The sequence below is a fragment of the Nitrospirillum viridazoti CBAmc genome (assembly GCF_000730165.1).
Classification (GTDB): domain Bacteria; phylum Pseudomonadota; class Alphaproteobacteria; order Azospirillales; family Azospirillaceae; genus Nitrospirillum; species Nitrospirillum viridazoti.
This window is the reverse complement of sequence record NZ_CP022111.1, coordinates 459,492-690,177: the sequence shown is the minus strand read 5'-3', so window position 1 is coordinate 690,177 and position 230,686 is coordinate 459,492. Positions and strand designations below refer to the sequence as shown.

At 68.1% G+C, this 230,686-nt stretch carries 192 protein-coding genes (2 of these 192 only partly in view); 104 read left to right on the top strand and 88 right to left on the bottom strand.

What is annotated here, in order from left to right; genetic code table 11:
• The 4 genes in view from Y958_RS16430 to Y958_RS16415 are tightly spaced (at most 47 nt apart) and all read right to left on the bottom strand, a layout consistent with a single transcriptional unit that may run on beyond the window.
• Positions 1-328, bottom strand: partial view of a 3-hydroxyacyl-CoA dehydrogenase NAD-binding domain-containing protein gene (locus Y958_RS16430; RefSeq protein ID WP_088873097.1) — the start only. 1,769 nt of this gene lie to the left of the window's left edge; 328 of the gene's 2,097 nt are visible here — the first part of the coding sequence; it begins with the start codon at positions 326-328; the stop codon falls past the left edge of the window.
• Positions 329-375: 47 nt separating this feature from the next.
• Positions 376-1,569, bottom strand: a complete 1,194-nt coding sequence (gene bktB, locus Y958_RS16425; RefSeq protein WP_088873096.1) for a beta-ketothiolase BktB — start codon at positions 1,567-1,569, stop codon at positions 376-378.
• Positions 1,570-1,596: 27 nt separating this feature from the next.
• A complete protein-coding gene (locus tag Y958_RS16420) occupies positions 1,597-3,429 on the bottom strand; it encodes an acyl-CoA dehydrogenase (protein WP_088873095.1) in 1,833 nt (610 codons plus the stop codon).
• A 22-nt stretch (positions 3,430-3,451) separates the two neighbouring features.
• Positions 3,452-4,255, bottom strand: a complete 804-nt coding sequence (locus Y958_RS16415; RefSeq protein ID WP_040849430.1) for an SDR family oxidoreductase — start codon at positions 4,253-4,255, stop codon at positions 3,452-3,454.
• Positions 4,256-4,551: 296 nt separating this feature from the next.
• On the opposite strand from Y958_RS16415, the gene Y958_RS16410 reads away from it, so the two are divergent.
• The 8 genes from Y958_RS16410 (at position 4,552) to Y958_RS16375 (ending at position 12,770) form a co-directional block, all read left to right on the top strand.
• Entirely contained in the window at positions 4,552-5,319 is a 768-nt protein-coding gene (locus Y958_RS16410; RefSeq protein WP_088873094.1) for a FadR/GntR family transcriptional regulator, read from the top strand.
• 652 nt (positions 5,320-5,971) lie between these two features.
• On the top strand, positions 5,972-6,868 hold the full coding sequence (gene cyoA, locus Y958_RS16405) for a ubiquinol oxidase subunit II (RefSeq protein ID WP_088873093.1): 897 nt from the start codon (positions 5,972-5,974) through the stop codon (positions 6,866-6,868).
• Between the two features lie 3 nt (positions 6,869-6,871).
• Entirely contained in the window at positions 6,872-8,851 is a 1,980-nt protein-coding gene (cyoB, locus tag Y958_RS16400; protein ID WP_088873092.1) for a cytochrome o ubiquinol oxidase subunit I, read from the top strand.
• Between the two features lie 4 nt (positions 8,852-8,855).
• Positions 8,856-9,494, top strand: a complete 639-nt coding sequence (gene cyoC / locus Y958_RS16395; protein WP_088873091.1) for a cytochrome o ubiquinol oxidase subunit III — start codon at positions 8,856-8,858, stop codon at positions 9,492-9,494.
• A complete protein-coding gene (cyoD, locus tag Y958_RS16390; RefSeq protein WP_040849428.1) occupies positions 9,494-9,865 on the top strand; it encodes a cytochrome o ubiquinol oxidase subunit IV in 372 nt (123 codons plus the stop codon). The genes cyoC and cyoD overlap by 1 nt, the downstream gene beginning before the upstream one ends.
• Positions 9,866-10,084: 219 nt before the next feature.
• Positions 10,085-11,398, top strand: a complete 1,314-nt coding sequence (locus Y958_RS16385) for an ATP-binding protein (RefSeq protein ID WP_088873090.1) — start codon at positions 10,085-10,087, stop codon at positions 11,396-11,398.
• Positions 11,385-11,942, top strand: a complete 558-nt coding sequence (locus Y958_RS16380) for a response regulator transcription factor (protein ID WP_088873089.1) — start codon at positions 11,385-11,387, stop codon at positions 11,940-11,942. Before Y958_RS16385 ends, Y958_RS16380 begins: the two co-directional genes overlap by 14 nt.
• Positions 11,943-12,005: 63 nt before the next feature.
• The gene (locus Y958_RS16375) at positions 12,006-12,770 is read left to right on the top strand and encodes an SDR family NAD(P)-dependent oxidoreductase (protein ID WP_088873088.1); all 765 of its coding nucleotides are present in this window, start codon (positions 12,006-12,008) and stop codon (positions 12,768-12,770) included.
• 18 nt (positions 12,771-12,788) lie between these two features.
• Here the strand turns inward: Y958_RS16375 and Y958_RS16370 are convergent, their stop codons facing one another.
• Both Y958_RS16370 and Y958_RS16365 read right to left on the bottom strand, forming a co-directional pair.
• Positions 12,789-15,725, bottom strand: coding sequence for an ATP-binding protein (locus tag Y958_RS16370; protein WP_088873087.1), 2,937 nt, complete (start codon positions 15,723-15,725; stop codon positions 12,789-12,791).
• Between the two features lie 88 nt (positions 15,726-15,813).
• Entirely contained in the window at positions 15,814-16,752 is a 939-nt protein-coding gene (locus tag Y958_RS16365; protein WP_088874038.1) for a LysR family transcriptional regulator, read from the bottom strand.
• A gap of 145 nt (positions 16,753-16,897) precedes the next feature.
• Here Y958_RS16365 and Y958_RS16360 point away from each other — a divergent pair, with 145 nt between their 5' ends.
• The 3 genes from Y958_RS16360 to Y958_RS16350 all read left to right on the top strand — a co-directional run bounded on the left by Y958_RS16360 (position 16,898) and on the right by Y958_RS16350 (position 19,510).
• Positions 16,898-17,596, top strand: a complete 699-nt coding sequence (locus Y958_RS16360) for a pirin family protein (RefSeq protein WP_088873086.1) — start codon at positions 16,898-16,900, stop codon at positions 17,594-17,596.
• A 238-nt stretch (positions 17,597-17,834) separates the two neighbouring features.
• Positions 17,835-18,296, top strand: a complete 462-nt coding sequence (locus Y958_RS16355) for a Dps family protein (protein ID WP_088873085.1) — start codon at positions 17,835-17,837, stop codon at positions 18,294-18,296.
• A 164-nt stretch (positions 18,297-18,460) separates the two neighbouring features.
• A complete protein-coding gene (locus Y958_RS16350) occupies positions 18,461-19,510 on the top strand; it encodes an alpha/beta fold hydrolase (protein WP_425600684.1) in 1,050 nt (349 codons plus the stop codon).
• On the opposite strand, the gene Y958_RS16345 is transcribed toward Y958_RS16350, so the two are convergent.
• Complete coding sequence (locus Y958_RS16345; RefSeq protein WP_088873084.1) at positions 19,500-20,396, bottom strand: helix-turn-helix transcriptional regulator; 897 nt, start codon at positions 20,394-20,396, stop codon at positions 19,500-19,502. The two genes, Y958_RS16350 and Y958_RS16345, sit on opposite strands and share 11 nt — an antisense overlap.
• A 123-nt stretch (positions 20,397-20,519) precedes the next feature.
• On the opposite strand from Y958_RS16345, the gene Y958_RS16340 reads away from it, so the two are divergent.
• A complete protein-coding gene (locus tag Y958_RS16340) occupies positions 20,520-21,278 on the top strand; it encodes an SDR family oxidoreductase (RefSeq protein ID WP_040846272.1) in 759 nt (252 codons plus the stop codon).
• Positions 21,279-21,365: 87 nt separating this feature from the next.
• Here the strand turns inward: Y958_RS16340 and Y958_RS16335 are convergent, their stop codons facing one another.
• A complete protein-coding gene (locus Y958_RS16335) occupies positions 21,366-22,592 on the bottom strand; it encodes a glycosyl hydrolase family 28-related protein (RefSeq protein WP_088873083.1) in 1,227 nt (408 codons plus the stop codon).
• A 785-nt stretch (positions 22,593-23,377) separates the two neighbouring features.
• Between Y958_RS16335 and Y958_RS16330 the strand changes: the two genes are divergently transcribed.
• The 15 genes from Y958_RS16330 to Y958_RS16260 all read left to right on the top strand — a co-directional run bounded on the left by Y958_RS16330 (position 23,378) and on the right by Y958_RS16260 (position 43,594).
• Positions 23,378-23,878: a hypothetical protein gene (locus Y958_RS16330; protein WP_088873082.1), complete on the top strand. Its 501-nt coding sequence runs from the start codon at positions 23,378-23,380 to the stop codon at positions 23,876-23,878.
• Complete coding sequence (locus tag Y958_RS16325) at positions 23,814-24,698, top strand: response regulator transcription factor (RefSeq protein WP_088873081.1); 885 nt, start codon at positions 23,814-23,816, stop codon at positions 24,696-24,698. Before Y958_RS16330 ends, Y958_RS16325 begins: the two co-directional genes overlap by 65 nt.
• Positions 24,643-26,169 carry a sensor histidine kinase gene (locus tag Y958_RS16320; protein ID WP_040850118.1) on the top strand — a complete coding sequence of 509 codons (1,527 nt, stop codon included), beginning with the start codon at positions 24,643-24,645 and terminating at the stop codon, positions 26,167-26,169. The genes Y958_RS16325 and Y958_RS16320 overlap by 56 nt, the downstream gene beginning before the upstream one ends.
• Positions 26,170-26,317: 148 nt before the next feature.
• Positions 26,318-28,318, top strand: a complete 2,001-nt coding sequence (locus tag Y958_RS16315) for a sulfatase-like hydrolase/transferase (protein WP_088873080.1) — start codon at positions 26,318-26,320, stop codon at positions 28,316-28,318.
• Positions 28,319-28,582: 264 nt separating this feature from the next.
• On the top strand, positions 28,583-30,046 hold the full coding sequence (locus Y958_RS16310) for a mannose-1-phosphate guanylyltransferase/mannose-6-phosphate isomerase (RefSeq protein WP_145727573.1): 1,464 nt from the start codon (positions 28,583-28,585) through the stop codon (positions 30,044-30,046).
• Between the two features lie 187 nt (positions 30,047-30,233).
• Positions 30,234-31,550, top strand: coding sequence for an outer membrane beta-barrel protein (locus Y958_RS16305; protein WP_186291439.1), 1,317 nt, complete (start codon positions 30,234-30,236; stop codon positions 31,548-31,550).
• A gap of 195 nt (positions 31,551-31,745) precedes the next feature.
• Complete coding sequence (locus Y958_RS16300) at positions 31,746-32,423, top strand: polysaccharide biosynthesis/export family protein (protein ID WP_088873078.1); 678 nt, start codon at positions 31,746-31,748, stop codon at positions 32,421-32,423.
• Positions 32,423-34,714: a GumC family protein gene (locus tag Y958_RS16295; protein ID WP_088873077.1), complete on the top strand. Its 2,292-nt coding sequence runs from the start codon at positions 32,423-32,425 to the stop codon at positions 34,712-34,714. Before Y958_RS16300 ends, Y958_RS16295 begins: the two co-directional genes overlap by 1 nt.
• Positions 34,715-34,817: 103 nt before the next feature.
• A complete protein-coding gene (locus tag Y958_RS16290; protein WP_186291438.1) occupies positions 34,818-36,089 on the top strand; it encodes a glycosyltransferase family 4 protein in 1,272 nt (423 codons plus the stop codon).
• Positions 36,079-37,341 (top strand): glycosyltransferase, encoded by a 1,263-nt coding sequence (locus Y958_RS16285; protein WP_186291437.1) that lies wholly within the window; start codon positions 36,079-36,081, stop codon positions 37,339-37,341. Before Y958_RS16290 ends, Y958_RS16285 begins: the two co-directional genes overlap by 11 nt.
• A 183-nt stretch (positions 37,342-37,524) precedes the next feature.
• Positions 37,525-39,036 carry an undecaprenyl-phosphate glucose phosphotransferase gene (locus Y958_RS16280; protein WP_088873074.1) on the top strand — a complete coding sequence of 504 codons (1,512 nt, stop codon included), beginning with the start codon at positions 37,525-37,527 and terminating at the stop codon, positions 39,034-39,036.
• 171 nt (positions 39,037-39,207) lie between these two features.
• Positions 39,208-40,407 (top strand): glycosyltransferase, encoded by a 1,200-nt coding sequence (locus Y958_RS16275; protein ID WP_088873073.1) that lies wholly within the window; start codon positions 39,208-39,210, stop codon positions 40,405-40,407.
• Positions 40,404-41,828 (top strand): hypothetical protein, encoded by a 1,425-nt coding sequence (locus Y958_RS16270; RefSeq protein ID WP_088873072.1) that lies wholly within the window; start codon positions 40,404-40,406, stop codon positions 41,826-41,828. Before Y958_RS16275 ends, Y958_RS16270 begins: the two co-directional genes overlap by 4 nt.
• A gap of 60 nt (positions 41,829-41,888) precedes the next feature.
• A complete protein-coding gene (locus Y958_RS16265) occupies positions 41,889-43,319 on the top strand; it encodes a hypothetical protein (RefSeq protein WP_145727574.1) in 1,431 nt (476 codons plus the stop codon).
• Between the two features lie 26 nt (positions 43,320-43,345).
• Entirely contained in the window at positions 43,346-43,594 is a 249-nt protein-coding gene (locus Y958_RS16260; RefSeq protein ID WP_088873070.1) for a hypothetical protein, read from the top strand.
• Between the two features lie 87 nt (positions 43,595-43,681).
• On the opposite strand, the gene Y958_RS31465 is transcribed toward Y958_RS16260, so the two are convergent.
• The 7 genes from Y958_RS31465 to Y958_RS16230 form a co-directional block, all read right to left on the bottom strand.
• Complete coding sequence (locus Y958_RS31465; protein ID WP_145727575.1) at positions 43,682-44,185, bottom strand: hypothetical protein; 504 nt, start codon at positions 44,183-44,185, stop codon at positions 43,682-43,684.
• Between the two features lie 2 nt (positions 44,186-44,187).
• Entirely contained in the window at positions 44,188-45,144 is a 957-nt protein-coding gene (locus Y958_RS16255; protein WP_088873069.1) for a hypothetical protein, read from the bottom strand.
• 71 nt (positions 45,145-45,215) lie between these two features.
• Positions 45,216-46,049, bottom strand: a complete 834-nt coding sequence (locus tag Y958_RS16250; RefSeq protein ID WP_088873068.1) for an FkbM family methyltransferase — start codon at positions 46,047-46,049, stop codon at positions 45,216-45,218.
• The gene (locus Y958_RS16245; protein ID WP_088873067.1) at positions 46,046-47,590 is read right to left on the bottom strand and encodes a lipopolysaccharide biosynthesis protein; all 1,545 of its coding nucleotides are present in this window, start codon (positions 47,588-47,590) and stop codon (positions 46,046-46,048) included. The genes Y958_RS16250 and Y958_RS16245 overlap by 4 nt, the downstream gene beginning before the upstream one ends.
• A 147-nt stretch (positions 47,591-47,737) precedes the next feature.
• Complete coding sequence (gene fcl / locus Y958_RS16240) at positions 47,738-48,712, bottom strand: GDP-L-fucose synthase (protein ID WP_088873066.1); 975 nt, start codon at positions 48,710-48,712, stop codon at positions 47,738-47,740.
• The gene (gene gmd / locus Y958_RS16235) at positions 48,681-49,784 is read right to left on the bottom strand and encodes a GDP-mannose 4,6-dehydratase (RefSeq protein WP_088873065.1); all 1,104 of its coding nucleotides are present in this window, start codon (positions 49,782-49,784) and stop codon (positions 48,681-48,683) included. The genes fcl and gmd overlap by 32 nt, the downstream gene beginning before the upstream one ends.
• 146 nt (positions 49,785-49,930) lie before the next feature.
• Positions 49,931-51,157 carry a glycosyltransferase family 4 protein gene (locus Y958_RS16230; protein ID WP_186291436.1) on the bottom strand — a complete coding sequence of 409 codons (1,227 nt, stop codon included), beginning with the start codon at positions 51,155-51,157 and terminating at the stop codon, positions 49,931-49,933.
• A 406-nt stretch (positions 51,158-51,563) separates the two neighbouring features.
• On the opposite strand from Y958_RS16230, the gene Y958_RS16225 reads away from it, so the two are divergent.
• A complete protein-coding gene (locus Y958_RS16225; protein ID WP_088873063.1) occupies positions 51,564-52,940 on the top strand; it encodes a glycosyltransferase family protein in 1,377 nt (458 codons plus the stop codon).
• A gap of 79 nt (positions 52,941-53,019) precedes the next feature.
• Positions 53,020-54,042: a UDP-glucose 4-epimerase GalE gene (galE, locus tag Y958_RS16220; RefSeq protein WP_088873062.1), complete on the top strand. Its 1,023-nt coding sequence runs from the start codon at positions 53,020-53,022 to the stop codon at positions 54,040-54,042.
• A 39-nt stretch (positions 54,043-54,081) separates the two neighbouring features.
• Here the strand turns inward: galE and Y958_RS16215 are convergent, their stop codons facing one another.
• A complete protein-coding gene (locus Y958_RS16215; RefSeq protein WP_244909549.1) occupies positions 54,082-54,474 on the bottom strand; it encodes a Rieske (2Fe-2S) protein in 393 nt (130 codons plus the stop codon).
• On the bottom strand, positions 54,471-55,664 hold the full coding sequence (locus Y958_RS16210) for an amino acid aminotransferase (protein ID WP_088873060.1): 1,194 nt from the start codon (positions 55,662-55,664) through the stop codon (positions 54,471-54,473). Before Y958_RS16210 ends, Y958_RS16215 begins: the two co-directional genes overlap by 4 nt.
• A 155-nt stretch (positions 55,665-55,819) precedes the next feature.
• Here Y958_RS16210 and Y958_RS16205 point away from each other — a divergent pair, with 155 nt between their 5' ends.
• The 8 genes from Y958_RS16205 to Y958_RS31460 all read left to right on the top strand — a co-directional run bounded on the left by Y958_RS16205 (position 55,820) and on the right by Y958_RS31460 (position 62,931).
• Positions 55,820-56,290: an Lrp/AsnC family transcriptional regulator gene (locus Y958_RS16205; protein WP_088873059.1), complete on the top strand. Its 471-nt coding sequence runs from the start codon at positions 55,820-55,822 to the stop codon at positions 56,288-56,290.
• Between the two features lie 218 nt (positions 56,291-56,508).
• On the top strand, positions 56,509-57,828 hold the full coding sequence (hmgA, locus tag Y958_RS16200; protein ID WP_244909548.1) for a homogentisate 1,2-dioxygenase: 1,320 nt from the start codon (positions 56,509-56,511) through the stop codon (positions 57,826-57,828).
• 8 nt (positions 57,829-57,836) lie between these two features.
• On the top strand, positions 57,837-59,144 hold the full coding sequence (gene fahA / locus Y958_RS16195; protein ID WP_244909547.1) for a fumarylacetoacetase: 1,308 nt from the start codon (positions 57,837-57,839) through the stop codon (positions 59,142-59,144).
• A 20-nt stretch (positions 59,145-59,164) separates the two neighbouring features.
• Positions 59,165-59,854, top strand: coding sequence for an SDR family NAD(P)-dependent oxidoreductase (locus Y958_RS16190; protein ID WP_088873058.1), 690 nt, complete (start codon positions 59,165-59,167; stop codon positions 59,852-59,854).
• A gap of 11 nt (positions 59,855-59,865) precedes the next feature.
• Complete coding sequence (locus Y958_RS16185) at positions 59,866-60,150, top strand: 4a-hydroxytetrahydrobiopterin dehydratase (protein WP_088873057.1); 285 nt, start codon at positions 59,866-59,868, stop codon at positions 60,148-60,150.
• Between the two features lie 92 nt (positions 60,151-60,242).
• The gene (locus Y958_RS16180; RefSeq protein ID WP_088873056.1) at positions 60,243-60,833 is read left to right on the top strand and encodes an ANTAR domain-containing response regulator; all 591 of its coding nucleotides are present in this window, start codon (positions 60,243-60,245) and stop codon (positions 60,831-60,833) included.
• Positions 60,830-61,849 (top strand): ABC transporter substrate-binding protein, encoded by a 1,020-nt coding sequence (locus tag Y958_RS16175; protein ID WP_088873055.1) that lies wholly within the window; start codon positions 60,830-60,832, stop codon positions 61,847-61,849. Before Y958_RS16180 ends, Y958_RS16175 begins: the two co-directional genes overlap by 4 nt.
• A 68-nt stretch (positions 61,850-61,917) precedes the next feature.
• A complete protein-coding gene (locus Y958_RS31460) occupies positions 61,918-62,931 on the top strand; it encodes a hypothetical protein (protein ID WP_145727577.1) in 1,014 nt (337 codons plus the stop codon).
• A gap of 38 nt (positions 62,932-62,969) precedes the next feature.
• On the opposite strand, the gene Y958_RS16170 is transcribed toward Y958_RS31460, so the two are convergent.
• Positions 62,970-64,670: a bifunctional protein-serine/threonine kinase/phosphatase gene (locus Y958_RS16170; RefSeq protein ID WP_088873054.1), complete on the bottom strand. Its 1,701-nt coding sequence runs from the start codon at positions 64,668-64,670 to the stop codon at positions 62,970-62,972.
• A 428-nt stretch (positions 64,671-65,098) separates the two neighbouring features.
• Here Y958_RS16170 and Y958_RS16165 point away from each other — a divergent pair, with 428 nt between their 5' ends.
• The 7 genes from Y958_RS16165 to Y958_RS16135 all read left to right on the top strand — a co-directional run bounded on the left by Y958_RS16165 (position 65,099) and on the right by Y958_RS16135 (position 74,231).
• The gene (locus Y958_RS16165) at positions 65,099-66,310 is read left to right on the top strand and encodes a nitrate/nitrite transporter (protein ID WP_088873053.1); all 1,212 of its coding nucleotides are present in this window, start codon (positions 65,099-65,101) and stop codon (positions 66,308-66,310) included.
• A gap of 59 nt (positions 66,311-66,369) precedes the next feature.
• A complete protein-coding gene (gene nirB / locus Y958_RS16160; protein WP_186291434.1) occupies positions 66,370-68,841 on the top strand; it encodes a nitrite reductase large subunit NirB in 2,472 nt (823 codons plus the stop codon).
• 6 nt (positions 68,842-68,847) lie between these two features.
• Complete coding sequence (gene nirD / locus Y958_RS16155; protein ID WP_088873052.1) at positions 68,848-69,180, top strand: nitrite reductase small subunit NirD; 333 nt, start codon at positions 68,848-68,850, stop codon at positions 69,178-69,180.
• A gap of 11 nt (positions 69,181-69,191) precedes the next feature.
• Positions 69,192-71,879 (top strand): nitrate reductase, encoded by a 2,688-nt coding sequence (locus tag Y958_RS16150; protein WP_088874032.1) that lies wholly within the window; start codon positions 69,192-69,194, stop codon positions 71,877-71,879.
• Positions 71,860-72,666, top strand: coding sequence for a uroporphyrinogen-III C-methyltransferase (cobA, locus tag Y958_RS16145; protein WP_244909546.1), 807 nt, complete (start codon positions 71,860-71,862; stop codon positions 72,664-72,666). The genes Y958_RS16150 and cobA overlap by 20 nt, the downstream gene beginning before the upstream one ends.
• A 36-nt stretch (positions 72,667-72,702) precedes the next feature.
• On the top strand, positions 72,703-73,680 hold the full coding sequence (locus tag Y958_RS16140; protein WP_088873051.1) for a glycosyl transferase family protein: 978 nt from the start codon (positions 72,703-72,705) through the stop codon (positions 73,678-73,680).
• Between the two features lie 83 nt (positions 73,681-73,763).
• The gene (locus Y958_RS16135; RefSeq protein ID WP_088873050.1) at positions 73,764-74,231 is read left to right on the top strand and encodes an SgcJ/EcaC family oxidoreductase; all 468 of its coding nucleotides are present in this window, start codon (positions 73,764-73,766) and stop codon (positions 74,229-74,231) included.
• On the opposite strand, the gene Y958_RS16130 is transcribed toward Y958_RS16135, so the two are convergent.
• Positions 74,199-75,107 carry a sigma-70 family RNA polymerase sigma factor gene (locus Y958_RS16130; protein WP_088873049.1) on the bottom strand — a complete coding sequence of 303 codons (909 nt, stop codon included), beginning with the start codon at positions 75,105-75,107 and terminating at the stop codon, positions 74,199-74,201. The two genes, Y958_RS16135 and Y958_RS16130, sit on opposite strands and share 33 nt — an antisense overlap.
• A 159-nt stretch (positions 75,108-75,266) precedes the next feature.
• On the opposite strand from Y958_RS16130, the gene Y958_RS16125 reads away from it, so the two are divergent.
• Positions 75,267-75,902, top strand: coding sequence for a glutathione S-transferase family protein (locus Y958_RS16125; RefSeq protein ID WP_088873048.1), 636 nt, complete (start codon positions 75,267-75,269; stop codon positions 75,900-75,902).
• A gap of 39 nt (positions 75,903-75,941) precedes the next feature.
• On the opposite strand, the gene Y958_RS16120 is transcribed toward Y958_RS16125, so the two are convergent.
• The 3 genes from Y958_RS16120 to Y958_RS16110 form a co-directional block, all read right to left on the bottom strand.
• Positions 75,942-76,583, bottom strand: a complete 642-nt coding sequence (locus tag Y958_RS16120) for a GntR family transcriptional regulator (RefSeq protein ID WP_088873047.1) — start codon at positions 76,581-76,583, stop codon at positions 75,942-75,944.
• Positions 76,584-76,679: 96 nt separating this feature from the next.
• Positions 76,680-78,200 (bottom strand): glycoside hydrolase family 27 protein, encoded by a 1,521-nt coding sequence (locus tag Y958_RS16115; protein WP_244909545.1) that lies wholly within the window; start codon positions 78,198-78,200, stop codon positions 76,680-76,682.
• The gene (locus Y958_RS16110; protein ID WP_088873046.1) at positions 78,197-79,789 is read right to left on the bottom strand and encodes an alpha-N-arabinofuranosidase; all 1,593 of its coding nucleotides are present in this window, start codon (positions 79,787-79,789) and stop codon (positions 78,197-78,199) included. Before Y958_RS16110 ends, Y958_RS16115 begins: the two co-directional genes overlap by 4 nt.
• Before the next feature lie 127 nt (positions 79,790-79,916).
• Here Y958_RS16110 and Y958_RS16105 point away from each other — a divergent pair, with 127 nt between their 5' ends.
• A complete protein-coding gene (locus tag Y958_RS16105) occupies positions 79,917-81,680 on the top strand; it encodes an alpha-amylase family protein (protein WP_244909544.1) in 1,764 nt (587 codons plus the stop codon).
• 131 nt (positions 81,681-81,811) lie between these two features.
• Here Y958_RS16105 and Y958_RS16100 read toward each other — a convergent pair whose 3' ends face one another.
• The 3 genes from Y958_RS16100 to araD1 all read right to left on the bottom strand — a co-directional run bounded on the left by Y958_RS16100 (position 81,812) and on the right by araD1 (position 87,837).
• A complete protein-coding gene (locus Y958_RS16100; RefSeq protein WP_088873045.1) occupies positions 81,812-83,227 on the bottom strand; it encodes an amino acid permease in 1,416 nt (471 codons plus the stop codon).
• 250 nt (positions 83,228-83,477) lie between these two features.
• Entirely contained in the window at positions 83,478-86,417 is a 2,940-nt protein-coding gene (locus tag Y958_RS16095; protein ID WP_244909543.1) for a TonB-dependent receptor domain-containing protein, read from the bottom strand.
• 424 nt (positions 86,418-86,841) lie between these two features.
• Positions 86,842-87,837 carry an AraD1 family protein gene (gene araD1, locus Y958_RS16090; RefSeq protein WP_088873043.1) on the bottom strand — a complete coding sequence of 332 codons (996 nt, stop codon included), beginning with the start codon at positions 87,835-87,837 and terminating at the stop codon, positions 86,842-86,844.
• Between the two features lie 337 nt (positions 87,838-88,174).
• On the opposite strand from araD1, the gene ytfQ reads away from it, so the two are divergent.
• The 6 genes from ytfQ to Y958_RS16060 are packed head-to-tail and all read left to right on the top strand — an operon-like array spanning position 88,175 to position 95,346.
• Positions 88,175-89,128 (top strand): galactofuranose ABC transporter, galactofuranose-binding protein YtfQ, encoded by a 954-nt coding sequence (gene ytfQ, locus Y958_RS16085; RefSeq protein ID WP_081486693.1) that lies wholly within the window; start codon positions 88,175-88,177, stop codon positions 89,126-89,128.
• On the top strand, positions 89,128-90,660 hold the full coding sequence (locus Y958_RS16080; RefSeq protein WP_088873042.1) for a sugar ABC transporter ATP-binding protein: 1,533 nt from the start codon (positions 89,128-89,130) through the stop codon (positions 90,658-90,660). Before ytfQ ends, Y958_RS16080 begins: the two co-directional genes overlap by 1 nt.
• Positions 90,657-91,667, top strand: coding sequence for an ABC transporter permease (locus Y958_RS16075; protein WP_088873041.1), 1,011 nt, complete (start codon positions 90,657-90,659; stop codon positions 91,665-91,667). Before Y958_RS16080 ends, Y958_RS16075 begins: the two co-directional genes overlap by 4 nt.
• Positions 91,667-92,737 carry a galactofuranose ABC transporter, permease protein YjfF gene (gene yjfF / locus Y958_RS16070; RefSeq protein ID WP_211098671.1) on the top strand — a complete coding sequence of 357 codons (1,071 nt, stop codon included), beginning with the start codon at positions 91,667-91,669 and terminating at the stop codon, positions 92,735-92,737. Before Y958_RS16075 ends, yjfF begins: the two co-directional genes overlap by 1 nt.
• A gap of 9 nt (positions 92,738-92,746) precedes the next feature.
• A complete protein-coding gene (locus Y958_RS16065; RefSeq protein ID WP_088873040.1) occupies positions 92,747-93,481 on the top strand; it encodes a FadR/GntR family transcriptional regulator in 735 nt (244 codons plus the stop codon).
• A 56-nt stretch (positions 93,482-93,537) separates the two neighbouring features.
• A complete protein-coding gene (locus Y958_RS16060; RefSeq protein ID WP_004274185.1) occupies positions 93,538-95,346 on the top strand; it encodes an IlvD/Edd family dehydratase in 1,809 nt (602 codons plus the stop codon).
• Between the two features lie 176 nt (positions 95,347-95,522).
• Here the strand turns inward: Y958_RS16060 and Y958_RS16055 are convergent, their stop codons facing one another.
• Together Y958_RS16055 and Y958_RS16050 are read right to left on the bottom strand one after the other, a co-directional pair.
• Positions 95,523-96,449, bottom strand: a complete 927-nt coding sequence (locus Y958_RS16055; RefSeq protein WP_088873039.1) for a Gfo/Idh/MocA family protein — start codon at positions 96,447-96,449, stop codon at positions 95,523-95,525.
• A 69-nt stretch (positions 96,450-96,518) separates the two neighbouring features.
• Entirely contained in the window at positions 96,519-98,096 is a 1,578-nt protein-coding gene (locus tag Y958_RS16050) for an aldehyde dehydrogenase (NADP(+)) (protein WP_088873038.1), read from the bottom strand.
• A 311-nt stretch (positions 98,097-98,407) separates the two neighbouring features.
• Between Y958_RS16050 and Y958_RS16045 the strand changes: the two genes are divergently transcribed.
• The 4 genes from Y958_RS16045 to Y958_RS16030 are packed head-to-tail and all read left to right on the top strand — an operon-like array spanning position 98,408 to position 100,655.
• Positions 98,408-99,157 (top strand): hypothetical protein, encoded by a 750-nt coding sequence (locus Y958_RS16045; RefSeq protein ID WP_088873037.1) that lies wholly within the window; start codon positions 98,408-98,410, stop codon positions 99,155-99,157.
• A gap of 15 nt (positions 99,158-99,172) precedes the next feature.
• Positions 99,173-99,511, top strand: coding sequence for a PadR family transcriptional regulator (locus Y958_RS16040; protein WP_040848424.1), 339 nt, complete (start codon positions 99,173-99,175; stop codon positions 99,509-99,511).
• Positions 99,504-100,247: a permease prefix domain 1-containing protein gene (locus Y958_RS16035; RefSeq protein ID WP_145727578.1), complete on the top strand. Its 744-nt coding sequence runs from the start codon at positions 99,504-99,506 to the stop codon at positions 100,245-100,247. The genes Y958_RS16040 and Y958_RS16035 overlap by 8 nt, the downstream gene beginning before the upstream one ends.
• 30 nt (positions 100,248-100,277) lie before the next feature.
• Complete coding sequence (locus Y958_RS16030) at positions 100,278-100,655, top strand: hypothetical protein (protein ID WP_088873035.1); 378 nt, start codon at positions 100,278-100,280, stop codon at positions 100,653-100,655.
• Between the two features lie 3 nt (positions 100,656-100,658).
• Here Y958_RS16030 and Y958_RS16025 read toward each other — a convergent pair whose 3' ends face one another.
• The 13 genes from Y958_RS16025 to Y958_RS15965 form a co-directional block, all read right to left on the bottom strand.
• Positions 100,659-101,426, bottom strand: a complete 768-nt coding sequence (locus Y958_RS16025) for a prepilin peptidase (RefSeq protein ID WP_186291432.1) — start codon at positions 101,424-101,426, stop codon at positions 100,659-100,661.
• Positions 101,426-102,307 carry a type II secretion system protein GspK gene (locus tag Y958_RS16020; RefSeq protein WP_186291431.1) on the bottom strand — a complete coding sequence of 294 codons (882 nt, stop codon included), beginning with the start codon at positions 102,305-102,307 and terminating at the stop codon, positions 101,426-101,428. Before Y958_RS16020 ends, Y958_RS16025 begins: the two co-directional genes overlap by 1 nt.
• Before the next feature lie 11 nt (positions 102,308-102,318).
• Positions 102,319-104,625 carry a type II secretion system secretin GspD gene (gene gspD, locus Y958_RS16015; protein WP_088873032.1) on the bottom strand — a complete coding sequence of 769 codons (2,307 nt, stop codon included), beginning with the start codon at positions 104,623-104,625 and terminating at the stop codon, positions 102,319-102,321.
• The gene (locus Y958_RS16010) at positions 104,622-105,407 is read right to left on the bottom strand and encodes a hypothetical protein (protein ID WP_088873031.1); all 786 of its coding nucleotides are present in this window, start codon (positions 105,405-105,407) and stop codon (positions 104,622-104,624) included. The genes gspD and Y958_RS16010 overlap by 4 nt, the downstream gene beginning before the upstream one ends.
• A complete protein-coding gene (locus tag Y958_RS16005; RefSeq protein ID WP_088873030.1) occupies positions 105,385-106,002 on the bottom strand; it encodes a GspMb/PilO family protein in 618 nt (205 codons plus the stop codon). Before Y958_RS16005 ends, Y958_RS16010 begins: the two co-directional genes overlap by 23 nt.
• Before the next feature lies 1 nt (position 106,003).
• Complete coding sequence (locus tag Y958_RS16000) at positions 106,004-107,032, bottom strand: PilN domain-containing protein (RefSeq protein ID WP_088873029.1); 1,029 nt, start codon at positions 107,030-107,032, stop codon at positions 106,004-106,006.
• Entirely contained in the window at positions 107,033-107,704 is a 672-nt protein-coding gene (locus Y958_RS15995) for a prepilin-type N-terminal cleavage/methylation domain-containing protein (protein WP_088873028.1), read from the bottom strand.
• Positions 107,701-108,135 (bottom strand): type II secretion system protein, encoded by a 435-nt coding sequence (locus Y958_RS15990; RefSeq protein WP_186291430.1) that lies wholly within the window; start codon positions 108,133-108,135, stop codon positions 107,701-107,703. Before Y958_RS15990 ends, Y958_RS15995 begins: the two co-directional genes overlap by 4 nt.
• A 27-nt stretch (positions 108,136-108,162) precedes the next feature.
• Complete coding sequence (locus Y958_RS15985) at positions 108,163-108,603, bottom strand: prepilin-type N-terminal cleavage/methylation domain-containing protein (protein WP_088873026.1); 441 nt, start codon at positions 108,601-108,603, stop codon at positions 108,163-108,165.
• 6 nt (positions 108,604-108,609) lie between these two features.
• On the bottom strand, positions 108,610-109,071 hold the full coding sequence (gspG, locus tag Y958_RS15980) for a type II secretion system major pseudopilin GspG (protein WP_186291429.1): 462 nt from the start codon (positions 109,069-109,071) through the stop codon (positions 108,610-108,612).
• A complete protein-coding gene (locus Y958_RS15975; protein ID WP_088873025.1) occupies positions 109,055-110,278 on the bottom strand; it encodes a type II secretion system F family protein in 1,224 nt (407 codons plus the stop codon). Before Y958_RS15975 ends, gspG begins: the two co-directional genes overlap by 17 nt.
• 5 nt (positions 110,279-110,283) lie before the next feature.
• Positions 110,284-111,972, bottom strand: a complete 1,689-nt coding sequence (locus tag Y958_RS15970; protein ID WP_088873024.1) for a GspE/PulE family protein — start codon at positions 111,970-111,972, stop codon at positions 110,284-110,286.
• A 560-nt stretch (positions 111,973-112,532) separates the two neighbouring features.
• Positions 112,533-113,048: a hypothetical protein gene (locus tag Y958_RS15965; RefSeq protein ID WP_088873023.1), complete on the bottom strand. Its 516-nt coding sequence runs from the start codon at positions 113,046-113,048 to the stop codon at positions 112,533-112,535.
• Between the two features lie 202 nt (positions 113,049-113,250).
• On the opposite strand from Y958_RS15965, the gene Y958_RS32010 reads away from it, so the two are divergent.
• From Y958_RS32010 to pyk, 10 genes are all read left to right on the top strand, one after another.
• Positions 113,251-115,044, top strand: a complete 1,794-nt coding sequence (locus Y958_RS32010; RefSeq protein WP_186291428.1) for a hypothetical protein — start codon at positions 113,251-113,253, stop codon at positions 115,042-115,044.
• A 153-nt stretch (positions 115,045-115,197) separates the two neighbouring features.
• The gene (locus Y958_RS15955; RefSeq protein ID WP_088873022.1) at positions 115,198-115,659 is read left to right on the top strand and encodes an ester cyclase; all 462 of its coding nucleotides are present in this window, start codon (positions 115,198-115,200) and stop codon (positions 115,657-115,659) included.
• Entirely contained in the window at positions 115,656-117,227 is a 1,572-nt protein-coding gene (locus Y958_RS15950; RefSeq protein ID WP_088873021.1) for an MFS transporter, read from the top strand. Before Y958_RS15955 ends, Y958_RS15950 begins: the two co-directional genes overlap by 4 nt.
• Entirely contained in the window at positions 117,224-118,330 is a 1,107-nt protein-coding gene (locus Y958_RS15945) for an HlyD family secretion protein (RefSeq protein WP_088873020.1), read from the top strand. The genes Y958_RS15950 and Y958_RS15945 overlap by 4 nt, the downstream gene beginning before the upstream one ends.
• The gene (locus tag Y958_RS15940) at positions 118,327-119,700 is read left to right on the top strand and encodes an efflux transporter outer membrane subunit (protein WP_088873019.1); all 1,374 of its coding nucleotides are present in this window, start codon (positions 118,327-118,329) and stop codon (positions 119,698-119,700) included. Before Y958_RS15945 ends, Y958_RS15940 begins: the two co-directional genes overlap by 4 nt.
• Positions 119,701-120,049: 349 nt before the next feature.
• Positions 120,050-122,272, top strand: coding sequence for a DUF3141 domain-containing protein (locus tag Y958_RS15935; protein WP_088873018.1), 2,223 nt, complete (start codon positions 120,050-120,052; stop codon positions 122,270-122,272).
• Between the two features lie 32 nt (positions 122,273-122,304).
• Positions 122,305-123,288 (top strand): phosphate acetyltransferase, encoded by a 984-nt coding sequence (locus Y958_RS15930; RefSeq protein ID WP_088873017.1) that lies wholly within the window; start codon positions 122,305-122,307, stop codon positions 123,286-123,288.
• A 4-nt stretch (positions 123,289-123,292) separates the two neighbouring features.
• Positions 123,293-124,522, top strand: a complete 1,230-nt coding sequence (locus Y958_RS15925; protein WP_186291427.1) for an acetate/propionate family kinase — start codon at positions 123,293-123,295, stop codon at positions 124,520-124,522.
• Positions 124,522-125,319 (top strand): enoyl-ACP reductase FabI, encoded by a 798-nt coding sequence (fabI, locus tag Y958_RS15920; protein ID WP_040843601.1) that lies wholly within the window; start codon positions 124,522-124,524, stop codon positions 125,317-125,319. The genes Y958_RS15925 and fabI overlap by 1 nt, the downstream gene beginning before the upstream one ends.
• A gap of 206 nt (positions 125,320-125,525) precedes the next feature.
• Entirely contained in the window at positions 125,526-126,944 is a 1,419-nt protein-coding gene (pyk, locus tag Y958_RS15915) for a pyruvate kinase (RefSeq protein ID WP_088873016.1), read from the top strand.
• A gap of 101 nt (positions 126,945-127,045) precedes the next feature.
• Here pyk and Y958_RS15910 read toward each other — a convergent pair whose 3' ends face one another.
• The 4 genes from Y958_RS15910 to Y958_RS15895 all read right to left on the bottom strand — a co-directional run bounded on the left by Y958_RS15910 (position 127,046) and on the right by Y958_RS15895 (position 132,042).
• Complete coding sequence (locus Y958_RS15910) at positions 127,046-127,429, bottom strand: VOC family protein (RefSeq protein ID WP_004273726.1); 384 nt, start codon at positions 127,427-127,429, stop codon at positions 127,046-127,048.
• Positions 127,430-127,562: 133 nt separating this feature from the next.
• Positions 127,563-128,852 (bottom strand): MFS transporter, encoded by a 1,290-nt coding sequence (locus Y958_RS15905; protein WP_088873015.1) that lies wholly within the window; start codon positions 128,850-128,852, stop codon positions 127,563-127,565.
• Entirely contained in the window at positions 128,849-130,342 is a 1,494-nt protein-coding gene (locus tag Y958_RS15900; RefSeq protein ID WP_088873014.1) for a M81 family metallopeptidase, read from the bottom strand. Before Y958_RS15900 ends, Y958_RS15905 begins: the two co-directional genes overlap by 4 nt.
• Entirely contained in the window at positions 130,342-132,042 is a 1,701-nt protein-coding gene (locus tag Y958_RS15895; protein WP_145727580.1) for a serine hydrolase domain-containing protein, read from the bottom strand. The genes Y958_RS15900 and Y958_RS15895 overlap by 1 nt, the downstream gene beginning before the upstream one ends.
• 203 nt (positions 132,043-132,245) lie before the next feature.
• On the opposite strand from Y958_RS15895, the gene Y958_RS15890 reads away from it, so the two are divergent.
• From Y958_RS15890 to Y958_RS15855, 8 genes are all read left to right on the top strand, one after another.
• Complete coding sequence (locus Y958_RS15890) at positions 132,246-133,406, top strand: NAD(P)/FAD-dependent oxidoreductase (RefSeq protein ID WP_088873012.1); 1,161 nt, start codon at positions 132,246-132,248, stop codon at positions 133,404-133,406.
• A gap of 19 nt (positions 133,407-133,425) precedes the next feature.
• On the top strand, positions 133,426-134,088 hold the full coding sequence (locus Y958_RS15885; RefSeq protein ID WP_211098670.1) for a helix-turn-helix domain-containing protein: 663 nt from the start codon (positions 133,426-133,428) through the stop codon (positions 134,086-134,088).
• A gap of 40 nt (positions 134,089-134,128) precedes the next feature.
• Complete coding sequence (locus Y958_RS15880) at positions 134,129-135,688, top strand: cation:proton antiporter (RefSeq protein WP_211098669.1); 1,560 nt, start codon at positions 134,129-134,131, stop codon at positions 135,686-135,688.
• A 60-nt stretch (positions 135,689-135,748) separates the two neighbouring features.
• Positions 135,749-136,657 (top strand): alpha/beta fold hydrolase, encoded by a 909-nt coding sequence (locus Y958_RS15875; protein ID WP_088873009.1) that lies wholly within the window; start codon positions 135,749-135,751, stop codon positions 136,655-136,657.
• 133 nt (positions 136,658-136,790) lie between these two features.
• A complete protein-coding gene (locus Y958_RS15870) occupies positions 136,791-137,426 on the top strand; it encodes a TetR/AcrR family transcriptional regulator (RefSeq protein ID WP_088873008.1) in 636 nt (211 codons plus the stop codon).
• A gap of 97 nt (positions 137,427-137,523) precedes the next feature.
• On the top strand, positions 137,524-138,645 hold the full coding sequence (locus tag Y958_RS15865) for an efflux RND transporter periplasmic adaptor subunit (RefSeq protein WP_088873007.1): 1,122 nt from the start codon (positions 137,524-137,526) through the stop codon (positions 138,643-138,645).
• Positions 138,642-141,746 (top strand): efflux RND transporter permease subunit, encoded by a 3,105-nt coding sequence (locus tag Y958_RS15860; RefSeq protein WP_088873006.1) that lies wholly within the window; start codon positions 138,642-138,644, stop codon positions 141,744-141,746. The genes Y958_RS15865 and Y958_RS15860 overlap by 4 nt, the downstream gene beginning before the upstream one ends.
• Before the next feature lie 260 nt (positions 141,747-142,006).
• Positions 142,007-142,774, top strand: coding sequence for an alpha/beta fold hydrolase (locus Y958_RS15855; protein WP_088873005.1), 768 nt, complete (start codon positions 142,007-142,009; stop codon positions 142,772-142,774).
• Positions 142,775-142,830: 56 nt separating this feature from the next.
• On the opposite strand, the gene Y958_RS15850 is transcribed toward Y958_RS15855, so the two are convergent.
• From Y958_RS15850 to Y958_RS15835, 4 genes are all read right to left on the bottom strand, one after another.
• The gene (locus tag Y958_RS15850) at positions 142,831-144,921 is read right to left on the bottom strand and encodes a S9 family peptidase (protein ID WP_244909542.1); all 2,091 of its coding nucleotides are present in this window, start codon (positions 144,919-144,921) and stop codon (positions 142,831-142,833) included.
• A 137-nt stretch (positions 144,922-145,058) separates the two neighbouring features.
• On the bottom strand, positions 145,059-145,262 hold the full coding sequence (locus Y958_RS15845) for a hypothetical protein (RefSeq protein ID WP_088873004.1): 204 nt from the start codon (positions 145,260-145,262) through the stop codon (positions 145,059-145,061).
• 73 nt (positions 145,263-145,335) lie between these two features.
• Positions 145,336-147,285, bottom strand: a complete 1,950-nt coding sequence (locus Y958_RS15840) for a methyl-accepting chemotaxis protein (protein WP_244909541.1) — start codon at positions 147,283-147,285, stop codon at positions 145,336-145,338.
• A gap of 275 nt (positions 147,286-147,560) precedes the next feature.
• Positions 147,561-148,499, bottom strand: a complete 939-nt coding sequence (locus Y958_RS15835; protein WP_088873002.1) for a GlxA family transcriptional regulator — start codon at positions 148,497-148,499, stop codon at positions 147,561-147,563.
• A 107-nt stretch (positions 148,500-148,606) separates the two neighbouring features.
• On the opposite strand from Y958_RS15835, the gene Y958_RS15830 reads away from it, so the two are divergent.
• Entirely contained in the window at positions 148,607-149,299 is a 693-nt protein-coding gene (locus Y958_RS15830) for a DJ-1/PfpI family protein (protein ID WP_088873001.1), read from the top strand.
• On the opposite strand, the gene Y958_RS15825 is transcribed toward Y958_RS15830, so the two are convergent.
• From Y958_RS15825 to Y958_RS15795, 7 genes are all read right to left on the bottom strand, one after another.
• Positions 149,296-150,663, bottom strand: a complete 1,368-nt coding sequence (locus Y958_RS15825) for a sensor histidine kinase (protein ID WP_088873000.1) — start codon at positions 150,661-150,663, stop codon at positions 149,296-149,298. The genes Y958_RS15830 and Y958_RS15825 overlap by 4 nt on opposite strands.
• A gap of 1 nt (position 150,664) precedes the next feature.
• Positions 150,665-151,348, bottom strand: coding sequence for a winged helix-turn-helix domain-containing protein (locus tag Y958_RS15820; protein WP_004272521.1), 684 nt, complete (start codon positions 151,346-151,348; stop codon positions 150,665-150,667).
• A gap of 13 nt (positions 151,349-151,361) precedes the next feature.
• Positions 151,362-154,496, bottom strand: coding sequence for a multidrug efflux RND transporter permease subunit (locus Y958_RS15815; RefSeq protein ID WP_088872999.1), 3,135 nt, complete (start codon positions 154,494-154,496; stop codon positions 151,362-151,364).
• On the bottom strand, positions 154,493-155,701 hold the full coding sequence (locus Y958_RS15810) for an efflux RND transporter periplasmic adaptor subunit (RefSeq protein WP_244909540.1): 1,209 nt from the start codon (positions 155,699-155,701) through the stop codon (positions 154,493-154,495). Before Y958_RS15810 ends, Y958_RS15815 begins: the two co-directional genes overlap by 4 nt.
• Positions 155,702-155,705: 4 nt before the next feature.
• Complete coding sequence (locus Y958_RS15805; RefSeq protein ID WP_244909539.1) at positions 155,706-157,187, bottom strand: efflux transporter outer membrane subunit; 1,482 nt, start codon at positions 157,185-157,187, stop codon at positions 155,706-155,708.
• A 173-nt stretch (positions 157,188-157,360) separates the two neighbouring features.
• The gene (locus Y958_RS15800) at positions 157,361-158,293 is read right to left on the bottom strand and encodes a DUF2268 domain-containing putative Zn-dependent protease (protein WP_088872998.1); all 933 of its coding nucleotides are present in this window, start codon (positions 158,291-158,293) and stop codon (positions 157,361-157,363) included.
• A 59-nt stretch (positions 158,294-158,352) separates the two neighbouring features.
• Positions 158,353-159,003, bottom strand: a complete 651-nt coding sequence (locus Y958_RS15795; protein WP_211098668.1) for a glutathione S-transferase family protein — start codon at positions 159,001-159,003, stop codon at positions 158,353-158,355.
• Positions 159,004-159,290: 287 nt separating this feature from the next.
• On the opposite strand from Y958_RS15795, the gene Y958_RS15790 reads away from it, so the two are divergent.
• Together Y958_RS15790 and Y958_RS15785 are read left to right on the top strand one after the other, a co-directional pair.
• On the top strand, positions 159,291-160,106 hold the full coding sequence (locus Y958_RS15790; protein ID WP_244909538.1) for an AraC family transcriptional regulator: 816 nt from the start codon (positions 159,291-159,293) through the stop codon (positions 160,104-160,106).
• A 122-nt stretch (positions 160,107-160,228) separates the two neighbouring features.
• Entirely contained in the window at positions 160,229-160,918 is a 690-nt protein-coding gene (locus tag Y958_RS15785) for an O-methyltransferase (protein ID WP_088872997.1), read from the top strand.
• Between the two features lie 10 nt (positions 160,919-160,928).
• Here Y958_RS15785 and Y958_RS15780 read toward each other — a convergent pair whose 3' ends face one another.
• From Y958_RS15780 to Y958_RS15770, 3 genes are read right to left on the bottom strand one after another with little or no spacing between them, the layout of a single operon-like run.
• A complete protein-coding gene (locus tag Y958_RS15780) occupies positions 160,929-161,909 on the bottom strand; it encodes a sugar phosphate isomerase/epimerase family protein (RefSeq protein WP_088872996.1) in 981 nt (326 codons plus the stop codon).
• A 22-nt stretch (positions 161,910-161,931) separates the two neighbouring features.
• Complete coding sequence (locus tag Y958_RS15775) at positions 161,932-162,984, bottom strand: sugar phosphate isomerase/epimerase family protein (RefSeq protein ID WP_088872995.1); 1,053 nt, start codon at positions 162,982-162,984, stop codon at positions 161,932-161,934.
• A gap of 27 nt (positions 162,985-163,011) precedes the next feature.
• Positions 163,012-164,139: a Gfo/Idh/MocA family protein gene (locus Y958_RS15770; RefSeq protein ID WP_088872994.1), complete on the bottom strand. Its 1,128-nt coding sequence runs from the start codon at positions 164,137-164,139 to the stop codon at positions 163,012-163,014.
• Between the two features lie 126 nt (positions 164,140-164,265).
• Here Y958_RS15770 and Y958_RS15765 point away from each other — a divergent pair, with 126 nt between their 5' ends.
• From Y958_RS15765 to Y958_RS15680, 19 genes are all read left to right on the top strand, one after another.
• Complete coding sequence (locus Y958_RS15765; RefSeq protein ID WP_088872993.1) at positions 164,266-165,273, top strand: LacI family DNA-binding transcriptional regulator; 1,008 nt, start codon at positions 164,266-164,268, stop codon at positions 165,271-165,273.
• A gap of 243 nt (positions 165,274-165,516) precedes the next feature.
• On the top strand, positions 165,517-166,512 hold the full coding sequence (locus Y958_RS15760; protein ID WP_088872992.1) for an MBL fold metallo-hydrolase: 996 nt from the start codon (positions 165,517-165,519) through the stop codon (positions 166,510-166,512).
• Between the two features lie 138 nt (positions 166,513-166,650).
• Complete coding sequence (locus tag Y958_RS32005) at positions 166,651-166,791, top strand: hypothetical protein (protein WP_186291425.1); 141 nt, start codon at positions 166,651-166,653, stop codon at positions 166,789-166,791.
• A 3-nt stretch (positions 166,792-166,794) separates the two neighbouring features.
• Positions 166,795-167,910, top strand: coding sequence for an FAD binding domain-containing protein (locus tag Y958_RS15755; RefSeq protein WP_088872991.1), 1,116 nt, complete (start codon positions 166,795-166,797; stop codon positions 167,908-167,910).
• A gap of 5 nt (positions 167,911-167,915) precedes the next feature.
• Positions 167,916-169,004, top strand: coding sequence for an HlyD family secretion protein (locus tag Y958_RS15750; protein WP_244909537.1), 1,089 nt, complete (start codon positions 167,916-167,918; stop codon positions 169,002-169,004).
• Entirely contained in the window at positions 169,001-170,563 is a 1,563-nt protein-coding gene (locus Y958_RS15745) for an MFS transporter (protein WP_088872990.1), read from the top strand. Before Y958_RS15750 ends, Y958_RS15745 begins: the two co-directional genes overlap by 4 nt.
• Positions 170,564-170,640: 77 nt before the next feature.
• On the top strand, positions 170,641-173,136 hold the full coding sequence (locus Y958_RS15740) for an ATP-binding protein (RefSeq protein WP_088872989.1): 2,496 nt from the start codon (positions 170,641-170,643) through the stop codon (positions 173,134-173,136).
• 147 nt (positions 173,137-173,283) lie between these two features.
• A complete protein-coding gene (locus tag Y958_RS15735) occupies positions 173,284-173,844 on the top strand; it encodes a helix-turn-helix transcriptional regulator (RefSeq protein ID WP_186291424.1) in 561 nt (186 codons plus the stop codon).
• 21 nt (positions 173,845-173,865) lie between these two features.
• Complete coding sequence (locus tag Y958_RS15730) at positions 173,866-174,828, top strand: alpha/beta hydrolase (protein WP_145727581.1); 963 nt, start codon at positions 173,866-173,868, stop codon at positions 174,826-174,828.
• A 312-nt stretch (positions 174,829-175,140) separates the two neighbouring features.
• Entirely contained in the window at positions 175,141-175,962 is an 822-nt protein-coding gene (locus Y958_RS15725; protein WP_088872986.1) for an alpha/beta fold hydrolase, read from the top strand.
• 108 nt (positions 175,963-176,070) lie between these two features.
• The gene (locus tag Y958_RS15720) at positions 176,071-176,688 is read left to right on the top strand and encodes a helix-turn-helix domain-containing protein (protein ID WP_088872985.1); all 618 of its coding nucleotides are present in this window, start codon (positions 176,071-176,073) and stop codon (positions 176,686-176,688) included.
• 168 nt (positions 176,689-176,856) lie between these two features.
• A complete protein-coding gene (locus tag Y958_RS15715) occupies positions 176,857-177,717 on the top strand; it encodes an alpha/beta fold hydrolase (RefSeq protein WP_088872984.1) in 861 nt (286 codons plus the stop codon).
• Between the two features lie 39 nt (positions 177,718-177,756).
• Complete coding sequence (locus Y958_RS15710; RefSeq protein WP_088872983.1) at positions 177,757-178,617, top strand: fumarylacetoacetate hydrolase family protein; 861 nt, start codon at positions 177,757-177,759, stop codon at positions 178,615-178,617.
• A 17-nt stretch (positions 178,618-178,634) separates the two neighbouring features.
• Positions 178,635-179,621, top strand: a complete 987-nt coding sequence (locus Y958_RS15705) for a C-terminal binding protein (RefSeq protein ID WP_088872982.1) — start codon at positions 178,635-178,637, stop codon at positions 179,619-179,621.
• Positions 179,622-179,700: 79 nt separating this feature from the next.
• Positions 179,701-181,437 (top strand): ubiquinone-dependent pyruvate dehydrogenase, encoded by a 1,737-nt coding sequence (gene poxB / locus Y958_RS15700; protein ID WP_088872981.1) that lies wholly within the window; start codon positions 179,701-179,703, stop codon positions 181,435-181,437.
• A 54-nt stretch (positions 181,438-181,491) separates the two neighbouring features.
• Positions 181,492-183,015 carry an FAD-dependent oxidoreductase gene (locus tag Y958_RS15695; RefSeq protein WP_088872980.1) on the top strand — a complete coding sequence of 508 codons (1,524 nt, stop codon included), beginning with the start codon at positions 181,492-181,494 and terminating at the stop codon, positions 183,013-183,015.
• A complete protein-coding gene (locus tag Y958_RS15690) occupies positions 183,008-183,283 on the top strand; it encodes a DUF2783 domain-containing protein (RefSeq protein ID WP_088872979.1) in 276 nt (91 codons plus the stop codon). The genes Y958_RS15695 and Y958_RS15690 overlap by 8 nt, the downstream gene beginning before the upstream one ends.
• A gap of 70 nt (positions 183,284-183,353) precedes the next feature.
• On the top strand, positions 183,354-185,930 hold the full coding sequence (locus Y958_RS15685) for an excinuclease ABC subunit UvrA (protein ID WP_088872978.1): 2,577 nt from the start codon (positions 183,354-183,356) through the stop codon (positions 185,928-185,930).
• A gap of 33 nt (positions 185,931-185,963) precedes the next feature.
• Positions 185,964-186,818 (top strand): CPBP family intramembrane glutamic endopeptidase, encoded by an 855-nt coding sequence (locus Y958_RS15680; RefSeq protein ID WP_088872977.1) that lies wholly within the window; start codon positions 185,964-185,966, stop codon positions 186,816-186,818.
• A 184-nt stretch (positions 186,819-187,002) separates the two neighbouring features.
• On the opposite strand, the gene Y958_RS15675 is transcribed toward Y958_RS15680, so the two are convergent.
• The 7 genes from Y958_RS15675 to Y958_RS15645 all read right to left on the bottom strand — a co-directional run bounded on the left by Y958_RS15675 (position 187,003) and on the right by Y958_RS15645 (position 196,255).
• The gene (locus tag Y958_RS15675; RefSeq protein ID WP_145727582.1) at positions 187,003-187,839 is read right to left on the bottom strand and encodes a hypothetical protein; all 837 of its coding nucleotides are present in this window, start codon (positions 187,837-187,839) and stop codon (positions 187,003-187,005) included.
• Between the two features lie 8 nt (positions 187,840-187,847).
• Entirely contained in the window at positions 187,848-188,171 is a 324-nt protein-coding gene (gene trxA / locus Y958_RS15670) for a thioredoxin (RefSeq protein ID WP_088872975.1), read from the bottom strand.
• A 15-nt stretch (positions 188,172-188,186) separates the two neighbouring features.
• Complete coding sequence (gene tldD, locus Y958_RS15665; protein ID WP_088872974.1) at positions 188,187-189,638, bottom strand: metalloprotease TldD; 1,452 nt, start codon at positions 189,636-189,638, stop codon at positions 188,187-188,189.
• Entirely contained in the window at positions 189,635-190,993 is a 1,359-nt protein-coding gene (locus Y958_RS15660; protein ID WP_088872973.1) for a TldD/PmbA family protein, read from the bottom strand. Before Y958_RS15660 ends, tldD begins: the two co-directional genes overlap by 4 nt.
• Positions 190,987-192,762 (bottom strand): ABC transporter ATP-binding protein/permease, encoded by a 1,776-nt coding sequence (locus tag Y958_RS15655; protein WP_088872972.1) that lies wholly within the window; start codon positions 192,760-192,762, stop codon positions 190,987-190,989. The genes Y958_RS15660 and Y958_RS15655 overlap by 7 nt, the downstream gene beginning before the upstream one ends.
• A gap of 25 nt (positions 192,763-192,787) precedes the next feature.
• Positions 192,788-195,055, bottom strand: a complete 2,268-nt coding sequence (locus tag Y958_RS15650) for a TonB-dependent siderophore receptor (RefSeq protein WP_088872971.1) — start codon at positions 195,053-195,055, stop codon at positions 192,788-192,790.
• Between the two features lie 261 nt (positions 195,056-195,316).
• A complete protein-coding gene (locus Y958_RS15645) occupies positions 195,317-196,255 on the bottom strand; it encodes a LysR family transcriptional regulator (protein WP_088872970.1) in 939 nt (312 codons plus the stop codon).
• Positions 196,256-196,912: 657 nt separating this feature from the next.
• On the opposite strand from Y958_RS15645, the gene Y958_RS15640 reads away from it, so the two are divergent.
• The 6 genes from Y958_RS15640 (at position 196,913) to Y958_RS15615 (ending at position 205,198) form a co-directional block, all read left to right on the top strand.
• Positions 196,913-198,601 carry a methyl-accepting chemotaxis protein gene (locus tag Y958_RS15640; protein WP_244909536.1) on the top strand — a complete coding sequence of 563 codons (1,689 nt, stop codon included), beginning with the start codon at positions 196,913-196,915 and terminating at the stop codon, positions 198,599-198,601.
• A gap of 138 nt (positions 198,602-198,739) precedes the next feature.
• A complete protein-coding gene (locus Y958_RS15635; RefSeq protein ID WP_244909535.1) occupies positions 198,740-200,032 on the top strand; it encodes a carbohydrate porin in 1,293 nt (430 codons plus the stop codon).
• Between the two features lie 148 nt (positions 200,033-200,180).
• The gene (locus Y958_RS15630; protein WP_088872968.1) at positions 200,181-201,650 is read left to right on the top strand and encodes a sensor histidine kinase; all 1,470 of its coding nucleotides are present in this window, start codon (positions 200,181-200,183) and stop codon (positions 201,648-201,650) included.
• Entirely contained in the window at positions 201,635-203,014 is a 1,380-nt protein-coding gene (locus tag Y958_RS15625) for a sigma-54-dependent transcriptional regulator (protein ID WP_088872967.1), read from the top strand. Before Y958_RS15630 ends, Y958_RS15625 begins: the two co-directional genes overlap by 16 nt.
• A gap of 90 nt (positions 203,015-203,104) precedes the next feature.
• Complete coding sequence (locus Y958_RS15620) at positions 203,105-203,818, top strand: hypothetical protein (RefSeq protein ID WP_088872966.1); 714 nt, start codon at positions 203,105-203,107, stop codon at positions 203,816-203,818.
• A 135-nt stretch (positions 203,819-203,953) separates the two neighbouring features.
• Positions 203,954-205,198 (top strand): MFS transporter, encoded by a 1,245-nt coding sequence (locus Y958_RS15615; RefSeq protein WP_088872965.1) that lies wholly within the window; start codon positions 203,954-203,956, stop codon positions 205,196-205,198.
• 88 nt (positions 205,199-205,286) lie between these two features.
• Here the strand turns inward: Y958_RS15615 and hypF are convergent, their stop codons facing one another.
• The 22 genes from hypF to Y958_RS33030 form a co-directional block, all read right to left on the bottom strand.
• Positions 205,287-207,614: a carbamoyltransferase HypF gene (gene hypF, locus Y958_RS15610; RefSeq protein WP_244909534.1), complete on the bottom strand. Its 2,328-nt coding sequence runs from the start codon at positions 207,612-207,614 to the stop codon at positions 205,287-205,289.
• Between the two features lie 17 nt (positions 207,615-207,631).
• Complete coding sequence (locus tag Y958_RS15605) at positions 207,632-209,086, bottom strand: nickel-dependent hydrogenase large subunit (RefSeq protein WP_088872963.1); 1,455 nt, start codon at positions 209,084-209,086, stop codon at positions 207,632-207,634.
• The gene (locus tag Y958_RS15600) at positions 209,083-210,108 is read right to left on the bottom strand and encodes an NADH-quinone oxidoreductase subunit B family protein (protein ID WP_088872962.1); all 1,026 of its coding nucleotides are present in this window, start codon (positions 210,106-210,108) and stop codon (positions 209,083-209,085) included. Before Y958_RS15600 ends, Y958_RS15605 begins: the two co-directional genes overlap by 4 nt.
• The gene (locus tag Y958_RS15595; protein WP_088872961.1) at positions 210,092-211,432 is read right to left on the bottom strand and encodes a sensor histidine kinase; all 1,341 of its coding nucleotides are present in this window, start codon (positions 211,430-211,432) and stop codon (positions 210,092-210,094) included. The genes Y958_RS15600 and Y958_RS15595 overlap by 17 nt, the downstream gene beginning before the upstream one ends.
• 3 nt (positions 211,433-211,435) lie before the next feature.
• On the bottom strand, positions 211,436-212,938 hold the full coding sequence (locus Y958_RS15590; RefSeq protein WP_088872960.1) for a sigma-54-dependent transcriptional regulator: 1,503 nt from the start codon (positions 212,936-212,938) through the stop codon (positions 211,436-211,438).
• 12 nt (positions 212,939-212,950) lie between these two features.
• Positions 212,951-213,979: a hydrogenase expression/formation protein HypE gene (gene hypE / locus Y958_RS15585; protein WP_088872959.1), complete on the bottom strand. Its 1,029-nt coding sequence runs from the start codon at positions 213,977-213,979 to the stop codon at positions 212,951-212,953.
• Positions 213,976-215,118, bottom strand: coding sequence for a hydrogenase formation protein HypD (gene hypD, locus Y958_RS15580; RefSeq protein WP_088872958.1), 1,143 nt, complete (start codon positions 215,116-215,118; stop codon positions 213,976-213,978). The genes hypE and hypD overlap by 4 nt, the downstream gene beginning before the upstream one ends.
• A complete protein-coding gene (locus tag Y958_RS15575) occupies positions 215,115-215,387 on the bottom strand; it encodes a HypC/HybG/HupF family hydrogenase formation chaperone (RefSeq protein ID WP_088872957.1) in 273 nt (90 codons plus the stop codon). The genes hypD and Y958_RS15575 overlap by 4 nt, the downstream gene beginning before the upstream one ends.
• A 9-nt stretch (positions 215,388-215,396) precedes the next feature.
• Positions 215,397-216,299 carry a hydrogenase nickel incorporation protein HypB gene (hypB, locus tag Y958_RS15570; protein WP_088872956.1) on the bottom strand — a complete coding sequence of 301 codons (903 nt, stop codon included), beginning with the start codon at positions 216,297-216,299 and terminating at the stop codon, positions 215,397-215,399.
• Positions 216,299-216,640, bottom strand: a complete 342-nt coding sequence (gene hypA / locus Y958_RS15565; RefSeq protein WP_088872955.1) for a hydrogenase maturation nickel metallochaperone HypA — start codon at positions 216,638-216,640, stop codon at positions 216,299-216,301. The genes hypB and hypA overlap by 1 nt, the downstream gene beginning before the upstream one ends.
• Positions 216,640-217,602, bottom strand: a complete 963-nt coding sequence (locus Y958_RS15560; protein ID WP_088872954.1) for a hypothetical protein — start codon at positions 217,600-217,602, stop codon at positions 216,640-216,642. The genes hypA and Y958_RS15560 overlap by 1 nt, the downstream gene beginning before the upstream one ends.
• On the bottom strand, positions 217,599-218,141 hold the full coding sequence (gene hybE / locus Y958_RS15555; RefSeq protein WP_088872953.1) for a [NiFe]-hydrogenase assembly chaperone HybE: 543 nt from the start codon (positions 218,139-218,141) through the stop codon (positions 217,599-217,601). The genes Y958_RS15560 and hybE overlap by 4 nt, the downstream gene beginning before the upstream one ends.
• Positions 218,138-218,362: a rubredoxin gene (locus Y958_RS15550; protein ID WP_088872952.1), complete on the bottom strand. Its 225-nt coding sequence runs from the start codon at positions 218,360-218,362 to the stop codon at positions 218,138-218,140. Before Y958_RS15550 ends, hybE begins: the two co-directional genes overlap by 4 nt.
• Positions 218,359-219,210, bottom strand: coding sequence for a hydrogenase expression/formation protein (locus Y958_RS15545; protein ID WP_088872951.1), 852 nt, complete (start codon positions 219,208-219,210; stop codon positions 218,359-218,361). Before Y958_RS15545 ends, Y958_RS15550 begins: the two co-directional genes overlap by 4 nt.
• Before the next feature lie 10 nt (positions 219,211-219,220).
• Positions 219,221-219,664, bottom strand: a complete 444-nt coding sequence (locus Y958_RS15540) for a thioredoxin domain-containing protein (RefSeq protein ID WP_088872950.1) — start codon at positions 219,662-219,664, stop codon at positions 219,221-219,223.
• The gene (locus tag Y958_RS15535; RefSeq protein ID WP_088872949.1) at positions 219,661-219,993 is read right to left on the bottom strand and encodes a HypC/HybG/HupF family hydrogenase formation chaperone; all 333 of its coding nucleotides are present in this window, start codon (positions 219,991-219,993) and stop codon (positions 219,661-219,663) included. Before Y958_RS15535 ends, Y958_RS15540 begins: the two co-directional genes overlap by 4 nt.
• Positions 219,993-220,709 (bottom strand): HyaD/HybD family hydrogenase maturation endopeptidase, encoded by a 717-nt coding sequence (locus Y958_RS15530; RefSeq protein WP_244909533.1) that lies wholly within the window; start codon positions 220,707-220,709, stop codon positions 219,993-219,995. The genes Y958_RS15535 and Y958_RS15530 overlap by 1 nt, the downstream gene beginning before the upstream one ends.
• Before the next feature lie 231 nt (positions 220,710-220,940).
• On the bottom strand, positions 220,941-221,663 hold the full coding sequence (gene cybH / locus Y958_RS15525) for a Ni/Fe-hydrogenase, b-type cytochrome subunit (protein ID WP_088872948.1): 723 nt from the start codon (positions 221,661-221,663) through the stop codon (positions 220,941-220,943).
• Between the two features lie 13 nt (positions 221,664-221,676).
• Positions 221,677-222,258, bottom strand: coding sequence for a HupE/UreJ family protein (locus Y958_RS15520; protein ID WP_088872947.1), 582 nt, complete (start codon positions 222,256-222,258; stop codon positions 221,677-221,679).
• A gap of 19 nt (positions 222,259-222,277) precedes the next feature.
• Positions 222,278-224,077, bottom strand: a complete 1,800-nt coding sequence (locus Y958_RS15515) for a nickel-dependent hydrogenase large subunit (protein ID WP_004274657.1) — start codon at positions 224,075-224,077, stop codon at positions 222,278-222,280.
• Entirely contained in the window at positions 224,077-225,177 is a 1,101-nt protein-coding gene (locus tag Y958_RS15510; RefSeq protein WP_088872946.1) for a hydrogenase small subunit, read from the bottom strand. The genes Y958_RS15515 and Y958_RS15510 overlap by 1 nt, the downstream gene beginning before the upstream one ends.
• 338 nt (positions 225,178-225,515) lie before the next feature.
• The gene (locus Y958_RS33030; RefSeq protein WP_425600687.1) at positions 225,516-225,713 is read right to left on the bottom strand and encodes a helix-turn-helix domain-containing protein; all 198 of its coding nucleotides are present in this window, start codon (positions 225,711-225,713) and stop codon (positions 225,516-225,518) included.
• Between the two features lie 180 nt (positions 225,714-225,893).
• On the opposite strand from Y958_RS33030, the gene Y958_RS15500 reads away from it, so the two are divergent.
• A complete protein-coding gene (locus Y958_RS15500; protein WP_186291422.1) occupies positions 225,894-227,225 on the top strand; it encodes an MFS transporter in 1,332 nt (443 codons plus the stop codon).
• Between the two features lie 22 nt (positions 227,226-227,247).
• Here Y958_RS15500 and Y958_RS15495 read toward each other — a convergent pair whose 3' ends face one another.
• Positions 227,248-230,097, bottom strand: a complete 2,850-nt coding sequence (locus Y958_RS15495; RefSeq protein ID WP_088872944.1) for an ATP-binding protein — start codon at positions 230,095-230,097, stop codon at positions 227,248-227,250.
• A gap of 293 nt (positions 230,098-230,390) precedes the next feature.
• On the opposite strand from Y958_RS15495, the gene Y958_RS15490 reads away from it, so the two are divergent.
• Positions 230,391-230,686, top strand: partial view of a GlcG/HbpS family heme-binding protein gene (locus Y958_RS15490; protein WP_088872943.1) — the 5' portion only. 151 nt of this gene lie beyond the right edge of the window; the window shows 296 of its 447 coding nt (coding positions 1-296); it begins with the start codon at positions 230,391-230,393; its stop codon lies off the right edge, out of view.

Here is a 230,686-nt window from a genome sequence, read left to right as displayed (position 1 = left end):
CCACCTCCAACCCGCCGCCCAGGCAGGTGCCGGCGATGGCGGCCACCACCGGCTTGGCCGCCTGGTCCAGATCGATGATCACATCGGGCAGCGTGGGCGCGGCCGTGGCCCCGCCCCGGGTGCCCGAGGCGAATTCCTCGATGTCCGCCCCGGCCGAGAAGTGGCGCGTGCCGCCGGTCAGCACTACAGCCTCGACCTCCGGCTTGGTCATGACCATCGCCAGGGCGGCGCGCAGGTCGCGGCGCAGCGTCAGGTCGAAGCTGTTGACCGGCGGGCGGTTCAGGGTCAGGACGGCGACGCCGTCGCGGATATCGATGTGCACCGGCATGGGACGCGCTCCTTCTTGGCGGGGATTGGGCTTGGCGGGGATTGGGCTCAGACGGACTCGATGAGGGCGGCGATACCCTGTCCGCCGCCGATGCACATGGTGACCAGCGCCCGCCCGCCCCTACCCTTTTCATGGCCAACCCGGCGCAGCTCATAGACCGCCTTCACCAGGTTGATGGCGCCGGTGGCGCCCACCGGGTGGCCCAGGGAAATGCCGCTGCCGTTGGGGTTCACCCGATCAGGGTCGAAGTCCAGTTCCCGCGCCACGGCGCAGGCTTGCGCTGCGAAGGCCTCATTGGATTCGATGACGGTCAGGTCCTGGACCGACAGGCCGGTGCGGGCCAGCAGCTTGCGCGTGGCCGGGATGGGGCCGATGCCCATGTAGGCCGGGTCCACCCCGGCGTGGGCATAGCCCACCAGGCGGGCCAGCGGGGTCAGGCCCAGGCGCTTCACCGCCTCGCCCGAGGCCAGCACCACGGCGGCAGCGCCATCGTTGATGCCCGAGGCGTTGCCGGCGGTGACGGTGCCGTCTTTCTGAAACACGGTGCGCAGCTTGGCCAAATCCCCCGGCGCCAGATCCGGGCGCACATGCTCGTCCGTGGCGAACTGCACGGCCTGGCGCTTCACCGTGATTTCGACCGGCAGGATCTGCTCGGTGAACCGGCCCTCGGCCTGGGCGCGGGCGGCACGGCGGTGGCTTTCCAGGGCCAGCGCGTCCTGGTCATCGCGGCTGATGCCATAGCGCTGTGCCACCCTCTCCGCCGTCACGCCCATCAGATTGCGGTCGAAGGGGTCGGACAGAGCGCCGTTGAGGTAATCGACCACCCGGGCATCGCCCATCTTGCTGCCCCAGCGGGCGTCGGGCAGCAGATAGGGCGCGCGGCTCATGTTCTCCGCCCCGCCGGCCACCGCCACGTCGCAGTCGCCCAGCAGGATGCTTTGGGCCGCCGAGACCACCGCCTGCAGACCGGAACCGCAGAGGCGATTCACGGTCAGGGCCGGCACCTCCACCGGCAGCCCGGCGCCGATGCCGGCCACGCGGGCCAGGTAGGCATCGCGCGGTTCGGTGGGGATGACCTGGCCGAAGACGACATGGCCCACGGCGTCGTTGGCCACGCCGGCGCGGTCCAGCGCGGCACGGGCCACCTTAGTCGCCAGTTCGCCGGGGGCGATGTCCTTCAGCGCGCCACCGAAATCGCCGATAGCCGTGCGGACGCCGGAAACGATGAACACCTCGGTCATGGTGCTTTTTCCTATCTGGGGCCGGCGTCAGAAGCCGGCGGGGTCGAAGGTCTGGGTCAGGTCGCTGCGCCGGCCGACGATGCCCAGCCAGACATCGACGCGCGGCACCTCGGTCTCAAAGAAGAAGCGGCAGGCGGCCAGCTTGCCGGCACGGAAGGCCGTCTCGTCCGGGTCATCGGTGACGGCCAGGCTGCCCGCCACCACTGCCTGGTCCAGCCACTGCCAGGCCACCACGGCATGGCCGAAGGCCGAAAGGAAGGATGTCGCCTGCGCCAGGCTGGCGACATCGTCGCCGGCGGCCTTCAGATGGCCCACCAGGGCGCCGATGCGGGCCCAGGTGACGTCCAGCACATGGGCGAAGTCGGCCAGGGCCGGCAGGCGCCGTGCCCGTTCCACCGTCGCCGTCACGCGGTGGCGCAGGATGGTCAGGGAGGCACCGTCATCCTTCAGGGTCTTGCGCCCCATCAGGTCCAGGCCCTGCACGCCGGTGGTGCCCTCATGGATGGGGTTCAGGCGGTTGTCGCGGTACAGCTGCTCTACATCGAAATCGCGGGTGTAGCCGTAGCCGCCATGCACCTGGATGGCTAGGTCGTTGGCCGCCAGCCCCCATTCCGAGGGCCAGGTCTTGGCGACGGGGGTCAGCAGGCCCAGCAGGCTCGCCGCCTCATCCCGTCCCTCGGCGGGCCCGTGCAGTTCCTCATCCACCAGCCTGGCGCAGTACAGCACCAGGGCCAGCGCGCCCTCGGCGTAGGCCTTCTGTGCCAGCAGCAGGCGGCGCACGTCGGGGTGGTCGATGATGGCGATGGGCGGCCCCCCTCTGCCGCCAATCGGCCGGCCTTGGCGGCGGTCGCGGGCGTAGTCAACCGCCAGGCGGTAGCCGCGATAGCCCAGCATGGCGGCGCCGAGGCCGACAGAGATGCGGGCGCTGTTCATCATCTGGAACATGATGGGCAGGCCCTGCCCCACCCCGCCAACGCGATAGCCCACAGCGCCGGCGAGGCCGCCCGGCCGGTGGTGCGCGCCCTCACCAAAGTTCAGCAGGCAGTTGGCGGTGCCGCGATAGCCCATCTTGTGGTTCAGGCCCGCCACCACCACGTCGTTGCGCTGGCCGGCGTAGTCCGAGCCCGGGACCAGAACCTTGGGCACGACGAACAGGCTGATGCCCTGGGTGCCGGGGATCAGCTTGCCGTCCGGCCCTGGCATCTTGGCCAGCACCAGATGGATGATGTTCTCGCTGGCGTCCTGGTCACCGCCGGAGATCCACATCTTGTTGCCGAACAGGCGGTAGCGGGCGCCCAGCCCGTCATCGCCGTCGGGCACCGCGCGGGTGGCGATATCGGCCAGCGACGACCCGGCCTGGGGCTCGGACAGGCACATGGTGCCGAAGTAGCGGCCCTCGATCTCCGGCAGGGCGCAGGCCTTGACCAGCGCCTCATTGGCGTAGCGCACCAGCAGCTTGGCGTTGCCGGTGGTCAGCATGGGATAGGCCGACGTCGCCACGTTCGCGGCCATGAATTGCGCCATGGCGGCGCTGTAGGCCAGTTGCGGCAGTTGCAGGCCGCCGACCTCGGCATCGAAGGGGGCGGCGAACATGCCGACCTCCGCGAAGGCAGCCAGCGCCTGGTGGATGGCGGGCAGGATGCGCACCTGCCCCTCCACCAGGTGTGGTTCCTGGCTGTCGGCCGCCTTGTAGTGGGTCAGGAAGGTGTCCGCCGCCACCCGGCCCGCGATATCCAGCATGGCATCCACGGTTTCCACGCTGTGATCCCGGAAGTGCGGGTAGGCCAGCAGGGCCTCCAGGTCCAGCCAGTCATGCAATAGGAAGCCGAGGTCGCGGGCGCGCACCGGGGGCGTGGTCATGGGTGGCTCCTTCCTGCTGGCATCAGATGACGCTGACGCCGCCATCCACGGCCAGGATCTGGCCGGTGATGTGGCCGCCGGCGGCCGTGGCCAGCAGCAGGGCGGCACCCTTCAGATCCTGGTCGTTGCCCAGCTTACCGAGAGGGGTGCCGGCCACCAGGTCGGCCTCATGCTTGGCCAGGGTGCCGCGCGTCATCTTGGATGGGAAGAAGCCCGGCGCCAGGGCGTTGACGGTGATGCCATAGGGCCCCCACTCCGCCGCCAGCACGCGGGTCATGTTGACCAGGGCGCCCTTGGTGGTGCCATAGGCGACGGTGCCCATCATACGCGGGTGGTGACCTTGCAGTCCGGCGATGGAGGCGACGTTGACGATGCGCCCCCGCTTCAAGGGCAGCATGGCGGCCCGCGCCACGGCCTGGGTCAGAAAGAACACAGCGTTGAGGTTCAGGTCCACCACCTTGGCCCACTGTTCCGGCGTGTGGTCCTGCGCCGGGGCACCCCAGGTGGTGCCGGCGTTGTTCACCAGCACGTCGATGCGGCCCAGATCCGCCATCACCTTCTCCACCAGCGGGGCCATGGCCTCCTGCCGGCTGAGGTCGGCGGGAATGGCGGTGGCGGTGATGCCCTGGCCGGCTAGGTGGGCCACGGCGGCCTCCAGCTCTTCCGTCTTGCGGGCAACCAGCACGGGATGGGCGCCGAATTCGCCCAACGCCTCCGCGATCTGCAGGCCCAGCCCGCGCGATCCGCCGGTGATCAGGGCCACCTGGCCGGACAGGTCGAACAGGCGATGCAAGGCATCCGTCTTGGGGGCGGCAAGCGAAGACATGATGGGCGTTTCCTCCTGTCGTTCGGCATCCCGGATGCGTTGCCGGGGCCGGTATTTACCCGTGACCCGGCCCCTACGGGGTGGTTGCTGGGCGGGGGCACTGTATGCCATTGTTCGTTTGTTGGACAATTGAAATATCGCCCTGAAAACACAAGATCAATTCCGGCACGCGGCGGCTTGTGCTAGAGGAGCGTTCACAAGGACGGGCCGCAGTGAACTGCCGCCTGGGGTTTCATCACCCGTACGGGACCAGTGTCGGGCCTATCCGGCACGGCGGGCAAAGGGGCATTCGGCGCATGGCGTTCGCACGGCTGGCCATCCTGCCCACCTATAAGGTGGTCAGCGACACCATAGAGCGGGAGATCCTGGCCGGCAGGTTGAACGCCGGGGACATCCTGCCGACGGAAACGGAACTGGCCGATCAGTTCGGCGTCACCCGCCACACCGTGCGCGAGGGCATCCGCATCCTGGAGCAGAGCGGCCTGGTGCGGCGGGAGGCCGGGCGGCGCCTCTATGTCGCCGAGCCCCACTACGGCGATCTGGCGCCCCGCCTGTCCCGCGCCATGGTGATGCAGCGCGTCACCTTCCGCGAGTTGTGGGAGGTGTCGATGGATCTGGAGCCCAGCGCCGCCGCCCACGCCGCCGGCCGCATCGACGCCAGCCGCCTGGCGCAGCTGCGCGCCAACGTGGAGGCGACGGAGGAAGCCATCGCCGCCGGCACCTCCATCATCCCGCTGGACGTCGCCTTCCATATCCTGGTGGCGGAGGCGGCGGGCAACCGCGCCCTGCTGCTGGCACGCGAGCCGGTGACCCAGCTGTTCTATCCCGCCCTGGAACGGCTGTTCCGCCATCCCAAGACGTCGGCGGTGGGACCTCGCCGCTTGGTGGAAGCCCACCGCCACATCGTCGAGGCCCTGGCCGACGGCGACGCGGCGGTGGCGCGGGAGTGGATGCGCAAGCACATGGTGGATTTCCGCCGCGGGTACGATACCGCCGGCCTGGATCTGGACGAGGCCCTGGACCCAACCGCGGCGCCGCCCGCCGCCCCCCCGCCGCGGCGGTGATACCACCACCGCGAGGCGAGACATTTTCCCGCTTCGCGCACGCAGCAATTGCGATCACAACCGCGGTTCGGGCCCTTACCAGGTCGATAACCATAAACCGTTGGTGGTGCTGATAGATTCCGAATCGGACGACCGTTTCGGATGGAACGGATGCGCGCCCACCCCTTTAACCATGAATGGCGGTTGAACCCGGGGCACGGCTGGCCTACGCCATACGCATGTCACAGGATGGCAACCATGAGCCCGCCCGGACAATTCGTCGGACACACCGGAAATCATTAAGTAATTTCAGTGCACTAAAGCCATCTATGGCTCGACGCGCCCGCGCGTACGCGGACCGGTGGTGGCCCGCCCTTGGACCAATTGTCCAATCCCCCCTGCACAATGAACTCGATAAATGACGCGGCGGAGGTCTAGTTCTTTTGCAGTGCGAAACCTCACGCGATGCGGCGAGGTGGCGTCCCTTCTCATGCAGGCCGGCGAGGGCCGGCATTGAGGAGTCAACGCCACAACCCAAGTACGCCAATGGCTAAGCGCCCAAAAATTAGAATCATGAGTTGACGATCAATCACGGCTTTACGTGGACAGAATGACTGCGACCCTTAGAATTTTGCGGAGCCTTCGCGGCCGCACAAAATCCCTGGCGGCACTCATGGCCGCTGCGCCCTTCCTCAGCGGCTGCGACATGGCCCTGCTGGATCCGGCGGGCCCCATCGGTGCCGAGGAAAAGTCGATCATCATCCTGGCCACGTGCCTGATGCTCATCGTCGTGATCCCCGTCATCGCCATGATCTTCCTGTTCGCCTGGCGCTACCGCGCCTCGAACAAGGCGGCGACCTTCAAGCCGGACTGGGACCATTCCTCCAAGATCGAGCTGGCGGTGTGGGGCATCCCCTGCGTCATCATCGCCGTGCTGGCCTATGTCACCTGGGTGTCTTCGCACACCCTGGAGCCCAGCCGTGAGCTGGTCGCCGACAAGAAGGCCGTCGAGGTCGAAGTCGTCTCGATGGACTGGAAGTGGCTGTTCATCTACCCCGAGCTGAACATCGCCTCGGTGAATGAGCTGGCCTTCCCCGCCGGCACCCCGGTCCACTTCAAGCTGACCTCGGCCACGGTGATGAACTCCTTCTTCATCCCGCGCCTGGGCAGCCAGATCTACACCATGCCCGGCATGGAGACGAAGCTGAGCCTGCTGGCCGACGCCGCCGGCGACTTCGACGGCCTGTCCGCCAACTACAGCGGCGGCGGCTTCTCCGACATGCATTTCGTGGCGCACGCCATGACCGACGACGCCTTCGCCCAGTGGGTGGAGAAGGCGCGCGCCGGCGAGGGCAAGCTGACGATGGCCAAGTACCGTGATCTCGCCAAGCCCAGCGAGAAGGACCCGGTCTCCTACTACGCCGAGGTCGAGCCCACGCTCTACCACGACATTCTCAACAAGTGCTCGGACGGTTCCACCTGCATGGACGCGACGGTCAGCCTGGCGATGGCCAAGGAAGTGGCCGGCGGCGACCTCCAGCTGTGCAATCCCGCCAAGCCGAGGGGTTAATCCATGTTCGGTAAACTGACTCTCGAGGCCATTCCCTACCACGAGCCCATCATCATGGGCGCCGTGGCGATGATGGTCCTGGGTGGTGCGGCCCTGTTCGCGGGCATCACCTACTTCCGCCTGTGGGGGCCCCTGTGGTCCAAGTGGCTGACCTCGGTCGACCACAAGAACATCGGCATCATGTACATCATCCTGGCGCTGGTCATGCTGCTGCGTGGCTTCGCCGACGCCGTGATGATGCGCACCCAGCAGGCGATGGCCTCCACCGGCGCCGCCGGCCCGCTGCCGCCCGAGCACTTCGACCAGATCTTCACCGCCCACGGCGTCATCATGATCTTCTTCATGGCGATGCCCTTCATGGTCGGCCTGATGAACATCGTCGTGCCGCTGCAGATCGGCGCGCGCGACGTGGCGTTCCCCTACCTGAACAACCTCAGCTTCTGGCTGACGGCTGCGGGCGCGCTGCTGATCAACATCTCGCTGGCGGTGGGTGAATTCGCCCGCACCGGCTGGCTAGCCTACCCGCCCCTATCGGAGCTGCAGTACAGCCCGGGCGTCGGCGTCGACTATTACCTGTGGGCCCTGCAGATCTCGGGCGTCGGCACCCTGCTGGCGGGCGTGAACATGATCACGACCATCCTGAAGATGCGGGCCCCGGGCATGACGCTGATGCGCATGCCGATTTTCACCTGGACCACGCTCTGCTCCAACATGCTGATCGTGGCGGCCTTCCCCATCCTGACGGCCACGCTGGCGATGCTGTCGCTGGACCGTTACTTGGGCATGCACTTCTTCACCAACGACGGTGGTGGCAACGCCATGATGTACGTGAACCTCATCTGGGCCTGGGGCCATCCTGAGGTGTACATCCTGGTCCTGCCCGCCTTCGGCATCTTCTCCGAAGTCATCTCCACCTTCTCGTCCAAGAAACTGTTCGGCTACACCTCGATGGTCTACGCCACGGTCTGCATCACCGTGCTGTCGTTCATCGTGTGGCTGCACCACTTCTTCACCATGGGTGCCGGCGCCAACGTGAATGCCTTCTTCGGCATTTCCACGATGATCATCTCCATCCCCACCGGCGCCAAGATCTTCAACTGGCTGTTCACCATGTACCGCGGCCGGGTGCAGTTCACCGTTCCGGTGCTGTGGACCCTGGGCTTCATGGTCACCTTCGTCATCGGCGGCATGACCGGCGTGCTGATGGCGGTGCCCGCCGCCGACTTCGTCCTGCACAACAGCCTGTTCCTGATCGCCCATTTCCACAACGTCATCATCGGCGGCGTGCTGTTCGGTTACCTGGCCGGCTTCACCTACTGGTTCCCCAAGGCCTTCGGCTTCAAGCTGAACGAGACCCTGGGCAAGGTGTCGTTCTGGTGCTGGCTGGTCGGCTTCTATCTGGCCTTCATGCCCTTGTACGCCCTGGGCCTGATGGGTATGACCCGCCGCATGAACCATGTCGACAACGTCATCTGGCACAACTACCTGCTGGTCGCGGCCCTGGGTGCGGCGGTCATCGCCTGCGGCATCGGCGCCTTCGTCCTGCAGATCCTGGTCAGCGTGCTGAACCGCAAGGCCCTGCGCGACCTGACCGGCGACCCGTGGAACGGCCGCACGCTGGAGTGGGCCACCTCGTCCCCGCCGGCGTTCTACAACTTCGCCGTCGACCCGGTCGTCACCAGCCGCGACGCCTTCTGGGAGCAGAAGCAGACCACCGGTGCCGGCCTGCAGCCCCTGCCGGCCTACGGCAAGATCCACATGCCCCACAACACGGGCACGGGCGTCATCCTCGGCGGCTTCATCGCCGTCCTGGGCTTCGCGCTGATCTGGCACATCTGGTGGCTGGCGGTTGCCGCGTTCGCCGCCGCCGTGGCGGTGGGCATCGGCCACACCTTCAACGAGAACCGGGACTACTACGTCCCCTCCGAGACGGTGGCCGAGACCGAGGGCAAGTACTTCAAGCAACTGACGTCGCAGGTCTAAGACGATGAGCAACGCACATTCCGTCGCGGCCGCCGACGCGGCCCTGCTTCATGCGGTGGAGGCTCACGACGAGCACCACCACGACGATGGTTCCAAGACCACGCTGGGGTTTTGGATCTACCTGATGAGCGACTGCATCCTGTTCGCCGCCGTGTTCGCGGCGTTCGCGGTGCTGCGCGGACAGACGGCCGGCGGGCCGGACGCCAAGGAGCTGTTCAGCCTGCCCTACGTGGCCGGTGAAACCGCCTTCCTGCTGGTGTCCAGCTTCACCTACGGCATGGCCATGATCGCCGCCGAGAAGCAGAAGCAGTCGGCCACCCTGCGGTGGCTGGGTGTCACCCTGCTGCTGGGCCTGGGCTTCATGTTCATGGAACTGCATGAGTTCGCCGAGCTGATCGGCGAGGATGCGGGCCCCGACCGGTCGGCCTTCCTGTCGTCGTTCTTCACCCTGGTCGGCACCCACGGCCTGCACGTCCTGTCCGGCATGGTCTGGATGGTGACGCTGATCGCCCATGTGCTGCGCCGCGGCCTGACGCACGCCAACATTGTCCGCCTGACCTGCCTCAGCCTGTTCTGGCACTTCCTGGACATCGTCTGGATCGGCGTGTTCACCATCGTCTACCTGTCGGGAGTGGCCGCGTGATGGCTACCGCACACACCACTGCTCACGGCCATGATCATGGCCACCATGGCGAGGGCGCTCACGGCAGCGTGAAGTCCTACATCGTCGGCTTCGTCCTGTCGGTCATCCTGACCGCCATCCCCTTCGGCCTGGTCATGTCCGGCGCCCTGCCGGCCGGGACCGCCATCCCGGTGTGCTTCGGCCTGGGCATCGTCCAGATCATCGTGCACCTGGTCTACTTCCTGCACATGAACAGCTCGTCGGCCCGGTCCTGGAACATGGCCGCGTTCCTGTTCACGCTGCTGATCGTCGCCATCCTGGTGGTCGGTTCCTGGTGGGTCATGCTGCACCTGAACGCCAACATGATGCCAGGCGCCATGCCCATGGAGTAAGGCGTCTTTCCCGGGGGCCAGGGGTGGATCAGACTCCCCCCTCCCCCGGGGCGCTTCCCCACCATACCCGCGCTGTTGACCACCGTCAGGGCGACCACGAGACCACCCCGGCCCCTGCGGCGGGATGGCCCCGTGGTCGCCTTCGTCATTGCCGGCCCCCCGTTGAACCGTTAGTCCTACCGGAAAAGACATCCGTCGCCGGGAGGGACTAGGGACAGGATGGAAGAGATTTCGATCCAGGACACCACCAACAAGAAGAACCTGCTTCTTCTGGTCACCCTGCGATGGCTGGCGGTCGGCGGTCAGGTGGCGACCATCGCCATGGCCCAGGCCTGGTTCGATATCGAACTGCCCCTCATCCCCATGGCCGGTGTGGTCCTGTTCCTGGTGCTTTTGAACCTGGTCAGCCTGTACCGCAGCCGCACCAGCCCGCACATCGCCAACGGCGAACTGTTTCTGGGCCTGCTGCTGGACGTGGCCGCACTTACAGTTCAGCTGTACCTCAGCGGCGGCGCCACCAACCCCTTCGTCTCCCTGTTCCTGCTGCAGGTCATCTTAGGCGCCGTACTGCTGAGGCCGATCCTGACCTGGACCCTGGTGGGGCTGACCAGCGCCTGCTTCGTCGGCTTGACGGCCTATCACCGCGACATCGCCCTGTTCTCCCAGGGGCTGGCCTCGGCCGGGGGCGCCTGGCCCCGGGTGTTCGACCTGTACCTGGCCGGCACCTTCATCTGCTTCCTGCTGGCGTCCGTGCTGGCGGTCAGCTTCGTCACCCGCATCAACGGCAATCTGCGCCAGCGCGACGCCCGCCTGTCCGACCTGCGGCAAAAATCGGTGGAGGAGGACCACATCGTGCGCATGGGGCTGCTGGCCTCGGGTGCCGCGCATGAGCTGGGAACGCCGCTGGCCACCCTGTCCGTCATCCTGAACGACTGGCAGCACATGCCGGCCAATGAGCGGGACGCCGAACTGCTGGACGACGTGGCGGAGATGCAGGCGGCATTGGCCCGCTGCAAGGAGATCGTGTCGCGCATCCTGCTGACGGCGGGCGAGGCGCGGGGCGAAGGGGCGGAGCGCACGACCCTGGTGCGGTTCCTGGACGCCGTGGTGGCGGACTGGCGCCGGGCCCACGCCGACCGCGCCATCGACTACACCAACCACATCACCGACGATGTGGCCATCGTGTCCGACACCGCCATCAAGCAGAGCCTGTTCAACGTCTTCGACAACGCGTTGGAGGCCAGCCCCACCTGGGTCGGTATCGACGTCGCCTGCCATGACGGCCTGCTGACCGTCACGGTGCAGGACCGGGGGCCGGGCTTCGCGCCCGACATCCTGGCCCGCTTCGGCAAGCCTTACCAGTCCACCAAGAACAAACCAGGCCGTGGCCTTGGCCTCTTCCTTACGGTCAATGTGGCGCGCAAACTGGGTGGGCGGGTAACCGCCGACAACAACCCAGCCGGTGGCGCCACCGTGGAACTGCGCCTGCCCATCGAATCGCTGGTGATCGAGGATGCCGATGATGGACGATAATCCCATTGCCGACGAGGACGCCCCCGTCCTGCTGATCGTGGAAGACGACCCGTCCTTCGGCCGGGCGCTGAAACGGTCGTTCGAGCGGCGGGGATATCATGTGCTGAGCTGCGACCGGGCGGAAGCCGTGCCCGACCTGCTGACCAAAGAGGCGCCCGACTTCGCCGTGGTGGACCTGAAGCTGGCCGGGGCCTCCGGCCTGGAATGCGTGAAGATGCTGCACGCCCATGATCCGGAGATGAAGATCGTGGTGCTGACCGGCTTCGCCAGCATCGCCACGGCGGTGGAAGCGATCAAGCTGGGGGCCTGTCACTACCTGGCCAAGCCGTCCAACACCGACGACATCGAGGCCGCCTTCGGCCGCACCGAGGGCGACAGCGGCGTCGGCCTGACCACCCGCGCCACCTCCATCAAGACGCTGGAGTGGGAACGCATCCACGAGACCCTGGCCGATACCGGCTTCAACGTCTCGGAAGCCGCCCGCCGCCTGGGCATGCACCGCCGCACCCTGGCCCGCAAGCTGGCCAAGCAGCGCGTGAGTTGATAACGATTGACGGCACAACTTTGCTCGGTTGGAAATAGGCCCCGCTAAAAACGGGGAGGTGTCATGGATCTGTTCAGTCTGGCGGGCAAGCGGGCACTCATCACCGGATCGACACGGGGCTTGGGCCATGCCATCGCCCTGGAAATGGCCCGCGCCGGCGCGACGGTGGTCATCTCCAGCGAAGTGCCGGACGATTGCGCCCAGGTGGCGGCGGCGTTCGGAGCCCAGGGGTTGAGCGCCCTGGCCATTCCCTGCGACGTCAGTGACGACGACGCCTTGGACGACCTGGGGGCGGCCGTGGAAAACCGCCTGGGCGGTGTGGACATCCTGGTCTGCAACGCCGGCCTAAACCTGCACAACGGCCCCAGCGCCACAACGCCGGACATCGCCTACGACCGCGTCATGGCCATCAACCTGCGCAGCGTTTTCCGGCTGTGCAACCGCGTCGTCCCGGCCATGGCGGCGCGCGGCGACGGCGCCGTCATCCTGATGTCCAGCCTGTCCGGCCTGCGCGGCAACCGCAGCCTGGGCGTCTATTCCATGACCAAGGCGGCCCTGGCGCAGATGGCGCGCAACATGGCGGTGGAGTACGGCCCCGGCAATGTGCGGGTCAACGCCATCTCCCCCGGCCTGATCGACACCGACCTATCGGCGGTGTTCAAGGCCGACCCGGCCCGTTTCGAGAAGCGTATGGCCCAGACGCCCCTGCGGCGCATGGGCACGCCGCGCGAAGTCGCCGGTACCGCCGTCTATTTGGCTTCAGCCGCCGGCGCCTTCGTCACCGGCCACAACCTGGTAGTGGATGGCGGTACGCTGATTACGGATTGACCGGCACCGGAGGAATGTTCAGGCCGCCAGCGCACCGCCGGCGGGCCCCGCCGGCCCATCCAGCACAGCGTCCGGCGCCGCGCGTCCCCGCAAATGACCCAGCACGGCATTGGCGATGTCCAGCTCCGGCGTCGGAGGGCCGGCGTCGAACCGCCTGAAGAATCCTGACAGCAAGTCCGCCGCATCGGTGGCCCCTCCCTGACGGATCTGCCGCCGGGCCAAGCTGATCCCCAGCCGCAGCTGCCAGGACAGGGTCCCTTGACCATCCGCCATGGCCAGGGCCTGACGATAAAGGGCTTCTGCGGCCTCCCCCTCGCCGAGGCGCACCAGCATCTCGCCGCGCAGGCGCATCAGTTCCGGCTGGGCCCAACCTTCCTGGTTGGCCTGGGCGCGGGACAGCGCGGCTTCGACCATTGCCAGCCCGCCGGCCAGATCGCCCGCCCGGGCCAACGCCAAGGCCGCTTCCCGCACCAGGACGCCGTAGCGGGGGTGGGACACGTCCCCCAGGGCGGCCATCCGGCCACGCAAATCATCCAGCATGGGGGGCGTTATCCCTTCCCCGGCGAATTTCAGGCGCAGGATCAAGTCCAGGCACCGCGCCCAGGGCTGCCAAATCATCAGGCCATGCCGGTCCGCCAGCGTCAGCAGCTGGTCGTTGTGTCGCCGCGCCGCTTCCCAGTCGCCCGTCAGCATGGCCAAAGGGCAAGCCGACTGCCCCAGCACCAGACAAGAAGTATAGGCATGGTCCATCGCCGCCGCCTGCTCCATGCAACGGCGCAACTGCTCCATCCCCTGGCGCACGTTCCCCTGCAACCAGAGCATTCCGGCCAAGGTGCTGCGCGCCGCGATTTGCTGGTCCAACTGGAAACGGATGCGCTGCCCCGTGGCGGGCCCGCCTTCCGCCAGGCCCAGCGCCGCCTCCGTATGGTGCCGGGCGGCCGTCTGGTCCCCCAGCACGTGAAACGCCGCACCTACCATGCGCTCCGCCGCCGCCAGCGCGAACCGGTCGCCACCGTTCATCGCCTCGATCCGCATGGCCGCGGCCAAGTCCAGCGCCTGGCGCACATTCCCCTGATCAAAATAGATGGAATAAAGTCCCACCTGGGCCTGCTGCCGGGCATTCTGGTCGCCCAGCGCGGCGGCGGCGGCCAAGACCGCCGCCCACATTCGTATCACTTGCGGCGGCGGCTCGGCGCCCGTCACGGTCATCGCCGCGGCCTGCAACACATGCAAGTCCAGGCTTTGCCGGTCATCGGCGAAGGGCTGCGGAGCAGTCAGCGCCCGAGCCGTCCAGCGCTGGCATTCCGCCCACAGGGATTGGCACTTCCATAACGGTGCCACCGCCAGAACCAGGGCGCGGCCCTTGCCGATCCCTCCGTCACCGGCTTCCCCGAAGAACCAATCCAGGCCCTCGCGGATATTATCCAGATCTGCCCCGTGGCGAAGCAGCATCTCGTCAGCCGGACGGGCCGCCCATGCCGGCAGGATCGCCTGGAACAGGCGCAGGTAATGGGCAGCATGGGCCGCGCGTGTCTCCGCCCCCAGGCCGCTGGCCTCCAGCCATTCCCGCGCGTAGGCGCGCACGGTGTCCAGCAGGCGATAGCGCACCTCCGCCCCCCGCCGGTCGGCCAACACCAGGGACTTGGCCACCAAGTCGTCGACGACGTGCCCGCTGGTGCCCTCGCCGCCCATATCGGCTGGAGGCACGACCGCCATCGCGGCGGCCGCGTCAAAGCCACCGACGAACACCGACAGCCGGTTCAGCGCCGCCCGCTGCGCCCCGGACAGCAAGGCATAGCTCCAATCGAAGGCCGCCCGCAGGGTTTGATGGCGCGGCGGGGCCGTGCGGCGCCCACGCACCAACAAGCCCAGGCGGTCGTCCAGCCGGCGTGCCACACCGGCGATGCCATAGGCGGCCACCTGACCCGCCGCGAGTTCCAGGCCCAGGGGAATGCCGTCCAGGCGCTGGCATATCTCCGCTGCCGCCGGCGCCTCGGCGTCTGTCAGCGCGCCGCCGGACACCGCCGCCATCCGCGCTGCGAACAGCTGCACGGCGGAATGCGCGAGCGCCTGGCGGGCGCCCAAACCTTCGGCCCGAATGGGCACCACCAGTGGCGCCAGGCGGTGGACCTGCTCCCGCGCCAGCCCCAACGGCTCCCGGCTGGTGGCCAGGATGTCGAGACCGGGCGCGCCGGCCAACAGGGTGTCGGCCAGCGCCGCTGCCGCTGCGATCACCGGCTCGCAACTGTCCAGCACCAGCAGCATGCGCCGGGGCTTCAGGAAGGCCAGCAAGGCCGGAACCGGGTTGGCGGCTTGGATATGGGGCGCCAGGCGGGCGGCCACGGTGGCCGGCACCAGATCGCCCTCCCCCATGGTGGAAAGGTCGACCAGGGCCACACCGTCAGGGTATCGCCCGGCCACGGCGGCGGCCACGGCCAAGGCCACCGTCGTCTTGCCCATGCCGCCGGCCCCGGCGACGGTCAGCAGGCGCTGCCGGCCGAGACGCGCCGCCAGCGTGGTTATGGTGTCATCCCGGCCCAGTGGCCGAGCCAGTTGCCGCGACAGGGCGAAGGCGGCGAAGGCCGGGGACGACGGCGGAGCCTTGCCCGCGCCCTCTTTCAACACGTGGGCGACAAAGCGGTAGCCCTGACCCGGCACCGTGCCGACATAGGGGCCGTCGTCGCCATCCTGGCCCAGGGCGCGGCGCAGATTCGCCATCTGGACACGCAGATTGTTTTCCCCCACATGCAGGCCCGGCCAGACGCGGCTTTCCAGTTCCGCCCGGCCCAGCACCGCCCCCGCCCGTTCCACCAGCGCCAACAGCAGATCCAGGGCACGGCCGCGCAAGTCAATGGGCTGTCCCGCCGTCAGCAGTCGGCGGGCGGGATAAAGGCTGTAGGGGCCGAACCGGTAGATGGTTTCGGCCGATGGCGTTGTCGTTGCTTGTTCAGGCATGGACCAAGCCGGGAGTGGGCTGCGGCGCCAATCCGAACAAAGTTGGTTAATAAAGGCAACAATTCCCCGGTCACCCTATACGCCTGCCTTAGATGGAACCGCGTTCAGCCAGTTCCAATGTCCAGGGGGCGGAGCCGGCGGTAAAGCGGTGCGCCAGGAAATCCAGTAGTACCGCCACCCTGGCGGCGCGCGGGCCGCCCGCCGGCGTCACCAGGTTGATGGCCAGGGGCGGCGGCGCCCAGTCGGGGCAGGCGACCACCAGGCGGCCGTCGCGCACCGCCTCCCACGCCAGGAAATCCGGCTGCATGGCCACGCCCAGCCCGGCCAGCAGCGCGTCCTGCAGCGCATCGGCGTTGGTCGCGCTCAACGGGCCCTTGACCCGTACCGATTCCTCGGTGCCGTCCAAATGGATGAAGCGCCACGTCTCCCCGGTCGCCAGATAGCTGTAGACCAGGCAGGCGTGGTCCTTCAGGTCGCGCGGCCGGGCGGGCATGCCGCGGCGGGCGAAATAGCTCGGCGCCCCGACCACCCAGCGCCGCACGGGGCAAAGACGCCGGGTCATAAGGCTGGAGTCCGCCAGTTCGGCAATGCGCAGCGCCACATCCACGCCCCCCGCCACCAGATCCACCAGCCGGTCATCCAGCTGCAAGTCCACCGTGACCTCGGGGTAGGCCGTCAGGAAGTCCGGCAAGGCCGGCGCCACGTGGCTCACGCCGAAGGACATGGGGGCGGCCAGGCGCACCCGCCCGCGCGGCTGGCTGGACTTGGCCTGGGCCTCCGCCTCCACGGCTTCCCCCTCGGCCAGGATCTGCGCCGCGCGCACCGCCAGCACCCGCCCAGTCTCGGTCAGGGAGAAACGGCGGGACGTGCGGTGGATCAGCCGCTCGCCCAGCCGTTCCTCCAGCCGCTTCATGGCCTTGGAGACCGTCGCGTTGGAGACGCCGAAATCACTGGCGGCGGCGGCGAAGGAGCCAGTTTCCGCCACCTTGGCGAAAATGGCCCAGGCCTCAAGGTCGGGGATGGGCATGAGGTTCTCCAGCGCCATGATATCAAAAATGGAAATGATGAAGTTCCATAGTTTCTATTTTCACCAGCGTCAACCGGGACCATCTTAGGTCCTGTCAGCGGCGCCCCCCGACGCCGCGCCGAAGATGAAAGCAAGGAGCTTTGTCATGATCGAACGTCGTCCGTTCGCCAAGCTGGGTGGCGCCAACCATGGTTGGCTGAAGGCCAAGCACCACTTCTCGTTCGCCAGCTACTACGACCCGTCCAACATGGGCTGGGGCAGCCTGCGGGTCTGGAACGATGATGAGATCGCGCCCAAGTCCGGCTTCCCGCCGCACCCGCATGCGGACATGGAGATCATCACCTATGTCCGCGACGGCGCCATCACCCACCAGGACAGCCAGGGCAACGAAGGCCGGACCGAGGCCGGTGACGTGCAGGTGATGTCGGCCGGTTCCGGCATCCGCCACTCGGAATACAACCTCGAGAATGAGACCACCCGCATCTTCCAGATCTGGATCCAGCCGGAGACGCGGGGCGGCACGCCCTCCTGGGGGGCCAAGCCCTTCCCCAAGGCCGACCGGTCCGGCAAGTTCGTGACCCTGGCCAGCGGCTTCACCGGCGATGAGGGTGCCCTGCCCATCCGTGCCAAGGCCCGGGTCATGGGCGCCACGGTGAAGGCGGGTGAGCGGGTGACCCTGACCGTCGACCCCAGCCGCCATGTCTACCTGGTCCCGGCCAAGGGCGTGGTGGAAATCGACGGCGTCCGCATCGAGGCGCGTGACGGCGCCGCCATCACCGACCAGACCACGGTCGAGGTGGTGGGTGTCGAAGACGCCGAGGTGGTGCTGGTCGACGCCGCCTGACGAGTACCGGGGCGCCGTCGCGACGGCGCCCCGCCCGTCGGCCTTATCACCGGCCGAACCGACGCACGGGCTTGGAACGGCGCGACGAGGCCCTAAATGCTTGATGCTGGCCGCCAATACCGGCGGTTCCTGGCGATAGTCGCGCAACCGTTCAAGACGGGGGCAACCCTACAAGACAGGAGCGAAACGGGCTGTTACGCCCACGCATCCTTACGATCCATGACGGGAGTTCCGACCCATGAGCACCAAGCCGAATTTCCAGGGCGTCCCGGGCGCGCTGACGCCGCTGCTGGCCGACATGTTCGCCCTGTACCTGAAGACCAAGAATTTCCACTGGCACATCTCCGGCCCGCACTTCCGCGAATACCATCTGCTGCTGGACGCACAGGCGGCGGAGATTTTCGCCACCACCGACGCCATCGCCGAGCGCGTGCGCAAGGTGGGTGGCACCACCCTGAAGTCCATCGGGCAGATCGCCAAGCTGCAGCGCATCAAGGACAACGACGCCGAGAAGGTAGGCGCTCTGGACATGCTGCGCGAGCTGCACGAGGACAACGTCACCCTGGCCGGCATCCTGCGCGAGGCGCATGAGGTCTGCGACGAGGCGGGCGACGTCGCCTCCGCCAGCCTGCTGGAAAACTGGATCGATGAGGCGGAAGAACGCGCCTGGTTCCTGAACCAGACCATCGCCAAGGACTGATGCCCTTGTTCCGGCCGGCTTTTCTTTCGGCCGGTTCATCATTTCAGCGCACAAACCGCCAAATCGCGTTCAACCCTGCAAGTCACCGGCCCCCGTCGCCCCTACCTTGGGCGCCGTCGGGGGCCGGGTTCCCGGTTCCGGACATACCAAGGAACAGCAGGGTCATGACTCTGAACCACGACATCCACCCATCCCCAGCCAGCGACGGCCGGCCGACCGTCGCTGGCGGGCCGGACGCCGCCCGCCGCGCCGTGCTGATGGGCGGCGGCGCCATCGCCGCCCTCGCCATGCTGCCCGCAGGCGCCGCGACGGCCCTCGCCGCCCCCACCGAAACCGCTTCCCCCGCCACCGGCCCGCACGCGGCCGACAAAGGAACCCATGCCATGAGCTTCATCACCACCAAGGACGGCGTCCAGATTTTCTACAAGGACTGGGGCCCCAAGACGGCGCAGCCGATCGTCTTCCATCACGGCTGGCCGTTGAGCGCCGATGATTGGGACAACCAGATGATGTTCTTCCTGGCCCATGGCTATCGCGTCATCGCCCATGATCGCCGCGGCCACGGCCGGTCCACCCAGACCGACACCGGCAACGAGATGGACACCTACGCGGCCGACGTCATCGCTCTGGCTGCGGCGCTGGACCTGAAGAATGCCGTCCATATCGGTCATTCCACCGGCGGCGGCGAAGTGGCGCGCTATGTCGCCCGGGCCGAAAAGGGCCGCGTGGCCAAGGCCGTGCTGATCGGCGCCGTCCCGCCCATCATGGTGAAGTCCGACAAGAACCCGGGTGGCCTGCCCATGGAGGTGTTCGATGGCTTCCGCACCCAGCTGGTCGCCAACCGCGCCCAGTTCTACCGCGACATTCCGGCGGGCCCCTTCTATGGCTTCAACCGCCCCGGCGCCAAGGTGTCGGAGGGGGTGATCAACAACTGGTGGCGCCAGGGCATGATCGGCGGCATCAAGGCCCATTACGATTGCATCAAGGCGTTTTCGGAAACCGACTTCACCGAGGACCTGAAGAAGATCGACGTGCCGGTGCTGATCATGCATGGCGATGACGACCAGATCGTGCCTATCGCGGACTCCGCGCATCTCGCCATCAAGCTGGTGAAGAACGGCACCCTGAAGGTCTACAAGGGCCTGCCGCACGGCATGGCCACCACCCACGCCGACACCATCAACCCCGACCTGCTGGCGTTCGTTAAGGGCTGACCGGCCTTGTGACGGGCTCGGGAAGGGGGGCGCGGCCCATACCGTGTCCCCCTTCACCTGTGCCGCCGTCCGCCGCCGGGCGCAGCAGATAGACCATCAGCGACGCCCCGGGCATGGACGGCAGCAACAGGGGCACGAAGTCGTATTCCTGCCGGCCCCGCACCGGATGGTTCACCCATTTGCGCCCCGCGCACAGGGCCCGCACCTCCTGCCCCGGCCACACCCGGCGGAAGGTGTCGCTGGCCACCAGCAGATCGTCGATCAAGGTCCGGAATCGCGGGTCGTTGGCATGGGCAGCACTCTGTCCCCGAAAGATGGAGGCCAGCGCGCGGGCGGTGGCGTTCCAGTCCGCCCTTTCCTCCGGCGCGGGGGAGCGGGTGAAGTAGCGCCACAGCATGTTGCGCCCATAGGCCGGTGCATCGGCGTCGAAGCGGAACAGGTCCGCCGCCCCCTGGTTCCAGGCCAACACGTCCCAGCGCGCATCCACGATGTAGGCCGGATCCGGTTCCAGGCGGCGCAACAGCGCCAGCGACTGCGCGTCCACCCCTTCGCCCGTGCCCTCCAGCCGGGCCGGGGGACGGCGGCCGGCCAGGGTAAACAGATGGTCCCGCTCCACCGCCGTCAGGCGCAGGGCGCGTGCCAGGTTGGCCAGTACCTGATCGGATGGGCGCACGTCCCGTCCCTGCTCCAGCGCCGTATACCAGGCGGTGCCGATGTCGGCCAATTGCGCCACCTCCTCCCGCCGCAGGCCGGGGGTGCGCCGCCGCCGACCTGCGGGCAGGCCCACCGAGCCCGGATCCAGATGCCGGCGCCGGTCACGCAGGAAAGCGGCGAACGCCAGGTTGCCGCCGTTGGCGGAGACGCCGGCCGGTAAGGGGCTGTCCATAGCCTGATAGTCCCAATAGTAGGATAACTGGATTCTTCTTATAGGATATCGCACCCATCATTCTCTGGTCCAGACCGGGTGGCACACGGCCGCCCCGCCCGATTTCCTGACCGGAGACTGATCATGACACATCCCCTCCCCACCGACTCACGCGTGGCCCTCATCACCGGCGCCAACAAGGGCATCGGGCTGGAGATCGCCCGGGGCCTGGGGCGCCATGGCATCACCGTGCTGCTGGGTTGCCGCAATGAGGCGCTGGGCCGCGACGCGGCCGGCCACCTGACGCAGGAGGGCTTGCACGCCCACGCCCTGACCCTGGACGTGACCGACGCGGCCTCCGCCCAGGACGCGGCGGCGCGGATCGCTCAGCGCTTCGGCCGGTTGGACATCCTGGTGAACAACGCCGGCATCGCGGCGCGGGAAGAGGCCGACGCCGCGCGCGAGGGCAAGCCCCTGGTGGACGTGGAGGTGATGCGGCGCGTCTATGAAACCAACGTCTTCGGCCCCGTCGCCGTGACCCAGGCCATGTTGCCGCTGCTGCGTCAGGCGCCCGCCGGCCGCATCGTCAACGTTTCCAGCGGTCTGGGCTCGCTGACCAATATGAGCGATCCCAGCCATCCGTATGCCGGGCTGGCCGTCCCGGCCTATGCCTCGTCCAAGGCGGCGTTGAACGGTGTCACGGCGCAGTTGGCCAAGGTGCTGAAGGACACGCCCATCAAGGTGAACAGCGCCTGCCCCGGTCACTGCGCCACCGACCTCAACCGCCACAGCGGGCCGCGGACGCCGGCGCAAGGGGCGGTGACGCCCATTCGATTGGCGCTGCTGCCGGCCGATGGGCCTACCGGCGGCTTTTTCAACGACGAAGGCGCCTTGCCCTGGTGACGGCGCGCCGGTGAGATGCGGCACCGGATCGGCGGGGTGGTGATCCCGCCGGTCCGTCCAGCTTAACTGGAATCCGGTTATACGCCGTCAACCGGACGTCACCGTGGTTTTCAGGTTCAGCGTGCCGACAGGTGACGTGCCGTAGCAATTCTCGGCCGCCCAGGTGCAGCCGGTGCCGCTGACCATGTCGAAGCCACCGCCCGACTGGCGCATCAGCACATGGCCGGCGGCGTTGCCGTTCACTTGCGCCAGCCGCGATTTGCCGGTGGTCGCCATGGCCCCGCCCGACGACTGGTCACAATTGTCCAGCACCGTCAGGTTGCTGAACCAGCCGCGCACCATGTAGGTGGCCCCGCCGCCCTCATTATAACCGGTGCAATTGCGCAACCGCATCTGCACCAGGCCGTAGACATGGGCGCCGTTGGGGTCGCCCGGCGACAGCGACCGGCAGTTGTTCTCAAAGCCCACCTGCTCGATGGCCGCACCGCTGGAGGTGCCGTTGTTGTAGTAGAAGCCGTAACTGCCGTTGTCGCGGCAATAACCGCCGAAGATACGGACGTCGGTGGTGCCGCCGTATGTCGAATCAAAGTTGGTGGCCATCATCCCGCACTTGGTGTTCTGGGCGAAGAAGCAGCCCACCACGGTGATGGCGGAGCAAACGCCGCCCTTGGACTGGGCGAAGACGGCGCCGTTCTGCTTGCAGTCCTGGAAGAAGCAGCCGACCAGCAGGGATTCGAAGACGTTGCCCTCGAACAGCAGGCCATTCAGGCCGGCGCCCTCGATGCACAACCCGTCCAGCGTGACGTTGTAGAAGAAATAGGAACTGCCGTAGGCGATGATGCGCAATCCGTTGCCGTCCTTGCCGCTGCCCAGGATCTTCATGGCGCCCAGGATGCGGAAGTAGCGGACGGTGTTGACCGCCTGCAGGCTCATGATGTCGGTGCCGTTGGTGATGGTGGACACCAGCGTGGCGCCCTGCGCCTGCAGTCCCCAAGGCTTGCCCGCGTCCTGGGTGGACACGAAGGAGATGGTCTTGGCGATGGCGTAGGTGCCGGCCGGCACGATGACCATCAGGCCTTTGGTGGCCGCCGCCGCCAGGGCCTTGGAAAAGGCGGCGCTGTCGTCGGTGACACCGTCGCCAACGGCGCCGTAGTCATAGATGGTGGGGGTGGCCCTGGCCGAGGTGGTCTGCGCCACCTGGACGGTCCCCTCGGCCTCGTCAGGGGCCGGGGCCGCGCCCGCGCGCGCGGCGGCCACCGCAGACAAGCCGAAGGGCAGCGCGGCACCGGCCGCGATCAAATGTCGGCGATCCATGATTTACCTCGCTGAAGACCAAAGTGTCCCGCCACTGTCCCTGTTAAAGCCTGAATTTCCTGGCCGTTTAGGAAGTTCCAGCTTAAGGAGCGCTAGACCTATGGGGGAAGAGGGTGGCAGCTCTCTTTCGGCGGTGCCGTATCAGAATTCACCGACATGTACAGTCTCGCAAGACGAAAACCGCGCAAAGAGAAGTAGCATTCGATATACCTCGGACAGCAAATTCCCCGCCATTTTATACCGAGTCCATGCACCACTGGAGACATAGGCAGGTTTTAGTCATATACCGCACTGCAATAGACATATGCCACCCGCGCCATGTGACGAAACTGTGTTCGCCGAATGCCCAATGGCGGCCACACGCCACTGCAAGGCATTGTTCCCCTGCTTGCAAACAGCACCAATCCGTTTGATAGATTGCCTTTATGTTAAATTGTATGTAATCACCACTTGCTCAATCGGTATCGACCTGACCCAGCAGTTCCGTCCAACCAGTAGCCTTTCGGCAAGGAAACAAGCGACCGGCCCCACGCCACGGTGATGCCATGATCCCGTGCGACTAACGGGGACGGACGACTTCTTAACCATAAAAAAAGGCGGCGGCCCCAGCCCACCGGGGACCACGCGCCTTCGAAGGCAGGCTCCCCGGGAGGGACCACCCCATAGATGCGCGTGACCGGCCCCTTGGCTTCACAGCCGGCGGGCGGGCTGACGGAGGTCGTCCCTTATGGAGGTTTTTTGTGGTGTGCGCAAAACTTTGGCATCGGGCAGGCCTGGTAGGGCTGATGCTGCTGTCGGGCTGCACCGCTTGGTTGCCGCCGTGGGAGCAGGCCAAGCCCGCCCCCCAGAAGATCGCGGTCACCCGACCGGCCCCAACCCGCGCCAAGGCCCCGGCGGCCCCCGCCACCGGGACAGGTGACACCGCCCGCGTGGCGGCCGCCCGCCGCACCGCACCCTCCCCCACCCCGTCCCAGATGACACCGGCCCAGACGACACCGGCGGCGGCCAGCGCCGCCGCCATGGCGTCGTCCGATATCGACTTGGTGGGTATGGACGAATCCCAGTTACAGGCCCTGATGGGTCCCCCTTCCTCGCAGCAGGACTTGTCCCCGGGGAAGGAATGGCTTTACCGCCACGGGACTTGCACCGTCGACCTGACACTGTACCCCGACATCAAGACGCAGGCTTACCGCGTCCTAAGCTATGAGGTGACAAGTGACAATGACACCGGCGACCGCAAACGCTACTGCCTGGCCGACCTCCGGTCCGTGGCTCAAGCCAAATGACGTCCTGCCGGCCGTGCCGGCCCGCGTGGTCCTTGTCGACGATGACGAGGCGTTTCGCGAGGCGGCCACGGGCGAACTGGAGGATCTGGGCTTCACCGTCACCGGCTTCGCCGACGCGAAGTCGCTGATCAACTACCTGACCAGCCCCGACGGCTCGGGCCTGGACGACGGCGCCGCCGACATCCTGGTCGTCGACTGGTGCCTGGAGCGGACGCTGGGCATCGACCTGCTGCCCGACCTGCGGCGGCGCGGCTGCCGCATCCCGGTCATCTTCCTGACCGGCATGTCCATGCCCGCCAACGAGACGCTGGCCCTGGATCGCGGCGCCGTCGACTTCATCGATAAGACCCGGGGCATGTCCGTCCTGGCCCGCCGCATCCGCCTGATCCTGCAACCGCCCGCGGCGGCGGTCCCTACCCCTACGGCTAAGCCGGGGGATGAGATCGTATGCGGCAAGCTTACCCTTAAGCCTAAGGTCAACCGAGCCTTTTGGCAGGGTCGCGACGTGATGCTTACGGTTACCGAATTTAGTATCGTCGAGTTCATGGTGGCCAATTTGGGCGAGCACGTCACCTACCGGGCCATTTACGACCGCGTGCATTGGAGCGGGTTCGTCGCCGGCAGCGGCGAGGATGGCTTCCGGACCAACGTGCGCTCGTCGATCAAGCGGATCCGGAGCAAGTTCAATGCTATCGATCGTGGCTTTGCGGAAATTGAGAATTTCGCGGCCTTCGGCTACCGATGGCGTGACTCGGCAACCGTCGATGCCGCAGCGTCTGAGATGGGCCGCCCGCAGGATATCCGGATCACTCACGGTTAGACTGGGCTTCCTGCTCGTCATCTTCGCCGCCCTTCCCTTCATCCTCTACGGCCAATTCGAAACGGCGGACCGCAAGGAAAGGGAAATTGTCACCAAGAACCTGCGGTACAGCAGCTGGCTCATCGCCCAGGCGTTGAAGCCGCTGCTGAACCGCGAAAGCGGCCCGCCCACCGCGTCCTTGAACGAGGAGCTGGCCAAATACGACGGTGACGGCACCAACCTGAAACTGATGTTCCAGCCCAAGGGTGGAGCCGCCGGCCAGGACGGCGGCTTCTACTTTTTGGCCTCGGCACCCAAGGTCGGCGCGGCCGACCTGGGCGCCATCCTGGATAACCTTCAACGCCATGGCATCGTCTCGCAGGTGGCGGAAAGCTGCACCTGGGACAAGCCGGTCGACATCCGCTACACCCAGCCCACGGGACATGAGGAGATACTGACCTCCGTCGTGCCCATCCAGAGCCGCTGGGGCTGTTGGGTCCTGGTTTCTTCCCACGTCACGTCGGAACTGCTGGCCACCGCTATCGGCCGCCCCTACTGGCAGACGCCACAGGTGCGGCTGTCGTTGATGCTGTACCTGGCCGTGGCCGTCATCGCCCTGCTGACCGCCCTGTCCGTGCGCCGCCACATCCGCCATTTCCGCCACGTCGCCCGCGAAATCCGGCAGGGCCGGGTGGCGGGCAACACCTTCGCCAGCCGCAACGCCATCCCCGAGTTGGACAGCGTGGCCCGCGACTTCGACGGCCTGGTGCACGACCTGCACCATGTGGCCGGTGTCATCCGCCAGACGGCGGAGGACAACGCCCATTCCTTCAAGGGGCCGGTCGCCACCATCCAGGCCTGCCTGGAGCCGCTGAAGCGCCTGATCCCGGCGGAGCACGCCCGGGGCAAGCGCGCCGCCGAATTGATCGAACTGTCGCTGGACCGGCTGAAGGCGCTGATCTCCGCCTCGCAATGCCTGGATAACACCATGGCGGACATGATCGAATCCCCGCGCGAGGCGGTGGACCTGACCCAGATCGTGGCCGACATCCTGAAAAGCTACCGCGAGGTGCTGGTGGCGCGGCAGATCCGCCTCAGCCGCCAGTTGCCCCCCGACGTGCTGGTCCGCGCCGGCAAGGTCGCCCTGGCCGTGGTGGTGGAGAACATCCTGGATAACGCCGTCAGCTTCACCCCCGACGCGGGCGCCATCGCCGTGCGCCTGCAGGAGGAGGACGGCGTCATCAACCTCACCATCGAGGACAGCGGCCCCGGCATCGACCCGGACAAGATCGACAACATCTTCGATCGCTATTTCTCCCTGCGCCCGCCCGACCACGCCCGCCGCGACGCCAAGGCGGGATCGCCCGGCCATGCCGGCCTGGGCCTGTGGATCGTGAAGCGCAATGTCGAGGCGCTGGGCGGCACGGTCACCGCCACCAACCGCATCGGTGGCGGCCTGAAGGTCCACATCGTCCTGCCGTCTGTGACGTGAACCCCCACTAATGCAACTTCCGAGGGAAAATTCTTGGAGCGGTGGCCGCGCGCCATTATAGTGCCACGCGCCGCCTTAGCTCTCTTTAGTTGCAGACGCGTGACAACCACGCTTCAGGCGGCGTCCGACACGGGAGGGACGTATCGCCATGAGCACGAGCCCCAACATCCTGCTGGTCACCACCGACCAGTATCGCTTTCCCCGCTTCTCTTATGGTCCCGAAGGCGGCTTTGCCGAAGCGCTGAAGCAGATCCTGGGATTCCAGGGCACCGTGGACGCCCACAATCCCTACGCCACCTTCTTTCCCGGCCTGTTGCGCCTGCGCCATAACGCGGTCGTGCTGCGCAACCACACCATCGCCGCCAGCGCCTGCACCCCCAGCCGCACCACGATCTATACCGGCCAATACGGCACCCGCACCGGCGTGACGCAAACCGACGGCCTGTTCAAGAACGGTGATGCCGCCAACTTCCCCTGGCTGGCGCCGGATGGCATTCCGACCCTGGGCAGCTGGATGCGCGCCGCCGGCTACAGCACCCATTATTTCGGCAAGTGGCACGTCAGCAACCCGCCGGACCACAGCCTGCAGGCCTACGGCTTCGATGACTGGGAAGAATCCTACCCCGAGCCGCACGGCGCCTCGCCCAACAACCTGGGCCTGTACCGCGACATCGGCTTCGCCGACAGCGTCTGCACCTTCCTGCGGCGCAAGGCCCTGGGGCTGGACTATGACCGCGCCGCCGCCGTCAAGAGCGACAAGGCGCCCGCACAGCCGGCGCCGGACGCGTCCAGGGCGCGCCCCTGGTTCGCCGTCGCATCCTTCGCCAACCCCCATGACATCGCGACATACCCGGCGGTGATCGCCCAGGCCCTGCCGTCCGACACCGGGACGCCCGTCACCCTGCCCAACGGCGTGACAGTAGGCGCCACCCAGTCGGTTTTCGGCCCCCTGACGGTGCCCCTGCAAGGCGACCGGACGCCACCACCCACCGGCGGCACCCTGCAGGTCGCCCTGAATCCCCAGGGTTTCCCGCAAGCCTGCGCCCATAATCCGCCCACCCTGAATGAAGATTTGTCGGCCAAGCCGTCCTGCCAATACGACTATGCTTACAAGATGGGTCTGGCGCTCTCGGCCAAGGTGGGCACCGGCGCGGGCGGCGCCGTACCGGCCGACAAGATGGATGCGGCCGTGGCGGTCACGCTGAAAAGCTGCATTCCCTTCCAACTGGCCGACGCCCCCACGACCTCGGCCCGGGATTTCATCCAACTGTACGCCTATCTGCACGCCGTGGTAGACGCGCAGATCGACCGCGTGCTGCGCACGCTGGAGGAATCGGGCCTGGCGGAAAACACCGTCGTCGTCTTTCTGGCCGACCACGGCGAATATGCCGCCGCCCACGGCATGATGATCGAGAAGTGGCACACCGCCTATCAGGAAGCGCTGCACGTTCCCGTCGTCGTGCAATTTCCCAAGTCCGCACACCACGTGCCCGGCGGCCTGCGGCACTTGGACCAGGTGACCAGCCACATCGACATCCTGCCCACCATCCTGGGCCTGGCCGGGGCGGACCAGGATGAGGCCGCCCGGCGGCTGGCGGCGGTCCGCGGGCCCTTCCCGCCCCTGCCCGGCGCCGACCTCGCCCCCTTGATCCGGGGGGAAACCGACCTGGTGACGGAACCCGACGGCCTGCCGCGCCGGGGCGTGCTGTTCATCACCGACGATGAGATCACCAAGCCGTTGCCGCCCATCGGTGACCCGCATGAGACGGCATCCTACGCGCAGTTCGCCGTGTTTGACGCCACGGTGGCCGCCGTGCGCGAAGGGTCGCATGGCAAAGGCCCCGTGCCCGGCCTGGCACCGGGGCCGGTGCGGCAGCCCAACCATGTCCGCTGCGTGCGCACCCCGGACTTCAAGCTCTCCCGCTATCTCGACCCGGAGGGACGCGTGCCCCAGGAATGGGAGATGTACGACCTGCGGCACGACCCGAACGAGACCGTCAACCTGGTGCAGGTGCGGGCGTCGCCCCCCACCGCGCGCCATGACCTGCCCGGCTGGACCACCCGTGCCGCCGTGCAGGCGGAGGCTGACAGCCTGGCCGAGCTGCTCGCCCGGCTGGAGGCGCGGGACCTGCCGCCTCTGACGCCCTGATCCCCCGCAACTTCGCCCATAACGTGCAACGCCGCCCCGAAACGGGCGGCGTTGCCGCATCTGCGCCAGCGTGACGCACCCGCCCTTGAAAGCGGACCCCACCGTCCTACCCTTCATAGGCGTAAAGGCGGAGTTCCGATGCGCCTGGTGGTCCTGGCTCCCCCCGCGAATCCCCCCGGCCACGGCTTGGTCACTGGCCCCGGTCCGGCCTGCCCCGTAGCGTCATCTGCAAAGGTTCCCACCCTGAAGCGGAGCGGTCATAAAATGCATGACGTGACGGAGCGCGTGTCCACCCGAGCCCTGCGGACCACGCAAATCCATCCGGTTCTTCTGTCCGGCGGCGCCGGCACCCGGCTGTGGCCCCTCTCCCGGGCAATCCATCCCAAGCAATTCCTGGCCCTGACCTCGGACCGGACCCTGTTGCAGGAGACGGCTGCGCGCAGCCTGGGCGACGCCGGCTTCGCCGACCCCGTCGTCATCTGCAACGAGGAACACCGGTTCATGATCCACGAGCAGTTGCACGGGATGGGGATCGAACCGCAGACCATCATTCTAGAGAGCGCGGCCCGCAACACGGCGCCCGCCATCGCCGCCGTCGCCCTGTGGCTGATGGACCGCGATCCCGACGCTCTGATGCTGGCCCAGCCCTGTGACCATCTGATCGGCTCGCTACCCGACTTCTACCTGGCCGTGGCCAAGGGCGTGCCGGCGGCGCAGGCTGGCCATCTGGTCACCTTCGGCGTCGTGCCCGACAAGCCGGAGACCGGCTACGGCTACATCCGCACCGGCGCCCCGCTGGCGGGTGTGGACGGCGTGCGCGCGGTCGAGCATTTCGCCGAGAAGCCCAACTCGGAGACGGCGGAGCGTTATCTCGCCAGCGGTAACTACCTGTGGAACAGCGGCATCTTCCTGATGTCGGCCCGCCAGTACATCGCCGAGCTGGAGCGCCTGCAACCGGACATGGTGACCGCCGTGCGCGAAGCCATGTCCGCCGGCAAGGAGGACAACGGCTTCTTCCGCCTGGATGAGGCCTGCTTTACCGCCGCCGCATCCCTGTCCATCGACCACGCGGTCATGGAGCATACCGACAAGGCCGCCGTCATCCCGGTGGAAATGGCCTGGTGCGACGTCGGATCCTGGCGGTCCCTGTGGGACGTCAGCCACAAGGATGATGCCGGCAATGTCGAGCAGGGCGACGTCATCCTGCAGGACGTGAAGAACAGCTACGTCCACTCCGACGGCCGCCTGGTGGCCGCCATCGGCGTGGAGGATCTGGTGATCGTCGCCACGGATGACGCCGTGCTGGTCGCCGATGCCGCCCACGCCAAGAACGTGGGCAAGGTGGTGGAGCAGCTGCGCCGCCGCAACCGTTCGGAGGAAACCCACCACACCACGGTCTACCGGCCGTGGGGCTATTACCGCGCCGTGGACATCGGCTATCGCTTCCAGGTCAAGCGCATCATGGTGAAACCGGGTGCGCGCCTCAGCCTGCAGAAGCACCACCACCGCGCGGAACATTGGATCGTCGTCCAGGGCACCGCGCTGGTGCAGCGCGACGGCGAAAACCGCCTGGTGCGGGAGAACGAATCCGTTCACATCCCCATCGGCATGGAACACCGCCTGGAGAACCCCGGCAAACTGCCCCTGCACCTGATTGAAGTGCAATCTGGCGCCTATCTGGGCGAAGACGACATCGTGCGTCTGTCCGATACCTACGGCCGCGCGTGAGCGCGGCCCCATTTTCCGGGACCCAACCCGGGAGAGGGAGCCAATTGACGCGGAAACGGGCGGGGAACGGGGGGCAACCCGTTTTTAAACCAAGACGCGGTCCCGCAAGGGCAACGCGCCAAGCCCGAGGTCAAATCCGATGCCTGAATACCATCGACGCCATTCCATCCCGTCGTTCGGGAGGGTGATGTATGATCGCCCTCTCGCCCGGCTTCACCCGGCCGCGGAGACGACGGAGGCCGGCGGCCTGAAACGGCGCCTGCTGCTGGCCGCGGCCGGGCTGGCGCTGACCGGCGGCCTGGCCGCCGTCCCGGCCAACGCCCAGACGGAAACGTCGCCGGACGACACGGTGGCCACCCGGCAGCACCCCGAATTCGATCCACCGGGCATCCGGATGGGTGGCTTCATCCTCTATCCCAGCGTCACGCTGGACGAGGTCTTCGACAGCAACATTTATGCGACGCAGGGGCACGACACCAGCGACCTGATCACGGTGCTGCAGCCCAAGCTGGAGCTGAAGTCCAACTGGAACGTGCACCAGCTGAACCTGCACGCCAGTGGCGACATCGACTGGTACGCCCAGCACAGCCGCGAGAATTACGCCAACTACGACATCGGGGCGGACGGCCGGCTGGAGGTCTACCACGATGCGTGGATATCCGGCGGCGCCGACTACAGCCTGTGGCACCTGCCCCGCACCTCGCCCAACAACATCGTCGGCCAGGCCGACCCGACCGAATACAACCAGGCCTCGGCCAATGTGGTCGGGCACAAGGAATTCGGCAACCTGTTCGTCGAGCTGGGTGACAGCTACAACCGCTACGACTTCACCAACGCCCAGACCTTCGATGGCCGGGCCATCATGTGGGAACGCCAGAACCATGATGAGAACGAGGTCAGCGTCCGCACCGGCTACACCATCCAGGGCCTGTATGAGCTGTATGTAAAGGGCGCCTACAACACGCGCAATTATGACAGCACGTCGGACATGAGCGGGTTCAACCGCAATTCCAACGGCTACACCGTCCTGGTCGGCGGCAAGTACAACCTGACGGGCATCACCTCCATCGACCTGTTCGCCGGATACCGGTCACAGGACTATGACGACGTTCGCCTGGGCACCTTCTCCGCGCCCACGGGCGGCGCCAAGATCACCTGGAACGTGACGCCGCTGACGACCGTGACCGGCGAGATCACCCGCGACATCGATGAGACCATCGTCGTGGGGGCGGCCGGCTATTTCGCCACCAAGGAAACCGTAGCGGCCGATCACGAATTGCTGCGTAACCTCATCCTTCACCTGCAGCTAAGCCATGAGGCCGATGATTTTCAAAATATAGGCCGAACAGATGATGTCTACGGCGTAGGTCTTGGCGCGAAATACATGATGAACCAAATGACCGCCATCAACGTCCGCTACAACTACCAAATCCGGTCGTCTAATGGCACCGGAATCGGGTACGCCGACCACAACATTTTGGTTGGCTTAACCCTTCATCTGTAAGGGAATACTGGCTGTATCCATCGTGATCACAGCGCAGGCGGGGGCGGCCCCCGTTTGATCACAACCGCCGCCCCCCACTTTTGATAAAACTATCGTGTGAGCCCCACGAAAAACGGGCCGTCACCACCAGACCCACAAACGAGACCCCGGCGCCTAGGCGGCCGGGCTGCCTCCGATCAAGTAGAAGGTGCCGGAATGCTGCCTTCCCGCCTCCCCCGCAAATCCCCGTCCCGGCTGGCCGTCCTGGCCGTCGTGGCCGGGGCCCTAGCGCTTCCCTACACGGCTTACGCCCAGAACGCCGGCCAGCCGCCGGCGCCCAACGCCACCGCCGGGGGTGCCGTCGCCAGCAACGACCCGGCACCCATGCCCGGCGCGCCCGCCGGCCCCGGTGCGGGTGGTGGCATCGCCGCCGCCGACTATCAGCTGGGCCCGGGCGACCGGGTGCGCATCACCGTGTTCGGCCAGCAGGATCTGTCCGGCGAATACGCCGTCGATGGCACCGGCACCCTGTCCTTCCCCCTGGTGGGCCAGGTGCACGCCGGCTCGCTGACGGCGGGCCAGCTGGGCAAGACGCTGGAAGGCAGCCTGTCGCCCAACTACATCAAGAACCCCCATGTGAGCGTGGAAGTGCTGAGCTACCGGCCCTTCTACATCCTGGGCGAGGTCAAAACCCCCGGCAGCTACGCCTACGTCTCCGGCATGACGGTCCTGAACGCCGTCGCGCTGGCCGGCGGGTTCACCTACCGCGCCCGTGACGACGACTTCCGTCTGCAGCGCACCGCCAAGGACGGCAGCAAAACCCAGGTCGACGCCGAACCGACGACGCCGGTCCAACCCGGCGACGTCATCACAGTCCGGGAGCGCTATTTCTGATGACTTTGCCCGAGCAGCCCCGCGCCCTGGGTGGTGGTCCCATCCTCCCCCGGCGCCTCACCGCCGCCCCGCCGGCCCCCCGCCCCGTCTACATGCCCCCGCCGCAGCAACAGCAGCGGGACGTGCTGGACACCTACCGCAAGATTTGGGCGCACCGGCGCCTGGTGCTGGCCTGCACCATCGGCACGGCCCTTCTGGCCGGCATCGTCGGCTGGAGCATGCCGTCGCGCTACACCTCGGAATCCCGGGTGCTGGTGGGCGTGCCCCAGCCTTCGCTGGAAGGCATCGGCCCCACCATGGCCTCCATGACCTTCAACGCCGAGCGGGTGCAGAGCGAGGGGCTGGTGGCCCAGTCGCGCGAGCTGGCCCAGAGGGTGGTCGACCGGCTGCACCTGAACGACGATCCGGAATTCAATCCGGACGCCAAGACGGCGGCGCCGCAGATCTCGGCCTGGGCCCGGCTGCTGCCCACCAGCGTGGCGGAATGGCTGACCAAGCCCAAGGCCAAGCCGCCGGAAACGCCGGAACAGCAGGCCCGCACGGCCGCCATGATCAACAACCGCACGGTCGACATCCTGCTGTCCAAGCTGGACATCGCCACGGTCGGCCGGTCGGACGTCCTGAAGATATCCGCCACCACCCGCGATCCGGAAACCGCCTCGCTGGTCGCCAACGCCGTCGCCGACGCCTACCTGGCGGAACAGCGCGACGTGAAGGTCGGCACCGCCAGCCGCGTCGAGGAGTACATGGAGGGCCGCATCGCCGACCTGCGCAAGCAGGTCGATGATAGCGAGCGCGCCATCGAGGACTACCGCAAGCAGTACGGCCTGTACGATCAGCAGAACGGCACCGGCATCATGGGCCAGCGCCTGACGGAGCTGAACACCCAGCTGATCACCGCCCAGACCGCCAAGGCCGACGCCGAAGCGCACCTGAACGACGCCCAGAACCTGATGCGCCAGGGCATCACCGGCGACAGCGTGCCGGAGGTGCTGAACAACCCGCTGATCCAGTCGCTGAAGCAGCAGCAGGCCGCCGCCGAGCAGCGGCTGGCCCAGCTGTCCGCCACCTACGGCGACAAGCATCCGCAGGTCACCGACGCCAAGGCGCAGATCGCCGACGCCCAGCGCAAGATCAAGGCGGAGATGCAGGGCATCATCAATGGCCTGCAGAACGTGGCCCGCACGGCCAACGCCCGCTACGCTGCCGTGCTGCGCGACTTCAACGAGGCCAAGGGCTCCCTGGGCTCCGACAACCAGAACGCCATCCACCTGGAGGCGATGGAGCGCGACGCCGCCGTCAACCGGCACCTGCTGGAAACCATGCTGACGGAAGAGAAGCGCTTGATCGGCCGCCAGCAGCTGGAGGCGCCCGACGCCCGCGTCATCTCCCGCGCCACCCCGCCGGTGTCCGCCAGCTATCCGCCCAAGGCCCTGATCCTGCTGCTGGGCACCCTGGTGGGCGCTGTCGCCGGCATGCTGATCGCGCTGCTGATGGAAGAGGCCGACCAGACCTTCCGCCAGAGCAGCCAGATCGAAAGCGCCACGGGCATCCCGGTCGTGGCCCTGGTGCCGGAGGTGAAGGGCAAGTCGCCCACCGCCCAGGTGCTGCGCGAGCCTGTGTCCCCCTTCGCCGAGACGCTGCGCAAAATCCACATCGCGCTGGAGTTGTCGGAGATGGAGTACAGCCCCCGCACGGTGCTGCTGTCCTCCGCCGCCCCCGGCGAAGGCAAGAGCGTCATCATCGCCGCCCTGGGCCGCCTGCTGGCCAGCCACGGCCGGCGCATCCTGATCGTGGATTGCGACTGGCGCTCTCCCTCGCAGCACAAGCTGTTCAACGTATCGAACAAGCACGGCCTGGCCTCGCTGCTGACCGATGACAGCGTGGTGCTGGACGACTGCATCCACCACGACACCCTGTCGGGGCTGGAACTGATCACCGCCGGCCACTGGACGTCCAAGGACACCCGCATGCTGACGTCCGACCGGATGCGGGTCCTGCTACAGACCTTCGCCAAGAACTACGACCTGGTGCTGATCGACACGGCGCCGGTGCTGGTGGGGGCCGAGGTGCTGGCCATGTCGCGGATGGTCGACAAGGTGCTGTTCACCGTGCGCTGGGACCATACCCGCCGCAACGCCGCCCTGCAGGCCCTGCGCCAGTTGGTGGAGGTGCAGTGCGACCTGACCGGCGTGATCATGTCCAGGGTCGATCCGCGCCGCTACCGCCAGTACGGCTACGGCCCGCTGAACTACGACTATGCCCGCCCCCTGGCCGATCACTTCGGCTGAGCCACTCCGGTCAAGGCCACTTCGGTTAAGGGCCACTTCGGTTAAGGATAGCCCCATGGAGCGAGAGGCCCTGCGTGACTTGCCGCCAGAGGGGGTGAAGGGGATGGATCTTCCTCCTTCCTCCGTCCCCTCCCCCCAGGCGGCCCTTTTGACCCGCGCCTATCCGCCGGAACTCATCGGCTCTGCCCCGCAGTGCGCCGATCTGGCGGAGTGGCTGACCCGGCTGGGCTGCGAGACCACGGTGTTCACCGGCCTGCCCTATTATCCGGGCAACGAGATCTTCACCCAGTACAAGGACTTCAAGGGCGGTCACGAGGTGCTGAACGGGGTGCGGGTGGAACGCCTGCGGGCCATGATCCCCCGCAAGGGGTCGGCCAAGGCCCGCATCCTGGCCGAGGCCAGCTTCCTGCTGGCGGGGCTTTGGGCCCGGGCCTCGGGCCGGCTCAGGCCCAAGCCCCTGGTCATCAGCCTCTGTCCTTCCATCCTTACCGTCGCGCTGGGCTGCCTGGTCCGCCAGCGCGACGGCCGGCATGTCGCCATCATCCATGACATCCAATCCGGCATGGCCCAGGGGCTGAACATGGTGTCCAGCGGCGGCCTGGTGAAGGCGATGCGCTGGTGCGAGCGCACCGTGCTGAACCGGGTGGACCTGATCGTCGTGCTGACGGACCACATGGCGGAGCAACTGCGGAACTTGGGCGTAACGCAGGACATCGAGGTGGTGCCCATCTGGGTCGACACCGACCGCCTGTACCCCGACGCGCCCAAGGTGCCGGCCAACGATGGACCGGCCATCATCCCGGCGCCCAAGATCGCCGCCCGGCTGCTGTACAGCGGCAACTTCGGCCTGAAGCAGGGCCTGGGCCAGGTCCTGTCCATGGCGGAGGAATTGCAGCGCCAGACCGACGACGTGGAGATCATCCTGCGAGGCAGCGGTGCCATGCGCGCCACCCTGGAGGAGGAGATCGCCGCCCGTGCGCTGCGCCGGGTCCGCGTCACCGGCCTGCTTCCCCCGGACCAGCTGCGCCAGGGCCTGACCGAGGGCGACATCCACCTGGTGCCGCAGGAGCCGGAGGCCGCCGCCTTCGCCATTCCGTCCAAGATCTTCAACATCATGGCGGTGGGACGCCCCTTCGTGACCACGGCGAACCCGCACAGCCCCCTGTGGCACCTGCGGGAACGCAGCGGCGCCTTCATCTGCGTGCCGCCCCATGACACCGCGGCCTTCACCGAGGCCGTGCTGCGCCTGGTGCGGGATGCGGGCCTGCGCCGGGAACTGGGGGCCCGGGGCCGGCGTTTCGTGGAACAGCACTATTCCCGGTCCCACGTCCTGGGGGGATTGGTCCGGCGATTGGATGCGCTCTATGCCAAGTAAGTCCCCAGCAGGGGCCCAGGCCAAACCCCTGGCCGACGGCCCCCGCTCCTTCGTCATCTTCGAGCCGGACGCGGAGGGCCACCCCTGCGAATGGCTGAAGCACTTGATGCACTTCGCCGCCGCGGACAAGCGGGACTACAGCGTCACCTTCGTCGTGGCGCGCGAACTGTATGACGAGCTGGCGGCCGACGGCGCCGCCAGCCGCCAGGACCGCGTGCAGGTCCTGGCGCTGGAGCCGTCGGAGCAGGCGCTGTGCCGCCACCCTCTGCTGCCGGTGCGCGGCTTCGCCCGCTGGTGGGTCATGCGCCGCTATCTGGAGCGCACGGGGTCCGAGGCCGGACACTTCCTGTCGCTGGACCATTTGACCCTGCCCCTGGCGTTGTCGCTGGGCGCGCGAGGCCGCCGCCTGTGCGGCATCCTGTTCCGGCCGTCCGTCCACTACCGCGCCCTGGGCAGCTATGAGCCCAGCCTGAAGGAGTGGCTGCGCGATGCGCGCAAGGCCCTGCTCTACCCCCTCATGCTGCGCAATTCCGCGGTCCACCGCGTCCTGACGCTGGACCCGTATTTCCCGACCTATGCCCAGGACCACTACGGCCAGGGGGGGAAGGTGCGCACGGTGGTCGACCCCGTCCATCCCTTCGTGAACGAGACGGCGGAGGAACGGACGCTGGCCGACAGCATGCCCACCGATCGCGTCACCTTGCTGCTATTCGGATTCTTGAGCGAGCGCAAGGGCGTGCTGTCCTTGCTGGACGCATTGTGCCAGCTGCCGGCGGAGGCGGCGGCCAAGGTGGGCGTCATGATCGCCGGCAAGGTGGATCCCGCCTTGCGCGACCGGGTGTATGCCGCCTTGAAAAAGGTGATCCAGGAACAGCCCGAGCTGTGGATCCACCTGGAGGACCGCCGCCTGACCAGCGGTGAGATCAACGCCCTGATCAAGGAGGCGTCGGTCGTGCTGGCCCCCTATCAGCGCTTCGTCGGGTCCAGCGGCGTGCTGCTGTGGGCGGCGCAGGCGGGCAAGCCGGTGCTCACCCAGGATTTAGGCCTGCTGGGTTGCCTGGCGCGTACCCATAGGCTAGGTCTCGCGCTGGATACGACCGACAGCGAAGTCCTCTCCAAAGGCATAGAATATATATCGGAAAGCGACACTCGTAGCTATTTCGACCAAGAAGCGGCGGCCAATTATATCCGCCATCAGAGTCCTCAGAACTTCGCTTCCGAAATATTCTCCAGCCTGATGGGCGCTCCCTAATCGGAGTATTCCCGGGGTCAATTGCCGCAGGTGCGAGCAGGTCCCAGCTTGGTCACAGGACTTCTTGAGTCAAGCGTGGCCTGATTTAGGCGAACTCGGCTGTTGATCAGCCACCCTTGGCCAGACCGTCGCACCTGCGTGGGCGGCCGTGGCCACCGGTCGCCGCATTCAGGAACCCAACCCATGCCCCCAGCCCTGTCCGAAGCCCTTTCCACCCCCCTTGTCACGCTGCGGGAGACCCAGGCGGTCGCCGTTTCCGCGGCGGACACCCATCGTCTGCGCAACGGCCGCCCCCTGGCGCCGCAGGTGATCACCGGCACCGTCGCCGCCATCGACGCCCTGGCCATCCTGGCCACCGGCTTGGCAGCCTCCGCCCTGGCGGACGGCACCGTGGCCCGTCCCCTGTTCGGCCTGGTCTTGATCATCGGCCTGGCGCTGGGCATGTACGCCCTGCGCTGGACCGGCGCGCGGCAGCTGAACCGCCTGTACAAGCCCACCGATGGACTGCTGCCCCTGGCCCTGGCCTGGGCCGCCACCGCCGGTAGCCTCGTTGCGCTGCTGTACCTGCTAGGCGCCTTAGACCCACCCATGACCAGCTGGCTGGCCATCTGGTCGCTGCTGGCGCTGGGCGCCCTGGTGGCGGGCCGCCTGGCGACCTGCCTGGCCGTGGGCACCTGCCAGCGCGCCGGGCGCCTGACCCAGGCCGTGGCCATCGTCGGCACGGGGCCGGAGGGCCAGCGCCTGCTGCGCCGGTACCGCGCCAACCCGCGCGACGACCGCCATGTGGTGGGCGTCTATGACGACAACCGCGCCAGCCACGCCCGCTTCTGCGTCGGCTACCCCATTCGGGGCGGTTTGGACGACCTGCTGACCGAAATCCGCGAGGGCCGGGTGGACCGGGTGATCCTGGCCATGCCGCTGTCGGACGACAATCACGCCCTGGCCGCGGCCCTGGCCAAGCTGAGCCTGGCGCCGGTGGACGTGGGCATTAGCCTGGACCAGGTGGATATCCACCGCCAAGGGGGCGGGTGGCGCGAAGGTGCCGGCGATGAGCCACCGGTGCTGGACCTGCTGAGCCACCCGCTGACCGGCTGGCGGGCCATCGCCAAGACGGTCGAGGACCGGGTGCTGGCCGCCATCATCCTGGTTATGATCTCGCCCATCATGCTGGCCATCGCCGTGGCCATCAAACTGGAGAGCAAGGGCCCCGTCCTCTTCAAGCAGAAGCGCCACGGCTATAACAACCAGTTGATCGAGGTGTACAAGTTCCGCTCCATGTACCACCACATGGCGGACGCGAACGCCGAGAAGCTGGCGCAGCGCAACGATCCCCGCATCACCCGCCTGGGCCGCATCCTGCGCCGCACCAGCCTGGATGAGCTGCCGCAGTTCATCAACGTGCTGCGGGGCGAGATGTCCATCGTCGGACCCCGCCCCCACGCCCAGTCGGCCAAGGCCGGCGGCCTGCTGTACCGCGACGCCGTCGCCCATTACGACAGCCGCCACCGCATGAAGCCCGGCATCACCGGCCTGGCCCAGGTCAGCGGCTGGCGCGGCGAGACCAGCACGGTGGAGCACATCGTGAAGCGGGTGGAGCATGACCTCCGCTACATCGAGACCTGGACCGTGCTGGGCGACCTGAAAATCATCGCCCGCACCATCACCAGCAGCATCTTCACCAAGAACGCCTACTGACGCCAACGGCAAGAGGCTGTGCCTCTTGCCGTTGTAGGACGCGACTGCGGCCGCCGGAAGTTTCCGGGGAACGCAGTGGACTGGAAACTGAGGACAAGCCAAGCCGCCGGATGGCGGCGCCCGGCGCCTGAGGGTGCCGGCGGCAGACCATCACAGAAGGGACCGTAGCCCATGCGCTGCCTCTGGATCACGCTGGCCGACCCCGATCCGCCCCACAACGGACAGTTCATCTATTCCGGGGGGCTGATCGGCAGCCTGGCACAAGCGGGCGCCGACATGGCGGTGCTGGGGCTGAGCCGCCCGGACGGCAAGCGTGCCGATGGCGCGCGCGAGACGCCCGGCGCCGGCGCCATCGCCTGGCACTTGGCGGAGCATAAGCCCCGTTCACGCTGGAGCAGCCTGCGGTCCCCCCTGCCCAACATCGCCCACCGCTGCGGTACACCGGACATGCATGCCCGGGTGCGCCGCCTGCTGGCGACGGAATCCTGGGACAGCGTGGTGCTGGACGGCATCGGATCGGGGTGGGCGCTGGCGGACTTCCTGCGCCGCTACCCCGACCGCCACAACCGGCCCAAGCTGGTGTACGTCTCGCACAACCACGAGGAATCGTTGCGCGCCCAATTGGCGCACAACCAATCCAACCTGCTGAAGCACCAGGCGATGCGCTTCGATGCCGCCAAGGTGACGCATCTGGAACGCGCCATCGTGAAAGAGGCGGACCTGATTACCGCCATCACCCCCGACGACGCCGACCTCTATCGCGAACACTGGCCCGACAAGGCCATGGCCGTGCTGACCCCAGGCTACCGCGCGACGGAGCGCGAGAAGAAGCCCATCAGCCGCGACCTGCCCCGCCGCGCCGTCATCGTCGGCAGCTTCGACTGGATCGCCAAGCGCATGAACCTGGAAGAGTTCATCAGTGTGGCCGATGCCATCTTCGCCGCCAACGGCGTGGAGCTGGAGGTGGTGGGTAGCGGCGACGCCACCTTCCTGGCCAGCATGCGCAAGCGCGTCCTGGCCACCCGCTTCACCGGCACGGTGGACGACGTGCGCCGCCACATGGACGCGGCCCGCATCGCCCTGGTGCCGGAACGCAACGGCGGCGGCTTCAAGCTGAAGGTCCTGGACTACGTCTTCAACCGCCTGCCCATCCTGGCCCTGAAGGGCTCCGTGGCCGGCGTGCCGCTGGAGCAGGAGGAGAGCATCCTGCTGTACCCGGGGCATGAGGATCTGGCCATGGGCGTGGTCCAGTCCATCGACGACCTGGACCGCCTGAACAATCTGCAGGATGCGGCCTATCGCGCCTGCCGCGACAGTTTCCACTGGACCAGCAGGGGGCCGCAGTTGCTGACGGCCATCAGCGCGGCATGACGACCTGGACAGAATGGGCGGGATACGGCGCCGTTCCCCAAGACACCGCCGCGCAACGCCAGCCGCTGGGGGTGGTGGACTGGGTGTTGCTGGTGGGATTCCTGCTGGGCATCTATACCGGCTTCGCCATCCAGATCACGCCCAACGTCCCCTTCCCCGCCGCCATTTCCGGCATCACCGGGGTCATCCTGCTGTGGCGCCGGCGGCACCGCATCTCACCCGCCGGCCTGGCCGCCTTTCTGGGCGTGACCCTGCTGCTGCTGGCCTCCATCCTGTACGCGCCGGGACTGGACCTCCTGTCCAAGCGCACCACCGGCCTGCTGCAGATGATCTATTCGCTGGCCATCTCCTACGCCCTGTTCCTGACGGTGGTGGAGGCGGGGCCGGCTGCCTTCTGCCGGCTTATGCTGGTCTTCATCCTGACCATCATTGTCGGTACCCTGCTGGAGACCTATGCCGGCCTGGCCGCCATCAGCGACGCCGTGCGGCAGAAGATCTACACCTCCGGCGTCTATGATGCCGACATCCGGGACGAGCTGCTGTACGGCAAGGTAAGGCCCAAGCTGTTCACCTCGGAACCATCGGCCGTCACCTTCTCCTACACCCTGTTCTCGTTCTGCTGGCTGTTGACCAGCACCTGGAAATACAGGCGCTTCGGCTATCTCGCCATGATGGCGGCGGCCATGGTGGCCATGCCCGGACCCACACTGCTGCTGATGCTGCTGCTGCTGGGCCTGCACGAGATGGTGCCGAAGGGGGAGGAGCACGCCCGCACCCTGCTGAGCGTGCGCCTCATCAAGATCGGCGCCGTTGCCGCCCTGGCCCTGATCGCCTTCGCCATCATCGCCAGCTCGGTCTACGCCGCCCGCCTGGACAACATCGCCAACGGCGATGACGAGAGCTTCTTCTACCGCGTCATCGGCCCCTTCCTGGTGACGGTGGAGGTGTTGAAGAACCACCCCATCCTGGGCATCGGCCTGACGGGCGAGCAGATGATCGCCGACAGCATCGCCACCGTCTTCTTGCGGTCCGGTGCCTTCTCCCCGCTGTGGGCCATCCCGGACCCGCAGGAGGTGATGACCAATTACTTCTGGCTGCACTGGGTCTACCTGGGCATTTGCGGCGGCGTGGTGCTGATCCTGGCCATCACCGGTTGGCTGCGCAGCCTGGGCGTCCACGCCCTGGCCCTGTGCTGGCTGGGCTGGGCTATCCTGGGCCAGGCATCCGGCGCCTATGTCAGCCCCAAGACCTGGACCGTGCTGATGCTGATCGCGGCCTGCAGCATCCTACACGCCGAGGCCCACAAGCGTAAGACGGCGCCATCCGCACCCATCCCGGCCCCACCCCCGCCGCCCCGGCCCTATCCGCCGGGCACGCTGGTCGCCATTGGCGGCGACGGCCGCCCCCGTTACCGACCCTAGCCGGCGCATCTGGAAAAGACCGGCCCTGACACCGTAGCCACCAAGCCCTGAGGCAGAGTGATGACCCTTGCGACCCAGTGGACGGCCCCTGATATCGGCGCATGGGCGCCGCAGCGATCCTGGAGCCTGGACGCGCCCGGACCGGGCATGGCCCGCACCGACTGGGTCCTGCTGGTGGTGTTCCTGTTGGGCATCTATACCGGCTTTTCCATCCAGATCACGCCCAACGTGCCCTTCCCCGCTGCCATCGCCGGCATGGCGGGCGTCGTCCTGCTGTGGCGCCGGCGGCATCGCATCTCTCCCACCGGACTGGCGGCCTTCCTGGGCGTGACCTTACTGCTGCTGGCCTCCATCCTCTACGCGCCGGGCCTGGATTTGCTGTCCAAGCGCACCACGGGCCTGCTGCAGATGATGTATTCGCTGGTCATCTCCTACGCCCTGTTCCTGACGGTGGTGGAGGCAGGGGCGGCGGCGTTCTCGCGCCTGATGCTGGTGTTCATCATCACCATCGTCATCGGCACCCTGCTGGAAAGCTATGCCGGCCTGAACCGCATCAGCGATGCCGTCCGCCTGGCGATCTATCACCAGGGCATCTACGAATCCGACATCCGGGACGAAATGCTGTACGGCCGCGTGCGGCCCAAGCTGTTCACGACAGAGCCATCGGCCGTCACCTTCGCCTACACCCTGTTCGCCTTCTCCTGGCTGCTGACCAGCGACTGGAAGTACAAGCGCCTGGGCTATCTGGCCATGACGGCCGCCGCCATGGTGGCCATGCCCGGACCCACGCTGCTGCTGCTGGTGCTGCTGCTGGCGCTGCACGAGTTGGGCCCCAGCGATGACGCCAGCCAGTCCACCACCACCCGCATCCTCAAGCTGGCGGCGGTGGGCATCCTGGCCATAACCGCCTTCGCCATCGTGGGCAGCACGGTCTACGCCAACCGCCTGCACGAGATCGCCTCTGGCAACGACGAGAGCTTCTTCTACCGCGTCATCGGCCCCTTCCTGGTGGCGGTGGACGTGGTGAAGCACCACCCCATCCTGGGCGTTGGCCTGACGGGCGAGCAGCTGGTCAGCGACAACATCGCCGACGTCTTCCTGCGTTCCGGCGCCTTCAGCCCGCTGTGGAACATCCCCGAACCCAACGAGGTGCTGATCAACTACTTCTTCCTGCACTGGGTCTATCTGGGCCTGTGCGGCGGCATCGTCATGATCCTGGCCATCAGCGGCTGGCTGCGCGCCCTGGGCGTGCGCGCCGTGCTGATGTGCTGGCTTTCCTGGGCGGTGCTGGGCCAGGCGTCCGGCGCCTATGTCAGCCCCAAGACCTGGACCGTGCTGTTCCTGATCGGTGCCTGCAGCGTGCTGCACGCCCGGGCCAAGCGCGCGGCGGAGGCTCCCGTCCCCGCCCCGCTGGAGCCGCCCGTGATCCTGCCGGCTGCGGCCCTGCCGCCCGCCCCGCCCACCATCCCGCCCCTGGCGGCCCTGCACTAATCCAACCCGAAAGAGGGAGCCCCCCCATGGACCTCTGGCCCGACGCCCCCTCCCCCGCCACCGATCCAGACTTTCCGGGGGTCGCGACCACCGCCGTGGCGCCAACCGCCGTGGCGGAAGCATCCCTATCACCGTTCGAAATCGCCAGCGGCATCATCGACCTGCCGCCCAGCCCATCGGACCTGCTGGCCGCGGCCGCCATGATGCGGGCGGCCTACGCCCTGTCCGCCACGATAGCTGATAAGGTCCCCCGGGCGCCGAAGGTGTCCGCTTAGGCCGGCTGGCAAAGGGCCGGACAGGAGGTTCTTCACACAGGGGCAAATGTCATGGGATAACTATCTCTGTACAGTGTGTGCATACAATTAATCTTCAATTATTTTAGTTTCTAATGAACAATAATTCATATGGCTTTTCAACAGAAGCCATCTACCCGCAATTTTCACGACGATACCTCCACCGCCACTTAAATTCTTCGTAAAATCTACCAGCGCGACATCTTCTATCGGCTCATCTTTAAATTCCGCACGGAGGATTTTCTTTTCTTCGCATGATGGATCCTGCTTCCGATCATCAGATACGTTACATTCCGGAAGTTCGCTCAAATTGCGCAGTATGAGATTGTTATTCGCAATGGAATTTCTAGTCTTTTCGTCAATATCGTGCCCATTGATTGAGACATAAAAGTCTCCCGTCTCTTCTTTTAAGTATTCACGCACCAACACAGCAGCGGCCGCATCTGCATCATCCACAAAAACCCCGATTGATGGAGTGTATATCTTATATATTATTAATATAACCGCCAGAAACGACGCCGCGCCAATCAAATTGGCCGCCATCTTAATCGAAATTATTGTCAAGTTTTTCACAATCACTTCTCCGGCATGTTAGCAATTGCGAAAGCGTCGGCGCAGCATTCTTCATCACCCGCACAGGTTCCACCGTGCTGCTGATGAAATAACTCGTGCCGAAGCACATACTGCATAGTCCGTCTAGCATCAGTCTTTCCCAGCCCTGGTATTACGGCGCCAGCGGCTGCAGACATATAAATCTTCGACGTATTGGTTCGCGGGTCGGTTAGCCCACCGGCGACGAATCCACCCGTCAATCCGTTGGCTTGCGAAAGGGCCGCCCGCATTGATCCTGATAGCAACGGATCATTCATTTTCCTCGTAGTCGCCGCGAACCACGGAACAAAGGAAAACCTATCAAAATCTTGTTTTGAAATAAGGCCAGCCCTCAACATATTCCCCAATTCTTCATCGAACATCTTCTTGGCGTCAGCCTGACTAAGTATCCTATTTTCATATATAGGATATTGCCCGCATACTTTTCGCGTATTTTGCGAGTTCTTGTCTTCGGGTAGGATGGAAGACTTATTCGGCGCACCCCCGGCCCCCATCTGCTTAACCTTGACGGGTTCCGGCGATGCCCCGCCCTCATCCGTCCAGCGCCCATGATCGTCCCGCGCCTGGTCAGGGCTGTACTTCGCCAGGTTGTCGTTGGCCCGCGCCAGGCGGACGGCGGCGTCCCAGTCCAGCTCGGGCAGGCGCAAATGCACGGCGCGGATCATGGCCTGGGCCAGGTCGCCCCGGTTCAGCGCGTCGGCGATCTTGGTAAGACCGGGCAGAATGGCTGCGTTCGGCTCAGCGCCGGCGTAGGCGCGCGTCAGCAGCACCGCCACCTCCGCCGCCGGGCGGGCCTGGAAGCCGCCGGCGCCCTTGGCCAGCAGGGGGACGCCGGCCAGGGCCAAGCCCTCGGCCGTGCAACTGACACCCAGGCCACCGGGGCCGTTGTTCAGGCGGTATCGACGCTGCCAGCCGTCCATAATCGCTCTCCCTGTTGTTGGAAGAGCAACATATGTTCTTTCTTTGTTCTAGTCAAGCTGTGCGGGAAGCCCTACTCCTGCGCCAGCTCGGCCGCGATGTTGGCCAGGGTGCCGGGGGATTCCTGGCGGGGCAGGAACAGGAAGTTGTTCACATAGTCGGCGAACTGGCTGCGGGCCAGGCCGGGGCGGTAGTCCTGAATGTCTTCCGGCCGCTGCATGGTGGCCACGTCGAAGTCGTCCAGGGTACGCAGCTTGTTGTGATAGAGGAAATAGCCCTGGTAATCGATGGCATCGAAGAAGCGGGCAATGCGGTCGATGGAACCGCGGGCGTGCCGCTCCTCGATCTCCACCAGAATGCGGGGACGGGAACGGGCGATGGTTTCCCGGCTGCCTTCCAGCACCGCCTCCTCATGCCCCTCTACGTCGATCTTGATGAAGGCGACGTCGCCGGAATAGACGGCGTCGAGGGGGGAGGAGGTCACCTTCAGCTCGCGTTGCGCCGGCTGGTCGGCCAGCGCTGTGGGCGACAGGGTGGACAAGCCGGTTTCCGGCTGTCCCGCCACCACGGGGATATGCAGCTGCGCCATGCCCGAGGTTTGCGACAGGGCCGTGGGGTAAACCACCACGTCGTCACCGAACTTGGCCGCCAGACGCTCCGCCAGCCAGGGCACCGGCTCGAAGGCGTACACGCGCCGGGCATGGGGCCGCATGAAGTGGATGTAGCAGCCTTCGTTGGCGCCCACGTCGATGGCGTCGCGCCCGGGCTCGCAAAGATGGCGTACCAGGCGGATTTCGGCTTCACCGAAATGCTCGAAATACTTGTGTTCAAGCCACAGCATCATCGGCGTGGGACAGACGGTGCGAACCAGTTGCTTCGCGCCGCGCCTCAGCGCACCGGGGATCATTCAGCCACCTCCTCGGCGAAGGTCGTCGTTACCGGCTGCGGCGGGTGCCGGGTGAACAGGGACCGGACCACGCTGGTCATGGCCTCCCGGCTTGGCCGCATCAGCAGGAAGGCGACCCCGGCGGTGAGCATGCCCACCACCGCGGCCACCGCCAGGGCCACCAAGGGCGCCGCCAGCAGGCTCTCAGGCATCACGCCGTTCCTCAAGATCCAGACGACGCCGGCCACGGCCAGCGATGCCACCACCGAGGGCGTGATACGCAGGTATAGATCGCGCTGGGTCACCGGCCCCTGCCCCGCCGCCAGGTAGAAGCAAACCGGCAAACGTATGACCAGGCCGATGGCGGCATAGGCCCCCGCCACACCCACGGCGCCATAGGGGATGCCGGCGACGAAGGAGGCGATGGCCAGGGCCACGTCGATGGCGGTGGAGCGCAGCAGGTCGCGCGACCGTCCCTGGGGCAGGTAGATCAGGCCGGCCGTCATCAGCGTCGGCTGCACCGCGGCCACCAGGGCGAAACAGGTGATGAGGGGGGACATCGCCTCCCACTTCGGGCCGAACAGCAGGTTGGTCACCCAGTCGGAGGCCACGGCGGCACCGGCGGCGGCCGGCATGGTGACCATGGCCACCCGCTCTATCAGGACACCGAACGCCCGGCGGAAGCGCTGCGGCTCATCCACCAGGCGGCTGAGGGCCGGCATGGCCACGGAATAGAGCGGCGCGTTGATGCTGTTGATGGGCACCAGCACCAGACGCGCGGCGCGTTCGTATAGCCCCAGGGTCGCGGCGCCGAACAATCGCCCCACCAGGATCTGATCGATGCTGCGGGCCAGGGTGGCCAGGATACCGCATCCCGAGACCGACAGGCCGAAGCCCAGCAGCTCCGGTATGCCCGGCGTCCGCCGGGGCAGCGATGGTCGCCATCGGCACAACAACCAGCAGCCGGTCATGACCAGCAGCGGGGCGGCCAGGCGTTGCGCCACCAGGGCCCAGTGGCCCCAGCCCTGAAAGGCCAGGACCACGGCGACGACGAAGGCCATCAGCTCACTGCCCGTTTCGGCGATGGCGATGGCGGAGAAACGCATCTGCCGGCGCAGCAGGGCCCAATGCTGGACTGTGGCGCCGCTCATGACGAAGCCCAGGGCCAGCCAGCGGGTGACCGCTTCCAGGTCGGGTTGCCCGTAGAAGCGGGCGATGGCGGGCGCGCCCAGGGCCAGGCAGGCGGCGATGAGGCAGCCGGCGCCGGTGTTGATCCAGAACAGGGCGCTGACCTGTTCGTGGGTGATGTCCGTCTTCTGCATGGTGGCAGCGGACAGGCCCAGTTCCTTCACGATCTCGAACAGGGCGGTCATGGCGCCGACCATGGCGATGAGGCCGAATTCCTCCGGCGCCAGCACGCGCGCCAGCACGATGACGGATCCGAACTGGGCCACCAGCTTCACCACCTGGGCCCCCAGCATGACCGTGCCCCCGCGGGTCGCCCGGCGGCCGATGTCACCGATCAGGTGGGCGGTATTCAGATCGCCGTTCCGATCACGCATTAACACCTCTCACCGGCGGCCCTGAAGTACAGACCGCCGTTGTTGGGGTGGAACCAATGCCCGGCCCGGCGAGGGCAATCGCCGAACCGGGCATTGGCGGCGACGCCCCGGGCAGCGGGGAGAGCCGGCACCCGGGGAGCATCGCTGTCAGGCATGGACCACCGGCGCGCCCCGAACCGAGCCGATATTTTCCACATACCAGCGGTAGGTCTGGGCAAGGCCGTCGTCGATCGACGTCGGCGCCCGCCAGCCCAGGGCCTCCAGACGGCCATTGTCCATGATCTTGCGCGGCGTGCCGTCGGGCTTGCTGCGGTCGTGGACGATCTGGCCCTGGAAACCCACCACCCGGCAGATCCGTTCCGCCAGCTCGGCGATGGACACCTCCTGGCTGCTGCCCAGGTTCAGCGGCTCCTCCTCGGAATAGTGCTTCATGACGAAGACCATGCCGTCGGCGGCGTCATCGACGAACAGCAGTTCGCGCAAGGGCGTGCCGCTGCCCCAGATTTCCAAGGTCTTGGCGCCTTCCTGCTTGGCCTTGTGCGCCTTGACCATCAAGGCCGGCACCACATGGCTGCCCATCAGGTCGAAGTTGTCGCCGGGACCGTACAGGTTGGTCGGCATGACCGAGGTGAAGTCGCAGCCGTACTGGCGGCGGTAGGCCTGGCACAGCTTGATGCCCGCGATCTTGGCGATGGCGTACCACTGGTTGGTCGGCTCCAGCGGGCCGGTCAGCAGCGCCTCTTCCGGGATGGGCTGGGGCGCCATCCGCGGATAGATGCAGGAGGAACCGAGGAACAACAGCTTCTCCACACCCGAGCGGTGGGCGCTGTCGATGATGTTCGCCTCGATCATCAGGTTGTCGTAGATGAACTCCGCTGGCCGGGTGTCGTTGGCATGGATGCCACCGACATGGGCCGCCGCCAGGAAAACGGCGTCCGGACGCAGGTCCTTCATCCACTTGTCCACCTGGCCGCTGTTGCGCAGGTCACAGTGGTGGCGGCCGACAGTCAGGACATCACATCCCTCCCGCTCCAGCCGCCGCACCAGGGCGGAGCCCACCAGGCCGCGGTGACCCGCGACCCAGACGCGTTTACTGCGCAGCTCGTAAGGGGGCTTGTGCATCGTGTTGTCCTTCCCACTGCTTGACGGGGGTGCGATCCAGAAGGGCGCGGTCGGCGTTCACCATCTCGAACACCAGTTCCTCGAAGGCGATCTTGTGCTCCCAGCCCAGGACCGTCTTGGCCTTGGTCGGGTCGCCCAGCAGGAAGTCCACCTCGGCCGGGCGGTAGTAGGCCGGGTCGACCGCGACCAGCACCTTGCCGGTACGGCGGCAGTAGCCCCGCTCGTTGACGCCTTCGCCGCGCCACACCAGCGGACGGCCGATGCAGTGGAAGGCCAATTCCACGAACTCGCGCACCGAATGGGCCTCACCGGTGGCCAGCACGTAGTCGTCGGGCTTGTCCTGCTGCGTCATCAGCCACATGCCCTCGACATAGTCGCGGGCGTGACCCCAGTCGCGGCGGGCTTCCAGGTTGCCCAGGTACAGGCAGCTCTGCAGGCCGCGCTCGATGGCGGCCACGGCGCGGCTGATCTTGCGGGTGACGAAGGTCTCGCCACGCTCCGGCGATTCATGGTTGAACAGGATCCCGTTGGAGGCGTGCATGTTGTACGCCTCACGGTAGTTCACCGTGATCCAGTAGCCGTACATCTTGGCCACCGCGTAGGGGCTGCGCGGATGGAAGGGCGTCGTCTCCGACAACGGCTCGCTGCTGATGCCGCCGTAGAGTTCGGAGGTGGACGCCTGGTAGAAGCGGACATCGTCCTGCATCTTCAGCGACCGCACCGCCTCCAGCAGACGCAGGGTGCCGGTGGCGTCCACATTGGCGGTGTATTCCGGCATCTCGAAGCTGACGGCCACGTGGCTCATGGCGGCCAGGTTGTAGATCTCGGTCGGCCGCGTCTCGGCGATCAGGCGGGTCAGCACCATGCTGTCCGTCATGTCGCCGTAGTGCAGAGAGAACTCGAAGCCGCCCTCATGGCGATCGCGGTAGATGTGATCCAGCCGGTCGGTGTTGATGGACGACGAACGGCGCTTGAGGCCGTGGACCACATAACCACGGGCCAGTAGGAACGAGGCCAGGTAAGACCCGTCCTGGCCGGTGATACCGGTGATCAACGCGGTTCTATTCGACATACGCTGCTCCGTTCATCAAAGGGTTGATCGCTGTTTTCAGCAAAATCTTGGGAGTTCTGTTCTTCAGGGTTGTTGTTCGCGGGGGCGCTTCTTTCCCTTGTTCTAGACGCCCCTTGTCCTGGCGGCCGGCCGGCGCGCCCGTGCCCTCATGGGAACAGCACGGCGCGGGCGACACGGTCCCAGGTGTAGGTTTCCAGCACGTGGTTCTGGCCGCGGGCGCCCATAACGGCCAGGCGCTGCGGATCGGACACGGCGTGGATGATGAGATCGGCCAACACCTGGGGGTCGGCGCGCGACGCCAGGAAGCCGTAGCGGCCGTCACCGGTGATCTCGGGCAGGCCGTTGCGGCGCAAGCCCAGCACGGGGGTGCGGGAGATCAGCGCTTCCAGATACACCTGGCCCCAGGGGTCGTTCAGCATGGGCTGCACCAGCAGGGAAGAGCGGCGGTACAGCTCCTGTAGCTCAGCCCATGGCAAGGCGGAGCGGAAGTCGATGGCCGGATGCTCCGGCACCCGGTCACGCACCGAGGGGTCGGCCACAATGGTCAGGGTCAGGTCCGGCCGGCGCAGCACCGCCTGCTGGAAGGCCTCGATGACCAGCTCGCCGCCCTTTTCCCGGAACAGGTGCTTGCAGACGAACAGCAGCTTGGGCTTGGCGTAATCCTTGGGCCCGATGTAGGGCTTGATGTCGCCCATGCCCGAGCCGACCGCCGTCACCCGCGCCGCCGGCACACCGTAATGGCTGATGATGTGGTCGCGCACATAGCGGCCGAAGGTGAAGATGTGGTCGACGCAGTGCAGCGACCGCCGCTCCAGCTCCTCATAGGCTTCCAGCGCGCGGGCGCTGTAGCCGGCGATGTCGGGGCGATGCTCCGCCGCCAGCGCCCAGGTGTGATCGCAATAAAGGTAGTGGTGGATACGGTGCGCCCGGTCGGCCATGGGATCGGCCGTGGCCTGTGCCTCCACCGCCGGCAGGTCGAGGGCGCCGGTGTGGATGATGTGGCGGGTGCCGCGCTCCGCCGCCTTGGCCGCCAGCTGGCGGGCCAGATGGCGCCGGGCCGGGGCAGCGCGGTACAGCTGCTCCGACGTCATGAGCCTGCCGTAGCCGCCCATCACGTGGCGCGCGGCCAAGCCCATCTTGAAGGTCTTGGACAGGTGGGGGTGAAAGCCCTCCACCGTCACGCCCAGCTTTTCCAGGGCCACACCCAGATTGCGGGGGGCACCCGACCATGTACGGGGATGGGCGGGATCGCCGAAGACCGAGGTGATGGCCACGTGGTCAAAACGGCGCTCGCCCGCCTCACCCTCCGTGATGACCGGACGAGCGGGCGCCTCCTCCCCGGAAAACCCACCGAAAACCGGCGGCGGCTGCACGGGGCGTCCGGACGGATGCGATTGGGATTGGGGGGTGTGCACGGCCACGGCCTTGGTCACTCCGGTCGGTTGATCGGCGGCGGAATCGGGGGTGCCTGGAGACCCGTCCGGCGCCGCGGCGTTATGAACAGGTGGTTCAGGCACATGAACCCGCTGATGTCGTGGTTGAAATCAAACAAGCCCGGCGTCAAACCCGCCAGTGACCAACCTGTGACCGGGGGTGCTTTATCTGCCCCATTTCAGTCACAGGGGCTACCCCAACGGAAAAAAGGCATATGCCCTTTAATGATAAGGCGGCCCTGTTTTGTCACAGCACGGAAAATCCGCCCAGGTCCATGATGAATTACTTCGCATTGGCCGCTAATGGGGACGCTCCGTGCCGTCAAGAATTCCCAGTGCAGCATTGATGGACAATAGTCAGGCTGCCACCGCCGCCGTTTCACCCACCGACGCCGCCGCTGCGCCGCAGGGCAGCATGCCCGGCGGCGACGTCCTGGGCGATTGGATGGCCCAGCGCGTCGGCCCCGGCGCCCCTTCGGCAGACAAGGCCGGCGTGGTGTTCTTGACCCAGGACGTCACCGATGTCAGCACCATCAAACGAGTGCGGGAATTCCTGGACAACGGCCTGCCCGTCCTGGTCCTGGGGTTTGAGCGCGAGCGGTACAACAGCGGCTATCGGCCGCCCTGGCCCCATGTGCTGCTGGGGCGGACCGTGGATGGCAAGTACGCCCATCGCCTACAGGCGCTGGCGGGCGCCCTGCGCGTCATCTTCCGCCACCGCCCGCGCCTGACCGACGCCACCATCCTGTACGCCCGCAACATCGACCAGTTGCTGCTGGCCCTGGTCATGAAGCTGTTCATCAGCCGGCGGGCGGAGGTGGCCTACGAGGTGCTGGATATCCAGCCCATGTTCGTGGCCCACGGCCTGCGCTCTTTCCTGCTGCGCCTGGTGGAACGCCTGTGCCTGACCCAGGTGAAGCTGCTGGTGCTGTCCTCCCCCGGCTTCCATCGGCATTATTACGCGCCCACGCAGAAGTTCCGGGGCCCCTGGCTGCTGGTGGAGAACAAGCTGCCTCGTGTCGGCCTGCCGGAACGGCCGAAACCCGCCGCCACGGTGGCGGCCGAAGCCCAGCCCAAAGCCCAGCCCGCTGGGACCAAGCCCCTGATGCCGCCGCACCGTCCCTGGGTCATCGGCTATTTCGGCCTGATCCGGGGGGAGCAGACGGTGGACCTGATGCAACGCCTGGCCCAGCGCCTGCCCGACCGGCTGCAGATCCGTTTTCGCGGTGTGCTGACCACGGTGGATGAGAAGCGCTTTTTCAAGACGCTGGAGTCCTGCCCCAACATCGTTTACGGCGGCCGCTACGACCACCCGGGCGAATTGGCCGACATGTATGCCGGCGTGGATTTCGCCTGGGCGCTGGACCTGGAAAACACCGAGCACAATTCACGCTGGCTGCTGCCCAACCGCTTCTACGAGGCGGGATATTTCGGCGTGCCCTGTCTCAGCGTCCAAGGGTTCGAGGTTGACCGCCTGGTGCGCCGACACGATGTGGGCTGGGGCTTCGAGCAACCGCTGGAAGAGACCATGGTCCGCTTCTTCCAGGACCTGACGGTCGAGGAGTACGAACGCAAGCGGCAGCGCCTGCTGGCCCTGCCCGACGAGACCTTCGTCGCCGGTGAGGAGATCCGGGCCTTGTGCCGTTTTTTCGCCCGGCGGGCCGCGACCCCGATGGAAAAGCCGCCGGTTGAGAAGGGGATGCGACCGCACCCCGCCTCCTGACCCACCGCCCCCCGATTTATCGCGGACCCATCAAAAGCCCCCCGAGTTGTCGGGGAGAAGACTGTGAAGGGAATAGGCTATGAGCGACACCGTTGTGGTGACCGGCGGCGCCGGTTTCATCGGCAGCCACGCCTGCAAGGCGCTGGCCGAGGCGGGGTTCAGCCCCGTCACTTATGACAATCTCAGCCGCGGTCCCCGGGAGGCCGTGCTGTACGGTCCGCTGGAGGTGGGCGACATCGGCGATGTGGACCGGCTGACCGCCGTGCTGCGCGACTATGATCCCTGCGCCGTCATGCATTTCGCGGCCTATGCCCATGTGGGCGAGTCTGTCAGCGACCCGTTGCTGTATTACCGCAACAACGTCTCCGGTTCCGTCGGCCTGCTGGAGGCCATGCGCGATGCCGGCGTCACCAACCTGGTGTTCTCCAGCACCTGCGCCGTCTATGGCGTGCCGCAACGGGTGCCGATCACGGAGGGCCATCCCCAAGCGCCGATCAACCCCTATGGCGCCAGCAAGCAGATGATGGAGCGCATCATCGCCGACTGCGAACCGGCCTGGGGCCTGCGCGCGGTCGTCCTGCGCTATTTCAACGCGGCCGGCGCCGACCCGGACGGCGATTTGGGGGAGAACCACGACCCCGAGCCGCACCTGATCCCCAACGTGCTGGACGCGGCGCTGGGCCGGAAGGACGGGCTGACGGTCAATGGCACCGACTATCCCACGCCGGACGGCACCTGCATCCGCGATTACATCCACGTCAGCGACTTGGCCCAGGCCCACATCCTGGCGCTGAAGCACCTGCTGGATGACGGCCCGTCCATGGCCCTGAACCTGGGCAACGGCAACGGCTATTCCGTGCGCGAGGTCATGGAGGCGGCGGAGCGGGTCACCGGGCTGCCCATCCCCTGGCACGTCGGCCCCCGCCGGCCGGGCGACCCGCCATCCCTGGTCGGCGACGCCACCCAAGCCCGCCGCATCCTGGGCTGGACGCCGGGGCGCAGCGGCTTGGATGTGCAGATCGCCGACGCCTGGCGCCGACGCCTGCACGAACTGCAGGCCCCGCAGGAGGCCGCTGTGGCCGCGGCGCGTAAAACCGCCTGACTCCAGCGGGGGGCAGGCGGAGCCGCTATCGAAGGACGCTCACAAAGTTTCGATGAAGCCGTCGCGCACCGTCACCGGCCAGGGCAGCAACCCCTGACCGGGGCACGGGCCCGCGACGCAGCGCCCAGTATCGATGTCGAACAGGGCGCTGTGCCAGCTGCAGCGGATGACGTCACGACCGGTCAGGTCCTGGGCGAGGTAGTCGTCCAGGGTGAAGGCCAGGGGCACGCCGGCATGAGGGCAGCGGTCGACATAACCGGTGACCGCCTCCCCCCGCCGCACCACGAAGCCGTGGAAGCGGTCGCCCTGGATCTCCAGCACGAAGTTGCGGGCGCTGAGCGGCGCCAGTTCCGCCATCGCGCACAAGCGCACCCCGGCAGGCGTCCGGGTCAGCCACGGGCGGATGCCGCCCGGCGCGGGCGCGACGCTCAACGGACGGCCCGCAGGGCGTCGATGAACTGCGGCACGGTGGCCAGCGTCAGGCCGGCCAGGTTGGCGCGGCCGTTGCCCACCATGTAGACGGCATGATCGCGCCGCAGCAGGCCCACCTGCTCCGGCGACAGGGGCAGCAGCGAGAACATGCCGCGCTGGCGCCCCAACGGGGCCAACCAGGCGTCACCGGCGGCCAAGGCCTGGCGCACCTGGTTGATGCGGGTGCGCATGGCGTCCAGTTCCGTCCGCCACTCGGCGGTCAGGCCGGCGTCATCCAGGATGACGCGCACCAGGGCGCCACCGTGGTCGGGCGGCATGGACCAATTGACGCGGGCCAGCAGCAGGATGTTGGAACGCATCAGCGCGGTGCGCGCGGGCGTGCCGCCCTTGGCGTAGAGGGCGCCCACGCGTTCCCGGTAAAGCCCGAAGTTCTTGTCGCAGGAATAGGCCACCAGGGCGTCCGGCGCGGCGTCCAATACCAGGCGGGCGCCGGCGGCATCCTCTTCCAGCCCGTCGCCCAGGCCCTGGTAGGCGAGATCGATGAGGGGGATCAGGCCGCGCTCGGCCACCACCTCGGCCACCGCCCGCCACTGGGCCTGGTCCAGGTCGGCACCGACGGGGTTGTGGCAGCAGCCATGCAGCAGCACCACGTCGCCGGCGTCAGCACCCTTCAGGGCCGACATCATCTCATCGAACAGGATGGTCTGCGTCGCCTGGTCGTAATAGCGATACGTGGCCACGGTCAGGCCGGCGGAGGTCATGATGGGCGCATGATTAGGCCAGGTGGGGGTGCCCAGCCAGACCTTGGCCCCAGGCCGCTTGGCATTCTTCTGGGCGGCGTTCACCAGTTCCGCCGCCAGGCGCAGGGCGCCGGTACCGCCGGGCGTCTGCACCCCCACCATCGTGTCGGCTGGCATGGTCTTGCCGAAGACGATGGGCTGCAGCAGCTCGGTATAGCGGATATCACCCTCGGGCCCCAGGTAGCTCTTGCTGCCCTGCGTCTCCAGCAACCGGCCCTCGGCCGCCTTGACGGCGCGCATCACCGGCGTGGCGCCCGTGTCGTCGCGATAGACGCCCACGCCTAGGTCCAGCTTCTTGGGCCGCGGATCGTCGCGGTACAGGGCAATCAGGGACAACAGGACATCGGCGGGCTGCGGCGTCAGCGCGTCGAAAGGCGTCGGGGCAGACATCGTGGAGACTCCCTTATGGGCGGGGCTGGATCCGCCCCCAGCGGCGGCACCCCTATCGTTGCTGAATGATTTTATGCGAAACCTGTGACAATGTCTTTTCATTGACGCGCCATGACAAGCCAATATGGGAAGCGCATTTCGCCGGATTGGAAAAAATGAAAGAGATTGATCAGTTCGATGAAATCGACCACCGCATCCTGCGCGCGCTGCAACGCGATGCCAGCCTGAGCCATGCCGCCCTGGCGGAGGAGGTGGGCGCCTCTCCGGCCTCGTGCTGGCGGCGCATCAAGGCGCTGGAGGGGGCCGGCATCCTGGGCGCCGCCGTGCGTCTGGTGGACGCCGCCAAGGTGGGCCGGGGCGTCAGCGTCATGTGCCAGCTGCGCATGAAAAGCCACGCCACCAAGGACAGGCAGGAATTCGAGGCCTTCATCCAGACGCGCGGCGAGATCATGGACTGCCACAGCATGTCGGGCGAATGGGACTATCTGATGCGGGTGGTGGTGGCCGACGTCGCCAGCTACGAACGCTTCCTGATGCGCGAGCTGCTAGCCCACCCGGCCGTGGCCGCCGCCGCCTCGCACTTCGCGCTCAGCCAGGTGAAATACACCACCGCCCTGCCGATCTGATCTTTTCCATTTCCGGTGACTCCTTTCACCGATGGTATTTGGGCCGCGAAACCTTTTCAGGCCTGCCGGGTTCCGCCAGCGCGATTGAAAGGTTTTCACGGAAGCCGGCGGATAACCTGGATCGGATCCTGGAACCGGCGGCGTTTATCCATTTGACAAGCGGCGGACATCGCCCCTTATATCGTTTCAAATGAAACGATCTGGTGGAGGCAGCGGCCATGACCCAGGACAGCATCCGAGACAACGCGCCCTTTGACATGATGAGCGGCTTCGGTAACAGCTTTGCGACCGAGGCGGTGCCTGGCGCCCTGCCCGTGGGCCGCAACTCGCCGCAGAAGGTGCCCTTCGGCCTGTATGCCGAGCAGTTGTCGGGCAGCGCCTTCACCGCCCCCCGCAATGAGAACCGCCGGTCCTGGCTGTACCGCCTGCGCCCCACCGCCAGCCATGCGCCCTTCACGGCATATGGGCGGGCCAGCCTGCTGCGGTCCGGCCCGTTCGATGAGGTGCCACCCACGCCCAACCGCCTGCGCTGGGATCCCCTGCCCCTGCCCGACGCGCCGACCGACTTCGTCGACGGGCTGGTGAGCTATGGCGGCAACGGCGACGTGGGTACCAACAACGGCATCGCCATCCACCTCTACGCCGCCAACCAGCCCATGGCGGCAAGGGTGTTTTACAACGCGGATGGCGAACTGCTGCTGGTGCCGCAGCTGGGCCGCCTGCGCCTGGAAACGGAGCTGGGCCGGCTGGAGGTGGCGCCGGGCGAAATCGCCGTGGTGCCGCGCGGCGTGCGTTTCCGCGTCCTGCTGCCGGATGGCACCGCCCGGGGCTATGTCTGCGAGAATTACGGCGCGCCGTTCAAGCTGCCCGACCTGGGCCCCATCGGGGCCAACGGCCTGGCCAACCCGCGCGATTTCCTGACCCCCGTCGCCCGGTTCGAGGACGTGGATGAGGCGACCGAAGTGGTGCAGAAGTTCCAGGGCCGCCTGTGGGCCACCACCCTGGACCACAGCCCGCTGGACGTGGTGGCCTGGCACGGCAACCTGGCGCCCTACAAGTACGACCTGGCGCGGTTCAACACCATCAACACCGTGTCCTACGACCATCCGGATCCGTCGATCTTCACGGTGCTGACGGCGCCATCGGAAATCGCCGGCACGGCCAATTGCGACTTCGTCATCTTCCCGCCGCGCTGGATGGTGGCGGAGGACACCTTCCGGCCGCCGTGGTTCCATCGCAACGTCATGAATGAGTTCATGGGCCTGATCCATGGCCAGTATGACGCCAAGGCCGGCGGCTTCGCCCCCGGCGGCGCCTCGCTGCACAATTGCATGAGCGGCCACGGCCCCGACCGCACCAGTTACGAGCGCGCGGTGGCGGCGGACCTGAAGCCGCATAAGATCGAGAACACCATGGCCTTCATGTTCGAAAGCCGCTGGGTCATTCGACCCACCCGTTTCGCCACCGAGACCCCGCTGATGCAGTTGGACTATGATGACTGCTGGGCGGGCTTCACCAAGGCCGAGCTGCCGCGATGAACATTCCCTTGATCGATGAAACGCACAACCCGGCCCTGACCAGCTGGGTCAGCAGCGCCAACGGCCACGCCGACTTCCCCATCCAGAACCTGCCCCTGGGCGTGTTCAGCACCCGGAACGAGGCGCCGCGTGGCGGTGTCGCCATCGGTGACTGGGTGCTGGATTTGGCCAAGGCCGGCCGGTCCGGCCTGCTGACGGGCGACGCGCTGGACGCGGCCATCGCCGCCAGCGGGCGCACGCTGAACCCGCTGCTGGCCCTGGGGGCAGGCCCGCGCCGGGCCCTGCGCCGCCGACTGTCGCAACTGCTGGCCAACGGCAGCGATGATCAGGGCATCGTGGAAGGTTTGCTTTACCACGCGGCGGACTGCACCCTGCACCTGCCCACAACCATCGGCGGCTATACCGACTTCTACGCCGGCATCCACCATGCCCTGAACGTCGGCCGGCAGTTCCGCCCGGACAACCCGCTGCTGCCCAACTACAAGCATGTGCCCATCGGCTACCACGGCCGCGCCTCGTCCGTGCGCGTGACCGGGGCGGAGGTGCGCCGGCCCAATGGGCAGCGCAAGGCCCCGGATGCGGAGGTGCCGACCTTCGGCCCCAGCCAGCGCCTGGACCTGGAACTGGAGCTGGGCATCTGGATCGGCCCGGGCAATGAGCTGGGCACGCCCATCGCCATCGGCGAGGCCGACAGCCACATCGCCGGCCTGTGCCTGCTGAACGACTGGTCAGCCCGCGACCTGCAGGCCTGGGAATACCAGCCGCTGGGCCCCTTCCTGGCCAAGAACTTCCTGACCACCGTGTCGCCCTGGATCATCACGGCGGAGGCGCTGGCCCCCTTCCGCACCCGGCAGCCGGCCCGGGCCGCCGATGATCCCAAGCCGCTGCCCTATCTGTGGGATGAAACGGACCAGGAGCGCGGCGCCTATGGCATCGAGCTGTCGGTGCTGATCCGCACGCCCAGGATGCGTGAGGACAAGCAGGCCCCGCACCGCCTGGGCACCGGCCCCGCCACCAACCTTTATTGGACGGCGGCACAGCTGGTGGCGCACCACACCTGCAATGGCTGCGACCTGAACCCCGGCGACCTGCTGGGCACCGGCACCATCTCCACCCCCGACGACAGCGGCGTGGGCAGCCTGCTGGAGTTGACGCGGGGCGGCAAGGCGCCCATCACCCTGCCCAACGGCGAGACGCGCACCTTCCTGGCCGACGGCGATGAGCTGATCCTGGCCGGCCGCGCCGTGGCTGACGGCTATGTCTCCATCGGCTTCGGCAACTGCCGGGGCCAGGTAACGCCCGCGCTGAACGTCTGAGAAATGAAGAGGGGATTATCTTGACCCAGCAGAAGGTCGTCATCACCGGCGGCGCCGGGGTCCTGGGTGCCGCCGTGGCCCATGCCTTCCGGGCGGCCGGCCATCACGTCACCGTGGTCGACCATGCGCCCGCACCCGCCGCCGTGACGGAGGGCGTGCTGCACCTGGGCGGCGTGGACCTGACGGATGAGGCCGCCGCCCGCACCGCCTTCGGCCAAACCAAGGTCGCCATGGGCGGAGCCGACGTGCTGGTCAACGTCGCCGGCGGCTTCCGCTGGCAGACGGTGGCGGACGGCGATCCCGCCGCGTGGGAGAAGCTGTTCGCCATCAACGCCCGCACCTGCCTGAACATGTGCCGCGCCGCCATCGTGCCTGGGGGCGGCCTGTCGGACGGCGGCGCCATCGTCAATGTGGGTGCCGCGGCGGCAGAGAAGGCCGGTGCCGGCATGGGCGCCTATGCCGCCTCCAAGGCCGCCGTGGCCCGCCTGACCGAAAGCCTGGCGGCGGAACTGGGCGGGCGCATCCGCGTCAACGCCGTGCTGCCGCTGGTCATGGACACACCGCAGAACCGGGCGGACATGCCGAACATCGACCCCAAGACCTGGACCGCCACGGCGGCAGTGGCCGACGCCATCGTCTTCCTGGCCAGCCGGGCCGCCCGCGCCATCAACGGCGCCCTGATCCCCGTCACCGCCCCCACCGCCGACTGAAGAGGCCCATCATGGTCAAGCGCCTGAACGCCGCCGATCTTCCCCCCCTGCCCGGCTGGACCGTGACGCCGGAGGGCGACGCCATCACCCGCCGCTGCGTCTTCACCGACTTCCGCGCCGCCTTCGGTTTCATGACCCAGGTGGCCCTGCTGGCGGAGAAGGCGGACCACCATCCGGAATGGTTCAACGTCTACAACCGCGTGGACATCCGACTGACTACCCACGACGCGGGCGGCCTGTCGCAGCGCGACGTGGACATGGCCCAGGCCATCGACCGTTTGTTGCCGGTCCTCTAACCTGACGGACACAATCGGCATCACCGCGCTTGCATGAAAGCCCGGTTGGCGATTAAGGGTGTTTCCCCGCCAACCAGCTTCATGGGCCGCCGGTGAAGGTTCTGATCGCCGACACAGTCCATTTGAACGACCCCGCGCGCATCGTGGAGGCCGACCTGGCCGCCGCCGGCGCCACGGAGATCGTGCGCCTGGCCGCTGGCGAGCTGCTGGCGGACGCCGTGCTGCGCACCGCCCCCGACCTGGTGATCGTGGATATGGCCCGCCCCGACCGCGACGGGCTGGAGGACATTCGCGCCATCTCGCGCCACGACCCGCGCCCCATCGTCATGTTCGTCGACCAGGACGACCCGGCCTTCATGGAGGCGGCCATTGAGGCCGGCGTCAGCTCCTACAACGTGGTCGGTGCCTCGCTGCCCGCCATAAAGCCGGTGGTGCAGGCGGCCGTGGCCATGTTCCGCCGCTACCGCCAGGTGGAAACCAGCCTGCACAAGGCCGAGACGTCCTTGCGCGAGCGTGAGGTGGTGGACCAGGCCAAGGCCCTGCTGATGCGCCAGCGCGGCATGGCGGAGCCGGACGCCTATCGCTGGCTGCGCCGCCAGGCCATGGAGCAGAGCCGCAAACTGGCCGCCGTGGCCGCCGACATCGTGGCCGCCGCTGAACAGAAGAAGGGAGGCGGGTCATGACCGTTTCGCGCCCCGTCCGCATCGGCCTGCTGCGCCTGACCGACAGTGCCCCGGTCATCCACGCCCAGGCCACCGGCCTGTTCGCGGCCGAGGGGCTGGACGTCACCCTGTCGGTGGAACCCAGCTGGGCCAACCTGGCGGACAAGCTGTCCTACGGCCTGCTGGATGCCGCCGTGATGCTGCCGCCCCTGGTGCTGGCCATGGCGCTGGGCCTGCGACCGGCAGCGGCCCGCCTGATCATCCCCATGAGCCTCAGCCAGCACGGCGACGCCGTGACCCTGTCCAACGAGCTGGCTGGGCCCATCCTGGCAGGGGGGCGCCCCAACGCCGCCGAGGCCGGCCAGCGCTTGGCCGAGTTGTTGCGTGGCCGGCCCCGCGTCACCCTGGCGGTGGTCCATGCATGGTCCACCCACGCCCTGCTGTTCAAAAGCTGGCTTCACGCCGCCGGCATCGACCCGCAGGCGGATGTCGACTGGGCCATCGTGCCCCCGGCCGACAGCGTGGCCGCCATCGAGTCCGGCCGCATCGACGGCTTCTGCGCCGGCGCCCCCTGGGGCGCCGTGGCCGCGGCCGCCGGGGTGGGCCGCACCGTGGCCCTGTCGTCCGACATCATGCCCGGCCATCCAGAGAAGTGCCTGGCGGTGCGCGAGGCCTGGGCCGAGGAACACCCGCACGCCTTGCAAGACCTGCTGCGCGCCCTGCTGCGTGCCGCCGCAGATTGCGCCGACCCGGCCAACACCCCCACCATCGCCGCCACCCTGGCGCAACCCGCCTTCCTGAACCTGGCACCCGAGATCATCGCCGCCTCCCTACCCGGCGGCACCCGCGATGGCGTGTGCCAGGACACCGACGTCTGCCGCTTCGGCACGCCCGAGGTCACCCGCCCCACCCTGGCCCAGGCCCGCTGGTTCCTGGACCAGATGGCCCGCTGGCGCGACCTGCCAGTCAGCGGCGCCGATGCGGAAGCGCTGGCCGCGCGCATCTACCGGCCGGATTTGCACGACACCACCACTTAAGCGTTTATTTTTCAGGACATATGTTTACCATATCTCCGGATGCGAACCTCGGCCTCGGGAGACAAATAATGACTTTAGTTGTCGCGCAAGTTAATGGTAAAAATATAAGCGCTGTATCAGATACAGGAATATCACACAATAACGGTGACATATTCCCAGCTCACAAATGCAAGCCAAAGATTTGTATATTGTCTGAAAATATTGCGGTTGGCTTTTCCGGCAGCCCAGAACTAGCCGATACAGCAATTTCAAAATGCCCAACCGTCGAAAATTATCATGATGTTGTTAATTATTTCCTAGAGTTTCACATACAGAAAGAAAATGGTGTCGACTTCCTCATAATGTCCCAGTTAGGAAATCCATCAATTACGAAGATATCCGGAGGAAGGAAAACAAAAGGCCCATCAAATATTTCATGGATTGGCGAGAAGATCGCATTTGATCGATTCCAGCTATATCGTAATAGCGAAAATGTTCCAACGTCAGTCTCGCATTTTGAGAGGCCACTCATGGCCACCGCCAACAGACTCGAAATTGCAGGGAACAATCAGACGTTCAAATTGGCATCTACTCTTCGGTATGTAATTTTAGATCGAGATGTCCATTCCGTTTTTGGCCATCCAGTAGTTATAAGTAATGTAGATGGCGGTTTTACTTATAGGCCATATGCCATCAGCTTAGACACCAAACCAATAACTGCCGAGCAACAAGCTTCCTTCCCCGATAATATTGTCGCAGAATTGGATGAACTTAGAGAGTTTTCCTTCAGTTGCTATGTAACAAAACCCAATTCTCATAAACAAGGTATAGCATATCATTATATGCGCGGAAATTTTACGTACGTATACTATGGAGATCGCGGGAAGCCACTTAATGTTTTCAAGCTAGTCAAAGATCAAAATGCAGATGGTTTCATTAGAATAATGGAAAATGAGGGATGTACCGACTGGACTGGTTACCTTTTATCTATGCGCCCACCCAGCACTGAAGATGGCTATCCAATGGATCGCTGGATAGAAGCTGATAAAGAGACTCTAATACGGTCAGGAATGAATCTTAAAAATAATAAAAAATCTAAATAACAACCAAGAGCCTTAAGTTCTCTGCCGTAATCATCAAACTAGCCTGCACGTACCAGCGACAGGATCAGCAGGACCAGCAGCACCAGGGCCGTCAGCTTCCAGAAGCGCACCGGGTCGCGGTCGTAGAAGGAGCGGCGGCGGGTGGGGCGGGGCGCGGGGTGGGCGGCGCCCGCCTCCAGTTCCAGGGCGAATTCCAGCACGTCGCCGTGGCGGTCGGCCGGGTGGGCAGCCACAGCCTTCATGACCGACAGGTCCAGCCAGGTGGGCAGGTCGGGGCGGCGCTGCTGCAAGGGCACCAGAGCGCCGAAGCGGGGACGCTGGAAGGGTTCGACCTCGCCGTAGGGGTAGGCGCCGGTAAACAGGTGATAAACGGTGACGCCCAGGGCGTAGAGGTCGGTGCGCTCATCCCCCGGCGCGCCGGCCAGCAGTTCCGGCGCCATGTAGCTGGGCGTGCCGGGGATTTGCTCGGCCGGGAAATCCTCCATCCCGGGCAGGCGCACCACGCCCAGGTCGATCAGACGCAGGCCACCGGCGCCGTCGATGATGACGTTGTCCGGCTTGAGGTCGCGGTGGATGATGCCGGCGCGGTGCAGCGCCGCCACCGCCTTGGCCAGTCTCACCGCCAGGGGCACGCCCTCCGCCACGCCCACGCGCGGCGGCGCCGCCAGGCGCTGCGCCAGGGTTTGCCCTGGGTAATAGGGCATGACGGTATATAGCCGCGTCTGCCGGCCGGGCGGCACCTCCACCACCTCCCCCAGCCAGGGGCTGCGCACCCGCGCCGCCACCCAGCCCTCTCGCACGAAGGCCAGGCGGTAGACGGCATCCTCCGCTACCGTGGGCTTGGGGAACTTCAGCACCAGCGGTGCCTCCTTCCCCGCCGGCTCAGTCAGGAACAGGGCGCTGTAGCGGCCATCGGACAATTGGCGGCCTACGCGATAGCCGTCGACCACATCGCCCGGCTTGGGCACGGGCAGGATGGGCAGTTCCGCCGTCAGGTCGGCCAGTTCGCCCTGGTCGGCCGGCGGCAGCGCCACCACGTCGATGATCAGGGCGGTGGCGTTGTCGTGGCTGCCGGCGGACAACGCTGCGGCCACCATCTCCTGGCTGGCAGCCTCCGGCGTCGGTTCACTGGAGGTGAGGCGTGTCAGGTCGCGGGATGACAAGACCCCGTGCACGCCATCGGTCAGCAACACCAGGCGGTCGCCTTCGCGCAAGGGTTCGGCCGTGTAGTCGGCGCGCAGCGCGTCCTCCAGCCCGATGGCGCGGCGCAGGATGTGGCGCTGGTCCGGGCCGCTGTGCACATGGTCCTCGGTCAGCTGGGTCAGCCGGCCGTCGCGTAGGCGGTACAGGCGGGTATCGCCCACGTGCAGGATGTGGGCGCGGCGGTCGCGCAGGATGACGGCGGTCAGGGTGGTGGCCATGCCCGTGCGCTCCGGGTCCGTGCGGCCCTGGGCGTGGATCCAGCGGTTGATGGCCTCCGCCGCGTGCGCCGCCGCCCGCCGGATGCCCAGGGTCTGGCGTTCGCCCAGATAGAAATCGATGAAGCCGCGCACCGCCAGCTCCGCCGCCACCCGGCCGCCGGGCGCCCCCGAGACGCCGTCGGCGATGGCGGCCACCGCCCCCTGGCGGGCCCGCTGGGTGGCGGTACCCAGGCACACGCCCACGTAATCCTCATTGCGCGGGCGGCGGCCGGTTTCACTGCACCAGCCGACGCGCAATTCGATCTGCCGTGCCCCCATCCCTACCCATCCCAATTATTGCCTATAGTTTAATCATTTGCGCTGTCAGCTTGGCGATTGCGCAAAAATTAGGCACATAGACCGCCGGCCGTTCTTCCAAAACCCCAGGTTTTCCGCGATTGCGAAATTGGCACGGCGGTTGCGAAGAACATTACACGAGCAGGGAGCCGAAAGGTTCTTTTCTGCATCGGGACGGCCCCAACGGCGGGGCGGTCCCGCCTCCGGGATAGCGCAACGGCGCACGTCCCCTGTGGTCTGATCGGCGGGTCAACGGCGGCCTGTCAGTGTCCGGTTCCACCGGGCCCTACCCCACCCCCAGGCCCCTCGCGGCCTGACCCCGATCCACCACCCCTTCTGGTGATAGGCGGCGCCTGATACCGGCCGCCCCGTTCCCCATAAGGCCCACGGCCCTGCTCCGGAGGCAACCGATGAACAAGAGTTTCCTGAAGGCTGGACATCTGCCGACCCTGTTCGCGGCGTTTCTCTACTTCGACATGAGCTTCATGGCCTGGGTGATCCTGGGCCCGCTGGGCGTGCTGATCGCCAAGGATCTGGGCCTGTCGCCGGCGCAGAAGGGCCTGATGGTGGCGGTTCCCGTCCTGGCCGGCGCCTTCTTCCGCGTTATCAACGGCATCCTGGTGGATCACCTGGGCCCCAAGCGCACCGGCCTCCTGGCGCAAGCGGTGGTGATCGCCGGGCTGATCGCCGTCTGGTACTTCGGGGTGCACAGCTTCAACGCCACGCTGCTGACCGGCGCCATCCTGGGCGTGGCCGGCGCCAGCTTCGCCGTGGCCCTGCCGCTGGCCTCGCGGTGGTATCCGCCGGAACACCAGGGCACGGCCCTGGGCCTGGCGGGTGCCGGCAACTCCGGCACCGTGTTCGCCTCCCTCTTCGCGCCGGCCCTGGCCGTCGCCTATGGCTGGAACAACGTGCTGGGCCTGCTGGCCATCCCGCTCGCCCTGACGCTGTGCGTCTACACCGTGCTGGCCAAGGACAGCCCGGAATGCCCGCCGGCCAAGTCGCTGGCCGAATACCTGGCGGTGCTGAAGATCGGCGACGCCTGGTGGTTCATGTTCTTCTACAGCGTCACCTTCGGCGGCTTCGTCGGCCTCGCCTCCTCCCTCACCATCTACTTCAACGACCAGTATGGGCTGAGCCCCATCACCGCCGGCTATTTCACCGCAGCCTGCGTCTTCGCCGGGTCCCTGGTGCGGCCCATCGGCGGTGCCGTGGCCGACCGCATCGGCGGCGTCCGCTCACTAACCGTCATGTACACCATCGCCGCCAGCGCCCTGGTGGTGGTCAGCTTCGCCCTGCCGCAGGCCTGGATGGCCCTGGCCGTCTTCGTCGTCGCCATGCTGGCGCTGGGCATGGGCAACGGGGCCGTCTTCCAGCTGGTGCCGCAGCGCTTCCGCCGCGAGATCGGCGTCATGACCGGCCTGGTCGGCATGATGGGCGGCGTGGGCGGCTTCTACCTGGCCTCCAGCCTCGGCTACTCCAAGCAGCTGACCGGCGGTTACCAGGCGGGCTTCCTGCTGTTCGCCCTGCTGGCCCTGGCGGCCCTGGTCGGCCTGACCGGCGTGAAGCGCCGGTGGCGCACCACCTGGGGCGCCGCCGCCCTGGGCGCGGCTCGCGTCTGATCCGGCCGCGCCCTACTGACAGCACTCCAGACTTAGCGATTTAAGGGAAGGGTTCCCCCATGGACACGCATATGCCCCCGCGCCAGAAGCTGGTGGTTGTCGGCAACGGTATGGCCGGCATGCGGACGGTGGACGAACTGCTGAAGCGCAACCCGCTGAAGTACGACATCACGGTCTTCGGCGCCGAACCGCACGTGAACTACGACCGCATCATGCTGTCGTCCGTGCTGGCCGGCGAAAAGGACCTGGAGCAGATCGTCATCAACCCCCGCTCCTGGTATGAGGAGAATGGGATCGAGCTGATCACCGGTGACGCGGTGACCGCCATCGACACCCAGGCCCGCACCGTGACCTCCGCCAGCGGCCGGGTGGTGGCCTATGACAAGGTTCTGCTGGCCACCGGGTCCCGACCCATCGCCCCGCCGGTGCCGGGCTTGGATCTGCCCGGGGTCTGCGCCTTCCGCGACATCGCCGACGTCAACACCATGATCGCGGCGTCGCAGACGCATAAGCGCGCCATCGTCATCGGCGGCGGCCTGCTGGGACTGGAGGCCGCCAACGGCCTGCTGCGCCGGGGCATGCAGGTGGCCGTCGTCCACCTGATGGGCACGCTGATGGAACGCCAGCTGGACAAGGCGGCGGCCGAGCTGCTGCAGCGCGAGCTGGACGAGCGCGGCATGAACTTCTTCACCAACGGCCAGACCGAAGAGATCTTCGGTGAGGGCCGGGTGCAGGGCGTGCGCCTGGCCGACGGGCGGGAGATACCGGGCGACCTGGTGGTGCTGGCCATCGGCATCCGTCCCAATATCGACCTGGCGCGCGCCGCCGGCCTGGCCATCAACCGCGGCATCGAGGTGGGCGACGACATGCGCACCTCCGTCCCCGACATCTTCGCCGTGGGCGAGTGCGTGGAGCATCGCGGCAAGACCTATGGCCTGGTGGCCCCGCTGTGGGACATGGCCAAGGTCTGCGCCGACCATCTGGCGCGCGAGGACGCCACCAGCGACTACGTCCCCGCCGCCATGGCCACCCGCCTGAAGGTCACGGGCATCGACGTCTTCTCCGCCGGCGACTTCATCGGTGACGAGACGACGGAGGAGGTGGTCTTCCGTGACGCCGCCCGCAACACCTATAAGCGCCTGGTGCTGCGCGACGACGTGCTGGTGGGCGCCGTGCTGTATGGCGATGCCCAGGACGGCGGCTGGTACTTCCAGCTGTTGCGCGAGGGCAAGCCCCTGGGCGCCTTGCGCGACACTGTCATCTTCGGCCAAGCCTTCGCCAGCCTGGCGGCCGGCGCGCCCGCCGCCGACCCCACCGCCGCCGTGGCCGCCCTGCCCGATGAGGCCGAGATCTGCGGCTGCAACGGCGTGTGCAAAGGCAAGATCATGGGCGCCATCGCGGAGCATGGCCTGACCACGCTGGAGGGGGTGCGGGCCCGCACCAAGGCGTCCGCCTCCTGCGGCAGCTGCACGCCCCAGGTGGAACAGCTGCTGGCCCTGTCGCTGGGCGATAGCTACGCCAAGCCCACGGGCGAGAAGCCGCTGTGCAAATGCACGACCCACAGCCACGACCAGGTGCGCCGCGCCATCGTGGATCAGGAACTGCGCACCATGCCGGCGGTCATGTCCACCCTGGGCTGGTCCACGCCCGACGGCTGCCATGTCTGCCGCCCGGCGCTGAACTTCTACCTGTTGGTGGCCTGGCCCGGTGAATACCAGGACGACCAGCAGTCCCGCTTCGTGAACGAGCGCAACCACGCCAACATCCAGAAGGACGGCACCTATTCCGTGGTGCCGCGCATGTGGGGCGGCCTGACCACGGCCGATGAGCTGCGCGCCATCGCCGACGTGGTGGACAAGTATGCCATCCCCACCGTGAAGGTGACGGGCGGCCAGCGCATCGACCTGCTGGGCGTGACACGCGAGCAGCTGCCCCATGTGTGGAAAGATCTGAACGACGCCGGCATGGTCTCCGGCCACGCCTACGGCAAGGCGCTGCGCACGGTGAAGACCTGCGTGGGTTCCGAATGGTGCCGCTTCGGCACGCAGGACAGCACCGGCATGGGCGTGAAGCTGGAGCGCATGACCTGGGGGTCCTGGCACGCGCACAAGGTGAAGCTGGCCGTGTCCGGCTGCCCGCGCAACTGCGCCGAGGCCACCATCAAGGACTTCGGCGTCGTGGCGGTGGACAGCGGCTGGGAACTGCATGTCGGCGGCAACGGCGGCATCCACGTCCGCGTCACCGACTTGTTGTGCAAGGTGACGACGGAGGAGGAGGTGCTGGAATACTGCGGCGCCTACCTGCAGCTCTACCGCGAGGAGTCCCGCTATCTGGAACGCACGGCGCCCTGGATCGAGCGGGTGGGGCTGGCCCATGTGAAGCAGCGCATCGTGGACGATGAGGCGGGGCGCAAGGCGCTCTACGCCAAGTTCCTGTACGCTCAGAAATTCAGCCAGGACGACCCCTGGGCCGAACGCGCGCCGGGCAAGGCGGCCGCCGCCCCCTTCCGCACCCTGGCGACGGTGGAGTGAAGCGCCATGGACAACGTTGGTATCGAAAGCCGCTGGGTCGAGGTGGGCGCGGTGGAGGACATCCCCCGCCAGGGTGCGCGCGTGGTCGCCACCCCCCGGGGGGACGTCGCCGTCTTCCGCACCCTGGACGACGCCGTCTTCGCCGTGGACGACCGTTGCCCGCACAAGGGCGGCCCCCTGTCGCAGGGCACGGTGCACGGCCATGCCGTCACCTGCCCCCTGCACAACTGGGTGATCGACCTGGAGACGGGCGAGGCCTGCGCCCCGGACGAGGGCTGCGTCACCCGCATCCCCGTGCGGGTGCAGGACGGCCGCATCCTGCTGGCCATGGTGGCGTGATGCCGGAGGGGATGGCACGGGACGCTGAAGCCGGTGCCCTCGCCGGCACCGTCCGCTCCACCTGCCCCTATTGCGGCGTGGGCTGCGGCGTCGTGGCCCAGGCCGACGGCCGGGTGGTGGGCGACACCGACCACCCGGCCAACCGGGGCCGGCTCTGCTCCAAGGGGTCCGCCCTGGCGGAGACGCTGAAGGATGGCGAGCGCCTGACCCGCCCCCTGATCGACGGGCGGGCGGCGGACTGGACCCAGGCCCTGGATCTGGTGGCCCAGCGGTTCAAGGCCACGATCGCGGAGTATGGACCCGACAGCATTGCCTTCTACGTCAGCGGCCAATGCCTGACGGAGGATTATTACGTCGCCAACAAGCTGATGAAGGGCTTCATCGGCAGCGGCAACATCGATACCAATTCGCGGCTATGCATGGCCTCCTCCGTCGCCGGCCACAATCGCGCCTTCGGTGCCGACGTGGTGCCGGGGACGTATGAGGATTTGGAACTGGCGGACCTGGTGGTGCTGGTGGGCAGCAATTCCGCATGGTGCCACCCGGTGCTGCACCAGCGCCTGCTGGCGGCCAAGGCCAAGCGCCCCCTTCGCATCGTCGCCATCGACCCGCGCCGCACCGCCACGTGTGAGGATGCCGACCTGCATCTCGCCGTGCGCCCCAGCGCCGACGTCGCCCTGTTCAACGGCCTGCTGGCCCACCTGGCCGACCAGGACCAACTGGACCATGCCTGGATGGCGGCGCATGTGGAGGGGTTTGAGGCCGCCCTCGCCGCCGCCCGGCAAACGGCCGACCAGACCGCCGCCCTTACCGGCCTGGACCCGGCGGACCTGGCCCGCTTCTACCAGTGGTTCGCGTCCACCCCGCGCGTCGTCACCGTCTATTCCCAGGGGGTGAATCAGTCTTCCGTGGGCACCGACAAGGTCAACGCCATCATCAATTGCCATCTGGCCACGGGGCGCATCGGCAAGCCCGGCTGCGGCCCCTTCTCCATCACCGGGCAGCCCAATGCCATGGGCGGGCGCGAGGTCGGCGGGCTGGCCAACCAGCTGGCGGCCCACATGCGCTTCGACCAGCCCGAGGCCATCGACCGCGTCCGCCGCTTCTGGCGGGCGCCCAACCTGGCGACCAAGCCGGGGCTGAAGGCCGTGGAGATGTTCGACGCCGTGCTGGACGGCCGCATCAAGGCCCTGTGGATCATCGCCACCAACCCCGCCGACAGCCTCCCCCGCGCCGATAGGGTGCGGGAGGCGTTGGCACGCTGCCCCTTCGTCGTCGTGTCCGACTGCTGGCCCAACGACACCACGGCCCTGGCCGACGTGGTGCTGCCGGCGGCGGGTTGGGGGGAGCGGGACGGCACCGTCACCAACTCCGAACGGGTCATCAGCCGCCAGCGCCCCTTCCGCCCCGCCCCGGGCGAGGCGCGGGCCGACTGGCGGGTGCTGGCCGCCGTGGGGCAGCGCATGGGCTGGAAGGACGCCTTTTCCTGGACCAGCCCGGCGGCGGTGTTCCGCGAGCATGCCGCCCTGTCCGGCTTCGAGAACGCCGGCAGCCGCCCCTTCGACATCAGCGGCCTGGCCATGCTGACCGATGGGCAGTACGACGCCCTGGCGCCGGTGCGTTGGCCCGTGCGCTGGGCGGGGGATGAGGGCGGGCGGCTGTTTGGCCAGGGCGGCTTCGCCACGCCCAGCGGCCGGGGCCGCCTGGTGCCCACCTCCTGGCGCCCACCCGCCAACCGCACCGATGACGCATACCCCCTGGTGCTGAACACCGGCCGCATCCGCGACCAGTGGCACACCATGACCCGCACCGGCCGTGTCCCCCGCCTGCTGGCCCACACGGGTGAGCCACGCGCCGCCCTGTCCCCCGCCGACGCCGCGCGCCTGGGCGTCAAGGACGGCGACCTGGTGCGCATCGAAAGTGTCCACGCCGGCACGGTGGTGCGCGCCACCGTAGATGCCGGCCAGCGGGTGGGGGAGCTGTTCCTGCCCATGCACTGGACGGATGAGTTCTGCTCCGCCGGGCCCGCCGGCCGCCTGGTCAACGCGGCGCTGGACCCTGTTTCCGGCCAGCCGGAACTGAAGCTCACGCCGGTGCGGGCGGAGGCGGTGCCCGTGGCCTGGCGCGGCCTGCTGCTGCACCGCGCCGCCGTGCGACCCCAGGGTGTGGCCTATTGGTCGCGCGTGCCGCTCAGCAACGGCCACGCCTTTGAGCTCGTGGGGTCAGACGCCCTGCCAGCGGGGGCGGCCCTGACGCGCTTCGTCGAGGGCCTGCTGCACCCGCCGGCGGGTGCGGAGTGGCTGCAACTGACCGATGCCGGGCGCGGCCTGCTGCGCGTCGCCATCCTGGTGGATGGCCGGCTGGAGGCCTGCCTGTTCCTGGCCGCCGGCGACGGCGCCCAACTGCCGCCCCGTGACGTGCTGGCGGCCCTGCTGGGTGACCGGGTGACGGACGAGGCGCGGCCCAGCCTGCTGTCCGGCCGCGCCCCGGGCGGTTCCGGGGCCATGGGCGTGAAGCCCGCCGGCCGTACCGTCTGCGCCTGCTTCTCCGTCGGCCTGATCACCATCCGGGACGCCATCGTCGCCAACCGCCTGACCTCGGCGGAGGAGATCGGCGCCTGCCTGAAAGCGGGCACCAATTGCGGGTCCTGTATTCCCGAACTGAAGGAGATCCTGCGCGATGTCCATGCCTCAGCCTAACGTCACCGGCCGCGCCAGTCTGGTAGGCGCCGGCCCCGGCGATCCCGAGCTGCTGACGGTGAAGGCCCTGCGCCGCATCGAAAGCGCCGACGTGCTGCTGTACGACAAGCTCGTCGACCCGCGCATCCTGGACCTGGCCCCCGCCCATGCCCGGCGCATCGACGTGGGCAAGCGCTGCGGCCGGCATGAGATGAGCCAGGCCGCCATCAACCGCCTGATCGTCGCCCATGCCCAGGCGGGCGCCCACGTCGTGCGCCTGAAGGGCGGTGACCCCATGGTCTTCGGCCGCGCGGGCGAGGAGCTGGAGGCCCTGGCCGCCGCCGGCGTGGTGGCGGAGGTGGTGCCCGGCATCACCGTGGCCTGCGCCGCCGCCGCCGGCATGGGCATGCCCCTGACCCAGCGCGGCTATAGCCGCAGCCTGCACCTGATCACCGGCCATGCTTGTCAGGAAGGGGACGCTGATGACGTCCTGCCCGCCCACGACTGGAACGCCCTGGCCGCCTGCGACGGTACCATCGCCATCTATATGGGCAGCCGCACGCTGGGCCAGGTGACCCAGCGCCTGCTGGCCGCCGGCCTGGACCCCGGCACCCCGGCCATCGCCATCGAGAACGCGACCCTGGCCAGTGAACGCCGCCTGCCCGGCACGGTGGCCGACATCGCCGCCTTGGTGGCGGCAGCGGCGGTGAGCGGCCCCACCCTGGTGCTGGTGGGACGGGTGGTGGCATTGCGGCGGCAGGACGCGGTAGAGTCCGCGATGGACGAGGTGCGCTCCCGCGCCGCCTGACCGTCATCCAAATATTGGCTTGAGCCCACCTGCCCCATGACCGATGAACATGTCTTCGCCCAATATGTCCGCACCCTGGGGCGCGGCCCCGGCCGCTCCCGCTCCCTGACACGGGAAGAGGCGCGCACGGCCCTGGGCATGGTGCTGAGGGGTGAAGCCGACCCGCACCAGGTGGGCGCCTTCCTCATGCTGCTGCGCTATCGGGGGGAGGACCCGGATGAGGTGGCGGGCCTGGTGGAGGCCGCCCGCGACGCCGCCGGCATCAGCGACGGCGCCTGCACCGGCGCCGCCGACCTGGACTGGCCGTCCTACGGCGCCGGCCGCACCCGCGATGAGCCCTGGTTCCTGCTGTCCGCCCTGGCGCTGGCCCAGGCCGGGCACCGCGTCATCATGCACGGCAGCAACGCCTTCACCCAGGGCCGCGACGTGCCCGACGCCTTGGGGGAGCTGGGCCTGCGCCCGGCCACCAGCCGCGCGGACGCCAAGGCCCTGGTGGCCGAAACCGGCTTCGCCTACCTGCCGCTGTCGGCCTTCAGCCCCGCGTTGGACCGCCTGCTGAACCTGCGCCACCTGCTGGGCCTGCGCAGCCCCATCAACACCGTCTGCCGCCTGCTGGACCCGTTCGACACGCGCGCCGCCGTCGATGGCGTCTTCCACCCGCCCTACATCGACCTGCACTTAGGCGTGGCCCAGCGCCTGAACCGCCCCCGCCTGGTGGTGGTTAAGGGCGGCGGCGGCGAGGTGGAACGCAACCCCGCCAAACCCACCACGGCTTATGTCCAAGTGGGCACGGACCGCCAGGAACTCCCCCTGCCCGCGCTGACCGCCAGCAAGGCGGAGGTGCCGGGCCTGCTGCCCGTCTGGCGCGGCGAACCGGGGCGGGAGGCCGAAACGGCGACGGTCATCGCCACCATTGCCCTGGGGGTGCTGGCCCTGGGGTTGGCGGATGAGCCGGCCGAGGCCGACAGGGTGGCGGCGGAGATTTGGGCGGGGCGCCGAGCCGTCACCGGCTGATCCTCAAAAAAAACCAAATCGCCCCTGTATCCTTCACCCCTTGTCGTTCGTCTTCCAGGCTCAACGCTCACAGGAGAAGCGATATGGAAGAAGAGGTGAAAGCGGTTCTGGAGGCCTACCGCCAGGCGGTGTGGAACCGGGACGCGGCGGCGCTGCTGGCGCTTTATGCCGAGGACGTGGTGGTGTTCGACACCTGGGATACCTGGTCCTATCCCGACCGGGCGGCCTGGCGGCAGTCGGTGGAGGCCTGGCTGGGCGGGCTCAATGACGAGCGCGTGCAGGTCACGGCAGAGGCGGTGCGGGTGGTGGGCGGTAGTGAGGCCGCGGGCCTCAGCGCCTTCCTGACCTACACCGCCCTGACGCCGGAGGGGGCCAAGCTGCGGTCCATGCAGAACCGCTTGAGCTGGCAGTTGGTGAAGCGCGAGGGGCCCCAGGGAAAGACGGCGTGGCTCATCGCGCAGGAGCACACCTCCGTCCCCATCGCGCCCGAAAGCCTGACGGGGCACCTCAGCCGGGAATCAGATATGGATGGCCCCACCCTCCCGGAGTGAAGCCATCTCCAGGGGACGGGCGTCGGCCATGCCGCGCGCCACCGGGCAGTGGAAGAAATCCCGGATGCGGGTGATGCGCCCGTCCCGCCAGCTGATGAAGATGAAGTTGGCGATGGCACCGTCGCGGTAGGACAGCAGGCCGGGCTGGCCGTCGATGGTGCCCGGCACCAGGTGCCAACCCAGCAGGCGGCTGTAGTTGCCGAAGTACGGCTCCACGCCCGCACGGCCGTGGCGGGTGAATTCGCCCATCAGATCCAGGCGCACGTCGTCGGCCAGCAGGGCGCGCACGGCGTCGAAATCGCGGGCGTTGAACAGGGTGACATAGCGGGCCAGGTGCGCCCGCTCCTCCGCCGACAGCGCCAGGGGCACCGGTTCCTCCAGCGTGGCGGCCAGGGCGCGCAGCTTGGCCCGGCCCCGGTGCAGAGCGGCCTTCACCGCCGGCACGCTCATGTCCAGCATGGCCGCGATCTCCGCCAGGGTGTAGCCCAGCACGTCCATGAGGATGAGGCAGGCGCGCTGGGCGGCCGACAGCTTCATGAAGGGGCGCAGGCCGAATTCTGCCAGCTCGCGCTGGCTGAGCGCGTCCGTCGTCTCCACCGCCAGATGCTCGTGATCCTCCAGCGGCTCCGTCCGGCCGCCGCGCTTCAGCGCATCAAGCGCGGCGTTGCGGGCGATGCGGAACATCCAGGCCTCCGGACTATCCAGCCGGTCCGCCCCCGGCCACGCCTGCAGCGCCTTCAGCAGGGTATCCTGCAGCACATCCTCCCCCTCCGCCACAGAGCCCACCATGCGGGCGCAGAAGGTGTAGAGCCGAGGGCGCAGGTCGCGCACCAGGCGGTCGAAATCCGTCTGGGGCCGGGAATGGATCTGGAGCATGGGAAAGACGCCTTCCGCTGGGGTGCATCCCCCAAGGACGATCCAGGTCGGTGGAAGGTTACAGGGGGTGCGAAAAATATTTGCCGGTCCGGGTCCGTATCTTTTGCAGCGCCGCCGGCGTCTTAGCGGTGTTCCCCAAACCCAAGGAGCATACGCATCATGGAACTTTATACCCTTCCCGGTTCCCCCAGCGCCCGCAAGGTCCTGGCCGTCATCCACCATCTGGGCCTGGCGGTCGATGTCCACACCCTGGACTTCATGAAGCAGGAAACGCGTCAGCCCGGCTTCCTGGCCCTCAATCCCAACGGCATGGTGCCGGTGCTGGTGGACGGCGGCCTGACGCTGTGGGAGAGCTGCGCCATCAACCAGTACCTGGTGGCCAAGGCCGGCGGCTCATCCCTGTTTCCGGACGATCCCGCCGTGCGCGCCGACGTCACCCGCTGGCAGTTCTGGGAGCAGGCGCATTTCAACAAGGCCTGGGGCACCCTGATCTTCGAAAGCATCATCAAGCCCCGCAACGGCCTGGGCGAGCCGGCGGCCGAGGTCATGGCGTTTTTCCAGCAGGATCTGGCTCGCTTCGCCCCCGTGCTGGAAAGCCACCTGGCCGGCCGCACCTACCTGGTGGGCGACGGCGTCACCCTGGCCGACTACGGCCTGGTCTGCCTGGAGGGCTATCGCAGCGTGACGCCCTTTGACTGGACGCCCTTCCCCAACATCAACCGCTATCTGGACCACATGCGGGAACAGCCCGCCTGGGTGAAGGCGGCACCGAAAGCGACAGCCGTGGCAGCGTGAGACGTCAAGCGCGGCGGGGTCACACCCGCCGCGTTCCGGTCAGCCGGCGAGCTCACGCTGCAAATCCTCCAGCGTGCCCTGGATGTGCCGGGCGGTCAGCGTCTCCACCACCGCGGCGTCGCCGGCCATCCAGGCATCGAACAGGGCACGGTGCTCGTCCCGCGCCCTGTCGTCACGGCCCTGGGGTTCCAGGTGCACCCGGACATAGCGTTCCGACAGGATGTGCAGGCGTTCCATCAGCTGGCTGGTGATGCCGCCCGCCGGGCGGATCAGCGCCATGTGGAACGCGCGGTTGTGGGTGACGTGGCCGGTGCCGGCGGTCCCCTGCTCCCGCTCCAGCGCCAGCAGCTCGGCCCGGGCGTGCTCGTGGTCGGCCGGGGTGGCGCGCCGGGCGCCATCCGCCGTCGCCCCGGGTTCCAGCTTCAGGCGCAGGGCGAACACCTCCGTCGCCTCTTCCGCCGTCAGGGTGTTCACCACATAGCCCCGGTTGGGAAAGGAGGTGACCAGGCCATCCTGCTCCAGCCGGCCCAAGGCCTCGCGCAGGGGGATCTTGCTGATGCCCAGCTGGCTGGCCACCGCCGCCTGCTGCACCGCCGTGCCCGGCGCCATGGTGCCCAGCAGGATGTGCTCCCGCACGATTTCATAGGCCTGGTCGGGCAGGCTGCGAACGATGATGCTCATGCGGCGGATTCAGTCGGGAGAGGGTCGCGGCGAACTGCCGTGCCCCATCATAGCATTTCCCGAATAAAAATCCGCTGGCACTGTTAACGCTAACACCTACCGGGTGGCGCGCAGCAGCACCACGCCGTGCGCCGGCACGGTATGGACCGCACCCGATACAACGCCGCGGTGGGCCCACAGGTCGCGCACGCTGGGATGGTCCCCCAGGCCCAGGGCGGGCCAATCGGCGGTCATGGCCATCGGCTTGTCCGTGCGGTTGAACAGGCCTACGGCGACCGAGCCGTCGGCCAGGGGCCGGGTCCAGACCTCCGTCCCATCCTGCTTGCGCACCGGCAAGCCTTGGCGGCCCAGCGGATCCTGATCAATGGCGATGACCTCGGCATTGCCCAGCAGGGCCAGCGTGTCCCGGGGCATGGACCGGGCGTCATTGCCCATCAGCAAGGGGGCCGCCATCATGGCCCACAGGCTGATGTGGGTGCGATACTCCTCGGTCGTCATGCCGCCGTTGCCGACCTCCAGCATGTCCGGGTCGTTCCAGCCGCCGGGGCCGGTATGATGGGGCACGCCGTTCTTGTCGAAGCCGATGGCCGCCATGCTGGCGTAGCTGTCCTCGATATCGCCGGTAGTGCGCCACAGGTTGCCGCCCACGTCACGGCCCCAGGCGCCCACGTCGAAGCGGCCATATTCGCACAGGCTGTAGACGATGGGACGGCCGGTGGCGGCCCCCGCGGCGACCAGGGCCGCCCCCATCTGCTGATAGACGGCCTGCACCGTCTCCGCAGTGTGGTAGAAGCCCTCACCCGAGCAGAGGTCGTACTTCAGGTAATCGATACCCCATTCCGCCCAGGTGCGGGCGTCCTGCTCCACATGGCCGTAGCTGCCGGCATAGCCGGCGCAGCTCTTAGGCCCGGGGGAGCTGTAGATGCCCAGCTTCAGCCCCCGCGCATGGACATAGTCGGCCAGGGCCTTCATGTCCGGGAACTTGGCGTTGGGATGCAGCACGCCGTCGGGCCCCCGTTCCCCCTGCCAGCCGTCATCGATGTTGACATAGACATAGCCGGCGTCGCGCAGGCCGCTGCGCACCAGGGCGTCGGCGATCTCCCGCACCGTCTTGTCGTCGATGGCCTCGGCGAACTTGTTCCAGCTGCTCCACCCCATGGGCGGGGTGCGGGCCAGGCCGTTGCTGGGTACATGGGCCGGGGCGGGCAGCGGATACGTGGGGAAGTCCAGGGCCGCCATCTCCGCCGCCGTGGCGCGATGGGCGGTGGCCTCCTGCTTCTCGTACCAGACCTGGCCGGTCAGCGTCACGCCCTGCCCGTTCGGCGCCAGGGTCAGGTCCAGGGGCTTCAGCTTGGGATTGCCGTTGTCGATATGGAAGACCAGCCTTTCCCCTGCCGGGCCCTCCCCCACCACCTTCAAGTCCAGCATGGGCAAATCGCCATACCACTCAGACGTGATGGTGCCGTGCAGGCCAGCCGCGTCCTGGCGGATGGCCATCTTGGTGAAACAGGGGAAGGACGGGGCGGCCTGGAAGACCCAGTCGCCCGTCAGATCGGCGCCCCACGCCTGGCCGGTGAGAAGAACACCGGCCAGGACGCCAAGGACACACTTGGTCATTTCAGTTCCAAAACGACCACAGACTTGGCCGGCAGGGTCACACTGACGGTGTCGCCCGACAGCTTGGCGTCACCGAAGTCCGCCGGCACCACTGTTTGCGGATGGTCGAAGGTGTTGTCGCTGTTCATGGCTGGGCCCGTCAGGATGCGGCCCGTCACCTTGCCCGCCTTCAGCCCGGCCAGGCGCACCTGCACGGGGGCCGCCTTGTTCGGATCGACGTTGGTCAGGGCCAGACGGGTGACGCCGTCCGTGCCACGGCCGGCCGAGGCGCTGACGGCGGGGACGGTGCGGCCGCCCTGGCTGTAATCCGGCCCCGTCACCGCAACGGGCAGGCTGGTGGCGCCCTGGAAGCCCTTGTACATGTCGAAGACATGGTAGGTGGGCGTCAGCACCATGCGCGGCCCGTCGGTCAGGATCATGGCCTGCAGCACGTTCACCATCTGGGCGATGTTGGCCATGCGCACGCGGTCGGCATGGGCATGGAAGATGTTCAGGCTGATCGCCGCCACCACCGCGTCGCGCACGGTGTTCTGCTGCTGCAGGAAGCCGGGGTTGCTGCCCGGCGTCGGGTCGTGCCAGGTGCCCCATTCATCCACCACCAGGGCGACCCGCTTCTCCGGGTCGTACTTGTCCATGATGGCGCTGTGGTGGCTGATGTAGGTGCCGATCTGGTAGGCGCCGAAGATGCTGGCGAACCATTCGGTCTCATTGAAGTCGGTGGCGGAGCCCTTCACCTTCCAGGTGCCCTTGGGCACGCTGTTCAGTGAGGCCACGTCGTAATAGTGCATGGACAGCGCGTCGATTTCCTTGGCCGCCCGCGCCATGATGGTCTCGGTCCAGGCGGTGTCGTCATCGCTGGGACCCACGGCGATAAACTTCGTCGGCTGGCCGGCGCCCGGCTTCAGGAAGGTGCGGGTCTGGCGCAGCAGGTCAGCATAGTAATCCGCCGTCATGTTGCCGCCGCAACCCCAGACCTCGTTGCCCACGGCGAACCAGTTCAGCGTCCAGGGCTTGTCCCGGCCGTTGGCCCGCCGCTCCTGCACCAGGCTGCCGTGATTGTCCGCCGTCATGTAGGCGACCCAGTCGGCCATCTCGCGCACGCTGCCGCTGCCCAGGTTGCCGTTGACGTAGGTTCCGGCGCCGATCAGTTCCGAGAAGTCCATGAATTCATGGGTGCCGAAGGCGTTGTTTTCTTCCACCCCGCCCCAGTTGGTGTTCACGATGACGGGACGGCGCTCCCTAGGGCCGATGCCGTCGCGCCAATGGTATTCGTCGGCGAAGCAGCCGCCGGGCCAGCGCACCACCGGCACATGCAGGGCCTTCAGCGCCTCCACCACGTCCTTGCGGTAACCGTGGATGTTGGGGATGGGGCTGTCGGGCCCCACCCAGATGCCGCCGTAGATCTGCGTGCCCAGATGCTCCGCGAACTGGCCATAGATCTCCTTGGCGATGACCGGGCCGGGATGGTCGGCCTGAACGGTCACCGTGGCCGAGGGGGCGGCGGCGAAGGCCATCGTACCGCCCAGGGCGGTGCCCGCCAGCAGGACGGCGGCGGCGAGGCGCCCGGCGGGGCGAAGAGCACGGATCATTCCTGGAGGCACTCCCTGTGGTATTTTTAAGTCGTATAATAGTACTATCCGGCGGCAGCGAGGTTGTAAACCATTCGCGGGCCGGCCACCGCCGGAAAAGAACAAGCAGGAACAGGAGACGTCACCCGTGCCCCATCCAGTGACCCGCCGCGCCTTCCTGGCCAGCGGCGCCGGCACCGCCGCGGCGCTGGCCGCCACCGCCCCGGCGGCAGCGGCGTCCGGCACGCCCAGCCCGGACTTGCAGCTGCTGACCTCGCGCAGCGGCGTCTACACCCCGGCCAGGGGCGAGGCGGTGCTGCAGTTCAGCTTCGATTTCCCCGAAGCGTCGGTGCAGGTGGGCCCTTTGCTGATGGGCTTCCGGGTACAGACGTATGAGAACGCCTACGCCATCGACCCCACGGTGACGCGCGTGGTGCGCGACGGTAACCGCACCATCCTGACCTGCGACGGCCTGCTGTGGGCCGGCGGGCAAGAGAAGGCGCCGGGCACGCTGGTGGCCGAATTCACGGTGGAGGCGGACGGCACGGTGCAATGGATGGCCAAGGCCGAGGCCCAACACCCGGTGAAGTCCATCACCACCGTGGTGCGCGGCCTGCCGCGCGGTGAAATCTCCGTCTCCGGCCAGGATTTCACCGCTTTGAAGGATGATGAGAAGGTCTTCGAATATCCCAACTTCTTCCATGGGGTGGCGACGCCCCTGGCTGTGCTGAAGGCCGCCGATGGCCGTCACTTCGCCCTGTCGGCGCGGCAGACGGCGGTGCGCACCTGCCGCTTCTTCTTCCAGCCGGGGCCGGACGGCTATCGCGTCGAGCTGATCCATGAGGGCGAGGGTTGGGCCAGGGCCACCAGCCTGGCGACCCCGCCGTGGCGGGTGGGCCCTGCGGCGGATTACGCGGCCGCCGTCGCCCCCCACTTCGCCCATGTGGAAAAGACCTACGGCATCCCGCCGCTGGCCACCCGGCCGGACATGCCGGCGTGGATGCGGGAGGTCGACCTGGTGCTGAGCATCCACGGCGCGCACTGGACCGGCTACATCTTCAACGACTATGCCCGCATCCTGAAGATCCTGCGCTGGGCCGCCACGCAGATCGACCCGAAGCGCGTCATGGTCTTCCTGCCGGCCTGGGACGGGCGCTATTACTGGAATTACCCCCTGTACCAGCCCGACCCGCGCATGGGCGGGGCGGAGGGCTTCAAGCGCCTGGTCACCCAGGCGCAGAAGCTGGGCTTCCGCATCGTCCCCATGTTCGGCACCAACAGCGCCAACAAGGTGTGGGAGGAGTTCAAGCTGTTCGCCGACGCCACGACGGAGCGGGTGGACGGCGATTCCTTCGACCTGAACTGGGTGGACTGGGACAACGACCGGTCCGGCGAGGGCTGGATGCCCTTCATGAACCTGGGCGTGGACTCCTGGCGCCGCTGGTTGGGGGAGCGCATCTCCGCCACCATCAGGCAGTTCGGCGTCGACGGCTATTTCCTGGACATCGCCGGGGCGGCCATCAACAACACCAAGGCCGACATGCATGAGGGCACGCGCCTGCTGGTGCAGGATCTGGCCCAGCGCCACCCCGGCATCCCGCCGGTGGGGGAGATGCTGTACGACGCCCAGATGGCCTTCATCCCCATGAGCCATGTGACACGCTACGCCCTGGCCCCGGCCGCCTACGACGGTCACGTGCGCAGCTACCAGCATCTGAGCCGCCCGGCCCCCGGCCGGGGCAGCACCGGCGTGCACGAGGCGGGCTTCGGCACCTACAAGCCCGAGATCCCGCCCCACCAGCGCGCCATCCCCACCATCACCGTCATCGACGACACCTTCACCAAGGAACGCGCCGCCATGGCCGACTACATCAAACAGGCCAAGGCCTGGGGTGAAGCGCGGCGGAAGTAGGCCGCGACTGCGGCCGCCGGGATTTTCCGGGGAGCGCGGCGGGCGGATGCCCGCCGGCACTTGAGGAAAACAAAGAAAAAGGCCGCCGACCCATCCGGGCAGGCGGCCTTTCATTTCAAGCGTGGTCGCCTTTACACAGCCTTGTTCAGCAGGCTGGTCCGGCGGCTGTAGCCCAGGTAGATCACCAGGCCGATCACGTGCCAGATGGCGAAGTTGCGCAGCGTGGTGCCGGGCAGGGAGTACAGGAAGTAGAGGCAGCCGATGACCGCCAGCGGGGCCACCACCCAAACGGCGGGACAGCGGAACAGGCGCGGCATGTCCGGCTTGGTCACGCGCAGGACCATGACGCAGACGGAGACAGAGATGAAGGCCGCCAGCGTGCCGGCGTTCGACAGCTCCGCGATGGTGGCCAGCGGCAGGAAGCCGCCGAACAGGGCCACGAACAGACCGACCAGCAGGGTCACCTTCACCGGCGAGCGGCGGTCGGGGCCCAGATCGCTGAGGCCACGGGGCAGCAGGCCGTCACGCGACATGACGAAGAACACGCGGGTCTGGCCGAACATCATCACCAGGATGACGCTGGGCAGGGCCACGATGGCGGCAGCCCCGATGGCCCAGGCAGCGCCGGGATGGTTCAGGCTGCGCAGGATGAAGGCCAGCGGCTCGCCACTGGCGGCGAACTCGGCGAAGGGCCAGGCGCCCACGGCGCAGGCGGCCACGATCATATAGATGATGGTGGAGATGACCATGGAGCCCAGGATGCCGATGGTCAGGTCACGGCCGGGGTTCTTCACCTCTTCCGCCGAGGTCGACACGGCGTCGAAGCCAAAGAAGGCGAAGAAGACGATGGCTGCCGCCGCCATCACGCCGCGCACATGGCCGGCGTCGTCCATGTGGGAGACGAAGCCGTAGGGCATGAACGGCGTGAAGTTTTCCGGCACTAGGCTGAACACCGTCAGGCCCACGAACACCGCCAGGGCGATGATCTTGATGGCGACCAGGGCGATGTTGACCGTGGCGCTTTCCTTCGCACCCTTGGCCAGCAGGGCCGTGACCAGCGCGGTGATGACGATGGCCGGCAGGTTGACGACGCCGCCGGCATAAGGCCCCGCGATGAGTTCCTTGGGCAAATGGATGCCCATGCTTTCCAGCAGACCGACCATATAGCCCGACCAGCCCACCGCCACGGCACTGCAGGTGACGGCATACTCCAGCACCAGGGACCAGCCGATGATCCAGGCCAACCCTTCGCCCAGTACCGAGTAGGTGTAGGTGTAGGCGCTGCCGGCCGCCGGCATCATGGTGGCCATTTCGGCGTAGGTCAGGGCCGCGAAGGCGCAGAGGATGCCGCAGGCGGCGAAGGCCAGGATGACGGCGGGGCCGGCGCGCTCGGCACCGATGCCGGTCAGGGTGTAGATGCCCGTGCCGATGATGCCGCCGATGCCCAGGGCCACCAGGTGCGGCCAACTCAAGGTCTTGCGCAACTGCCGGCTTTGGTCCACGTGCGCCAAAGCGTCCAACGCCTTACGGCGCGTCCAGAACGTCATAAAGCAGTCCCCATCTAGAACGTGTTTTAGCCCCCGCCGCCGACCTTTTCCCCTGAGGGGCACCGCCCCCTTGCCCTGGGGCGACGCCTGTCGGCTGGAAGCTGTTTGGACACCGATCAGCGCGGGCGTCAACACCTTAACTGCCCTAGCCGTTTCAAACGACATTTTGTGGCGCGGAAGGCCCGCTTTCCAACAAAAAACCCCGCCCGGGACCACCCGGGCGGGGATATCTCCGTTCCAGGCCCAGGCCTTAGAACTCCACCGTCGCACCGACGAAGATGGTGCGGCCCAGCGGGTCGTAGACACCCGGGTAGGTGTTGCCGTTGCCGAAGCTGCTGAGCAGGCTGGAGGCGATGGCCGGCGGGTCGCGATCGAGGATGTTGTTCACACCCGCGCGCAGCGACAGGTAGTCGGTCATCTTGTAGGTCATCGCCAGGTCGAAGTAGCTGTACGACGGCAGCTTGGCGTTGATGCCGACAAAGTCGGAGGCCAGGAAGTCGTTGGCCGTGTTGCTGGACAGCGACGTCGGGCCGATGAAGCGCCAGTTCAGGGACACCGTGGCCGGGACCCAGGGGCTGGACCAGGTGGTGCGCAACTGGTGGCGCCACCGCGGGTTGGGCTGGCCGCAGGTCGGCCCGAACAGGCCGGTGCAGTCATAGGTGCCCAGGCTGGGCAGCGGCTGGGTCTCACGGGTCAGCAACACGCTGCCCGTCAGGTTGAAGTCCAGGTCGCCCCAGTTGCGGTTGACGACGTCTTCCAAGGCCAGCTTGTAGGACACGTCAATGTCCACGCCCGAGGTCTGCAGGTGACCGGTGTTCTGGTTGCCGGCGATGATGTAGCCGTCGGTGCCGAACAGCACGCCCGAGCCCTTGGCGCGGTGGAACAGGCCGCAGAAGTACGGGTTGGCGGTCTGGACGCACTGGTTGATGACCGTCTGGGCGTCCAGCGCCGAGATGTAGCCGTCAACCTTGATGTTGTAGTAGTCCAGCGTGGCGGAGAAGTTGGGAATGAAGGTCGGGGTCAGCACCACGCCGGCGGTGAAGGTGTCCGCCGTTTCCGGCTTCAGCGCGCTGTTGCCGCCACCCTGGGTGACGCAGACGGCCGAGGGGCAGTCGGCGATGTGGCCGTACTGGGCCGAGGTGACGCCGGTCAGGGCGCACTGGGCCGCCGAGGCCGTCGGGCTGGAGCCCGAGCAGGGATCCACCGCCGCGACGTTGCCCAGCGTGGTCGGCGCGAACAGTTCGGAGATGCTGGCGGCGCGGACGGCGCGGTTGTAGCTGCCGCGGAAGCGGACGTCGCTGACCGGGGCGTACTGCAGTTCGAACTTGTAGGTGCTGACACCGCCGTCCAGGTAGTCGTACTTGGAGTAGCGGTAGCCGGTGTTGAACAGCAGTTCCTCGACCAGGGGCTTGTCCTGGATGATGGGGAATTGCAGTTCGCCGTAGCCTTCGTCCACGCTCAGGCTGCCATGCGACGGCAGGGTGCCGTTGGCCTGGGCCACCTGGTCCGCCTCGAACAGCAGCGTTTCCTCGCGGTGTTCATAGCCCAGCGCGATGGCCGCACCCTTCTTGGCCCACGGGCTCTTGATCCCGTACTGCTCCAGATCGCCGTTGATGGACAGGCTGCCCACCTTTTCCGTCTGGGCGCCATGGGTGTGGCTGGGCGAGTAGAGGTAGGTATACCCGGCCTGGCTGATGCCGTTGTACTGGAAGACATTGATGGGCACGCAGGTCGGATCGGTGCCGTCGATCACCGATTTGCAGGTGGGCACGCCGTTCACGTTGACAACCTCCAGGGCGCGCTGCGCCTTGGTGTTGTCGACGTTGTTCATGTAGGTCTCGTTCAGGATGGCCTTGGACCACAGGAAGTTGGCGTCGTAGCTCCAGCCGTCCCACACCTCGCCGCGGAAGCCGCCGGTGAAGCGGTAGTCGATGTGGCGCAGGTCGTCGCGGCGCGGCTGGCTGCCGGGGCCGGTCAGGCGGTAACCGATGAAGGTCTGCGCGTCGGTGTTGGTGCCGGCGTCGGCGCCGCACAGCGTGGACGCCTGGGCCGACGACATCAGCGGGTTGTTGCAGTTGATGTTGAACGTCGTGCCCTGGAACAGGGCGGACGGTGCCGCCTGCGAGAAGCTGTGGTCGTTCATGTACATGAAGTTGCCGTAGGCTTCGATTTCCTTGGCAAATTCATAGTGGGCGGCCAAGCCGCCGGTCTCGCGCTTGTCGGTGCGCTGGATGTAGTTGGTGGGCGTGTAATTGTAGGCGAAGCTGCTGTTGTACGGCACCCAGGTCTTGCTGCCGTCCTTGGCGTTCACCAGGGTAGTGTTCGCGTTGGGGCCGCTCAGCGGATAGAACAGGCCGTAGGCGTTGTTGCTGGAACCGCCGCAAATGAAGGTGTTGGCGTCCTTCAGGTTCAGGTCGCAATTGGAATAGTCGCGCTTATCCTGGGTGACCGGCATGGAATAGTGATAGCCGGCGAACAGCGTGACGTTGCCCTTCTTGCCGTCGAAGTTGGTGCCGGCGGCGACGCTGATGTCCTTCTTGATGCCATCCCACACCTCGCTGGGGGCGGTGGCGAAGTTCTTGGCCTGGCTGAGGGACCGCAGGGCGGTGTTGCCGTTGTCATGCTGCGCGATGCTGTACTGCACGTCGGCGCGCACGCCATCCAGGTTCTTGCGCAGGATGAAGTTCACGACACCCGACACGGCGTCGGAACCGTACACCGCCGAGGCGCCGCCCGAGACCACATCCACCCGGTCCACCATCGCGGTAGGGATGAAGTTGATGTCGGAGGTTTCCGGCGGCAGCATGCGCTGGCCGTCGATCAGCACCAGGTTACGGTTGGAACCCAGGTTGCGCAGGTTGACGCGCGAGGTGCCGTCGGCACCGTTGGACACATTGTCATTGGCGTCCGCCGTCACCTGCGGCAGACGGTTCAGGGCGTCCACCATATTGGTCGTGCCCTGATACTGCAGGTCCTGCGACCCCACCGTGGTCAGGGGGCTGGCCGTCGTCAGGTTCGCCTGCTTGATGCGCGAACCGGTGATGACGATTTCCTGCAGGTCATCGACGGACTGGGCCAGCGCCTGGCCACCCGCCATCAATGCCACCATGGCGGCCCCCGCCGCCAGGACCGACGCGCGGCCCGAGCGGAGCACCGACCCGGGGGCGGACTTCGCATGAATCTTTTGCATTCTTATCTCCCAGACCGCGCACCCCCGTTAGTGCGCGCTGAACAACCGTCCCGCAAATGCCACGGACCTGTCAAATATCTTATATCGTATATCGTATGATTTATTCGAAAGTGTGTCGCCGACGCATCAGCGGCGACCAAACTTTGCGCTACTTCAAATAGTTAACTCGCGTCGCGACAGACAAACGCCAAAAGCCGCCCTCCCCGGTGGGGAGGGCGGTTGCAAAGGTGTCGCCGTAAAAATCACCCATCCGGCTTAGGATGGGCACCGGTGCGCGGGCGTGGCGCTTATACGTGCGGCATTTGATCGTGATCGCTCAAATGCCCCCTCAGGCGCCGGGCGGCCACATCCGTGGCCTTGGCTTGTCCTCGATTTCCAGTCCGCCTTCGGCTCCCCAGAAATCTCCGGCGGACGCTGTCGCGGGCTACAGCGCCGTCACGGTCACCGCTTCCGCGTCCTTCACCGTCAGCGGGTTGCGCAGCGGCAGGCCGAAGGGTGCGGCCTCCACCTCGAACCGGTCGCCCGGCCGGGTGGTGAAGCCGTCGCTGAACGACAGGGTGGCGGTGCCGAAATAATGCGCGTGGGCATCGCCGGGGCGGCGGAAACCGGCGTACTTGAAGTGATGGTGTTCCAGGTTGTCCAGGCTGTGGCACATGTTGGCCTCACCCGACAGGAAGGGCTTCTCCCACGCCACTTGGCCATCGCGGACGATACGCGTCGTCCCCCGGATGTCGGCCGGCAGCGGCCCCACCAGCAGTTCCGGCCCGAAGGAACAGGGGCGCAGCTTGGAATGCGCCAGGTAGAGATAGTTCTGCCGCTCGGTCACGTGGTCGGAGAATTCGTTGCCCAGGGCGTAGCCCAGGCGGAAGGGCGTGCCGTCGGGACCGATGATGTAGAGGCCCACGATCTCCGGTTCCTCCCCCCCGTCCAGGGCGAAGGCGGGGGAGGCCAGCGGTGCCTCCGGCGCCGTGACGATGCTGCCGTCCCCCTTGAAGAACCATTCCGGCTGCGCGCCCACCTGTCCGGCGGCCGGCTTGCCGCCCTCCAGCCCCAGGCGGAACATGCGCATCGAGTCGGTCTGCTTGGCGGGATCGGCCAGATCCTTGTGCATCTTGTCCCGGCCTTCCGCCGACCCGAGGTGGGTCAGGCCCGTGCCGGTGACCAGCAGGTGAGCGGTATCGGGATGGTCCAGCGGCGCCAGCAGGCGGCCCTCGGCCACCAAGGCGGCCAGGTCCACGGGACCGCCCACGCCCGCCGCCTCGACCGCCGCCGCCAGGCCCAAGCCCGCGGCGATGGCCCGCTGCGCCAGCTCATAGACGCTGGCGGCACCCGGCACCGTGTGCGCCGGACCATCATCGTGGCGGGCGGCGACGGCACGGGCGCCCGTGGCATCGACATATTGGAGGAGACGCAGGACCATGGGTGTTTCCCTGACGATTGTTTTGCGTGACTGTGGTCCGCCCGGCCGGGACGACGGCACCAGGGGGCTGGACGTGCTCATTTAATAATACTATTTCTGTCTAGTCCAAGCCCTTTTCGGGGGCAAGCGACTTCGTCACCAGGGGGACGATGTCCAGGATGCAAAGGGGGCTTGAGTAGCCCCCATAAATAATATCATATGACCCATAACAAACGGCCGCCATCTCCTGGAAAGGATAGTCGGCGGACGGCCCCGACGGGGTGAACATGAGACAGGGATGGATATGAAAACGCTGCTGGGAAGCCGGAAAATCTCTCGCCAGGGTTTGGCGCGTCGGATGCTGGGTATCGGAACGGCGGTGCTGCTGGGCAGCCTGGCGGCCGGATGCGACAGCGGCGACAAGAAGGGCCTGACCGTGGGCTTTTCCCAGATCGGGTCGGAATCCGGCTGGCGCGCCGCGGAGACCAAGCTGGCCCGCCAGGGCGCGGAACAGCGGGGCATCACCCTGAAATTCTCCGACGCGCAGCAGCGCCAGGAAAACCAGATCAAGGCCGTGCGTTCCTTCATCGCGCAGGGCGTGGACGCCATCCTGCTGGCCCCCGTGGTCTCCAGCGGCTGGGATGAGGTGCTGGGCGAGGCCAAGGCCGCCAACATCCCCGTCATCCTGCTGGACCGGCAGATCGACACGCCCAACGTCGATCTGTACCTGACGGCTGTCACCTCGGACACCATCGAGGAGGGGCGTGTGGCCGGCCGCTGGCTGGCGGGCAAGGTGCAGGGCCGCGACTGCCGCATCGTGGAAATCCAGGGCACGGTGGGCGCCAGCCTGGTGGCCAACCGCAAGAAGGGCTTCGAGGAAGCCATCGCGACCGCCCCCAACCTGCACCTGGTGCGCACCCAGTCGGGCGAGTTCACCCGCGCCAAGGGCAAGGAGGTCATGGAGGGCTTCCTGAAGGCCGAGGCGCCGGGCAGCATCTGCGCCGTCTATTCCCACAACGACGACATGATGATCGGCGCCATCCAGGCCATCAAGGAAGCGGGCCTGAAGCCGGGCACCGACATCCTGACCGTGTCCATCGACGGCGTGCCCGACATCTTCAAGGCCATGGCCGATGGCGATGCCAACGCCACCGTGGAACTGGCCCCGGACATGGCGCCGCGCGCCTACGACATCCTGCTGGCGTACCGCAAGGACCACGCCCCGCCGCCCAAGTGGGTGCAGACGCCGTCCAAGCTGTATGAGCCCGACACCGCCGCCGCCGAATACGCCCGTCGCAAGGATCTGTACTGATGGCGGTCACCCCACCCCCGGTGGTGCTGGCGGCCCGGGGCCTGACCCGGCAATACCCCGGCGTGCGCGCCCTGGACGGCGTGGACCTGACCCTGCGCGCGGGGGAAATCCATGCCCTGCTGGGGGAGAACGGCGCCGGTAAGTCCACCCTGATCAACCTGCTGACGGGGGCCCAGCCGCGTGACGGCGGCACCATCACCATGGACGGCGTGGAGATCGACCCGGACGGGCCCGGCGGTGCGGTGAAGGCCGGCATCGCCGCCGTCTATCAGGAGATCACGCTGCTGCCCAACCTGACGGTGGCGCAGAACCTGTACCTGGGACGGGAGCCCACGCGCTGGGGCCTGGTGCACCGGTCGCGCATGAACCAGGAGGGTGCGGCCCTGCTGCGCCGCTTCGGCCTCACCATCGACGCCAGCCGGCCGTTGTCCGACTTTTCCACCGCCGTGCAGCAGCTGATCGCCATCGCCCGCGCGGTGGACCTGTCGGCCAAGGTGCTGATCCTGGACGAACCCACCGCCAGCCTGGACACGGCGGAGGTGCAGACCCTGTTCACCCTGCTGCGCAGCTTGCGCGACCAGGGCCTAGCCATCGTCTTCGTCACCCATTTCCTGGACCAGGTCTATGCCCTGACCGACCGCATCACCGTGCTGCGCAACGGCCGGTTGGTGGGGGAGCGGCGGACCGCCGACCTGCCCCGCCTGGACCTGGTGGCCATGATGCTGGGCAAGACGCCCACGGCGGAAAGCCACCTGAGCCGCCGCCCGGCCGCGGGCATCCCCGCCGGCGCCCCGCTGGTACGGGCGGAAGGCCTGGGCCGGCGCCGCCTGGTCGGGGCCTTCGACGCGGAGCTGCACGCCGGCGCCGTGCTGGGGGCCGCCGGCCTGCTGGGCTCCGGCCGCACGGAAACGGCCATGCTGCTGTTCGGCGTGGAAACGGCGGACCAAGGCCAGCTGGTGGTGGACGGCAAGGCCGTCACCCTGCGCAGCCCGCGCGACGCCATCCGCCTGGGCTTCGGCTTCTGTCCGGAGGACCGCAAGCTGGACGGCATCGTCGCCGGCCTCAGCATCCGCGAGAATATCGTGCTGGCCCTGCAGGCCAAGCGCGGCTGGTGGCGGCGCCTGTCGACGGCGCAGCAGCACGAATTGGCCGACCGCTACATCAAACTGCTGGACATCCGCACGCCGGATGCGGAAAAGCCCATCCAGCTGCTGTCGGGCGGCAACCAGCAGAAGGCTTTGCTGGCCCGCTGGCTGGCCACCGAACCCCGCCTGCTGATCCTGGATGAACCTACGCGCGGCATCGACGTGGGTGCCCATGCCGAGATTGTGCGCCTGCTGGAGAACCTGCGGGACAGGGGCATGGCGCTCTACGTCATTTCGTCCGAGATCGAGGAGGTTGCGGCCTATTCCGACCGGGTGCTGGTCATGCGTGATCGCGCCCCCGCCGGCCTGCTGGAGGGGGACTCCATCACCCCCGCGGCCATCGTCAACGCCATCGCGGCGGATCATCACACCCGAGGTGCGGCATGAGCGCCGTTACGCAACGCCTGAAGGCGGCGCGGCCACAGCTCGCGCTGCTGGCGGTGGCGCTGCTGGTCAATGTCTTCGTGGCACCTGGCTTCCTGGATTTGCGCCTGCAGGACGGGCGGCTGTTCGGCGGCCTGATCGACATCCTGAACCGGGGGGCGCCCGTCATGCTGCTGGCCGTGGGCATGGCCCCGGTCATCGCCACACGCGGCATCGATCTGTCGGTGGGTGTCATCATGGCGATATCCGGCGCCGTCGCCGCGGCGGGCGTGAACGCCGGCCTGGCCTGGCCGGTCGCCATCCTGGCGGCGCTGGCCACCGGCCTGGTCTGCGGCCTGTGGAACGGCCTGCTGGTCGCGGTGTTCCGCCTGCAGCCCATCGTCGCCACCCTGATCCTGATGGTGGCCGGACGCGGCATCGCCCAGCTGATCACCGAGGGCCGCATCCTGACCTTCACCGAACCACATCTGATCGCCGTGGCCGGCTCGACACTGGCGGCCCTGCCCCTGCCCGTGGTACTGGCCCTGGCCGCCGCGGGCCTTACCGGCCTGCTGGTGCGGGCGACGGCGCTGGGCCTGTTCGTCGAGGCCGTGGGCACCAACCCGCGCTCAAGCCGCCTGGCCGGCGTCCATACCGGCCTGGTGCTGGGCGCCGTCTATGTCTGGTCCGGTCTGATGGCGGCGCTGGCCGGCCTGATCGCCACGGCCGACATCAAGGGGGCCGACGCCAACAACGCCGGCCTGTGGCTGGAGCTGGACGCCATCCTGGCTGTGGTCATCGGCGGCACCAGCCTGTATGGCGGGCGGTTCAGCATCGGCCGCTCCGTCCTGGGCGCCCTGGTCCTGCAGGCCATGCGCACCGCCATCCTGCGGGCGGGCCTGCCGCCGGAGCTGAACCTGGTGCTGATGGCGCTGGTGGTCGCCGCCGTGCTGACCCAGCAATCGCCCGCCTTCCGACCGGTGGCCACACGCCTGATGGCCCGACTCAAGAATAAGGAGGCCCAGGCGTGATGGGCCGTTTCGTGACTACGCGCACCCTGCCGCTGCTGGCGACGGTGGTGGTCTTCGTCCTGATCTATGCCGTCTGCGCCGCCCAATATCCGGCCATGCTGGGCCTGCGCGTCATGGGCAACCTGCTGACAGACAACGCCTTTCTGGGCATCCTGGCGGTCGGCATGACCGTGGTGGTGGTGGCCGGCGGCATCGACCTGTCGGTGGGCGCCGTCATGGGCCTGACCACGGTGGCGCTGGCCCGCCTGATCGAAGGCGCCGGCCTGCCCCCGGCGCTGGCCTTCGCCCTGGTGCTGGCGCTGGGCGGCCTGTTCGGCGCCGGCGTGGGTGCCGCCATCCATTACCTGAAGGCGCCGGCCTTCATCGTCACCCTGACGGCCATGTTCCTGGCCCGGGGCTGCGCCCTGCTGATCAGCACCGATTCCATCCCCATCCACAACGCCGCCTACGACACCCTGGCAGCCACCGCCCTGGCCCTGCCCGGGGGCGGACGGCTGACGCTGGTGGCCGGCATCATGCTGCTGACCTTCCTGGCCGGAGGCATCCTGCTGCACGGCACGCGCTTCGGCGCCCGGGTGTTCGCCCTGGGCGGCAACGCGCACTTCGCCCAACTGATGGGCATCAACACCGGCCGGACCACCATCCTGGTGCATGCCTTCTGCAGCCTGATGGCGGCGCTGGCCGGCATCGTCTTCTCCCTCTACACCCGGTCCGGCTACGCCCTGACCGGTACGGGGGTGGAGCTGGACGCCATCGCCGCCGTGGTCATCGGCGGCACGCTGCTGACCGGCGGCGTGGGCGGCGTGGCCGGCTCTTTCATCGGCGTGCTGATCCAGGGGCTGATCCTGACCTGGATCACCTTCGACGGCACGCTGTCCAGCTGGTGGACCAAAATCGCCATCGGGGCCCTGCTCTTCCTGTTCATCGCCGTACAACGCTTGATTTTGGTGGCCTCCGCCCGGTATGGCCGGTCGGGGGCGGGCCCCGCCGCGCCCAACACGCCCAATCAGGCCACGTCGGCCCCCGCCTCCCGTCCCTCCTCCGGCGCCGCCGCGCCGTCCGCCAGCTGAGCCGCGCCCATGACCCTCTCGACCTGGTCATCGCCTGAACGTCCCCTGTCGCACCATGAACAGATCGTGCGCACCCTGGGCATGGAGATCCTGAGCGGCGCCCTGCCCGTGGGCGTGAACCTGCCGCCGGAGCCGGACCTGCTGGTCCGCTTCCAGATCTCGCGCACGGTGTTGCGGGAGGTGATGAAAACCCTGGCGGCCAAGGGACTGGTCGTCTCCAAAACGCGGGTGGGCACCAAGGTGCAGGATCCGACGCATTGGAACTTCTTCGATGCCGACCTCTTGTCCTGGCGCGTGAGCTTAGGCCTGGACGACGCCATGCGCCGCCACCTTTATGAGATGCGCAGCGCGGTGGAGCCGCGCGCCGCTGCCCTGGCGGCCAAGCGCCGCACACCCGAACAGCTGGCCGACATGCGCCGCGCCGTCGCCCGCATGGCGGAGCCGGGGCACAACCGCCGCAGCTTCGCCGAAGCGGACCTGGCCTTCCACGTCGCAGTCAGCGCCGCCTCCGGCAACCCCATGATGCGGTCCCTGGCGGCGGTGATCGAGGCGGCGCTGCTGGCCTCGTTCTCGCTCTCGTCCCCCGTGGACGAAACCGTCCTGCAGCAAGAGGTGGTCAACAGCCACGCCGCCATCGCCGACGCCATCGAGGCGGGCGACAGCGCGGCCGCCGCGCACGCCATGCTGGCCGTCATCGATTCCGGGTTCGGCCGGCTGGACCTGCCCGACCCCGATGCCGCCTGAAGTCCCCCCGCCTTCCCATTCAACGCCTTGACCGCATTCCTGAAGAAAGCCCTGCAATGACGTCGTCCGACCCTTCCAACGGCAAGCCCAAACTGCGGTCCCGCGCCTGGTTCGACAACCCCGACAACCCGGACATGACGGCGCTGTATCTGGAGCGCTACCTGAACTACGGCCTGACCCTGGATGAGCTGCAGTCGGGCATGCCCATCATCGGCATCGCCCAGACGGGGTCGGACCTCAGCCCCTGCAACCGTCACCATCTGGTGCTGGCCCAGCGCCTGCGCGAGGGCATCCGCCAGGCCGGCGGCATCGCCATCGAATTCCCCGTCCACCCCATCCAGGAAACCGGCAAGCGCCCCACGGCCGGCCTCGACCGCAACCTGGCCTATCTGGGCCTGGTGGAACTGCTGCACGGCTACCCCCTGGACGGCGTCGTGCTGACCATCGGCTGTGACAAGACCACGCCCGCCTGCCTGATGGCCGCCGCCACGGTCAACATCCCGGCCATCGCCCTGTCCGTCGGCCCGATGCTGAACGGCTGGCACAATGGCGAGCGCACCGGTTCCGGCACCATCGTGTGGAAGGCCCGCCAGATGCTGGCGGCCGGCGAGATCGACCAGCGCAAGTTCATCGAGCTGGTGGCCAGCTCCGCCCCCTCGACCGGCTATTGCAACACCATGGGCACGGCCACGACCATGAACAGCCTGGCCGAGGTGCTGGGCATGCAGCTGCCCGGCTCTGCCGCCATCCCCGCCCCCTACCGCGAGCGCCAGCAGATCGCCTATGAGACGGGCAAGCGCATCGTCGAAATGGTGAACGAGGACCTGAAGCCGTCGGATATCATGACGCGCGAGGCCTTCCTGAACGCCATCGTGGTGAACTCCGCCATCGGCGGTTCCACCAACGCCCCCATCCACCTGGCGGCCATCGCCCGGCACATCGGCGTGGATCTGGAACTGCAGGATTGGCAGACCCATGGCCACAAGGTGCCGCTGCTGGTGAACCTGCAGCCGGCGGGCGAATACCTGGGTGAGGATTATCACCACGCCGGTGGCGTGCCGGCCGTGGTGGCGGAACTGATGAAGCAGGGCCTGATCCACGAAGGCGCGCTGACCGCCAACGGCAAGACCATCGGCGACAATTGCCGCGATGCCGAGATCAAGCTGCCCGACGTCATCCGTCCCTTCGATCAGCCCTTGAAGAAGGATGCCGGCTTCCTGGTGCTGCGCGGCAATCTGTTCGACAACGCCATCATGAAGACCAGCGTGATCTCGGATGAGTTCCGCGACCGCTACCTATCCAATCCCGATGACCCCGAAGCCTTCGAGGGCCGGGCCGTGGTGTTCGACGGGCCGGAGGATTACCACCACCGCATTGACGACCCGGCCCTGGGCATCGACGCCCATACCCTGCTGTTCATGCGCGGCGCCGGCCCGGTGGGTTACCCGGGTGCCGCCGAGGTGGTGAACATGCGGCCGCCCGCCTACCTGATCAAGCAGGGCATCACCGCCCTGCCCTGCATCGGCGACGGCCGGCAGTCCGGCACCTCCGGCTCCCCCTCCATCCTGAACGCCTCGCCGGAAGCGGCGGCCGGCGGCACCATCGCCCTGCTGCGGACGGGCGACCGGGTGCGCATCGACCTCAAGGCCGGCACCGCCAACATCCTGATCAGCGACGCCGAACTGGCCGCCCGCCGCCAGGCCCTGGAGGCCGCCGGCGGCTACCAATACCCGGCCAGCCAGACGCCGTGGCAGGAAATCCAGCGCGGCATGGTCGGCCAGCTGGGCGACGGCGCCGTGCTAGAGCCGGCGGTGAAGTACCAGCGCGTGGCCCAGACCAACGGCATCCCGCGCGACAACCACTGAGGCGCGGGTAGGAGGAAGGCGGCGGCGCTGACGTGGCGCCGCCGCCTTTTTTATGGGCTGCTGATGACTTCAGCCGCGCCGACAAACCCGCACGCGCGGGCAGGCGCAAGGCATTATGAAAAAAGCCGGCGGGGCGCCGCCAGCTTTCTCGGACCCTGGAACCGCAGCAGTCGGGCTTAGTCGTGGAACTCTTCCACCAGCACGCGGTGACCGCACAGGAAAGCATCGGCCACATGGCTGAGCGGGGCCAGGTCCACATCCACCTGGCGGTTGCGCACCAGGCGGCTGAACAGGGCGTAGAGGTTAGCGTACTCCGCCTCCGGTTCTTCCAGATGGGCGACGCCGTCGATGCTCATGGCGGCCCCGCCACGGTTCAGCGCCAGGGTACCGTCCGTGGTCTCCACCACGATGTCCCAGCTCTGCGGGCCCGTCTGGCGCCAGTCGAACTCCGCCCGCACCGGCACGCCGGACAGGTCCTGGAAGTCCAGCTGGGCGGCGATGGGGGCCTGGCGGTTGGCCGGGAATTCCAGCGTGGCGGCCTTCAGCACCAGGGCGCGCGGCAGGATGTGGGTGATGATGGACAGGGCGTTGATGCCAGGATCGAACACGCCCAGGCCACCCGGCTGCCAGATCCATTCCTGGCCCGGGTGCCAGTGGCGCACATCTTCCTTCCACGACACCGATACCGATTTCAGCGTGCGGCCCGCCAGCCAGGCGCGGGCGGGTTCCACCGCCGGGGCGTAACGGGAATGCCAGGTGGCCAGCAGGGCCAGACCCTTTTCTTTGGCCAGGCCAACCAGGTCGTGCACCTCGGCCAGGGTGGCCCCGGGCGGCTTTTCCAGCAGCACGTGGCGGCCACGCTCCAGCGCGTGGCGGGCCAGGGCATGGCGGCCCTGCGGCGGGGTGCAGAGGGCGACGGCCTCGATCTCCGGCCGGGCGTCCAGCAGGGCGTCCAGGCTGCCATAGCTGTCCACACCGTCCAGCGTGGCGTTGCGGCTGGCCACCGCCACCAGGTCATAATCCGGATTGGCGGCGATGACGGGCAGGTGCTGGTCGCGGGCGATCTTGCCCACACCCACCAGGCCGATCTTGATCGGTGACATGCGCTCTTGAGCTCCCCTGATTTTTATAAAAAAGGGCGGGCCGCGTTTCCGACCCGCCCCCGTGACGACTTACTTGCCGGGCTGCACCACGCCATCGACACGGCGGTTCAGGCCCAGCGGATTGCCATGCTTCACCGCCGCCGGCAGCAGCGCGTCCGGCAGATCCTGGTAGCAGACCGGGCGCAGGAAGCGGTCGATGGCCAGCGTACCCACCGAGGTGGTGCGGGCGTCGGACGTGGCCGGGTACGGGCCACCATGCACCATGGAATGGCAGACCTCGACACCCGTCGGCCAGGCGTTGGCCAGGATGCGGCCGACGCGGCGTTCCAGCGTGGGCAGCAGGGCGGCGGCAGCGTCATAGTCCGCCTCGTCCAGGTGCATGGTGGCGGTCAGCTGGCCCTCCAGGCCTTCCAGCACCGCCTTCACCGCGTCGACGTCCGGGCAGCGGACGATGACGGAGGACGAACCGAAGACCTCGTGCGCCAGGGCCGGGTCGGCCAGGAAGTCGGCCGCCGTCACGCTGAACAGCACGCCGGAGCAGGTGTTGCCCTCACCCTCGGCCGCCTGGGCCAGGATGGTGGTGCTGGGGCTGTCGGCCAGGGCCTTCACGCCCTGCTTGTAGGCCTTGGCGATGCCGGGGGTCAGCATGACCAGGGGCGTGGTCTTACCGATCGCCTCGGTGGCGGCAGCGATGAAGCGCTCCAGATCCGGGCTCTCGACGGCGATGATGAGGCCGGGGTTGGTGCAGAACTGGCCGGCCCCCATGGTCAGGGAACCGACGAAAGCCTGGCCCAGGGCCTCGGCGCGCGCCTTCAGGGCGGCGGGCATCAGCAGCACGGGGTTGATGCTGCTCATCTCCGCATAGACGGGGATGGGCTCCGGACGGCTCTGGGCAATGCGCACCAGGGCCAGGCCGCCGGCGCGGGAGCCGGTGAAGCCCACGGCCTTGATGCGCGGGTCGGCGACCAGGGCGCCACCCAGCTCATTCGTGGTGCCGCTCAGCAGGCTGAACACGCCCTCGGGCAGGCCCAGTTCCTTGACGGCGGCGGCGATGGCCTCACCCACCATCTCGCTGGCGCCGGGATGGGCGGGATGGCCCTTCACCACCACCGGGCAGCCGGCGGCCAGCGCGGAAGCGGTATCGCCACCGGCGACGGAGAAGGCCAGGGGGAAGTTGCTGGCGCCGAACACAGCCACCGGACCCACCGGGATGTGGCGCAGGCGCAGGTCGGCACGGGGCAGCGGCTTGCGCTCCGGCATTGCCGGGTCCACGCGCACGCCCAGCCAGTCACCCTGGCGCACGACACTGGCGAACAGGCGCAGCTGGCCCATGGTACGGCCCCGCTCGCCTTCCAGGCGCGCGCGCGGCAAGCCGCTTTCCTGGCCGACACGTTCCAGCAGGGCGTCGCCCAGGGCCAGGATGTTGTCGGCGATCTTTTCCAGCAGGCTGGCGCGCAGTTCCAGGCTGGTTTCGCGGAAGGTGTCGAAGGCCTCCCAGGCCAGCGCGCAGGCCTGGGCCACATGGTCCGGGCCACCCTGGGCGAAGGCGGTGTCCAGAGCCCCGTTGGTGGCGGGATCGATGGCGGTGAAGGTGGCGTCGGTGGCGACGCGGGCACTGCCGATCAGCAGCTTACCGTGCAAAGACATCTGGTGTTCCTATCCCTCTGGTGGCCCCCCGACGGGTGGCCTGTTGCCGGGGCGCCGCCCCTTGTTAGCCAAATTTGTACGATAAATCCACACTTCCCCGGTGGACGTGCCTTACAGCTGGGCCATTCGAGGGCGTGCGGCATCGACGGTCGCGATCGGGAATGTAGGCTTGATACCGGTAACATGCAATGGCGGGGCAGCCATGGCGGAGGGCCCTTGCCATACCTTGCGGCACAAGGCATTATACCTCGCGTTACAAGGTATTGGCCGGCGCCTGGGCGCGCCGTCGCTCCTCGGCTCGGGAGACGCGCATGTCCGACCTGTTTCACGCCCTGCGTGAACGCCTGCTGACGGCCGGTGTCGCCCCTCGCCACGCGCGCCGCTACGTCATGGAGCTGCGGGAACATGCGGCCGACCTGACGGCGGAGGAAATGGCCGCGGGCCTGCCCTTGCGGGAGGCGCAGGCGCTGGCGCTCACGCGCCTGGGCGGGCAGGAGGTCTTGGCCCAGGCGCTGCTTCAGCGCGGTGAATTCCGGTCCTGGGGCGCCCGGGCACCGTGGGCGGTCTATGGCGTCGCCCCGCTGCTAGGCGTCCTGGCCATCTACGGCCTGGCCTTGGGCGCCATCGTCGGCATCCTGGTGGCGCATCGCCCCGCCCCCGGCGCCCATCCCATATTGCCCCCTTGGTTCGGTGCCGCGACGATGACCCTGGGCTATCTGCACAACCTGGTCCTGCCGCTGCTGGTCGGCGGCGGCCTCGCCTGCATGGCCACGCGCCAGCGCATGCCCGCGTTATGGCCCAGCGTCGCGCTGCTGATCGTCGGTATCGTCGGCGGCGCCGGCGTGGCGGAGGTGCAGTTGCCCAAGGTGCCGGATGGCTATGTCGAGCTGGTGGTCGGCTGGTCCTTCATCTGCCCCTACGTGAACCTGGACATAGCACTCAGGCATATCGCCGCGATCCTGCTGCTGACCCTGGTGCCCTACCTGGCCTGGCACATCTGGCGCAAGGCCGTCCCCCAAAGTCCCGGCGGCCCGGAGCACGGCCACCTGATCGAGACCTGAGACAAGAGACGTCCCATGGCAGAGAACAATTCCAACTTCATGAGCGGCGTGCCCGAGTTGCTGATCCTGCGCCTGGTGCGGGAGAAGGAGATGTACGGCTATGAACTGGTCCAGGCCATCCGGGAGCGCAGCCGCGACGCCATCGCCCTGGGTGAGGGCGTGATCTATCCGGTGTTGCACGCGCTGGAACGCGACGGCGCCCTGTCCTCCAGCCGCAAGACCGTCAACGGCCGCAGCCGCGTCTATTACGCCCTGACCGCCGCCGGGGCCCAGCGCCTGGACGACCTGGCCGGCAACTGGTCGCGCCTGACCGACGCCATCCAGTCCATCTTGATCGGGGTGCAGCATGCCTGAGATGTTCGGCCCCCTGCGCCACCGGCTGCTGACCGCCGGCATCGCCCCCCGCCACGCCCGCCGCTATGTCGCGGAACTGCGCGACCACGCCGCCGACCTGGCGGACGAGGAACTGGCCGCCGGCTTAGCCCCAGCCGAGGCGCACAGCCGCGCCCTGGCCCGCCTGGGCACGGCCGACGACCTTGTCCGCGCGATGGTCGCGCGCGGCGATTTCCGGTCCTGGGGCGCCCGCGCCCCCTGGGCGGTCTACGGCCTGGGGTCGATGCTGGGCTTGGCGATGACATACGGGCTGGCCATCGCCGCCGTCGCCGCCATCGTGGAAACGCATCGCCCCACACCGGACGCCCGGCCCGTGCTGCCCGACTGGTTCGACAGCGCCTTCGCCACCATCACCTATGTTCACGGCCTGGTCCTGCCCCTGGCCCTGGCAGCCGTCTTCGCCTGGATGGCCACCCGCCAGCGCATGGCGGCGCTGTGGCCCAGCGTCGCCATGCTGATCGTGGGCATCATCGGCGGCAGCGGCACCCTGGACTTCATCCGCCCCACCGATCCGCACGGCATCATGGAACTGGAAATCCGCTTCGCGTTGGCCACGCCCTGGCCCGGCCTGAACGACTGTCTGCGCCACATCGCCATCAATCTGCTGCTGACCCTGGCGCCCTACATCGCCTGGCACTTCTGGCAGAAGGCGGTGGCGGAGTGCGGCGGTGACGACGACGCCTTGATCCGAAGCTGACATACGAAGCTGACCCAAAGGGGGCTGATCATGACCTTGCGATCGATCAAAAGCGCGGGCTGGCTCGCGCTGGTCCTGGCGGCTGCCCTATCGCCGGGCGCGGCCTGGGCACAGAGCGGCGCCCCGGTGGCCGCCGGGCCGGCCACGAACCCGAGCCAAGACGCGACCATGGGCGAGGACATCATCGTCACCCCCAGCTTCCTGCCCTCGCCGGAAGAGGTGAAGGCCTTCCATGATGAGGAATACGGCCGGCTGAAAGGCATCTACGCCCCTGAGCCGCCGCCGGTCAGCCGGGGCGACCGCCTGACCCGGAACAACACCGTGAACACCGGCACCGTGGCGGGCGCCCAGTCCCTGAACTGCGCCAACGTGGGCGAGTGCCGCGCCGCGTATACTGGCGACAAGTGAGGATCAGAGGCTGAAACAGGCCAGCGCATAGAAGGCCAGCGCGATGGCCGGGCCGAAGGGCATTTCCGCCCCCTCTTCCCCCCGGTAGCGCCGCGCCAGCCACCACATCGGATAGAACGCCAGGCCCAGGCCGGCGGAAAGAAGCACCAGCCAGGGCATACCGGACGGGCCGACCCACCAGGCGGCGGCCGCGAACAGTTTCACGTCCCCCAGGCCCAACGCCACCCGCCGCAAGCGCCGGCTGAGGGCCCAGCGCACCGCCAGCAATGGCAGGGCGACGAGGACGGCCGCCGCCAAGCCCGGTAATGGCGGCACGGTCCAGCCCGCCAGGCTGCACCCCAGGCCCAACAGAGCTGCCGCCAGAGTCAGGCCATCGGGCAGATAGCGGTGGCGCAGGTCAATGACGGCGCTGGCCAACAGCAGGGTGGCCAGCAGGCCCAGGGCCGCCGTCTCCGGCCCCCAATCCAGGCGCGCCACCGCGACCATGAAGGCCAGCGCGGCCAGCGCCTCCCCCACCGGATAGGCCGCCGGGATGGGGGCGCCGCAGCAGCGTGCCCGCCCCCCCAGCGCCAGCCAGGAGAAGACCGGCACCAGGGCCGAGGGCGCCAGCGGTGTGCCGCAGGCGGGACAGCGCGACCGGCCCATCACCCAAGGCTCATCGCGTGGCAGGCGCCAGGCCAGCGCCATGGCGAAGCTGCCGGCCACCAGGCCCAGCAGGGCGGCGGCCATAAGGGGGAGCGCCGTCCATAGGCTGTCGTCCGGTGCGCCCATCAGGGAACCCCGCCCCGGTCGGCCCCCATACGATCCGTCACGACGCAAGCGTCGCGGCCGGCCAGGACGGGGCGCTGCCATTCCAGGGTAAGCCAGGGGGACTCGGCATCCGTGCCGGACCCCGCCGCCTGCCGGCCCACGCCGCGATACAGCAGCACGCTGCGCCGCACCTGGGGCCGCCCTTCCTCCGCCACCGTCACCCGCACCATGCCGCCGGCGACCAGGCCCAGCGGCCCCTCGCCCCGTTCCTCACCCCCCACTGGCCCCCCCACTGGCCCCGCCGCCGGCTTCGCGCCCGGGCGGCGCACCAGCGGCGCCAGGCCATGGAAGGGTCCCCGGGCATAAACCGTGCCCCAGCGGCGCAGGCAGGCGGCCACGTCCGGGTCCAGGCCCGGGACAGCGTCCAGATCCTCGAGCGACCACAGGGCGCGCACGGGATCGATGGTCAGGTCCAGGCCGCTGGCGCCCGGGGGATCCATGCCGCGCCAGGCGGCAATGGCATCGGCCGCCTTCAGCGCCTGGCCTTCCGAAAAACCCAGGGTGTGGATGGCCTGGGCCAACGCCTTGCGCGACAGGCCGTTGAGGTCGATGCGACCGGTTTCCGGCGCCACGGTGACGGTCAGCGCCTGGCCATCCAGCACCAGCCGCCGGGGCGCCGGGATGTCGGCATCCCCTTGCGTCAGCAGGGCGTCCAGCGCCATCCAGGTCGCCGCCGCCGCCCGCTGGTCCTGCCCCGCCGCGATGGAGGCGACGCGCGCCAGCTTGCGCGCCGACAGGCCATTGCCCATGACGACAAGGCCCACCGCCGTGGCCATGGCCAGCAGGAACAGGACCAGCAGCAGGGCATAGCCGTCCCTACTGGAGCCTACTCCCCTGGGCACGCCCCCGGCCATCATCGACCCGTGGGCGCGGCCGGCTCATAGGACGGCGGCGTGGCCGGCAAAGGCATGGTCTGTACCGGGGGCGGCACCACGGCCGGCGACGGTACCGGCGTGCCGCCAGTGGCGCCGGCGAAGATTTCCAGGCGGCTCATGCTGGCGCGCAGGGCGTCCGTCACCTCGCGCGCCCGGGTGGCGTCGCGCACGATGACCGGGCGCAGGAAGACCAGCAGCTCGGTCCGGCCCTTGGTATGGCCGTCGGTGCCGAACAGCTTGCCCAGCACCGGGATGTCGCGCAGGTAGGGGATGCCGGCGCCGTTGCGGCTGGAGGTGTCGCTGATCAGGCCGCCCAGGGCCACCGTCTCCCCATCCTGCACGTTCACCACGCTGGTGATCTTGCGCTGCTGGATGGTGGGGCTGTCGATGCCGGACGTGGTGGTGTTGGTCACGGTGCTGACCTCCTGGTTCACGTCCAGCACCACGGCGCCACTGCGGTTGATGCGGGGCGTCACTTCCAGGATCACGCCGGTGTCGTGATATTCGACGGAGTTCACCACGGCGCTGTCACTGGTCAGCGTGCTGGTGGCCGACTGCACCACCACCGGCACCTGGTCACCCACCTGCAGGCGCGCCGTCTCGTTGTTCAGCACCATCAGGCGGGGCGCCGACAACACCTGCACGTCGGTGACGCTGGACAGGGCGTTCAGTACCACCCGGGTATTGGGGGTCAGGAAGGTGTAGTTGAAGTTGGGGTAGCTGGCCCCCACGGTGGCGCCGTTGGTGTTGGAAAAGCCCGCCGTGCTGCTGCCCCGGTCCAGGAACCACTGGACACCGAAGTTCAGCTGGTCGTTCAGCGTCACCTCGGCGATCGTCGCCTCGATCAGCACCTGCTCGCGCGGTGCGTCCAGGCGGGTCAGCACCTGTTCCAGCAGGGCGTACTGCGCGCCTGAGCCGAAGATCAGCAGGGCGTTGCGCCGCTCATCCGCCACGACGCGCACGCCCTTCAGTTCCGATAGCCCATCCTCCTCCTCTCCGCCCCCGCCCGCGGCGCTGGGCAGGGTGGCCCCGCTGGCCACGGGGCTGGGCGGCGCGCTGGCGGCGGAACCGGAGGCGCCGGTGGCGGCGCTGCCGCTGGGCGGGCTGCTGCCGGCGCCGGTGGACAGCCCCCCTCGGCTGGCGGTCATCGCCGTGGTCGTCGTTGTGGACCGGCCGCCGGCGCGGCCCCGGCCCTGCTGCTCCGTCCCCTGCTGCTGCTCAGCACCGGCACGGCCCACCAGCCGGTTCAGGGCGTTGGCAAGCTCCACGGCGGACCCGTTCTGCACCTCATAGAAGTGCACCACCTTGCCACCGTCGGGGCCGGGTCGGTCCAGCCGGTCGATCCAGGTGCCCACGGTGGGCAGCAACTCCGGCCGCTTGGCCACCACCAGCAGGGCGTTCAGCCGGTTGATGGGCACGAAGTCGATCATGCCCTGCAAGGGTCCCCCGTCCAGTTGCAGCACACGGCGCAACTCCGCCTCCAGCCGAGCCGGCTCCACCGACTGCAGGGTGTGGAGGGAGAAGGACAGGCCGGCCAGCCAGTCGACATCGAAGCTGGCGACCAGTTGGGTGAAGGACTCGATCTCATGCGCCGTGCCGTTGACGATGAAGATGTTGCGGCCGGCGTCCGCCAGCTGGATGAAGCCCTGGCGGGTCAGGGGATGGACGATCTTGTCCAGTTCCGCCACCGAGACATGCCGGATGGGCACGATGGCGGTGCTGAAGCCCGCCGTGCGCTCCGCCGCCGAGGTGGTCTGCACCGGCGCCTGGCCGGCGGCGTCGGCCGCCGGCACCACCTGATAGAAGCCATCGCCGCCGATGATGGCGAAGCCCTGGGTGCGCAGGGCCGCGTCCACCGCCGCCAGCGCCTGCCCCCTTGCCAGCGGCCGGGTGGTACGGATGGTCACCTGGCCCTGCACCTTGGGATCGATGGTGTAATTCAGGCCCAGCATGCCGCCCAGGACGGCGTCGAGCACGGAACGGACATCGGCGTTGACGAAGTTCATCTCCACCGGCTCACCCGCGTCCGCACCGGCCGGGGTCACGCCCGAAACCGGCCGGGTCTGCCGCACCAGCTGCCCGGTACCGGTCACGGTCTGCGCCGGCACGCGCGGCGGCGGGGCATTGGGGCCGATGACGCTGCTGACCGGCGCGGTGGCGGCGGGTGGCGAGGACGGCAAGGGCGTGCCCGGCCCGCGGGTCACGGCGCTTTCCGTACAGCCGAACAAGGCCAGGCACGCGGCGAGCAGCAGGCGGGGCGGAGCACTGGGGTGGGCTGGGTTCATGGCTGCTGCCTGGGTGTACTGTCAGGAGGGGGCCGGGAGGGCGGATGGCTGGGCTGAGCATCCAACTGCTGGGGATCCGGCGGCGGCGGATTGGCGGCGGCGGGGCCGGTCGCCGGCGGCGCCCCGGAAGGCTTGGCCGAGGGCGCCGTCGGCCCCGGTACCACCCCGGATGGCGGCGGCGTGCCGGTGGCAGAAGGGGCGCCATTGGTGGGGGTCGCGCTTGGCGGCGGCGCTCGCCCGCCGGCAGCGCTGGCGGCGGGGGACGGTGTGGGCGCTGGCGTCGCCGCGGGCACAATGGGAACGCCCGCCGCGGGCGGCGGCGGCAAGACAAGGGGATAGTCGCGCACGGCCGCTCCCCGGCGCAGGCGCAGGGTAGCGCGGCCGATGGCCTCCACCGTCCAGCCCTGAAGGTCATCGCCCAGGCGCACGCTGAATGGCTTCTGCGTCTTGCGGTCCAGGCCGGTGGCAGCCCCGCCCGCAGCGCCGGTGACCACGCCCGTCACCTGCAGGTCCGGCCCATCCGGCGCCACCGCCCCCCCTCCCTTCAGGGGGGGCCGCCGGTCGGGCGTGAACAGAGGGCGCCGCGCCGCCTCCCCCGGCTCGGCGGACAGACCCATGGCGGTGGGGCCGGCCAGTGCCGGAACCGCCGGCAACGGCGCGCGGGCCCGCACCGGCTGGTCCGACGCATCGACGGCCACCGCCAGCGCCAGGCCGGCGCCAACCGCCAGCCCGGCCGCTGCCAGGATCAGCGCGGGCCGGTCAAGAGGCGGCCAGGTCGGCATAGACGTCGATCTCCAGCTCCAGGGTGACGGGACGGTCTTCGCCCGGCACGGGACCCGGCGCGGGGCCACGCGCGGCCCGGCCAAAACTAGGCCCGGCCGCCGCCGGTTCCGTCGCGTCGGCATGCACATGCACGGATCGCAGCAGCAAGCGGGGGCGCACGCCGTCCAGCGCCGCCACGGCGTTGGTCACGGCCACGGCGTCCCCCTCCGCCGCCACGGACAGGTGGATGCGGCGATAGGCACCGCGGCCCGCGTCCGATCGCGCCGTCAGGGTGCGGACGGTGACGCCGGCCTGCCGCAGGGCGCCGCGAATGTCGCCTTCGGCATCGGCCTGCACCGCCGCCACGTCCGCGCCCCTGCGCAGCAGGGTGTGTGTCCCCAGCGCCTGGTCGAACAGGGCCGCCCGGCGGCTGAGATCGTCGCGCTGGGTCAGCAGGGCGCGGGCACTTCCCAGCTGATCCAGGCGGGCGACGCGGCGGCTGGCCGCCTCCTGCACCCCGTCCACCAAGGGCGCCAGGTAGAGGTAGGGCGGCAGCGCCAGCAGGCACAGGGCGATGGCCAGCACGAACACGGGGCGCGGCGCGGCAGCGGCCATCTCACGGTCTCCCCACGGCAAGGCTGGTCGCCAGTGTGAAGTCGCGCACCGGGCCGCCGGACTGGCCGGCCACGGGCGCGGCCGGCGAGGCGGCCGCGGCGTCGGCGGGGTCGGTGAAATGCGGATCGGTGAAGGGGCCGGCCGCCCGGACGCGGGCCAGCACGTCGGCCAGGTCGGATGCCCGGCCCTGCAGGGTCACGGCCTGGGGCGTCAGCGTCACGTCCTTCAGCCAGACGCTGTCGGGCAGGGCCAGCGCCAGTTCATCCAGCACCTGGCCCCGGCCCGGCTGGGCCAGCAGCACGGCGGTCGCGGGGGCGTCGGGGCTAAGGAACAGAATGCGGTCGCGCAGGTCCTGCACGGCCCGCGCCTCCTTGGCCACCGCCGCCAGCTTCTGCTCCACGTTGGCGGTCTGCTGGTCCAGGATCCAGATGGCAACCGCGAAGGGAATGGGCAGGGCCAGCCAGAACAGGCCGGCGACCATGGCCATCCCCAAGGCCCGCCGGCGCACCCGCAGGGTGTTGAAGCGGAGGAATTCCGGCGCCCGTCCACCCGCCACCGACGCGGTGACGCCGGCCAAGGTCAGGCCCGCCGCCACCGCCGAGGCCAGTGCCGCCGACAGCACCGCCCGCCGCACCATGTAGACGCGGGCGATATAGGCGGATGCGGTCCCACCCCCGTCGCCCGGCGGCACCATCACCACGTCCCAGGCCAGCAGATCGGGACGCAGGGGCATGAAGCGATGGGCCTGCATCTCGACGAAGCCGCGCGCGTCGACGATGGCACCGCCCAGCCCGCCTTTAGGCAAGGGCACGTCCACCGTGTGCACGTCCGACGGATCCAGAACCAGGCGCACGGGCGCGCGCCCCGCCGGTGCGGTCACGCCGGCACCGCCGGGCGGCACGAACACGACCGGCACCTCCAGCCCCAGGGGCTGGCGCCAGCGGCGCGGCAAGGCCGCGACGACACCGTCGGCCAATCCGTCCATGGCCAGCACGGCCACGCGTTTCAGGCGGCTGGCCAGGGTGGGCATCTAGGCCCCTCCCGGGCGGCAGCCGCCCTGCACGGGATCGTAGGCGCACAGCACCCCGCCCCGCACCAGGGGGGCGGCGATCATGGGCGGCCACGGCGCCTCCCCCCCAGCCAGCGCCACGTCCAGCCGCACCAGGGCCGGGGCCCGGGAGGCGTCCGTCCAGCGGTCGGTCCAGGCGTGGGCCTGCGCATCGAAATAGGACCAGGCGATGCGCGTCGCGCCGCCGACCAGCACGCCGTCGCCCGGCGGCGGGCCGTCCGGGCGCAGGGGCGCCACCCGCAGGCGCAGGGCCAGATGGCCGGCCTGCCCCTCCACCGTCAGGGCGATGCGGTAGAGACCGCCCCGGCCCAGGCCGGTGGGCAGGGGCGCCAGCACGTCGAAATGCCGGGCGTCGCGTTCCAGCGGCGGCATGTCCCCCCCGGCCGCGCCCAGGTCGCCGGGCGTCAGGGCGTTGGTCACCAGGAAGCGGGTGAAGTCATGCACCCGGCCCAGGTCGGCGGCGGCGCGTTGCAGGGCGCCGCTGCGGTCGGCCATGCGGTTCATCAGGGGCAGGAGGCCCACGGCCGCCACAGCCAGCATGCCCAGCAGGGCCAGGGCCACCAGTGCCTCCACCAGGGTCATGCCCTGGCGGCTGTTGGGGGCATTTCGGATCGCGCGGGCCATCGCCGTCATCGCGTGTCGTCCACCACGGCCCGGCTGGTGACGACCGCCAATACGGACCCCTCCGTTCCCCGCGCCGTCCCAGGCGCGTCTGTAACTGTGCCTGTCATTGTCCGGGGCGGCGGGGCCATGTCGCGGACTTCTACCCGATAGTCCCGGTCGCCGGTCGGGGAAACGGCCACCGGCACAATTTTGACACGGTAGGGCAGGCCCCCTTCCGTCCCCTCCAGCGGCACGTCCGTGGCCCGGTCGGCCAAGGGGATGGCAACACCCGCCTCCGCCGCCACCGACTGGGCCAGGCGCAAGGCCGCCGTCTCCCCCCACGCCTGCCGCGCCGCCCAGGCGCCGGACCAGGCGGACTGCATCAGCAGCGCCGTGCCCAGGCCGAAGATGGCCAGGGCGATGAGCATTTCCAGCAGGGTGAAGCCGGCCGCGCGGCGCATGGGCATTTCCGTCAATCTGGCCCCTTCCTATTCGCGGTGGACGGTGCCCAGCGGCCAGTCCACCCGCACGGTGGCGGCGCGGTCGCCCTCGCTGAGACGGATTTCGGCGCCGGGGGACCAGCCGCCGGGCAGGAACACCACGGCGCCGGGTCGGCCGGCATCGGCGCTGTCGATGGTCAGGGTCACGGCGGCGATGCGGCGCAGCCGCCGGCCGGCGGCACCGCCGGTGGGATGCTTCAGGTCATCCAGGGAAAAGGCCACCGGCTGGCCGGTCACCATGGCCTCCACCTGCCGGTTGCGCAGCTCATCCTCAAGCGCGGAGACGGCGGCGCTGAAGCGCAGGCCGGGCAGGCGGTCCTGGATGCCCAGGGCCAGGGCCGCCCCCAGGATGCCCAGGATCACCAGCACCACCAGCACCTCGACCAGCGTGAAGCCGGCCGCATGCCGCGGTGGGACCTCGACCGGCATGATGACCTACCAGCTGGTGACATCGCGGGCGTCGCCCTCGCCGCCCGGGGCGTTGTCGCTGCCATAGGTGAAGATGTCGTAGGCGCCGTGGTCGCCCGGCACCTTGTAGCGGTAGGCGTTGCCCCAGGGATCGATCAGGGCCTGGCGCTTGCGCAGGTAGGGCCCGCGCCAGCTGGCGTCGCCGGCGGGCGCGGTCACCAGCGCGTCCAGCCCCTCTTGCGTCGTGGGATAGCGGCCGACATCGACGTAGAACAGGTCGACGGCCGCCACCAGGGTGTTGATCTGGGCCTGCGCCGCCTCCCCCTTCGCTTTTCCTAAGCGGGCGACCAGGTTGGGGGCGACCAGCAGGCCCAACAGGCCGATGATCACCAGCACCACCAGCACCTCGACCAGGGTGAACCCCCGCTGCCTCCCGCGGTTACGACGGAAGATGGGGTTCAGGTCCAGGGTGTCAGAGGGCGATGTCATTCAGGCTGAGGATCCCCGCGATGAGGGCGGCGAAGATGCCGCCGACCATGCCGCCGAGAACAAGGGTTAGGACGGGCGTCACCAAAGACAAGGCCCTATCCAGCGCTACGCCCCTTTCGCGCTCCAACACTTTCGACAGATCCAGCAGGCCCTGGGGCAGGCTGGCGGTCTGTTCCGCCATGGCCAGCATGCGCGACAGGCGACGGGGGAACAGCGGTTCGGCCTGCACCGCCCGGCTGAGGTCGGACCCGCCGCGCACGGCGACGCGCACCCGGTCGGCGGCGCCGGCCAGCGCGCGGTTGGCGACGCAGCCGCCGGCGGTGGCCAGGGCGGAGGCCAGCGGCACCCCGCCGCTGAGCAGGCTGGCCAGCGTACGGGTGTAGAGCGCCAGCTGGGCGTCCCCGATCAGCCGGCCCAGGGGGCCCGTGGCCACCAGCAGCATGCGGTCCATGCGCAGGCGCAACTCGGGCTGGCGGTAGGCGCGCAAGGTCGCCAGCATGGCCAGGGCGCCGCCCGCCAGCAGGCCGGGGCCGAAGCGGCCCAGCAGGTCACCGATGGCCAGGACGGCGGCGGTGGCGGCGGGCAGTTTGGCCTTGCTGCCGGCGAACAGATCCTGGAACTGCGGCAGGACATAACCGGCCATCAGGGCCAGGGCCGCCAGGGTCAGAAGGCCGATCAGGGCGGGATAGGTCATGGCGCTGATCAGGCACTGGCGGAACTGAGCGCGGTCCTCCTCCAAGCTCGCCAGGTGGCCCAGGGCAGCGGCCAGGGATCCGCCCTGCTCCCCCGCCGCGACCATGCCCACGAACTCCGGCGGGAAGACCCCGCGCTGGGCGGTCAAGGCGGCCGCCAGGCTGTCGCCGGCGCGCACCCGGGCGCGAATCTCACCCACCAGGGCAGCGGCGGCCGGACGCGGCATCTGGTCGGCGACCAGGCCCAGGGCCGGTTCCAGGGCGAAGCCGGCGGAGACCAGGTTGGCCAGGTCCCGCACCAGGGACAGCCGTTCCGCCCGCTTGAGGCCCTTGGCGCCACCCCCGCCGAAGGCGCGACCGGCCCCTTCCGCCTTGATCGACAGCGGCGTCAGGCCGCGCTGCATCAGCTGATCGACGGCTGCGCGGCGGTCGGCGGCTTCGATGGTGCCCCGGCTGGCGCGGCCATTGGCGTCGACGGATCGGTAGGTGAAGTTGGTCATGGCCATCGTCGTCATTTTTCTTAATCCGCTTTGGTCACGCGCAAAATTTCTTCAGGCGTTGTTACACCGTCCAACACCCGCTGCAGGCCGTCCTGGTACAGGGGCACCATGCCGCCGGTCGACACCGCCGCCGCCTCGATCTCAGCCGACGACGCCCCCTGGCGGATCAGCGCCCGCACCTGGTCGTTGACGGGCAGCCACTCGGCGATGGCGCAGCGGCCGCGATAGCCCGTGCCGTTGCAGGCGGGGCAGCCCACGGCGCGATAGACCGTGGTCGGGCGCGCCGGCAGGCCCAGTGACGCCGCCGCCTCGGCCGACAGGGCCTGGGGCTGGCGGCAGTGGGGGCACAGGGTGCGCACCAGGCGCTGGGCCAGCACGCCGTTGAGGGTGGAGGCCAGCAAATAGGGGTCCACCCCCATATCCATCAGGCGCGGCACCGCGCCGGCGGCGTCGTTGGTGTGCAGGGTGGACAGCACCAGGTGGCCGGTCAGGGCCGCCTGCACCGCCACCTTGGTGGTCTCACCATCGCGCATCTCACCAACCAGGATGACGTCGGGATCCTGGCGCAGGAAGCTGCGCAGGGCATGGGCGAAGGTCAGGCCGATGCCCGGCTTCACCTGGGTCTGGTTGATGCCGTCCAGCAAATATTCCACCGGATCCTCGACGGTCAGGATCTTGCGGCGGGCGGCGTCCATGCCGCGCAGGCCGGCATAGAGGGTGGTGGTCTTGCCGCTGCCGGTGGGCCCCGTCACCAGCACGATGCCGTGGGGGCGGTCCAGCTCGGCCGCCAGCGGGTCCGCCACCCAGGCCGGCAGGCCCAGGTTGTCCAGCCGGCCGCCGGCGGTCTGCTGGTCCAGGATGCGCATCACCACATCCTCGCCATGCACGGTGGGGGTGGTGGAGACGCGGAAGTCGATCTCGCGGCCCTGCAGGGTCTGGCGGATGCGGCCGTCCTGGGGCAGGCGCCGCTCACCGATGTCCAGGCCGGCCATGACCTTGACGCGGGTGATGAAGCCGGCGGCCACGCGCCGGGGCAGCACCTCGGCCTCGCGCAGGATGCCGTCGACGCGGTGGCGGACGACCAGGCGGTCGGCCATGGGCTCGACATGGATGTCGGTGGCGCCCGCGGCCAGCGCCGCCTGGATGGCGTTGCCCACCAGGCGCACCACCGGTCCCTCGCTGGCCAGGTCCCGCAGGCGCTCGGCGTCGCCCTCCAGCAGGTCGGGTATCTCGGCCTGGTTGGCGGCGGCCGGTGCGGCCTCATACAGGCGGTCCAGCGCTGCGGCGATGGCGGTGCCGGTCATGACCACGGGACGCACCGGGCGACCAGCAAGGAAGGCGGCTGCCTTCAGCGCCTGGGTATCCAGCGGGTCGGCCACGGCGAACACGGCCTGGGTGCCGTCGCCAGAGGCGCCGCCCGCGGTCAGGGGCAGCATCAGCTTGGTCTTCAGGAAGGACAGGTTGGCCGTTTCCATCATCACCGGCGCCTCGGGCAAATGGTCGGCCGGCCACAGCGCCAGGCCCAGGGCCTGGGCGTACGCCCCCGCCATATGCTCTTCCGACACCAGACCCAAATCCACCAGCCGGCGGTCCACCCGGCCACCCGCCGCCTGCGCACGCGCCACCGCGCCGTTGGCCAGCTGGCCCTGTGCCGCCAGCGCGGACAGGACGTGGGTCAAGGGGTCGTCCTGGTGGTCGTGCCGCTGCATGGTATCGGTAACAGCACGGACAGCTGAATGTTGATGGGCGGTCACGTAGTATACCTTTTAAAACTGGATGCCGAATATGCCGGGTGCTTTGCTAGGGAATAGTTCTAGGTCGTAAAGGTTAATATATCGCGAAGGGCCTAGGTCTCTGCGCCTAGCCCTTAGGGGGTAGTTTTGACCCATGAATCGGGGACGCCCCCTCATCCTCTTGAAAATTCTATATGAATCAGGCGATAACAGTCTGTGAACAGGTGGGATAAGCTGGTGTTTTGGCCCCCGCCTACGCCTTTCATCTAGGCATGACCCAGGCCTCGGCAAGGCATCTTGCTTAACAACAAAGACAATATTCATAAAATTTTAGATTTAATGCCGGCGGCACATTTACCAAAATCTGCCGATAGGTACTTGAATCGTTTCGGATTTTCTTGAGCGCCTAATTTATAGACACGTCCATTTAGATGCGCCGCCGGTCAAAACCCACAATAAAACGTTGCTGATCCTTCCTGTGGGAAGACCACCCTTGAACTGGACGCATTGCTGAACGGATTTCGTAAGATCGTATCCTAAATACAATCTAAGGCTTCCAGCAACTTGCGCGACCGGGCCAACAGATCGATGAACGCCGCATCCTGGATCTTGGCCAGCCGCACGGCGAAGGCCACGGCCTCAGGGTCGCGTTGGCCGGACAGCTCGTGCAGGGCCCGCGCCCGCTCCAGCCCCGCCGCCAAGCTGGTGTACCAGGAGACCAGGTCGCGCGGCAGCGGCGTGGGCAGGTAACCCACCGTGCTGCCCAGGGCACGGAACACGGGCATATAGTCACGGTCACCGCGGAAGGCGTGATGCACGACCGATGGCGCGTCGCCGCAAGCCTGCAGGTCGGCGCGCAGCATCGACAGGTAATTCTCCTCGATATGCTGCGACAGGGCGCCGATCTCGCCAATCAGGGCGCAGGCGATGTTGCGCTTGGCCCGCAGGCGCACGCGCCGCTCATGGAAGGTATTGGCGACGAAGCCCGAGAAGCCGCCGACCACCCCACCGGCGACGGCACCCGATATCTGCAACCATGGCAATTCCACCATCCCATCCCCCTTGCGCCTGCCCTGCCGGACAATATCGGTTCACAAGGCCCAAGCGCCGTTAGCCAGGGCCAGCTAACCGTTATATCAACCTGTGAGACCGGGTGCCTGCCTTGACCGGCGCCGGCGGCGCCGGTCATAAATTGCGTGATATCCAAATTTTCAGCTCAATTTTCAGCCCAATTTTCAGAAGGACAGGGCCCCCGTGGATCCCACCAAGACGCCGTCGCCCTGGGCCGTGCGCGAACAGGTCGACCGGCTGCGGGCCAGCCCCCAGTTCGCCGGGTCGGAACGGCTGCTGGCCTTCCTGCACTTCATCGTCGAGGAGACGCTGAAGGACGGTGGCGCCACCTTGAGGGAAGCGGTGATCGGCAACGCCGTCTATGGCCGCGAACCGCCCTACGACCCCCGTATCGACAGCACCGTGCGGGTGGAGGCGCGGCGCCTGCGCCGCAAGCTGGAGGATCACTACGCCGGCCCCGGCCGGGCCGATCCGGTGGTCGTCAGCCTACCGACCGGCGGCTACGTCCCGCACTTCACCCTGAACACCACGCCGCCGGCTGTGGAGACGGACGCGCCGGCACCCCTGGCGGAAGGCCCGACCTACACCCCCGGTTTCGGCGCCGCCGTGGCTGTCATGCCGCTGCGGGCGCTGAGCCGCGCGCCGGGGGATGAAAGCTTCGCCGACGGCCTGACGGATGAATTGATCTACGCCCTGGGCCGGGCACAGGGCCTGCGCGTCGCCTCGCGCGCGGTCGCCTTCCAGGCACACGACCAGGGCTGGACCGTGCCGGCCCTGGCGCGCGAGCTGGGGGTGGACGCCGTGCTGCAGGGCACGGTGCGCCGCCAGGACGGTATGCTGCGCGTGACGGTGGAGGTGTCGAACCCCAAGGGTTTCGTCATCTGGTCCGACCGCTTCGACGCCCCCGACCACGAGCACCTGCGCCTGCAGGAACGCATCGCCGCCACGGTGCTGAGCCGGGTGCGCCTGGACACCAGCGCCATGCGCGCCTCGCGCATCGCCCCCGGCCCGGTGGCGCTGGAGGCGCACGCCCGCGTCTACCGCGCCCGCCAGCTGCTGGACCAGCAGACGCCGGCCGCCTTGTATGAGGCGCTGGAGATCTTCCAGCGGGTGGCGGAGGGGGCGGCCGACTACGCCCGGGGCCATTCGGGCGTGGCCGACTGCCAGTGCGACCTGTTCCGCCTGGGCCTTGTCGGCCATGCCGAGGCCAAGGCGACGGCCGATGCCGCCGTGCGGCGCGCCCTGGAAATCGATCCCCAGTCGGTGGAGGCGCTGACGGCGCGGGCCACCGTGGCCGCCTGGCTGGACCGCGACGCCCCGGCGGCGGAGGCGGACTTCGCCCGCGCCCTGCGCTTGGGCGATCACGCCCGCGCCGCCCGCCTCTACGGCGTCCTTCTCACCATCCTCGACCGGCAGGAGGAGGCGGAGCACTTATTCCGCGAAGCCCGCGCCATCGAGCCCTTTTCCGTGCAGCAGGACATCGCGGAGGCCATCAGCCACTATCAGGGCCGCCGCCATGCCCATCTGATCGCCACCGGGCCCCAAGCGGACGGACAGGCGGCGGGCATGTCGGCGGAGGTGCTGGTCTGCCGCGCCCTGGCCCATGTCTTCGGCGGCGACCCCGACGGCGCCCGGGCCCTGGTCGGCCCCATTGAACGCGCCACCGCCAAGCACCCCGACCTGGTTTACGCCCGTGCGGAGATCGAGGCCTGGCTGGGCGAGCCGGAGCGGGGCTGGCGCCTGCTGGCCACATCCGACACCGTTCCCGCCACCGCCTTCACCCGCGCCACCTTGGCCGCCGCCCTGAACGAGGAGGCGCGCGGCCTGGCGGCCCTCAATCACGCCATCGACCGGCGGGAGCTGTCGACCGTCTGGCTGCGCACCGACAGCCGCTTCGACGCCTGGCGCGACCGCCCGGGATTCCAGGCGGTGATGGACCGGCTGCTGCCGCCCAAGGCGGCGGTCCAGGCAGGCTAACCGTAAGCGCCGGATGGCTCACTCCATCCCCGCCGGCCCCCGCCCCTAGCATTGGTCCCCGAGAGGCAACCGGAGGATGGCTTCCGGGGAAATGGGGAGTGGTGCTGATGGGGTTGACACTTGGAATGTCACAGCGCCCGCCGCGGGCCTGACATGGCGGTACGCCGCACGCTCGACCGGATGCGCGCCCTGGACCGCGCTTGGAACGACCGGCGCTGGCACGACTATGCCGAGTTCCTGGGGGAGGATTTGGTGGCGCACGGCGATGGTGCGGCACCACCCCTGCACAAGCGCGCGCACATTGATCAGGCCATCCGCTTCTGCGCCGCCTTCCCCGATGCCCGCATCCATGTGGAGTCTTACCTGGAATTGTTCAGCAGCCACGACGGCCACCACAGCTGCGCCGTGGCGCGGCTGACCGGCACCGCCAGCGGCGGCCTGACCCTGCCCGCCGACCTGCTGGATGGACCCGACGCCGCCCCGCTCAAGCGGGCCTTCGACGTGCCGCGCCTGGCCATCTGCCGGTGGGAGCAGGGCTGGATCGTCGACTACCGCGTCCATCTGGACACCTCGCTGATGCTGCATCAGCTGCGCGATCCGGCGGCGGCCCCATGACGGTCACCGGCGACGACTATGCGTTCCGGCCGGAGGAGCGGCCGACCTTCGTCGGCTCGCCCGCCGCGCCGGCGCACCCGCTGGGCCGCCGGCTGGGTTATGCCGCCGTCGCCGTGCTGGTGGGGGTGGCGGCCACCCTGGGCAACGCGCTGGTGAACGTGAACCTGGCCAGCCTGTCCGGCGCGCTGGGCGTCTACATCGACCAGGCCAGCTGGCTTCCCGCCCTCTATGTCGCCTTCAACGCCGGCGCCAACCTGATGCTGGTGAAGGCGCGGGTGCAATTCGGCATTCCGGCGGTGACCGGCACACTGTTGATCGCCTACGCCCTGGCCGGCCTATTGCAATTCGTCGTTCCCGGCTTCGCCGCCGCCGCCATCATCCGCGCGGTCAGCGGCATGACGGCGGCCGGCCTGACCACCATGACCATTTACAATCTGCTGCAGGTGTTTCCCGGCCGCCTGCGGCCCCTGTCCCTGGTCATCGGCATCGGCCTGACCCAGCTGGGCACGCCGCTGGCCCGCCTGGTGCCGGTGGAGATGTTGGCGCTGCACCAGTGGCAGGGCCTGCATCTGATGGAGATCGGCATCGCGCTGGCGGTGCTGGCCGCCATCACCGCCCTGCCCCTGCCGCCCAGCGACCGCGCGCCCGCCTTCCAGCCGCTGGACTTCGCCATCATCGGCCTGATGCTGCCCTGCCTGGTGCTGGTCTGCGGCGTGCTGGGCCAGGGCCGCCTGCTGTGGTGGGTGGACACGCCCTGGCTGGGCTGGGCGCTGGCGGCGGCCGTGCCCCTGTTCACCCTGGCTTGGCTGATCGAGCGGCGGCGCAACCGGCCGCTGATCCGCGTCCACTGGCTGACCACGCTGGACATGGCGCGCTTCGCCGCCGCCGCGTTGCTGGTGCGGGTATCATTGGCGGAGCAGACCTATGGCGCGGTCGGCCTGCTGACGGCGGGCGGCCTGATCAACGATCAGCTGCACCCCCTGTTCGCCATCGTGGCCGTGGCCATGCTGGGCGGCACGCTGACGGCCGCCTTGACCCTGTCGGAACAGCGCCTGCCCTATCAGGTCATCGCGGCGTCGCTGCTGATCGCTGCCGGCGCTTGGCTGGACAGCGACGCCACCAGCCTGGTGCGCCCGCCGCAGCTGTACCTCAGCCAGGCGCTGATCGCCTTCGGCACCACGCTGTTCATCGGGCCGGCCCTGGTGCTGGGCTTCCTGCGCATGGTGGCGAAGGGGCCGGACCACCTGGTCACCTTCATGGTGCTGTTCAGCATCACCCAAAACGTGGGCGGGCTGGCGGGCTCCGCCCTGCTGGGCAGCCTGCAGGTGGCCTCATCCCATTGGCATGCCCAAACCCTGTCGGAACATCTGGTGGCGTCCGACCCGCAGGTGGTGGCCCGCCTGGCGATGGGGGGCGGCGGCCCGCTGGGCCAAGCCCTGGGGCGCGAGGCCGCCGTGCTGGCCTTCAACGATGTCTTCCTATTCGTGGCCGGCCTGGCGCTGCTGAACGCGCTTTATGTCGGCTACCTCGTCCTGTTCAACACCCTGCGCCGGAGACGCGGATCATGAGCGCCCCCGATACCCACCATTACTGGCATCCGCCCCGGCGCGGCCGGCTGACCGCCCTGGCCATCCTGGCCGTAGCCGTCGGCGCCATCCTGGCCCTGCTGGCCGCCTGGCGGCTGCCACCCTTCGCCGGCGCGGTGGAAGCGACGGAGAACGCCTACATCCGGGGCCGCACCACAGTGATCGCCCCGCAGGTCAGCGGCTATGTCGTGGCGGTGCTGGTCGGCGACTACGCCCACGTCAAGGCCGGCCAGGTGCTGGCCCGCATCGACGACCGCATCTACCGCGCCCGGGTGGACCAGGCCCAGGCCACCCTGGCGGCGCAGCGCGCGGCCCTGGCCAACAGCGCGCAGGCCCACGCCGCCCGCACCGCCAGCCTGGCGGGCCAGACGGCCAACCTGGCCAACGCCCGCGCCCAGCTGGCCCGCGCCCAGGCCGATATGGCCCGCGTGACCGACCTGGTGCGCGACGGCTCCGTCTCCATCCGGGAGCGCGACCAGACCCAGGCCGCCCTGGCCCAGGCCGAAGCGCAGGTGCGCCAGGCCGAGGCGGGGGGCGAGATCGCCCGCCAGGACGTGCGCACGGTGGACGTGGGCCGCGACGGGCTGCAGGCCCAGGTGGAGGCGGCGCAGGCCCAGCTGACCCTGGCGGAGATCGATTTGGACCATACGGTGATCTACGCCCCCGAGGACGGCCAGGTGGGCGAGGTCGGCGTGCGCCTGGGCCAGTACGTCACCAACGGCACCCAGTTCCTGTCCCTGGTGCCGGACGACCGTTGGATCATCGCCAACTACAAGGAGGCGCAGACCGCGCACATGGCCGTGGGCCAGCCGGCGCGCTTCACCGTCGACGCGCTGGACGGGGCCGAACTGACCGGCACGGTGGAGATGCTGTCGCCGGCCGCCGGTTCCGAATTCGCAGTGCTGAAGCCCGACAACGCCACCGGCAACTTCATCAAGGTGCCGCAGCGCATTGGCGTGCGCATCGCCATCACCCCCGGCCAACCCTTGGCCGACCACCTGCGCCCCGGCATGTCGGTGGAGACGCGGGTGGATACCGCCGGCGGAGCCAAGCCCGGTGGGACCGCGCCGGGGGCCGCACGATGAGACGGCTGGCCCATCCCCTGGCGCTTCTTCTGCTGTGCGCCTGCACCGGTCCCAGGCCGGAGGCGCCACTGACCGCCGCCGTGGAGCCGCCATCTGCCTGGCGCGGTCGCGACACCGCCGATGGCGCCGTGGAGGCCGCCTGGTGGCGGGCCTTCGGCGACCCGGTGCTGACCCGCATCGTCGACCAAGCCCTGGCCAACAACACCGACGTGATGGCGGGGGCCGCCCACGTGGCGGAAGCGCGGGCGCAATACCGCCTGGCGGAGGCCCAGCGCCTGCCCAACGTGGTCTTCGCCGCCGCCGGCGGCCGGCAGCGCGATGTCAGCCCCTTTGGTCAGCCGCGCCAGCAGACGGCCGGACAGTGGCAAGCCACTGCCGCCTATGACCTGGACCTGTTCGGTCGCCTCGAAGATGCCAGCGAAGCCGCCCGCGCCGCCCTGCTGGCAACGGAGGCGGCGCATGACAGCGTGCGCCTGGCGGTCGCCGCCTCGGCGGCCGCCGGCTATGTCGGGCTGCGGGCATTGGACGCCCGGCTGGATGTGCTGAAACGCACCCTGGCTGCGCGCGAAGCCTCCTTGCACCTGGCCCGGCGGCGGGCGGAGACGGGTTACGCCGCCCAGCTGGACCTGGCGCAGGCGCAAGCCGAATATGAGGCCACGGCCCAGCTCATCCCCGCCACCGAACTGGCCATCACCCGGCAGGAGGATGGCCTGAGCCTGCTGCTGGGCGAGAACCCGCGCGCCATAGAGCGTGGGTTGGACTTGACCGGCCTGACGCCGCCGCCGGTGCCGGCGGGCCTGCCCGCCGACCTGCTGCGCCGCCGGCCGGACATCGCCCAGGCGGAACAGCAACTGGTGGCGGCCGACCACGGCCTGGACGCGGCACGCGCCGCCTTCCTGCCCGACGTGCAGCTGAGCGCCGCCGGCGGCACCGTGGTCAGCAGCCTGATCGACCCGGTCAACGTCTTCACCCTGGGCGGCAGCATCCTGGCACCCCTGTTCGACAGCGGCCGCCTGCAGGCCCAGGCCGACGGCGCGGCAGCCCGGCGGGATGCCGCCGCCTTCGGCTATCGCAAGGCCGCCCTGACCGCCTTCCGCGAGGTGGAGGACGGGCTGGCCGGCGTGCAGCGCAGCGGGGAGCAGGAGGCGGTGCTGTTACGCCAGCGCGATGCCCTGGCCCGCACCCTGACCATCGCCACCAGCCGCTACCGCGCCGGCTATTCCCCCTATCTGGAACAGCTGGATGCCGAGCGCGGCCTACTGTCGGTTGAGCTGGCCCTGGTGCAGTCGCGCGCCGACCGGCTGGCCGCCGCCATCACCCTGGCCCAGGCGCTGGGCGGTGGCTGGCGGCCACCAACGGCCCCGCCCTGAAGAAACCGGCGTGGTGCAAGGTGTGGCCCATGCCGTCCGGGACGTCCATTTTCCGATAGATGGTTGACATAGATCATAAATATACACCAACCGAAAGCTTTATCCTGGAACGCGATGATGCTCGAGACGGGTTTAAGTATTAATGGTTAATAATCCGGCCGATATTCATTATTAAATGAAACAGAATCGATCAAATCATCGAAAATCCTCATTGGATTAGTTCTGGCGCCAAACTAACACAAACCTCCGGGATAGATTCTCCTATCCTTCATATTTCTCGCTTACAATTGCCGCGATGCAGCATTCTCTCCGAACGATGAACTTCATGGACACGGCACGAATGGCGAGCATGACGACCCCCACGCGAACGGAACCGGCCCTTTATCCCGCGCCTTGGGCCCACTTGGCCCAGCAGGCCATGGACTATTGGGTGGACGCGGGCCAACGCTCCCTGCTGTTCCTGGATGTACTGCGCCAGCGCGGCAACGACCATTTCCAGCATATGGACGAGGCCTGGCCCAACGTCCTGAGCTTCCCCTACGAACTGGTCATGGACGGGCGGACGCTGGACCGGCCGGTAAATTACTGCCTGGTGCGCATCCTGCCCCCGGCCGACCGGCCCGCCAACCCGCGCCTGCGGCCCTTCGTCGTCTTCGACCCCCGGGCCGGCCACGGCCCCGGCATCGGCGGCATGAAGCATGACAGCGAGATCGGCGTGGCCATAGCCGAGCGGCACCCCTGTTACTTCGTCGGCTTCCTGCCCAAGCCGGTGCCGGGCCAGACGGTGGAGGATGTCTGCCGGGCGGAAGCCGCCTTCGTGGAAAAGGTGGCCGCGCTCCATCCGGAGGCGGACGGCAAGCCCACCCTGATCGGCAACTGCCAGGCCGGCTGGCAGGTCATGATGATGGCCGCGACCCGGCCGGATCTGACGGGCCCCATCGTGCTGGCGGGCTCCCCCCTCTCCTACTGGGCGGGGGTGCATGAGAAGAATCCCCTGCGCTATCTGGGCGGCCTGCTGGGTGGCACCTGGCTGACGACGCTGAGCGGCGATTTGGGCAACGGCATCTTCGACGGCGCCGCGCTGATCGCCAACTTCGAGAGCATGAACCCCGCCAACACCCTGTGGAAAAAGAACTACACCGTCTATTCCAAGGTGGACACCGAAGGCCCGCGCTTTCTGGAGTTCGAGCGCTGGTGGGGCAGCCCCATCCTGCTGAATGCCGGGGAGATGCAGTACATCGCCGATGAGCTGTTCCTGGGCAACCGCCTGACCCGCGGCGGCATCGCCCTGTCGGACGGTAGCACGGTGGACCTGCGAGCCATCAAGTCGCCCATCATCGTCTTCTGCTCCTGGGGGGACGACATCACCCCGCCGCAGCAGGCGCTGGACTGGATTTTGGACCTCTATGACAGCGACGCGGACCTGGAGGCCGGCGGCCAGACCATCGTCTACTCTCTGCATCCCAGCATCGGCCACCTGGGCATCTTCGTCTCCGCCGCCGTGGCGACCAAGGAACATGACGAGTTCGCCCGCACCATGGACCTGATCGACATGCTGCCACCGGGCCTTTACCAGGCCGTGTTCACGGAAAAGACCGGCGTAGCCCATGCCGAACTGGTGTCGGGACGTTATCTGACACGGTTCGAGCGGCGGGGTCTGGACGACATCCGGGCGCTGGGCGGCAACGACGCGCGCGATGACCGCCGGTTCGCCACCGTGGCCCGAATCTCCGCCCTCAACGGCGACCTGTATGCCCATACCTTGCGCCCGGTGGTGCGGCAATTGGCGACGGATGAGAGCGCGGAGTTGCTGCGCCGCCTGCACCCCAACCGCCTGCGGTTCGAGGTGTTCTCCGACAAGAACCCGCTGATGCTTCCCGTCGCAGCCCTGGCGGAAACGGCCCGCGCCTACCGCCGGCCCGTGGCCCCCGACAACCCCTTCCTGAAGGTGCAGGAGGCCGTGTCGGACAGCGTCGTCCATGCGCTGGACACCTGGCGCGAGCTGCGCGACAGGGCCACGGAAACCTTTTTCCTGACGGTCTATGGTTCCGCCTTGCTGCAAGCGGCTATCGGTGTGGAGACGCCCACGCGGCAGCCGGAGGACACCCCGCCGCCGGCTACTGAGGCCGGGGCGTCGGATACCGGCCACGACGGGCTGGCGACCGCCGTCACCCGCGCCCTGCTGTATGTCATCCAAGAGGACACGCACCCCGGCGCCGACGAACGGCGCTTCACCGTGCTGCGGGCCCTGCGACATCAGACCCCGGCAGACCAGCGGCTGAGCCTGGCCCAGTTCAAGGCCCTGGTGCGGAAGCAATCGGCCCTGCTGCACCGGCACGAGGCGGCGGCCCTGGCCGCCCTGCCCACCCTGCTGCCGCCGGACGCGGAGGTCCGGGCCACGGCCGCCACGGCCCTGCGCCGCCTGGTGGAGGCGGGCGACCCGCCCAGCCCCGCCGTGGCGGCGCGGTTGGACCAGGTGATCGCCCTGTTCCAATCCGCCGACACGCCAGCTGCTACCACGGAACCCGCCCCCGCCAAACCGAGGCGGGGACGCGCCAGCACCGCCGCCTGACCGCTTTCGACCCGCCCGTTATGGAGACCGCCATGGACAGCCCGACCGCCGCGACCACCCCCACGGTGCAGGCCGACATCGCCCGGCACAAAAAGTACCAGCGCCTGATCGCGGCCGCCCACCAGGCCGGCCCGCCGCCCACGGCGGTGGCGCACCCCTGCGACCTGAGCGCGCTGGAGGGGGCGGTGGACGCCGCCCGCCTGGGCCTGATCGCCCCCATCCTGGTGGGACCGGAGGCGCGCATCCGCGCCGTGGCGGACCAGGCGGGCCTGGACATCGGCACCCTGCCCATCATTGATACGCCGCACAGCGTCGCCTCCGCCCAGCGGGCGGTGGAACTGGTGCGCGAGGGCAAGGCGGAGGCCCTGATGAAGGGCAGCCTGCACACGGACGAGCTGATGGGCGCCGTGGTCAAGGCGGATACCGGCCTGCGCACCGCCCGGCGGCTCAGCCACTGCTTCGTCATGGACATCCCCGGCCATGACGATCCGCTGATCATCACCGACGCCGCCGTCAACATCGCGCCCACGCTGGCGGAGAAGGTGGACATCGTTCAGAACGCCATCGACCTGGCCCTGATCCTGGGCTTCGGCGAGGTGCGCGTCGCCATCCTGTCGGCGGTGGAGACGGTGAACCCCAAGATCCCCTCCACCATCGAGGCGGCCGCCCTGTGCAAGATGGCGGAGCGCGGGCAGATCACCGGCGCCATCCTGGACGGTCCCCTGGCGCTGGACAACGCCATCAGCCCCCAGGCCGCCACCATCAAGCATTTGACCTCCCCGGTCGCCGGCCATGCCAACGTCATCCTGGTGCCGGACCTGGAGGCGGGGAACATGCTGGCCAAGAGCCTGACCTTCCTGGCCGGGGCGGACGCCGCCGGCATCGTGCTGGGCGCCCGCGTTCCCATCATCCTGACCAGCCGGGCCGACAGCGTGCCGGCGCGCCTGGCCTCCTGCGCCGTGGCGGCCCTGATCGCCCGCCACCGCCGCACCCTCTCGGCCAAGGCGGTGGGGTAAGCCCATGCGCCGGAGAAAGATCAGCAACGCCATCATCGTCATCAACGCCGGCTCCTCCAGCATCAAGTTCTCGCTGTTCGCGGATGAGACCCGGCAGCTGGAACTGTTCCTGAAGGGCCAGATCGAGGGGCTGCGCACCGACAACGCCCACTTCATCGCCCGCCACCCCGCCGGCGACGTGGTGGGGGAACGGCGCTGGACCGGTACCGAGGCCGGCGCCTTCGACCATGACGCCGCCACACGCTTCCTGATGGGGTTCATCAACACCCATCTGGAAGGCCATAAGGTGGAGGCGGTGGGCCATCGCATCGTCCACGGCGGCGGCGACTTCACCGCCCCGGCGGCACTGGACGCCGCCGTGCTGGACCGGCTGGCCACCTTCGTGCCCCTGGCGCCCCTGCACCAACGGCACAACCTGGCACCGGCGCGCAGCATCCTGGCCAGCACGCCCGGCCTGTTCCAGGTGGGCTGCTTCGACACCGCCTTCCACGCCACCCAGCCGCCCCTGGCCCAAGCCTTCGCCCTGCCGGCGGAGATCACCGACCGGGGCGTGCGCCGCTATGGCTTCCACGGCCTGTCCTACGAGTACATCGCCTCCCACCTGGGTGAGCTGGGCCTGGACGGCGCCAAGGTCATCGTCGCCCACCTGGGCAACGGCGCCAGCCTGTGCGCCATGGACGGCGGCCGCAGCGTGGCCAGCACCATGGGCTTCACGGCGGTGGAAGGGCTGCCCATGGGGACACGGTGCGGCACCCTGGACCCCGGCGTGCTGCTGTACCTCATGGATGAGATGCATATGGGGCCGCGCGACCTGGAGAAATTGCTCTACCAGCGGTCCGGCCTGCTGGGCGTTTCCGGCATTTCCAGCGACATGCGCACCCTGGAAACCTCGCCCGAGCCCCGGGCCAAGCTGGCGGTGGACCTGTTCACCTATCGCATCGGGCGGGAGATCGGCTCGCTGGCGGCGGCGCTGGGCGGGCTGGACGCCCTGGTCTTCACCGCCGGCATCGGGGAACACAGCGCCGGCGTGCGCGAGGCGGTCTGCCACCACGCCGCCTGGCTGGGGGTGGAGCTGGACGGGGCGGCCAACGCCCGGCCCGAGGATGCCCGGCCCGAGGACGGCGCCACCCGGATCAGCGCGCCCAGCAGCCGCGTGGCCGCCTGGATCGTGCCCACGGATGAGGAACAGATGATCGCCCGCCACACGCGGCGCCTGCTGACGGGAGCGACCTGATGAGCACCGAGACATCCAATCTGCCCACCCCCCACCGCATCCTGGCCGGCAAGCGCGCCCTGGTGGTAGGCATCGCCAACGACCAGTCCATCGCCTATGGCTGCGCCAAGGCCTTCCACGAGGTGGGCGCGGACCTGGCCCTGACCTACCTGAACGACAAGGCCAAGCCGCATGTGGAGCCCCTGGCGCGGGAACTGGGTGCCCGCCTGTTCCTGCCGCTGGACGTGACGGCGCCGGGACAGCTGGAGGCGGTGTTCGACGCGGTGCGCGAGACCTGGGGCGGGCTGGACATCCTGGTCCACTCCATCGCCTACGCGCCCAAGGAGGATCTGAAGGGCGGCCTGCTGGACTGCTCGGCCGAGGGCTTCGCCCGCGCCATGGACATCTCCTGCCATTCCTTCATCCGCATGGCCAAGCTGGCGGCCCCCCTGATGGCCGACGGCGGCGCCATGTTCGCCATGAGCTATCTGGGTGCCGACCGCGTGGTGCCCAATTACAACGTCATGGGACCCGTCAAGGCGGCGCTGGAGGCGTCGTGCCGCTATCTGGCGCATGAGCTGGGACCACAGCACATCCGCGTGCACGCCCTGTCGCCCGGCCCCCTGATGACCCGCGCGGCATCCGGTCTGAAGGATTTCGACCGTCTGCTGAATGACGCCATAAGCCGCGCGCCGGTTGGGGAATTGGTCGATATCATGGATGTCGGCTACACCTGCGCCTACCTGGCCAGCCCCTTCGCCCGACGCCTGACCGGCAGCACCCTTTATATCGATGGGGGTGCCAACATCGTGGCATGACCGGCCCGGGGCACCCACCTGTCATGTAGTAAAATTACCGCCCTTAACCGGAATTTCGCATATCCCCATGTTGTTGTCGGCGGGCGAAGCGGTTACCATCGCCGCCAACCGGACCGGGCAACCGTTGGCCATGCCGACAATGCGCCCGGGCACCGTTTCCAACCGGCCTTCACTTCTGGGGCGGCCCGCCAGGGCCGAAAACAACAATGCGTCGCCACCGCCGTGCCAAGATCGTCGCCACCGTCGGACCCGCCAGCAACTCGCCCGAGATGCTGAAGGCGCTGTTCCTGGCGGGCGTCGACACCTTCCGCCTGAACTTCAGCCATGGCACCCATGAGGACCATGCCAAGGTCCACGCCCACATCCGGGCGCTGGAAAAGGAAGTGGGCCGGCCCATCGGCATCCTGCAGGACCTGCAAGGCCCCAAGATCCGCGTCGGCACCATCAAGGACGGCAAGATCACGGTGGCCAAGGGCGACACCATCCGCTTCGTGCTGAAGGGACAGGACGGCGACCGCGACGCCATCCCCCTGCCGCACCCTGAGATTTTCGCCGCCGTCCTGCCGGGCCACCACCTGCTGATCGATGACGGCCGCGTGCGCGTCAAAGTGACCAGCCTGGGTGACGACGCCATGACGGCCGAGGTCATCTTCGGCGGCATCATTTCCAACCGCAAGGGCGTCAACCTGCCCGGCACCCTGCTGAACCTGTCGCCGCTGACCGCCAAGGACCGCGCCGACCTGGAATTCGGTCTTAACCTGGGCGTGGACTGGGTGGCCCTGTCCTTCGTGCAGAAGCCCAGCGACATGATTGAGGCGCGCGGCCTGATCGGCGACCGCGCCGGCCTGATGGCCAAGATCGAGAAGCCGCAGGCCCTGGACCAGATCGACGACATCATCCGCCTGTCGGACGCCATCATGGTGGCCCGTGGCGACCTGGGTGTGGAAATCCCGCAGGAGGAGGTGCCCGGCCGCCAGAAGGAACTGGTGCGCGCCTGCCGCCTGGCGGTGAAGCCGGTCATCGTCGCCACCCAGATGCTGGACAGCATGGTGGCCGCCCCCACCCCCACCCGCGCCGAGGCGTCGGACGTCGCCACCGCCATCTATGACGGCGCCGACGCCGTCATGCTGTCGGCGGAGTCGGCCAGCGGCTCCTATCCGCTGGAAGCGGTGTCCATGATGGACCGTATCATCGCCACGACCGAGCGGCACAAGCTCTACCACTCCCTCATCCGTGCGTCGGAACCGGCGGAAGAGCAGACGCCGCCGCATGCCGTGGCCGCCGCCGCCGCCGACCTGGCGGAGGCCGTGCGCGCGCCGGTCATCGTCGCCTTCACCTCCAGCGGCACCACCGCCGCCCGTATCGCCCGCAAGCGTCCGGAAGTGGCCATCCTGGCGATCACCGCCGACCAGGACGTGTCGCGCCGCCTGTGCCTGCTGTGGGGCACGCACAGCGCCCTGTCGGAGGACATCCACTCCTACGAGCAGATGGTGGAGGTGGCCTCCGCCATGTCGCAGAGTGCGGAGTTCGCCAAGCTGCACGACCAGATCATCGTCGTGGCCGGCATCCCCTTCGCCCAGGCCGGCACCACCAACAACCTGCGCATGCTGCAGATCGGGGGGTAAGGGCTCCCTGGGGCCCGGGCGCGCTCGGGTCTGCGCGCATGGTCCGAAGACAAACGGCGCCGCATCGCTGCGGCGCCGTTTTCATGTGCGCGGGAAGACGGTTACTCGGGCTTGAAGCAATAGGCGGCCAGCTTGTTGCCGTCCAGGTCGCGGGCATAGGACGCGTAGGCGTTGGGGGCCCAGCCGCGCGGGCCCGGCTTGCCCTCGCACACGCCGCCCTGAGCCAGGGCTTCGGCATGGAAGGCGTCGACGGCGGCACGATTCGGCGCCTCGAAACTCACCGTGACGCCGTTGCCGACGGTGGCGGGCTGGCCGTTGGCCGGCTTCAGCACGAAGAAGGACGGCTTGTCCTCACCCCAGATGGAACCGTTGTCGCCCAGGTCGGCCACCCGTTTCAGGCCCAGCTTGCCCAGCACGCTGTCATAGAAGACCCTGGCCTTGGCCAGGTCGTTGGTGCCGACAGAAACGTGGGTGTAGATCGCCATAGTCTTCCTCCCCTCAATTCTTCATGGAATGGGTGGGATGACTATAGACAGGCGGGAAGACTCAACAATGCTGCCATATGAGGATTGACTTTTTCCCTTGAAAATCAATTCAAGGGTTTATTGTCCCTTGTCCTTAAGAACGAGCCGCGCGCAGGGCCCGCCGGAAGGTCAGCACCCCCACCAGGCTGGCCACCACCCCCTCCAGCGCCAGGGCCAGGGGCAGGTGTTCCTCGCCCCCAAACGCCTGCGCCAGCAGGCTGACGATGCTGGGCGCCAGGCCCAGGCTGATGAAGACCCCCAGCGCGCTCATGAGGCCCAGGCACAGGCCGCGCAGATGGTTGGGCACCAGCAGGGTGATGGCCGAGGCCACGCCCACGGCCACGATGGCCCCCGCCACCATCAGCAGCGCCAGCAGCACGGCGAACAGCGGCACGCCGGGCGCCAGGGCGAACAAGGCGGCCGGCACCGACAGCGCGGCACCGCCCAAAGCGCCCCACAGGATGCCGCCCTTGGCATTCCGCTTGTGCCCCCAATCGGCGACCAGGCCGCCCAGGACGGTGCCGCCCGCCCCCGACAACCCCAGCAGCACGCCCATCCAGCCGCCGAAGTCCGCCGGTTGCAGGCCGAAGGATCGCGTCAGCACCGGCACCGCCCAGACGGTGGCGGCGGCGTCACCCATGTTGACGGTGATCATGCCGGCCATCAGGGGCGCCACCAGGCGGCGCAGGCGCCATAGCTCGGCCAGGGCGGGCCCCAGCCGGGGCGATACCTCCGGCCGCGCGTCGGCCGTCCCTTCCTGCCGCGCCGGCTCCGCCTGCCAGACCAGCAAGGCCGTGGGTGCCAGCATCATCAGCGCCACCAGCAGCATCGTGGCCCGCCAGGCGGTCAATCCCAAGGGCAGCCCCGCCGCCGGCGCCAGCGACCCCACCAGGGCCCCGCCCCCGGCGAAGGCCGCGGCCATGCCTGCCGCCTGGCCGATCACCATGACCATGACGGCCCGGCCCCGCCGTTCCGGCGTGGACAGGTCAGCGGTCAGCGACAGGATGGCCGGGACGGCGCCGGCGGCCCCCAGCCCCACCAGCATGCGGCCCACGAACAGGCTGGCGAAATCCCAGGCCAGGCCCGACAGGACCGTGCCCGAAATCCATAGCGCGGACAGGGCCAGCAGCAGGGTCACCCGCCGGGTGCGGTCCACCAGGCGGCCGATGGGCACCGCCAGCACCGCCACAGGCAGCGCCAGCGCCATGCCCTGGATCAGGCCCATCTGGTTGTCGGACAGGCCCATGTCGGCCTTGGCCAGTTCCTGCACCGGCGACAGCAGCGTGCGGGCCACCATCCCCGCCAGCATGGCCAGCGCCAGGACCGTCAGGGCGCGGAGGCGCCCCCCGGAGACCGCCGGCATAGGCACCGCCGCGTCGGTCACGACACCGGGTCCAAGGGCCAGATGGGCCGGCGCAGATGGCGGTAGGGCAGCGCGCCCAGGTTCATGTTCAAGGACCCCGGCGCGTCGCAATAGACGGTGGCGGACGAGATGGCGTCGAAGGTGGCGCGGAAATGCTGGGTGGACTTCACCACCACCAGGGCCTTGGCCGAGAGATCGATGCCCAATTCGGTGAAACAGCCGGGGGAGAAGGTCTGTTGCCGCGTGCTGTTCAGCACGATGTCCCAAGTGCCGGCGCGCAGGGCCACGGCCAGGCCGATGGGGTCGTCGCCGTCCGTGGCCAGGCCGCGCTGGCGGATGTCGTCGCGCACCGCCGTCACCGTGACCTCCAGATCCACCGGGTCACCGGACAAGGGCCCGACCTTGCCACCGATGCGCAAGGGCAGTTTAGCGCCCACGCCGGCATCGGCCGCGATCAAGGCCGCCTGCGGGTCCCAGATCATGCCCAGCGCCACGTTCTGGACGCCCCGGTCCAGTAGCGCGCGCAGGACGAAGGTGCTGTCGCAGGCCGCCCCGCCGCCGGGATTGTCGGAACTGTCGGCCAGGACCACCGGCTTGCCGGACCCCATGAGGCTCACGGCCTTGTCCACCGCCTGGTCCAAGGGCAGGCGCTCCTGCAGGGGGGCCGCCGTGACGATGGCCTGGAAGTCGGCGGCGATGGCGGCCAGCACGCGATCGACGGCGGCGAGGTCGCTGCCGTCCGATACCGCCAGGACGGCGGCGCCGGTATGTTCGGTGTCGGACCAGATGAAGCCGTGCATCATCGAGACGGACAGCACGCCGTCCCGCCCCTCATAGCCCGCCAACCGGTCGACGAAGCCCCGCATGGGTTGCTCCGTCGTGCCGAACAGGCCCATGACCGGCACCTTGCGGATATGGGTCCGGGCCTTCGGGCCACCGCGCGCCATGGCTGCGAGGATGGTGTACAGCTCCTCCATGCGGGCCAGGAAATCGATGTGGGGATATTCCTTGCAGGCGATGATGACGGCGCCGCTGTCCACCATGGCCCGGGTGGCGTTGCCGTGCAGATCAAGGGTCACGCCCACCGGCATGTCCGGGCCGACCAGGGCCCGCACATGAGTCAGCAGGTCGCCTTCGCAGTCGGGATAGTCCTGCGCCACCATGGCGCCGTGCAAGGTCAGCACCACCATGTCCACCCGCCCCGCCGCCATGGCCGTCTTCAGGTCGGCCAGCAGGGCGTCGCGCAGGCCCTCATAGACGCCCCGCGGCGCAGGACCGGAGGGCTGGGCCCCCGCGGTCGGGCCGTCGATCACCCGGTCGCCGTGCCTTTCCGCCACCGTGAACAAGTCGCCATAGGCCGGCAGCACCCGCGCCCGCGCCAGGGTGGCGGGATCGCCCCCCAGGTGCCGCAGGTCGTTGGTGAAGGACCGCATGGACGTGGGTAGGGGGGAGAAGCTGTTGGTCTCATGCACCAGGCCGGCGACGAAAACCGTGAGAGGATCGGTACGCATCAGGACACCTTGCGGAAGCGCAGTCGGCGGGTGCGGCCGCTGTTGAAGGTAAAGCCCTGGCTGTCGAAGGCGATCAGGCCGCCGACGATGGGCACGGGCAGATCCAGGGGCTTGGCGTCCCACAGGCCGGGCGCCAGGTTCGCCAGGCGGTGGCGCAGGGTGCCATGGCGGCCGGTGAGGACCAGGCGTCCCGTCCGGCCATCGCCATCAGGCTCCACCACCGCCGTCGTGCCGGAGGCGGCGGCGACGTAGCGGCCGGCCAGGGAGCGCAGATCGGCCGCGGGGTCCGGTTCCAGCAGCACCAGTTCCCGCTCCACCCCGAACTCCACACCGCGCAAGGTTTTGGGCGGCGCTGCCGTTTCCGGCACATCCAGGCCCATGTGGAAGACGACGACGTTGGGGCGCAGCAGGCCATCCGGCGTCCGCACCAAGGAAAGGCCCATGCCGCCCATGCTGATGATGGCCTTGCCCTCGTGCCGCGCCAGGCCGAAGGTGCCGCCGTTGTGCGGGCAGTAATAGGTGCCGGTGGGGATGACCCCCTCATGGGGCTCCAGCTTCGGGCCCAGGGTCGGCACGCAGGCGTCGATAACGCGGGCGGCCAGATCGATGGGGTCCAGACCGGCGCGGTTGGCCATGACGATGATGTCCAGCCCATGGTCGGGCAGGGTGATCATCTGACTGGACCCGCCCATGACCCCGCCGGCGTGATGCACCGTGCGCACCCCGCGATAGGGCGTGTCCATCAGGCCCAGCCCATAGCCGGTGACATAGCCGTTGGCCAGCACCGCCGGCTCCACCATGCGGCGCCAGGTCTCGGCGCTGCCCACCGTCGGCCGGCCAGCCAGGGCGGCGCGCAGGTGAGCCAGCCAGCGCAGCATGTCATCGACGGTGGAGACGATGCCGCCCTCGGCCGCGATCTCCGCCCCGATGGGCTGGCGGTAATAGCCGCCCTTGCCGTCCACCATGTGCAGGGACGCGCTGTTGGGCACATAGTCGGTGTCGACCAGGCGCAGCAGGGTGTCGTTCATGCCCAGGGGGCGGAACAGGCGGTCGCGGAAGAAGTCGCCCAGCCTCATCCCCGACAGCCGCTCGATCGCCAGGGACAGCAGGACGTAGCCGCCGTTGTTGTAGCACCACTCCTCCCCCGCCGGGAAATTCACGTCGTCATCATCGGCCATCAGCCGCATGCAGTCGGCAGTGGACAGAGGGTGGCCGGGGCCGCTGAGTTGCAGTGCCAGTTCCAGGCTGCAGCGCAGGCCGCTGACGTGGGTCATAAGCTGGCGCATGGTGACACCGGCCGCCGCCCGCGCCATCTCTGGCACATGCCTGGCCACGGGGTCGTCCAGCCCGGCCAACCCCGCCTCGACCAGCAGCATGTAGGCCAGGGCGCCGAAATGCTTGGTGGTGGAGCCGATGCGCATGCGGATGGTGGGCGACAGGGTGACCGGCAGCTCCAGGCTGGCCAGGCCGAAGCCCTTGCGATAAAGCGGCACGCCATCCAGCGCCACCCCCACCGCCACACCCGGCAGATGGGTCGTGTCCAGGGCCGCGAAGACCGCGTCCAGGGCGGCCCCATCCACCGCCGCCTTCGACCCTTTCGTCACGGCCGGGGCCCAGCCCGCGCCGTCGCCCGTTTCCTTGCCCATCACCACCCTCCCGCCGTTGACGGGATAGTTCGCGACGGTCGTGTTTCCTGTCAAGAGATTGTTTCTCCATATTGAGAACCTCTTGTGAGCAGGGAGTGGATGTTATTATATAACACATTGTTATATAATGTATTTATGGTGTTTCATTTATGGGCCTGGCTTGAAACATCGCCGTCCGGTCGCGAGATTGCGGCTGGACAGCCGAATGCCCACGTGCCAAATCTTTTCTCTAATCAGAGAATATCGCCGGCTGGGAGATGGAATTGGAGAGGTATGACGTCATCGTCATCGGTGCCGGCATGGGCGGGGCCGCCCTGGCGGCGGAGCTGAGCCCCCATGCGCGGGTGCTGGTGCTGGAGGCGGAGGCGCGGCCGGGCGTGCATGCCACCGGGCGGTCGGCCGCCCTCTACGCCGCCGCTTATGGCGGGCCGGACGTGCGGGCCCTGACCCGGGCCAGCCGGGCCTTTTTCGATACGCCGCCCGAGGGCTTCGCCGACCATCCGTTGCTGTCGCCGCGCGGCCTGGTGTACGTCGCCACGGCGGCGCAGGCGCCCCGCCTGGCCGACTTCCTGGCGGAGATTGGCGACAGCGTGCGGACGATACCCGTGGCCGATGCCATCGCCCAGGTGCCGCTGCTGCGGCCGGAGTACGTGGCCATGGCCGCCCTGGCGCAAACGGGCAGCGCCATGGACATCGATGTCGACGCCCTGCACCAGGGCTATCTGCGCCTGGCCAAACGCCGGGGCGCCACCCTGCTGACCGACGCACCGGCCGACCATCCCCGCCGGGAGGACGACCTGTGGGTGCTGCGCGTGGGTGGGCGCGAGGTGGCGGCCCCCAAGGTGGTGAACGCCGCCGGTGCCTGGGCGGAACGGGTGGGCCGGGCCTTCGGCGCCGCCCCCCTGGGCCTGACGCCGCTGAAGCGCACCGCCCTGTTGGTCGACCCGCCGCCGGGCCACGACACCGACCGCTGGCCCGGCGTGTTCGACACCGATGAGCAGTTCTACGTGAAGCCCGACGCCGGCAAGCTGCTGCTGTCCCCGGCGGACGAAAGCCCCAGCGAGCCCTGCGACGCCCAGCCGGATGAGATGGACGTGGCCATCGCCGTCGACCGGGTGCAGCAGGCGCTGGACCTGCCGGTGCGCCGCGTCACCCACAGCTGGGCGGGCTTGCGCACCTTCGCGCCCGACCGCCAACCGGTGGTAGGCCCGGATGCCGCCGTGCCCGGCCTCTATTGGTGCGCCGGCCAGGGCGGTTACGGCATCCAGATGGCGCCCGCCCTGGCGCGCCTGGCCGCCAGCCTGGTGCTGGATCGGGCGGTGCCGGACGACATCCTGGCCGAAGGGCTGGTGCTGGCCAACGTGTTGCCCCACCGCCTGACCGGCGCCGCTTGCGCGCCGGACAAACCGCTGGAATAAAGGGCGGATCACGTCCCCCATGGGCAACAGGATGAAGAAGAACGCCACCTTGGGCCAGTTGATCGGCGCGCTGCGCCAACGCAACGGCTGGACCCTGAAGCAGATGAGCGACAAGGTGGGCATCCCCTTGTCCACCTTGGCCAAGGTGGAAGGCGACAAGCTGTCGCTGAGCTACGACAAGCTGGAGCAATTCACCGGCCGGCTGGGCCTGAGCATGGCCGAATTCCTGGCCCAGGACCGAGGCCCCGGCGCCACCGCCAAGGATAGCCCGCCCGTCGTCACCGGCCGGCGCAGCCTGACCGGCGACAGCAACTCCGTGCGCATCCACACCGGCGCCTACGACTATGAATACCTCTGCACCGACCTGCGGCGGAAACGCATGGTGCCCATCCTGACCCAGGTGCTGGCCCACACCCTGGCGGAGTTTGGCGACCTCGTCCGCCACCAGGGGGAGGAGTTCATCTATGTGGTCGAGGGCACCATCGAGGTGCACCTGGAATTCTACGCCCCCGTCACCCTGCGCCAGGGCCAGGGCATCTATATCGACAGCATGATGGGCCATGCCTACCTGGCCAAGGATTGCGAGCGCGCCCTGGTGCTGGGCGTCTGTTCCAGCGACGACGGCAATCTGCAGGGTGACCTGATCACCCTGGCGGAAGAATCCGCCGAACGCCCCGCCTGACGGCTGCCCTTACGCCGGCGAAATGCTAGGTTGCCCCGGCTTGGGGAAGGCAGGGACCAACGTGGCGCTGTTTGAAAGCATGTTGACGCTGGTGGTGGTCGCCATTCTGCTGTTGCAGGTGTCGCGTCGCCTGGCCGTGCCCTACCCCGCCCTGCTGGCCCTGGCCGGCGGGCTGGTGGCGGCCCTGCCCTGGTCGCCCCAGATCAGCATGGACCCGCGCCTGGCGTTGACCCTGTTCATCGCCCCCACCCTGCTGGACGCCGCCTATGATCTGCCGCCGCGATCCCTGCGGCCCTTGTGGATTCCACTGGTGGCGCTGGCCGGCCTGGCCGTGGTGATGACCACAGCCGCCGTCGCCTGGGCCGGCGTGGCCCTGGCGGGCATGCCCCTGGTGGCGGCCGTGGCCCTGGGCGCCATCGTCGCCCCGCCGGACGCGGCGGCGGCCAGCACCATGCTGGGCCGCTTCAGCCTGCCCCGTCGCACCGTCACGGTGCTGAAGGGCGAAAGCCTGCTGAACGACGCCGTGGCCCTGCTGATCTTCGCCACGGCGGTGGGTTGGGCGCAGGACGGCAGCCTGGAGAAGCTGGCGCCGGAGGTGGCGCTGGCCGTGCCCGGCGGCCTGCTGCTGGGGTACCTGACGGCGCGCGCCTACATCGTGCTGTCGCGGCCGCTGGAAGGCACGCTGGGCGGGACCATCGCCAGCTTCGCCGGCACCTTCACCGTCTGGGTCATCGCCGACCGGCTGCACCTGTCCGCCATCCTGGCCGTGGTGGCCAACGCCATGACCCTGGCCCACCACGTGCCCTATCGCCAGCGGGCCCGCGACCGCGTCAACACCTACGCCGTGTGGGGCACGGTGGTTTTCCTGCTGAACGTCCTGGCCTTCCTACTGACCGGCCTGCAGGCGCGCAGCATCCTGAGCCACCTGGGCGACGGGCAGTTGGACCGCGCCCTGGAATTCGCAGGCACGGTGCTGGCGGTGGTGGTGGGCGTGCGGCTGGCCTGGGTCATGCTGTACAACCGCCTGGTCAACCTGATCGCCCGCTGGGGCTGGTACGACCAACCGCCCAGCCTGGCCCAGGGGCTGGTCGTGTCCTGGTGCGGCATGCGCGGGCTGGTGACGCTGGCGACGGCGCTGGCCCTGCCGGAGGGATTCCCCGAGCGCGACCTGATCGTGCTGTGCGCCCTGGCCGTGGTGCTGGGCACCCTGGTGGCGCAGGGCCTGACCCTGGGGCCGCTGATCCGCCTGCTGCGCTTTCCGACGGACGACAGCCTGAGCCAGGATCTGACGTTCGCCCGCGGCGCCCTGCTGGACGCCGCCCTGGCCAGCCTGGAGGACAAGGACGGCGACGGCGCGCGCCTGATGCGCGAAATCTATGAGCGCGACCGCGCCGCCATATCCAGCGGCCGGCACCCGCGCGAAGCCAGCGAAACCGCCCAGCTGCGCCGCGAGACCATCGCCGCCAAGCGCCGCGCCCTGGCCGACCTGCGCCGCGGCGGGCGGATCGACGACGATGTATTCCACACCCTGGAGCAGGAACTGGACTGGGCCGAGCTGGCGGCGGCCTTGCCTGATGAGCTGGAGCTGGCCGAGAGCTGAGCATTGGCTTATGCAAAGCTTGCATCACCGCCGGCAACCGGCTGGGGGCATGCTGGCGGCATGAACGCGACCCTCCTTGAGCGGGGCCCCAGCCCCTTCCTGGCCGGCTTCCGCCTGGCCGATGTCACCGTCGGCACCGGCGTCACCCTGCGGGCGGCTATCGGCGGTGACGGCCCGCCCCTGCTGCTGCTGCACGGCCATCCGCAAACCCATGTCACCTGGCGCAAGATCGCCCCGGCCCTGGCCCGGCGTTTCACCGTGGTGGCGGCCGACCTGCGCGGCTATGGCGACAGCGCAAAGCCGGAAAGCGACGCAGACCACAGCTCCTATTCAAAGCGCGCCATGGCCTTGGACCTGGTGCTGCTGATGCAGGCGCTGGGGCATGGCCGCTTCGCCGTGGCCGGCCATGACCGGGGCGGACGGGTGGCGCACCGCATGGCGCTGGACCATGCGGACGCCGTCAGCCGCCTGGCCCTTCTGGACGTGGCGCCCACCGCCACCATGTACGCCCTGACCAACCAGGAATTCGCCACCCGGTATTTCTGGTGGTTCTTCCTGATCCAGCCGGCGCCCTTGCCGGAACGGCTGATCGCCGCAGACCCGGAATTCTTCCTGCGCAGCCACATCGACCGGCAGAACAAGATCGCCGGCGCCACCGAGCCGGCGGCCTTCGCCGAGTATCTGCGCTGCTATCAGGACCCCGCCACCCGCCACGCCATCTGCGAGGACTATCGCGCCGCCGCCACCATCGACCTGGCGCACGACGCGGCCGATGCCCACCGGCGGGTGACGGCGCCGCTGCTGGCCCTGTGGGGGGCGCATGGCACGGTGGGCCAGCTGTACGACGTGCTGGGCACCTGGCGGGAGAAAGCCGACGATGTGCGCGGCCGGGCGCTGGACTGCGGCCACACCCTGCAGGAGGAACGGCCGGACGAGGTGCTGGCCGCCTTCCTGGACTTCTTCGCCTGACCGTTTCGACCGGATGCGCGTGGCTATTCAGCGCACTCTATGAGTGACGATATTGTCAATGTGTCATTTATCACATACATAAGGGGCGACGGACCGATCCGCCCGGATCTCATCATTTGAAGGTCGCACGCCCATGACCACCGCAGCGCGTCCCACCCCTGCGAGCCCGGCCTCCGCCGGACAGCGCGGCCCTCTCGACCACGAACGCCGCGCCCAGATCGTCGAGGCCGCCGACCAGCATTTCCGCCATTACGGTTATCACAAGACCACGGTGGCGGATCTGGCCAAGGCCATCGGCCTGTCCACCGCCTACATCTACAAGTTCTTCAGCAGCAAGCAGGCCATCGGTGAGGCCATCTGCGCCCGCTGCCTGGGCGAGATCACCACCCAGCTGCGCGCCATCATGGCGGAGCCGCTCTCGGCGGGGGAACGCCTGCGCCGCGTCTATCCCACCCTGGCACGGGCCGGTGCCGACCTGTTTTTCGAGGAACGCCGGCTCCACGACATCGTCGTCACCGCCGTCACCGAGAACTGGCACGCCGGCACGACGTACGAGGAAGAGCTGCGGGACATGGTGCGCGCGCTGGTCGTCGCCGGGCGCGAGGCGGGGGAGTTCGAGCGCGAGACCCCGCTGGACGAGGTGTGCCTGGCGATCGAGGAGACGCTATGGCCCTTCGCCCATCCCCTGATGCTGGAAGAGAAGCTGGACATGCTGGATGCCGCCACGGCGGCGGTCGGTGGACTGGTGCTGCGCAGCTTACGTCCCTGACATGTGATAAGTAACGTATAAAGCATTATGAGTGACGGATTGACGAGATCGTCACCTGTCTGTATGGTCGGGGCTCCTTCAGGGATGGAGCTTCGCCATGCGGCACCCCGTATCTTCCCGCCTGCTGACCCTGGCCGTTCTGGCCCTGGCCGGCACCTCGCTTTCCGCCTGTGACAAGCCTGCCCCCGACCCGCGCACGGCCGAACGCCTGGTGCGCGTGGCCACGGCCCAGCCGGCGGCGCGCGACGAGCGCGCCTATGTCGGCGTCGTCACCGCCAAGGTGCAGAGCGGCCTGGGCTTCCGCGTGGCCGGCAAGGTCACCCAGCGCCTGGTGGACCCCGGCCAGACCGTGAAGGCCGGCCAGCCGCTGATGCGCATGGACAACACCGACTACGCCCACGCCATCACAACCCAGCAGGGCCAGGTGGCCATGATCAAGGCCACGCTGACCCAGGCCCGGGCGGATGAGGCGCGCTATCGCGCCCTGGTGGGCAACGGCGCCGTCTCCCCCTCCGCCTACGACCAGAAGAAGGCCGCGGCCGACGGCGCACAGGCTCAGCTGGACGCGGCGCTGGCCCAGCTGCGGGTGGCGCAGGACGACAGCGCCTACACCACCCTGGTGGCGGACGCCGACGGCACCGTCATGGACACGTTGGCCGAACCGGGCCAGGTGGTCGCCGCCGGCCAGATCGTGGTGCGCCTGGCCCATGCCGGGCCGCGCGAGGCGGCGGTGAACCTGCCGGAAACGGTGCGGCCGGCCGTGGGGTCCCACGCCACCGCCACCCTGTACGGCAGCGCCGTACGCGCCCCCGCCACCTTGCGCCAGCTGTCGGATGCCGCCGACACCCAGACCCGCACCTATGAGGCGCGCTACGTCCTGGATGGCGCCGCCGCCCAGGCCCCCCTGGGCGCCACGGTGACGGTGCGCCTGTCCCAGACCGGCGACGACACCCCACCCGTCTCCGTTCCCCTGGGCGCCCTGAACGACGAGGGCAAGGGCCCCGGCGTCTGGGTGCTGACGCCCGAAGCGAGTGGCGATAAGGCGACCATCGCCTTCCGCCCGGTGACGGTGGGCCAGCTGGGCGCCGAGGAGGCCACCCTGCTGGGCGGCGTGAAGGCGGGTGAGCGGGTGGTGGCCTTGGGCGGCCACTTCCTGCACGAAGGCGAAAAGGTGCGTGTGGCGCAGAACGCGGCCCCCGCCCAGGCGGTGCTGAAATGAGCGGCTTCAACCTGTCGGCCCTGGCGGTCCGCGAACGCGCCATCACCCTGTTCCTGCTGATCGCCATCACTCTGTCCGGCGTCCTCGCCTTCCTCAAGCTGGGCCGCGCCGAGGACCCCGCCTTCACCATCAAGGTGCTGACCGTCAGCGCCGTCTGGCCCGGCGCCACGGCGCAGGAGATGCAGGACCTGGTGGCGGAGCCCCTGGAGAAGCGCCTGCAGGAACTGCGCTGGTACGACAAGGTGGAGACCTTCACCCGGCCGGGCATGGTGCTGATGACCCTGTCCTTGCAGGACAAGACACCACCATCGGCCGTGCCGGAACAATTCTACCAGGCGCGCAAGAAACTGGGGGACGAGGCCCGCATTCTACCGGCCGGCGCCCTGGGCCCCTTCGTGAACGACGAGTACTCCGACACCGACTTCGCCGTCTATGCGGTCAAGGCGCCGGGCATGCCCGCCCGCCAGCTGACGCGCGAGGCGGAAACCCTGCGCCAGCGCCTGCTGCACGTGCCCGGCGTGAAGAAGATCGACATCCTGGGCGAACGGCCCGAGCGCATCTTCGTCGATTTCACCTACGCCCGCCTGGCCACCCTGGGCATCGGCGCCCGTGACATCTTCGACGCCCTGGCCCGTCAGAACACGGTGACGCCGGCCGGGTCCATCGACACCGACGGCCCCCAGGTCTTCATCCGCCTGGATGGCGCCTACGATGACCTGGAGAAGATCCGCAACACCCCCATCGTCGCCGGCGGCCGCACCTTCAAGCTGTCGGACGTGGCCGAGGTCAAGCGCGGCTATGAAGACCCGCCCACCTACCTGATCCGCCACGACGGCGACCCGGCCCTGGCCCTGGGCGTGGTCATGCAGGACGGCTGGAACGGTCTGGAACTGGGCAAGGCCCTGGATGCTGAAGAAAAGAAGATCGCCGCCGAACTGCCGGTGGGCCTGACGCTGAGTAAGGTCAGCGACCAGGCGGTGAACATCCACGAGGCGGTGGGTGAGTTCATGCTGAAGTTCTTCGTGGCCCTGGCCGTGGTGATGTTCGTCAGCCTGGCCAGCCTGGGCTGGCGCGTCGGCATCGTCGTGGCCGCCGCCGTGCCGCTGACCCTGGCCGCCGTCTTCGTCATCATGCAGATCACCGGCCGCGCCTTCGACCGCATCACGCTAGGCGCCCTGATCATCTCGCTGGGCCTGCTGGTGGACGACGCCATCATCGCCATCGAGATCATGGTGGTGAAGCTGGAGGAAGGCTACGACCGTATCAAGGCCGCCGCCTACGCCTGGAGCCACACGGCCGCCCCCATGCTGTCCGGCACCCTGGTCACCATCATCGGCTTCACGCCCGTGGGCTTCGCCAAGTCCACAGCGGGCGAGTATGCCGGCAACATCTTCTGGATCGTGGGCTTCGCCCTGATCACCTCATGGGTGGTGGCGGTGGTGTTCACGCCCTACCTGGGCGTACAGCTGCTGCCCAACATCCGGCCCATCCCCGGCGGGCACGCCGCGATTTACGCCACCCCGCGCTATCAGCGCCTGCGCCGTCTGATCACCTGGGCGGTGGACCACCGTGGCCGGGTGGCCCTGGCCGTGGTCGGCACCTTCCTGCTGGCCGGCTTCGGCATGGGCTTCGTCAAGCAGCAGTTCTTCCCCACCTCCGACCGGCCGGAGATCATGGCGGAGGTGCAGATGCCCGAGGGCACCAGCATCGAGGCCACCAGCGCCGCCGCCAAGAAGGTGGAGGACTGGCTGCGCCGGCAGCCGGAGGCGAAGATCGTCTCCACCTATGTCGGCCAGGGGGCGCCCCGCTTCTTCCTGTCCTACAACCCCGAACTGCCCGATCCGTCCTTCGCCAAGATGATCGTCCTGACCCCGGACGACAAGGCGCGCGACCGGCTGAAGGACAACCTGCGCCAGGCCATCGCCGACGGATTGGCACCGGAGGCCCGGGTGCGCGTCTCACAGCTGGTGTTCGGCCCGCCCTCGCGCTTCCCCGTCATGTTCCGCGTCAGCGGGCCCGATGTGGCGGTACTGCGCGGCATCGCGGACGAGGTGCAGGCCATCATGCGGGCCAATCCCGACACCCGCCTGGTGAACCAGGATTGGGGCGAGCGGGCGCCCACCCTGCACTTCGTGCTGGACCAGGACCGCCTGCGCCTGATCGGCCTGAACCCCAACGACGCCGCCCAGCAGCTGCAGTTCCTGCTGACCGGCGCCCCGGTAACCCAGGTGCGCGAGGATATCCGCGTGGTGCAGGTGACGGCGCGCAGCGCCGGCCCCGACCGCCTGGACCCCGCCCGCCTGGGCGACATGACCCTGACCAGCGCCGACGGGCGCCTGGTGCCCTTGAGCCAGATCGGCCATGTGGAAGTGCGGGCGGAGGAGCCCATCCTGCGCCGCCGCGATCGCGTGCCGACCATCACCGTGCAGGCCGACATCGACGAAGCCCTGCAGCCGCCCCAGGTGTCCATGGCCATCGAGAAGGCTCTGGCCCCCGTCATCGCCAAGCTGCCGGCCGGCTATCACATCGAGATGGGCGGCAATGTGGAAGAAGCGGGCAAGGCCAATGCCGCGCTGGCGCCCATGTTCCCCATCATGGCGGCCCTGATCCTGCTGGTGCTGGTGCTGCAGACCCGGTCGCTGTCGGCCATGGCCATGGTGTTCCTGACGGGCCCCCTGGGCCTGGTGGGGGCGGTGCCCGTCCTGCTGATCTTCCACCAGCCCTTCGGCTTCAACGCCATCTTAGGCTTGATCGGCCTGTCGGGCATCCTGATGCGCAACACCCTGATCCTGATCGGCCAGATCCACACCAACCAGGAGGAAGGGCTGTCGCCCTACCACGCGGTGATCGAGGCCACGGTGCAGCGGGCGCGGCCCGTCATCCTGACGGCCCTGGCCGCCGTGCTGGCCTTCATCCCGCTCACCCAGTCGGTGTTCTGGGGGTCCATGGCCTATGTGCTGATCGGCGGCACGGCCGTGGGGACGGTGCTGATCCTGATCTTCCTGCCCGCCCTCTACGCCCTGTGGTTCCGTGTGAAGGCGGACGGGGCGGCGGCGGCCCAGGAAGTGCCGCACTATCCCAGGGCGGTGCCGGCGGAGTGATTTCAACGGCATGAGACAAGGACTCGGGCCGTTGTAGGACGCGACCGTGTCCGCCGCAGGTTTCCAGGAAGCCCAAGCCAGCGGATGCTGGCGACCGGCGATTGGGAACGGCATTTGGGTGGCCCCGATCAAATGCCACTGGTGTGAATTGACTTCCCGCCGGCATGTGATAGGACTTGCCCTAGTTTCGAACGCCCTTCCGGTCCGCCGGGAGGGCGTTTCCTTTTTGGCTTTCCCGCAGCCTTGAAAAGGAATTCGAAATGACCACAGACATCCTGGGCGTCACGCTGCACGGCACGGGGCCGGAACCCGTGCTGGTCCTGCATGACTGGCTGGGCGACGCCAGCAGCTACGCGCCCATGCGGCCCTATCTGGACGAAAAGCGTTACACCTACGCCTTCGCCGATTTGCGCGGCTACGGCCGGTCCCTGCACCTGAGAGGCGCCTGCACCATTGATGAAGTCGCCGCCGACTGCCTGGCCCTGGCCGACCATCTCGGCTGGCAACACTTTCACATCATGGGTCATTCCATGACCGGGATGGCGACCCAGCGGCTGGCGGCCGACGCCCCATCCCGCGTCAAAAGCGCCATCGCGGTCTGCCCGCTCTCCGCTGCCGGCAGCCCCTTACCGGACGAGGCCGCAGCCTTCTTCGCCCGCACCTGCGAGGACGACGACGCCTTCCGCCGCCTGGTCAAATACGTGACGGGCCTGTCGGACCAGTGGGCGGAGGTGAAGCTGCGCCAGAACCGGGACCGCGTGGCGCCTCAGTGCCGTCCGCACTATCTGCGCATGATGCGGACGACCCATTTCGTGGATGAAGTGCGCGGGCTGTCCACACCCTTTCTAGTCGTCGTCGGGGACAGGGACCCCGGCCTTGACGCCGCGATGATGGAACGCACCTTCCTCGCCTGGCATCCCAACGCGACCCTGATGGTGATGCCCAACTGCGGCCATTACCCCATGCAGGAGTGCCCACCCCGGTTCGCCCAGATGATCGAAAACTTCCTCGACAGCCAGGCTGGCTGACAAAAAACCCCGGCCAGGGCAACCCGGCCGGGGCTTTTCCTTGGCACAGAGACCGCTTACTTGGCCTCGGTATCCGTGCGGTACTTCTTGAACCAGGCCAGGATGGCATTGGTCTCGCCCACCAGCTGCGACGGGCGTTCGGCCAGGCCGCCGTGGCTGGCACCGGGCACGCGGATGAGGACCGTGGGGATGCTGCACAGCTGCAGGGCGGCGTAGTACTGCTCCGCCTCGCTGGGGGGCGTGCGGTGGTCTTCCTCGCCCACCATGACGGCGGTGGGGGTCTTGACGTTGCCCACCAGGCTCAGCGGCGAGCGGCGCCAGTACTGCTCCTGATCCTCCCACGGCATCTTGCCGAACCAGTACTTGGCCATGAAGGTGTAGCCGTCGACGGTCAACACCTCGCTGGTCCAGTTGATGACCGGCTTCTGCGTCACCGCCGCCTTGAAGCGGTCGGTCTTGCCCACGATCCAGGCCGTCAGCACGCCGCCGCCGGACCCGCCGGTGACGAACAGGTTGTTGGGGTCGACCGAGCCCTTGGCGATGGCGGCTTCCACCACGCTCATCAAGTCGTCGAAATCCTGGCTGGGGTAGTTGTGGTGGATCTGGTTGGCGAAGCTTTCGCCGTAGGACGTCGACCCGCGCGGGTTGGCGTACACCACGATGTAGCCGGCGGCGGCGTACAGCTGGTCCTGCGTCGACCACACGGGGCCGTAGCTGGCGAAGGGCCCGCCATGGATTTCCAGCACCAGCGGGTACTTCTTGGCCGGGTTGAAGTCCGGCGGCGTCACCATCCAGGCGTCGATGGGCAGACCGCCGGCGCTGGAGGTGGTGGGAAGCGGCTGCACCTTAGCCAGCGTCTTGCCCGCGAAGAGGCTGGCGTTGAGGGTGGTCAGGCGCTTCTGCTCTCCCGGGCCGGTGCTGAGACCGACGTCGGCCGGGTGGGTGGGATCGCCCCAGGGAAAGGCCACCGCGCCATCCTTGGACACGCTGAAGCCGCCGCCGGAATAGGGGCGGTCCAGCTCACTGCCGGCCAGGCCCTCGGCCACCGTGGTGATCTTGCCGTCCAGGGTGACGCGGGCGACCTTGGTGACGCCGTGATCGGTGTAGGTGGCGTAGATGGACCGGCTATCCGCCGCCCAGCGCGGGCTGCCCAGGTCGCGGTCGAAGCCGGCGGTCAGGGCCCGCACCTCGCTGCCGTCGGCGTTCATGATCGACAGCACGCTGTTTTGGTAGCCCAGTTCCTTGTCGTCGAAACCGACGAAGGCGATGTGCTTGCCATCCGGCGACGCCACCGGTTCCTGGTCGGGACCGTGGCGGGTGGTCAGCTGGGTCAGGCCGCCGGTGGTGGTGTCGACGGAGAAGACGTCGGAGTTCAGGGGATCGCGTTCCCAGTCCTTGCCGTGGTTGGTGCTGAACACGATGTGGCGGCCATCTGGCATCCACGACAGGGCGCCGCCATCGTCATACTGACCGTTGGTCAGCTGACGCGGCGCGCCACCATCGGCGGGCACCACGAAGATGTGGTTGAAACCGGGACGGACATAGCCCTCGCCATCCTCGCGATAGTTGATCGAGGTGATGACCTTGATGGGATCGGCCCACTTCGCCCCCTCCGGCGCCGCCAGGGGGGAACCCAGGCTGCTGCCCTCCTCCGGCACGAACATGGTGAAGCCGATCTGCTTGCCGTCCGGCGACCAGGCGATGTCGGACGGGCCTTCCGGCAGGGCAGTGATGGCGGCGCTGTTCCCGCTGCCGGGGCCACTCAGCCAGCGCACCCAGATCTGCGGCTTGTCGCCGGGGCCCTTGGCCACATAGGCCAGCCGGGTGCCGTCCGGCGACCAGCGCGCCCGGCTGCTGCCCGGGACGCCCAGCGGGGTCTGCTGGCCGCTGGCGACGTCCACCAGCCAGACCTCGCTGCGGGCGTTGTCGGTCATGATGTCTTCGGACGAGCGGGTATAGGCGATGCGCTTGCCGTCCGGGCTAATCTGCACGTCTTTGGCCTGCGCCAGCGCGAAGGCGTCGCGCGGCGTCAGGGTGTGGGCGGGGGTGACCGCCTCTGGCGTGGTTACGGGCGCCGCCAGCGCGCAGGGTGCGACGCCCAGCGTAAGGGCCAGCGCGAACGCCGCCCGGTGCAAACGTATGGTCATGTGGGTCCCATCTGCATTGTTCTTCTGTCGGCCCGGGCCCCGCTCCCGGAACAGGCGCACAGCCTGTCACGTTTGCGGGGCCGCCGCCAGATGGACCTGCCATACGGGACCTGCCATACGGGACTGATGGCCGGGTATTAACCGCCGCCCACCGGCGTCACCACCTTGCCCGTGCCGCCACACTCCGGACAGGGCGCGCCCTCCACCGTGCCGGTGCCGCCACAGCGCCGGCAGGTGTTCTCGCCGGCGCCGGGCGTGCCGGGGCGCACGGCTTCGGGGTTGGGCGTGGGGTTGGCGTCGGGGCGCCCGTGCGTGGGCTGGTCCTTGGGTTCTGCTGCCATGGCATCCTCTGTCCGGTGGGGGTTGGGTCGTGTCCGGACCACAACCCCCGACCGGCGGATTGGATGCGTTTCGTCACGCCGCGCGCACCGCCGTGACGAAGCGGCTGACTTGTTCGTCCAGGGTTCTCAGCTGCTGCGCCAGCTCCCCGGCCGTGCCCAGTACGTGGCTGGCGCGGTCGGCGCTGTCCACCACCACGTCGCTGACGGCGTGGATGTTGGTGGTGACGGCGCGGGTGCCGCGGGCGACGATGCTGGCGTTCTGCGAGATTTCCCGCGTCGCCGCCCCCTGCTGTTCCACGGCCGAGGCGATGCCGGCCGCCACCTCCTGCGCCTTGGCAGAGACCTGGGCGATGGTGCGCACCTCGGCCACCGCCCGGCCGCTGGCCTGCTGCGTCGCCTCGATTTGTGCCGTGATCTCGTCCGTCGCCTTGGCCGTCTGGTTGGCCAAGTTCTTCACCTCCGACGCCACGACGGCGAAGCCCTTGCCCGCCTCCCCCGCGCGCGCCGCCTCGATGGTGGCGTTAAGGGCCAGCAGGTTGGTCTGGCTGGCGATCTGGGTGATCAGGTTCACGATCTCCGTGATCTTTTCCATCTGGCCGGCCAGGTGCTCGATGGTCTGGCGCGCCGTCTCCGCGCGCGACGCGGTGTCGGTGGCGATCTCGGCGCTCTCGGTCACCCGGGTCGCGATCTCGCCGATGGAGGCGGACAGCTGTTCCGCCGCCACCGCCACCGTCTCCACGCTGCTGGACGTCTCATCCGTCGCCGCGCGCACGGCGTCGCTGCTGCGCCGCGCGTCGGCCAGGCCGGCCGCCAGATGGTTGCTCTGCGCGTCCACCTGGCCGCTGGCCTGGGCCACCAGCCTCAGGACGGAGGAGACGTTGGCCTCGAAGTCGTTGGCCAACCGTTCCGCCGTGGCGCGGCGTTCCCGCTCCGCCGCCTCCTGCAGCTGGGTGCGTTCCTGGTGCAGCTTGCCCACCTCGGCCGCGTTGCGCTTGAACACCTCCAGCGCACGGGCCATGGCGCCGATCTCGTCCCGCCGGCCCAGCGCCGGCGTGGGCACGTCAACGGCGCCCTCGCTGAGCGCGATCATGGTGCCGGTGATCTCATCGATGGGCCGCGCCACCAGGCGATAAGTCACCGCCCCCAGCAGCAGCACCAGCACCGCCACCGTGACGCCCGTGGCCACCATGATCAGCATGCCCAGGGAGCGCAGGGGCCCGAAGGCCTTGGTCGCGTCCATGGTCACGCCCACGTACCAGCGGGCCGAGGGCAGGTCCTTGATGGGGTAGAAGGAGGTCAGGGTGTCGCCCTGCTGCTCCGGCGTGCGGCCCAGATGCTGCTGGATGTCGAAGCCCTCGGCCAGCTTCTTCATCACCCGGTCCTTGTCGGCATGGACCAGCACCGTGCCGTCGCCGTCGATCAGGAACACCTGGCCGTTGCCGCCCAGGTCGAAGGACTTGAGGAAGGTCTTGACCATCTCCAGGTCCAGGTCGCCGGCCGCCACGCCCGCCAGCGCGCCATTCTTCATGACGGGGCTGGCGATGGTCAGCACCAGGTTGCCGCCCGACGCGCTGACATACGGCTGCGTCATGATGGTTTGCCGCGCGCCATCGGCCGCCTTGTACCATCCGCGCTGGCGCGGGTCGTAGCCCGGTGGCAAATCCAAGGCCGGGACCATGGTGAAGACGCCGGCGGTGTCGCCGTAATAGACGGGGCTGAAGGTGCCGCTCAGCGTCGGTCCCTGCAGCAGGCCCATGACATGGGCGCCGTCGCCGGCCGCCACGTCATCGGCCAGGTTCCGCACCAGCGAAACCCGGCCCATCAGCCACTTCTGGATGCCATCGGCGGCCGACTCGCCGGTCGATTTGATCTGAGTATTGATCTGGGTGGTCAGAGTATCACTTGAGACAGAATAAATCACATATCCTAGGACGCTGAAAGCGAGCGCCACGAATACCGCGGTGAAAGCGACAATCCTGTAGACGAATTTCGTTCGTTTGCCCGTCTGCTCAATCGAGCGCATGCCAGCATACGGTCTGGAGTTCATTGCCCCCTCGCACTGTCATGTCTGTTTATAGGGACGGTCAAGGCCAGCCCCGTTAAGGAACAGACTAGATCAGATTTCAAAGAGGTCAAACGCCAAATTTTTGCATGTGCGAGAAGTTTTCCGCATCTGCACCTTTAAAGGGCAACCGCCTTCGACCAAGGCAGCGGACGCCCATAAAATTCGCCATTGCCGCGAACCTTGCTGCCGGGCACGTCCCCGGAACTCCGTGCTTGTCCGTCTCCCAGGCGGCACTAGGCCGATCGGCGGATGGACTGTGGCGGCGCGCCAAAGGTGCGGATGAAGGCCCGCCGCATACGCTCGGTATCACCGAATCCCGTTTCGATAGCGATGCGATCCAGCGAAGCTGGACTTTCCTCCACCAAGTCCCGCGCCGCCTCCAGCCGCAACTGCTCCACAGCCTTGGCCGGGGTCAGGCCTTGCTCGGCGGCGAAGGCGCGGGCGAAGTTGCGCGGGCTCATGGCCGCCTGCGCCGCCAGTTCCTCCACCGTCAGGGGCCGCGCCAGATTGTCGCGCACCCAAGCCAGCAGATCGCCGAAGCGGCTGCTGGTCCCCTGCATCTCCAGCAGGGTGGAGAATTGCGACTGTCCGCCCTGGCGGCGGTAGGGCACGACCAGCTGGCGGGCGGTGCGCCGGGCGATGGCCTCGCCCTGGTCCTCCGCCACCAAGGCCAACGCCAGGTCGATGCCGGCGGTGATGCCGGCCGACGTCCAATAAGCGCCATCACGGACGAAGATGCGATCGGCCTCCAGCCGCACCTGGGGGAAGCGCCGGGCGAAAGAGCTGGTGCGGTACCAGTGGGTGGTGACCCGCCGCCCGTCCAACAGGCCGGCGGCCGCCAGCAGGAAGGTGCCGGAACAGACGCTGGTGACCCGCCGGGCGTGCCCCGCCACGGCACGGGCGTAGTCCAGCAAGGCGGGCACGGCGCTGGCGGCGTTCACCCCCTCGCCCCCCGCCACCACCAGCGTGTCCACCTGCGCCGGGTCCGCCAGCGGCCCCGCCATGAGCAAGGCGCCGGAGGAGCTGGCGACCGGCCCCGCCGCCAGCGCCATGACGCGGATGTCATAGGGTTGGCGGGCGTAGCGGCCCGCGATCTCGAACGCCGCCAAGGGTCCGGTGACGTCCAGGATCTGGAACCCGGGATAAGCCAGGAAGGCGATGGTGCGGGCCATGGGCGTTGTACCGTCATTGGCAGAAAAGGTGGGATTTATGGCATTGCTGCCAGGGCTTGTCGAGAGCACCGTTGGGCCATCCCGTGCCGTCAGCTTGGAGCTTTCCCATGAGCCAGCCCGCCTTCACCGTCGTGGAAGTCGTCTTCCCCCTCATGACCCAATTGGACTTCACCGCCCCGCACCAGGTGTTCAGCCGCCTGCCCGGCATCACCACCCGCGTGGCGTCCGCCACCGGCGGCACCATCGCCTCGCACGAGGGCCTGCGGTTCGAAGGGACGGAGCGGCTGGCCGACATTGCGGCCTGCGACCTGCTGTTCATCCCCGGCGGCATGGGCATCGCCGCCGTGCTGAACGACATCGAAACCATGGCCCAGGTGCGCCGCCTGGCCGAGGGCGCCCGCTACCTGACCTCGGTCTGCACGGGGTCGCTGGTCCTGGCCGGGGCCGGCTTGCTGAAGGGCAAGCGGGCGGCCTGCCATTGGGCCTGGCGCGGCCAGCTGGCCCGGTTCGGCGCCATTCCCGATTCCGGCCGTGTGGTGCGCGACGGCGACATCATCACCGGCGGCGGCGTCACCGCCGGCCTGGACTTCGCCTTCACCGTGGCCGCCGAGATCGTGGGGCCCGACGCGGCGGAGGCCCTGCTGCTGATGCTGGAATACGCGCCCGAGCCGCCCTTCGCCGGCGGCCGCCCGGAACTGGCGCGGCCGGAGGTGAGGCAGCGGGTGGATGAGTTATACGGCGCCATCCTGCCCAAGCGCATGGCGGAGGTGGAGGAGTACGCCCGCCGCATGTCGCCCTAAGCCAACCGCATCCGCGCCTTAAGCCCCGGGTGATTGTCCGCCAGGTCGAAGGCGCCGCCGTGCAGCTTCGCGACGGCGCTGACCAGGCTGAGGCCCAGGCCCACGCCGGGGGTGCCGCGGCCCATGTCGCCACGATAGAAGCGCTCCGTCACCCTTGGCTTTTCCTCGTCCGGGATGCCGGGGCCGTTGTCGCTCACCGACATCTCGACCTTGCCATCGGCACCGCTGGTCACTTCCACCATGATGGCGCCGCCCTCGGGCGTGAACTTCAGGGCGTTATCGATCAGGTTGCCCACGGCCTGGGCCAGCAGGACCGGGTCCCCCAGGATGGTCATCATGCCCTGGTCGCCCCGGAAGGTCAGGGAAACGCCCCTCAGTTCCGCCGCCGGCAGGTAGAATTCCACGGCCCCGGCCGCGACCTCCGCCACATTGACCTCGGCAAAGCCGGAGCGGCGGGCGCCGGTGTCGATCTCCGCCAGGCGCAGCAGGGCGTTGAAGATGCCGATGACACGGTCGACGTCGGCCACCGCCCCGTCCACCTCGGCATAGGTCTCGGCCAGGGGCGGACGGGTGACGCTCACCTCCTCCAGCCGCGACCGCAGCTCCGCCAGGGGCGTGCGCAGATCGTGGGCGATGGCGTTGGAGACGTTGCGCACGCCGTGCACCAGCTGCTCGATCTGGTCCAGCATACCGTTGATGGTGCGCGACAGGGTGTTGAACTCGTCCTGCCCCCGGGTGGTGGGCAGGCGGCGCGACAGGTCGCCCAGGACGATGCCGGTGGCGGTGCGGCTGAGATCGTCGATGCGGCGCAGCACCGCCCGGCGGATGAGGAAGCCGCCCAGCATGCCCAGCAGCAGCAGGACGCCCATGGCCGCCAGCAGGCTGTACCAGAAGCGCTGCTCCAGGGGGCGGAAGTGGGCCATGTCGCGCGCCACCACCAGGTGATAGCCGCCGGGCAGCACCACATGCACCAGACGCGCCTGCACCGTCCGGCCGCTCAGCTTGATGGGGGCGTTGTAGACGCCCTGCCGTTCGGGGAAGTCGCCGGGCCAGGCCGGGAGGTTGCCCGCCAGCACGGTGTGCGCCGCGTCCGTCAGCAGCAGCAGGCGCTCCGCCGCGATCTGCATGCTCATGCGCTCATTGAGGAAGGCCACCAACCCATCGGGCCCACGCTGGCGGAACACCTCGGTGAAGCGCTGCGCGTCCTCCTGCAGGATCTCGGTGCGGCCGTCGTCGATGGTGACCCGCCAGGCATAGCCCAGGGGGGCGGCGAACAGCACCAGGGTCACCAGCCCCAGCAGCACATAGCTGAACGCCAGGGTGTAGGCGGAGGAGCGCAGGGGTGACGCGGGGGCCGGCGCCATGTCAGCCGCCCGCCGTCATCATGTAGCCGGCGTTGCGCACCGTGCGCAGCAGCGGCGGCTCCCCCTCCCCCTCGATCTTCTGGCGCAGCTTGCTGATGTGCACATCGACCACGTTGGTCTGGGGGTCGAAGTGATACCCCCAGACGCCTTCGAGCAGCATGGTGCGGGTCACCACCTGGTCGACGTGGCGCATCAGGTACTCCAGCAGCTTGAACTCCTGGTTCTGCAGGGTGATGACCCGCTCGCCCCGGGTCACCTTGCGCGACAGCAGGTTCATGCGCAGGTCCCCCACCGCCAGGCTGGTTTCCGGCACGGCGCCGGTGGGTGACCGGCGCATCAGCGCATCCAGGCGCGCCAGCAGCTCGCCGAAGGCGAAGGGCTTGGTCAGGTAATCGTCGCCGCCGCTGCGCAGGCCCTTGATGCGCTCATCCACGCTGCTGAGCGCGCTGAGGATCAGGACCGGCGTCTGCGTGCCCATCTTGCGCAGGGTCTCGATGATGGTCAGGCCATCGATGTCGCCCGGCAGCATGCGGTCCATGACGATGACGTCGAAGGGTTCGCCCGTCGCCAGGAACATGCCGTCCCGCCCGTTGTCGACGTGCTCCACGGTGTGTCCCGCCTCGCGCAATCCCTTCACGACGAAGCGCGACACCCGTTCGTTATCCTCGACCAGCAGCACCTTCATGACAGCGTCCCCCTCAATCGCCGGTGCCCAGGGCCGCGTGCGGCCGGACGTGACCTTCATGCGCCGTCTTGGCCTTGCCCCGGCGGCTCAGCCAGTCGTTCACCCGGTCCAGGTAGAGGTAGACCACCGGCGTGGTGAACAGGGTCAGGATCTGGCTCAGGATCAGGCCGCCCACCATGGTGATGCCCAGCGGCTTGCGCAGTTCGGAGCCCGTGCCGTTCTCCAGCATCAGCGGCAGGGCGCCCAGCAGGGCCGCCATGGTGGTCATCATGATGGGGCGGAAGCGCAGCAGGCAGGCCTGGCGGATGGACTCGATGGGGGCCATGTGCTGTTCCCGTTCCGCCTGGATGGCGAAGTCCACCATCATGATGCCGTTCTTCTTCACGATGCCGATAAGCAGGATGATGCCGATGAGCGCGATGACCGACAGGTCGTAGTGGAAGATCATGAGCATCAGCAGGGCCCCCACGCCCGCCGACGGCAGGGTGGACAAGATGGTCAGCGGGTGGATGTAGCTTTCATACAGCATGCCCAGGATGATGTAGACGGCCACCAGCGCCGCGGCGATCAGGTAGGGTTGGGTCGCCAGCGAGGCCTGGAAGGCCTGGGCCGTACCCTGGAAGGTGCCGTTGACCGAAGAGGGCATGCCCATCTCCGCCTGGGCCTGCTGGATGACCTGCACCGCCTCGCCTAGGGATACGCCGGGCGCCAGGTTGAACGACAGGGTCACCGCCGGGAACTGGCCCAGATGGTTGATGGACAGGAAGTTCACATGGTTGGTGTCGTACTTCACGAAGGTGGACAGCGGCACCTGCTGACCGGTCACGGGTGACTTGATGTACAGCTTGTTCAGGGTGTCCGGGTTGGACTGCAGCTCCGGCGTGATCTCCAGCACCACGTGATAGCTGTTCAGCTGGGTGAAATACTGGGTCACCTGGCGCTGGCCGAAGGCGTCATAGAGGGTGCTGTCGATCAACGAAGGTTGGATGCCGAAGCGGGCGGCCTGGTCGCGGTCGATCACCAGGTTCAGGGTGGTGCCGTTGGTCTGCTGGTCGGTGGCGACGTCGCGCAGCTGGGGCAGGCCCTTGAGCTTGTCCAGCAGCTTGGGCGCCCAGTCGTTCAGCTCACCCAGGTCGGCGTCCTGCAGGGTGTACTGGTACTGGGTGCGGGCCAGACGGCCGCCCACGTTCAGATCCTGGCTGGCCTGCAGGAACAGGGTCGCCCCCTTGACCTTGGCCAGCTTGGGCCGCAGCCGGGCGATGATCTGGTCGGCGGTGGCGGTGCGCTGGTTGCGTGGCTTCAGGCTGATGACGATGAAGCCGTTGTTGATGGGCCGCCCACCGCCACCGACGGATGTCGCCCAGGCGGCCACGTCCGGATCCTGCGCCACGACATCGGTCAGCTGGTGCTGCAGCCGCACCATCTCGTTGAAGGACACGTCCTGCGAGGCGTCGGCCAGGCCAGCGATGATGCCGGTGTCCTGCTGGGGGAAGAAGCCCTTGGGGATGGCGACGTACAGCACGCCGGTGGCCGCCACCGTGGCGAAGAACACCATCAGGGTCAGGCGCTGGTGCCGCAGCACGAAGTCCAGGCCCCGGCCGTACTTGGCCACCAGCCAGTCGAAGCAGCCCTCGATGAACAGGTAGGCCCTGCCGTGGCGGGCGTGCTTTTCATCCTTCAGGAACAGGGCGCTCATCATCGGCGACAGGGTCAGCGAGACGAAGGCGGAGACGGCGATGGTCATGGTGACGGTGATGGCGAATTCGCGCATCAGCCGGCCGACGATGCCGCCCATCAGCAGCAGCGGGATGAACACGGCCACCAGCGACACGCTAATGGACATGATGGTGAAGCCGATCTCCCCGGCGCCCTTCAGCGCCGCCTCCTTGGGCGACATGCCCTCCTCGATGTGACGGTAGATGTTCTCCACCATCACGATGGCGTCGTCGACGACGAAGCCCACGGCGATGGTCAGGCCCATCAGCGACAGGTTGTCCAGGCTGAAGCCCAGCAGGTACATCAGCGCCGCGGTGCCGAACAGGGCCAGCGGCACGGTCACGCCGGGGATCAGCGTGGCCCACAGGTTGCGCAGGAACAGGAAGATGACCATGACCACCAGGAAGATGGTCAGCAGCAGGGTGAACTGGACATCCTCCACCGAAGCCTTGATGGTGGTGGTGCGGTCGATGACCTTGTCCATCTTCACGCCCGGGGGCACCGCCGCCATGACCTGGGGCAGCATGTCCTCCACCTTCGACACGATGTCGATGATGTTGGCGCCGGGCTGCTTGAACACCTGCAGGATGATGCCGGGGCCGTTGTTCTGCCAGGCCAGCAGCTGGTTGTTCTCCGGCCCGTCCACCGCCACGCCGATGTCGCGGATGCGCACGGGCGCCCCGTTCTTGTAGGCGACGATGACGTCGTTCCACGGCTCCGCCTTCAACAGCTGGTCGTTGTTGTAGATGACGAAGTTGTGGGCGATGCCGTTGATGGAACCCTTGGGCGCGTTGACCGTGGCCGTGGGGATGACGGCGGCTATGTCCTCAAGCTGGATGCCCAGGGCCGCGATCTTGGCCGGATCCACCTGCACGCGCACGGCGGGCTTCTGCTGGCCGCCGATGGAGACCTGGCCCACGCCCGGAATCTGGGACAGGCGCTGGGCGATGACGTTCTCGGCGAAATCGTCCACCGTGGTCAGGGGCAGGTTGTCGGAGTGGACCGAGTACACCAGGATGGAGCTGTCGGCCGGGTTGATCTTGCGGTAGGTCGGCGGCGACGGCAGGTTCTTGGGCAACTGGCCGCCGGCAGCGTCGATGGCGGTCTGCACATCCTGCGCCGCCGCGTCGATGTTGCGGTTCAGGTCGAACTGAAGGGTCACCTGGGTACTGCCCAGCGTGCTGGTCGACGTCATCTGGCTGACGCCGGGGATGGCGGCGAACTGGGTTTCCAGCGGCTGCGCCACGCTGGACGCCATGGTTTCCGGACTGGCGCCCGGCAGGTTGGCCGAGACCTGGATGGTGGGGAAGTCCACCTGCGGCAGCGGCGCCACCGGCAGCAGCGGATAGGCCACCATGCCCACCAGCAGCACGCCCAGCATCAGCAGCGAGGTGGCGATGGGCCGGGTGATGAAGGGGCTGGAGAGGCTCATGGCTGCTTGCCTTCCATATTGGTGGGGGTGGCGTCGGCCGTCTTGGCCTCGCCGGCCACCGTCACCTTGACGCCCGGTTGCAGGCGATAGGCGTTGCTGGTGGTGACGCGCTCACCGGCCTGCAGGCCCTTGGCCACGACGACCGTGTCGCCGGTGGTCTCCGCCGTCTCGATGGGCCGCATCTCCACCGTGGAGTCCGGCTTCACGACATAGGCGTACAGGCCGTTGGGCCCGCGCTGCAAAGCGGCGCTGGGGATGGTCAGGGCCCCGCGGCGCGTCTGCTTCAGCAGCTTCACGTTCACGAACTGGCCCGGCCATAGATGCTCGTCCGTGTTGGGGAACTGGGCCTTCAGCCGCACGGTGCCGGTGGTGGGGTCGATCTGGTTGTCCACCAGCATGACGGTGCCGGTGGCGAGATCCGTCTTGCCGTCGCGCGACACGGCGGTGACGGTCAGGGGCCCCTGGGCCATGGCCTGGCTGACGGCCAGGCGGTCCTCTTCCGGCAGGGTGAAGATGACGGAGATGGGCTGCATCTGCGTCACCACCACAATGCCGGTGCCGCTGGCCGCGTGCAGGTTGTTGCCGGGGTCGACCTGACGGATGCCCGTCCGCCCCTGGATGGGGGAGGTGATGCGGGTGTAGTCCAGCTGGGTCCTGGCGTTGTCGATGGCGGCCTGGTCGCTTTTGATCTGGGCCTGCAACTGGTCGACCTGGGCCTTGGCCGTGTCCACCGTCTGCTTGCTGGCCAGGTTCTGCGGCGCCAGGCGGGTGTAGCGCTCCAAATCGGCGCGGGCGTTGGCCAGCTGCGCCTCATCCTTGGCCTTGGTGGCCAACGCCTGGTCGTACGCCGCCTGGTACAGGCGCGGGTCGATCTGCGCCAGCAGGTCGCCCGGTTTCACCGTCTGCCCCTCGGTGAAGGCGACCTTGTCCAAGGCGCCATCCACGCGGGTGGTGACCGTCACCGTGTTCAGCGACTGGACGGAGCCCAGGCCCGCCAGATAGACGGGCGCGTCGGCCGGGGTGGCCACGGCCGTGTCCACGGCGACGGCGCCGCCGCCCTTGGCTGTCGGTGGGGCGGCCTTGCCGGCGGTGCTGGGCAGCAGCTCGGCACCGGCGGCGGCGAGGATGAAGACGCCGCCCAGGCCGGCCATGACGGCGCGGGTGCGGCTGATGCGGATAGGCTTCAAGATGGGGTTCTCGCTCATGATGTCAGCTCTGCTTCCAGCCGCCGCCCAGGGCGTTGTACAAACTGACCAAGGCCTGCAGGCGGGCGAAGCGGGCCTGGACCAAGGCATCGTTGGCGGTGAACAAGGCGGTTTCGGTGTTGAGCACCGTCAGGACGGTGATGGTTCCGGCCGCCATCTGGGCCTGCGCCAGTTCATAGGCGTGGCGCGCCGTGGCGGTCGCCTGCTCCTGCCGCGCCAGTTGCTCCGTCGTCTCGCGCACGGCGGTCAGCGCGTCCTCCACATTCCCGAACGCGGCGCGGACGGACTTGCGGTATGTCGCCAGCAGCTCGTCGTAGCGGGCCTGGGCGTTGGCGTACTGCCCTTCCAGCGCGCCACCCTCGAAGATGGGCTGGGTCAGCCCGGCGGCCAGCGAGAACAGGGCGCTGCCCGGATCGAACAGGTGTGACAGGGCGTTGCTGGCATAGCCGCCGGAGGCCGTCAGGTCGATGCTGGGGAAGAAGGCGGCGCGGGCCACGGTGATGTTGGCGTTGGCCGCCTTCAGCAGCGCCTCCGCCTGGGCCACGTCGGGCCGGCGGGCCAGCAGTTCGGAGGGCAGGCCCGGCGTCACCTGGGGCAACGACAGCCGGGCCAGGGTATCGTCTTCCGACAGCTCCACCGCCTCCGGCATCCGGCCCAGCAGGATGGCCAGGGCGTGCACCGACTGGCGGTATTGCTGACGCAGGGGTGGCAGCTTGGCGCTCAGGGTGGAGACGGTGGTTTCCTGCTGCGCCACGTCCAGCGCCGTGGCGATGCCCGCGTCGGCCTGGCGGCGCAGACCGTCCAGCGTGGCCTGGCCGTTGGCCAGGTTGTCCTCCGCCACCCGCACCTGCTCTCGCAGTTCCAGGGATTGGAAATAGCTGGTGGCCACGCTGCTCAGCACCGACAGGCGCACCGTTTCCAGGTCGTAACGGCTGGCGTCCGCCGTGGCCAGGGCGGCGTTGGCCGTCGCCCGGTTCTTGCCCCAGAAGTCCAGCTCGTAACTGGCGTTCAGGCCCACGCTGTGGGCGGTGGCGGTCTGGGCCGCGCCCGCGCTTTTGGCCCGCTGGTGATCGACATCGGCGCTGGCGCCCACCGACGGCAGCAGGGCGGCGCCCGCCACCTGGGCCTGGGCGTCGGCCTCACGCACCCGCGCCATGGCGGCGGCCAGGTCGTCGTTGGCCGTCTGCGCCTGGGCGATATAGGCGTCCAGCTGGGCGGAGCCGAAGCCCTTCCACCAGTCAGCCGCCGGCCAGGCGGGGGCGCCTACCTTGGGCGCATCCTCCTTCCAGGCCGCCGGCGGCGGGGTGTCGGGGCGCTGGTAATCCGGCCCCACGGAACAGCCGGCCAACGCCAGCGCGGCCGCGCCCGCCAGCCAGCACCGCTTGAGGGCGCGGAACCGGGGGGCGCGATGAGAGAGGGGGGAAGACATCGGCAGCATCGTCCAGGTCGGGGGCATGTCGCGGAAGGCCACGGGGCGCAAGGCCAAGGGTTGGTGCACCTTGGGCGGGACGCTAACGCCAGCGGGGTTTAGCCAGCGTGGGCGATTTATTAACTCCGCTTAATCTGGCCCCGACTCATCCCCTACTTAGGTTTGCCCGTCCCCCAACCGAGGGGTGCACCCACCGCCATGACAAGAGGCGGGAGCCGGCGGATGAGGCGTCAGGGGCTGGGCAGCGCCACCTTATCCGGCAGGGCCATGCCCGGCGTCCAGCCGCTGTCGGCCAGGAAGGCCTTAGCCATGTCGGCGTCGATGGTCAGGATGCGGGCGATGGCCGCCCGCTTGTCCTTGGCGTGGACGTAGTAGGCCTTGGTGATGCGGTAGCCGACCCAGTAGGCGAGATCACCCGGCCGTTCCTCTGTGCCGACGCCGTTGTACAGCCACGGCTTCATGTTGGCCGTGTCCATGTCGGCGGCGAACTGCGTCTCCACCTCCTTCTCCCGGCCCTTGGTCCAGGCCTTGAGGCGGACATAGCCGACGTCGCCGGAGATCAGTTCCGCCAGGAATTCCGCCCCGCCCTCGATCAGGGCGGGAAACAAGAGCACGGGATTCTCCGGTTCCGTCTGGGCCGCCGGCTGCTGCACATGGATGTATTCATGCGCCACCAGATGGACGAAGCGATCCTCGGCATTCGGGTCCATCCAGCTGGCGCCGCACAGCGCCTCCAGCCCCACCAGTACGCCGGACGCGCTGGTGGTACCGCCGGTGTTGCCCTGGCCCACCAGGATGGTGATGGGCGGGAACTTGGCCTGGGGATAGATCTGGCCCAGGCGGGGCAAGGCCTGCGCCAGGCGCCGCTTCACCGCCGGCAGCACGTCCAGGCAGGTCTTGGCGTCGGCGAACATCTTGGGGTGCTTTTCCATGGCCGCCGCCATGGATTCGCCGGTCAGGTGACGCAGGCCGGTAAACTGCCGCAGCCCGTCGCTGCCATGGTCGAGATAGCCCTGCAAGGCCGCCGCCGTGGGCGCGCCCTGGCCGGCGTCATATACGCGGTAGAAGTCGATGACGTCCTGAATGCGGATTTCAGGTGCGGCCGCCGACGCCGTGCCACCCAGGGCGAACAGCCCCACCAACGCCAATCGCCAGGACCGCATTCCCACCCCCTGCCTTCATTGCGGAGAATGATGGGTGGCAGCGGCGTGGCGCGCAAGCCTCACGGCACGCCAGGCCCCACGTGGACGGTGAAGCCCGGCCGCGCCGCCAGCCTGTCCAGCCAGGCATCCACCGCCGGGCAATCCGCATGCTCCATGGGGGTCAGGCGCCAGCGGTTGGCGGACAGCGCCAGCACGATGTCCGCCAGGGTGAAGGTGGGGCCGGTGACATGGGTGCCGGTGCGTTGCAGCTGCCGGTCCAGCAAGCCCATGGCCTGGTTCCAGGCAGCCACGCCGGCTGCGATCTCATCGGCATTGGTGTAGCCCGGCGCCCGCCTCACCCGGGCCATGAAGACATAGCGCCAGGCGGGGTTGAGGTCCCCCAGCTGCCAGTCCATCCACTGCTCCACCAGTGCCCGGGGACGCGGCGCCGTGGGCAGCAGATCGTCGCGGCCCGCCATCACGGCCAGGTAGCGGCAGATGGCGTTGGACTGCCAGAGCGGTCCGGCCTGGTCCACCAGCACCGGGAATTGGCCGTTGGGGTTGAGGGCCAGCAGCTCATCCCGCCGGCGCACGGCGGCCTCCCCCACCCAATCGCCGTCGAAGGTGTGGTCCAGGCCGATCTCGGCGCAGGTCCACAGCACCTTGCGCACGTTGATGGACGTGGCGCGGCCGATGATCGTGGGCTTGCCGGACATGGGCTTATCGGACATGGGGCGGTCTCCGGGGGAAGCGGGCAGGCCGCCCAGTCTTCCGCGGAAACCCGCGTCCTGCACGGCCTATGTTGTCCCCCGGACAATAAAAGCCCTCATCCCGCAATGGTCAACGCCAGCCGGCCGTCAGGGCGCCGGTCGAGACTTCAGGAAGCATAGGGCCATCCGGCTGAGGTCACCCTTCAGCACCGTCCAGTCACCCTCCGCTGCCCCACGAACCGCTGTTGAAAGACGCAATTGCGGGCAGGTATTGTCCAATCCGGCCAACCCTGCGGATCACCATCCCCGTGCCCTTCTACACCGAAGACGACCCCGATCTCCAAAAGTCCGGAGACTTGGAACCGGAAGCCCTGCCGCGCGCTGTCGCTGCCTTTGGCGGCACCATGGTCACCAGCGGTTTGGAGATGCCCGTGCACGTGCACCGCAAGGGCCAACTGGTCCTGACCTTGCGCGGCATCGTGCGGTGCGAAGCCGAACAGAGCGTCTGGATCGTTCCGCCGCGCTGCGCCGTGTGGATCCCGGGCGACATTCCGCACAGCGTGACCATGGCCGGCAATGTCGAGGTCTATTGCCTGTTCGTGGAACCGGACGCAGCGCCAGGGCTGCCCCAGCATTGCTGCGCCCTGTCGGTATCGCCCTTGCTGGAACGGCTGATCCTCCACGCCAGCCAGATGCCGGCCCTCTACGACGCCGACGGGCCGGACGGCCGAATCGCCACGGTACTGCTGGACCAGCTATCCCTGGCGCCCATGGAGAAGCTGCATTTCCCCATGCCGGCCGACGCCAAGCTGCGCGGGATCGCCACCGCGATGATGGCCGATCCGTCCGATCGCGCGACGATAGAGGACTGGGGCCGGCGCATGGCCGTGGCCCCCCGCACCCTGACCCGCACCCTGAAGCGGGAAACGGGCATGAGCTTCGGCCGTTGGCGCCAGCAGTTGCACATCCTGATCGCGCTGCAGCGCCTGGACCAGGGGGTGTCGGTGCAGAACGTGGCCCTGGACCTTGGCTATGAGGGCGCCAGCGCCTTCGTCACCATGTTCCGCAAGGCCCTGGGCAAGCCCCCGGCCCGCTATCTGGCGGAACGCCGCACCAGCGCATGATCCCGGTTGGCCAAATATAGCAATATATTGTCTAATTTGCGGAATGCGGCCAAGCCACCCCTTCCCTATCCTGAGTCCCGACGCCGGCCCCTGCGCCGGCGGACTTTCAAAGGAACCAGATCGTGGACTCACTCAGCAACGGCGTGGTCGCCGATGTTCTCGCACGCCTGCACCAGGAAGCCGAAGCGGCCGACGGTCCAATGGCGCCAACTCTGGAGGAAGCCGGTGGTGCTGAAAACCTGATCAACCAATTCATCGACGCCGAGAACCAGGATCTGCACGGCGTCTATCGCGGGCTGGCGGACAATTTCCTCAGCGTCTCGCCCCAGTTCGGCCGCCTGCTCTACATGTGCGCCCGCGCCTGCAAGGCCCGGCGCATCGTCGAGTTCGGCTCTTCCATGGGCATCTCCGCCATCTATCTGGCGGCGGCGCTGCGCGATAACGGCGGCGGCCACCTGATCGGCACCGACCTGGAAGCCGGCAAGGTCGCGCGGGCCCGCGCCAACGTCGCCGCCGCCGGCCTGGCCGACCTGGTCGAGTTCCGGGTGGGCGACGCCCGCGACACCCTGAAGGACGATATCGGCGGCGACATCGACCTCGTGATGCTGGACGGGGCCTTCACTCTCTACCTGCCCATCCTGAAGCTGCTGGAGCCGCACCTGAGGCCCGGCGCGTTCATCATCGGGGAGAACGCATTCCGCCAGGCCTCCGGCTACATCGATCACGTGCGGGATCCCCGAAACGGCTATCTTTCCCTGCCTTTGCCCCTGGACTCCTGGCGCGGCAACGAACTGACCGTCAGGACGGTTTGATGCCCAGGGATCACACCGCCAGCTTGCCCAGGTAGTCGGCGCTGAGCCGCGCCGCCTCCAGCCGGGGGCGGGCGAAGGGCGGTTCCTGCTCGACATAGAAATGGTTGATTCCGGCGGCGTGGGCGACGGGCAGGATGCGGCGCCAGTCCAGGGTCCCGCCGCCGACCTCCGTTGGATCCATCTTCAGCCGGGTGTTGGGGGCCGTGCCGGCCTTCAAGTCCTTCACATGCATCAGGCGGAAGCGGCCGGGATGGGCCTGCAACAGCGCCACGGGATCCAACCCGGCGGCGGCCACCCAGCCGGCATCCATCTCCATCTTCACCAGGTCCGGATCGGTCTCGGCCAGCAGGATGTCGTAGCCGGTGACCGTGCCGCCGGCCCCCTGGCCGCCCGCAACCGCGAATTCCGGATTGTGGTTGTGGTAGGCCAGCTGCAGCCCGGCTTTCTTCAGGGCCGCCCCCTTCTCGTTGAGGAAGGCGGCCTGGGCCTTCCAATCGTCGGCGGTGAACTGCGACGCGACCCGGGCCAGGAAATCACCGAAGCCCTCGCCCGCCTGCAGCCCGCCCAGGCGTGCCGGAACGGTGAACATGGGCATGACGATGAACTTCAGCCCGATGGTGTGGGCATCGCGCACCAGCGCGTCCAGGTCGCCGGATAGGCTGGGCGCCGGGCCCCTGCCCTGCGCATTGATATGGGCGCTTTCACATACCAGGCCGGCGGCCTTCAGCGCCGCCGCCAAGTCGCCCGCGGTATGGCCGTAGAAGCCCGGCAGTTCCACCGCGCGGTAGCCCATGTCCGCCACCGCCGTCAGCGTGCCGGCCAAGTCCTTCTGCGCCAGGTCGCCCAGGGTATAGAGCTGCAGGCCGATGGGCAGGCCGTTGCCCTTGAAGAAGGGTGTGGGGGCGGCGGTGGACAGCCGCGCCAGGCCCAGGCCGGCCAAGGCGGCGGCACCGCCGATGAAGGCGCGGCGGCTGGTTCGCATCGTGATCATGGGTGTTTCCTCAGCTTGTTTATTATAGGCCCAGCAGGGCGCGGTTGCGGGCCGTGTCCACGCCGCTGGCGGCGAAGTCGTCGAAGGCGCGTTCCGTCACCCGGATGATGTGGTCGCGGATGAAGGGCGCCCCTTCCCGGGCCCCATCCTCGGGATGCTTTAGCGCGCATTCCCATTCCAGCACGGCCCAGCCGGGGTAGTCGTACTGCGCCAGCTTGGCGAAGATGGCGCTGAAATCCACCTGCCCGTCACCCAGGGAGCGGAAGCGGCCCGGCCGTTCCACCCAGGGCAGGTAGCCGCCATAGACGCCGGCGCGGCCATCGGGCCGGAATTCCGCGTCCTTCACATGGAAGGCGCGGATGCGGGAATGGTAGCGATCGATGAAAGCCAGGTAGTCCAGCTGCTGCAGGACGAAATGGCTAGGATCGTAAAGGATGGTGGCGCGGGGATGGTGGTCCACCTCCTCCAGGAAGCGTTCAAAGGTAGCGCCGTCGAACAGATCCTCGCCCGGATGCAGTTCGAAACAGAGGTCGACGCCGGCGGCGTCGAAGGCGTCCAGGATGGGGCGCCAGCGGCGGCCCAACTCGGCGAACGCCTCTTCCACCAATCCGGCGGGACGCTGCGGCCAGGGGTACATGTAGGGCCAGGCCAAGGCGCCGGAGAAGGTGGCGTGGGCGCTCAGGCCCAGGTTGCGGCTGACGCGGGCCGCCAGCATCAGCTGGTTCACCGCCCACTCTTGCCTGGCCTTCGGATTCCCCCGCGCATGCGGCGGGGCGAAGCCGTCGAACAGGGCGTCATAGGCCGGGTGCACCGCCACCAGCTGCCCCTGCAGGTGGGTCGAGAGTTCCGTCACCGCCACGCCGTTTTCCGCCAGCGTGCCGGCGAATTCCTGGGCGTAGTCGACGCTGTCCGCCGCCTTCTCCAAATCCAGCAGGCTGGCCGGCCCGGTGGGCACCTGCACGCCCTGATATCCCAGGGCGGCTGCCCAGCCGGCTAGGCCGGCCAAGGTGTCGAAGGGCGGGGTGTCGCCCGCGAACTGCGCCAGGAATATGCCCGGGCCTTTGATCGTTCTCATGGTGGGTATCCCCCGCTTGGACCCGAGTTACAGCTGAACCCAGCCGGCGCCGTTGGCGGCCACGGCGCGGGCGACGAAGGCCATGCCGCGCAGGCCGTCCTGGATGGTGGGCACCGGCGTGCCGCCAAGGCCGCCGCCCGAGGCGATGGCGGTGGCGAAGTCGCGATAGATGTTGGCGAAGGCCTCGATGAAACCTTCGGGATGGCCGGTGGGCAGACGGGCCGGTCCCCGCCCCGCCGGACCCAGATAGGGCGCTGCCGCGTGCAACGTCTGGGTGGGCCGGTCCAGCCAGTTGAGGGTCAGCACGTCCGGCCGTTCATGGCACCAGTCCAGCCCGCCCTGGGCGCCATAGACGCGCAGGCGCAAGCCGTTGCGGTCCCCCGCCGCCACCTGGCTGGCCACCAGCACACCCGGCACGTCTTCGCCGAACCGCAGAAGGATGTTGCAGTCGTCGTCCAGCCGGCGGCCGGGCACCACGCTGTTGAGGTCGGCGTTGATGCGCGTCACGGCCAATCCGCTGACGAATTCCGCCGCGTTGAAGGCGTGCACGCCAATGTCGCCGATGCAGCCGCCCAGGCCAGACTGCGCCGGGTCCGCCCGCCAGGCGGCCTGGGCGTTTTCCGTCTTCTCCACCGCCTGCGCCAGCCAGCCTTGGGAATATTCCACCACCACCTTGCGGACGGCGCCCAGGTCGCCCCGTCGTACGATGGCCCGCGCCTCGCGCATCAGGGGATAACCGGTGTAGGTGTAGGTCAGGCCATAGAGGTGGCCGGTATCAGCCACCACCCGGGCCAACTCCTCCGCCTCTTCCAAGGTCGCGGTCGCCGGCTTGTCGCTCAGCACGGAAAAGCCCGCCTCCAGCGCCGCCTTGGCCACCGGGAAATGCACATGGTTGGGGGTGACGATGGCCACGAATTGCGCGCCGTCGGATCGTGCCGCCTCCGCCGCCAGCATCTGGCGATAGTCGCCATGGGCGCGGGCCGGGTCTATGCCATAGCCCCTGGCGGCAGCCTTGGACTTGGCCTCATCCCGGCTGAAGGCGCCGGCCACCAGGCGGACGCGGCCGTCCAGTTCGGCCGCCATGCGGTGCACCGGCCCGATGAAGGAACCGGGGCCGCCGCCCACCATCGCCATGCGGATCACCGCGTCAGACATCACCCATTCCCCTGACCGTCCCCCTCAAGCGTGGCGCAAATGATGAAATCGATTACATGATCCTAGCAGTGAAGCCATGCCCTCGCAACTCTTGCAGGCAAGGCGGATCGAAAGCACCCTCCCCTCATGCCGACCATCCAAGACGTGGCCCGCCGGGCCCGGGTTTCCACCGCCACCGTTTCCCGTGTCCTGAGCACCCCCGGGGTGGTCAGCGAGGCGACGCGCGAACGGGTCATGGCCGCCGTCGACGCCCTGGGCTATGAGCCCAACCACGCCGCCAAAAGCCTGCGCACCCTGCGCACGGCCAAGATCGTCGTGACGGTGCCCGACATCTCCAACCCCTTCTTCTCCAGCGTCATCCGCGGCGCGGAAGAGGCGGCGCAGGCCGCCGGCTATTCCGTGCTGCTGGGCGACACCCGCCACAGCACGGAGCGGGAGGAGCAGTACGCCGGCATGCTGCGCCGGAAAGAGGCGGACGGCGTGATCTTCCTGGGCCACCGCCTGCCCGACACCTTGGCCGAACTGATCGGCCGCCAGGGCGCCAGGGCACCGGTGGTCAACGGCTGCGAGTTCAGCCCCGACCTGGGCGTGTCCAGCGCCCATATCGACAACGCGGCCGCCGCGGCGGAGGCTATGGATCTGCTGTACGGCCTGGGCCATCGCGCCATCGGCGTCATCACCGGCCCCCTGGCCAGCCCCATCAGCCGCGACCGCCTGGACGGCGTGCGGGCATCCGCCGCCCGCCATGGCGCCGAGACGGCCCTGCGTATCGCCACCGGCGACTTCTCCGTGGAATCGGGGGAGCGGGAGGCGCAGGGTCTGCTGGCGGGCGCCGACACGCCGACCGCCCTGTTCTGCTTCAGCGACGAGATGGCCATGGGCGCCCTGGCCGCCGCGCGCCGGGCGGGACGTCGCTGCCCCGACGACCTGTCGCTGGTCGGCTTCGACGACATCCGCTTCGCCCGCTACCTGGACCCGCCGCTGACCACCGTCAGCCAGCCCATGGAGGATTTGGGCCGGACGGCGGTGGCCCTGCTGCTGGACATCCTGGCCGGCCGGCAGACCACCCCCCGCTCCGTCACCCTGCCCCATCACCTGGCCGTGCGCGGCAGCACCGGGCCGGCGCGGCGTTAGAGGGCGCGGCTTTTCCGACCGGAGCGCAAATGGATCACGCAGGCGGCCACGGCCGCCACGACGGCAGCGCCATTTAGCTCCGTCAGTTCACGGTTCGGGTGGGCGACATATTGTTGCCGCAGCGAATTGTGGACGGGCCCTCGATACCCCACTGAGAGACAAAAGGGCGACGAAAGCGCCAAGACGGGACGGCGCGCCTCCCGTCATCTTCGGCCGACCCCTCCAGTCCGATGAGTTCAGATCATGGCCGGCCATCCCGCGCACCCGCTGGCGCTCCTGCTTTCCCTGGCGTTCACCGTCGTCCTGGCGCTGACGGTTCCAACCCCAGCCCGGGCGGCAGCGCCCCAGGCCCGCACCCAGGCACCGGGCTTCTACCGCATGATGCTGGGCGATATCGAGGTGACGGCCCTGTTGGACGGCACCCACCCCTTCCCGGTGCATGAAGTCATGACCGGCATCACCACGGCCGAGACCGACAAATTGCTGGCGGCCGCCGACCTGGCGGCGCCGGTGGAAGGGTCGATCAACGCCTTCCTGATCAACACCGGAGTCAGGCTGATCCTGATCGACGCCGGCGCCGGCGTGCTGTACGGCGCCGACGGCGGCCACCTGATGGCCAACCTGCGCGCCTCGGGCTACACGCCCGACGAGGTGGACGAGATCTATCTGACCCACCTGCACCGCGATCATGTCGGCGGGATGGACCAGGGCGGGCGCATGGCCTTCCCCAACGCCATCGTGCGGGTCAACCGGCGCGACGCCGACTTTTGGCTGAACCCGGCCAACAAGGCCAAGGCGCCCCCTTTCCTGGGCCCCATGTTCGACGGCGCCATCGACAGCCTGCGGGCTTATGTCGATGCCGGCCGGGTGCGGCCCTTCGACGGCGAGGCCCAGCTGGACCCCGCCGTCCAGGCCCTGCCCAGTCCCGGCCATACACCAGGCCATACCGCCTATCGCGTGCGCAGCCGGGACGGCCAGACGCTATTAGCGTGGGGCGACATCGTCCATGTCGCCGCCGTGCAGGTCGCCGACCCCGCCGCCACCGTGAAATATGACAGCGACCAGGCGGCCGCAGCACAAGCCCGCGACCGGCTGATGGCGCAGGCGGCGCGGGACGGCAGCTGGGTCGCCGCCGCCCATATCGCCTTCCCCGGCCTGGGCCACATCACCCGGCAGGACGGCGCCTATCGCTGGCTGCCGGCCAATTATACGGCCGTAGGATTGACGCAGGCGCGCTGACCGGCGACGGCGGCGGCCGCGCCGACGCACCTTCATCGCCATCCGAGGCATGTTCAAATCCGGCGTGGGACGTCCAAGCCGCCTGAGCGTGGTTCAGGCATCGTTCGGCCATCCGTCCCTTCCGTTCAAGAGCACCCCATGACCCAAGCCCCCACCCCGGACCTGTCGACGGCGTCCCCGCCGCCGGTCGCCGCGGCAACCGCCTTGGGCGGCGCGCCGGCCTTCACCATCCAGGCCATGCTGACCCTGCGCCGCCACGGCGGCCGCAAGGGGGCCTAGGCCATGGCTTCCTTGCGCATCCGCATCGTCGGCGGCTCCATCGGCGGGCTGTCGGCAGCCGCCCTGTTGCGGCAGGACGGGCACGACGTCCGCATTTACGAGCGGTCGGCCGCCGGCCTGGCCGGGCGGGGCGCCGGCCTGGTCAGCCAGCGAGAGCTGTTCGCCCTGCTGCGCGCCGTGGGATGCGAGCATGTGGCCCGCATCGGCGTGGTCGCGTTCGAACGCATCTACTTCGACCGCGACGGCGGCATCGCCGAGCGCCACGCCACCCCGCAAACCCAGATCTCCTGGGACCATCTGTACCGTACCCTGCGGGCCAAGGTGCCCGACGACGGCTACGTCCTGGACCGGGCCGTGCGCGCCGTGACGCAAGGCCCTCAGGGCGCCCGCCTGCTGTTCGGCGATGGCGGGGAGGAAGAGGCCGACCTGGTCATCGGTGCCGACGGCCTGGGGTCGGTCGTGCGCCCGGTCGTGACCGGCGGCCCCGCGCCCAACAGCTACGCCGGCTATGTCGCCTGGCGCGGCCTGTACCCGGAGGACCGGCTGCCGGCGGAGGCCGCCCTGCTGCGCGACCGGTTCGCCTTCTACACGATGCCCCGGTCCCACGCCCTGGGGTACCTGGTGCCGGGACCGGGCGGCGAGACGACGCCGGGCCAGCGGCGGTACAACTGGGTCTGGTACCGGCCGGTGCCGGCGGCGGCCCTGGAGGCGACGCTGACCGATGCGGAGGGCCGGCCCCATCCCCATTCCCTGGCCCCCGGCCAGGTGCGGGCGCAGGCGGCGGCGGCTTTGCGGGCGGACGCCGCGCGGCTGTTGCCGCCCCCCTTCGCCGCCGTGGTGGTGGCGGAGCCGCAACCCTTCATCCAGGCCATCTTCGATTACGAGGCGCCGGTGATGGCCGCGGGCCATGTCGCCCTATTGGGGGACGCCGCCTTCGTGGCGCGTCCGCACACCGCCATGGGCGTGGCCAAGGCCGCCGGCGACGCCATGGCGCTGCGCCGCCATCTGGCCGAGGCGCCCAGCGTCACCGACGCTTTGGCGCTGTACAGTCATGAGCGCTGCGCCGCCGGCTCCGCCATCACCGCCTATGGTCGCCGCCTGGGCGCGGCATTGGAGTGACCGCTATGGATACCACCGCGACGACCCCTGGAGACGCCCCGGCCGGCCGCCGCTGGCTGCCTTCCGTGTTGCGCACCCTGGTCCTGGCCGGCGCTGCCGTGCTGGTGTGGGTGGTGGCCGGGCACTGGGATCGCTGGCTGGGCGCCGCCCGCCACCAGTCCTCATCCGACGCCTACGTCACCGGCGACCTGACGCCCCTGTCGGCCAAGGTCGCCGGCTATGTCCAGACGGTCGCGGTGGACGACTTCCAGGCGGTGCGCAAGGGGGACCTGATCGCCCAGATCGAGCCGTCGGACTACCAGGCCCAGCTGGATCTGGCGCAGGCCAGCCTGGCCGCGGCCCAAGCGGCGCTGGCCAACCTGGCCAACCAGAAGGACGTGCAACGCGCCCTGGTCCATCAGGCGGAAGCCGGCATCGCCAGCGCCGCCGCCGACATGACCCGCACCCGGTTGGAAGCGGAACGCCAGCGTGACCTGCTGCGCACCAAGATCGCCGGGACGGAGCAGAAGGTGGAACAGGCCGATGCCGACGCGGCCAAGGCCGTGGCCCAGTCGCAACTGGCCACCGCCCAGCTGGCCCAGCAGAAGGCCCAGCTGGCCAGCCTGGACGTGCAGGAACAGCAGCTGACGGCACAGGTGCGGGAGGGCGAGGCGCAGCTGGCCCTGGCGCGCAACAACCTGGCCTACACCCGCATCATCGCCCCCGCCGACGGCATGGTGGGCCAGCGCCAGGTGCGCCCGGGGCAGTTCGTCAACGTCGGCACGCAGATCATCGGGGTCATGGCCCTGCCCAAGGTGTGGGTGGTGGCCAACTACAAGGAAACCCAGATGACCCACGTGCGGGTGGGCGACCCGGCCACGGTGACGGTGGACGCCTTCCCCGACCTGAAGCTGCACGGCCACGTCGACAGCTGGTCCCCCGGCACCGGCAGCGTCTTCACCCTGCTGCCACCGGACAACGCCACCGGCAACTTCACCAAGGTGGTGCAGCGCGTGCCGGTGAAGATTGTCCTCGACCCGGTGCCGGCCCTGGGCACCCTGGTGCGGCCCGGCATGTCCGTCGTCTCCACCATCGATGTGGACGACCGTAAATGACCGCCGCCACCGCGCCCGCCACACCGCACCCCTGGCCGACGCTGGACGGCGCGCGGGCCTATATCGGCATCTTGGGGGTGCTGCTGGGCGCGCTGCTCTCCACCCTGGGTTCCCGCGTCACCACCTTCGGCCTGACCGACCTGCGGGGCGGCCTGCACGCCGGTTTCGACGAGGGTGCCTGGATCACCACCGCCTATGGCGTGGGGCAAATGGTGGTGGGGGTGGCCTGCCCTTACCTGGGCATCGTCTTCGGCGCCCGTCGGGTGCTGTTCGCCGGCATCGGCCTGTTCTTCATGGCCAGCCTGCTGGCGCCGCTGTCGCCCAACCTGACGGCCTACCTGGCCATGCAGTTCCTGTCGGGCCTGGGGGCCGGCACCTTCATCCCCCTGACCATCCGCTTCATCGTCCTGAACCTGCCGGCCCGGCTGACGCTGTACGGCCTGGCCGCCTATGCCATGAATTCGGAATTCTCCCAGAACATCGGCGCGGCGCTGGAGGGCTGGTACGCCGAGAACTGGTCCATCGCCTGGCTGAACTGGCAGTACTGCCTGGTCCTGCCCCTCATGTTCCTGTGCGTGTGGATCGGCGTCCCGCGGGAACCGCTGAATACCGACCTGCTGAAGCAGCACGACTGGCCCGGTGTCGCCTACGCCGCCGTGGGCTTCGGCCTGCTGTACGCAGGACTGGACCAAGGCAACCGGCTGGACTGGACGGGCAACGGCCTGGTGGTCGGACTGCTGGTGGCGGGCGGCCTGGTCACCGCCCTGTTCGCGATACGCGAGCTGATCATCAGCCGCCGCCCCTTCCTGGACCTGCGCCTGATGCTGCGGGGCAACCTGTTCCTGCTGATGCTGCTGCTGGCCGGTTTCCGCTTCATCATCCTGTCCACCGCCTACATCATCCCCGTCTACCTGCAGGTGGTGCAGAACTTCCGCGAGCTGCAGGTGGGCCCGGTGCTGCTGTTCATAGCATTGCCCCAGTTCGCCCTGATCCTGCCGCTCGGCTGGCTGCTGGCGCGGGTGGATGGTCGCTGGGTGCTGGCCATCGGCGCCCTGCTGATCGCCATCGCCTGCCTGCAGGCCACCAACCTGACCAGCCAGTGGGCCACCCTGGACTTCCTGCCGTCCCAGGCCTTGCAGGCGGTGGGGCAGTGCCTGGCACTGACGGCCCTGGTGGTGCTGGTGGTGCGGAACATCACGCCGGCCGACGCCATCTCCATCGGCGCTCTGCTGCAGGCCGCCCGCCTGTTCGGCGGTGAGATCGGCGTCGCCTTCATGCAGACCTTCGTGCGCATGCGCGAACAGCTGCATTCCAACCTGCTGGGCCTGCACATCGATCCCTTGGCCGGCGCCACCGCCGACCGCCTGGTCCGGTCCCAGGCCGTGCTGTCCGCCCATGGCGTCGACCCCGTTTCCGGGGCCACCCGGCTGCTGGCCAACGCGGTGGCGCAGCAGGCCTCGGTCCTGGCCTATATCGACGGCTTCGCGGCGGCAGCGGCCGGCGCCTTTGCCTGCATCGCGCTGGCCGCCTGGCTGCGCCCACCGCCGGCCAAGGCTTGAAGGCAAGGCGGGCTCGCGCGTAAAACGCGGAAATAAAAGGATGATTGCGGCATGCGGTTTGGGGTTTGGCGGTTCGGATGATGAACGAGCAGGGCGTACGCTACACCTTCGGCAGCTTCACCTTCGATGTGCCGCAGATGACGCTGGCCAAGGCCGGGCAGCCGGTGAAGCTGGGCGGCCGTGCCGCCAACCTGCTGGCCATGCTGGCCGCCGCCGGGGGCGGGCTGGTGACCCGCGACCGCCTGCTGGCCGAGGTCTGGCCCGGCCAGGCCATCGACGAGAGCGCCGTGCGCGTGCACCTGTCCGGCCTGCGCAAGGCCCTGGGCGACGACGGCCTGGTGGTGAACGAGGCGGGGCGCGGCTATCGCCTCACCCTGCCGGTCACCCGCAACGCCCAGACCCAGACACCAGCGGCGGAGGTCCCCACCCGCCAGACCCCCGCCCGATCAACCGTTGAACCGCCGGCGCCCCGCCCCCTGGTGCGCCTGCTGGGACGGTCGGAGGTGGTGGCCACGCTGGCGGCGGAGCTGCCGGAGCGGCGCTTCCTGACTTTGGCCGGCCCGGGCGGCATCGGCAAGACCTCCGTCGCCCTGGCCACGGCAGCGGCGCTGGCCCCGACGGCCACCGCGCGCTTCGTCGACTTGGCGCCCGTGTCCGACGCGGCATGGGTGGAGGGCACGCTGGCCACCGCGCTGGGCCTGCCCGCCTCCGGCACGGATTGTTTCGCCGCCATCGTGGCCGTCCTGTCCGCCAGCCCCAGCCTGCTGCTGCTGGATAATTGCGAGCATCTGGTGGACGCCGTGGCCGACCTGGCCGAACGGCTGCTGCTCGCCGTGCCCGGCCTGCTGATTCTGGCCACCAGCCGGGAGCCGCTACGCGCCGCCGGCGAATGGGTGCACCGCCTGCCGGCCCTGCCCATCCCCGACGGCCAGGCCCAGGACGCGGCCACCGTGCTGTCTTATCCCGCCGCCGCTCTGTTCTTCGAGCGGGCGCGGGCCGTGCGATCCGACTTCACCGTGGACAACGCGACCGCGCCCGCGCTGGCCGAGATCTGCCGCCGCCTGGACGGCATCCCCCTGGCCATCGAGCTGGCCGCCGCCCGCGTCGACCTGATGGAACTGCCGGAACTGGCCAGCCGCCTGCACGACCGGCTGAACCTGCTGACGCGCGGCCGGCGCACCGCCCTGCCCCGCCACCGCACCCTGCGCGCTGCCCTGGACTGGAGTTACGAGCTGCTGGCGCCGGAGGAAAAGGTACTGCTGATCAGCCTGTCGGTCTTCCGCGCCGGCTTCGACGCGGCGGACGCCCGGGGGCTGACCGGCGGCGGGGAAATGGAGGTGCTGGACGGCCTGGCCGACCTGGTTGCCAAGTCCCTGGTGGTCAGCAGCCGTGAGGGCGGTGCCGCCCGCTACCGCCTGCTGGACACCACGCGCTATTACGGACATGAGCGCCTGGCCGACACCGGCCTGGACGGCCGCGTCCGCGCCGCCCACGCCCGCCACATGATCTCGCTGTTCAGCGACGCCCAGGCCTCGTGGGAAGGCAAGGCGCCGCGTGACTGGCTGGCCACCCACAGCCGCCGTATCGATGACGTGCGCGGCGCCCTGGACTGGGCGGTGGGCGAGGGCGGCGACATCGGCCTGGGCCTGACGCTGATCGTCGCCAGCGCCTCGCTGTGGTTCCACCTGTCGCTGCCGCACGAGTTCCTGGGCTGGGCGGAGCGTATCCTGGCCATCCTGGATGAACAGGGTGCCGCCGATCCCGCGCGGCGGGTGGAATTGCTCGCCGCCTACGGCCATGCCCTGTGGCACACCCGCGGCCCCGTGCCGGAAATGGGCCAGGCCTTCCGCCAGGCCCTGGAGATTGCCGAGGGCATCGGCGACGAAGGCCTGGCCCGCCGTGCCCAATGGGGCGTCTGGGCCTACCACACCCTGGCCGGCGCCTATGCGGACAGTCTGGCGGCGGCGGAAGCCTTCGCCACCCGCGTGGGGCCCGAGGGTGGCCTGACGGAGCGGCTGACAGGCATGCGCATGCGCGCCATGTCCCACCATTTCCGGGGAGAACACGCGGCAGGCCTGGCATTGCTGGAAACGGTCATGGCGGCCGATGCCGATCCGGTGCGCGTCAACCTGGCCAACCATGCCCAGGTGGATGCCAAGCTGGCCGCCTTGACCCTGCTGATGCGCCTGCGCTGGGCCATGGGGGATGTGCGCGGCGCCCTGGACTTGGCGCAGGCGGCGGCGGAGGACGCCACATCCATCGATCACGCCCTGTCATTGTGCTACTGCCTGGCCATCGGCGCCATCCCGGTGGCCATTGCCGCAGGCGAAGGGACACTGGCCGGCGCGTGGATCGATCTGCTGGCCCAGCGCACCACCCGCCACGCCCTGGACCACTGGAACATCTTCGTCCATGGCTATGGCGCCGCCCTGGGCCGATTGGGGGGCCACACGATCGCCGCCGCCAGCGCCATGCAGGTTGAGATGTTCGCCGTGGCCGGCAACGCCGAGGCGCGGGCCATGATCCTGGCCCGACCGGAGCCCCGCGCCGGGTGGCACGGCCCCCTGCTTTAACACCCCTGGCTTAACGGTGTGGGGACGGTACACAACGCTTCACATCGCTTAACTCCCAGCCTGACGGTCGCCTGACCGACACTGCCTTCATCACGGTCCCCCGCCCGACACGCCGCGGAAGGGGACGCCCACCGGATGGAGGAAGACATGACCGCCCCTGCCGCCGCCCTGGACGCCTTTCACACCCTAGCCGGCCTGCCCCCCGCCGGCTTCCCGGCCGCCGGCCACCTGGCCACCGTCACCCGCCTGCTGGAAGAGGCCATGCACGCCGTGGAGCATGACGTGGCCCAGGCGCGCGACCGCATCGTCAAGGTGCGCGACCTGCTGCTGCACCGCCCGCAGGAAGAGGCGGCGCGCGGCGGCCTGGCGCCCTGGCAGGCCCGCCGCGTGGCGGCCCTGGTGGAGCGGCGGCTGGACGGCACCCTGTGCAACGAGGACCTGGCCGCCGAGGCCAAGCTCAGCACCAGCCATTTCTGCGCCGCCTTCCGCCAGACCTTCGGCATGTCGCCGCACGCCTTCGTCATCAGCCGGCGGGTGGAACGGGCCAAGGCCCTGATGCTGGACACCGATGACGCCCTGGCGGAGATCGCCGACGCCTGCGGCTTCGCCGACCAGGCGCACCTGAGCCGCCTGTTCCGCCAGGCCACGGGCAGCAGCCCCGCCAGCTGGCGCCGCGCCAACGCCGTCGACGTCTCCCTGATCGCCTGACCCTTGCCGGACCGCAGCCCCATGATCCACGACCTGACCGCCAAGGGGCCCCGGCTGGACCCCGCCGCGCACTGCCTGACCCTGGATGCGGGCGTGCAAAGCTTCCTTGACCGCGTGCTGGAGGCGGAATTGCTGCCCTACGCGCCCGGCCTGGACCCGGCCGCGCGGCGAGCCATCGCCACGCGCTTGCAGGCGGACGCGCCACCGGTAGAGGAACCCATCGTCCACCTCACCGTGCCGGGCGCGGAGGCGATATCGCTGCGCCTTTGCCGTCCCATGCGTGGGATGGCGCGCCCCGTACCGGTGGTGTTCTACCTGCACGGCGGCCTGTGGGCGCTAGGCGGCTGGGATACCCATGGCGGCGCGGCCGCCGCGCTGGCCCGGTCCTGCGGCGCCGCCCTGGTCTTCGTCGACCATGGCGGGTTGCCGGCCGCCCAGGCCCTGAGGCAGGCGCGCGCCGCCCTGGACTGGACGCGCGCTCAAGGACGGGACCACGGGCTGGACACCGCGCGGATGGCCGTGGCCGGCGACGGCAGCGGCGGGGCCATGGCGGCCTTGCTGGCCGCAACCCTGCCGCCCAGCGAGGGCTTTCGCCTGTTGCTGCTGTTCCATCCCCTGGTGGGGCCGGCGGCGCCGGACACCCCATCCTCCCCCTGGCTGGACCATTGCGACCTGCCGTCGCTGATGGCCCAGGCCTTTCCCGGCCAGCCGTCCTGGACGGGCCTGTCGCCCTTGGACCTGTCTTCCGATCGCCTGCGTCGCCTTCCGTCCACGCTGATCCTGACGGCGGAGGCGGACCTGGCCCGGGAAGGCGGCGAGGCGCTGGCCCGCCGCCTGATGCGGGCGGAGGTGGATGCCAGCGCCCTGCGCCTGATGGGCACCATCCACGACTTCTTCTGGCTGGATGGGCTGGCGGACACCACCCCCACCCTGTCGGCCCTGGCCGTGGCGCAACGCGCGCTGACCGACGCCTTTGGCCGCTGACTCCCCTTCTTCCGACTCTCTTTCAGGGAGCGCCCCATGGCACCCAACGCCCCCGCCCTGCGTGTTCTGCTGGCCCTGGCCGGCACCTGCTGCACCGGTCCCGGCGGCGGTGCCCTGCTACTGGCCCAGGTCGATTGGCTGATGCCCCGTTTGCGGACTTGGGCGTCGGGCCATGGACACCGGGGCCGGAAGAAAGACGGGACGCCGCTGATGACGAGCGGAGAATACGGACAGACGCCCGCCTTTCCTTCAAGCCCTCCCCGCTGATGGTCGGTACCGTCCGCCCTCTCCCCACCAACTCGAGGAAGTCCCATGAGCACCCTGACCCTGCGCGACGGCACCGAGCTCTATTACAAGGACTGGGGCCACGGCCAGCCCGTCCTGTTCAGCCACGGCTGGCCGCTGAGCGCCGACATGTGGGAATATCAGATGCTGCACCTGGCGCGAAACGGCTACCGCGCCGTGGCCTTCGACCGCCGGGGTTTCGGCCGGTCCAGCCAGCCGTGGGACGGCTATGACTACGACACCCTGGCCGACGACGTCGCGCAGTTGATCGAGCATCTGGACCTGAGGGACGTGGTGCTGGTGGGCTTTTCCATGGGCGGGGGCGACATGGTGCGCTATCTCACCCGCCACGGCGCCGGCCGCGTCGCCAAGCTGGCGCTGGTCAGCGCGGTCACGCCCTTCTTCCTGAAGACCGACGACAACCCCGAGGGCATGCCGGCCGAAGGCTTCGCGGGCATCCGCGCCGCCATCACCCAGGACCGGCCCCAGTTCGTCGCGGATTTCAGCGCCCTCTATTTCGGCACCAACCGGCCGGGGGCCGCGGTGTCCAAGGGGATCCTGGACCAGACGCTGCAAATGGCGGCACAGGCGTCCATCAAGGCCACCATCGACTGCGTCACCGCCTTCTCCGAAACCGACTTCCGGCGGGAGATGGCGGACATCCGCCTGCCCACCCTGATCATCCATGGCGATGACGACCAGACGGCGCCGATGGGGCCGACCGCGCTGGCCACCGCGCGCCTGGTCCCCGGGGCCCAGCTAAAGATCTATCCCGGCGCGCCCCATGCCACCTGCACCACCCACAAGGACCAGGTGAACGCCGACCTGCTGGCCTTCCTGAGAAACTGAGGCCCAAACGGACGCTGGGGGGGGGAGCAAACCTAGGTATGGGATGTTCCGGGACGGGCGAAGGGGCACCGTAGCCACATCAAAACGCCCTGCCCAGGAGCCTGTCCCATGCAAGCGCCCCTCCAGACCCCGACGCGGCCCGTTTCCTTCCTCCCGCCCCCGCCGGCTCCCCTGCCTCACGTGGCCCCGTGGGACGACCGCCGGATCGTCACGCTGGTCAGCGCCGCCCAGGCGGCGCTGGACCACGACCTGGAACGGGCGCGCGGCTGCCTGGACCAACTGGCCGCGCTGCTGGACGGCACGGAAAAGCCCCCGGTGGATGAGGCCATCCTGCTGCCGACGGCGCGCGCGACCGAGACCGGGGCCAACAAGGGCGGCCTGGCCCCTTGGCAGTTGCGCTGCGTCATGGGCCATATCCAGGCCAACCTGGCCCAGCCCCTGCCGGTGGATCAGCTGGCCGCCCTGGCCAACCTCAGCACCAACCACTTCACCCGCGCCTTCCGCGCCAGCGTCGGGGAAACGCCCCACACCTACGTGGTGAAGCGCCGCGTGCGCCAGGCCCAGATCCTGATGCTGACCACCGACCAGCCGTTGAGCGAGATCGCCTATGGCTGCGGCATGGCCGACCAGGCGCACCTGACCCGGCTGTTCCGCCAGTTCGTGGGGGAAACCCCGTTGCGCTGGCGGCGCACCTGGCGGCGGCCCACGCACAGCCGGGACAATTGAAGGCGTCCGTTCCGGTTTCCGGCGTCGGTCGCAGCGTTCCGGGCAACGGCCCGCCCTTGCCAGCCTAACCTTCAAAGTACCGCCACCTCCAACAAGACCGGCACCCGTCCGCGAGGGAAAGATCGGGGTCATCCACACCACTGACGGCGATGGAGCGCACCCCGACCCATGATCCCGAAACGCTATACCCTGCAGGCCAACGGCATCCGCCAGTTCGTGGTGGAGGCGGGTGACGGCCCGCCTGTCATCCTGCTGCACGGCTTCCCCGAAACCAATTACGCCTGGCGGTTCCAGATTCCCGTCCTGGCGGAACGCTACCGCGTCATCGCCCCTGACCTGCGGGGATACGGTGAGACGGACAAGCCGGCCGCCGGCTACGACAAGCGCACCATGGCCCGCGACATCGTCGAGCTGATGCGGGCACTGGACATTCCCAAGGTCGCCCTGGTGGGCCACGACCGCGGGGCCCGCGTCGCCACCCGTTTCGCCAAGGACCACCCGCATCTGGTGGACCGGCTGGTGGTGATGGATAACGTGCCCACCCGCATCGTGGCGCGGGACCTGAACGCCGCCATCGCCAAATCCTACTGGTTCTTCCTGTTCCACCTGGTACCGGACCTGCCGGAGGCGCTGATTGCGGGGCGGGAGCATATCTGGCTGCGCCACTTTTTCTCGGACTGGACTTTCGACCCCAGCGCCATCTCGGGCGAGGCGTTCGACACCTATGTCCGGGCCTACCAGGCGCCCGGCGCCGTGCGCGGCGCCATGGCCGACTACCGCGCCAACGCGGAGGATTTGGCCCAGGACCGGACCGACGCCGACGTCAAGATCGCCTGCCCCGTCCTGTCCCTGTGGGGCAACGATTTCCATGCCGTGGGCAAGCTGTTCGACATGGCCAAGGTCTGGGCCGAGATGGCCGACGACCTGGTGACCGTCCCCATCCCCGACTGTGGCCACCTGCCCCAGGAGGAACGGCCGGCGGTGGTGAACACCTTGCTGCTGGACTTCCTGGCCCCCTGGAAGGGCTGACGCCCGTCCAATCCCCAACGCGATAAGGAACCACATCCCATGAAACTGGCACGTATCGGCGCGCCGGGCCGGGAGCGGCCGGCCCTGGTGGATCCCGCCGGCCGCCTGCGCGACCTCGGCGCCCACGTCAGCGACATCACCCCCGCCCTCCTGGCGCCGGCAGAACTGGCGCGGCTGAAGGCGCTGGATCCCGACAGCCTGCCCCTGGCTGCCGACCAGGACGCGCGCCTTGGTCCCCCCGTGGCCGGCGTCGGCAAGATCATCTGCATCGGCCTGAACTACACTGACCACGCCGCGGAGGTGGGCCTGCCCCTGCCGGTGGAACCCACCATCTTCATGAAGGGCTGCCACCCCACCGGCGCCAACGATCCCGTGACCCTGCCCCAGGGCGCCGAGAAGGGCGACTGGGAGGTTGAGCTGGGCATCGTCATCAGCCAAGGCGGCCTGTACATCAACGAGGCTCGGGCCCTGGATCACGTCGCCGGATTCTGCCTGGTCAACGACCTGTCGGAACGGTCCTACCAGATGGAACGCGGTGGGCAGTGGACCAAGGGCAAAAGCTTTCCCGGCTTCGCCCCCATGGGGCCCTGGCTGGTGACCCCGGATGACCTGCCCGGGTATGCCGAGGCGCCGCTCTGGCTGGAGGTCAACGGCCACCGTTACCAACACGGCAACACCCGCAACCTTGTGTTCGGCGTGCCGGCCATCGTCAGCTACGTCTCGCGCTTCTTCCGGCTGGAGCCGGGCGATCTCATCGCCACCGGCACGCCCGCCGGGGTGGGCCTGGGGCAGAAGCCGCCCGTGTTCCTGAAACCCGGCGACGTGGTGACCCTGGGCCTGCAGGGCCTGGGCACCCAGCGCCAGGAAATCCGCGCCTGGCCGGCCGACCGACCCACCTGATCCAAGAGGACGACATCATGAGCCGATTGAACGTCGTGATATCCGATTATGTCTGGGACAGCGTGGACGTGGAGCGTCGCATCCTGGGGCCCGACGTCGATGTGGTGGCCCTGCGCACCAAGACGGAGGATGAATTCCTGGAGGCGGCAGCCGACTGCGACGCCCTGCTGAACACCTATGCCGGGCCCATCACCGCCAAGGCCATGGCCCGTATGGACCGCTGCAAGATCATCGCCCGCTACGGCATCGGCGTGGACACCATAGACCTGGACGCCGCCACCGACGCCGGCATCATCGTCACCAACAACCCGACTTATTGCGTGGAGGAGGTGGCGGACCACACCGTGGCCCTGCTGCTAAGCGCCGCGCGCAAAACGGCGCTGCTGGACCGCAGCGTGCGCGGCGGCCGCTGGGACGTGATGGCGGCCGCGCCGATGCGCCGGCTGTCCACCCAGACGCTGGGCCTGGTGGGCTTCGGCAACATTGCCCGCCGGGTGGCCGCCCGCCTGGCCGCCTTTGGCATGGCCGTGCTGTGGTATGACCCCTTCGTCCAGGCCGGGCAGTTCGACGCGCCGGGCGAAAAGGTGGATTTCGACACGCTGCTGGCGCGCGCCGACTTCGTCTCCATCCATAGCCCGCTGCTGCCGGAAACGCGCGGCCTGTTCAACGACGCCGCGTTCGCCAAGATGCGCCCCGGCGCCATCCTGGTGAATTGCGCCCGGGGCGCGGTGGTGGACCAGGACGCCTTGGTCCGCGCGCTGGACGCCGGACGCCTGGCGGGCGCGGCGCTGGACACCACGGTGCCGGAACCGCTGCCGGCGGAGCACCCCTTGCGCGGCCGCGACACCGTCATCCTCAACCCGCACGCCGCCTGGTACTCGGTCGAGGCCTTCGCCGAGCTGCAGAGCGGCGCGCCGGGCGAGGTCGCCCGGGTGCTGCGGGGCGAGATGCCCTTGCACGTCGTGAACCGCAAGGTCCTGGGCCGGTCGCGCGCCGACCTGTGACGAACCGACGCCCCCGGGGGAACCCCTGCCCCCGGGGTCCGTTTGCCCCTGACCCGCCCTCATGAGGAGACCGCCGCCCATGTCCATGACCGTTGCCGACCAATTCGCCGCCACGCTGGCCGCCGCCGGTGTCAAACGCATCTATGGGGTCGTGGGCGACAGCCTGAACGGCCTGACCGACGCCCTGCGCCGGCGGGGCGACATCACATGGATCCCCGTGCGGCATGAGGAGGTGGCGGCCTTCGCCGCCAGCGCCGACGCCCACCTGACGGGCACCATCGCCGTCTGCGCCGGCAGCTGCGGGCCGGGCAACCTGCACCTGATCAATGGGCTGTTCGACTGCCACCGGTCCCGCGTGCCCGTACTGGCCATCGCCGCCCACATCCCCTCGCCCGAGATCGGATCCGGCTATTTCCAGGAAACCCATCCCCAGGACCTGTTTCGGGAATGCAGCCATTATTGCGAACTGGTGTCCGACCCGGCGCAGATGCCGCGCAGCCTGGAGATTGCTATCCGCACAGCCATCGGCGAGCGGGGCGTTTCCGTCGTCGTCATCCCCGGCGACGTCGCCTTGAAGGAAGCGGTGACGGAGGTGCGACCCAAGCCCGCCGGCCTGGTGCCCAAGCCGCCCGTGGTGGTGCCCGAGGACGCGGAGCTGGACGCCCTGGCCGACCTGCTGAACCGCAGCGGCCGCGTCACCCTGTTGTGCGGCTCGGGCTGCGCCGGCGCCCATGACGCGGTGGTGGCGCTGGCGGAGGCGCTGAAGGCCCCGATCGTCCACGCCCTGAAAGGCAAGGAGCATGTGGAGTACGACAATCCCTATGACGTGGGCATGACCGGCCTGATCGGCTTTTCCTCCGGCTATTATGCCATGCTGGATACCGACATGCTGCTGATGCTGGGCACGGACTTCCCCTATCGCCAGTTTTATCCCAAGGGCGCGGGTGTCGCGGTGGCACAGGTCGACATCCGCCCCGGCCAACTGGGCCGCAGGGCATCGCTGGACCTGGGCTTGGTGGGCGATGTCGGCGCCACCGTGCGCGCCCTGCTGCCCCGCCTGGCACCGAAGACGGACGCGGCCCATCTGGAAAAGGCGGTAAAGCACTACCGGCGCGCACGGGCGGACCTGGACGCCCTGGCCACCCCTGGCGCCGGCCACGGCGTCATCCATCCGCAGCAGGTGGCCAAGGCCGTCAGCGACCTGGCGGCCGAGGACGCCGTCTTCACCTTCGACGTCGGCCTGCCCACGGTGTGGGCCGCGCGCTACCTGGCCATGAACGGCCGGCGGCGCCTGATCGGTTCCCTCTGGCATGGGTCCATGGCCAACGCCATGCCCATGGCGCTGGGCGCCCAGGCGGCTTTCCCTGGCCGGCAGGTGGTGTCCCTGTCCGGCGACGGCGGCTTCACCATGCTGATGGGGGATTTGCTGACCTTCAAGCAGCGGGGGCTGCCGGCCAAGATCATCGTCTTCAATAACGGCGCCCTGGGCTTCATCGAGGTGGAGCAGAAGTCCACCGGCTTCCTGCCCTTCGGCACCGACCTGGACAACCCCAACTTCGCCGCGCTGGCGGAGGCGGTGGGCATCAAGGGCATCCGCCTGGAACGCCCCTATGAGGTGGAACCGGGCCTGCGCGAGGCCTTCGCCCATGATGGTCCCGTCCTGGTGGACGCGGTGGTGGCGCGCACCGAGCTGCCCATTCCGCCGGCCATCAACGCCGAAATGGCCAAGGGCTTCACCCTGTACATGCTGAAGGCGGTGATGAGCGGCCGGGGCGACGAGTTGGTGGACCTGGCCAAGACCAACCTCTGGCGGTAAGGCCTTTGCCCGCTTTCCCCCGGGCGTCTACAGTGCGCCCAGGGGGATCGGGGAATGGATCGGAACGAGAGGCGCCCGCCGGTCGTCGTCGGCGGCGCGGGACCGGTGGGCTTGGCGGCCGCCATCGACCTGGCGCTGCGCGGCGTGGCGACCGTGGTGCTGGACGACAATGACCGGTTGCCCGTGGGCTCCCGCGCCATCTGCTGGGCCAAGCGCACGTTGGAGATTTTCGATCGGCTCGGCGTCGCCAGGCCCATGGTGGATCGGGGCGTCACCTGGAAGGTGGGGCGCCTGTTCCATGGTCCCCGCCAGGTCTACGCCTTCGACCTGCTGCCGGAGGACGGGCACCGCATGCCGGCCTTCATCAACCTGCCCCAGCATGAGGTGGAGCGCCTGCTGGTGGCGCGCTGCGCCGACTTTCCCGACCTGATCGACCTGCGCTGGCGCCACCGGGTGGTGGGCGTCACGCCGGAGGACGCGGGTGTGGCCGTGCGGGTGGAGGCGCCCGACGGCGCCTATGACCTGGCGGCGGACTATTTGGTTGCCTGCGACGGCGGCAGGTCGCCGGTGCGCGGCCTGCTGGGGCTGGATTTCGCCGGCCAGGCCTTTGAAGAGCGCTTCCTCATCGCCGATGTGGAGATGAAAGCCGATTTCCCGGCGGAGCGCTGGTTCTGGTTCGAACCGCCCTTCCACAACGGCCCGTCCGCCCTGCTGCACAAGCAGCCCGACGACATCTACCGCATCGACCTGCAACTGGGCCCCGATGCCGATCCGGCGGAGGAAATGCGGCCGGAGCGCATCATCCCCCGCATTCGCGCCATGGTGGGTGATCGGCCCTTCCGCCTGGCCTGGACCTCCGTCTACACCTTCCAGTGCCGGCGGCTGGCGCGCTTCAGGCACGGGCGGGTGATCTTCGCCGGCGATAGCGCCCATGTCGTCTCCCCCTTTGGTGCCCGGGGCGGCAATGGCGGCATCCAGGACGCGGACAACCTGGCCTGGAAGCTGGCCCTGGTGGTCCAGGGCCGGGCGCCGGCCGCCCTGCTGGACAGTTACGATGAGGAGCGCGGCCGGGGCGCGGACGAGAACATCCTGAACTCCGCCCGTGCCACCACCTTCATGACACCCAAGAGCGCCATGGAACGCCTGTTCCGCCAGGCGGTGCTGGACCTGGCGGCCGACCATACCTTCGCCCGCCGCCTGGTCAATTCCGGCCGCCTGTCCCTGCCCTGTTCCCTGGCCGGCCTGTCGCTGCAGACCCCAGCCGAGCCCGGCGCCCCCGGTCTGCTGGCCCCCGGCACGCCCTGCCCCGACGCGCCGCTGGATGACGGTTTCGTGCTGGACCGTCTGGGGCGGGGGTTCATCCTGCTGGCGGTGGGCGACACGGTGGTCCCGGCGGAAACGGGCCTGCCCTTGCTGCGGCTGCCGGCCGGCGGCCTGGCTGCCCGGCGCTACGGCGCCGGCGCCCTTTACCTCATCAGGCCCGACCAGCATGTCGCCGCCCGTTTCCCCGCCGGGGTCGACGCCACCGCCATCCGCCGCGCCCACCGGCGCGCCCTGGGAGAACCCGCCCATGACTGACATCAATCCCCTGGCCGCGGACCGCCCGGCCCGAGATCGTTTAGGCGAAGACCGTTTAGGGGGCCGGGGCGACGACATCTACGCCGCCCTGCTGGCCGCGCATGAGGGGCTGGCGTTCGAGGCCAGCGCCGCCCTGAACGCCAGCCTGGTTCTGCTGCTGGCCAACGCCGTGGGTGACGTGCCCCTGGTGCTGGCCGCCATCGAGCGGGCACGAACGGCGGCGCCCGGCCAAGGGCGGCCCCAACAGGGTGGGCCCGACCAAGGTTGAATGCCACGGGCCGGCCGGTTGTGGCACCTTGGCGCCTGCCCGGGGCCTTGCCCGGCGCGAGGAGGCATGGATGCACGACCGTCATGATCCCGAAGACGCCGCCGACACGGACACGGCCAAAGCCGGCTTCGTCCGGGTGCGGGGCGCGCGGGAGCATAATCTGAAGAATGTCGACGTGGACATTCCGCGCGATGCCTTGGTGGTGTTCACCGGCGTCTCCGGTTCCGGTAAATCCTCCCTGGCCTTCAGCACCCTCTATGCCGAGGCGCAGCGCCGTTACCTGGAATCGGTATCGCCTTACGCCCGCCGACTGTTCCACCAGATGAGCGTGCCGGACGTGGACGCCATCGAGGGGTTGCCGCCGGCCGTGGCCCTGCAGCAGCAGCGCGGGTCGCCCACCGCGCGCTCCTCCGTCGGCAGCGTCACCACCCTGTCGAACCTCTTGCGCATGCTGTACTCCCGCGCCGGCGACTATCCGCCGGGCCAGCCCCTGCTGGAGGCGGAGGCCTTTTCCGCCAACACGCCGGAGGGGGCCTGCCCCACCTGCCATGGCCTGGGCCGGGTGCATGAGGTGACGGAGGCCAGCATGGTGCCCGACCCGTCGCTGACCATACGCGAGCGGGCGGTGGCGGCCTGGCCCACCGCCTGGGGCGGGCAGAACCTGCGCGACATCCTGATCACCCTAGGCATCGACGTCGACACACCCTGGCGCGACCTGCCGCGCGAGACGCGCGACTGGATCCTGTTCACCGAGGAACAGCCCGAGGTGCCGGTCTATCCCGGCTTCAGCGTGGCGGAAGTGCGGGAGGCCGTTCGCCGCAAGCTGCCGCCCAACTACATGGGCACCTTCTCCAGCGCGCGCCGCCATGTCATGCACAGCTTCGCCACCACCCACAGCGCCATGATGAAAAAGCGCGCGGCAAGTTTCATGGTCAGCAGCGCCTGCCCCACCTGCGCCGGCCGCCGCCTGCGGCCGGAATCGCTGTCGGTGACCTTCGAAGGCCTCGATATCGCGGCCATGGGCCAGCTGCCGCTGAAGCGCATAGCGTCCCTGTTCGCCGCCTATGCCGACGATGGCTCGGAGCGGCTGGAGGAATTGCGCCGGACGCGGCCGGAAACGGCCATCGTCATCGCCCGCATCGCCGCCGACCTGTGCCGGCGCCTGGCCGTGCTGTTGGACCTGGGCCTGGGCTATCTGACGCTGGAGCGCAGCACGCCTACCCTGTCACCCGGGGAATTGCAGCGCCTGCGTCTGGCGACCCAGGTCGTCTCGAACCTGTTCGGCGTGGTCTATGTGATGGACGAGCCGTCGGCGGGCCTGCACCCGGCCGACACCCAGGCGCTGCTGCGCGCGCTGGATGGGCTGAAGGCCGTGGGCAATTCCCTGTTCGTGGTCGAGCACGACCTGGACGTGGTGCGCCATGCCGACTGGATCGTCGATGTCGGCCCCGCGGCCGGCGAGGGCGGCGGGCGCATCCTGTACAGCGGGCCGCCCCAGGGGCTGCGCCGCGTGGCGGCCTCAGAGACCGCCCGCCACCTGTTCGCTGCGGAGGAGGGACAGCGGCGGACGCCACGCGCCCCCCAGGGCTGGCTGCGCCTGGCCGGCGTCACCCGCAACAACCTGACCAACCTGGACTGCGCCTTCCCGCTGGGCGTCATGACCGCCGTCACCGGCATCTCCGGCTCCGGCAAGTCCAGTCTGGTCAGCCAGGCGCTGGTCGACCTGGTGGGCAAGGCCCTGGGCGCGCCGGTGGCGGTGGAGGAGCCGCCGGCCGGCGCCGAGGCCATGCTGGAACAGGAACCGGTGGCCGAGACCGAGGGCCGCATCGAAGGCGGGCCCAAGGACGCGCTGGGCGGCATCAAGCGCCTGATCCGGGTGGACCAGAAACCCATCGGCCGCACGCCCCGGTCCAACCTGGCGACATACACCGGCCTGCTGGACCATGTTCGCACCCTGTTCGCGGAGACGCCCGAGGCCAAGCGGCGGCGTTACGATGCCGGCCGCTTCTCCTTCAACGTGGCCAAGGGGCGCTGCCCCCGCTGCGAGGGCGAGGGCTTCGTCATGGTGGAACTGCTGTTCCTGCCCAGCGTCTACGCCCCCTGCCCCGTCTGCCATGGCACCCGCTATAACGCCCAGACGCTGGAGATCACCTATCGCGGCAAGACCATCGCCGACGTCCTGGGCCTGACGGTGGCGGCGGCATCCGACTTCTTCCATGACGTGCCGGCCGTGCGCCGGTCGCTGGACGTGCTGCGCCAGGTGGGCCTCGACTATCTGCGCCTGGGGCAGCCGGCCACCGAGTTCTCCGGGGGGGAGGCGCAGCGCATCAAGCTGGCGACGGAACTGCAGCGGGCCCAGCGGGGCGGCGCCCTTTACGTGCTGGATGAGCCCACCACGGGCCTGCACCCCACGGATGTGGAGCGGCTGGTGGCCCAACTGGACGCCCTGGTCGCGGCCGGCAACACGGTGGTGGTGGTGGACCACGACATGGGCGTGGCGGCGGCCAGCGACTGGGTGATCGACATCGGCCCCGGCGCCGGCGACGAGGGCGGGCGTGTGGTGGCGGCCGGGGTGCCGGCGGTGGTGGCGGCATCGCCCGACAGCCGCACGGCCCCCCACTTGCGGCCCTTCCTGCGCTTGGGTTAGGCATGGGCGAACCGCCCGGCCACCCGAGATCCGATGCTGACGTCCTCCCTTCCCTGGATCGCCCTGGCGCTGGCCACGGCCACCGCCTGGACGGATCGTTTCCGTCTCTGGGCCTTGGGCTTCCTGGCCGTGGGCTACGCGGTGGCGACCGTGAATGGACAGCTGGGCTGGCCGGCGGGCGGGGCCTTGGCCTTGTTGGGGGTCGCGGCCTGGGCGGTGGGGGCGCGCCACCCACCCCTGGTCCGGTCCCTGGGCCATGGCCTGTTCCTGGCGCTGGCCGTCGCCTTGTCCGCCCATCTGTGGCCGGGCTTCCACAACCCCCGCGCCATGGGGCCGGCGCGCATCACGCCGGATGCCGTGCCCTTCAGCCTTTACCTGAACCTGGACAAGCCGCTAGCGGGCCTGTGGCTGCTGATGGTGATGCCGGCGATCCGCGATCTGCGGCCGCCGCGTGCCACGCTGACCGCGGCGGCCGCAGGCTGGCTGGGCGCCTCGGTCGCCTGCCTGATGGCGGCCCTGGCGCTGGGCGCCGTCGCCTGGGCACCGAAATACCCGGCCGGCGCCGGCCTCTGGCTGGCCGACAACCTGGCCTTCGTGACCGTGGCGGAGGAGGCGCTGTTCCGCGGCTACATCCAGGGCGGACTGACGCGCCTGCTGGAGCGCCGGCGCTGGGGACGGGCGGCCGCCCTGCTGGCGGCCTCGGCCCTGTTCGGGCTGGCCCACCTGGGCGGCGGCCCGCGCTGGATGATCCTGGGCACCATCGCCGGCGTCGGCTATGGCCTGGCCTACCGCCGGGGCGGGTTGCCGGCGGCCATCCTGGCCCACGTGGGCCTGAACGCCACCCACTTCTTCCTGTTCACCTACCCCATGCTGCAAGCGGCGGGATGACCGCCGCCCGCCATGCGCTTGCTGGAGGCGGCAGTCGCATTGGCTAACCGATCGCCGGCTCCCATTATCCTGAGCACCGCCTCTTGGAAATCATGGACTTAACGAAAGCGGCCGGCTTTCGTTCGGGCCACGGCGTGGTGACGCCTTCTTCGATCCTGGCGTCACCACGCCATCAGGCGTTCCGTCAAACCTGATCCGTGACGCCTTGGCGCGTGAACAGCATCGCCAGATAGTTGACCGCCTCGATCCACCGCGCGGTGGCGCCCGCGTTCGCCCGGAACAGATGGGCCTCAAACCGGCCGGCCAGGTCAGGCTCACGCGCGCTGAACAGGGCCGGGTAGTTCGGCCGTTCCCCTGCGGTGCGCGCCGGGGCCTGTTCCTGCCAAATCTCGTTGAGAACCTGGTCCTTGCGGGCCTCGTCGGCGTCGGACCATTCCGGATCCGGCACCAGCTCGCTCAGGATCCCCCAGCTTCTGAACATCTGAACCAATATGCTGGGGGAACTGCTCAGCGGCCACGCGGCCGCTTCCCAAACGGAATATTGCAGTTTACGCCGATCGCCCGGCGCAAACTTCTCTTCCGACAGGGCGACCAGCTCGTTCCGGAGGCTGGCCCATTCGGCACGCGCCACCACCTCGCCGGCCGAAAGCCTCTGGTGAAGTTTCGACAAACGTCCCGTGATGTCCGACGGATCGATGTCATCCCGTGGCGGGACCAGCATCATCAGCAGGAAGCCATACAATGGGAGGGTTAGGTCCGCCCCCGGCTCTATGGCCACCACCAAATCCCGCCAGGCCGCGATCGCGGCTGCACTACCCGCATAGGCCGGCATGACGTCCAGCAACAGCACCAGGGACGGGGGCAGGCCATAGACATCTGAGAACTCTTCAGAGTCGATCGACAACAGGCCCGTCAGGGACTTGGCATTCCGTTTGCCCGTGATATGCCCCTGGTTGATCAGCGCGTCGATGCTATCGAGCAGCCTCTGCTTCAATTCCGGACGGCCGTGAAACGCGGACATGCTGACCGTCATAATTTCTGCTCGATGATGGCCGTGAGCTGCGTGCGCGAGAGGGTGCCGACCCGGCGATGGATCTCCTCACCGCCCTTGAACAGGATCAGCACGGGCACGGTCTGCACACCGAAGCGGGCGGCCACGTCCGGCTCTGCCTCGATATCGACTTTATAGACATCCATGGCGCCGTCAAAATCGGCGGCCACCTCGTCAAGTATCGGGGCCAGTGCGCGGCAAGGCCCACACCACGGCGCCCAGAAATCCACCAGGACAGGGCTTCCAGCATCAAGAACTTTCGAATTGAATTCCACAGAATTCACATTGGTCGCTTTTTTCATTTTGATTCCTCCAGGTCACACACTGCCACTTACAACCATTTCATCGATCCGCAGGGTCGGCTGTCCCACGCTGACGCTAACCGTCTGGCCCGCTTTGCCGCAGGTCGCGATTCCCTCATCCAGCGCCCAGTCATGGCCGACAGCACGGATGTGGCGCAGCGCCTCATGCCCCACCCCCACCAGCGTCACCCCGTTCACCGGGGCGGTGATCTTGCCGTCCTCGATGAGATAGGCCTCGACGGCCGTGAAATTGAAACGGCCGCTGGTGATATCCACCTGACCGCCCCCCATGCGGGGGGCGTAGATGCCGCGCGCCACCGACGCGACGATGTCGTTCGGATCCTCCTGGCCGGCCAGGAGGAAGGTGTTCGTCATCCGCGGCATGGGAAGATGCGCATAGGACTGGCGCCGCGCATTTCCCGTCGGCCTCATGTTCATGAGGCGGGCGTTCAGGCGGTCCTGCATCAGCCCGGTCAGCACGCCGTTCTCGATAAGGGCGTTCCTTTGCCCAGGCGTTCCTTCGTCATCGACGCCGAGGCTGCCCAGCCGGCCTGGCAGGGACCCGTCATCCAGAACGGTCACCGTCTCGGGCGCGATACGCTCCCCCATGCGGCCGGCGAAGGCGGAAAGGCCCTTGCGGTGATGATCCCCCTCCAGCCCGTGGCCGACCGCCTCGTGGAACAGGACGCCGGCATAGCCCGGCCCCAGCACCACCGGCATCACCCCGCCCGGGGCCGGCCGCGCATCCAGGTTGACGGTGGCGACACGCACGGCCTGGGATATGGTGGAGGCCACCGCCTCATCCTCCAGGCCCTCCAGGCCGTACCGCCCACCAACGCCCGCGCTTCCTTGCGCGCGGGTCCCGGCACGCTCCAGCACGATATGGATGAACAGCCGCGTCACGGGACGCACGTCGGCAACCAACTGCCCATCGGTATTGGCGATCAACACCACCCGATGCGACGATGACAAGGACGCGTTGACCTGGCGAACGCCGGGATGCGCCGCCCGGGCCAGCATGTCCACCTTCTCCAGCAGCTGGACCCAGGGCAGCAGGTCGGCGGACGCCAAGGGGTCCTTCCGGGGGTACAGCCCGTGGTCCGTCAACTGTGGGACGAGCGACACCGAGGGAGCGGCCGCCACCCCGCCGCCCAACCGGGTCAGAGCCTGCACCGTCCGATGCGCGGATCTTATGGCCTCCGGGCGGAAGTCACCGGTATGCGCGAAGGAAACCTGATCGCCACGCACCGCGCGGGAGCCGAGCCCCTGGCCGATGGAAAATCTGCCCGCCGAAACCTTGCCGTTGTCCAGCCGCCACTCGCGCGACTTGGTGCTTTCGAAGAACATGTCGGCGAAGTCGGCACCGGCCGCCAATTGCTCCAGCGCGCGCGACAGCTCGACCTCATCCAACTGATTGGGATGGAGGATCAGACGCCGGGCCCAATCCATGCTTGGCGGATTGTTCATGCCCGTCCTCCGATATGCATCGCGTCCACCAGAACGGATCCCGTGCGAAAGGCACCGAATCGCTCGACGTCGTCGCCGACATGGATGATTTCCCGCAGCATCGTGCGCATATCCCCGCTCAAGGTGATGCCGGCGACCGGGAATTGCTGGACGCCATCCTCGATCCAATATCCCTCGACCGCCCGGCTCCAATGCCCCGTCGCCGGGTCGGTCCGTCCGCCGGTGATCGCAGTGACCAGCAGACCAGTGCCGAGATGCCGCCGCATCGCCAAGCCGTCGCCGCCGGGACGGCGGCTGGAAAGCGTCAGGTTGTACGGGCCGCTGGCGTTGCCCGTCGTCCGCATCCCCAGACGCCGGGCGTTCAGGCTGTTCAGGAAGTAGCCCTTGACCACACCGGCATCCAGGATCGGACGGCGGCTGCCGGCGACGCCCTCACCGTCGTAGGCGCCGCTGGCCAGCCCCCAGGGCTCGAACGGATCCTCGATCAGGTCGATGTGGTCCGCCGCGACCAAGTCCCCCAGCGCACCGGCCAGGAAGCTGGCACGCCGGTACTGGGCGGCGCCCATCAGCGCACCGACCACATCCTCGATCAGCGCTTGCGCGGTCCGTGGACTGAACAGGACCAGCCCGGTGACGGATGGCACGGTGCGGGCCCCCAACTGCCCGGCAGCCCCCTGCACCGCGCGGTCCACCAGCCAATCCGTCCCGCGAAGGTCGCTTCGCCTGCGGGCCATGGACTGCGCATAGTCCCGTGCCATGGCACCGTCCCGCATCGCCGTCACCGAACACCAGCGCGCCTGGCTGGAGCCGAGGCTGGCACGGCAGAAGCCGGACGAGGTGAGCATCACCGACAAGGTCTCGGAGCAACTGAGCCCCACTTCCGACGTTCGCAGCTCCGTCCCGGCCGGCTTTTCGACGGCGTGCAGCGCGCGCTGCATGTTCTGCGCCTCCTCGGCCATGGCCGCGGCATCGTCGCTGACCGGCTCATACTGCGGGGGGTGGGGAACGTCATGGGCCAGATCCATGGCATCCGCCAAGCCGTTGTCGGCGTCCGGCTGCGCCCAACGCATGATGCTGACTGCCTCCTGCACCAGGCGCTGGATGGCCTCGGGATCGAGGGTGGTCGTGGACGCGGCACCCACCCTGCCTTCCTGGAAGACCGTCAGGTTGAGGGAGCGATGGCCGCTGCGCATGGCCGTCTCCAGCCGCCCATCCCGCAAGCCGATCTGAAGCCCGCCACCGGAAAAGGCGCTGGCACTGGCATCCTTGGCGCCCGCGCGCAGGGCCAATTCCACGGCCTGCTGGCTGGCCGCGCGCAGGTCCGCCTCGCTGTCGCTGATATAGGCGCTTAACATACGGTTTCCTCTTCGGGGTCCAGCGCGGACTGCGTCACCCCCTCCGCCGCCAACCGCAGGCAGTGGGTATGGAACGGCGTCAGGCGCTCATCATGAACCACGCTGATCAGGGTGACGGACGGCAGGCGCTCAAGCAGGGTGGCGTAAAAATGCAGCGCGTTCGCCATGTCCAGCGCGCTGGTGGCTTCGTCAAGGACCAGGCGGTCCGGCCGGTACAGCAGAATGCGGACCAGGGCCAACCTTTGCTGCTCTCCCGGGGAGAGCTGGTCGGCCCAGGAGCGGGATTCATGCAACCGCTGGGCATGCTTCTGCAGCCCGACGACACTGAGCAGGGAGATGACCTGGTCGTCGTCGTACGCATCCGGCGAACCGGGAAAGCAGATGGCGTTCTTCAGGGTTCCGATGGGCAGATAGAGGCGCTGTGGCACGAACATGGTCAGGCCCTGGGACGGCACCTGAACCACCCCGGCGCCATCCGGCCACAAGCCGGCGATGGCCCTCATGGTGGAACTCTTGCCAATTCCCGACGGCCCCACCACCACCCAGCGCTGGCCCGGCAGGATTGTCCAATCGCCGATGGTCAGGGACGCGTTGTGGTAGAAATCGAGCCGGAGATCGCGTGCAGCGATTTCTCTGCTATCTTCCTTTATTACTTGGATACCTGAGGCCCCTCCCCGCTCCAGCACTTGATCGAAAGCCCAGATACGGTTGACGTTGGCGATTTGCTGGGCGAATGACTGGAAGGCTTGATAGAAAAATGAAAGAGAAGAGGTCATTTGACGGAACGCGTCCTGGGCCGCCATGACACCGCCAAAGGTCAAGGTACCGGCAAAGTATTTTGGGATGGTCAGAAACACGGGAAGTAATTTCCCAACGCTATCGAATATGTGTCCCGTCGCGTTGATGCCCATCTGGGCCAGAATCAGTCGGTGATAATTCTTTTTGATACGGTCGAATGCCTCCCGTAGGGACTGTACCTCTGTCGGCGCGGCATCCAGGAAGGCGATTTGTTCGGCATTGCGGCGAATGTAGATCAAGCCGAAGCGGAAATCGGCCTCCACCTGTTGCTGGCGCATGGTGCGGGAAATCAGGGGCCGGCCGACCCAGATGATGGCCCCGGTGGTCAGCACCGTATACAGTAGGGAATACCACAGCATGTCGCCGGGTATGGAGATGTGATACCCAGCGATCAGGAACCGTATCGGCGCCGCTGCGCTCCAAAGCACAGAACCAAAACTGATGCCGGCTGTTATGGAACCAAAGAGTCCTACTACTATGGCCATTACACTATTTGTGAAATCTTTGATATCTTCGGCTATTCTCTGATCCGGGTTATCAATCAACGCGGCCCTTTCCATGGAATAGAACCCATTGTTCTTCATCCAGCGCGCCACATATTCCGTGGTCAGGAAGGTCCGCCATCTCATGGAGAACATGCCGTAGAAGTATACATCAAGTACGAGGACCACGGCCGAGCAGCCGTTGATCAGAAAAAACTTGATGATCTCGGGTATGAAAAGATCAACCTGTTTATTTTGGACGACATCATAGAAAGAGTGTTGCCAACTGTTTGCCTGTACTGACATATAAATGACAATGTACTTGCTCCCCAAAAGGAAAGCGGTGCCAAACCAGGCAAACATCCAGTCCGAGGATAACCAGTATGATGTCAGCAGCTTGAGAAAGTGACGTATCCGTACCTCGGTGCTGACGCTGGGAAGCCCGGCCTGTGGCCGGGCTTCCTTCACTGTATGGTTCGACGTGCTCATTCAGGCGACACTCGATCTCAGCACATTAGAAGAATTTGTAGGACAAGGTGGCGTGCCAGGTGCGCGGTTCCAGAACAGGAATGTAGCTGTCGGCAACCGACACACCGTAGTTGCGGCGGTCGAACAGATTTTTGACACCCACATTGAGCTGCCAAGATTTATAGGCGCCAATGACGTTGACATCGAATTGCTTGGCGTCCGGGACTTTTTCCGTCCCGCTGGTATTGACATAGGAACTGGAGTTTCCGTACAGCCCGCCCGACACGGTCAGATTCAAGTCCTCGTCTACCGGGTGAGTATAGGACGTATAGAGGCTGTACTTGACGCGCGGCTGGCCCGCCACATAAGCGCCCAGCTTGCGGGTCAATTGGTCAAACTTGCTGTAGGTGAAGGTGGAAACGACCGTCCAGCCGGGCAGGATCGTGCCGCGCAAATCGAGATCGACGCCTTTGCTTTCCTGGCCTTGGGTGGAGATGTAATAGCCGGGGTGAGCCGGGTCGGAAACCACCACGTTGCTTTGCTGCAGGCGGAAGACCGATGCCACCAACTCCAGCTTCTGATCCATCATGGACAGCTTCACGCCGCCCTCAAGGTTCTTGGAGGAGATGTCGGGCAGCCTGTTCTTGGTATAATCCAGGGAAAAATTCGGGATGAAGCCAAGCGCATAGTTACCGAACAACGACAAATTATCGGTTATGTCGTACACCGCGCCAAAGCTTGGTACCGACGCTGAGGCGGAGTACTCGGCGGCTGGGCGCCCTGGAATATGACTGGTGCTGTCAAACCAATTCTGACGCACCCCGCCAATGAAGTGTGCCGGCCCCCATGTCATGATATCCTGGAAGTAAAATGCCTGTTCATTATAGTCCAGGCCGTAGGACATCTCATCGATTGGCGGAATGGCTTTGACGACACCCGTCGTCAGACTGAAGGGAAAGAAACTCGACTTCGATGAGTCAAGCGCGTCATCGTGCGTCTGAACGAAGCTATAACCAATGTTGATGTTGTGATTGATGGCAAACGTGTCGAATTTCAGCCTGGCATAATCGTCCAGAGACCAGGTGCTGTTGCGCTGTTCATTCTGCGAATTGTTTATCAGCAGGGTCGTGGGCGCCAGCACGACATAAGGCGCATAGAATCCGAAGCTGAGATCCTGGTTCTGGTATTGCCCGCGGCTGACGACCGTAAGCCAGTCGGTGGCCTTGTGCTCAACCGAATAAGTGACTTCCTTGTCATTCGCGTTGAAGCCGGTGTCGGCGGGGCCGATGGGCTGTGTCCTCACCGGGGCGATCTGCCCCTTATACATGTAGGTATAGGGGTTTACGCCGGTATCTTGCTCGTAGAACTGGGCGCTCAGGATCGCGTCCGTCTTCTCATCCTTATAGCGCAGGCTGGGAGCGACCAGATAATTCTGATCCCCGCGGTAATTCTGCATGTTGCGGTCGGCGTCGGAGCCGGACAGGATGAGGCGGCCGCTTATTCTCCCGTCGTCGCTCAACGCGTCGGAGGCATCGATCGTGCCCTTGCGCGTCTGATAGCTGCCATATTCCAAGGAGGCGTTCAGCAAGGGGTCGGCGGTCGGCTTCTTGGTCACGAGGTTGATGGTGCCGCCCAGGCTGTAGGAGCCGTTCAGCAGGGCGTCCGGCCCCTTCAGAATCTCGACACGCTCCAGCCCCGCCACCGGTTGCGACGCCCCCGCGATGGAACTGTTGCCAACGGAGGAAGAGAGGCCGTTGGTCAAGCCGGTGCTGCCAAAGCCGCGGACGCTGTAACTGGTACCACCCTGGACGGTGGCGAAGTTCGGGATGACGCCGCCGGCATCGCGAAGCGCGTCCGTCACGCTCTGCGCCTGCTGATCTTCCATCAGCTTGCTGGAAATGACCGTCGTGTTGCGGGCCTGCTCACGCAAGGATGCGCCGCTGCGGCTGGAGGTGGAGGCGTCGCGAACCAGCAGGCTGGTTTCGGCCTCATCGCGGTGCGCCATGACGACGACGAAGCTGATGATGGTGGGGACGCCGTCGTTGCCATTGATCAGGACCAGGCGCGTGCCCGCGATGGCCTTTTCAATGGCATCGTTTTCGTCCTTGGCACCGGTGACCGCCACGGACTTCAGGTCCTTGACGGCATCGGGATCATAGTCAATGCGATGACCGGACTGCCGTTCAATCTCCTTCAGCGCTTGTTCCATCGGCATCGACGGCACACTGATGCTCACATTCTGCGCCACCGCGGGCAGCGCCACCGCAAAGGCCGCCACGGCCGAAACACCGGCCAACAGATCCCAGCTCTTCATTCCCCTGCTCCTGTTCTGTCAGCCGCCATCGCCACCGGAATCTCTAAATGATTCCAGACTACAATGTTATGCTGGCTGAATATTATTATTCCCCTGTCACCAAACCGTTAAGGAATGGCGCACAGTTGCCCGAATTTTATTTTTTAGTAGTTAGCCATTCACCCCCATCACGGAGGCGATTGGCAGCTTCTTCGCGAGAAGCTGAAAGTTAGATTGGGAGAATAGCGCCGGCCTGGCAAATCAGTTCTGCCAATGCCCACATCACCCCAATTTATGAAGGGCGAAGCGCGACGCCTCATCATGCAGGATAGACACCAGCCAACGCATGAGCGGTTCCTGGTCGCGATGGGGATGCCATTGCGCCATGATGGACGTGTATTCGCTTGGGAATGGCGTTTGGATACACTTGACCGGCAATATACTGGCAAAGAACTGCGCGAATCGCGAAACGGTTGTGACGATCAAATCCGTACCAATCACAATATTTGGCAGCATGGCATAACGTGCAGTCCTGACTGCAACGTGACGGCGGTCAAGAAAATCCAATGTCTCGGCACTTATATTCCCCAATACTTCCATTTGTTGGAACATCGCCGCATGGCGACCCGACAGATATGTCTCCTGATCTATCGTATAATCGACGGCGGGATGATCCTTCCAAACCATGCAGGAGAGCTGTTCATAGAACAGATGAACCTTCGACAGGCTGTTTGATTGGAAATTTTCCGAGACGATCACCAAATCGATATCTTTTTCCAGCACTACTTCCGCATTCGCATACTGGAAGGGGGCGATGTGAATATCCACACCCGGCGCCTCCTTCTGAAGGCGCCGAATGACGAGGGGCAGGAAGGTGATCTCCACCATGTCCGGCGCCGCTATGCGGATGGTCCTCCGGTCCGTCGCCGGATCAAAGCTCAGGGTCGTGCCGAAAACGTCCGCCGCCTCCCGCAACAAATGGCGCACGCGGGGACGAAGGGCCTCCGCCAATGCCGTCATTTGCCTTTGGCCGTTACTGTATACGACAAGCTCATCACTAAAATGCTCCCGCAATTTCTTGAGAGCGAGACTCATCGCAGGCTGACTAATATGCATACGGGTCGCGGCCTCGGTTATGGAGGCCGTGTTCAGAATGGCGTCGAGGGCGTAAAATTGGTTTAAATTACTTCTCTTAAGAAAATCCAGCCCACCGTTAACCATAGTACCCTCACAAAAATTCCAACCGCCAGCTTCACTCCTCGCCACAAACGCTGGCAAGGGGAAAAAATGTCGCCGTGATCACTCCGGTCATGCGTTGAATATCTGGCGGCATGAACACCGTCATTGGCGTATCTGCACCCTAATACGCCTAATTGACCCGTTGGCCCCGACATTGATTGACGGAACCCTCGCGGTGGACCGCCTTTACACCTACACGATGGAAGCCGAACCGGCGGGAACGCGGAAGTCGATATAGTCTTTGTGTTCCAGTTCGGGGGGCAGCGACCGTCAACGCCAATAGAAGAGCTGGAAGGCGCCAATGTTTCCCGCCTCCTTATGTCTTTGCATGGGCATCTTCTGCCGCCGCGGCACGCTCCAACTAGCCGCCACTACCACCTCGACCGAGCCGCGATTTATAGTTACGGCCAGCGACCTCTCAAGAAATGTCGCTCGACTGCGACACAGTTCGCGGATTTTTTTCTGATGAAGGGCGATTTCTTTATAATTGAAACTTATAATTTCATAACTTCGTCATTTCAAATAATCGACATTTATATCCTTCAGCATACAAACAGGCCTGCAGGCCTGGCATTAGTACTTTCTTAATCCGCAAGGCGTAATCCGAAAGGATAAACCCACCAACTCCAATGGTACGAAATGAACCTTTTCTCTTCCATGAAGGTCGGTCGGAAACTGGCCGCCGCCTTCGCGGTCATCGTCGCCGTGACTCTGATCGCCTCTGGCATCAATTACCGGGCGCTGTCCACCATCGACGAAACGACCGGGTGGGCGGACCACACCCATAAGGTGCTGGAGCGCCTCAGCAACGCGATGGCCGGCATGGTGGATGGGGAAACAGGATTACGCGGCTATCTTATCGGTGCCGACAGCAAATTCCTGGAGCCCTACCAGAAGGGCCAGGCGGCGTTCGAGGCGGCGTTCCTGGAAGTGAAATCCCTGACGGCGGACAATCCTGCGCAACAGGCGCGCCTTGATGATTTACGCCGCTTTGAACAGACGTGGCGCCGGGACGTGGCGGAAAAGGAAATCGGCCTGATGGGCAAGCCAGAAACGGTGGAGCAAGCCCGCAAGCTGGAGGCCAGCGGCGCCGGCAAGGCGTCCATGGACGGGATACGGGCCAAGGTGGCCGAAATTGACAAGGTGGAACGCGACCTGCTGGCGCAGCGCGCCGTGCTTCAGGCGGGCGCGCTCAGCACAGCCACGTCGGTAGCGCTGGTCAGCAGCGGCCTGTCCATCCTTCTCGCCGTCATCATGGCGTGGAGCCTCACCCGGGCTGTGGCCAAGCCCATCGTGGATATGACGGCGGCGATGCAGACCCTGGCCGCTGGCAACACCAGCGTGGAAATTCCCGCCCGTGATCGTCAGGACGAGATCGGCGGCATGGCCCAAGCCGTGGGCGTGTTCAAGGACAACATGATCGAGGCGGAGCGCCTGCGGTCGGAGCAGGAGGCGCTGAAGCGGCGCGCGGAGATGGAACGCCGCCAGGCGATGCTGGATTTGGCCAGCGCCTTCGAGAACCGCGTGGGCGGCGTCGTCAACGGCGTGACGTCGCAGGCCACGGAATTGCTGGCCACGGCCCAGACCCTGAGTGCCTCCTCCGACAATGTCGCCCGCCAGGCGGGAACGGTGGCGGCCGCCTCCATGCAGGCGACGCAGAATGTGCAGACGGTGGCGGCGGCCACGGAAGAGCTTTCCGCCTCCATCCAGGAGATCACGGCGCAGGTGTCACGCTCCACCCAGATGATTTCCAATGCCGTCACTCAGGCCGACCGCACCAACGGCGAGGTGCAGGGCCTGATGCAGTCGGCCCAGCGCATCGGTGAGGTGGTGACGCTGATCAACGACATCGCCAGCCGCACCAACCTGCTGGCCCTGAACGCGACCATCGAGGCGGCGCGCGCCGGGGATGCCGGCAAGGGCTTCGCCATCGTTGCGTCCGAGGTGAAGTCGCTGGCCACCCAGACGGCGCAGGCGACAGATGAGATCCGGGCGCAGATCACCGGCATGCAGACAGCGACGGAAGCGTCGGCGAGGTCCATCCAGGGCATCGCCGAGATCATCAGCCAGGTCAACCAGGCCTCCACCACCATCGCTGCGGCGGTGGAGGAGCAGGCCGCGACGACGAACGAGATCACGCGCAACGTCCAGCAGGCCGCCCAAGGCACCAACGACGTCTCCCAGACCATTGCAGAAGTCAGCGGTGCCGCCCAGGAAACCGGGGCCGCCGCGGGCGAGGTGCACTCGGCCGCCAACGACCTCAGCAAAAACGGCGAATTGCTGAAGCAGCAGGTCGACACCTTCCTGCGGGAGATCCGCGCCGCCTGAGGCGACGGCCCCTTTCGCCTCTCTCTTTTTCTCCTAGCGAAGGCGCGCCCATGGCGGCGCGTCCAAGCCCCGGCTCCGTCCCCAGGACGGTGGAGTTCCATGCGCCCGTATTTTTTGCCCCGTATCACCGGCTTGCTTGTGACCGCCGGCCTGTTCATGCACGCCACGGCGGGCGCCGCCGAAACCCCGGGCGCGCCGGCCCTGGGCGACCGTCTCGCCAATGCGGGCCTGTCCCTGACGTTGGACTATACCGGCGAGGCCGCGGCCAATCCCAGCGGTGGCCTGCGGCAGGGTAGCGCCTATGCCGGCCAGCTTCATGCCGGCGCCGACGCCGATCTGGAGCGGATCCTCGGCCTGGACGGCACCGTCCTTCATGCGGCGCTGACGCAAAGGCATGGCCGCAACCTTGCCGCCGACGCCATTGGCAACAACACGTCGGTGCAGGAGGTCTATGGTCTGCAGAATTTGCACCTGCTGACCTTGACCTTGGAAAAGAAGCTGCTCGACGGGCGCGTCGACATGGAGGTGGGCCGGATGGTGGCCAACGCGGCCTTCCTGAACAACCCGCTGTATTGCCACTTCCAGACCAACGCCATTTGCGGCAACCCGGTTTTCGTCAACCACGTCAGCAACTATACGTCGGCGCCGGGCAGCAGTTGGGCGGGGCGGGTCAAGGCCGACCTGACCGATACCCTCTACGCCCATGTCGGCGCCTACGAAGCCAACCCCCGGGATCAATCACCCACCGGCCATGGGCTGCATTTCGGCACCGACGGCGCCACCGGCGTGGTGGTGCCGTTCGAATTGGGCTACGCCCCCGGGGACCGGGCGTCGAGCCTGCCTGGGCATTATCAGGTGGGCGGATGGTACGACAGCTCGACCTACAGCGACCCCTTGAACGATGCGATGGGCCGCCCGTCCGTACTGACAGGGCGGCCCGGCATGACTGAAGCAGGGCGCTGGGGCGCTTCCGGCCGCTTCGACCAGGTCGTCTGGCGCTCCGCGTCCAACCCGGCGCGAACACTGTCCGTCTTCGGTGTGGCGATGGCCAGCGTGTCGGGGCGCGCGGTCGAGGACCGGTACTTCGCGCTGGGCGTGGTGCAGACCGGCCTGGTGGAAGGGCGCGACCAAGACACCCTGGGCCTCGTGATCACCGACCAGCGATTCAGCGATTTGACATTGGCCCGGATCGCCGCGGCGCGCGCCAGCGTCAGCAGCACCGTGTCCGCCGCCCGGCATGAGGTGATGATGGAATTGGCCTACGGGATGCAGGTCACGTCCGGCGTCCGCGTTTCACCCAATCTGCAATATATTGTGAATCCTGATGTCACCGCGCGGCCGTTCACGCGCGATAATCCGGCGGATGCCTTCGTCGTGGGGCTGAAATTCACGGTGGACATCGCCCATATCCTGCGCGGAGTCTCCTTATGATGGTCGTTGCGTAGGCGACCGGGCAGTCGAGTGAACAGGCCGGCGCCCTTGGGGGCTGGCTTTTTCGGCCGCGCACCCTATCTCCACATTCACGCATCGCGAGGGCGTTCCATCCTATCCTTCGGTCAGGACCTGCGAGCGCAACCACGTGTTCCAATCCCTACGTGCCCGCCTGGTGGCGCTACTCCTCATCGTTGCCTTCGCCGCCGTCGCCATCGGCGCCTTGATGACCGGCCTGTTCCAACGGTCGGCCGCGGCTCAAGTCGGGCAGATGGAAGCGGAGACCGCGCGCGCCTGTGAGGCCCAGTCCGGCGCCTTTCGGTTTTACGTGAGCGGCTGGCGCAGCCACGACCCATCCTCCAGCCTGTCAACAATCCGCCAGGGACTTGAGCCGGTGGTCCAGAGCGCGTTGCATGACCGTCCTGGCATTGAGGGCGGGATATGGCAGGACGGTGAAGGATCGTTGGCCTATGCCTATCCCAGCTATGAGGGCGCGGGCCCCAAGACCGACCTGCCGCAGGCGGAATTGACCCGCATCAAGGCGATCAACCAAGCGGCCCTGGGCGAGGGTCATACCGTCAGCGCACGCTATCGGGCGTCGACCGAGGTCCTGATCCTCGCCGCCTGTCCGTTGCCGGGCCCGCTGCCGGGACTGACGGCCTGGACCATGACGCGGGTGCGGACCCTGGAGGGCCACGGTTACCAGCAACTCATGACCGGCCTTGGGCTGCTTCTCCTCATCGTCCTGGCCGCCGCCGTGCTGCTGACGCAGCTGACCATGACCTGGTCGCGGCACATAACGCGCATTGAGACGACACTCGCCACGCACGACATCAACGACCTTCCCGTCCTGCCCTCGACGGGGGAACGGGAACTGGACCGCATCGTGCGGGCGCTCAATGAGGCGGGGGAAAGGCTGGCAGTGGCCCGGCGACGGGCGGAAACCATGGCGCGGGAGGTGGCGGCCAGCCAGCGTCTCGCCGCCATCGGGCGGGTCACGGCCGGGGTGGCGCATGAGATCCGCAACCCCATCGCCGCGATGAAACTGAAGGCGGAAAACGCCCTGGCCGGTGATACCACCCGCAAGGAACAGGCCCTGGGTGCCATCCTTGAGCAGATCGACCGGCTGGACGCCCTGCTTCACCGTCTTTTGAGCGTCACCGAACAGGACACGCCGGCCTATCAGCGGGTCAGCCTGGGGGATTTTCTGGACCGCATCGTCCGGCGGCACGCCGACGTCGCCGCCACCCGGGGCGTCGCGGTGAAGAGCGAGGCCGCCGTGCGGCACGCCCGGTTCGATCCCGGCCAATTGGAGCGCGCGTTGGACAACCTGATCCTGAACGCCCTGGAGGTGGCGCCGCGGCACAGCACCGTCCATGTCCGGGCGCGCCTTGCCGGCGATCACCTGATCCTGGCGGTGGAGGACAGGGGGGCCGGGCCACCGCCCCATCTGCGCGATGAGCTTTTCGAACCCTTCGTCACCGGCCGCGCCGACGGCACGGGCTTGGGCCTGTCCATCGTCCGCGAAATCGCGGCCGCCCATGATGGCGTCGCGCGCTTCCATCACACCAACGGCGCAACCACCTTCGAGATCGTTCTGCCATGGCAACCGTGCTGATCGTCGATGATGACGCGGCCTTGCGCGACGCGCTTGGCGAAGTGGTCGCCGATTGCGGCCATACCCCCCGTTTCGCCCCTTCGGGGGAGGTCGCGCTGACGATGCTGGCGAACGACGCCGTCGACGCCATGATCCTGGACCTGCGCATGCCCGGCCTGGACGGGCTGGAGGTCCTGCGGCGCGTCCGCACCCGTTCCCCATCATTGCCGGTCACCGTGCTGACGGCCCACGCCTCGGCGGCCAACACCATCGAGGCCATGCGCCTGGGCGCCTTCGACCACCTGACGAAGCCAGTGGGCCGCGCGGAACTGGCCCGGGTGGTGCGGGGCATGCTGGCCCTCAACGAAGGCTGGGCCGGCTCGGGCGGAAAGCCGCCTGTCCAGCCGGAAGGCCTCATCGGCGTCTGCGAGGCGATGCGCGCAGTCCAAAAGACCATCGGCCTGCTGGCCGACAGCGATACCACGGTGCTGATCACGGGGGAGACGGGCACCGGCAAGGAAGTCGTGGCCCGCGCCATCCACGACCATGGAAACCGGGCCGCCGCGCCCTTCGTGGCGGTCAACTGCGCCGCCATTCCGTCGGAACTGATGGAGAGCGAGCTTTTCGGCCACGTGAAGGGCGCCTTCACCGGCGCCACCGCCGACAGGATGGGCGCGTTCCGCCAGGCCGCCGGCGGGACGCTGTTCCTGGATGAGATCGGGGACATGGATATGGCCCTGCAGGCGAAGATCCTGCGGGCCTTGCAAGAGCGCACTGTCACGCCGATTGGGGGCAAGCCCCTGTCGGTGGACGTGCGGGTCGTGGCCGCCACGCACCGGGATCTGCGCCAACGGGTCAGGGAGGGCGGTTTCAGGGAGGATCTGTTCTACCGGCTGCATGTCATCCCCATCCATCTGCCGCCCTTGCGGGAACGGCGGGCGGACATTTTGCCTTTGGCCGAGGCATTCCTGGCGCAAGCCGGAAACAAGGCCCTGGACGCAGACGCCGCGGCCCGGCTGGTGGCCCACAATTGGCCCGGCAATGTCCGGGAGTTGCGTAACGTGGTGGAGCGGGTGGCGGTCCTGGTACGCGGCCCCATCGTCACCGCAGCCGACATCGACTTCCTGGGCCGGTCGGACCACCCGCCGCGTGCTGGCGGGCCAGCAGACCCGCCGGATGAGGACCTGACCTCGGCCGTGGCCAAGCTCGAGACGGCGATGATTCGCCGCGCGCTGGACCGGTGTGCCGGAAATCGCACGGAGGCGGCCCGCCTGCTGGGCATCCATCGCCCCCTGCTGTACGCCAAAATGAAGCGCTACGGCATTGAAGCGTTCGAAGAGCAAACGGCCAGTGTCTCGAATCCGGACGCCGCCAAAGGCGCGTAATGGCTGCAGGCCACTGAAATCTTTTGATTCTTTCCATGGCACGGCCTTTGCCAAACACCTCCTGGTCCCGATACCCAGGAGTAAAGGCTCATGCCAACCCTTCGGAACGTCGGCCTGCTGGCCGGTGCAGCGCTGTTGGTCATCCAGGCCACCAGCCACGCCCAAGTGGCGTCCCCCCCTGTCCCACCGCCGCCCGCACAGGGGCCCGCCCCGGCGCCGCTCTATGATGTGACGCAGCTGCCCGCGGTGCGGGGCGTGGTCCGCCAGTTCACGCAAACGCCCCGCGGCGACATCGACGGCCTAATCCTTGCGGACGGCACCGAGGTGAAGACGCCTCCACACCTGTCCAGCGAGATCGCCTACGCCATCCGTCCGGGCAACACCGTGATCGTGCACGGCCTGCGGGCGGCGGCGCTGCCCCTGGTGCGCGCGATCTCGATAACCGACGAGGCGACGAAGATCACCATCAGCGATGACGGCCCTGGGCCCGGCCGCCGGCTGGACGCCGCCGGCGGTGCCCCCACCGTGTCGAGCGGACGGGTGCGCATGCCGCTGCATGGACCGGAGGGGCAGGTCGACGGTGCCTTGCTGGAGGACGGCACCGTCCTGCGGCTGCCGCCCGATGCCTATCGCGCCGTTACAGAGCTTAAACCCGGCCAGACCGTGTTTGCCGAAGGACCCGTCCTCACTACCGCCTTCGGCCGGGTTGTCGAGGTGAGCGCCATGGGAACCACGCCTGATCGCCTGGAACCCATCGTCCCGCTGCCGCCGGCGCCTCCCGGTCCGCCGCCGCCCAGGCCCTGACGCCGTCACCCTCTTCTTCTTTCACGTCCGGCCCTGGCGCCTGCCTGAAGCCTGGCGGTTCATGCGCCTGGATACCGTGACGGTGACCACCGCCCTCCCGCCGGCCCTGCGCACGCTTCTCGTGGGAGGCCCTTCGTGACGCTGAACCTTTCGCCGCTCAAAAATCTGAATGCCCTGGATGCGCTGAATTTCCTGCTTGCCGACGTGCGGGGCGCACTGGGGCCGTTCCTCAACGTCTTCCTGGTGACGCAGCAGGGGTGGAGCCAGTCGGCGGTCGGCGTCGTGACGATGGTGGGCGGATTGCTGGGCCTGCTCGCCCAGGGGCCGGCCGGCGCGCTCATCGACGCCGTGCGCGCCAAGCGCGAGCTGGTGGCCGCCGGCCTGGGCATGCTCGCCATCGGCAGCCTTGTCATCTTCGTGGTTCCCACTTTCTGGCCCGTCATGGTGGCCAACGCCACGCTGGCGGTGGTGGGCGACATTTTCGGCCCTGCGGTGGCGGCCCTCACCCTGGGTCTGTACGCCCGGGCCCAGTTGGCCGGCCGCATGGGGCGCAACGGCGCTTTCGACCATGCCGGCAATGTGTTCATCGCCATCGCCGCCGGGATCATGGGCCGCCTTTTCGGCCAGCGCGCCGTTTTCCTGCTGGGGCCCGTCTTTGCCCTGCTTGCGATCTGGGCCGTCCTGTCCATCCCGGCGGCGGCGATCAACCATGATCAGGGGCATGATCAGCCGGGCCGAGAGCCGCGCCAGGCGTATCTGCCCGCCTTCATCAGGTGCCGGCCGCTCATGATCTTCGCCGGGTGCGGGCTGCTCTTCCACTTCGCCAACGCCCCGCTGCTTCCCCTGGTGGGCCAGAAGCTGGCCAACGCGAACCCGGAGTGGGCGACCGCGATGATGTCGTCCTGCATCGTCGCCGCCCAGCTGGTCATGCTGCCCATGGCGCTGTTCGCCGGTCATTATGCGCAAAAATGGGGCCGCAAGCCGGTCCTGCTCATCGCGTTCGCCATCCTGCCGGTCCGGGCCTGCCTCTACGTCGTTTCCGACAACCCGGCCTGGCTTATCGGCGTCCAGCTTCTGGATGGCGTCGGCGCCGGTCTGGTCGGTGTCCTGACGCCGCTGATCGTCTCTGACCTGACGCGCGCCACCGGTCATTACAACCTGGCCTTGGGCCTTATCATGTCCGCCCAGGGTGTGGGCGGGGCGATCAGCGGACTGGCGGCAGGCGCGGTTGCCGACAGGCTGGGATACCCGCCGGCATTCATGAGCTTGGGACTTGCCGCTGGTGTGGCGACCGTGGCGCTGGCGATGTTCTTTCCCGAAACCGGCACTCCAGCCACGCCGTCCGAACGCCTGGAGGCCGAGAGGAAAGCCATCTCCTGATGCCGCGCAAAACGCCGACGCCACGGCCGGACGGCCACCTCGCCGGGGCCGGATGTCGCCGGATCAGTGAAATCGATCGCGTTTCGCTTCAAATGCCCGGCGGCTTCGCCCGATCATGTCCGTCAGCGATGAGGGCGGCCAGCACGGCCTGGCCCAGCGCCAAGCCGCCATCGTTGGCCGGCACCTGGCCGTGTATCACGGGCCGCCAGCCCGCGGCCCGCAGGCGGGCTTGGAGTTCGTGCAGGATGATGCGGTTCTGCAGGACACCGCCCGACAGCGCGACCAGGGCACCGGGACCGGCGCCCACCCGCCCCGTCGCCTGCACCAGCGCCTCCACCAGGCCAAGGTGGAAGCGGGCGGCGATCAGCCCCGGCGCCTCTCCGGCGGCCAAGTCGTCCAACAGCGCCCGCCACATCGGGGCCCAGCCGACCACCACGGGAACGTCGCCCCCAAACGCCGCCGGATAAGGACGCGCGGTGGCGACATGGGGACGCGCCAGCGCTTCCAGCGCCATCGCGGCCTGCGCTTCATGCCCGATGCGTGCGGGGTGGATACCCAGCGCCGCCGCGACCGCGTCGAACAGCCGGCCCGCCGAGGAACAGGGTGGCGCGTTGGTGCCGGTTTCCAGCATGCGCTCCAGCACGGCCACATGCGCGGCAGGCGGCAGGTGGTTCAGCACGGGCGCGGCTTGGTCCCGCCACGTTTCACCGAAGGCTTGGCGTAGCTGGGCCACCAGGTTGCGCCACGGCTGGCGCATCGCGGCCGCCCCGCCGGCGAGGGCCACGGGGGCGATATGAGCCACACGGGTCACGCCGCGGTATCCCCCGCGCAGGATCTCGCCGCCCCATAGCGTTCCATCCGCGCCCAGGCCCAGGCCGTCCAGGATCAGGCCGAAGGTGCCGTCCCCCCCCTCCGCCAACCCGATACCGGCATCCGCCAGGCAGGCGGCCATGTGGGCATGATGGTGCCCCACGGACACCAGCCGGGCGCCACACTCCCGCGCTAGTGCTGCGCCCAGCGTGGTCGAGAGATAATCCGGATGGGCGTCAACGGCGATCACCTCCGGCGTGAAATCGAACAGGTCGCGGTAGAGGCGCAGCAGGACCCGGTAGTCATCAAGGGCGGCCGCATTCTCCAGGTCGCCGATGTGCTGGGACAGGATGGCCTGCCCCTCCCGCAGCAGGCAGAAGGTCGCCTTCAGCTCGCCGCCCATGGCCAGGGTGGGCGGCAAGCCGTCGAGGCCTGGCGGCAGAGGCAATGGTGCCGGAGCGTAACCCCGGGCCCGGCGCAGGATGGCGGGCGCACCGCCGGTGGCGGCGACCACGCTGTCGTCCAGGCGGTTGAGGATGGCGCGGTCATGCATCAGCCAGGCGTCGGCCAATCCGACCAGGCGAGCCCGCGCGTCCTCATTGGTGATGACTTGCGGTTCATCCGACCGGTTGCCCGACGTCATCACCAGGGGGCCGTCCACCCGGGCCATCAGCAGGTGGTGCAGCGGCGTGTAGGGCAGCATGAAGCCCAGATGGTCCTGGTCCGGCGCCAGCCCGCCCGGCAGCGGCGCGCCATCGGGCCGCCTGGGCAGCAGCACGATGGGCGCCGCAGGCGATTGCAACAGGGCGCGGGCCGCGTCGTCCAGCTGGCAATACCGGCCGACCTCATCCACCGATCGGGCCATCACCGCGAAGGGCTTGGCATCGCGCGCCTTGCGCCGCCGCAATTCCGCGACCGCCTTGGCGTCGGCGGCATCACAGGCCAAGTGGAAGCCACCGATACCCTTCACGGCGACGATGCCGCCGGCGCGCAGCAGCGCCGCCGCCGCGTCCAGCGGGTCCGCCCCCGCCTCCGGGGCGGGCTCTAGCCACAGCCGGGGCCCGCAGGCGGGACAGGCCGTCGGCTGGGCGTGGAAGCGGCGGTCGGCGGGGTCGGCGTATTCGGCGGCGCAGTCCGGGCACATGGTGAAGGCCGCCATGGCCGTGTTGGCGCGGTCATAGGGGATGGCGCTGACGATGGACAGCCGGGGACCGCAATGGGTGCAGTTGCCGAAGGCATAGCCCTGGCGCCGGTCGGCGGGGTCGAACAGTTCCGCCCGGCAGGCGGGGCAGGTGGCCGCGTCGGGCACAATGCCCGTCCGCGCCAATCCAGCGGCACTGGCGGCGATGGTGAAGCCATGGGGCGCCGGACCGCGGTGGGGGAAGACCTCGACGGCGTCGATGCGCGCCAGGGGCGGCGCCTCGCGGCGTAGCCGGTCCTGAAAACCGTCCAGCGCCGCAGGATCACCCCAGGCGTGGATGATCACGCCTTCCCCGTCATTGGCGACATCACCGGCAATATCCAGCACGCGGGCCAGGCGCCATACATGGGGCCGGAAGCCCACCCCCTGGACCAGGCCCCGCACCCGGATGCGACGGCCCGCCATGGCGCCGGCGGCCTCCATCAGTGCACCGTGCAGACCATGCAGGGGTCGAAGGAACGGACGATGTGCTGCACGGCCACCGGCTCGCCCTCCCCCTCGCGGACGGGGGCGCCGCGCAACGCCTGCTCCAGCGGGCCGGGCGTGCCGGCGGCGTCGCGGGGGGAGAAGTTCCAGGTGGTGGGGGCGATGATCTGGTAATTGGCGATGCGCCCACCCTGAACGGTCACCCAATGCCCCAGGGAGCCGCGGGCGGCCTCCGTCAGGCCGGCCCCCTCGCCCACCATCGGCAGGGGTGTATGGTCGATGAAGGGAGCCGCCGGATCGATGGCGCGTATCCAGCGCTCCATGGCCATGGTGACCAGGGCGACCTCCAGCAGCCGCGCCACCACCCGCGCCTCGACCGTCGCGCCGTCCCGTGCCACCAGGTCGCGCGGCAGCGGGTGTCCCGCGACCAGCTGCCGCGACAGGGCGCCCACCTCCGCCACCTCCCCGTCCAGGCGCGGCGCCTTGCACCAGGAGTAGGCGTCGTCCCGCGCGGCATCCGGCGGCATCCCCGGCTCACGCGGGGGGCGCGGTGCCGCGTCCGGGTCGGACCGGTACCAGGCGTGGCTGACATCCTCCGTGATGCGGTCGACCGGCAGGATGCTGCCGACGCCCTGCCTGAACATGCCGCGCGGAAACAGTGGCCCCTCCGCGGACGGATAGGCGCCGAAGCTCATATGCCGCAGGTCGGTACGGCCCAGGCGATTCAGGCCAACCGCCTGGGACACGGTGACGAAGCGGGCGAAGTCACCCCGATCGGCCTTCGCCTCCGCCCAGGCCCGCAAAGCGTCGCGGGTCGACAGGGCCGCCACCGCCTCCAGCGCATCGCCGAACAGGGTGCGCTCCAGGAAGCGGCGGAAGGCGGCCAGCAGGGCGCCCAGCCGCGCCAGTTCGGCCCGCGATACGGCGCGCGTCGATCCGCCGGGCTGAACCGCCAGGGTATGGGGCCACTTACCCGCCAGGATGCCCAGCAGGTTCATCAGTTCCGCCCGGGCGGGCAGAAACTCCTGCGCAGCATCGCCTTTCACCGCCGTGAACCGCGCGGCCGTGCCCGCATACCAAGATTCCCCCGCGTAAACAGCGCGGGCGAAGTCGGGCATGAAGAACAGGTAGAAGTGCGTCAGATGGTCGGCCACGTTCTCCACCGCGTGGATCAGATTCATGGCCAGGCCGCCATTTGCCGGCAAGGGCCCGGAACCGGTCGCCGCCAGCGCGCGCGCCGCGGCCACGGATTGCGACACGGAACAGATGCCGCAGATGCGCGGCGCGTAGACCAGCGCGTCCAGCGCCGGCTTGCCCACCAGCATGGCCTCGAACCCGCGATAGAGCGGGGAGACGACGCGGGCGTCGGCCACCAAGCCGGCGCTGATGTCGAGGCGCACCTCAAGATCGCCCTCGACACGGTTGAAGGGACCGACGATCAGGCGGCTCATGCGCTGTCCTTGCGCTTGTCATGGGGAAGAAGGACCGGTGCTGGCCGCGCGGCGTTGTCGCGCAGCCGCTTGGGCGTCGCCGCCTTGGACAGGGATGCCAGCGCCACGAACCACGCCTTGGGCATGTCCGTCGGCAGGCCGATGGGTATGCCGGCCACCTTGGGTGTGACAGCGAAGGCGTGGCCCGGCTCCTCAAACCCCGGGGCCGTGCAATTGATGCATGCGTAGTTGCCGTCCAGGCAGGAGCCGCCGCCGTTCCACGGCCGGATGTTGCAATCGGCCCGTGCCTGCGTGCCCTTGCAGCCCAAATTCTCCATCATGCAGCCCAGATCACCCGGCTGTTCCGCGCTGGCCTTGAACTCATAGAATTCATTGCGGGCGCAGCCGTGGTGGACCAGGTGGGCGGTATAGGCCAGGGGGCGCTCCCACTCATCCAGGTCAGCCGCGCTCAAGGTGCCGGCGCCGATCTGCAGCAACGTGTCGGTGAACCAGCCGGGGTGGATGGGGCAGCCGGCGATATTGATGACGGGCAGACCCTTGGCGGAGCGGAATCCCGCCCCCAGCAGGCCGCCCGCCCGGGTGCCGTCATAGGCCAGGCCGCACGCCTCGACCTCATTGCCGCCGGCCGCGGTGATGCCCCCGAAGGCGGCGCAGCTGCCCACGGCCACGACATAGCCGGCCCGGCGGGCGATGGCGGCGATCCAGTCGCGCATGGGCTTGCCCGTCCCGGCCATCAGGTGGAAGCGGCCGGTGCCGCCGGGCCCATTGATGACCGACCCCTCCAGGCACAGGATGTCCACCGGCTGGTCGCCCGCGGCCACGGCCTCCAGGATGGCCCGCGCTTCCCCGCCCGTCGCCTCGCTGAGGGACGGGTGCCACAGCAGTTCGACGTTGGCCGCCGCCAGGGCCGTCAGCAGATCCGGCTTCTCCGCCCCCAGCAGGGACAGGGTGCAGCCGCCGCAGCCGCCGGATTGCAGCCATAAGAGCCGCAGCGGGCGGGGCGGTTCAGATACTGCGGTCATCGACCGGCACCTTCAGGGTAAAGGCGGCGCCACCGCCTTCCGCTTCGGCGTGGCTCAGGCTGCCGCCCAGTTTTTCCGCCATGTTGTAGCTGACGTACAGCCCCAGGCCGGTACCGCTGCCGATGGGCTTGGTGGTGAAGAAGGGCTCGAAAATCTTGCCCTGGTTTTCCGGCGGGATGCCAGGGCCGTTGTCGGTGACCGTCAGGACGATCCATCCGTCCTGTTCCCCCGCTGTGATGCGGATAAGGGCGCCGTCGCGGCCGTTCACGGCGTCCACCGCGTTCTGCACCAGATTGACCAGGATCTGGTGCAACTGGCCCTTGAGGCCCACCACCTCCAACGCGGCCGGCAATTCCAGCCGCACCTCCGGCTTGGTGCGCTGCGTCTTGATCACCCAGTCGGTGGCCGTGTGGATCAGGCGGACCAGGTTGAACGCCTCGGGCTCCTCACGCTGGTTGGAGGAGAAGCGCCGCAGATCCTGCACGATGTCGCGCACCCGCTCCGCCCCCTCCAGCGTGCCGTCGACCAGGGGGCCTATGTCGGCCAGCACCTTGTCGATGCGCAGGCTGTCGCGCAGGGCCGCCAGCTCCGCCCGCGGCTTGCCGGCATCGATGGCCGCGAGATAGCCGGTGATGGCGGCGCCATACCGCTTCAGCGCGTACATGTTGCCGAACACGAAGCTGATGGGGTTGTTGAGTTCGTGCGCCACCCCCGCCACCAGCCGGCCCAGCGCCGCCATCTTTTCCGAGGTCAGCAGCTGCTGCTGGGTCTGCCGCAGGCGCTGGTGCGCCTTGTCCAGATCCCGGTAAGCGCGCAGCAGTTCGCCCACGGGCCGGCCGGCCAGGACCATGCCCGCGAACCGGCCGCGCGCATCGCGACGGGGCGCCCCGTTCACGGATACGGCCGCCCGCTGGCCATCCGCCGCCAGCAGGTGCCAGCTCTTGTCCTCGATGGCGCGCCCCTCGGCCAGGCAGGCCCGGATGTCGGCATGGTCGGCGGGATCGAACAGATCCAGCAAGGGGACCGCCAGCAAATCACCCTCCTCACGTCCCAGGGCCGCCGTCAGCGCCGCGTTGACCCGCAGCACGGCGCCGGCTGCGTCGCAGACGATCAGCACGTCATTCATGGCCCCGAGGACGGAGTGCATGAAGTCGCGCGCCTGTTGCAGGCGCTGGTTCTGTTCCTCCAGCGCCACCTGCGAGGCCACGAGGTCGCTGTAGACCACGTCCATGCGGCGGATGACATCGATCCACAGCTGCTCACCTTCGCCTTCCGCGTCGGACGGCGGGTTCCCGAAGGGCAGCGCCGGCTCATGGCTGCCCATGGCTCAGCCCCCCGCCATGCGCTTGGGCGCAAGAGGATGGACGTTCTCCAGCCCGTAGCGTTCCAGCTTGGCCCGCAACCCCACGCGGGACAGCCCCAGTTCCCGCGCAGCCTGGCTTTTGTTCCAGCGGTGGCGAATCAAGGTTTCCCGGATGATGCGTGCCTCCATGGCACTGACCCGCTCGCGCAGGTCGCCGGCCAGGCCGGCGATGTCGGCGAAATCGTCCTCGCGCGCGCCGGCCCCCTGGGGCTCCGCCCGCAGGATGTGGGGCGACAGCAGGTCCGCCTCCAGCCGCCGGCCTTCCGTGGCCCGCACCATCAGGCGCTGCACCTCATTCTGCAGCTCGCGGACATTGCCCGGCCAGTCGTAGCGGGCCAGGCACTCCAGCGCCTCCGGCGAAATCCCGGGCACGCGCTTGCCCATCTGCGCCATGGCACGGTCCAGCAGCACCTCCACCAGCAGGGGCAGGTCGCCCTTGCGGTCCTTCAGGTCGGGCAGGCGGATGATCATGCCGGCCAGGCGGTAGAACAGGTCGGCGCGGAAGCGCTTGGCCCGAACCTCCTCCTCCAGATCCTTGTTGGTGGCGGCGATCACCCGCACCTCCACCTTGCGCGTGCGGGTTCCCCCCAGGGGCCGTATCTCCCCCTCCTGCAGCACACGCAGCAGCTTGACCTGGAAGGCGGGGGAAACCTCGCCGATCTCATCCAGGAAGACGGTGCCGCCGTCCGCCCGCTCGAACAGGCCGACATGGTCCTCGATGGCGCCGGTGAAGGCGCCCTTCTTATGCCCGAACAGCTCGCTTTCCAGCAGTTCGTCGGGCAGGGCGCCGCAATTCTCCACCACGAAGGGCTGGTTCCAGCGCAGCGAGCCATAGTGCAGCGCGCGCGCCGCCAACTCCTTGCCCGTGCCGGAGGAACCGAACAGCAGGACCGGCACGTCGAAGGGCGCCACCTGGGCCAGGCTGCCGCACACGGCCTCCATGGGGCTGCCCTTGGCGCGGACGATGCCGTCGTCGAAATTATAGGCGCGGCGCAGCTTCTCCTTCCGCTCCCCCACCACGCGGGAGGCGGCGGCCGGCAGCATCTTCATCTCCACCGCCAGCAGTTCGTTCTGCCGCTGCAAGGCATAGAGGCGGCAGGCGCCCTTCAACGTCAGCAGCAGGTTTTCCGGGTGCCAGGGCTTGGTGACGTACTGGAAGATGCCGGCCTGATTGATGCCGTCGATGATGTCATGGGCATCGGTATAGCCGGAGATGATCATGCGCACGACCTCCGGCCAGCGCTCCTTGACCTCCGTCAGGAACTCCACGCCGCTGCGTTCCGGCATGCGCTGGTCGCACAGCACCACCTGCACCGGATTGTCGGCCAGCCGCCGCTCGGCCTCGACGGTGCTGGCGGCGGTCAGCACCTCGAAGTCCTCCTCCAGGATACGCCGCAGCGATTCCAGGGAGCGCAGCTCGTCATCGACGATCAGGATGGTGGGCAGATCGGTGGAAGACTCGGCCATCGCTCCTCTCCGCTAGCAGATGCGCGGAAGCTGTTCGCCCGACAGCCAATCAACCACGCGCTGGCCGCCGATGGCCGTCGTCATGCGGACGAAGCCGGGCTGGCCCACGGTAACATGTCCGATCAGTGCCGCGTCACGGCCTTCCGCATGGTTCCGCATCACCGCCAGCAGCGTCTCCGCGTCCTCCGGCTCGCAAACGCAGACCAGCTTGCCCTCATTGGCGACGTTCAGGGGGTCCAGGCCCAGCAGCTCGCAGGCCGCCGCCACCTCCGGCCGGACCGGGATGGCCCGCTCATCCAGCAGCATGCCCACGCCGGCGGCGTTGGTCAGTTCGTTCAGCGTGGCGGACAGGCCGCCCCGGGTAGGGTCGCGCAAGACGGCGATGCCCGGGACGACCGCAACCATGTCGGCCACCATGCGGTGCAGGGCGGCGCTATCGGACCGGATTTCGGTACCGAATTCCAGGCCCTGGCGCTTGGACAGGATGGCGATGCCATGGTCCCCGATGGGGCCGGACAGCAGGACGGCTTGCCCTGGACGCAGCCGGCGCGGGCCGATGTCCACGCCCGCCGGCACCACGCCGATGCCGCTGGTGGTGATGAAGACGCCGTCGCCCTTGCCGCGCTCCACCACCTTGGTGTCACCCGTCGCCACAGGCACGCCGGCCGCCCGGCAAGCCTGCCCCATGCTGGCGGCGATGCGGTCCAGGTCCGCCAGGGGAAAGCCTTCCTCGATGATGAAGGCAGCGGTCAGCGCCACCGGGCGGGCACCGGCCATGGCCAGGTCGTTGAGCGTGCCATGCACGGCCAGGGAACCGATGTCGCCCCCGGGAAAGAACAAGGGCGAGATGACATGGGCGTCCGTCGTCACGGCGATGTGGCCCGACCCGGCGTCGATGCGCGTCGCGTCGTGCCCCTGATCCAGCAACGGGTTCGCCAGGTGGCGCAGGAAGATGTCGCGGATCAGCCGGGCCATGGCCCGGCCGCCACCACCGTGGCTCATGTCCACGGCACCGGAAAGATCGGGGGGCGGGGTGGTCATTCGGCCGCCATCTCCGCCAAGGTCTCCACCCGCCGGTAGGTCCAATAGGCGGCGCACGCCCCCTCGGAGGAAACCATGCAGGCGCCCATGGGCGTTTCCGGCGTGCAGGCCTTGCCGAACAGCTTGCAGTCCTTCGGCTTCTTCACGCCGCGCAGGATGGCCGGGCATTCGCAGGACTTGGTTTCCCGGCTCTGCTTCTCGCTGAGGGCGAAGCGCTTCTCGGCGTCAAAGGCGGCATACTCTGCCCGGATGGCCAGCGCGCTTTCAGGTACGCTGCCCAGCCCGCGCCATTCGAAGCTGGGCCGCAGCTCGAAGATACGGTCCACCAGTTCCTGCGCCTTGGCGTTGCCGTCCCGCGTCACCACCCGGGTGTACTGGTTCTCGACCGCCACCCGCCCTTCGTTCACCTGGTGTATCAGCATCAGGACCGACTGCATCACGTCCAGCGGCTCGAACCCGGCGATGACCACCGGCTTGGCATAGCGGGCGGCCAGGAACTCATAAGGCCGGGACCCGATGACCGCGCTGACGTGCGAGGGGCCGAGGAAGCCGTCCAGGCGGGCGGCCTGGCTGGGATCGATCTCCGGCGCCTCCAGGATGTGACGGATGGCCGGTGGGGTCAGCACATGGTTGCAGAAGACGGAGAAATTGGTGATGCCCTCCGCCTGGGCCTGGGCGATGGCGACCGCGCTCGGCGGGGTGGTCGTCTCGAACCCGATGCCCAGGAAAACCACCTCGCGCCCCGGATTGGCGCGGGCGATGTCCAGCGCGTCCAGCGTCGAATAGACCATGCGGATGTCGGCGCCGTCGGCCTTGGCCTTCAGCAGCGACCGCCGTCCCGTGCCCGGCACGCGCAGCATGTCGCCATAGCTGCACAGGATGACACCGTGCCGTTCCGCCAATTCGATGGCGTCGTCCAGGCGGCGGGCGGGCAGGATGCAGACGGGACAGCCGGGGCCGTGCACGAAGCGCACATTGGCCGGCACCAAATCCTGCACGCCATAGCGGAAGATGGCGTGGGTGTGCCCGCCGCAGAACTCCATGAAATTATAGTCGCGCGCCGGGTCCGCCGCCGCGGCGATGGCGGCGGCCAGGGTGCGCGCCAAATCCCGGTCGCGGAATTCATCAACGTATTTCATGGCGCCTCTCCCGCGCTTTCCGCCGCCCCGCCCATATCCGCCACCTCGGCCTGCAGCAGCCCCGCCTCCGCCATCATGGCCAAGGTGCGCCGCGCCTCCTCCTCACTGACACGGTGCAGGGCGTAGCCGACGTGCAGCAGCACATAGTCGCCCACCGCGACCTGCTCCAGCAGGGCCACGGAAACTCGCTTGGCGATGCCGCCGACCGAGACGCTCGCCATCGCGCCGTCATGCAGCGCCGTCACCAGCGCGGGTATGGCCAGGCACATGGTTCCCCCCTATTCCGCCGCCTGGGACGGCCGGCCGGACAGCGCCATGAGGCGGGCGCCGCGAACCCAATCCAGCCAGGCCTGCATGCCTTCGCCGGTGCGGGCCGAAACCTTCAGCAGGCGCACCCGGTGATTGACCCTGCGCGCATTGGCCATGGCCAACTCGACGTCGAAGTCGAGATGGGGCAGCAGGTCGGTCTTGTTGATCAGCACCAGGTCGGCGGCGGCGAACATGTCCGGGTATTTCAGGGGCTTGTCCTCCCCCTCCGTCACCGACAGGATCGCCACCTTGTGCGCCTCCCCCAAATCGAAGGCCGCCGGGCAAACCAGGTTGCCGACATTCTCGATGAACAGGACGGAACCGTCGGCAGGATGCAGATGGTCGACGGCGTGGCCCACCATGTGGCCGTCCAGGTGGCAGCCCTTGCCGGTGTTGATCTGAATGGCCGGGGCGCCCGTGGCGCGGATGCGGTCGGCGTCGGCGCTGGTCTGCTGGTCGCCCTCGACGACCGCGCAGGGGAACTCACCCGCCAGCATGTCCAGCGTGCGGCACAGCAGCGCGGTCTTGCCGGACCCGGGGCTGGACACCAGGTTCAGCGCCAGGATGCCGGCCTCGGCGAACCGCGCGCGGTTGGCGGCGGCATAGCCGTTATTCTTGCCCAGGATGTCGGCTTCGAGCTGGATCAGGCGCGCCTGACTCATGCCCGGGACGGCCGTGCCCGCGGGCCCGGCGCCGTAATCCAGCGTCCCACCCGCGCCATGATGATGATCATGGTCATGATGGTGATGGCCGTGGTCGTGGTGATGATCACGCCCATGATCGTGCCCGTGGTCATGATGGTGGTGATCATGTCCATGGGTGTCGGCCTCGATCTTGACCTGGCCCTCGCCGCATCCGCAGACCGTGCACATCACGTCACCTCCAGTTCGCGTATCTTCATCTCTTCCCCGCCCGTCACCTGGATCTGGTGCGAGCCGCAGCGGGGGCATGGGTCGTAGCGCCGGCCGATCGTCACGGTCACGGCGCAGGGCAGGCACCAGGCGGTGCCGGCCGTCTCCACGATATCCAGCCGGGCGTCGGCGGCCACGCTGCCGCGCATGACGACGTCGAAGCCGAAGCGCAGCGCCTCCACCTCCACGCCCGACAGGGCACCGATTTCCAGGCACACCCGTTCCACCCGGCTGAAGTGCTGGGTCCGGGCCTGTTCCTCGATCAGGACGCGGATGTTCTCGCAGATAGCCATCTCATGCATCAGGCCACCTCCACCGCGTAGTCCACACACGGGTCCAGCGCCAACATCATCACCTCGGCCCATCGTGCGCGCTCGGCGGACGGCCAGGCGCATAGCCCCTGGACCTGCCGTTCGGCCCACCCACCCGGCGCGAAGGCGCGATCCGTGGGCGACAGGATACGATAGCGCTCCACCTGTCCAGCCACCACGCCAACCTCATGGACCAGGGTGCCCCGGGCGCAGGGCACCGACGCCATCCCCCGGCCAGGCCCCGTGGATAGGCCGCGCAAAAGGGCGGCATCGCCGGTCCGCAAAGCGTTCAGGCGGGCCGGTACACGGCAAAGATCGATCAGCCGGGCGACATGGCAGGCGATGAGCGAGCCGGCAGGCAGGGCGCGGGACAGGAGGGGGTGGCCGGCATGGCGCGCCGCCAGCGATCCTGGATCCACCTCGCCCGTCGGCATCAGCATCGACGCATCGAACAGGGTGGCAATGAAGCGCGCGGCCACCGTACGGCCAGCCCCAGCCCAGCGGGCCAGTTCGACCGTCGAGGTCATCGCCAGCCACCGTTCGGGCGGCAGGCCGGTCACCGCCTCCCCGATCAGGACCGCGGGGTCATCGGCGGCGGATAGCGCCATGAAGGCGCGCGCGGCGGCCAGATCCGGTGCCTCCCCCAGCAGGCGGGCCCAGTCCAGGCTGATGCGCAGAGCGTGCTCCCGCACCACCTCCGTCCATGTCCGGATTTCACGCGCCACCAGTTCACCGGTGGTGGCTTCCAGGCCCAGCGCCGCTTCCATCGCCAGCTCCGCCGCATGCCCCTGCGCGTTGGCGCAGATGGCGAACAGCGTCCGGACCAGGGATGGCACCCGTTCCGCCGGCACGGCCGCGAGCAGGCTCGCGACATCACCGCGTGGCGCGTAGCTCAGCGCGGCCGTGCCCTCGGCATCGGCCGGAAGCCGCAGAATGATGGCCGGGCGAGTCATGATCCCGCCTGCCATGGTCCCGTCTGGCCCAGGCCGAACAGCGCACGCCGGCTGGGCGACGGCGCCGGTTCCGTCTTGGCGGGCGGGGGAACGGCAGGATTTCCCGCCCAGATCGTGGCCATACCATCGTCATCGGCGTCCGGCTTAGGCGCCGCCATGATTTCCGCAAGGGCGGCGTCCGCCGTCGCCACCGCCGTCTCCTGATCCGCGAAGTCGAACATGGGGGAAAACAAGGAACAGCTCCAATACCCGCCCAGCTCGTCCTCATGCCCCCAGATGCCTTCGTAACTGCCGGACGGCAACGCCAGGGCCGCCTTCTCCCCCACCCGCCGCGGGCCTTCATCCGTCATGGGCAGCAGCAGCAGGTTCATGAACCACGGGGTCACCAGCACGCCCACCCAATGCCCGCCATGGCGGTGCACCCCCCGCATCGCCACCGACAGCGCCGGGTTCATCACCGGAACACCGGCCATGCGCGTCGCCGCGATGCGGGCGAAGGCGGTCTCGATGCGGGCGGAAAGGGCGGGCGCGTCGGTCATTCGTCAGCAATCACCATAAAGCCGGCCTTGGCGCTGTCGCACTCGGGGCAGGTCCAATGTTCCGGCAGGTCCGCGAAGGCCGTGCCGGGCGGCACCTGCCAGTAGGTGTCACCCACCGCCGGGTCGTAGACATGCCAGCAGATCTTGCACTCCAGCTTCGTCCCGGGGCTGATCTTGCTGACATCGCCCCCGAACGATCCGGCGAAGAAATGATCCGTCATCGGTAAATCTCCATGATCTCGCGCAGTCGTTCGGCGGAATCCGCCAAGTCCTCCGCCGCCGCCAGGGCGACCCGCGGGATGGCGCAAATCTCGATGCTGTTGAGAATCAACGTGTCCTGGGAATTGAAGTATTGCGTCCACCAGCAGCCTCGCGTCCCCGTCGACCGGATGCGGCAGTTGCCGTAGCCGCGCGACAGGATGACAAGGCCGCCGCGCCCCAGCGCCTCATCCAGGAATGCCAGGTCCTCCTCGGTATGGGGCAGCAGGGACAGGTTGATGACATGACCGGCCCCGCCGGCCTCCCCGACGCGGGGAATATGCTCATTGATCTCGGCGATCAGCGGCGGCGCGTTGAAGATGTTGGGGCGTGCCGTTTCCGGCAGGACGGCCGCGCCCCTCGCGCCGTTGAAGGCGCGTTCCGCCAGCCCGGCCGGGAAAGGGGCGCAATCGACATAGTCGCGCAGGCGCCGGCCGGCGGCGTTGCTTTCGCGCACCCGCCATACCCCGGCAAGGACGGATTCCTGGGCCTGGACATCGGTTCCGAACATCACCGATACCTCGCCCTCGCCCAGCAACTGGTCCACGAACGCCAGGTTGGCGGCATCCAGGTGGGTCAGGTCCACCTGCTGCGGTCTGGCGCCAGCCACCACGCGGATCAGGGCGGCCAGGATGGCGTCACCCGCCGCCACACCCTGTGGCACGGCCTGGGCCTCGTCCGCCTCCGGCACGTTGGCGGCGGAGAAGATGGCCATGCCGTCGGGCATCACCATGTAGTCCAGCCGGCCGCCGTCGAAATCCCCGGGCTGGCTGCCGGGCCCGACCAGGGCACCGCCATGGGCGTCGTTCATCAGTCTCTCCTCAATGCACAGCGTCGGTGCCGCAGCCGGCGGGCAGGCGGAAGGCAGGGGGAACGCTGGGTTCACGCTCCAGGATTTCCGGGATCTCACGCATATAGTCCGCCCAGTCGCGGATGCCTTCGATGGCGCCCAGATAGTCGCCCAGGCGCAGGAAGACCAGGGCGGGATAGCGGGCGAAGCGGAAGCGCCGCTGCAGCGCGCGCTCGTCCGCCCGTGCGGCGATCAGGGGCACGACGTGGCCGCCCATGGCACCGTCCAGCTCCGGCAGGATGGCGGCGACGTCGTCGCTCTCCGCCACCCGCCAATGGTCGCCGGACAGAAACAGCATCGCCAGCGGCTGCCCGGCGCAGATATCCGCCAGTTCCGCCTCCCCCACCACCCGGTAGTTGCACCGGGCCATGACGGACCGCAGCAGGGGGGAAAAATCGTCGCGCGCATCGCTCATGCTTCAGGCTCCGGAGTGGGATGCAAATGGGCGGGCAGCAAATGGCCGGGCAGTTGAGGTTCACGGCCGATCAGGTCGGCGAAGGCGGCGTCCAGGTCGGCTGGCCGTCCCTGCATGACCGCTTCCAGGGCGCTCAACGCCGCCAGGGACCGCCGGGCGGCCTCAGGGCTCATCACCTCCCGCGCGGCACCCAGAAAGGTCATCAGCCAGGTGCCCGGGGCGACGTCGCCCACCAGGCTGGTGTCGATGGATAGTATCTCCGCGCCGGACCGGCAGCGGGCATGGCCGGCGCCGACCTCCACCACCTGCATGGGAATGCCGATGCACATCAGGCGTCCGTCCCGGGCGCGCCCGTCAGGGGGCGGGCCACCAGGGCCTGCATCTCCACCTCGAAATCCGCAGGTCCCGTCCAGCCGCCGGCGCCCAGCACCCGCGCGTCGCCGCCGCGGAAGGCCGCCGCCTCGTCCGGGCGCTCCGTCTCATAACGTTCCAGCATCATTTCCAGCGATCCGATGCCCTGCTCGGCCGGCAGCGTCACCGGGCGCGGGTTGGCCGTTATGCCGAAGCCCGCCAGATACTCCAGCGCCAGCGCGATGGCCGGCTCAACCTGGGCTTTCACCTCCGGCCGCAGGCTGCCGCCGAAATCCTCCAGCTCAACCGGTTGCACGCCGATCAGCAGCTGGTGGGCGGGGCTGTCGCCCATCATCTCCGCCATGGCCAGCACCTCCTGGAAGCCGGTCTGGTGCAGGGAGATCTTCTTGGCGCCCAGGAACTTCGGCACCTCGGCCCCCTCCACCCGCTTCAGGGTGCCGGGCGGCAGGGCGTAGTCGACAGCGTCGAAGACGACAAGGATGTCGGCCTCACGGATTTCCTGAACCAGGTAGATGCCCTGCGTACCGCCGTCGATCAGGCGGACGTTGGTGGGAAAGGCATAATGGCGGTGCATGTGCTCCACAGCCCGCACGCCGAACCCTTCGTCGGCCCACAGCAGGTTGCCGATGCCCAGCACCAGCACGCGGGGTCCGCTTGCCGTCGTCACTTCCACGCCTCTCACTCCCCTGTCATCCGACGGGCCGGATGTTGGGGGTGGTTCAGCAAGGGGCATGCCAGCGCACCGTTCAGCGCCGAAACGGCTGAAGCTTTGAGGGACGGCGGGCCATCCTTATCCCCTTGCTGGATGGAATCCTTCCAATTGGAAGGAGAACTGGAAGACAATTTTCCAAATGGAAAAGGGGGCCGCGAAGCCCCCTTTCCTGACTGGAAACTTGCCCGGACCTCAGTGTTCGTCGGTGGGGCCGCCATCGCGGAAGGTGCGCCAGCCCGAGAACATCGAGGAGATGATGGACTGCCGGGACATGATGTCCTCCCGCACGGCGGCATAGATGTGGACGATGGCGAAGATCACGATCACCCACATGGCCATGTGGTGCCAGGTGTGAACCGTCTGGCTCTGCCCGAACAGGGGAATGACCCAGCTGGTGAACAGCCGGTGGATCCAGCCCGGCCCCTGGCCCTCGCCATACAGGGCCAGGCCGGTGACGATCATGAACAGCGTGCCCCACACGAACAGGACGTGCATGGACAGGATGGCCAGCGGGTTGTGCCCGCTGTACTTCTTGGGCTCGCGCTCCAGCATGGCATACCAGCGGATCTCATGGATCACGCCCAGCCAGAAGCTTTTGCGCCACACCGGCGGCCGGAAGATTTCGCGGGCGTGGTCATTGCCCACGAAGGACCAGTAGAAGCGGAAGACGAAGCCGACGACCAGGATTTGCCCCGCCGAGAAATGCAGGAAGCGGATCCAGCCGAACAGGAAATGGGCGCTGGGCTCACCATGGATGGACGGCGGGGGTGAGCCGATCAGATAGCCGGTGACGCACAGCACCAGAATGGCGGCGGCATTGGCCCAGTGCCACAAGCGCACCGGCGCCTCATAGACGTAAACCGCCTCTTCCTTGTGTGTCCCCGCCTTATGTGTTCCCAGGGAGGCCTCGCTCATGGCGCGTCCTCCCTTACAGCGCGGCGAGCGCGAGGCCCGCTGCGCCCAGGGTCAGGCCGGAAGCCCAACGCCCCCAGCGGGTGGCCAGCAGGCCGGCGCCCAGGCGCCATCCGGCGGCATGCAGCAGCGCCGACGCCACCATGAAGCCGGCGAAGTAGCCCGGCAGGTGGCCTCCCGCCTCCATGCCATGGGCATAGCCATGCACCGTGGCGAACAGGGCGATAAGGCCCAGGCCCGCGGCGTCGGGCAGCAGGGGGGCCACGATCAGCATCAGGCCCAGCAGGGTCACCGACAGCGCCGCCAGCGTGTCCACCGGGGCGAAGGCGCCCCCGGCCAGGCCGGCCAGCGCACCGACCGCCAGCATGGCCACGAACAGCGCCGGCGCCTGCCAGGCGCGCGCCGCCGGCCGGGTGGCCGCCCACAGGCCGACGGCCACCATGGCGGCCAGGTGATCCAAGCCCGTCAGCGGGTGGACGATGCCGGCGGCGAAGCCCCCGTCATGCCCCGGATGGGCCACGGCCGGGGTGGTGATGAAACCCGCCGCCAGGACAGCCGCCGAGACGCGGGGGACCGATTTCGTGATGAAGGTCTTCATGGGATCAGTCTCCTTTGGTTCAGCGGACTTTGACTTCGGCCAATTCCTGCCCGTCCGGGCCCATGACATGGGTGGAGCAGGCCAGGCAGGGATCAAAGCTGTGCAGGGTGCGCAGGATTTCCACCGGCTCTTCCGCACGGGCCACCTTGGTGTTCATGAGCGACGCCTCGAAGGCGCCGATGTTGCCCTTGTTGTCGCGCGGGCTGCCGTTCCAGGTGGTGGGCACCACGCACTGGTAATTGTCGATCTTGCCGTCCTTGATGCGGATCCAGTGGGCCAGCGCGCCGCGCGGCGCCTCGGTGAAACCCACGCCCTTGACCTCGGACGGCCAGGTCTTGGGATCGAACTTCGCCGTATTGGCAGTGGAGGTGTCGCCCGCCTTGATGGTGGCGATCAGCTTGTCCAGGAAATAGCGCTGCTTGCGCGCCGCCCACTGGGCCTCCAGCGCGCGCGCGGCCGTCCGCCCCAGGGTGGAGAACAGCGCGTCCAGCGGCACGTTCAGCGCCGCCAGGGTCCGGTCGACCTGGTCCTTGATCTCGGCATTGCCCTGCATGTAGCCGACCAGGTAGCGGGCCAGCGGCCCCACCTCCATGGCATGGCCGCGCCAGCGCGGCGCCTTGATCCAGCTGTACTTGGCGCCCTCGTCCAACTGGACGATGTTGGTGCTGGTGCCCTTGGCATTGGGGCCCAACTGGTAATGGGGTTCGGTCACACCGTCCCAGGGATGCAGGCCCTTGCTCTCGTCCGGGTACTTGTACCAGCTGTGGGGCACGAACTCCTGCACCTGCTCGGGATCGGTCAGGTCGACGGGGTGCACCTCCGACAGCTTGCCGTCGATGATGGCGCCGTGGGGCATCAGCAGGTTGCGGGGGCTGTAGTCGTTGGCCCGGTCGGGGATGTCGCCATAGGCCAGCACCGACTTGTTCGACAGGCCGCCGCCGTAGAGCCAGTCCTTGTAGAACCCGCCGATGGCGATGATGTCGGGAATGTAGACGTTCTCCACGAACTCGATGCAGCGATCGGTGATGGAAGAGACGTAGTTCAGCGACGCCATGTTCACCGGCGCGCCGGCCGCCATGTCGCCATCTAGGTTGATGGCGCAGGGAACGCCGCCCACCAGCCAGTTGGGGTGAATATCCTTGCCGCCGAAGATGGTGCGGACGCGCATGATCTCCTTCTGGAAGTCCAGCGCCTCCAGATAATGGGTCACCGCCATCAGGTCGGCCTCGGGCGGCAGCTTGTAGGCCGGGTTGGTCCAATAGCCGTTCTTGAACGGCCCCAGCTGCCCGGACTCCACGAACTTGCGCAGGCGGGTCTGGATATCGCGGAAATAGCCTGGGGAACTGTTGGGGTGGTGGGGCGAGACCGCCTGCTGCAGCTCCGACGTGGCCTTGGGGTCCGCCTTCAGGGCGTTGACCGGGTTCACCCAGTCCAGGGCGTGGAGGTGGTAGAAATGGACCAGATGGTCATGCACCTGCAGCGACAGCTGCATGATGTTGCGGATGCTGTTGGCGTTTTCCGGAATCTGGATGTTCAGGGCGTTTTCCACCGCCCGCACTGAGGTCAGCGCGTGGGTGCCGGTGCAGACGCCGCAGATGCGCTGGGTGAAGGCCCAGGCGTCGCGCGGGTCGCGCCCCTTCAGGATCACCTCCAGCCCGCGCCACATGGTGCCGGTGGACACGGCGTTGCGGATGACGTTGTCGCCGTCGAGGTTGACCTCGCAGCGCATATGGCCCTCGATGCGGGTGACCGGATCGACGACGACGCGCTTGCCGCTGGTGTCGAGCTGGTAGCCGTTGGGTGTCGCAAGCGTGGGCATCAGTCCCGTCCCTCTCTCTTATCGTTGGCACCGCTGTTGGAGCGGGCGCGCTTGACCGCGCTGGCCGCGGCATGCACCGCGGCGGCGGCGCCGACGATGCCGGCGGCCGTGCCGCCGATCTTGTCGGCGTTGGCCTCGATGCCGAAGCCATGGACATCGCTCAGGCGCTCATAGAAGCCGCCCTTGTCCCAGAAGCCGTCTTCGGAACAGCCGATGCAGGGATGGCCGGCCTGGATGGGGAAGCTGAGGCCCCCGTTCCAGCGCACGGTGGAGCAGGCGTTGTAGGTGGTCGGGCCCTTGCAGCCGACCTTGTAAAGGCAGTAGCCGCGGCGCGCGCCCTCATCATCGAAGCTTTCCACGAACTGGCCGGCATCGAAGTGCGGGCGGCGGTAGCATTTGTCGTGGATGCGCTGGGAATAGAACATCTTCGGCCGGCCCTGCATGTCCAGTTCCGGGAAGCGGTCGAAGGTCAGAATATAGGCGATGACCGCCGTCATGACTTCGGCGATGGGCGGACAGCCGGGCACCTTGATGATGGGCTTGGCCGGCAGGCCGGGCACCTTGTGGATGGGCGTCGCCTGGGTGGGATTGGGCCGGGCGGCCTGGACGCAGCCCCAGCTGGCGCAGCTGCCCCAGCTGATGATGGCCTTGCAGTGGTCGGCGGCCTTCTTCAACTGCTCCAGGTACGGCTTTCCGCCGATGATGCAGCTCATCCCCTCCTGGTTCAGCGGCGGGTTGCCCTCGCAGGCCAGGATGAAGTTGCCATCGTACTTCTGGATGGTCTCGTCAATGATGGATTCGGCCTGGAACCCTGCCGCCGCCATGATGGTGTCGTCATAGTCGAGGCTGATCATCGACAGGATGACATCCTTGGCCAGGGGATGGGCCGACCGGATGAAGCTTTCCGAACAGCAGGTGCATTCCAGGCCATGCAGCCACAGCACCGGGATGCGCGGCTTGGTCTCCATGGCGGTTTCGATGGCCTGGGCGTAGGAGGGGCCCAGGCCCAGCGCCGCGGCCGTCAGGCTGCAAAATTTGGTGAAGCTTCGCCGGGTGATGCCCTGCCGGCGCATCACCTCGTAAAACGTCTCGCTCGCCATTCCGGCATTTCCTCCAACGTCCCCGGCGGGGCTGTCTCGCTCCGCATCGGTGACGTTTGGGCAAAAAGCGTGCCAGGCGAAAAATTGAGGGCGCGAAAGGCTTAATGGTATCGGCGCTCCCCTCAGGAGTGGAAAGCACCTTTCCAATTGTAAGGTAACCGCGCATGCGGAAGCGATGGTGTGAACCGGCACCGAAAGGGAGCCCCGAGCTTGCCCGCGCTCCACAGCCTGACAAATCAGCAGAAATTGTATTGAGGACAGGGCCCCGGCCGGCGCCGGTCAGGGCCCTGCTCTTTCCTCTCCCGCCGAACCGGTCGATCTCCATCCCCATTAGGAATTCATAGGGCGCCAGGTCCAGGCCCCGGGCGAGATCTACCATCATCGCAAGGCTGGGATCCCCCCCGCCCTCTTCCGAGGTCGGACAGATAGGGCACGGCCATGCCCACACGGCCCGCAAGCTCCTCGTGCGTCAAGGATTTCGCCTTCCGCTGCTGGCGTAAAAGCCTGCCGAACTGGACCCGGATGTCATCAACCACCGGGGCAAAACACGCGGTTGCAAAGCCCACGCTATGAGGCTCGCGGATGGACGAAGGCGGCGCCCCCCTTTGGGTGCCACCGTTTCGCGTTGCGCGCACTTGACGTCAGCGGATGTTTTATCCCTGGCGGTGGCTTTGATAGGCTGATCGTGCGGCGACCATCGTTGGAACGAGGGGCGGATGGGGAACGGGCGGAACGATCTCGACCAGTCGGTGCCGAACCGGGAAGACTCCCTCCCCACATTGGGAATCTACACGGTCGCCGTTTTATGCCTGACCCTGATATTGTCGTTCATCGATCGCTTCGTGATCAACTTGGTCGTGGACCCCATACGCTCTGACCTGGGGCTGAGCGATGTAGAGGTCAGCTTGCTCCAGGGCGCTGGTTTCGCCCTGATATTCTCCGTGGCCGCCCTGCCCGCCGGACGGCTGGCGGACAGGCTGAACCGACCGAGGCTGATCGCCGCCGGCGTCATTGTCTGGTCCCTCGGCACCATGGCGTGCGGAATTTCGGCAGATTTCTGGAGCTTTTTCGTCGCGCGGATATTCCTGGGCTTCGGCGAGGCGGCGCTGATACCGGCGGCGTCCTCACTCCTCATCGACGGCTTCTCAGCGGCGCGCCGTGGCACTGCTCTCGGAATATTCTCGCTCGGTTCGACAAGCGGAAGCGGCATCGCGTTGATCGTGGGTGGTGCGGTGCTTGGCTATCTCCAGACGAGCACAGTCGCGGCCTTGCCGATCATCGCTTCACTGGCGCCCTGGCGCCAATTGATGATCCTCATGGGACTCCCCGGCTTCTTCTTTGTGCCGTTGTTGTTGCTCATCCGGGAACCGGCTCACGGCGACCGGCCCACCCCACCTGCCCTGCCCCTGTTCCTGCGCAATCTGCGGGCCGAGCGCGGCCTGGTGCCGCGCCTCTGCCTTGCGAAAGGGGTAATGAGCCTGGGCGACTACGGCATGGCGGCATGGTTGCCGACCCTGCTCATGCGGCACTACGCCGAGACACCTGTCACGGCGGGTGCCACCATCGGTATCGCGACCGCACTGCCCGGCATGATCGGTTCGATTGCCGGCGGGATGCTGGTCGATTGGAGCGCACGGCGGCACGGCGTCTCGACACGCGCCAATCTCATCCTGGGAAGTTACGGGGCCGCGCTGTGTGGTGCCGTCCTGATCGGCCTTGGTTCTTCAAGCCTCCAGATAGGCCTCGCGTTTGCGATATGGGTTGCCGGTTCAGTGAGCGGTTCCGTCGTTGGCCGCGTCACGATGCAAGAACATGTTCCAGGCAACATGCGGGCGACGACGGTGGCGTTGTCGATCACGACCACGGCGCTCATCGGCATAGCAGTGGGGCCGACCCTGGTGCCGGGCATCGCGGGGCTGATGCCTGGCGTGGGCAACGCCCTTCAATATGCCATGGTGGCGGTCGGGATTGTTTCCGTGGTGCCGGCCTTGCTTTTGATCGCGCGGCCGGCTTCGACCAATTCGGCGGCATCCGCGACAGAAAATTAAAAATGTTGCGGTGATGGGTCGTTCATGCCGTCTGAGCACGGGCTGACATGAGCGCCGCATGCGCGGCGGCGATATCCGTGCTGCCGCCGCTGTCGCAGCGGTCGCAGATGTCCTTCAACTCCGCCAGGGGCTGCGCGGGGTCGCCGATCTCCGTCGCAAGTCTGACGCGGCTTGTCGCCGCGCGTAGCGCGAAGCCGAGAGCGCCCATCTTACGACCCAGGTCCGTCGCCTTCTGAAGGTGCCGCATCGCGCCGTCCGCATCCCCGTCCCGCCAGCACATCAGGCCTAGAAGATGCAGAAACTCGGCGTCGCACCATCGGTCCCCGCGCTGCCGGCAATAGGTCAGGCCGTCATCGATGCTCTCTCTGGCAACCGCGACCTGATCGTGCGAAAGCGCCGCATGGGCGAGCATTATATACCGCAAGGGCAAATGGATAAGGTGGTTGCACGCGCGAATGTTGGCGATTGCGTTCCTCAGCCGCTGGACCGCCTCCTGATCCCCGCGTGCGGCATCGATCGCCGCCTGATGAAAGTGGGCAAATGGCTGCCACGTTTCAATCTGGCGCGTCTTCAGGCGCTCGAACAGCATGGTCGCCCGCGTCTGCGCCAACTCAATCCGGCCGCATAACAAGGCTATAGGTGTGGCGGCGAGGGCGAGCGAATGCGCGCAGGATAGGTCGTGGTCCAAAGCCAGCGCGGCGTTGAGCGCTTCCTCCGCAACGTCAAGTGAACGCCGATGCTGGCCGACGACCCACATGGACAATGAAAGGTGATTCCTGAAATTGACGAACCTGTCGATCTGGAAACGCGAGGTCTGGCCTCGGTTGCCGAAAGTCGCATGCTCGCGCGCCAAGCGCTCAAGACCCGCATGCCCGGACTTGATATTCCCCTGGTAGAATTCGCACATGAGCAACTGCCGGTCGGCATTGGGGGCCGCGGAATAATCGTCCACGATTGCCATGAAGCGGCGAAGGTCGACTATCGTCTCCACCGCCCGTTGATAAAAGCCCATGGCGCACTGGACATTCGCCAGGCCGACCTTGGTGCGAAGGCAGTGCTCCACGCTTCCCGCTTCCAGAGCGAGCTCGTAACCCCTAATCCAGGTTGCTTCGAGTTCCTCACCGAACGGATAGCGGTAGCAGAGATTCCAGCCGTGCGCCGCCACCAGCTTCATACGCAGCAGCAGATGGTCACCGGACAGCCCGTCCAGCACGGACAGCGCCTTTTCGACGCGCGACCCGCTTTCCATCATCGTGGAGAATTCCACCCAGAACGGCAGGGCAGCGACGGTCAGCCTCACCCCAAGTTCGGCTTGCCCTTCCGTGCCATAGGCCCAATCGATCATGCGGCGAAGGTCGGCGCTCCATCCGCCATAAAGCGCGGTCCAGTCTTCACGCGGCCGCCATGTCCAGTCCGCCTCCGCCCTTTCGAACAGCGCCAGGATGAAGCGGCCATAAGCGGTCATCGCGGCCTGTTGCTCCCCCCGCTCGATCAGCCGTTCGCTGGCGAAGGTTCGGGTGCTGTCGAGCAAGCGGTAACGGCGACGCCTGCCGGCATAGCTGACCGACACCATGGATTTGACCGCCAAGGCCTCCAGCCAGGCGATGATGTCTTCGTCGTTCGCCAGATGACCGAAAGCGTCGATGACATCGTCAAGCGCGAACGTGCCGCCGAAAACGGAAAGGTGGCGCAGCAGCCGGGCCTCATTCCCGGACAGCAGGCCGTAGCTCCAGTTGAGCGTTGCCGCCAGCGTCCTGTGCCGGGACGCGCCATCGCCGGGCCAGGCCAGCGGTTCGAAGTCATGTTCCAGCATTCGCAGCAGAACCGTAGGACCATGGGCCGGCAATTGCGGTGCCGCCAGTTCGATCGCCAGTGCGATGCCATCGAGACGGCGGCTGAGTGCGGCGAGCGCGGGGACATCCGCGTTCTTCAGCCGGTAGCCGTGCGCCCCGGCGCGTCGAACCAGCAATTCGATCGCCGAATAGGCCATCGCCGACCCCGCATCCAGAACCGCCTCCTCGGGCGGGCACCGAAGGGGGGGAAGCCGATGGACCGTCTCGAGCCTGCACCTGAGCGGCTCGCGACTGGTTGCGATGACATTCAGCCGGTGCAACGCGTGGTTCAGATGGTCCGTTATGCCGGCCACGGTTGCCAGGACGTGCTCGCAATTGTCGAGGACCAGAAGCCGATCCTGGTCGCGTAACGCGTCAACCAGGCCATCCAGCGCATCGATCGGCCTGCTGTCGATCCCCAGCGCACGGGCGATGGCCAGGGTGACAAGCTGTCCGTTCCCGATCGCGGCCAAGTCGACGAAGCACACGGCTTGCCCCCCGGCATCGCCGATGTGCCTTGCGGCCGCGATGGCGATGCTCGTCTTGCCGACGCCGGCGGGGCCGACGATCGTGAGCAGCCGCGTCTGGCACATCGCCTCGACGATCTCCGTCAGCGCGCCGGCGCGCCCGACCAAGGGCTTTGCCGGCGGCAGCGCCCCGTCGATCTCCTTGATCGACGGGGGCAGCGCCGGCTCCCGCGGCCCGAGCACCGACAGCGGGGCGACGAAGCGATACCCCCGGCCCGGAACGGTCGCTATGCAGGGGACATCGATGCCGTTGGCCCGCAATGCACGGCGCAGGGCGGCGATGTTGACCTTGAGATTGCTCTCCACGACGAACAGGTTGGGCCATGCCGCATGGAGGAGTTCATCCTTGTCGACGACCTCTCCTGGCCGGCGCACCAGCGCGTGAAGCAAATCCATGGCGCGCGATCCGACGCGGACCGGGACATCGCCGCACAGCAGGGACTGCCGGGCTGGCGTGAAGCGGCAGTTGGCGAAGCAATAGGTCGTGGCATCGATCGCTTCGGCCCCCTCCACCGCTCCTCCCTTTCCACGGCCGTAGGTGTGAAGGCGCCGCGATGCGCCGCAGGCGCGCCCTGAAGATGGCGGTGCACCGATCCTATAACGCGGTTTGACTTTTTTTAACCAACCATGTGGCCACCGCAATGATATCAAAAAGACGGGCTGACAAGGCGAAGATGATCCCGCCGAGGGCACACCCAAGACCACCCACATTGAGCAGACTCACGCCTCCGGTGGCAGTTGCGGGCATGGCTGGTGGCGCCCGGACTCGGATTGATCGGGGACTATCGGATTGAGGGATACAGGGCATGCCCCGCGCGCTCAGCACACTGACCCTGTCAGACGCCAGGCGGATGCTTGAGGCGGGTGAAGCAAAGGCGGCTGGCCTTGGCATTCCCTACAATATCGCCGTGGTCGATGCGGGTGGCGCGCTGATCGCGTTCGCACGCCAGGATGGCGCGCTGGAAGGAAGCATCGATCTCGCCATCGGCAAGGCGAAAACGGCGCGGATTTTCGACAAGACGACCGAATATCTCGCTGAACTTGCGCAGCCTGGCGCGCCCTTGTTCGGGATAGGGCAGAGCAACGGCGGCCATGTCGTGAT

What these genes read in the sequence shown, in the direction of transcription:
- bktB (WP_088873096.1), bottom strand. Translation starts at nt 1,569, where the DNA reads ATGACCGAGGTGTTCATCGTTTCCGGCGTCCGCACGGCTATCGGCGAT.
- Y958_RS16420 (WP_088873095.1), bottom strand. Translation starts at nt 3,429, where the DNA reads ATGACCACGCCCCCGGTGCGCGCCCGCGACCTCGGCTTCCTATTGCAT.
- Y958_RS16415 (WP_040849430.1), bottom strand. Translation starts at nt 4,255, where the DNA reads ATGTCTTCGCTTGCCGCCCCCAAGACGGATGCCTTGCATCGCCTGTTC.
- Y958_RS16410 (WP_088873094.1), top strand. Translation starts at nt 4,552, where the DNA reads ATGGCGTTCGCACGGCTGGCCATCCTGCCCACCTATAAGGTGGTCAGC.
- cyoA (WP_088873093.1), top strand. Translation starts at nt 5,972, where the DNA reads ATGGCCGCTGCGCCCTTCCTCAGCGGCTGCGACATGGCCCTGCTGGAT.
- cyoB (WP_088873092.1), top strand. Translation starts at nt 6,872, where the DNA reads ATGTTCGGTAAACTGACTCTCGAGGCCATTCCCTACCACGAGCCCATC.
- cyoC (WP_088873091.1), top strand. Translation starts at nt 8,856, where the DNA reads ATGAGCAACGCACATTCCGTCGCGGCCGCCGACGCGGCCCTGCTTCAT.
- cyoD (WP_040849428.1), top strand. Translation starts at nt 9,494, where the DNA reads ATGGCTACCGCACACACCACTGCTCACGGCCATGATCATGGCCACCAT.
- Y958_RS16385 (WP_088873090.1), top strand. Translation starts at nt 10,085, where the DNA reads ATGGAAGAGATTTCGATCCAGGACACCACCAACAAGAAGAACCTGCTT.
- Y958_RS16380 (WP_088873089.1), top strand. Translation starts at nt 11,385, where the DNA reads ATGATGGACGATAATCCCATTGCCGACGAGGACGCCCCCGTCCTGCTG.
- Y958_RS16375 (WP_088873088.1), top strand. Translation starts at nt 12,006, where the DNA reads ATGGATCTGTTCAGTCTGGCGGGCAAGCGGGCACTCATCACCGGATCG.
- Y958_RS16370 (WP_088873087.1), bottom strand. Translation starts at nt 15,725, where the DNA reads ATGCCTGAACAAGCAACGACAACGCCATCGGCCGAAACCATCTACCGG.
- Y958_RS16365 (WP_088874038.1), bottom strand. Translation starts at nt 16,752, where the DNA reads ATGCCCATCCCCGACCTTGAGGCCTGGGCCATTTTCGCCAAGGTGGCG.
- Y958_RS16360 (WP_088873086.1), top strand. Translation starts at nt 16,898, where the DNA reads ATGATCGAACGTCGTCCGTTCGCCAAGCTGGGTGGCGCCAACCATGGT.
- Y958_RS16355 (WP_088873085.1), top strand. Translation starts at nt 17,835, where the DNA reads ATGAGCACCAAGCCGAATTTCCAGGGCGTCCCGGGCGCGCTGACGCCG.
- Y958_RS16350 (WP_425600684.1), top strand. Translation starts at nt 18,461, where the DNA reads ATGACTCTGAACCACGACATCCACCCATCCCCAGCCAGCGACGGCCGG.
- Y958_RS16345 (WP_088873084.1), bottom strand. Translation starts at nt 20,396, where the DNA reads ATGGACAGCCCCTTACCGGCCGGCGTCTCCGCCAACGGCGGCAACCTG.
- Y958_RS16340 (WP_040846272.1), top strand. Translation starts at nt 20,520, where the DNA reads ATGACACATCCCCTCCCCACCGACTCACGCGTGGCCCTCATCACCGGC.
- Y958_RS16335 (WP_088873083.1), bottom strand. Translation starts at nt 22,592, where the DNA reads ATGGATCGCCGACATTTGATCGCGGCCGGTGCCGCGCTGCCCTTCGGC.
- Y958_RS16330 (WP_088873082.1), top strand. Translation starts at nt 23,378, where the DNA reads ATGCTGCTGTCGGGCTGCACCGCTTGGTTGCCGCCGTGGGAGCAGGCC.
- Y958_RS16325 (WP_088873081.1), top strand. Translation starts at nt 23,814, where the DNA reads ATGACACCGGCGACCGCAAACGCTACTGCCTGGCCGACCTCCGGTCCG.
- Y958_RS16320 (WP_040850118.1), top strand. Translation starts at nt 24,643, where the DNA reads ATGCCGCAGCGTCTGAGATGGGCCGCCCGCAGGATATCCGGATCACTC.
- Y958_RS16315 (WP_088873080.1), top strand. Translation starts at nt 26,318, where the DNA reads ATGAGCACGAGCCCCAACATCCTGCTGGTCACCACCGACCAGTATCGC.
- Y958_RS16310 (WP_145727573.1), top strand. Translation starts at nt 28,583, where the DNA reads ATGCATGACGTGACGGAGCGCGTGTCCACCCGAGCCCTGCGGACCACG.
- Y958_RS16305 (WP_186291439.1), top strand. Translation starts at nt 30,234, where the DNA reads ATGTATGATCGCCCTCTCGCCCGGCTTCACCCGGCCGCGGAGACGACG.
- Y958_RS16300 (WP_088873078.1), top strand. Translation starts at nt 31,746, where the DNA reads ATGCTGCCTTCCCGCCTCCCCCGCAAATCCCCGTCCCGGCTGGCCGTC.
- Y958_RS16295 (WP_088873077.1), top strand. Translation starts at nt 32,423, where the DNA reads ATGACTTTGCCCGAGCAGCCCCGCGCCCTGGGTGGTGGTCCCATCCTC.
- Y958_RS16290 (WP_186291438.1), top strand. Translation starts at nt 34,818, where the DNA reads ATGGATCTTCCTCCTTCCTCCGTCCCCTCCCCCCAGGCGGCCCTTTTG.
- Y958_RS16285 (WP_186291437.1), top strand. Translation starts at nt 36,079, where the DNA reads ATGCCAAGTAAGTCCCCAGCAGGGGCCCAGGCCAAACCCCTGGCCGAC.
- Y958_RS16280 (WP_088873074.1), top strand. Translation starts at nt 37,525, where the DNA reads ATGCCCCCAGCCCTGTCCGAAGCCCTTTCCACCCCCCTTGTCACGCTG.
- Y958_RS16275 (WP_088873073.1), top strand. Translation starts at nt 39,208, where the DNA reads ATGCGCTGCCTCTGGATCACGCTGGCCGACCCCGATCCGCCCCACAAC.
- Y958_RS16270 (WP_088873072.1), top strand. Translation starts at nt 40,404, where the DNA reads ATGACGACCTGGACAGAATGGGCGGGATACGGCGCCGTTCCCCAAGAC.
- Y958_RS16265 (WP_145727574.1), top strand. Translation starts at nt 41,889, where the DNA reads ATGACCCTTGCGACCCAGTGGACGGCCCCTGATATCGGCGCATGGGCG.
- Y958_RS16260 (WP_088873070.1), top strand. Translation starts at nt 43,346, where the DNA reads ATGGACCTCTGGCCCGACGCCCCCTCCCCCGCCACCGATCCAGACTTT.
- Y958_RS16255 (WP_088873069.1), bottom strand. Translation starts at nt 45,144, where the DNA reads ATGGACGGCTGGCAGCGTCGATACCGCCTGAACAACGGCCCCGGTGGC.
- Y958_RS16250 (WP_088873068.1), bottom strand. Translation starts at nt 46,049, where the DNA reads ATGATCCCCGGTGCGCTGAGGCGCGGCGCGAAGCAACTGGTTCGCACC.
- Y958_RS16245 (WP_088873067.1), bottom strand. Translation starts at nt 47,590, where the DNA reads ATGCGTGATCGGAACGGCGATCTGAATACCGCCCACCTGATCGGTGAC.
- fcl (WP_088873066.1), bottom strand. Translation starts at nt 48,712, where the DNA reads ATGCACAAGCCCCCTTACGAGCTGCGCAGTAAACGCGTCTGGGTCGCG.
- gmd (WP_088873065.1), bottom strand. Translation starts at nt 49,784, where the DNA reads ATGTCGAATAGAACCGCGTTGATCACCGGTATCACCGGCCAGGACGGG.
- Y958_RS16225 (WP_088873063.1), top strand. Translation starts at nt 51,564, where the DNA reads ATGGACAATAGTCAGGCTGCCACCGCCGCCGTTTCACCCACCGACGCC.
- galE (WP_088873062.1), top strand. Translation starts at nt 53,020, where the DNA reads ATGAGCGACACCGTTGTGGTGACCGGCGGCGCCGGTTTCATCGGCAGC.
- Y958_RS16210 (WP_088873060.1), bottom strand. Translation starts at nt 55,664, where the DNA reads ATGTCTGCCCCGACGCCTTTCGACGCGCTGACGCCGCAGCCCGCCGAT.
- Y958_RS16205 (WP_088873059.1), top strand. Translation starts at nt 55,820, where the DNA reads ATGAAAGAGATTGATCAGTTCGATGAAATCGACCACCGCATCCTGCGC.
- hmgA (WP_244909548.1), top strand. Translation starts at nt 56,509, where the DNA reads ATGACCCAGGACAGCATCCGAGACAACGCGCCCTTTGACATGATGAGC.
- Y958_RS16185 (WP_088873057.1), top strand. Translation starts at nt 59,866, where the DNA reads ATGGTCAAGCGCCTGAACGCCGCCGATCTTCCCCCCCTGCCCGGCTGG.
- Y958_RS16175 (WP_088873055.1), top strand. Translation starts at nt 60,830, where the DNA reads ATGACCGTTTCGCGCCCCGTCCGCATCGGCCTGCTGCGCCTGACCGAC.
- Y958_RS31460 (WP_145727577.1), top strand. Translation starts at nt 61,918, where the DNA reads ATGACTTTAGTTGTCGCGCAAGTTAATGGTAAAAATATAAGCGCTGTA.
- Y958_RS16170 (WP_088873054.1), bottom strand. Translation starts at nt 64,670, where the DNA reads ATGGGGGCACGGCAGATCGAATTGCGCGTCGGCTGGTGCAGTGAAACC.
- Y958_RS16165 (WP_088873053.1), top strand. Translation starts at nt 65,099, where the DNA reads ATGAACAAGAGTTTCCTGAAGGCTGGACATCTGCCGACCCTGTTCGCG.
- nirB (WP_186291434.1), top strand. Translation starts at nt 66,370, where the DNA reads ATGGACACGCATATGCCCCCGCGCCAGAAGCTGGTGGTTGTCGGCAAC.
- nirD (WP_088873052.1), top strand. Translation starts at nt 68,848, where the DNA reads ATGGACAACGTTGGTATCGAAAGCCGCTGGGTCGAGGTGGGCGCGGTG.
- Y958_RS16150 (WP_088874032.1), top strand. Translation starts at nt 69,192, where the DNA reads ATGGCACGGGACGCTGAAGCCGGTGCCCTCGCCGGCACCGTCCGCTCC.
- cobA (WP_244909546.1), top strand. Translation starts at nt 71,860, where the DNA reads ATGTCCATGCCTCAGCCTAACGTCACCGGCCGCGCCAGTCTGGTAGGC.
- Y958_RS16140 (WP_088873051.1), top strand. Translation starts at nt 72,703, where the DNA reads ATGACCGATGAACATGTCTTCGCCCAATATGTCCGCACCCTGGGGCGC.
- Y958_RS16135 (WP_088873050.1), top strand. Translation starts at nt 73,764, where the DNA reads ATGGAAGAAGAGGTGAAAGCGGTTCTGGAGGCCTACCGCCAGGCGGTG.
- Y958_RS16130 (WP_088873049.1), bottom strand. Translation starts at nt 75,107, where the DNA reads ATGCTCCAGATCCATTCCCGGCCCCAGACGGATTTCGACCGCCTGGTG.
- Y958_RS16125 (WP_088873048.1), top strand. Translation starts at nt 75,267, where the DNA reads ATGGAACTTTATACCCTTCCCGGTTCCCCCAGCGCCCGCAAGGTCCTG.
- Y958_RS16120 (WP_088873047.1), bottom strand. Translation starts at nt 76,583, where the DNA reads ATGAGCATCATCGTTCGCAGCCTGCCCGACCAGGCCTATGAAATCGTG.
- Y958_RS16115 (WP_244909545.1), bottom strand. Translation starts at nt 78,200, where the DNA reads ATGACCAAGTGTGTCCTTGGCGTCCTGGCCGGTGTTCTTCTCACCGGC.
- Y958_RS16110 (WP_088873046.1), bottom strand. Translation starts at nt 79,789, where the DNA reads ATGATCCGTGCTCTTCGCCCCGCCGGGCGCCTCGCCGCCGCCGTCCTG.
- Y958_RS16100 (WP_088873045.1), bottom strand. Translation starts at nt 83,227, where the DNA reads ATGACGTTCTGGACGCGCCGTAAGGCGTTGGACGCTTTGGCGCACGTG.
- Y958_RS16095 (WP_244909543.1), bottom strand. Translation starts at nt 86,417, where the DNA reads ATGCAAAAGATTCATGCGAAGTCCGCCCCCGGGTCGGTGCTCCGCTCG.
- araD1 (WP_088873043.1), bottom strand. Translation starts at nt 87,837, where the DNA reads ATGGTCCTGCGTCTCCTCCAATATGTCGATGCCACGGGCGCCCGTGCC.
- ytfQ (WP_081486693.1), top strand. Translation starts at nt 88,175, where the DNA reads ATGCTGGGTATCGGAACGGCGGTGCTGCTGGGCAGCCTGGCGGCCGGA.
- Y958_RS16080 (WP_088873042.1), top strand. Translation starts at nt 89,128, where the DNA reads ATGGCGGTCACCCCACCCCCGGTGGTGCTGGCGGCCCGGGGCCTGACC.
- Y958_RS16075 (WP_088873041.1), top strand. Translation starts at nt 90,657, where the DNA reads ATGAGCGCCGTTACGCAACGCCTGAAGGCGGCGCGGCCACAGCTCGCG.
- yjfF (WP_211098671.1), top strand. Translation starts at nt 91,667, where the DNA reads ATGGGCCGTTTCGTGACTACGCGCACCCTGCCGCTGCTGGCGACGGTG.
- Y958_RS16065 (WP_088873040.1), top strand. Translation starts at nt 92,747, where the DNA reads ATGACCCTCTCGACCTGGTCATCGCCTGAACGTCCCCTGTCGCACCAT.
- Y958_RS16060 (WP_004274185.1), top strand. Translation starts at nt 93,538, where the DNA reads ATGACGTCGTCCGACCCTTCCAACGGCAAGCCCAAACTGCGGTCCCGC.
- Y958_RS16055 (WP_088873039.1), bottom strand. Translation starts at nt 96,449, where the DNA reads ATGTCACCGATCAAGATCGGCCTGGTGGGTGTGGGCAAGATCGCCCGC.
- Y958_RS16050 (WP_088873038.1), bottom strand. Translation starts at nt 98,096, where the DNA reads ATGTCTTTGCACGGTAAGCTGCTGATCGGCAGTGCCCGCGTCGCCACC.
- Y958_RS16045 (WP_088873037.1), top strand. Translation starts at nt 98,408, where the DNA reads ATGTCCGACCTGTTTCACGCCCTGCGTGAACGCCTGCTGACGGCCGGT.
- Y958_RS16040 (WP_040848424.1), top strand. Translation starts at nt 99,173, where the DNA reads ATGGCAGAGAACAATTCCAACTTCATGAGCGGCGTGCCCGAGTTGCTG.
- Y958_RS16035 (WP_145727578.1), top strand. Translation starts at nt 99,504, where the DNA reads ATGCCTGAGATGTTCGGCCCCCTGCGCCACCGGCTGCTGACCGCCGGC.
- Y958_RS16030 (WP_088873035.1), top strand. Translation starts at nt 100,278, where the DNA reads ATGACCTTGCGATCGATCAAAAGCGCGGGCTGGCTCGCGCTGGTCCTG.
- Y958_RS16025 (WP_186291432.1), bottom strand. Translation starts at nt 101,426, where the DNA reads ATGGGCGCACCGGACGACAGCCTATGGACGGCGCTCCCCCTTATGGCC.
- gspD (WP_088873032.1), bottom strand. Translation starts at nt 104,625, where the DNA reads ATGAACCCAGCCCACCCCAGTGCTCCGCCCCGCCTGCTGCTCGCCGCG.
- Y958_RS16010 (WP_088873031.1), bottom strand. Translation starts at nt 105,407, where the DNA reads ATGCCGACCTGGCCGCCTCTTGACCGGCCCGCGCTGATCCTGGCAGCG.
- Y958_RS16005 (WP_088873030.1), bottom strand. Translation starts at nt 106,002, where the DNA reads ATGGCCGCTGCCGCGCCGCGCCCCGTGTTCGTGCTGGCCATCGCCCTG.
- Y958_RS16000 (WP_088873029.1), bottom strand. Translation starts at nt 107,032, where the DNA reads ATGCCCACCCTGGCCAGCCGCCTGAAACGCGTGGCCGTGCTGGCCATG.
- Y958_RS15995 (WP_088873028.1), bottom strand. Translation starts at nt 107,704, where the DNA reads ATGACGGCGATGGCCCGCGCGATCCGAAATGCCCCCAACAGCCGCCAG.
- Y958_RS15990 (WP_186291430.1), bottom strand. Translation starts at nt 108,135, where the DNA reads ATGCGCCGCGCGGCCGGCTTCACCCTGCTGGAAATGCTCATCGCCCTG.
- Y958_RS15985 (WP_088873026.1), bottom strand. Translation starts at nt 108,603, where the DNA reads ATGCCGGTCGAGGTCCCACCGCGGCATGCGGCCGGCTTCACGCTGGTC.
- gspG (WP_186291429.1), bottom strand. Translation starts at nt 109,071, where the DNA reads ATGACATCGCCCTCTGACACCCTGGACCTGAACCCCATCTTCCGTCGT.
- Y958_RS15975 (WP_088873025.1), bottom strand. Translation starts at nt 110,278, where the DNA reads ATGACGACGATGGCCATGACCAACTTCACCTACCGATCCGTCGACGCC.
- Y958_RS15970 (WP_088873024.1), bottom strand. Translation starts at nt 111,972, where the DNA reads ATGCAGCGGCACGACCACCAGGACGACCCCTTGACCCACGTCCTGTCC.
- Y958_RS15965 (WP_088873023.1), bottom strand. Translation starts at nt 113,048, where the DNA reads ATGGTGGAATTGCCATGGTTGCAGATATCGGGTGCCGTCGCCGGTGGG.
- Y958_RS15955 (WP_088873022.1), top strand. Translation starts at nt 115,198, where the DNA reads ATGGCGGTACGCCGCACGCTCGACCGGATGCGCGCCCTGGACCGCGCT.
- Y958_RS15950 (WP_088873021.1), top strand. Translation starts at nt 115,656, where the DNA reads ATGACGGTCACCGGCGACGACTATGCGTTCCGGCCGGAGGAGCGGCCG.
- Y958_RS15945 (WP_088873020.1), top strand. Translation starts at nt 117,224, where the DNA reads ATGAGCGCCCCCGATACCCACCATTACTGGCATCCGCCCCGGCGCGGC.
- Y958_RS15940 (WP_088873019.1), top strand. Translation starts at nt 118,327, where the DNA reads ATGAGACGGCTGGCCCATCCCCTGGCGCTTCTTCTGCTGTGCGCCTGC.
- Y958_RS15935 (WP_088873018.1), top strand. Translation starts at nt 120,050, where the DNA reads ATGACGACCCCCACGCGAACGGAACCGGCCCTTTATCCCGCGCCTTGG.
- Y958_RS15930 (WP_088873017.1), top strand. Translation starts at nt 122,305, where the DNA reads ATGGACAGCCCGACCGCCGCGACCACCCCCACGGTGCAGGCCGACATC.
- Y958_RS15925 (WP_186291427.1), top strand. Translation starts at nt 123,293, where the DNA reads ATGCGCCGGAGAAAGATCAGCAACGCCATCATCGTCATCAACGCCGGC.
- fabI (WP_040843601.1), top strand. Translation starts at nt 124,522, where the DNA reads ATGAGCACCGAGACATCCAATCTGCCCACCCCCCACCGCATCCTGGCC.
- pyk (WP_088873016.1), top strand. Translation starts at nt 125,526, where the DNA reads ATGCGTCGCCACCGCCGTGCCAAGATCGTCGCCACCGTCGGACCCGCC.
- Y958_RS15910 (WP_004273726.1), bottom strand. Translation starts at nt 127,429, where the DNA reads ATGGCGATCTACACCCACGTTTCTGTCGGCACCAACGACCTGGCCAAG.
- Y958_RS15900 (WP_088873014.1), bottom strand. Translation starts at nt 130,342, where the DNA reads ATGCGTACCGATCCTCTCACGGTTTTCGTCGCCGGCCTGGTGCATGAG.
- Y958_RS15890 (WP_088873012.1), top strand. Translation starts at nt 132,246, where the DNA reads ATGGAATTGGAGAGGTATGACGTCATCGTCATCGGTGCCGGCATGGGC.
- Y958_RS15885 (WP_211098670.1), top strand. Translation starts at nt 133,426, where the DNA reads ATGGGCAACAGGATGAAGAAGAACGCCACCTTGGGCCAGTTGATCGGC.
- Y958_RS15875 (WP_088873009.1), top strand. Translation starts at nt 135,749, where the DNA reads ATGAACGCGACCCTCCTTGAGCGGGGCCCCAGCCCCTTCCTGGCCGGC.
- Y958_RS15870 (WP_088873008.1), top strand. Translation starts at nt 136,791, where the DNA reads ATGACCACCGCAGCGCGTCCCACCCCTGCGAGCCCGGCCTCCGCCGGA.
- Y958_RS15865 (WP_088873007.1), top strand. Translation starts at nt 137,524, where the DNA reads ATGCGGCACCCCGTATCTTCCCGCCTGCTGACCCTGGCCGTTCTGGCC.
- Y958_RS15860 (WP_088873006.1), top strand. Translation starts at nt 138,642, where the DNA reads ATGAGCGGCTTCAACCTGTCGGCCCTGGCGGTCCGCGAACGCGCCATC.
- Y958_RS15855 (WP_088873005.1), top strand. Translation starts at nt 142,007, where the DNA reads ATGACCACAGACATCCTGGGCGTCACGCTGCACGGCACGGGGCCGGAA.
- Y958_RS15850 (WP_244909542.1), bottom strand. Translation starts at nt 144,921, where the DNA reads ATGACCATACGTTTGCACCGGGCGGCGTTCGCGCTGGCCCTTACGCTG.
- Y958_RS15845 (WP_088873004.1), bottom strand. Translation starts at nt 145,262, where the DNA reads ATGGCAGCAGAACCCAAGGACCAGCCCACGCACGGGCGCCCCGACGCC.
- Y958_RS15840 (WP_244909541.1), bottom strand. Translation starts at nt 147,285, where the DNA reads ATGCGCTCGATTGAGCAGACGGGCAAACGAACGAAATTCGTCTACAGG.
- Y958_RS15835 (WP_088873002.1), bottom strand. Translation starts at nt 148,499, where the DNA reads ATGGCCCGCACCATCGCCTTCCTGGCTTATCCCGGGTTCCAGATCCTG.
- Y958_RS15830 (WP_088873001.1), top strand. Translation starts at nt 148,607, where the DNA reads ATGAGCCAGCCCGCCTTCACCGTCGTGGAAGTCGTCTTCCCCCTCATG.
- Y958_RS15825 (WP_088873000.1), bottom strand. Translation starts at nt 150,663, where the DNA reads ATGGCGCCGGCCCCCGCGTCACCCCTGCGCTCCTCCGCCTACACCCTG.
- Y958_RS15820 (WP_004272521.1), bottom strand. Translation starts at nt 151,348, where the DNA reads ATGAAGGTGCTGCTGGTCGAGGATAACGAACGGGTGTCGCGCTTCGTC.
- Y958_RS15815 (WP_088872999.1), bottom strand. Translation starts at nt 154,496, where the DNA reads ATGAGCCTCTCCAGCCCCTTCATCACCCGGCCCATCGCCACCTCGCTG.
- Y958_RS15810 (WP_244909540.1), bottom strand. Translation starts at nt 155,701, where the DNA reads ATGAGCGAGAACCCCATCTTGAAGCCTATCCGCATCAGCCGCACCCGC.
- Y958_RS15800 (WP_088872998.1), bottom strand. Translation starts at nt 158,293, where the DNA reads ATGCGGTCCTGGCGATTGGCGTTGGTGGGGCTGTTCGCCCTGGGTGGC.
- Y958_RS15795 (WP_211098668.1), bottom strand. Translation starts at nt 159,003, where the DNA reads ATGTCCGATAAGCCCATGTCCGGCAAGCCCACGATCATCGGCCGCGCC.
- Y958_RS15780 (WP_088872996.1), bottom strand. Translation starts at nt 161,909, where the DNA reads ATGATCACGATGCGAACCAGCCGCCGCGCCTTCATCGGCGGTGCCGCC.
- Y958_RS15775 (WP_088872995.1), bottom strand. Translation starts at nt 162,984, where the DNA reads ATGAGAACGATCAAAGGCCCGGGCATATTCCTGGCGCAGTTCGCGGGC.
- Y958_RS15770 (WP_088872994.1), bottom strand. Translation starts at nt 164,139, where the DNA reads ATGTCTGACGCGGTGATCCGCATGGCGATGGTGGGCGGCGGCCCCGGT.
- Y958_RS15765 (WP_088872993.1), top strand. Translation starts at nt 164,266, where the DNA reads ATGCCGACCATCCAAGACGTGGCCCGCCGGGCCCGGGTTTCCACCGCC.
- Y958_RS15760 (WP_088872992.1), top strand. Translation starts at nt 165,517, where the DNA reads ATGGCCGGCCATCCCGCGCACCCGCTGGCGCTCCTGCTTTCCCTGGCG.
- Y958_RS32005 (WP_186291425.1), top strand. Translation starts at nt 166,651, where the DNA reads ATGACCCAAGCCCCCACCCCGGACCTGTCGACGGCGTCCCCGCCGCCG.
- Y958_RS15755 (WP_088872991.1), top strand. Translation starts at nt 166,795, where the DNA reads ATGGCTTCCTTGCGCATCCGCATCGTCGGCGGCTCCATCGGCGGGCTG.
- Y958_RS15750 (WP_244909537.1), top strand. Translation starts at nt 167,916, where the DNA reads ATGGATACCACCGCGACGACCCCTGGAGACGCCCCGGCCGGCCGCCGC.
- Y958_RS15745 (WP_088872990.1), top strand. Translation starts at nt 169,001, where the DNA reads ATGACCGCCGCCACCGCGCCCGCCACACCGCACCCCTGGCCGACGCTG.
- Y958_RS15740 (WP_088872989.1), top strand. Translation starts at nt 170,641, where the DNA reads ATGATGAACGAGCAGGGCGTACGCTACACCTTCGGCAGCTTCACCTTC.
- Y958_RS15735 (WP_186291424.1), top strand. Translation starts at nt 173,284, where the DNA reads ATGACCGCCCCTGCCGCCGCCCTGGACGCCTTTCACACCCTAGCCGGC.
- Y958_RS15730 (WP_145727581.1), top strand. Translation starts at nt 173,866, where the DNA reads ATGATCCACGACCTGACCGCCAAGGGGCCCCGGCTGGACCCCGCCGCG.
- Y958_RS15725 (WP_088872986.1), top strand. Translation starts at nt 175,141, where the DNA reads ATGAGCACCCTGACCCTGCGCGACGGCACCGAGCTCTATTACAAGGAC.
- Y958_RS15720 (WP_088872985.1), top strand. Translation starts at nt 176,071, where the DNA reads ATGCAAGCGCCCCTCCAGACCCCGACGCGGCCCGTTTCCTTCCTCCCG.
- Y958_RS15715 (WP_088872984.1), top strand. Translation starts at nt 176,857, where the DNA reads ATGATCCCGAAACGCTATACCCTGCAGGCCAACGGCATCCGCCAGTTC.
- Y958_RS15710 (WP_088872983.1), top strand. Translation starts at nt 177,757, where the DNA reads ATGAAACTGGCACGTATCGGCGCGCCGGGCCGGGAGCGGCCGGCCCTG.
- Y958_RS15705 (WP_088872982.1), top strand. Translation starts at nt 178,635, where the DNA reads ATGAGCCGATTGAACGTCGTGATATCCGATTATGTCTGGGACAGCGTG.
- poxB (WP_088872981.1), top strand. Translation starts at nt 179,701, where the DNA reads ATGTCCATGACCGTTGCCGACCAATTCGCCGCCACGCTGGCCGCCGCC.
- Y958_RS15695 (WP_088872980.1), top strand. Translation starts at nt 181,492, where the DNA reads ATGGATCGGAACGAGAGGCGCCCGCCGGTCGTCGTCGGCGGCGCGGGA.
- Y958_RS15690 (WP_088872979.1), top strand. Translation starts at nt 183,008, where the DNA reads ATGACTGACATCAATCCCCTGGCCGCGGACCGCCCGGCCCGAGATCGT.
- Y958_RS15685 (WP_088872978.1), top strand. Translation starts at nt 183,354, where the DNA reads ATGCACGACCGTCATGATCCCGAAGACGCCGCCGACACGGACACGGCC.
- Y958_RS15680 (WP_088872977.1), top strand. Translation starts at nt 185,964, where the DNA reads ATGCTGACGTCCTCCCTTCCCTGGATCGCCCTGGCGCTGGCCACGGCC.
- Y958_RS15675 (WP_145727582.1), bottom strand. Translation starts at nt 187,839, where the DNA reads ATGTCCGCGTTTCACGGCCGTCCGGAATTGAAGCAGAGGCTGCTCGAT.
- trxA (WP_088872975.1), bottom strand. Translation starts at nt 188,171, where the DNA reads ATGAAAAAAGCGACCAATGTGAATTCTGTGGAATTCAATTCGAAAGTT.
- tldD (WP_088872974.1), bottom strand. Translation starts at nt 189,638, where the DNA reads ATGAACAATCCGCCAAGCATGGATTGGGCCCGGCGTCTGATCCTCCAT.
- Y958_RS15660 (WP_088872973.1), bottom strand. Translation starts at nt 190,993, where the DNA reads ATGTTAAGCGCCTATATCAGCGACAGCGAGGCGGACCTGCGCGCGGCC.
- Y958_RS15655 (WP_088872972.1), bottom strand. Translation starts at nt 192,762, where the DNA reads ATGAGCACGTCGAACCATACAGTGAAGGAAGCCCGGCCACAGGCCGGG.
- Y958_RS15650 (WP_088872971.1), bottom strand. Translation starts at nt 195,055, where the DNA reads ATGAAGAGCTGGGATCTGTTGGCCGGTGTTTCGGCCGTGGCGGCCTTT.
- Y958_RS15645 (WP_088872970.1), bottom strand. Translation starts at nt 196,255, where the DNA reads ATGGTTAACGGTGGGCTGGATTTTCTTAAGAGAAGTAATTTAAACCAA.
- Y958_RS15640 (WP_244909536.1), top strand. Translation starts at nt 196,913, where the DNA reads ATGAACCTTTTCTCTTCCATGAAGGTCGGTCGGAAACTGGCCGCCGCC.
- Y958_RS15625 (WP_088872967.1), top strand. Translation starts at nt 201,635, where the DNA reads ATGGCAACCGTGCTGATCGTCGATGATGACGCGGCCTTGCGCGACGCG.
- Y958_RS15620 (WP_088872966.1), top strand. Translation starts at nt 203,105, where the DNA reads ATGCCAACCCTTCGGAACGTCGGCCTGCTGGCCGGTGCAGCGCTGTTG.
- hypF (WP_244909534.1), bottom strand. Translation starts at nt 207,614, where the DNA reads ATGGCGGGCCGTCGCATCCGGGTGCGGGGCCTGGTCCAGGGGGTGGGC.
- Y958_RS15605 (WP_088872963.1), bottom strand. Translation starts at nt 209,086, where the DNA reads ATGAGCCGCCTGATCGTCGGTCCCTTCAACCGTGTCGAGGGCGATCTT.
- Y958_RS15600 (WP_088872962.1), bottom strand. Translation starts at nt 210,108, where the DNA reads ATGACCGCAGTATCTGAACCGCCCCGCCCGCTGCGGCTCTTATGGCTG.
- Y958_RS15595 (WP_088872961.1), bottom strand. Translation starts at nt 211,432, where the DNA reads ATGGGCAGCCATGAGCCGGCGCTGCCCTTCGGGAACCCGCCGTCCGAC.
- Y958_RS15590 (WP_088872960.1), bottom strand. Translation starts at nt 212,938, where the DNA reads ATGGCCGAGTCTTCCACCGATCTGCCCACCATCCTGATCGTCGATGAC.
- hypE (WP_088872959.1), bottom strand. Translation starts at nt 213,979, where the DNA reads ATGACCACCCCGCCCCCCGATCTTTCCGGTGCCGTGGACATGAGCCAC.
- hypD (WP_088872958.1), bottom strand. Translation starts at nt 215,118, where the DNA reads ATGAAATACGTTGATGAATTCCGCGACCGGGATTTGGCGCGCACCCTG.
- Y958_RS15575 (WP_088872957.1), bottom strand. Translation starts at nt 215,387, where the DNA reads ATGTGCCTGGCCATACCCGCGCTGGTGACGGCGCTGCATGACGGCGCG.
- hypB (WP_088872956.1), bottom strand. Translation starts at nt 216,299, where the DNA reads ATGTGCACGGTCTGCGGATGCGGCGAGGGCCAGGTCAAGATCGAGGCC.
- hypA (WP_088872955.1), bottom strand. Translation starts at nt 216,640, where the DNA reads ATGCATGAGATGGCTATCTGCGAGAACATCCGCGTCCTGATCGAGGAA.
- Y958_RS15560 (WP_088872954.1), bottom strand. Translation starts at nt 217,602, where the DNA reads ATGACTCGCCCGGCCATCATTCTGCGGCTTCCGGCCGATGCCGAGGGC.
- hybE (WP_088872953.1), bottom strand. Translation starts at nt 218,141, where the DNA reads ATGACCGACGCGCCCGCCCTTTCCGCCCGCATCGAGACCGCCTTCGCC.
- Y958_RS15550 (WP_088872952.1), bottom strand. Translation starts at nt 218,362, where the DNA reads ATGACGGATCATTTCTTCGCCGGATCGTTCGGGGGCGATGTCAGCAAG.
- Y958_RS15545 (WP_088872951.1), bottom strand. Translation starts at nt 219,210, where the DNA reads ATGAACGACGCCCATGGCGGTGCCCTGGTCGGGCCCGGCAGCCAGCCC.
- Y958_RS15540 (WP_088872950.1), bottom strand. Translation starts at nt 219,664, where the DNA reads ATGAGCGATGCGCGCGACGATTTTTCCCCCCTGCTGCGGTCCGTCATG.
- Y958_RS15535 (WP_088872949.1), bottom strand. Translation starts at nt 219,993, where the DNA reads ATGTGCATCGGCATTCCCATGCAGGTGGTGGAGGTCGGCGCCGGCCAT.
- cybH (WP_088872948.1), bottom strand. Translation starts at nt 221,663, where the DNA reads ATGAGCGAGGCCTCCCTGGGAACACATAAGGCGGGGACACACAAGGAA.
- Y958_RS15520 (WP_088872947.1), bottom strand. Translation starts at nt 222,258, where the DNA reads ATGAAGACCTTCATCACGAAATCGGTCCCCCGCGTCTCGGCGGCTGTC.
- Y958_RS15515 (WP_004274657.1), bottom strand. Translation starts at nt 224,077, where the DNA reads ATGCCCACGCTTGCGACACCCAACGGCTACCAGCTCGACACCAGCGGC.
- Y958_RS15510 (WP_088872946.1), bottom strand. Translation starts at nt 225,177, where the DNA reads ATGGCGAGCGAGACGTTTTACGAGGTGATGCGCCGGCAGGGCATCACC.
- Y958_RS15500 (WP_186291422.1), top strand. Translation starts at nt 225,894, where the DNA reads ATGGGGAACGGGCGGAACGATCTCGACCAGTCGGTGCCGAACCGGGAA.